Below are 201,294 nucleotides of genomic sequence, written 5' to 3' on the forward strand. Positions count from 1 at the left end.
AGGTGGGTGATCTTGGCGCCGAGGAACAGCATGCCGCTGGCGTTGGGGCAGGCCGCGACGCAGGCGCCGCAGCCGATGCACTCGGCGGCCATGAAGGCGCGGTCGGCGTTGGGCTTGGGCACGGGCGTCGCGTGGGCGTCCGGGGCCGCACCGGTGTTGGCCGAGATGAAGCCACCGGCCTGGATCATCCGGTCGAGAGCACCACGGTCGACGACGAGGTCACGCACGACCGGGAACGCCTCGGCACGCCACGGCTCGACGGTGATCGTCTCGCCGTCCTTGAACGAGCGCATGTGCAGCTGACAGGTCGTCGTGCGCTCCGGACCGTGCGCGTGGCCCGAGATCATGAGGCCGCACATGCCGCAGATGCCCTCGCGACAGTCGCTGTCGAACGCGATGGGCTCGTCACCCTTGGCGTTGAGCTGCTCGTTGAGGACGTCGAGCATCTCGAGGAAGGACATGTCCGGGCTGATGTCGGACACCTGGTAGGTGACGAGTCCGCCCTGGTCGTTGGGGCCGGTCTGGCGCCAGATCTTGAGAGTCAGGTCCATTACTTGTAGCTCCGCTGCTTCAGCTCGATGAACTCGTACACGAGGTCTTCCTTGTGCAGGACGGGGGCGCCCATACCGGCACCCACCCCTTCCTGCTCGCCGCCCTCCGGCGGGGTGAACTCCCAGGCGGCGACGTAGGCGAACTCGTCGTCGTGACGCAGCGCCTCACCGTCCTCGGTCTGGCTCTCGGCGCGGAAGTGGCCGCCGCAGGACTCGCGGCGGTGCAGGGCGTCGATGCACATCAGCTCACCGAGCTCGAGGAAGTCGGCGACGCGGCCGGCCTTCTCGAGCGACTGGTTGAGCGTGTCGCCGGCCCCCAGGACGCGCACGTTGCGCCAGAACTCCTCACGCAGTCCCCGGATGAGGTCGATGGCCTTGCGCAGGCCCTCCTCGGAGCGCTCCATGCCGCAGTACTCCCACATGATGTTGCCGAGCTCGCGGTGGAAGGAGTCGACGCTGCGCTCACCGTTGATGGCGAGAAGCCGCTGGGTGCGCTCCTCGACCGCGGTGCGGGCCTCGACCACCGAGGGGCTGTCCTCGGTGAGCTTGTTGGCCGGTGCCTTGGCCAGGTAGTCGCGGATCGTGTTGGGCAGGACGAAGTAGCCGTCGGCCAGGCCCTGCATGAGCGCCGAGGCGCCGAGGCGGTTGGCTCCGTGGTCGGAGTAGTTGGCCTCACCGGCGACGAACAGACCGGGGATCGAGGACTCGAGGTCGTAGTCGACCCACAGGCCACCCATGACGTAGTGGACGGCCGGGTAGATGCGCATCGGTGTCTCGTACGGGTTCTCACCGGTGATGCGGGCATACATGTCGAAGAGGTTGCCGTACTTCTCCTCGACGGCGTGGCGGCCCAGGCGCTCGATGGCGTCGGCGAAGTCGAGGTAGACGCCACGACGGAAGTCGCCGACGACCGGTCCGACACCGCGACCCTCGTCGCAGACGTTCTTGGCCTGGCGCGAGGCGATGTCGCGGGGCACGAGGTTGCCGAACGAGGGGTAGATCCGCTCGAGGTAGTAGTCGCGGTCGTCCTCGCCCAGCTCGCGCGGGTCCTTGTCGCAGTCCTCGCGACGCTTGGGCACCCAGATGCGGCCGTCGTTGCGCAGGGACTCCGACATGAGCGTCAGCTTGGACTGGTGCTCGCCGGAGACCGGGATGCAGGTCGGGTGGATCTGCGTGTAGCAGGGGTTGGCCATGTAGGCACCCTTGCGGTGCGCACGCCACGACGCGGTGACGTTGGAGCCCATCGCGTTGGTGGAGAGGAAGAAGACGTTGCCGTACCCACCCGAGGCGAGCACCACGGCGTCGGCCAGGTGGGTCTCGATCTCACCGGTGACGAGGTCGCGGGCGATGATGCCCCGGGCACGAGGACCGCTGCCGTCGCCGGCGTCGTCGACGATGACCTCGAGCATCTCGTGGCGGGTGAACGCCTCGACCGTGCCGGCGGCGACCTGGCGCTCGAGCGCCTGGTAGGCACCGATGAGGAGCTGCTGGCCCGTCTGGCCCCGCGCATAGAAGGTGCGCGACACCTGCACACCACCGAAGGAGCGGTTGTCGAGCAGGCCGCCGTACTCGCGGGCGAACGGGACGCCCTGCGCGACGCACTGGTCGATGATGTTGGCACTGACCTCGGCGAGGCGGTAGACGTTGGTCTCGCGCGAGCGGTAGTCGCCACCCTTGACCGTGTCGTAGAAGAGGCGCTGGACGGAGTCGCCGTCCTCCTTGTAGTTCTTGGCGGCGTTGATGCCACCCTGCGCGGCGATGGAGTGCGCACGTCGCGGGGAGTCCTGGAAGCAGAAGGACTTCACGTGGTAGCCGGCCTCGCCCAGGGTCGCAGCGGCAGCGCCACCCGCCAGACCGGTGCCGACGATGATGACCGACATCCTGCGCCGGTTGGTCGGGTTGACCAGGGCCGCCTCGAACTTGCGACGGGTCCACTTCTGGTCGATGGGCCCGGCAGGGGCCTTGTGGTCCTCGATCGGGGCGCCCAGGCTGTAGAGGCCCTCGACGAGACCGGTCGAGGAGCCCGTGTTGTTGTCAGTCATGTTCTGCGACACCTTCAGTCGATCAGGCCGAATGCGATGGACAGCGGCGGGATGAGGAAGCCGACGACGATGAGCGCGGCGAGGGCGACCCCGATCGTCATGGCCCGCACGTGCGCCTTGGGCGACGAGGTCCAGCCGAGCGTTTGCTGGGCGCTGTAGACGCCGTGCTTGAGGTGCATGAAGAGGGCGATCATCGCGGCCACGTAGATGAGCACCATCCACCACACCTGGAAGCTCGCGACGACGAGCTCGTAGGGGTTGGAGGTGACGTTGGCGCCCTGCTTGTCCGGGTTGACCGAGATCTTGACGATCGTGAACTGCAGCAGGTGCCACACGAGGAACAGGAGGATGAACACGCCTCCCCATCGCATCCACTTGGCGGTGGCGGCCGACTTCACGGCGGCGTACTTGGTGCGCCGTGCGCTGTCGGCTCGGCTCCACAGCTTGAAGGAGGCGTACGCGTGACCGATGAGGGACAGGATCAGCACGACGCGCACGATCCACAGCAGGCCGCCGTGGGGAAGCATCGGCTCACCGAAGGAGCGCAGGTGCTCCGCGTACTCGTTGAAACCCTCCTCTCCGGTGAGGGCCTTGAGGTTTCCGTACATGTGCAGGAGCAGATATCCGACGAAGACCAGGCCGGTCACTGCCATGAGCAGCTTGAGCGCGATCGTCGTGCTCCGCGCCGTGGTCCCGCGCGGGGAGAGCGTCGTCGAGGGCATGACCGAAAGGTACCGCGCGCCGAGGGCCGGCACACGCTGAGGCAGACCTAACTCACGTGTGAGATAGGCACGTTACCGATGCGTATGCCGGCCCACGCAGAGCGTGGGACCCGCGCCCGCCTTCCGCTGTCGCGGTCAGCCGTCGAGCCGGGCGACCTCGTCGTCGGTGAGCTCGAGGTCCGCGGCGGCGGCGGAGTCGGTGACCGACTCGGGCCGCTTGGCCCCGGGGATCGGGATGACGACGGGCGACTGGGCGAGCTCCCACGCAAGGGCGACCTGCTGGGCGCTGACACCGTGCGCCTGCGCCACCTCGGCGAAGACGGGGAACGTCTCGGCGAGGCCCTTGGCCCCGTTGAGCCCGCCCAGCGGGCTCCACGGCAGGAAGGCGAGGCCGAGCTCGTCGCAGACGTCGATCTCGGGGCGGCTGCTGCGGAACGCAGGGCTGAACTGGTTCTGGACGCTGGCGAGGGCGTCGCCGAGCACGTCGTGGGCGGCCCGGATCTGGTCGGGGTCGGCGTTGGAGAGGCCGACCCTGGCCACCTTGCCGCTGTCGGCGATCTCCTTGAGGGTGCCGATGACCTCGTCGTAGGGGACGTCGGGGTCGGGCCGGTGGTGCTGCCACAGGGCGATCTGCTCGACGCCGAGCCGGCCCAGGCTGGCGTCGACCGCCTCGCGCAGGTGCTCGGGCGAGCTGTCGGTCTCCCACTCCCCGCCGTCGGTGCGGACGTGGCCGCCCTTGGTGGCGAGCAGGACCCGGCCGCGCACCCCCAGCTCATCGAGGATCGAGGCGATGAGGCGCTCGTTCTCGCCCTGCGCGGCGGCCCCCTTCTCGTCGCCGGGGCCGTACGCGTCCGCAGTGTCGAACAGGGTGACACCCGCGTCGAGCGCGGCCCGCACGGTGTCGAGCAGCTGCTGCCGGGGCTGGGTCCCGCTCTGGTCAAAGGTCATCAGTCCCAGGCCGATGGAGCCGACCTGCGTTCCTCCAAGGTTGCGTGTCTTCATGCCACCAACCTAACGACCAACGCGGTGTCAGGACCTCTGGGCCGCGAGGGCTGCGTCGTAGAGCGCCTTCTTGGACAGGCCCGTCGCGGAGGAGACGTCGGCGCACACGTCCTTGAGGCGCTCCCCCGCCGCGACCCGGTCCAGGACCGAGGTGAGGTTGCTCTCGACGTCCCCGGACACAGCCGCCGCTCCGGCGACGACGACGGTGATCTCACCGCGGACCCCGTCGCTGGCCCACGCCACGAGCTCGGTCAGCGAGCCACGCCGCACCTCCTCATAGGTCTTGGTCAGCTCCCGGCACACCGCAGCCCGGCGCGTCCCGCCGAAGACCTCCTCCATCGCCGCCAGCGACTTGTCGATGCGGTGCGGCGCCTCGAAGAACACCATCGTCCGCTTCTCGTCGGCCAGCGCACGCAGCGCCCGAGAGCGCTCCCCGCCCTTGCGCGGGAGGAAGCCCTCGAAGCAGAACCGGTCCACCGGGAGCCCGGACACCGCGAGCGCCATGAGCACCGCGGACGGCCCCGGCACGCAGGTCACGCGCACGTCGATCCCCACCGCGGCGGAGACGAGGCGGTACCCCGGGTCCGAGACCGACGGCATACCGGCATCGGTGACGACGAGCACCCGGTCGCCCGCGCGAAGTCTCTCCACGAGGTCGGCGGTCCGCGACGCCTCGTTGTGCTCGTGGTAGCTGATGACCTGACCGGACGGGTTGACGTCGAGCGCCTGGCAGAGGCGCCGCAGCCGCCGGGTGTCCTCCGCCGCGATGACGTCGGCCGTGGCAAGCTCGTCCGCCAGCCGGGGAGCGGCGTCCCGCGGGTCGCCGATGGGGGTGGCAGCGAGCACGAGAACCCCGTCACCCGGCGTCCGCGAGGACTCAGCAGTCATGGCGCGATCCTGCCACGCCGCGCATGCGGCCCGCCCACAGTGAGGCCTGCCTACGATGTGCCGGTGACCCGGACCGACGAGCTGCGCGAGCGCCTGCTCGGGACTCCTCCCACCGACCGGATCTGGGGCTGGGTCGGACCGCTGTTCATCGCCGCGGTCGGCGGGTTCCTGCGGTTCTGGCACCTCGACCGGCCGCACTCGCTGGTCTTCGACGAGACCTACTACGTCAAGCAGGGCTGGTCGCTCATCCAGCACGGCGTCGAGCTGCGCGTCGAGGGCAAGAACGAGGACGCCGACAAGCTGTGGAACGCCGGCAACGTCAACGTCTTCAGCGACCAGGGCGACATGGTCGTGCACCCGTCCGTCGGCAAGTGGCTCATCGGCGCCGGTGAGTGGCTCTTCGGCCCGCAGAGCTCGTTCGGGTGGCGCTTCGCCGTCGCCGTCCTCGGCACGCTCTCGATCCTCATCGTGGGCCGGGTCGCCCGGCGCCTGTTCGGCTCGACACTCCTGGGGTGCGTCGCCGCGCTGCTCCTCGCCGTCGAGGGCACGCACGTCGCCATGTCACGCACCGGAATCCTCGACATGGTCGTGTCCTTCTTCGCACTGGCCGGGTTCGCCGCGCTCGTCGTGGACCGCGACCGGGCCCGCGAGCGCCTGGCGACAGTCGTCGGGAGCCAGCCCCCCGGCATACCCCTGAAGAACGGTCCGTGGCTGGGAGCGCGGCCCTGGCGCTGGCTCGCGGGGCTCTGCCTGGGGTTGTGCGTCTCGACGAAGTGGTCCGGCATCTTCTTCATCGCGGTCTTCGGGCTGATGACGGTCCTGTGGGACCTCGGCGCCCGGCGCGCGGTCGGGGTGCGGCCGTGGGTGCGCGAGGGCCTGTTCAAGGACGGACCGTATGCCGCGCTGCAGCTCGTCGTGACCGGTGCGGTCGTCTACGTCCTCTCGTGGAGCGGGTGGTTCCTGTCCTCGAACGGCTACCACCGGCAGTGGAACACCTTCCACCCCGGCGAGGGCATCCAGTGGCTGCCCGCGGTGCTGCGCAACTGGGTGAAGTACCACCAGGACATGTGGCACTTCAACACCACGCTGACGACGCCGCACTCGTACTCCAGCAACCCGTGGGGCTGGATGGTCCAGGCGCGGCCGACGTCGTTCTTCTACGAGGGGAGCAAGCGGGGCGAGGGCTCGTGCCACGTCGACTCCTGCTCGCAGGCGGTCCACACGATCGGCACGGTGTCGGTCTGGTGGGTCGGCGTCGTCGCGCTGCTCGTGTGCGCCTTCTTCTGGGCGGTGCGCCGTGACTGGCGCGCGGGCGCGGCGCTCTCGGGCGTGCTGGCCGGCTATGCGCCGTGGTTCATGTACCAGGAGCGCACGATCTACGCCTTCTACTCCGTGGCGTTCGAGCCGTGGGTGGTGCTGTCGCTGACGTTCTGCGCGGGGCTGGTGCTGGGTGGCCGGAGCGCGACGCGGGAGCGGCGTCGTCGGGGGGCGCTCGTCGTGGGCGGCTACCTGCTCGTGACGATCGCGCTGTTCGCGTGGTTCTACCCGATCTACACCGCGCAGGTCATTCCCTACGACCACTGGCTGCGGCTCATGTGGTTCCCGAGCTGGATCTGACTCCTGCCCTGCGCCCCACGCTCGCCCCTGCCGAGCCCGCCGCCGCACCCCCATCGGCCCCAACTTTTGCTCCCCATGCGGGAACCTTTGCGACCGGAGGCTTCCTTTCCCTCCCACCCCCGAAGGTTCCCTCCGGTCGCCTCGCGTCGCCGTCGGGTCGCCGCCGGACTGTCGGTGGCCCGGCATACGGTGACGTCGTGTTCTTCTTCCCGGGCGAGGACCGCCCCGTCATCAGCCCCCACGACCTGCGCACCGCGTCGGAGTGCGAGTTCGCGCTGATCCGGGACCTCGACGCACGGTTGGGGCGCGTCGAGCGCACCGACGCGGAGCAGAGCTCGCCGATGATGGACCGCATCATCGACCTCGGCAACGCCCACGAGAACGCCGAGCGCCTCCGGCTGGGCAAGCTCCACCCCGGCCGAGTGCGTGACCTGGGACGCGGCGAGCACTCTCGCGCGGGTTACGAGGCCGCGATGCAACAGACCCTCGAGGCGCTCGACTCCGACACCAGGGTGCTGTGCCAGGCGACGTTCTTCGACGGCGATGTCCTCGGCTACGCCGACTTCCTCGAGCGCACCGACGAGGGTTGGCTCGTGAGCGACACCAAGCTGGCGCGCTCGGCGAACGTCCCGGCGCTCCTGCAGATCGCTGCGTATGCCGCCCAGCTCCAGGACCTGGGTGTCTCCACCGCGCCGTGGGCGCGGCTCGTCCTCGGCAACGAGGACCGCCGTGACTACCCGCTGTCCGACATCGTGCCCGTCTACCGGTCGCGACTGGCTCGGCTCCAGCGGATCATCGCCGATCAGGTGGGGGCCGATGCGCTGGGTCAGTGGGGCGACCCTCGATGGATGGCGTGCGGTCGCTGCGAGGTGTGTGAGCCCGAGGTGCTCGCCAGCCGCGACCTCCTGCTCGTTGCCGGGGTGCGTCCGAGCACCCGCAAACGTCTGGCCGCGGCGGGGATCACGACCATCGACGCGCTGGCCACGACGACGGGCCAGGTCGAAGGTGTCCAGGAGTCGCGGCTGGAGCGACTGCGAGCACAGGCCCGTCTCCAGCTGGTGCAGATCGACGACGAGCACGCGCCCATGCAGCACGAGGTCTTCGACGAGTCACCCATCCGACGGTTGCCCGTGCCCAGCGACGGCGACCTCTTCTTCGACTTCGAGGGCGACCCCCTCTGGGCTGAGCGGGGTTCGAAGGACTGGGGCCTCGAGTACCTCTTCGGTGTCGTCGAGGTGGACTCGGGCACCGACGAGTTCCGCGCGTTCTGGGCGCACGACCGTGCCCAGGAGAAGCAGGCACTCATCGAGTTCGTGCGCTATGTCCAAGAGCGCCGCCGACAGTGGCCCGGACTGCACATCTACCACTACGCACCCTATGAGACGGCCGCGCTCAAACGTCTCGCCTCGCGGCATGCCGTGTGCGAGGACGACATCGACCAGTTCCTGCGGGACCAGGTCTTCGTGGACCTCTACGCAACGGTGCGCGGGGCGATCCGGGTCTCCCAGCGTTCCTACTCCATCAAGAAGCTCGAGCCCCTCTACATGCAGGCCCGCACGGCCGACCTGCAGAAGGGTGACGACTCGATCGTCGAGTACCACCGGTTCATGATGGCCCGCCTCGAAGAGCGCTACGACGCGGCGAAGGACATCCTCGAGGGCATCGCCGAGTACAACCGTGACGACTGCATCTCCACCCGTCTCCTGCGCGACTGGTTGGTGAGCCTGGTTCCCGGCGGTGGGTCCGGGGAGGCCTTCGAACCCCTCCCGGGCCGGCCGGTGAGCGAGGAGCGCGCCGCTGCCCTCCAACTCGAGGCAGATCTCCGGGCACTGGTCGACAAGGTCGCACTTGAGGAGCGCACGCCCCAGGACCACGCCGTGGCGCTCGTCGCCGCCTCGGTGCTCTTCCATGCGCGAGAGGACAAGCCCTTCTGGTGGGATCACTACGAGCGGATCAAGCACCCCGTCCAGAACTGGACGGCCTCCTCGGGCGTCGCCATCGTCGAGGGTGATCCGGAGCTCCTCGAGCCCTGGCACAAGCCCACGCCTCGCAGCGGCATGAAGCGCCTCTACGCAGTGCGCGTCGACCCTGCCGGCGGCACCCTGCTCGATGCCGGTGCCAAGGTGGCCGCGCTCTACCCCGCGCCACCCACCTTCCCGGAACCCTCGGACCACTCGCCCGCCAACGCCCACGCCAAGAGTCCGGGCGGCGTCGAGATTCTTGAGGCTGAGGAGGAGATCGCTGACAGCGGACGCACGTTCCAGCGGCTGACGATCCTCGAGAACGCGCCGGCCAAAACGGAGGTCGACGACTTCCCTGTGGCCTTCGTCCCGGCGAGCACCGTCGGCACCAAGAGCATCGACAGCGCCCTGCATGACCTGGCGCGCGAGGTGCTTGAAGCCCACCCGAACCTGCCACAGTGCGCCGGCATGGACGTCCTGCTGCGCAGCGCGCCACGGCTGCGCTCCGGCGAGGCACTGCCCACCGTCGGTTCGGGCGACGCGCGATTCATCGACGCCATCAGCTCCGCCCTCACCGACATGGACGACTCCTACCTCGCCGTACAAGGCCCTCCGGGCACGGGCAAGACCTATGTCGGCGCTCGCGTGATCGCCCGACTCGTGGGCATGGGTTGGAAGGTCGGGATCTGCTCGCAGGGTCACGCCGCCGTCGAGAACATGCTCGACGCGGTCGTGCGCGCCGGCGTCGACGGCACACGGGTGGCCAAGGCCGCGAAGTACACGGAGTCGCCCCTGTGGACCGCCCTGGCCAAGTCCGACGACCTGGGGGCTTTCATCGCCGAGCGCTCAGCTGCGGGCGTCGGCCTGGTCATCGGAGGCACGGCGTGGGACCTGACCAACACCGGCCGCATCGCGCGAGGCTCACTCGACCTCGTCGTGATCGACGAGGCGGGTCAGTTCTCCCTCGGCAAGACGCTTGCGGTCTCGATGGCCGGTCAGCGACTGCTGTTGCTCGGCGACCCTGCCCAGCTGCCCCAGGTGTCGCAGGGCACCCACGCGGAGCCCATCGACCACTCAGCCCTCGGCTGGCTCGCTGACGATGCCGACCTCCTGCCGCCAGAGCTCGGCTACTTCCTCGAGACGACCTGGCGCATGCATCCTCAGCTGACGCAGGCGGTGTCACAGCTGTCGTATGCCGGTCGGCTCTCCTCCGAGGAGCACGTCACCGCAGCTCGCACGCTCGACGGGATCGAGCCCGGCGTTCACCAGGTGCTCGTGGACCATCGGGACAACAAGAACTTCTCCCCTGAGGAGGCCGACGCGGTTGTCGCTCTCGTGACCGACCTCGTGGGCCGCACGTGGACCGCTGGTGCCGAGCCCGGGCCAACCACGGGCCGACCGCTCACCTCCCAGGACTTCTGCGTCATCACCCCGTACAACAGCCAGGTCGGCACGCTGAAGGTGCGACTGCGCGAGGCCGGGTACGGAGACGTCGCAGTCGGCACAGTCGACAAGTTCCAGGGTCAGGAGGCGCCCGTCGCCATTCTCTCCATGGCCGCGTCGGCCCATGGCGACGTGTCCCGAGGGATGGGTTTCCTGCTCAACCGCAACCGGGTCAACGTCGCGATCTCGCGAGCCCAGCACGCGGCATACATCGTCCGGTCGAGCGTTCTCACGGACTTCGCATCCCGCACCCCGGACGAGCTCATCGCTCTCGGTGCGTTTCTCGGTCTGTGCGAGCGGGCCGCGAGCACGCAGTTCCACCCCGACCCTGCGCGATCCTGACGTCACCAAGCCCGCAGGAGCCCGTCGTACGGGCGTTTGCGCGCTCTGACGCCTTGAACCCCGACGCATGACGCGGGCCGAACGTGCCTGTGCGAGCTCAACTCCGGTCATGACGCCTGCCCAAGGCGGCACCCGGACGTCTTTCGCCGTCGGTCCCGCGTCATGCAGCGGCGGGACCGGAGTCTTCATCGGTGTAGCGAGAAGCAGCGGGACCCCTCTGCAACCGCCACGACGGAACCAACGCAACGGTGGCCCCTCGGGCCCCACGAAGGAGAAGTCATGATGAAGTCCAAGCTCGCCGGAACCGGAACGGCCGTCCTGTTGGCGGGTGCCCTGGGATTCCTGCCCGGTGCTGCGGCAGCCAACGCCGCCCCCGCCTCATCACACGCCGTGTCGGCCGCAGCGGCCAAGAAGGCAGCACCGACAACACTGCCGGTGACCGGCACCCTCGCCGACGGCACCGCCTTCAGTGGGGCCGTGAGCAACCTCACGACCTCCGTGGTCAACGGAGCCCTCCAGCTGACCGGAACGATTACCGGGACGGGCCTACCGACCGGCGGCAGCACCTTCACGGCTCCGCTCCAAAGCGTCACCACGCCTGACGGGTGCAAGATCCTCACCCTGGACATTGGTGCGATCCACCTCGACCTGCTGGGTCTTGTCATCGACCTGGCCCCGGTCAACCTGGACGTCACGGCGGTTCCCGGTGCGGGCAACCTCCTCGGCAACCTGCTGTGCGCCGTCGCCGGACTCCTCGACAACACGGGCAACCCGCTCGGCGGCATCTCCGCACTGCTCAACCGGCTCCTCACCGGGCTCGGACTCTGACCCGCCCGGCACCCATGACGCCCTCCCTCCCGGGTGTCATGGGTGCCCCGCGGTCAGGCTGGACACCCTCACCACGGCCCAAGGAGGCACCCGTGACGGTCATTGCCTTTCGACCCCGGCCCCGCCCCGAATCGGCCCCAGCGCCCGAGGAGCAGACCGCCATCACTGGCACCTTCCGTTCGCCACGCGGTTTCGTCGGCACCATGACCGGTCAGCTCCGCTTGCACAAGATGGTCATCGCTCCTCGTGGCGCCTTCGTACGGGGCGTCTTCACGGGAGAGCTGCGCGAGCCCGATGGGACGCTCGTCGGTGCGGACAGCCGACGCTGCGTCGTCCCGGCTGACCTCACGCGCTGCGACGGTGTCCTGCGCGCGGTGGTCCGCCCGATGCAGCTGGACCTGATGGGCATCATGGTCGACGTCGGCGCGTTCATCGTGAGTGCCGACATGGCATTCCCGCCACCGGCACGTCCACGCCGCATTCGGCGTCAGGCCACAGCCGCGGGCGTCCCCGGGCAGCTTTCGTGAAGGCCACCGCCTTCGCCGCACCGGTGCTGGTCCTGGCCCTGATCCATCTGCTGCACCGGATCGAGGTATGGGCCCGGAGCGACACCAGACCTGCTTCGCAGCGCCCGCCCACCCGTCCTCTCCTGAAGGGTCAGCCCATGCCTGTCGCGTCATCGCGCTCCCCCCAAGCCGAGGCCCTCCCACTGCCGCACGACCCGCCGCCACCCCCCGGTTGGGTCGACCCACTCGCGGGAACCGGCGTAGAGGAAACCGTCACCACCACGCCCGCGGACGAGGAGAAAGTCTCAGGCCGGAAGGCCCGGTGAGCAGCGGCGGCGCGGCGTAGGGTCGCCCACGTGACCCCGTCCGCTGCCAGTGACGAGCCGCAGCTGGAGGCACAAGAGTCGGCAGATATCGCCGGTCTCGTGCCCTTGCTGCAGCGCATCGTGACGGCCCGCGTCGGACAGCACCCCGCGGCGGAGGACATCATCCAGGAGACTCTGGCCAGGGTTCTCGCCGCCGAGGACCGCATCGAGCCCGGGATGCTCGAGCCCTACGCGATCACCACCGTGCGCAACGTCATCGCGTCCATGTGGCGCAAGGACGACGTCGCCGCCCGCAACCAGCACCGCATGCACGACCCCAGCGAGTCCGTCGAGGCCGCCGAGCTGCTCGTCGCCTCCGAGGAGCAGCTGGCGATGACCGAGGCCCTGGCCCGGCTGACCGACCGCGAGCGCCAGGTCCTCCTCGCCCACGAGGTGTCCGGGCTCGCCACTCAGGTGTTGGCCGACGAGGTCGGAAGCACGGCGGGCGCCGTGGCCGCCCAGCTCAAGCGAACGCGTGCCCGTCTGCGCGTCGAGTACGTCCTCGCGCTCGAGGGCACGGAGCCGCCGACGGACCGGTGTCGAGCCGTGCTGCTTGCGTTGTCCAGTGCCGACCGCCGCCGTCAGCGTGAGCTGGACAGCGCTCGCCACCTCCTCGAGTGCGACGTCTGCGCCCGGCTGAGCGAACCACTGCTCGATCGTGCACCAGAGCGCCCTGATGAGGTCCGTGTCCCGATCGGGGCGGACCCCGACATCGTCAGCGCCCGCCAGGCCGCACGCGAGCTCGCCGTGCGGGCCGGCTTCGTGGGTGCCGACCTGACGATGCTCGCCACGGCCGTGTCCGAGGTGGCTCGCAATATCGTTCGGTTTGCCGAGAGCGGCGAGGTCAGCATCGAGCTCCTCGCACGTCCACGGGCCGGCATACGGGTCATCGCCCGCGACACTGGGCCAGGCATCTCTGACATCGACCGGGCGCTGCAGGACGGCTTCAGCACCTACGACGGCCTCGGTCTGGGGCTCCCCGGGGCCCGACGTCTCATGGACGAGTTCGAGGTCGCGTCCGCTCCCGGCAAGGGCACCACCGTGAGCATGACCAAATGGTTCGAGAAGAAGGGTTGACCGTGGACACTCATAGCTTTGGCGAGGTTCCTCCCGAGGACCAGGAGGCATCCTCTGACGACCAGCTGCTTCCTCAGCTCGTGGCGCACTTGCGCGAGCACCGCGGAACCCTGCGGGACGACTGGGCGTCGAGGATCCACGACTCGCACCTGCTCGAGGCCATGACCCCGCAGGAGATGGTGACCGAGACCACGTCGGTCTACGACAACTATGTCGGGGTCCTCGAGACCGGCAGCGTGGAGGCGCTCCAGCACTATGCGCGCGACCTGTCCGAGCGCATCATCCCGCGCGGGGTGGAGACCCATGAGGTCGTGGGCATCGTGCTGCTGCTGCGCGACGTGCTCGCCCGGTCGCTCTTCGAGAAGTACCAGAGCGACTTCGGGCTGCTCAACCGCGTGCTCAACGCCTACGAGCCGGCGGCCAACCGCATCGCCAACACGGTCGCCGTGAGCTTCGTCGACGAGCGCGAACGCGTCATCCGTCAGCAGCAGGATGCCATCCGGGAGCTGTCGACACCTGTGCTTCCCGTGCGCGAGCGACTGCTCATCCTGCCGATCATTGGCGTTCTCGACGGTGAGCGCGCCAAGCAGCTGACCGAGCAGCTCCTGCGAGGCATCAGAACCCACCGGGCCAAGGTCGTCGTCATCGACATCACCGGTGCGCCCGACGTCGACGAGACGGTGGCCAACCACTTGGTGCAGACCGTCGACGCCTCGCGTCTCATGGGCGCCAGCGTCATCATCACCGGCCTCTCGCCCACCATCGCACAGACCCTCGTCACCATCGGCGTCGACCTCAGCAAGATGAACACCATCGGAGACCTCCAAGGTGGCTTGGAGGAGGCCGAGCGGCTCCTGGGCTACACGGTCACACGCAAGGAGGTGATGGACGGATCGTGACGTCCGGACCTGCTCTCGTCTCCATCCTGCGACAGGGTGACGTCCTTGTCGCGTCGGTCCACACTGCCCTGGACGACTCCCAGATGCTCCGGTTCCAGCACGATCTCGTGCGTCAGATCGGTGAGCACCGGGCCCGTGGCGTCATCATCGATGTCGCTGCGCTGGACGTCATCGACAGCTTCGCCTCGCGCACCCTCCAGTCGATCGCCGACATCTCCCGGCTCCGCGGAGCCGCGACCGTGATCGTCGGCATCCAGCCCGACGTGGCCTTCGCCATGGTGCGGCTCGGCATGGGCATCGGAGAGCTGCCCACGGCGCTGGACCTCGAGGAGGGCATGGTCCATCTCGCTCGGGTCCGCGACCGGGCACGGCGATGACGCTCGACGTCGAGGACCTGACCCGCGACTACCGAGCCGCCTTCCTCGCGTATCTGCCCCAGCGCAGCGAGTCGGCGCTCACCCTGGGCTACCGGATCGGCCGCCGAGCCGTGGACGAAGGGGTGAGCCTGCTCGACCTGGTCAGCGTCCACCACGTCGTGCTCGCCGAAGTCCTCGACGACCTGCCGCACGGGACGCCCTCGGCGGTCATCGAGTCCGCGGCTGCCTTCCTGCTGGAAGTGCTGTCCACGTTCGACATGGCCCACCGAAGCCTCCGCCGCTCCCACGGTGACGGCGACGAGAACTGACACGGGCCCACAACGTGTCCGTCCTCAGTGCAAGGCTGGTCACCTCGGGAACGTGTCGCCGCCATCAGGATCTGCGCCAGATCTCTCGAAGGCGACATCAATCTGCTGGTACTGCTTGAACCGCCCGATCCGGGCCTGCTGGGCGTAGGCCTTACGGTCGCCGTCGGTGAGCTCCACGTCGTCGGTGAAGGGGGTGAGCAGGGACCGCGGATAGAGCCGGTTCGCCCGCACCACGTCTGCCTCCGCGAAGAACACCGTGCCGAACGCGGCAAGGTGGAAGAACGCGAACAGGCCGATGACGATCCCGAAGACACCGTTGGTCGCAGAGGTCGTGTTGACCACGCGCTCGACCAGCTGCACCCCGAAGTACTGCAGCAGCTGCCAGGTCATCGCGGCGCCGACGGCTCCCACCGCCACCTGCCGAAGCTTGAGGTCGATCGCCACCGCCCGCCGCATTCCGAGGGCGAAGACGAGCGCGGTCCCGAGGAAGGTGGCCACGGTGACGGCAACGCGCGTCACCAGCGGGAAGGTGCTGATCGCCCTTGCGCTGACGATGGTGACCGTGGTCGTGAGGACGACGAAGAGCAGGATCGTGAGCAGGAGCAGGAGGCTGCGCCCACGTGCACGGAAGGGGTTGGGGCGGGAGTTGCGGGGCACACCCCACACCGTGTTCATCGCGTACTGGAAGGCCTGTCCGACGCCCAGTCCGCCATAGAGCGCGACGACGCTGCTCACGACGACTCCGGTGATGCTCCCGCGCAGGGTCTGGGGGTCGCCGAGCTGCGCGCCGATGACCGGGATCTCCTGCAGCGCCGAGTCGAGCACCCGCTGCTGCAGGTTCGGGTAGTTCGACAGCACGAGGCTCAGTCCCGTGGAGAAGATGAGGAGCAGCGGGAAGAACGACAGGAACGCGTAGTAGGCGATGAGCCCGACGAGATAACCCGCCTGGTCGTCGAAGAACTTGTACAGGACGGCAAGCGGGTACCCGAGGACGCGATGCTCGCGCTGGAAGCGGTCCAGCGGGCCGAGTTGTGCCACGCGCGCATCCCATCACATGACGCGCCTCGACGCCTGACCCCGCGGTGCCATAGTGAGGAGGTGATGACCACTGCTGCCCTCGCGCAGGCTCTGGGTCCCACGTTCGTGCGCCTCTCGCAGCCCGGGGAGGACCGGCCGGTGCTGGGCCTGGAGATCGTCGAGGCCAGTGACCCTGCGCGCGCCGAGCGCGGCGATCTCGTGGTGGCCGTCGGAGTGCGCACCGACGACGAGGCGCTCGCGCTGGTCGAGGCCTCGTCAGAGGCCGCCGGGTTGATCCTGCGCCGCCCGTGGGCGGACGTGGCACGGGTCAGGGAACGGTGCGCCGACCTGGCACTCCCCCTGCTCGTGTGGTCGGAGGACGCCACATGGACCGCTGCCCTGGCTGCGCTGCGCTCCGCGGTCGAGGTCGTGCCCGGCACTCCCGAGCACGGCCGCACAGACCACGTCTTCAGCGACCTCTTCGAGATGGCCGACACCATCAGCGCCATCCTCGATGCCCCCGTGACGATCGAGGACGCAACCTCGCGAGTCCTGGCCTACTCGCACGGCCAGACCGACGTCGACGCCGCACGCATGTCGACCATCGTGGGTCGACGAGTCCCACGGGAGATGCGCGATCACTTCCGCTCGCTCGGGGTGTTCAAGCGCCTGGCGCACTCCGACGAGCCGTTCCTCGTTCCCGCCGGCGCGAACGACGTCCGCGCGCGCTACGTCGTCCCGGTGCGGGCGGGTGGTGAGTGGCTCGGGTCGATCTGGGCGGTCGTCGACGGACCCGCGACCGAGGACCGGCTCCGTCGCCTGCCTGCGGCCACCGAGCTCGTGGCCCTCAGCCTGCTGCGGCTTCGCGCGCAGACCGAGCTGCACCACCATGTGCAGCTCGACCAGGTGCGTCGCGTGCTGCGGGGGTCGACCACCGACCAGCCCCGCTGGTTGGACGACGGCCCGTGGCATGTCGCAGCCCTGGAGGGACCGGCAGACCTGGGCGCGGACGCGCGACGCGAGCTGTGGCTCTCACTCTGCCTCCGGCACGGGTGGCGCCAGCCGCTGGTGGCCGACCTCGACAGCGCCGTCTATGCCATCCTTCGCGGCCAACGCGGGGCGGGCAGCCAGCCCTGGCTGGCGGACCTGGTCCGCGCGAGAGGACAGAAGGGCTCCGGGACACGCATGGTGGTGGGCAGCGAGGCCATCACCGTCGGTCAGGTGGAGCAGTCCCGTACCGACGCCGCCGAGCTGCTGGCTCTGCCGGTCGGTGCCACACCCGAACCAGTCATCTGCTTCGACGCCCAGTGGCCCGCCATCGTGCTCAGTCGCGCGGTGCGTGGGCAGGTCGACCGGCCGCTGGCATCACCTCTGGCCGACCTCCTCAAGACCCCGGGCCATGCGAAGACCGACTGGCCGGCTACCCTGGAGGCCGTCATCGACCACTGGGGTGAGCCCCAGAAGGCGGCTCGAGGCCTCGGTGTGCACCCCAACACGATTCGCTACCGCCTCGCGCGGTTGGCCGAGCTGTGCCCGGTCAACCTCGACGACCCGCGGGAGCGGCTCGCCCTGCGCCTCGAGATCGCCCGGCTCCGCCAGACCTGACGGCAACCGCCACGCAGGACCGGGCCGAGGACCCGCTCGGCCTAGCGCAGCGGGTCGACCGCTCGCAGGGCGTCCGGACGACCTCCGGTGGCGATCTGCTCGGCGAGCAGCTTCCCGGTCACGGGCCCCAGGGTGACGCCCCACATGCCGTGTCCGCCGGCGATGAAGACGCGCGGATCCTTGGACGCACCGATGAGTGGGAGGCCATCGGAGGTGCATGGCCGCGCACCGACCCACTCGTCCTCGCGCTGGTCGAGGTGGGCGCCCTTGAGCAGGGTGCGCGCCTCGGTGACCAGGGCGTCGATCCTGCGGGGGTCCATGGGCGCGTCGACGTCGCGGAACTCCATCATCCCCGCGATGCGCAGACGGTCACCGACCGGAGTGCAGGCGACGCGCTGGGTCGGGAAGTAGACCGGTCCGCGTGGGACGTCGTCGACCTTCACGGTGAAGGAGTAGCCGCGCCCGGCCTGGACGAGCTTGCGCACGCCGAAGGTGCGTGCGAGGTCGCCGAGCCGGGCACCGGTCGCGATGACGACCGAGTCGTAGCGTTCCCCCGCCACCACGACCTCCGACGCCGAGGTGCGCACAGCGTCCACGTCCGTGCCGGTGACGATCCGACCGCCGCGCCCTCGCACCGATTCGGCGATGGCGTGCACATACGTCGAGGGGTCGATGAAGCGCTCGTCATGGATCAGGACCGCGGTCTCGATGTCGTCGGCGAGCGCCGGCTCCTCCAGCCGGGCCCGCGCTCCGTCGACCACGTCGAAGCTCACGCTCTGGCCACTGGCCTCGATGAGCTCGAACTCCTCCAGGAGTGCCCGGCTGTCCGCCACGGAGCGGAAGGCCGCCGTGAAGGGTTCCGCCGCCTGCGTCCTGGCAGTGACACCGCCCCGCTCCAGCTCGTCGTAGGCCGCGAGCGCCCACGTGTTGAGGGGGATGAGCGCCTGCATCGCCTGCTGCCACCGCGCGGGGGTGCAGTTGCGCGCGAACTGCACGAGGAACCTGATCAGCCGGGGGTCGAGCGTCGGTGGCACGTAGACCGGGGAGGACGGGCTGAGGACCGCCTGCAGGCCGTACTTGAGCACCGACGGCTCGGGCAGGGGCACGGCGATGCTGGGTGTCAGCCACCCGGCGTTGCCCCAGCTGGACCCCGAGGCCACGCCGTCGCGGTCGATCACGGTGACGTCGACACCGGCTTCTTGGAGGAACCACGCGGTGGACAGGCCGACCATGCCGGCACCGAGGACTGCGACCCGTTCTGAGCGCGGGGAATCTGAGATGGCCATGATCCCATCGTGGTCGTGAAGTGAGTCAGAGGTCTCGGCCGCGCAGAACAGTTCCACCCAACCGCTTTGTGCTCCCACAACAGGGCTGCCGCCCCCGTTCCCGTGGCCGTGGCGGTGGCCGTGGTGGTGGCGGGATGCGGTCCGGACCCACCCATCACGGGCCCGGACCGCAGGACTCACGCAAGTCAGGGCGGAGCGCCTACTTCCAGGGGCCGGTGATCGCGAAGGTGTAGCCGTCACCCTGGATGGAGGCGAAGAGGACCTTGCCATCGCGCGAGAAGGTGGGTCCGGCGAACTCGTTCCCGCTGACGTCGTTGCGAGCCATCGGGAACGACGTGCCGGCCGTGGTGACGCCGACGAGGTGCTGTATGCCGTCGCCGTCCTCGGCGAGGATGAGGCCACCGTTGGGGTCGAGACAGATGTTGTCCGGGCCGTCGTAGTCGGTGTCGGCGTCGGGGTCGGGGTTCACGCCGAAGATGCTCTTGAGCTGCACCGTCTCGCTCTCGGGGTGGTAGAACCAGACCTGCCCATCGTGCTCGTTCCTGCTGCCGTCGGTGCTGCGCGCGAAGCTGGCCACGAAGTAGGCGCCTCCGTCACCCCAGTAGGCACCTTCGAGCTTGCGGCTACCCGTGACAGCGCCGGTCTCGAACTGCTTGCGGACCGACGTCTCCGTCGCGAGGGGGTCCGGCACGTCCACCCAGGTCACCTTGTAGGTCGTGCCGACCCGGGTGGCCTCGGACAGGTCGGCGATCGCCCGGCCGCCCTTGGTGCACAGCATCGCCTGCAGCGTGCCGGCCGTGTCGCCCCCGTGGGACAGGGCCAGCTCGCGCAGCGCACCCTTGCCGGGGACGAAGCCGACGGGAGGGGTCCACCGGTAGTACAGCCCGTGCGGGCCGTTGGCGTCCTCGGTGAGGTAGATGGTCCCGCTCGGGTCGACGGCCACGGCCTCGTGGGCATAGCGACCGAGGAACTTCAGGGGCACCGGTCGAGGTTGGCATCGCGGTTGAACGCGTCCACCTCGAACGTCCAGCCGTGGTCCTCCAGGAAGCGGCCGCCCTTGCGCTGCTCGGTCTCTTCGCAGGTCAGCCAGGTGCCCCACGGCGTCCGGCCTCCGGCGCAGTTGTTGTGGGTGCCGGCGATGCTCACGTACTCGGACCTGCGGTTGGCATGGGTGTCCATGACGATCGTCGTCGTGCCACCGCGAGCGCCCGGGTCGAAGGTCAGCCCGGGGAGCGCGGGGACGCCGTAGGTCTCGCTCCCACCGACCTCGTGGTTGGAGACGAGCGCCCAGCTCGACGGTCCCTCGAACACGGCCGCGCCGTCGGGGTCGCTGGGTGAGGGCTCGCCGGTCTCGAGGACGGTCTCGCCGGCGTGGGCGAGGATCGTGTAGGAGAAGCCGGCTGGCAGGGAGAGGACCCCAGCCGGGTCGGGCACGAGGGGCCCGTAGCCGTCACGACGGCGCGTCAGGGCCACGGCCTCGGGCGCACCGATGGCGTCGATGCTGCCGGCGACGGCGATGCTGAGACCGCCCAGACCACTGGCGCGCAGCAGCGAGCGGCGGGAAACTGATGAGTTCACGAGAACCTCCACGATGAGAGTTGTTGAGCCTTCAGTGAACCGACCGCGTCGTTCCCAGGGCTGTCCGTGAGATGAGCAGGCTGCGAAGAACCGACGACCTGCGGATGAACCGGGGCCGGGATGACACCGGCGGAACCCGCCTGAGGCTCGGCTACATGCGACGCCGTGAAGCCAGCATCAACGACGTGCCCATCGAGGAGTCGCAGCGGCGGGTCACGCCCGGGAAAGGCGAGCTGCCGCCGATTCAAGCGGCTCTCGCCGCTGGACTGTCAACCCGAACGGCCGCGCGTCGCGGATGCGATCGACAAGCTGCCCGAGAAGCCGTGGTGAAGTACCCGGGGAGCCGGCTGGCTGCACGACAGGAGCGCGTTGGAGCCGCACTCAACCGCTTCCGCGCCGGCGAGCTCGACGCCTTCGGGGTCGACGCCTTCGGGGTCGATCGGGTCCCTTTTCACTACTCGCGGGCGGCGGAGTGACGCATACTTCTTTCACCCAGCCTCAGCGGTTAGCCGCGACCTATCTGGGCTTCGTGGAGGCCGAGGAGTGCTTTCGCCACGACGGCTTGGGAGGTGCCGGCCCGTGCGGCAGCGTCCTCGAGAATGGCCTGCGCTTCCCTGGTGTCGACTCCTCCTGCGGCCGACAGGTATCCGATGGCTTGGTCGGTGAGCGCTTGGTCCTGCAGCCGCGTGGGCGCCTGGGCCGCTTCCAAGCGACTCGCGAAGGAAAGGTCCGCATTCAGTACGGCCCCTGGAGCCCAGGCACCCACGATCACTGACAAGGCGTCTTGTTGCCCGACGAACGCGTCAGGGGTGGAGGCGTAGAGATTGACGCCGCCGGTGACCCTGCCGGCCGATTCGAGCGGCATCGACAACGTGCTCAAGACCCCGGCGGCAGCACCAGCGCGAGCGAAGGCGGCCCATCGATCCTCACTGAACAGCCCATCCTCGCCAGAGGTGTCGACCAGACGGTCCTCCATCACGGCGTCGACGCAGGGACCACCCACTGCGTACTGCACACCATCCAGGCCGGCGATCTCCTCGTGCGTGGCCACCAGCGTGAACGTGAGCCCCTCCCGGTACAGGGACACGCTCATCCCCACGCACTGAGGAACCACCCCGGCCACCCGGGCGGCGGTACGCCTCAGGTCAGCGACCAGATCCCAGTCGACAAACTCGCCGATCGTCTCCAGCGCTTCCGCTGTTTCCCGCAACGGCTCAAGTGGCATGCCTCATCCCCGTCCTCTCCTCGATAGAGTTCCCCGCATCCGCGACACTAAACGGCAGGAATGAACGGGATCGTCATCGGCGTCCTGGCCGCCCCCGGAGCACCCCTGCGGAACTCATCTGGGACGAATGGTCGCCGCAGCCACGGGGTAGCACCCCAGCGCGGCACCGTCGCGGTCCAACAGCTCGGCGGTGGCGGTGCCGCCCCACCTCAGCGTGCTGGCACACCGGGCAAACAGGCCAGCGGGCGGCGCTTTCTCTGCAGCCAAGGTGTATTTTTGGGTTGTTGGTCAAGGAGCGGCCTCTTCCCCACAATTTCAGCAGTCGCGTCTCCATGAGCGATGGCATGGGATTGCTCACCCCCATGAGTCTGGAGACGCCGTGACTGCACACCTGCCCCTTGCTGAGGCGCTCGCCGAGGCCGTCGAGCAGATCAACAGCCGACGGGCCCTGCCCGAGATCCTGGAGAATCTCGTCGGCACGGCTCGCGTTCCCTGCCCGGCGTCGACCACGCTGGCATCACGATCACCCGACCCGATGGCAGCCTGGACACCATCGCCGCGAGTGACGACTTCGTTCGGCGTCTCGACCAGCTGCAGTACCACTTGGGCGAGGGCCCCTGCGTGAGCGCCATCCGCGAGGAAATGGTCGTCGTCGTCAACCACGCCGACCGCGAACACCGGTGGCCAAACTTCATGAAGCAGGCGGCTGCCATGGGACTGCGCTCGCAGATGGGCGTGCGACTCAGAGTGGACGACTGCACCCTCGGCGGGCTGAACCTTTATGCGACCGAAGTGGATGCGATCGACCCTGACGTGATCCAGATGGCCCAGCTTTTCGCCTCCCACGCCGCCCTCGCCCTCGGCAAGGCCCGGCGTGAGGAGAACCTCATCCAAGGCATGATGACCCGTCAACGTATAGGTGTCGCCGTCGGGATCGTGATGCAGCAGCACGGTCTTTCCGAACAGGACGCGTTCCAATACCTGGCCCGGGTCTCCCAGAACAGCAACGTCAAGCTGCGCGACATCGCAGACGAGGTCGTGACCGCCGCCAGCGCAGAAGGCGTACCTCGAACCACGACCCCCGTCGACGCCAGCTAGATGACTCCTCGAGCGTCACACCCCCATCCCCGCACGGAACATTCGCGATGAGGGCCGCACCGTCAGGGGCACCGGTGGACAACCGCCACGACACCGACGTCTTGAGAGCTGTGGCTTGAGGCACTGTTGCACCGACAGGTGGACGTCGAGCAAGGGAGCTGAACCATGCCAGCCAAGCAGAAGAAGGCTCGGATGGGCCACGACGACTCGTTCGCCAAGCCCTCCTTACGACGGGCCCACAGCTCCGGCCTGGTGACCCCAGCACTGTTCATCTTCTCCGACTTCTTCGTGCAGTTCCTCGCTCAACCTTCGAGAACTGGCAGTCGGAGTTCCTGCAGCTGATCGGGCTCGACGAGAGCGGGATCGACAGACCCGCTCTTCGTCACCTCGACCGGGCACCGCCTGCACGCCTCGGCGTTCAAACGCACCCTCCACTGGTCCGAGCTCGCCCCCGGTCGTCGGATCCACGACCTGCGCCACACCGCGGCCTGCGCCACACCGCGGCCTGTCTCTGGCGCTCAAGAGGACAACGACAAAATCCGCCCGACCGAGCACATCGGTGCTGGTCGGACGGATTGCTGTCGGGTGGAGCTGAGGGGATTCGAACCCCTGGCCTTCTCATTGCGAACGAGACGCGCTACCAACTGCGCCACAGCCCCTTGAGCGGGCATCACGATAACACCGGGCGAGGCCGCTCACGAAACCGGACGAGCCGACATACGCTCACGGCATGCGACTTCGTATGCCGTCCGGCCGGGTTGGCCGTACCGGCCCCGCGGACCTGCCCCGACTCAGCGTGCCCGCACCTGCATCGGAGCTCCCACCCGCCGCCGGCGCCCAGGGCATCGACCCGGACCCGACGCACCAGCCGGCTGCCTGGCAGGTCCCCATGGGCGTGCGCACGGCCAGCGAGTGGTCGTGGCGGTTGCTCATCGTGGCAGCCGCCGTGCTGGGCGCGCTCTGGCTCATCACCTACTTCTCCGAGGTGACGGTGCCCCTCATCGTGGCCCTCCTCCTGGCGGCCCTGCTCATGCCGGTGACCCGCGCTCTCTCCCGAGCCCTCCCACGGGGGGCTGCCGCCGGCCTCACGGTCCTCGGCACGCTTGCCATCATCGGCGGAGCGCTGAGCTTCGTGGGCTCTCAGTTCTCGTCGCAGTTCAACGACATCAGCGACCAGGTCGGCCAGGGAATCGTCGAGATCCGCAGCTGGTTCCGCACGAGCTTCGGCGTCACCGACACCCAGGTCGACGACTGGATCGAGAAGGGCCGCGAACAGCTGAGCTCCGGCGGAGGAAGCCTGGGCGAGACCGCCGCGCAGGCCGGACTCACCGTGACCCACGTCCTTGCGGGATTCTTCATCGCGATGTTCGCGCTCTTCTTCTTCCTCTACGACGGTGAGCGCATCTGGTCCTGGGCGGTTCGGCTCTTCCCGCGCGACGCCCGCGTCCGGGTGCACTCGTCGGGGGTCATCGCATGGGGCCAGCTGTCGGCCTTCACCCGCGCGACGATCGTGGTCGCCGCGGTGGACGCCCTCGGAATCGGCATCGTCGCCGCCGTCCTCGGCGTGCCGTTCGCCTCCGGGGTCGCCGTCCTCGTCTTCTTCGGCGCGTTCGTGCCGGTCATCGGCGCGGCCATCTCGGGTGCGGTGCCGGTCCTGCTCGCCCTGGTGGCCCTGGGCCCCGTCCAGGCGCTCATCATGCTCGGTGGAGTCATCGCCGTGCAGCAGCTCGAGTCCCACGTCCTGCAGCCGTTCCTGCTGGGCCGGGCCGTGCGCGTGCACCCCCTGGCCGTCATCCTCGGCATCGCCGCAGGCGTGGTCGCCGCAGGCATCCTTGGCGCCCTGATCGCCGTGCCGCTCGTCGCCGTGCTCAACGCCGTCGGTCACCACCTCCTCGACAACCGGGCCCTGCCTGCCGGTCTGGAGCACGAGCTCGAGGAGAGCGGCGAGGCCGGTTAGTCCGCCAGCCCGGACACGACGAACGCCCCGCGAGGTCTCTCGCGGGGCGTTCGCCGTGTGGGGCGTTCAGAGTCCGGCGATGCGGCGTTCCGGAACGTCCTCGTATGCCGGGTGCTCGGCTTGTGCTGTCGGCTGGGGCCGGGGCGCCGGCGCCGGGCGCTCGGCCGCGCGGGCCTTCATGGTGTAGGTCGGGCGCGGCACCGGGCGGGGGTCCCAGGTGAGCGGGATGTCGTCCTCGTCGAGCTCGGGCAGTGCGACCTCGTGCTCGGCCACGACCGGAGCCGGGTCGAGCGGGTGCTCTGCCACGCGCTCCTCGCCGAGCGGGGTGCTGGTGCGGCTCTCGGTGTGGGCCGAGACGTCGTAGGGGGCGACCTGCTCGGTCGCAGCCTCAGCGTCGACGGTGGCGGTGACGGCGATGTCGTCCAGGCCCACCGGCTCGCTCGCGGCGGTGGGGACCGATGCCGACTGGGCAGAGGGGCGAGCAGCGAAGGTGGGAGCCGGGGCCCCGGTGCGCGCGGCGGCGCGACGTGCCCGGCCACGGGCGGCCCGACGCGCCCTGGCCTCGGCCTGGATGCCGGCGCGCAGCCAGAAGAAGCCGACTCCGGCCATCACGAACGGGACCACGAACGACCACCACACCAGCACGCTCAGGGCGGAGAGAGCGCCGAAGGCGATCGTCCCCAGCAGCCCGACGAGCAGAACCGTCCCGCGGGTGGCGCGGCTGGGGTGCATACCCGCCGGCGCGGCGACGGCAGCCGTGGGTGCGGCCCTCTCGGCGCTCGCGGGCACCTCGACCCTGGGCGCGGGCGCCGCCACGTGGGCCGCCGCGCGCTTGACGGTCACCTGCGGTCGCATGGCGCGAGCCGGGCTCAGGGCGGAGGTGCGAGGTGCCTGTCCGCCGGAGTCGACGGTCAGCAGCGGGGCGCGCCGCTCGAGGACCCGCATCGTCTGGGAAAAGGCGTCGACGGACCGGATCGTGGCGAGGTGCTCGCGCCGACGGACCCAGTACTGGACGAAATAAGCAGCCCAGATCCCGATGATGACAAGGAAGATGAGGCTGCTCGGCTGCACGAGCACGACGTTAGGCGCGCGAGGCCTCAGTCGGTCGGACCCTCAACGGTGTGTCGCTCACGTGACTGCTGTGACCCGTGGGTCAGACGGTCCATGACCGTCGCACCCGCCAGGTCCTCCGTCGTCAGGGCGAACGAGCGGTGGTCGCGCCAGTCACCGTCGATGTGCAGCATCCGGGCCCGCACGCCCTCGTCCCGGAAGCCGAGCTTGCGGACGACGGCCAGGCTGGCTGCGTTCTCGGGCCGGATGTTGATCTCGATGCGGTGCAGCCCGAGCTCACCGATGAGGTGGTCGGACACCAGCGCGAGCGCGGTGGGGACGATGCCCCTGCCCGCGACCGATTGGGCCACCCAGTAGCCGACGGTGCAGGACCGGAAGGACCCCAGGACGATGTTGCTGGCGTTGATCTGCCCGACGAGGCGGCCATCGGTCTCGATGACGAGGGGGACCATCCGCCCCGCGAGGGCGTCACCCTGGTAGACCTCCACGAGGTCCTCGAACGTGCGCGGCGCAGTTGACGGCACGGGCGAGGTGGCGTCCCACGGCCCGAGCCACTGCCGGTTGAGGGAACGCACCGAGGTGTACTCGTGCTGGTCCTCGACCCGCATCGGCCGGAGCAGGATGCGGGTGCCGTCGGGCGTCGTTCCGGCCAGCAGCAGTGACCAGCCGCGACGCGGACGGCTCCAGCGCATCAGTGATCGCCACCGGCGAGCTGGCTCAACGCATGCGCCACCACGGGCTCGAGCACGGCGAGAGCGTCGCGCACCCCGCCCGTCGAGCCGGGAAGGTTGACCACGAGGGTCTGGCCCGCGACCCCGGCCAGCCCGCGGGACAGCATCGCGGTGGGCACCCCGGCCGCCACCCCCGCGGCGCGGATCGCCTCGGCGATGCCTGCCACCTCGCGGTCGAGCAGCGGTGCCGTGGCCTCGGGCGTCGCGTCGGTCGGGCTGATGCCGGTGCCACCGGTCGTGAGCAAGAGGTCGGGACGCGTGGCGAGGGCGGCCACCAACGTCGGGGCGATGTCGGCGTCCTCCACGACCGTCGCGTCCTGCACCTCCGCCCCCCAGGCGCGCAGCGTCTCGACGATGAGCGCGCCACCCCTGTCGGGATAGACGCCCTGCGCCGCCCGGGTCGATGCCGTGACGACGACGGCTCGACGCCCGGCCAGGTCAGCGCTCACGGCTCGACCCAGTCGCCGGATCGACCGCCCGACTTGGCCGTGACGCGGACGTCGGTGATGCGGGCGTGCTTGTCGACGGCCTTGACCATGTCGATGAGCGCGAGGGCCGCGACGCTCACGGCGGTGAGCGCCTCCATCTCGATGCCCGTGCGGTCGGCGGTGCGGACGGTCGCCGCGATGTCCACCCCGTCGTCGGCCACGTCGAGGTCGACACTGGCCGCGTGGACGGCCACCGGGTGGGCCAGCGGGATGAGCTCCGGGGTGCGCTTCACCGCCTGTATGCCGGCCAGCCGGGCGACCGCGAGCGCGTCACCCTTGGGGACGGTCCCGTCCCGCAGGGCCGCGACCGCCGCCGACGAGAGCAGGACCCGGCCCCGGGCGCTGGCCTCACGCGCCGTGACCGCCTTGGCGGACACGTCAACCATGTGGGCCGTGCCGTCGGCTCGCACATGGGTCAGACCGCTGCGGGTCACGCGGCTGGTGTCATCGGTGGCCACGGGATGAATCCTCCCCCACCAGCGGCAGGAGATGGACGCCGTCACCGGGCCGAATCTCGGTGGTCTCGGCACCGACGACCGCGAGGTGCGTCGCATCGGCGAGCGCTCCCAGCATGTGCGAGCCCTGCCCACCGGAGGGCCGCGCCCCGTCGGCGTCCACGACGACTCGGGTGAACTCGACCTTGCCCGGGATCGATGACCACCCCTGCGACGCAACGCTGTCCGTCGTCACCGGCTCGGGGTCGAGCCCGGCCAGGGCCCGCAACACCGGCAGGACGAAGACGTGGAAGGACACGAACGAGCTCACGGGGTTGCCGGGCAGGGTGATGATCGGTGTGCGGCGGTCACCCACGACGCCGCCGCCCTGGGGCATCCCGGGACGCATGGCGACCTTGACGAAGTCGACGGTGCCCGTGGCCGACAGGACCTCCTTGACGGTGTCGTAGGCGCCCATGGACACCCCGCCGGTGGTGAGGATGAGGTCCGGCTCGCCGGGCACCTGCTCCAGGAGCGACCGCCAGGCGTCGGCATCGTCGGCGAGGTGGCCCACGCCGACGAGCTCGGCGCCGGCGGCCCGGATGAGGGCGGCGAGCATCGATCCGTTGGAGTCGACGATCTGCCCGTGCTCGAGCGGGAGCCCGACCGGCACCAGCTCGTCTCCAGTGGACAGCACATGGACACGGGGCAGGGGCAGGACGAGGACGTCCGGGACGTTGGCGGCGGCGATGAGGGCCAGCCTCCCGGGCGTCACCCGCACCCCGGCGCGCAGCACCACGTCGCCGGCGCGCACGTCCTCGCCGCGTCGACGCAGGTGTCGACCGGCCTCGGCCGCCAACGTCAGCGCCACCCGCGACACTCCCCCGTCGCTGGCCTCGACCGGCACGACCGCATCGGCCCCCTCGGGCATCGGGGCACCGGTCATGATCCGCATCGACGCCCCGGCCCGCAGCACATGGGCCCGCGTGTCCCCCGCAGCGATGTCCCCGTCGACCTCCAGGACCGCCGGCGACGCTGGCGTCGCGCCGACGACGTCGGCCGAGCGGACGGCATACCCGTCCATGGCACTGTTGTCGAAGCCCGGAAGGTCGACGGCAGCAACGACATCCGCGGCCAGCACCCGGCCCAGCGACTCCGTCAGCCCCACCGTCACGGGCGGCAGCGCCGAGACCAGGCCGACCAGCGCTGCCCGGTGCTCCTCGACCGTCCTCACGCGTCACCCTCGAGTCGGGAGCCGTCCGGGATCGTGCGCGGCTCGGCGGCCTTGACCCTCACGTCCCCGACGCACGACACGTCGCGGCCGAACGTCACGTCACCGTCGACGACGAGCGACCGCGCCTGCCTGATCGAGGGCACCCCGTGCGGGAAGCGCGCGTCGAAGTCGGCGATGAACCTGAACTCACCCGACAGGTCGATGAAGGGCTCCTCGTGGTCGATGAGCGAGACCACCCGGCTGGCCGAGTCGAGCTCGTAGACGTCGGAGCGCACCAGGAGCAGCTCGTTGGTGGTCTTCACCGGGCGGAACCGGTCGCGGGGCACCAGGAGTGCCCGCGATCCCTCGAAGACCTCGACGGCCGACCCCATGGACGACTCGATCTGGATGACGGGTGTCGAGTCCTTGCGGGTCGGGTCGACCGTCTTGCGGTTGACGATGATGGGCAGCTCGAGGACGCCGGCGCGCTCGGCCAGCTCAGCGGCAAGTGCGTCGAGGTCCACCCAGAGGTTGTTGACGTGGAAGTACTCGTGCCGCTCGTTGTCGGCGAAGTACTCCTCCTCGCCGGGAGCCACCTGAGCGGAGTCTCGCAGGACGAGCCGGCCGTCGTCGCGGCGGTGGGCGAGGTGCCCGCCCTTGCGGTCGTTGCGCGTGCGCTGGCAGACCTCGGCGACGTAGGGAATGCCCTGGTCCGCCATCCACACCGGGATGCGGGGGTCGCACACCGCCCCGAGGTTGTCGGCATTGGACAGGAAGAGGTGACGGAAGCCCCTCTCCCGCAACGTGTCCAGCAACCCGCTGGACTGGAGCGCGACGTAGACGTCGCCGTGACCCGGCGGGCACCACTCGAGCTCCGGGGCCTGCGGCCACGACACCGGGCTCAGGTCGTCCTCACGCAGCTTGGGCTCGGCGCTCTGGGTGAAGCTCAGCGGCAGCCCCTCGACCTCGAGCGCGTCGTAGGCCGCGAGCACCTCGAGCGTCTCCTCCTGCGTGCGGAACGAGTCCATGAACACCAGCGGCAGCTCGACGTCGTACTCCTCGCGGATCGCGAGCACCTGGCGGGCGATGATGTCGAGGAAGGTGAGGCCGTCGCGCACCGGCAGCGCCGACTTGGGTCCACTGATGCCCATCGACGTGCCGAGTCCGCCGTTGAGCTTGAGCACGACCGAGGTGGTGAGCGCCTCACGGGCCAGTGCCTTGTCGACGGCGAGGTCGCCGAGCGCCTGCACCTCGCCGAGTGGCTCGATGGTGTCCTCGTGGATGTAGCCGGTCGCGTCCTGCTCGAGCATCGCGTAGAACCGGGTGAACGCACCGATCGCCCGCTCGTCCACCCCACGCGCACGCATCAGCTCGGTGCCCTGCTGCAGCCCTTCGATACTCATGTCGTCACCCTAGGCGAGCGGCCAGCCGCCGTGCAGGCACCGGTACCAGTGCGGGTGGACCACACTGGGAGCGTGACCCGGGACCTCGCCAGCAACGCCAAGGCTGCGCTGCGGCCGTCGCTGCTCGCGGCCCGCCGTGAGACCGCGTCCTCCCGCGACCGCGACGCGGACGACCGAGCGCTGGCCACCCAGGTCCTCTCCGTCGTGACGCGGCTCGGCCTGCGGGAGGGCGACACCGTCGCGGCCTACGAGGCGCTGCGCACCGAGCCACCCACGTCGGCGACCATCGACACCCTGGTGGCACACGGCATACGGGTCATCGTCCCGATCACGTTGCCGGACAACGACCTTGACTGGTGCGATGCACGTGACACCCACCGTATGCCGCTGGGTCCCGATACGATCTCGTCCGCCGGTCTCGTCCTCACCCCTGGGCTGGCGGTGGACCTGGTCGGCACGCGGTTGGGCCGCGGTGGCGGCAGCTATGACCGGGCGCTGCTGCGCCGCTCCCCTGACGCGCGCGTGCTCGTCGTCCTCCACCCGGGCGAGATCCACCCGGTCCGGCTGCCGGCGGACGAGCTCGACCAGCCCGTCGACGGCGCGCTGACCGTCGCCGGGGTGACAGAGTTCTGACGTCCCGACCCTCAGGAGGCCTTCTCGGGGACCAGGGACAGCTCGTCCTCGGCGCTCTCACGGACGGCCTTCTCGGTGAAGGGCCAGGGGTCCTGGCGGCCCTTGACCCAGTCCTCGGTCTGGTCGTCATAGTGGCTGCTGAACGCGTGGCCGCTCGCGCCGGTCTGGTTGATCCACGTCGACCGGTCGAGGTTGCCGAGGTCGACGACCATGCGCATGGAGGGCGCCCAGTTGGTCTCGTAGCCGACGCTCGCGTCCCATCCGTTGGCGTTGACGATCGAGGACCCACCCGGCATCCGGTGGCCTCCACGGTTGAAGACCGCCCGGACGTAGCCCGGGACGCTGTCGCCCCCGAGGACCTGGTGGGTGAGCTCGAGGGTGTGCAGGGCACCCCAACGCCAGTCGTCGGGGTCCTTGCCGAGTCGCTTGGTCAGCTCCAGGCGGGCCTCGACCTGGGCCTGGCGCAGGATCTCGTCACGCCCCTCGGTGACCCCGGCGGTCTGGCGGTTGTCCCACCAGGCGCTCTTGGGGTTGTCCAGGAGCCTGCCGACGGCCGCGAAGTAGCGGCTGCCGCCGTTGGCCTGGAGGTCCTCGGGGACCTCGTCGTCGAAGAGGAGCCGCAGGAGGTTGGCCCACACGGCGTTGTAGTAGGCCGCGGCCGCACCCGCACGGGAGTCGTCGGCCGGTGTCGTGTGGTCCCAGTCGCGCAGCAGGTCCTGCGCCTCGCGGGTGAACTCCGCCTCGGTCTCGGAGTCCTCGGCACCTCGCAGGGGCACCGCGAGCAGCGCCTTGACGAGGACCGGCGCGAACTCGTTGCGGGTGTCCAGCTGGATGCTGGCCATCTTCTGGGCGGTGACCTTGCCGCCGTCCTTGGTCGCCTGGGTGATGAGGTCACGGATGCGCTGTGCGCGGTAGCCGTAGTCCCACTGCGTGGTGAGGAACGGCGTGGCGCTCGCGGTGACGGCCTGGTTGGCCGTGACGAGGAAGCCCTCCGGCGGGTCGAGCGAGGTGGGCATCGACTCGAAGGGCACGTCACCCTTCCAGTCGTAGGCCTCGTCCCAGCCCGGCGCCGGCCAGTAGCCCGGGGGCGACCCGGGGAAGGCCGACGTCCGGACCGGCACCTGGCCCGGCGCCTGGTAGCCGATGTGCCCGTCGACGTCGGCATAGATGAGGTTCTGGGCCGGCACGGCGAAGGACCTCGCAGCCTCCCGGAACTCCGGGAAGTTCTGGGCCGCGTTGAGCTTGAGGATGGCGTCTGCGGTCTTGGTCGCGCGCAGTCCGGTCCACGCCATCGACACCGCGTAGTCCTGACCGATGACGGCGGGGGCGTCGGACTTCGGCACGGGTGAGCGCTCCCCGGCGTCACCGAAGTCCTCGAGCACGTCGGACATGAGCGGACCGTGCCTCGTCGAGCGCACCGTCATGCTCACGTCCGCGGCACCGGCCACCTTGATGACCTCGCGGCGGGTGGTGAGGGGCTCGAACGTGGTGCCGCGCAGCACGGTGTCCCCGTCGACCTGCTCGAGGTAGAAGTCGCTGACGTCCGGCCCCAGGTTGGTGAAGCCCCACGAGATCCGGTCGTTGTGGCCGATGACCACGCCCGGCACGCCGGAGAACGAGAACCCGGCGACCTCGAGGGGGCACTGCTCGGACTTCTGGCGGCAGTGCAGCCCGATCTGGTACCAGATGCCCGGCTGGCCCGGGCTGAGGTGCGGGTCGTTGGCGAGCAGCGGCTTGCCGGTCGCGGACTTGTCCGGGCCGACGACCCACGAGTTCGAGCCGATGCCGTCGCCGCGACCGAGCAGCTGGGGGACGGCATCGAGCGCACGTCCCACCGCGGCATACGCCTGCTGTGCGGAGGGTGTGTCGGAGGCCGCCACGATGCGGGCGACCGAGGAGGACGGCGCCGCGGTGGCCGCACGGGAGCGGGCGAGCGCCGGTGGCACGGCCGACGACTGGCCCCCGGCTGCGGTGGGCTGCCAGTCCTGCGCGGACAGGATCGGCTCGTTGGCGAGGTCGTAGGGCGGATACAGCTCGGCGATCTGGGTCGGGGTGACGCGGGTGGAGAGGCGTGCGCGCGCCAGCTCGTCGGAGTAGTCGCCGCGCAGGTCCCACGCCATCGCCTTGAGCCAGGCGATGGAGTCGGCCGGTGTCCAGTCCTCGATGCTGTAGTCCTTCACCCGGGTCCCCAGGACGACGTACTCGAGGGAGGCCTTGGACGGCGACCGTCCACGCAGGTAGGCGTTGACGCCGTCGGCGTAGGCCTGCAGGTAGGTGCGCGTGGACGGCTCAAGGGTGGGCAGCTCGGCCTCGGCGATGCGTCGCCAGCCCATCGTGCGGATGACCTTGTCGGTCTCCAGCCCCGCGTCGCCCACGAGCTCTGACAGGCGCCCGGAGGTGATGTGTCGCCGCAGGTCCATCTCGAAGAAGCGGTCCTGCGCGTGGACGAACCCCTGCGCCTTGGCGATGTCGGCGACGCTGTCGCCGTAGATCTGCGGGATGCCGCGGTCGTCACGCAGGACGTCCACCGTGCCGCTCAGGCCCGGGATGGTGATCTGGCCCTCGGTCTGGGGGAAGGAGCGCCGGACGAGGGAGACGCCGACCATCGAGACGACGAGAGCGGCGACGGCGAGGACGCCGACGACGGCCAACGTCACCCGTCTGGCGACACGGTGGGAAGTCATCCTGCGAGACTAGGTCAGTCCACCGCGACGACGAACAGGACGGGCCGTGACCGACACCCCCGGTGTGCCGCGTCTTCTCAGCGGTGCCCGGGAGACGATGGCTGCCGCCGACTCCGGCAACCTGCACGCCCTCTCGATCGCCCTGCTCATCGGTGCAGTCGTGCTCATCACGGCCATCGCGGCCGTGCGGCTCTCGACCCGCTCCGGCCTGCCCTCGCTCCTCATCTATCTCGGCATCGGCATCGCCCTGGGCAACCGTGGACTGGGCATCGACTTCTCCGACGAGGAGCTGACCCAGGTCCTCGGCTACGCGGCCCTCATCCTCATCCTCACCGAGGGCGGGGTGACGACGAAATGGGAGTCGATCAAGGGCTCGCTCGCCCCGGCGGCCGCGCTGGCCACGGTGGGCGTCCTCGTCTCCATCGGCGTCGTCGCGGTGGCGGCACACTTCGTGCTCGACATGTCGTGGAACGTCGCCCTCCTCATCGGGGCGATCCTCGCCTCGACCGACGCCGCCGCGGTGTTCGCCGTGCTGCGTAGGGTGCCGCTGCCGCGCCGGATCAGCGGCATGCTCGAGGCGGAGTCGGGCTTCAACGACGCCCCCGTCGTCATCCTTGTGACAGCGCTGGCAGGGCAGACCGCCACCTCCGACTCCTTGGCGGTGGGGTCGATCGCACTGCTCGTCGTCGCCGAGCTCGTCGCCGGCTCGGCCATCGGCCTGGCGGTGGGCTGGCTCGGCGGCCGGTTCATGGCGCGGGTGGCCGGCGGCTCCTCGGCGCTGTTCGCCATCGGGGTCGTGACGATCTCCGTGCTCGCCTACGCCGCGGCCGACACGGTGCACGCGTCGGGGTTCATCGCCTGCTACCTCGCCTCGCTGGTGCTGGGCAACCTTGGCCTGCCGCACCGGGCCTCGATGCTCGGCTTCGCGACGGCACTCGGCTGGCTGGCCCAGATCGGGCTCTTCGTCCTGCTCGGGCTGCTCGCCGACCCCTCCGGTTTCCCCTCGCAGATCCTGCCCGCCCTGGTGCTGGGGCTCGTCCTGCTGCTGGTGGCGCGCCCCCTGTCGGTCATCGTGTCGTGCGCGCCGTTCGGGCTGGGCTGGCGCGCCCAGGTGTTCCTGTCGTGGGCCGGGCTGCGTGGTGCCGTGCCGGTCGTGCTCGCGACGGTGCCGCTCACCGTCGGCACCCCGGGCGTCGACTGGGTCTTCAACCTCGTCTTCGTCCTCGTCGTCATGTTCACGCTCGTCCAGGCGCCGACGCTGCCCTGGGTCGCGAACCGGCTCGGCCTCGACACCTCCCACCACTCGGTCGACCTCACCGTCGAGACCACGGCCTTCGACGACATCGGCGCCCACCTCATGGAGGTGACCGTGGGCCCCACCTCGCGACTGGCCGGGGTGCAGGTCTACGAGCTGCGCCTGCCACCGGGGGCCAACGTGGCGCTCATCGTGCGCGACGACGTCGCCTTCGTGCCGAAGGAGACCACCCCGCTGCACCGCCGCGACCAGATGCTCATCATCACCCCTGCCGCCGTGCGTTCAGTCGTCGAGAGACGCCTGTATGCCGTGAGCCAGGGCGGCCGCCTCGCCGGCTGGTCCGCTGCCGACGGGGCCGCGTCGCCCTGACTCGTGGCTGCTGAGCGGTCCGGCGGCCGGACACGGAGGGTGGGCGGACGGCATACCGGAGCACTCCCGTGCGTTCCGTATCCTAGGAACCGCTCATCCCGCAGTGCCCAGGAGGAAACAGTGCCCACGTACGCCTACGCGTGCCGCGAATGCGACCACCGTTTCGAGGTCGTGCAGTCCTTCAGCGACGACTCACTGTCCGTCTGCCCCGAGTGTGACGGGTCCCTGCGCAAGGTCTTCAACTCGGTGGGCGTCGTCTTCAAGGGTGGCGGGTTCTACCGCACCGACTCCCGCGCCGCCTCGAGCAGCTCGACCGGTGCAGCGAGCACGAACGGCTCCTCCGACTCCGGGTCGAGCAGCAGCTCCTCGAAGCCGGCCGCCGACACGACGTCCAGCAGCAAGCCCGCGTCGGCAGCAGCCTCCAGCTCGCCTGCCTGACCCGGCCCATCGGGCTCCGGCCCTCGCTCAGGTCAGCTGTGCTGACCCTTGCGATGCGGCTTCTTGTCGGGGCGCCCGCCGCGCTCCTGTGACTCGCTCAGCTTGATCAGCTGACCGGAGATGCGGGTGGTGCGCAGCCGCTCCCACGTGCCCGCGGGCAGCGCGGCCGGCAGCTCGACGAGGGAGTGGTCGGGGCGGATGTCGATGTGTCCGAAGTCCTGGCGACCGAGCCCGCCCTCGTTGGCGAGGGCTCCGACGATCTGGCGCGGCTCGACCTTGTGACGGCGGCCCACCTCGATGCGGTAGGTCGCCATCGGCCCGGACGCACCGCGCCTCGCACCACGCTCACCCTGCGAACCACGGTCGTCGCGATCACGGCGTGGGCCGCGGTCGTCACGGTCGCGTCCACGCGGGCCGCCCGGGCCGTCGGTGTCCCGCTCGCGGCGCGGGGGCCGCACGGGGTCCGGGCCGAGCAGCATCGGCTCGTCGCCCTGGAGCACGATCGCGAGCGCCGCCGCCACGTCGCCCTCGGGCGCGTTGTGCTCGCGCACGTAGTGGGCGATGACGTCCCGGAAGGTGTCGAGCTCGTTCGAGGACAGGGCCGAGGTGATCCGGTCGTCGAAGCGGCCGAGGCGCGTGGCGTTGATGTCCTCGACGCTCGGCAGCTGCATCTCGGTGAGCGTGGTCTTCGTGGCCTTCTCGATGGCCTTGAGCAGGTAGCGCTCGCGCGGTGTGACGAACGAGATCGCGTCGCCCGAGCGGCCGGCGCGGCCGGTGCGACCGATGCGGTGCACATAGGACTCGGTGTCGGTGGGGATGTCGTAGTTGACGACGTGGCTGATGCGCTCGACGTCGAGGCCGCGGGCTGCGACGTCAGTGGCCACGAGGATGTCGAGCTTGCCGGACTTGAGCTGTGCGACGGTGCGCTCGCGCTGGGCCTGGGCGATGTCACCGTTGATGGCGGTGGCCGAGAAGCCTCGGGCGCGCAGCTTCTCGGCGAGCATCTCGGTCTCGTTCTTGGTCCGGACGAAGACGATCATCCCCTCGAAGTTCTCGACCTCGAGGATGCGCGTGAGCGCGTCGATCTTCTGCGGATAGGACACGAAGAGGTAGCGCTGGGTGATGTTGGGAGCGGTCTCGGTCGTGCGCTCGACGGTGATCTCGAGGGCATCGGTGAGGTACTTCTTGGAGATGCGCCGGATCTGGGAGGGCATCGTCGCGGAGAACAGCGCGACGTGCTTGTCGGCCGGGGTGTCCGCGAGGATCGTCTCGACGTCCTCGGCGAAGCCCATCTTGAGCATCTCGTCGGCCTCGTCCAGGACGAGGAAGCGCAGCTCGGACAAATCGAGCGTGCCCTTCTCGAGGTGGTCCATGATGCGGCCGGGCGTGCCGACGACGATGTGGACACCGCGACGCAGTGCGCTCAGCTGCACTCCGTAGGCCTGACCGCCGTAGACGGGCAGCACGTGGACGCCGGGCATGCGCGAGGCGTACTTCTCGAAGGCCTCGCACACCTGGAGCGCGAGCTCGCGGGTCGGGGCGAGGACGAGGGCCTGCGGCGACTTCTGCTTGAGGTCGAGCCGGCTGAGGATGGGCAGCGCGAAGGCAGCCGTCTTGCCGGTGCCGGTCTGGGCGAGTCCGACGACGTGGCGACCGGCGAGCAGGGCCGGGATCGTCGCGGCCTGGATCGGGGAGGGCCGTTCGTAGCCCACGTCCTTGAGCGCCTTGACGACGCGCTCGTCGAGACCGAGGTCGGCGAAGGTGTCCTGCTCGGGCTCTTGCGGGGTCTCACTGTTGTCGCTCACGTCACGACCGTACTGGCGCGCACCCCGCCACAGCGAATGCCGTGCTGAGTCACCTGGCCGCTCGGGCCGGCTGAGACCGCTTCCGTATGCCGTGAGCACGGCCCGTCGTCCACAGCCACCTTCTCCTGGTTGCGTCGTCCACAGCCTGTGGCCGCTCCCTCGCAGGAGCGCCGCAGCCGACCTAGCGTCGACGTCATGCCACGCCCTCGGCTCCCCTCGCTGCACCGGCCCGAGCTCCTCGGGGCATCGAGGCGGGCGCGGTGGCGGCGCCGCGTGCTGCGTCGTGTGGCGGCGGCCGGGTGTGGCGCAGTCGCCGCCCTCCTCCTCGTGGGGGTGATGCGGCCGCCACCCGTGCCGACGACCGCGGTGCTCGTCGCCGCCCGCGAGCTGGAGGCGGGTGCCCTGTTGGAGGCGACGGACGTCCGTGTCGCCCACCTGTCAGGCGGCGAGGGCGCTGTCGGGAGCGTCGGGACGCTGCAGGACACTCACGAGGTGGTCGGACGGCGCCTCACGTCACCGGTGCAGCAGGGAGAGATCGTCACCACAGGGCGGCTCGTGCCCCGCTCCCCCGCCGACCGTCTCCCGGCCGGCTCCGTGGCGGCACACCTCCTCGTCGCCGACGAGCGCTCCCTGGACCTCGTCTCGGCCGGCCGGAGGGTGACGCTGTTTGCCGACACCGGTGGTCCCGCGGTGGCACGTGACGTGCTCGTCCTGGCTGTCGACACGCCCGAGACACGCGGGGTGACCGGATCGTTGCCTGGCACCGGCTCCCCGCCCCGGGGCATCGTCGTGGCCCTGGGCACGCCAGGGCTGGAGGCGGTCTTCGCAGGTCAGCGCCCGGACGGCGGACCCCCGAGAGTGGTGGCCGTGGTGACGGGCTAGGCCACGTGCTTCCCGTGCACCCACGTGACCCCCGGTTCGACGCCGCTTGGGTTCGTGCAGCGACTTGTACTGTGTTGGCGCTTCGACGATCGCCGTCGGGGCAGCAGTTCTCCGAAGGAAAGGACAGAACCCATGAAGGGCTTCAAGGACTTCGTGATGCGCGGCAACCTCGTCGAGCTCGCGGTGGCATTCGTCATCGCCGGAGCGTTCGGCGAGGTCGTCAAGAAAATGGTCGACGTCATCATGTCCATCGTCGGCAAGGCCGGGGACCAACCGGACTTCAACGCGTGGAAGCCGGGCGACGTGCCGCTCGGCGCGTTCATCACCGCGCTCATCGCCTTCCTCATCCTGGCCGCTGTCGTCTACTTCTTCGTGGTCAAGCCCTACACGGCGGCGCAGGAGCGCTTCTTCCCCGCCGAGCCGGAGACCGACACGGTCGACCCCAACACCGAGCTGCTCAAGGAGATCCGCGACAGCCTTCGCGCTCGTCCCAACCTCTGAGCGGACACGCAGCTCCGAGGTTCACCCGATCTCAACCACCACCACCCGACGTATTGCCCGTTGGGCGAGTTGCGAGGGCAGCACGCCACTCTCCCAACGGGCCATAGGTCGCTGGTCAGCCCCAGTGCGGCGGGCGGTTCTCGCGCAGCCACCGCGCTGACGCGTCCCCCTCGCCGCGCTCCCCCCAGCCTTCGTCGGTGTCGTCGCGCGACTGCTCGACTGCGCGTTGCGTGCGCCGCGCGCTCACCTCAGGCGCCTCGCCCTCTGCTGCGGCCCCTCGCGTGCTGTCCTCGTCGGCGGCGCCGGTCACCGGCAAGTCCTGTCCGTCCGCCACATCCGACCGGTCCAGCGGCAGGCGGCTCGACGTCAGGCCCTCGTCCGACCCGACTCGCTGAGGGGCGCTCGACGCACGCCGCGGCCGACGGGTCACGACCCCCCGCGCTCTGCGAGGTCCTTGATCCGTGCCACGTCACGCGCCGGGTCGCGGAAGGCGTCGCGGGTCCACACGCGGTGGTGCTGCCAGCCCAAGCGCCCGAGGTGCTCCGCCCGCAGGCGGTCACGATCGCGCGCACTCGACATCGCGGCATACTCCGGGCCGTCGGACTCGACCGCGACTGCGAGCCGCCCCCGGTGGTTCGGGTCCTCGACCGCGAGGTCGATGGGATCGGCCGAGCTCCCGTAGCGCTCGTGGACGACGAGACCACCTGCTCGCAGCCGGCGCGCGAACTCGCCCATGACCACGGACCGGGTTTCGACGGTGTCCGCCTGTCCACCGGGGACCTCGACCCCGTCAGCTGGCGACACCATGGCGGCAGACCCCGGTTCGGCCACGGAGGACGCCGCCGCGTGCGCGAGGAAGTCGCGCAGCAGCTGCGCCCCTCGGGCCTTGAGCCGTTGCGGGTCGAGCTCGTCCGCGCTGATCGAGGACACCACGGTCATCCGCTTCTTGGCGCGGGTGATCGCGACGTTGAGGCGTCGCTCGCCGCCCTCGTTGTTGAGCGGGCCGAAGCGGTGCAGCACGCGTCCGTGCGGCGTCTTGCCGTAGCCGACCGACAGGATGATGGCGTCCCGCTCGTCACCCTGGACGCGCTCGAGGTTCTTGATGAAGAAGCGCTCGTGCACGTCCTCGGTGAAGAAGGCCGCCGTCTCACGGTCGACGCCGCTGAGGGCCCGTCGCACCGCTTCCTCGAGCCGTTGGGTGTGGGCCAGACCGAGGGCGATGACCCCGAGGCTCTCGCCGGGGCGGCTCCGTGCGTGCTCGAGCACGAGCTCGACGACGCGCTCGACCTCGGCCTGCGTGGTCTCGACGCTCGCCGCACCGTCGGTGACGACTCCTGCACCGTCGACGAGCTCGTGGCGCAGCACGGGTGCGGCACCGGCGCCCGGGAAGGTCAGGAGCGAGCCTCCGTAGACGTGCTCGTTGGCGAACGAGATCAGCCGCTCGTCGTGCGACCGGTAGTGCCAGGACAGCCGGCGGCTGGGCAGGGTCGCGGACATGACGTCGAGGACGGACTCCACCCCCTCGGTGAGGGAGTCGGCCGGAGACGCGTCGCCCTCCTCGGTGACGGTGGTGAAGAACGAGGTGGGCGGCAGCTGGTGCGCATCTCCGGCCAGGACCACCTGACGGGCGCGCGAGATCGCGGACACCGCCTCGGCGGGAGGGATCTGCGAGGCCTCGTCGAAGATCACGACGTCGAACCACACTCCCGGAGGCAGCACCGAGGCCACGACGAGGGGGCTCATGACCCAGCAGGGGCGAACGGCGGTGAGGAGGTCGGCAGTCAGGGGCAGGAGGTCACGCAGCGGGCGGTGCCGACGCGACTTGGCTCCCTCGGCGCGGATGAGGCTTTCGTGCTCGGGTGCCTCCTCGAGGACACGGTCGACGTTGGCCCGCACCGCGGCCCGCACCCGGCTGGCGTTCTGCCGCAGGACCTGGCGGTCCGCGGTGGCGAACTCGCTGACTGTCCGCCGGAGGTCCTCGCCATCGTGCGCACCCACCCGGGGGTCGCGCAGCGAGATGTCGTCGAGGACCGAGCTCCACCACACGAAGTCGGCCTCCGGGGCCACGCCGTCCGCGACGGTGCGTCGGGCGGAGAGGTCGTCGAGCAGCGGACCGAGGCCTGCCTGGCGCAGCGACTCGACAGGTCCGATGACCGAGGGCACGACGGCCAACCGGTCGGGCGCGTCAGCGAGGGCCGTCAGCCGCTCGCTGAGCTCCTCGCGCGGCACGTCGAGCAGGGACTGCCCGGCGTCGGTGCTCGGGACGCGTTCGTCGAGCCAGGTCAGGTCCTCCATGAGCCCGGCATAGGCCTTGAGGGCACGGTCGAGGTCGGCCGGCATCTCGGGGCGGCCGCCGGCCCCCGCCATGTGCTTCCACGCACTGCGCTGCTCGTTCGCGGAGACGAGTGCCGCGTGCAGGTCGGCAGGTGGGTGGCCGGGACGGACGTGGCGACGCACCTGTCGCCGCAGGGAGCGTCGCTCCCACCACCCGAGGTCGGCGCCGACCGAGGACCGGTATGCCGCGGTGCCGGTCGCAGCAACGAACTCACCGAGCGGGACGTCGAAGATCTCGGGCCGGAACGTCTCGAGGGTGTCGCGGACCTCCGAGACGGTGTCGAGGATGCGGCCCCAGTCGCGCACCGTGCGCGACGGCGGCAGGCGCAGCCCGGTGAAGACCTCGGTGAGGGTGGTCTCGACACCCGCGAGGCCGTCACCGCTCCAGCGTTCGACGAGCTCGCGCGCACGCACGGCCTCGTCGGGGGTGCGCACGGTGGCGCCGAACCACGGGTCGTCGGTGCGGTCCGTGCGCCAGGCTCCCAGTGACGCGATGCGGGTCAGCTCGCGCGTGAGCACCTCGTAGCGCTCTCGCGGCAACGACTGCAGCGCCTCGCCACGGATGCGCACTCGCGAGCGCGGCGGGTTCTTGCTCAGGCCCAGGGCACTGATGGCCTCCTGGACCTCGTGCACCGAGACACCCCAGGGGTGACGTGCCTCGTGCATGGCGTCGCGGTGCTCCCGCAGGGTCGAGGCGGCGGCACGCAGACGGTCGACGTCGCGCCCGGGCGGGTCGGCGGGCCGGTTGGTCCGTCCGGGCAGTGCGTCGGCGAGCTCTGTGGCGATGCGACGGCGGCCGCGGGCGCCGTCGTGCAGGTCGAGGACCAGGTCCGCGAGCCCGACACGATCAAGACGGCCAACGACCGCGTCGATGGCGGCGCGCTTCTCGGCCACGAAGAGCACGCGCTTGCCGTCGGCCGCGAGCGCGGCGACGAGGTTCGCGATGGTCTGGGACTTGCCGGTCCCGGGCGGGCCGTGAATGACGAGGTGGGCACCGGAGCGCGCGGCCTCGATGGCCTCCTGCTGCGAGGAGTCGGCATCGAGGACGAGGAGCCCCTGGGCGGGGTCGGGAACGCTGTCGGCCGGCCGGGCCGCGAGCTCGTGGCGCACGGAGCGCAGCGCGGTGGGGTCACCGGCCATGGCGGCGATGACGTCGTGGTCGGCCAGCGCGTCGCCCTGGGCAGCGAGGTCGGCGACCATGGGCAGCTTGGCGTAGGAGAAGGTGCCGAGCACGATCCGGGGGGTGATCTCGAACTCGGGCACGTCCGAGCAGGCCCGGGTCAGGGCGGCATACGCGGGGTAGGGGTCGAAGCCTCCTGCCGTGTGCGTGAGGTTCTCGAGCTGCTCGGAGTCGATCGTGAGCCCGCGCTCGGAGGTGAGGTAGTGCTCGAGCACCGGGTTGAGCTCGATCTCGTCGCCGAGGTCGAGCTCGTAGTCGTCGTGCTGCGGCGTCGTCGGCCGCAGCGTGCAGCTGCGCAGCAGCACCGGCGCTGCCGGCTGACGGGTGGCCGCCGCCTTGCCGCGGCCCAGGCTCCAGGTCGCCATCCCCACGGCAACGAAGCCCGTGTCGATCCCGCGCTCCTCGCGCAGCTCGCGCGCCTTGCCGGCGATGGTGCGAGCGCGTCGACGGGCCTCGTCGAAGGCGGCCGGCTCACGCACGAGGTCGGACAGGCGCGTGGGACGGCCTGCGAGCAGCATCGAGACGCCGCCCGGGTGGGCCGTGGTGAGGTCGAGCGTGCCCGTGGGCAGGTCCCGGTACCAGAGCAGGGTGTTGCGCCCACCGAGGTCGACGAGGTTCTTGGTCCACCCTGCGACTGCGTGGCGGACCCGCTCGGCCCGCGAGTCGATCTCTGACTGCGGTCCGATGTCACTCACCGGAGCAGGCTAACAACGACGGCTGGTATGCCGTGAGTGCCACTTCGCCGGTGTCGGGCCAGTCGCGCTCGGCGCACCCTCGCGGGAGGACGTGCGCATGCCCGAGGATGTCTCCATGCCACAGGACAGCACGCCCTCGCCCGCCGCCGACTCCCCCGACCTGGTCCAGGTGATCCGCCACGAGGCCGGCGTCGTCGAGCTGGTGCTGAACCGTCCCGAGGCGATGAATGCGGTCTCGACCGCGATGACGCAGGCGCTCACCGCAGCGGCAGGCGCCATCGCTGCCGACGACTCCGCGCGCGCCGTGGTCGTGTCGTCCTCGCACCCCAAGGCGTTCTGCGTCGGTGCGGACCTCAAGGAGCGCAACACCCTCAACGACGACGAGCTGCGGGCGCAACGTCCGGGCAACCGGGCGGCATACCGCAGCATCCTCGACCTGCCCGTGCCGGTGGTCGCGGCCGTCTCCGGCTACGCCATGGGTGGCGGCTTCGAGATCGCCCTCTCGTGCGACCTCATCGTGGCCTCGCCGGAGGCGACGTTCGCGCTGCCCGAGGTCTCGGTCGGGGTCATCCCCGGAGGTGGTGGCACGCAGCTGCTCACACGTCGGGTCGGCTGGTCCCGTGCGGCGGACCTCATCTTCACCGCACGACGCGTCGGAGGCGAGGAGGCGCTGTCGCTGGGCATCGTGGACCGCCTCGTCGACGACGCGCGTGCCGCGGCGCTGGAGATCGCGGGCACCATCGCCCGCCACTCCCCGGTCGGTGTCCGCAACGCCAAGGCCGCCATGCGTCAGGGCCTCGACGCCACGCTTGCGGAGGGGCTCGACATCGAGGACGCGCGCTGGCATGACACGGCGTTCAGCCCGGACCGGGCCGAGGGTGTGGCCGCGTTCACGGAGAAGCGCACCCCGAACTGGCCGGGCCTCAGCTCGCGCTGACCACCTCGGGCTCGCGCATGACGAGCGCCGCGACACCGATCACGACGGCGACCACGAGGCAGCCCAACGCGAGGGCGTGGAAACTGGCGACGTCGACGACGACGCCAGCCAGCGCACCGCCGAGACCGGCAGCCAGTCCCATGACCAGGTCGCTCGCTCCCTGTGCGCCTGGTCGCTCAGCCGTCGGCACAGCACCGGTGAGCAGGGTCGAGCCCGAGACGAGGGTGCAGGACCAGCCGAGTCCGAGGAGGAACAGGCCCAGGAGCAGGCGGGTCGACTGACCCATCGGGGCGGTGGACGCCAAGAGGGTGGCGAGGACGAGGATCCCGGAGCCGATCATGGCCACGACCCGGCCACCGAGGCGGTCGACCGCCATGCCGGTGAGCGGTGAGAAGGCGAACATCCCGAGGATGTGCATGCTGATGACGAAGCCGATCACCGTGAGGTCGGCGTGACCGTGACGCATGTGCAGCGGCGTCATGACCATGACACTGACCATCGTCATGTGCCCCAGCGCCAAGGTGATGAGGCCGAGCAGGGCCTGCTGCCGGGACAGGATGACGCGCAGGCCACGCCTCACGGAACCGTGCGTCCGGCCGCTGGCCGACGGGTCGGACTCGGTGACCCGGCGGCGGGCCTCGATCAGGGGGTCGGGCCGCAGGCGCCACAGCAGGACGGCGATGGCCAGCAGCAAGCCGACGAGCGAGAAGACGAACGGTCCGGTGAGTCGTGGGATGCCGAGCATCCGCGACACCGGCTCGCTCGGTCCGACGAGGTTGGGCCCGAGGACGCTGCCGATCGTCGTGGCCCACACGACGAGACTCAGGTCGCGTCCACGGTGGGTCGGGTCCGCAAGGTCGGCTGCGGCATACCTCGCCTGGTTGTTGGACGCCGTCGAGCCGCCGAAGAGCAGGCTCGCCACGAGGAGCAGGGCGAAGCTGCCGACGACCCCGGAGGCGATGAGGCCAAGTGCCCCCACGAAGGAGAGCGCATACCCCAGCGCCAGTCCGGGGCGCCGCCCCCGCGCCGCGCTGAGGCGGGCGAGCGGGACGGCGATGATCGCGGAGCCGAGGACTTGGAACGTCGAGCCGAGGCCGGCATAGGTCGGCGAGCCGGAGACCTGCTCGGCCAGCAGCGCTCCGACGGCCACCCCGCTCGCCAGCGAGACGCCACCGAGGATCTGCGACATCGACAACGTCGCGACCGTCCGGCGCTGGACCGGGTCGCGATGCGTGGTCGTCTGCGCGAAGTCCGGTGCCGTCACGCGCCGAGTATGCCGTCATCTAGGCTGGTTCGCGGCCTCCGGGCCCTTCCCGCCCTCGTAGCTCAGGGGAAGAGCACTTCTCTCCTAAAGAAGGTGTCGCGTGTTCGAATCACGCCGAGGGCACCCTGTCTGAGCTCCGGGCACGCGGAGTCCTGGTCGTCCAACCGCCGCTGAAGGCCCTCAATGGGCACCGAGTGGGCACGTGTCAGGCCTCCCATCGCGCGACCGGCTGTGTAGAGCCCGTCGAGCGCGGTCGCGAAGGTGTCGAGCGCTGGTCCCGCTCGTCCAACCCGCCGCGCCAACGGCCCCCAATCAGCTGGAGCGGGAAGACACCCGCGATCGGTGCCTGGGCTCGGGTGTCAGCGCGTCTGATCGGGGGGTCCACCGATGAGCCCGCTGGGCGAGAGATGATCCTTTGGACATGCAGTAGTCGTCCCGGGCGCGATGCACCCGCCCGGGCTGAGCACGAACGGCCTCCGACTGCCGGGAGTCACCGAAGGACTGCATGTCCGTTGCCCCGCCCGGCCAAGGTCCGAAGTCGGCGATGCCAGGCGGGGCATTCTGCCTCCCGCAGGGCGACGCCACGCCCGTGTGGGTGGTCATGAGGACCGGCGCAACCGTCGACGTACCGCGGGCGGGTACGAACTCCTCCGGGTAGCGTCGCCTCGTGCCCACCGAAACCACGCTCGATGACCTCGCCGCCGAGAAGTTCGTCTCGCTCACGACCTTTCGCAAGAACGGCGCCGGCGTCCCGACCCCTGTCTGGATCGGGCGTGACGGCGATGCCCTCGTCGTGACGACACCGGCCGGCAGCGGCAAGGTGAAGAGGCTGCGCAAGAACCGCACGGTCGAGCTGCGGCCGTGCGGCCGTCGCGGCACCGTCGAGGACGACGCCCCCACGGTCAGGGCCGTGGCCGAGGTCATCGAGGGCGACGATGCCATGCGCCGGCTCGACGAGGTGCTGAAGCCGAAGTACTCCGTTGAGTACCTCGTCGTCATGAGCATCGAGCGGCTGCTGCGACGAGGGAGCCCCCAGCGGGTCATGCTGCGCATCAGCCCGGTGGACTGACCGGCTCCCAGGTCGTATCGGACGAACGGCCGCCACGGCACCGCCCCCTGCGCCACGGCCTGACGGATGAACGCAGTGATGGACGGAGCAATGGGTGCCCAATGCACGACGAAGTCCCACCATGGCGACGGACGCGAGCACTCGTCACGCACTGACACTGCCGCTGCCAGTGAAGCGCGTCGGTGATGATGTGGACCATGCCGGTGCACCTTCTCGACGAGCAGCAGACCTCGAAGCTGCGCGCGGCGCCCTTGTCCTTCAGCCGCCATGAAGGGTCAGAGGGTGACGCGCCCGCCGGTTACAGGCATCTCCACCGTCAGGCCACACTGAACCGTTGCGACTTCGACGCTGCCGCCCGCGACCTTCTCGAATGGCGGATGCACTCGCGGGCCGGACTCCGGGTGGACGCCTCAGAGATTCCCCTGCGTCAGGACACCGTCGTGCTGATGCGGTGGGGTCCTGGCCCACTTGCAGTCAAGATCCCCTGCCGCGTCCTCGAGGTCATCGACGAGTCGCGCCGCCGGGGCTTTGCGTACGGCACGCTGTCCGGCCACCCAGAGGCTGGCGAAGAACGGTTCATCCTCGAACAGCTCGATGACGGCCGCATCCTGTTCACCATCACCGCCCACTCTCGGCCGGCGTCGACGCTTGCAAAGGTTGGCGGCCCCATCAGCCGTGCCGCGCAAAACTTCATGACCCAGCGCTACCTCCAGGCCATGGATCGGCTGTAGCAAGGCCCGGTGTTGCCGCTGAGCCCGCACCCTCGAGCCAGCAGGGGCATCTTGCTCTCTTACAACCACCCGCGACATTCGGACCTCAGTCGAGCAGGTGCAGGTACCCGGATCGCGCCTTCATGGCGTGGATGACGAGCTGCTTGGCCGGGGTGTCATCGTCTGGCTGGCTGACGTACGCCCAGTTCTCGACGGCATAGAGGATGTCGAGTTCGCTGATGCCGTGCTTGAGGGCCGAAGGGGCGACCTTCACGCGACGTACGCGCGGATGGCGGCACGGATCAGCTCCGACCGGCTGACGTGATCGTGCTCGGCGCGCTGGTCCAGCGCACTGAGCAGGGTGACATCAACGCGGACGGGGACGACGCGTGCGGGGCCGTCACCCATCGGCTTGCGCCCACGCTTGCGCAGCTGGTGGACGTCGTATCCCCGCTCAGCCTCGTCGGCCCACTCTTGGATCACGTCGTCCGTGACCAGGACACCGTCGACCGTTTCCATGATCAAATCGTATTACAGAATGCATGAGCGGACCACCGCCTCGTCGCACTTGCCGCCGCATGGAACGCACCAGCTTTGCGCTCGGTGAGAATTCTCTGTACTCCGTCAAGGGCGGGCCTTCGGCCCGCCACCGCGCCGGGCGTGCCGCCTGGCGAGGTCCCGGCACGCCGCGACACAAGGCAACCACACGGCATACGCAAAGGCACCGGACCACACGATCTGGTGCCGGCCGCTCAGGCGGTCAGCTCAGTACCGCCGCCGACACGACGCTCCACGCCCCGCGTCTGACCGCCCCACGCCTCGACGTCGCTTCAGCCACCCGATCCCAGCCCTCCGATGGCGCGTGCGACCACGAGCAGTGAGGTCAGCAGGGCTGCGGACGCCTCCAGACCCATGAGTGCCTTGGCACGAGCTGTCAGGGGCATCGTATCGGTCGGGCTGAACGCGCTGGAGTTGGTGAGCGAGACGTAGAGGTAGTCGATGAAACCGGGTCTCCAGTCGCTTCGCTCGCTCGATCCGGCCGCGACCTCGCGCACGGTGTCGCGGTTCTCGTCCTGGGAGAACCGCCAGTCAGCCATCGCCAGCCGATCACGGGCCACCGTGTGGCGCGGCACCGGCCCCCCACGGTCGATCTCCCAGTACAGGAGCCCGAAGCCGATCACGTTGGTGACCCACACCTGCATCCCGCCGACCAGCAGCGCGACTCCGTCGGTGCTCGAGGAGTCGAGGGTGGTGACCAACATGCCCAGCGCAGCCAAGTTCGTGGCAATCATCAGGCAGGCCAACCCGATCGAGACCACTCGCGACCACCGTGTCTGACGCACCATCCGGCGAGGGTTGGTCATCAGCAGGGCAGCCAGGAGCAGCAGCTCGATCGCCGGGATGACATAGCGCGGGCCGACCAGCAAGCTCTCCGGCAGGACCCCGTAGACCAGGGCCGCCACGACCACTGCCAGCGCCGGAGGGAGCCGGTTCTCGCCCAAGGACGTGCGTGGCGCGCGTCGCCTCATGGAGTGGGATGTCGACATGGCGCCAACCTAGTGTGGTGGCCGCGGGTTCCTACGGACATGCGGTGGTCGTCAGTGGCGCGAACCACCGGCCCGGCTGCCGCCCGAGCGCTGCTCCTCTTGCCGGGACACCCCAAGGAGTGGCTGTCCGCCGGCCCGATCTGTGCATCGACGGCGGCAGTGCGACGGGTCGATCACGGGCCAGCCGGGTCCGATCCCATGACGGTGAGGTAGTCCTCGACGGTCGCGGGCCCACCGAGCCCGATGTGGTGGTCGACGACGAGGTAGGGGGTCGACGTGATGCCCCGCTCGCGGGCCGTCTCGGCGTCCGCGGCGACATCGGACGAGCGCTCGTTCGATGTCGCGAGCAGGTCCCCGACCCGCTGCTCGTCGACACCTGCTTCCGCCGCCAGTCGCTGCAGGATCCGGTGCGAGCTCACGTCGAGGCCTTCGGTGAACACCGCCGCATACAACCTCTCCAGCATGGCTCCCTGCAGGGCCGGCCCGCCAAGGGCCAGAGCCAGCGCGACGAGACGGTGGGCGTCGGTCGTGTCCATGTCCGGTGGCTGCGTGATGGCGATGTCGATGCCGTCCGGACGGCACGCAATGGCAGCCCGCTCGAGCTCATCGGCGGACACTGGCGGTCCGGGCAGCGCATGGTGGGTCAGCACGACGTCTGCGGGCCGCTCGGACGCTGCCACGGCCGCTTCGACACGGCGCTTGGCGACATAGGACCACGGGTCCGTGACGTCGCCCCAGAGGTCGAGGGCGAGGTCGGTCATCACCCCACTGAACCACACCACGCCGGGTCGCGGTGTGAAGTGGTGCACCATGACGAACGCCCCCAGGCCCGTGAGGGCTTGGGGGCGTTCGATCAGGCGTATGCCGGGCTGGTCACCTCTGCGAGGCGACCGGGTCCGCTCAGAAGCGACCGAAGCCCGTCGGCGTGCCATACATGTGGCGCTCACTGGTCGAGGCACCCGGCTTCGGGGAGTCGATCATCATGTCGCCACCGGTGAAGATGCCGACGTGGCCGGCCGGGTAGCCGTAGAAGACGAGGTCTCCGGGGCGCGGGCTGGACACCGGGGTGGCGGCGCGCTGCTGGGCCGACGCCGTGCGGGGGATGGAGACCCCGGCCTTGGCGTAGACGTACTGGGTGAAGCCCGAGCAGTCGAAGCCGGCCGGAGTCGTGCCGCCGTAGACGTAGCCGATGCCGAGCAGGGAGCGGGCGATGTTGACGATGCCACTCGCGGACTGCGCGACGTTGGTGCTGACCGGCGTGCGGGTCGTGGAACGGCTTGCCGTCGACTGGGTGCGAGTGCTCGATGCGGTCGAGCGGGTCGTGGACCGACGCTCGGTGCGCTGCTCGGTGCGCTGCTTGGTCCGCTGTTCGTGGCGAACGACCGCTGCGGGCGCGACCTCCGCCTTCGGCTCGGCCTTGGGCTTCGGCTTGGGCTTGGGCTTCGGCTTGGCGACGACCTTGATGCCGGTGACGCCGATGGCCGGGGCCTTGGCGGGGCTGACAGCGCTCGGTGCGCTGATGGCCGGCGCCGCGGGGGCGGCGGACGGCGCTGCAGGAGCACTGGTGCTGGTCTTGGTCGCACGGTCGGGAGCAGCAGCGGCCGGCAGGGCGAACGCGGCGACGAGACCACCCGAAGCGGCCAGCACTGCGGATGCCTTGGCGCCGGTCGCGCCGGCGCGGGAGGCGAGAACAGACAGTTCGGAGACAGGGTTGTGTCGTCCGGGGGCGCGGTGACGCCCAGGGGTGGAGTGAGCCACGTGGAAACCTCTCGATGCCTGCGGGGTGAGCTGTCGGGTTCGGGCGGAGGTTCTGCCCGGCCAGTGCGGAACTGACTTAACCCCAAGGAGCAACCTCTCGGTCGCCCCACATGCGTGGGTCCCCCGCTCCTGTCAAGCGGATTGCGCTGCAGTCGACAACGGTGACAGGACTCGGCAATCCGTCTCGACAACTCGACCCAGGGGAGGACGAGCCGTCGCAACGGTACCCAATGGTCGCCACAAAGTCACGTTTGGGTCACGGCCACGTCATCCGGCCTTTCCGGCCCGGACGTGAAGAGGGGCGGCAGGACCCCACGCAGGTCCCGCCGCCCCTCTGCCGCACCGTGCCGGTGGACGTCACTCCACGGAGATGTGCACGTGGTCGTAGTGGTTGGCCGTGACCGAGCCGCGGTCCTCCATCGAGCGCCAGCTCGAGGCGCCGCTGAGCCAGATGCGCTGCTTCCAGATCACGTAGGTGATGTTGAGCTGGCCCATGTGGTTGATGGCCCACTGCGCGACGGCGTCGCCGGTGGAGCCGGACACCATGACGTCGACGGCCTTCCCGGTGCCGTGGTCCCCGGCACCGGCGCGGAACCCGCCGATGCTGGTGATGCCGAAGTGGGAGCGAACGGCCGAGCAGACGACCGAGGCGTTGCTGCCCAGACCCTTGGCGCCGCACCAGCCGACATAGGCACCCGAGCCGGTCCCGGACGGCACCGAGGAGCGCGAGGACGACCTACTGCTCCGGTCAGCCGTGGGCTTCGCCTTGGCCTTGACCGGTGCCTTGGCAGCCTCGACCGGCTTCGCCTCGGTCTTCGCCTCGGGCTTCGGCTTCACCTTGGGCTTGGGCTTGGGCTTGGCCACAGCGGTGACGCCGGAGGGGCCGGCAGAGACCTTGACGCTCTCGGCAGCGGCTGGAGACGTCACCGAGGCGCCGGCAGTGCCCACGGCGGTGCGGCCGGAGCCGCGTGAGGTCGTACCCGTCGCCGCGGCGCCCCGGTCACGGACCATCGCCGCGGACGTCTGGCCGGAGAGCTCGACGCTGCCCGGCTCGGCCTGCACGGGGATCGCCACGGCCGCAGCCAGGCTCGCGGCCAGTCCGACGCCGACGAGGCCCTTGACGGCGGTGGGTCGGGACATCGAGCCCAGGGCGCTCATGGGGGGCAGTCGCAGCCGGCCTTGTGCGTCGGCACGACGGCCTCGATGGAAGTCAGGGAAAATCACGGAAAGAAGGCCTCTCGGTGGATCAGGGAAGCCCCCAACGTAACGGCCCGGCGAGGCAAAGTCACATTCCGGTAACGGTGGTTACGGGCCGCGGCGCCACCGAGCGGAGCGTCGAGGAACCCGTCAGGCGGTGTCGGAGGCCGGCACGACGGCTCGCGCCACGAAGACGTGGGAGGCGATGTCGTCCGGCAGCGAGACACCCGTCGACTCGTCCGCTCCGGCGAGCGCGGCGATGACCCGTCCGCCCTCACGACGCACCACCGCGAGCTGGCCGGGCAGGAGCCCGGCCGCGGTCAGCAGGCCGAGTGCCTCGTGGTCGACCTGGGCGGGCTCGCCGATGCGACGCACCGTCACCGTGGCCGGCTGGGCCACCGCGATCTCGCTCAACGTGGACAGGCCGAGCCGGAAGTCCTCGCCCAGCGCCTCCCCGAACTCGTCGAGGCCGGGGATCGGGTTGCCGTACGGCGACTCCGCGTGGTCGGCCAGCAGCGCGAGGATCTTGACCTCGACGCGGTCCGACATGACGTGCTCCCAGCGACAGGCCTCGTCGTGGACGAACTCCCACTCGAGCCCGATGACGTCGACGAGGAGCCGCTCGGCGATGCGGTGCTTGCGCATCACCCGCGTGGCGAGCCTGCGTCCCTCCTCGGAGAGCTCGATGTGCCGGTCACCGGCAACGGCCAGCAGTCCGTCGCGCTCCATGCGGGCCACCGTCTGGGAGACCGTGGGTCCGGAGTGGCCCAGCCGCTCGGCGATCCGGGCGCGCAGGGGGGTGATGCCCTCTTCCTCCAGTTCGAAGACGGTGCGGAGATACATCTCCGTGGTGTCGATGAGGTCAGTCACGACCCCAGTCTCTCATCAGGCTCAGACCGTCTCCGCCGCTGCGCGGCGCGGGTCGTATGCCGGCAGCCACCGCGCGAGCCACGGTGCGCCTCCCAGCACGACCACGCCGAGAACGACGCACGCGACACCGAGGCTGGCGAGGGCGCTCACGGCGCTGACCAGCAAGGGCGCGCCGTTCTGGCCGATGAGTGAGAGGAAGCGCCACACGGAGAGGAACTGGGCCCTGCCAGCGACGGGCGCAGCGTCGGCGCCCAGCGTCTGGACGATGCCGGAACCCAGTCCGTTGCCGACGCCCATGACGGTCGAGACGGCGGCCACAGCGGTGAAGCCATGGGCCAGCGGCAGCATGAGCATCCCGGCCCCGAGGACCACGAGGAACGGCACGGCCACCCACACCCGCCCGAAGCGGTCCATGACGGACCCTGCGGGATAGAACAGCAGGACCTCCGCTCCTCCGGCGATCCCGAAGATCAGCGCGGTCTGGCTGTCGCTGATGCCGACCGACTCGGCCCACAGGGGCACGATGACGAAGCGGCCCTGACGTGCGGCACCGATGAGCAGGACGCCCACACCGATCGTCATCAGCACCCGCCGGTGGCCGCGCACGATGTCGAGCAGGGTGATGCGCGTGCGTGGGGCAGTGCCCGGATCGCGGAACCCCTCCGCGCCGGACGCCGCCGCCCCGGCAAGGGCATCCGGCCCAGCCGGGTCGTCCACGTCCTCGTGGCCTCGCAGGCCGAACCACGCCCAGATCGCAGCGCACAGTCCGGCGACGACCCCCACGGCATACGCCGCCTGGGTCCCCCACACCACGATCACCGGTGCCGCCAGGAACGGCCCGAGAAACATCCCGACGCGCTGGACGCCACCCATGGTCGACATCGCCCGTGCACGCACGTGCACCGGGGCGCGCGCGGTGAGCCAGGACTGGCGAGCCAGGAGGAAGACCGAGCCCGTCATCCCCATGAGTCCGATGGCGATCCCCAGGGTCCACAGGTTCGGCGCCACGACCGCAAGCGCTGCACCCAGGGCGTCGACTAGGGCAGCCCCCGCGAGGGCGCGTCGCTCCCCCACCCGGGCCACCAGCGAGCCCGCCGGGAGGGAGGAGACGAACGCCGCGGCACCTTCGATGAGGACGAACGCCGCGGCCACGGCGACGCTGGCCCCGAGGTTGCGGGCGCTCAGCGCGACGACCGGCATGGCGGCCCCGAGACCGATCGACCACACGGCCGTGGGCCCGAACGCCGGCAGCGCGATCCCACGAAGTGAGAACTCGTCCGCCACTGCCACGCCTGCCACCCTGACACGTAGGTTGGGCAGGTGCACGTGACGATCCCCGGTCGATACAACGGCCCGCCCACCTCGGGCAACGGAGGCTGGGTGAGTGGCCTCGTCGCGAGCCACACACCCGTGACCGTGGAGCAGCCGGCGGTGTCCGTGCGACTGCACCTCCCGCCCCCGCTCGATCGCCGGCTCACCCTCGAGCCGGGGGAGCTCACGCTCCTGCGCGATGGAGAAGCCGTGGTGGCGAGCGCCCGCTGCGCGCCGGCGCCCTCGGGAGACGTGCCCGTCGCACCGACCCTCGCCGAGGCGCGGGATGCCGCGACGCGGGCCGTCACCGCGGAGGAGCATCCGTTCCCGACCTGCTACGGCTGCGGCCCCCTCAACCCCGACGGCCTGCACCTGGGTGCCGGCCCCGTGGCCGACGACACCGAGAGGTATGCCGCGGTGTGGACACCGCGCGAGGTCGCCGTCCCGGAGGTGTGGGCTGCGCTGGACTGCCCCGGCGGCAAGGCGGCCGGCTTCCCCGCCACCCTCATGGTGCTCGGCACCATGACGGCACAGGTCCTCTCACCCCCCGTGGTGGGCCAGGAGCACGTCGTGCTGTCATGGTCGCGAGGCGACGACGGCCGCAAGCGCCACGCGGCGTCCGCACTGTTCACGGCCGACGGCGAGCTCCTGGCCCGCGCAGACCAGACCTGGATCGCCATCGACCCGCCCGCTTGACCCAGCCACCGCGTGGGGGCATGCACAATGTTGCTGCCCGACACCGGTACACCGAGATGAGGGAACTTGTGACACCGACGTCCCAGCCTGACCAGCCCGTCGCCGCCCCGAGCGCAGCTGCGCCCGCCACCGCGGACCCCGACTTCCGACCCGGTCTCGAGGGCGTCATCGCCTTCGAGTCAACCATCGCCGAGCCGGACAAGGAGGGCGGCGCCCTGCGGTACCGCGGCGTCGACATCAAGGACCTCGTCGGACGGGTGAGCTTCGGCCAGGTCTGGGGCCTGCTCGTCGACAACGAGTTCGACCCCGGCCTGCCGCCCGCGGAGCCCTTCCCCCTCCCGGTGCACACCGGCGACATCCGCGTCGACGTCCAGTCCTCGCTCGCACAGCTCGCCCCGGTGTGGGGGTTCAAGCCGCTGCTGGACATCGACGCCGCCGAGGCCCGTGACAACCTGGCCCGCGCCTCGGTCATGGCCCTGTCCTTCATCGGCCAGTCCGCCCACGGACAGACCTCGCCCATGGTCCCGCAGAGCCGGGTCGACGAGGGCAAGACGATCGTCGAGCGCTTCATGATCCGCTGGCGCGGCGAGCCCGACCCCAAGCACGTCGAGGCCATCGACGCCTACTTCATCTCCGCGGCCGAGCACGGCATGAACGCCTCGACCTTCACCGCCCGCGTCATCGCCTCGACCGGTGCCGACGTCGCCGCCTGCATGTCCGGGGCCATCGGCGCACTGTCGGGGCCGCTCCACGGCGGCGCCCCGTCGCGCGCCCAGCACATGATCGAGGGTGTCGAGCGCACGGGTGACGCCACGGCATACGTCAAGGGCGTCCTCGACCGCGGCGAGCGCCTCATGGGCTTCGGACACCGCGTCTACCGCGCCTACGACCCCCGGGCAGCCGTCCTGCGCGACACCTGCAAGCGCCTGGGAGCCCCGCGCTACGAGGTCGCCGTCGAGCTCGAGAAGGCCGCCATCGCGGCCCTGGCCGAGCGCCACCCCGAGCGTGTCATGGAGACCAACGTCGACTACTGGGCCGCGGTCCTGCTCGACTTCGCCAAGGTCCCCGGCGACATGATGACGCCGCTGTTCGTCGCGGCCCGCACCGCCGGCTGGGCGGCCCACATCCTCGAGCAGAAGCAGACCGGGCGTCTCATCCGCCCCAGCTCGCGCTACATCGGCGAGGCCTCCCGCGGCATCGAGTCCGTCAAGGGGTACCGCGCCGGCTGACGGACGCAACGCTCCCGGACGGCACGGCATACGAACGACTTTTCGTATGCCGTGCCGCGCGGTGTGTGGGGCCGCTCACCTCGTCCGGTGGGTGAACTTCCACCGGGGTCACCCGTGGAGTGCGCGAGGATGGCCCGGTGACTGACGCCAAGATCACCATCCCCCAAGACCTCCTTCCCGCCGACGGCCGCTTCGGCTCCGGGCCCTCCAAGGTCCGCCCCGAGCAGGTCGAGTTCCTCGCCTCCCTGGGCACCACCGTGCTCGGCACCTCCCACCGCCAGGCCCCGGTGAAGAACCTCGTGAAGTCGGTGCGTTCCGGGCTCGCCGACCTGTTCTCGATCCCCGAGGGCTACGAGGTCATCCTCGGCAACGGTGGCGCAACCGCCTTCTGGGACATCGCCGCCTTCGGCCTCGTCCGCGAGCGCGCGCAGCACCTCGCGTTCGGTGAGTTCTCCAGCAAGTTCGGTGCCGTGACCTCCAACGCGCCCTTCCTCGGCGAGTCCTCGATCATCAAGAGCGACCCGGGCACCCGGCCCGTCGCGGTGGCCGAGGTCGGCATCGACGTCTACGCCTGGGCGCACAACGAGACCAGCACCGGTGTGATGACCGACGTGCGCCGGGTCGAGGGTGCCGCCGACGACGCGCTCGTCCTCATCGACGCGACCTCCGGTGCCGGCGGTCTGCCCGTCGACATTGCGGAGACCGACGTCTACTACTTCGGCCCGCAGAAGTGCTTCGCCTCCGACGGCGGCCTCTGGCTGGCGCTGTTCTCCCCCGCGGCCCTCGCCCGCGTCGACGAGATCACCGCCTCGGGCCGCTGGGTCCCCGACTTCTTCAGCCTGCCCACGGCCATCGACAACAGCCGCAAGGACCAGACCTACAACACCCCGGCCGTCGGCACCCTCGCGCTGCTCGACAACCAGGTGCAGTGGATCAACGGCCAGGGCGGCCTCGACTGGGCCACCGCCCGCACCAAGGACTCGTCCGACCGCCTCTACGCGTGGGCCGAGTCGGTCGACTACGCCTCCCCCTATGTCGCGGACCCGGCCGCGCGCAGCCAGGTCGTCGCGACGATCGACTTCGACGACGCGGTCGACGCGTCGGTGATCGCCGCGACGCTGCGTGCACACGGCGTCGTCGACACGGAGCCCTACCGCAAGCTCGGGCGCAACCAGCTGCGCGTCGCGACCTTCCCCGCGGTGGAGCCCGAGGACGTCAGCAAGCTCATCGCGAGCATCGAGCACGTCGTCGCCGCACTCTGACCGCTCCGCCGGCTGCCCGTCCCGCACCACACCTGCACCCCACCGGTGCGGGGCGGCGCGGGGGCGGGCAGTTCGCGTTGCCGGGCGTGTGGATTTCCTCACGGCGCGATCCCTGCACGGGGGTTTCCCCGGGTAACCTTGGTGGTGCGCCACTGACGTGGCGCGGGCGGAAGGAGAGCTGACATGGGTGTCGGCATGCATCGCGGGGCCGTGGCGGCCCTGCGCACCACGACCGGACGACGGATCGCCGGTGCCGTTGCGGCGCTGGCCGTGACGACGAGCGGTGTCGCGGCAGTGGCCGCCACCGAGAGCCCCACCCAGGCGCGCCCGCGCATCGTCGTCCCCCCTGTGGCCGTCCAGCAGGCAGGCGGCGTGCGGTCGCTGCCGGCCCTGCCCGCCCTGCCCGCGCTCGAGCTGCCCGACCCCAACTCGTCCATCCCGCCGGAGTTCCCCGCGACCGCGCCCGAGCCGCAGACGTGGGGGTTGTCGAGCGTCGCCAGCGGCGGGATCCCCGCCCAGGCCCTCGCGGCCTACCAAGCGGCACAGCGCCTTCTCGCGACCGCCGATCCCGGCTGCAAGATCGACTGGGCCCTGCTCGCCGGCATCGGCAAGGTCGAGAGCGACCACGGACGCTGGGGTCGCAACCTCCTCGACGCAGCCGGCACCGCTGTTCCCGGCATCTTCGGTGTCCCGCTCACGGGGACGGGAGTCGCCCGCATCACCGACACCGACGGCGGGCGCTTCGACCGCGACACCGTCTATGACCGCGCCGTGGGTCCCATGCAGTTCATCCCCGGCACGTGGAAGTCCGTGGGTGCGGACGGCAACGGTGACGGCCGCCGCGACCCGCAGAACATGGCTGACGCGGCGACTGCCGCGGGCATCTACCTCTGTTCCGGCCCCGGGGACCTCACCCAGCCGGGCGACCTCACCCGGGCGATCCTGCGCTACAACTACTCGATGGACTACGTCGCCAAGGTGACGAGCATCGCGGCGTCCTACCGTGCCGGCCACAGCGTCATCCCCGCGACCGGCCTGCCCGCCGGCTTCGCCGACCGCGCTCCCTACCTGCCCCCGGCCGGCGCCGCCGCCGGGCCCAGTGCGAGCCCGAGCCCGCGTGCCTCCACTGCTCCGTCCAAGAGCCCTGCGGCTTCCCCCAAGCCGGCAGCCAAGCCCAAGCCCGCGTCCTCGTCCCAGCCCGCCCCCAAGCCGGCCGCCCCGCCGGCGGCGGCACCCAAGCCGACGACGGCTCCCCTGCCCAAGCCGAAGCCCGTGCCCGCGGTCCCCGTGCCCCCACTGCCGAAGGTCACGGCGACGCCACTGCCCTCGACGACGGTGGCCGTCGACCCCGACCCGTTCTCGGTCGGTGACACCGTGAAGATCACGGCGGGCAAGTACCTCGGCCTCTCCGCCAAGGTGCTCAAGGTCGACACCACCAAGAAGACCGTGACCGTCGAGGTCAACGTGGTCGGCCTCATCAAGCCGCAGATCGTGCTCCCCTACGCCGACGTCAAGCTCGTCCCCTGACCCCGAACCACCCGGTCCCCGACTGATTGCGCGTTGGGACAGTGGCGAGCAGAAGCTCGCCACTGTCCCAACGCGCAATCAGTGGGAGGTCCCGAGCGGTGAGCCGCACCGGGCCAGCGCGCACGGCGAGGAGGCCGAGGCGACGAGTGGGCCCCGGCGAGGCGGACGAGGCAACGAGCGCGCGGGCGGCGAGGGGATGGGTCGATGGGTGCGTTTGCGACGAAGGAGCAACTGAGCGCCCATCGACGCATCCGTGTCGCCCCACACCAGGGGGACCGACCCGAAGGACCGGTCAGGTCAGGACGGCATACGCAATGGCCACGAGGAGCACGATCGCGAGCACGCCAAGGGTCATGCGCCGCCGGAAGCTGGGCGTCATCGCGCGGCCTCGGGTGCGGGCTCGGTGACGGTGTCACGGATCGGGGCCGTCTCGATGGTGATGCGCGGAGAGCGCTGGGACTCGTAGCTCACGCGGACATTCTCGCGGCGGGCCAGCCAGCTCATAACGGTGACCAGCGTGATGCCCACGGCGATGGGGCCGATGGCGATGGTCCAGCGAGCGCCCCAGACCTCACCGATCCAGCCGATGATGGGAGCGCCGATCGGGGTGCCGCCCATGAAGATGGCCATGTAGAGCGCCATGACCCGGCCGCGCACGAGCGGGTCGGTGCGCAGCTGCACCATGGCGTTGGCCGTGGTGAGGGCGGTGAGAGCAGACAGCCCGGTGGGGATGAGCGCCAGCGCGAACCACAGGTAGGTCGGCGCCAGGGCGGCCGCAGTGGTCGACACGGTGAAACCGGCGAGGGCGGCCAGGAGCGTGCGCAGGCGGGGGTTCGCCCGGCGCGCGCTCAGCAGGGCGGCGGTGAGCGAACCGATGGCCATGATCGAGCCGAGCACGCCGTACTCGGTCGGCCCCTTGTGGAACTCCTGGGTGGCCATGAGCGCCGTCGTGACCTGGAAGTTCATCCCGAAGGTGCCGAGGACGAAGACGAGCAGCATGACGACCTGGATGTCGGGCCGGTTGCGGACGTAGTGGATGCCGTCACGGATCGCGCCCTTGCCACGGGTCAGCGGCGCGGGCATGAGCTCAGCGGGGCGCAGCATGAGCAGGGCGACGAGGACGAACACGAACGTCCCGACGTTGACGAGCAGCGTCCAGCCGGTGCCGACGGCGGCGATCATCAGGCCCGCCACACCGGGGCCGATGAGGCGGCCTCCGTTGAACGAGGCGCTGTTGAGGGCGACCGCGTTGGCGAGCTTCTCCCTCGGGACCATCTCGGAGACGAACGACTGCCGCGCCGGGTTGTCGATCGCAGTGATGACGCCTTGGACGAGCGCGATGGCGTAGACCTGCCACAGGGTGGCGACGTCCGCGAGGACGAGGAGGGCGAGCACGAGGCTCGTGATGAGCAGCAGGACCTGCGTGACCATGAGGATGTGCCGCTTGGGGAAGCGGTCGGCGATGGCCCCGGCCCATGGCGCGAGGAGGAGGAAGGGGAGGAACTGCAGGCCGGTGACGATGCCGAGGGCCTGGCTGGAGTGGTCGGTCAGCTGGGTGAGGACGAGCCAGTCCTGGGCGACGCGACCCATCCAGGTGCCGACGTTGGAGACGAAGGCGCCGGCGTAGTAGATCCGGTAGTTGCGCTCGCTGAGCGAGGTGAAGGTGGGGCTCACTCGGCGGCCACCTTGGTGAGGATGGCGGTGGCCCGCTTGAGGACCGCCTGCTCCTCGGGGTCGAGGTGGGAGACCCGGACCGACATCCACGCGTCACGCTTGCGGCGGATGTCCTTGAGGACCTGGCGGGCCTCGGGGGTGAGGCTGACGATGACCTGGCGCTTGTCGGTGGGGTCCTGGGCGCGCTCGACATAGCCGAGCTCGGCCAGACCGGCCACGGTGCGCGTCATGCTCGGGGCACTCACTCGCTCGATCTCGGCGAGCTCACCGGGGGTACGGGGCGTCTCCTCGAGGCGGCACATCACCGAGAAGTGGTGCGGGGCAACGGTATGGGTGCTCTCGTAGCGCACTCGGCGCGAGATGCGCATGCAGGCCAACCGGAGCTCACCGGCGAGGGAGGACACCGCGGAAGGCCGCATCGCGGCATACGTCGGGGTGTCATTTGTCATAATGCTTAGCCTAACTCATTACTTCGGCTAACTATTCCGGTGATCACTGCGTGATCGACCGAACGGCGCCCGTATGCCGTGGTGCGAGTCCTCGCTATGGTTCCGCCATGCCGACTGCCACGACTGCCGACCCGCGCCAGACCGGGTCCTCCACCCTCGACCGCTACTTCAAGATCAGCGAGCGGGGCTCGACGATCGGCCAGGAGGTGCGCGGCGGGGTCGTCACGTTCTTCACCATGGCCTACATCGTCGTGCTCAACCCGCTCATCCTCGGCTTCGCCAAGGACGTCAACGGGGACTTCCTCGGTGGCGGCAGCGGCGACGGCTCCAACCTTCCGGCCATCGCGGCCGGGACGGCGCTGGTCGCCGGCCTCCTCACGATCCTCATGGGCGTGGTGGCCAACTTCCCGCTGGCGCTGGCGACCGGACTCGGGCTCAACGCGTTCGTGGCCTTCGCGGTGGCGTCGCAGATGACGTGGGCCGACGCCATGGGACTCGTGGTCCTCGAGGGGCTCATCATCCTCGTGCTCGTGCTCACCGGCTTCCGGCAGGCGGTCTTCCACGCCGTGCCCAGGCAGCTCAAGGTCGCGATCTCGGTGGGCATCGGGCTCTTCATCGCCCTCATCGGGTTCGTCGACGCCGGCTTCGTTCGCCGCACGGCCTCCGGCACCGTGCCGGTCCAGCTCGGCGTCGACGGCTTCCTCGGCGGCTGGCCGACCTTCGTCTTCGTCGTCGGCCTCATCCTCATCATCGTTCTGTGGGTCCGCAAGGTCCGCGGCGCCATCCTCATCGCCATCGTCGCGACGACCGTGCTCGCCATCGTCATCGAGGCCATCGCCAAGATCGGGCCCATGGTCGTGGGAGACAAGGTCAACCCGACGGGCTGGGGGCTCATCGTCCCCGAGCTGCCCGACAAGGTCATCGACTCCCCGTCGTTCGCCACCGTGGGCGAGTTTTCACTGCTGGGCTCGTTCCAGTCCGTGGGCGTCGTCTCGGCCGCCCTGCTCATCTTCACCCTCATGCTCGCCGACTTCTTCGACACCATGGGCACGATGACCGCCATCGGCGCCGAGGCCAACCTCCTCGACGAGGACGGCCTGCCGCCCCACACCGACCGCATCCTCGTCGTCGACTCCCTGGCCGCTGCCGCCGGTGGCGCGGCGGGGGTCTCGTCCAACACGAGCTACATCGAGTCGGCCTCGGGTGTCGGTGAGGGTGCTCGCACGGGTCTGGCTTCGGTCGTCACGGGCGTGCTGTTCCTCGCCTCGATGGTCTTCGCACCGCTCATCAAGGTCGTCCCGTCCGAGGCGGCCGTCCCGGCCCTGGTCCTCGTGGGCTTCCTCATGATGCAGCAGGTCAAGGACATCGACTGGGACGACGTCGAGATCGCGATCCCGGCGTTCCTCACCATCGTGCTCATGCCGTTCACGTACTCGATCACCGCGGGCATCGGCGCCGGCTTCGTCGCCTACGTCCTCATCAAGATCGTGCGCGGCAAGATCTCGGCGATCCACCCGCTCATGTGGCTGGTCGCCGGGCTGTTCGTGCTCTACTTCGCCATCGACCCCATCAAGGGCCTCTTCGGCGTCTAAATCATCCACTTATTGGGGGCAGTCAGGCATCGTGGGCGTTGCCGCGGCCACGACGGACATAGAGCAGCCCGACGGTGCCGAGCACGAGCCCGGCCACGCAGGCCCAGGGCCACCAGGACCGGTCCCCCTCATGCAGCGCCGGCACGACGAGCGTGGCCAGGAGCGCCACCGCCCAGATGGCCAGCCCGATCTCGATGATCCGCTGGGTCGGGACCTGGAGCGCGGCCAGCTCCTCCGGCTCGACGTCGCTCTCGCGCGTCCTCTCGGCGTCGCCCAGGGGCTCGGTCATGACGGGTCAGACCCGCTCGAGCTCGTTGTCGTCGAGCACGATGGGCGCGATCACCTCGGGCTCGGGAGCCTGCATGTCCACCTCGGAGTGTGCGCCGCACCCGTGGTCAATGCTCACGACGCGACCGTCGGAGGGCGACCAGGCGTTGGCGCACACGCCGAAAAAATCCCGCAGGGCACCCGCCATCGGCACGAAGAAGCCGCACGACGAGCAGGGTGCGGGAGCCTTCTGGGCCACCGGCGCGTTGGGTCCGTGGTCACCCTCGTACCACCGTTGCGCGGCGGCCGCGCGGCCCTCTGCGGACAGCACGCGGGGACGGCCGAGGCCGAGCTCCCACTGCGCCATCTGGTCGACGTCCTCGTCACCGGTGGCCTCGAACCCGGCCTCGAGCAACGGGTCGTCGTCGATCTTGGGGGTGACGTCGCCGGGTCCGACGTCTCCGGGAGCCAGCCGGTCGGCATACGGAAGCCACTCCGGTGACAACAGCGCGCCGTCACCCGGGACGAGGTTGGTCTCGCACACGGTGACGGTCTTGGAGCGCGGCACGCGCGCGACGGTGATCGCCCAGCGCCAACCGGGATACGCCGCGGCCGTGCACGTGAAGTAGTGCGTGGCGAGGCGGTCCTCGACCATCTCCATGCCGAGGTGGTCGCCGACGGTGCCGGACTCGGCGATGGACTCGGCGGCCTCACGGGCGAGGTCGAGGGCTGCGCGCAGCGTCGGGTCGGGCTTGACGGCCGCCATCAGACGTCGAGGTCGTCGGCGACGGCTCGCAGCACCTGGGCGACCTTGCCGCCGTGACCGCGGTCGGGGTAGTGCCCCCGCCGCAACGAGCTCTGCACCGAGTCGAGAAGGGTGATGAGGTCCTCGACGATGACGACCATGTCCTCGGCCGGCTTGCGGTCGCGCACCTTGCGGTTGGCGGTCACGCTCGCGGCGGGCTCGAGCAGGCGCACGGACAGCGCCTGGGCGCCACGGCGTCCCTCGACGATCCCGAACTCGATGCGCGCGCCGTTCTTGAGCGACGTCACGCCCTCGGGCAGCGCGCTGGAGGGCACGAAGACGTCGCCACCCTCGGTGGGGTCGTCGGTGGACACGAACCCGAAGCCCTTGTCGGAGTCGTAGAACTTCACCTTGCCAGTCGGCACGGGGCACCTCTGTGGTTGCTTTGGGGGGTCCGGAGTGCGGGCATCGCACCTCCGGGCTAACGCAGACAGGCTATCTCGGACGAGGTATGCCGTGCGCACGCCTTTCGCGCACTCCGCTGCGGCCGACCGGACGGAACCTTGGGGTCGGGAGGGTTCGGTTCCCTCCGGACGCCAAGGTTCCCGCAGGGGGAGCGAAAGTTGAGGCGGGGAAGTCGGTTGGTCGAGGTCGGTGCCCACTGGGAGAGTTCTCCCGTGAGCACGACGACCGAGCGGCCCAGGGTGAGCCTGCGACAGTTCTGGACCGACCTCCCGGCACCGGGTCGGTGGCTGCTGTCGACGGTGGCGGTCCAGACGCTCGGGCGCGGCCTGACCCTGCCCTTCACGGTGATCTACATCCACGAGCTCCGGGGCATCAGCCTGTCCACCGCCGGCACCCTCCTCGCCCTCATCGCGGGGGTGGCCCTGGCCGTCACCGGGCCCGGTGGCGCGCTGACCGACCGCATCGGCGCCCGGCGCATGCTCGTCGCGGGCACGTCCGCCCAGCTCGTCGGCTGCATCGTCCTCGCCTTCGCGACGACGGTCCCCGTCTTCGTCGTGGGCTTCGTCCTCCTCGGGTTCAACTTCGGAGTCTCCTGGCCGGCCTTCAACGCGCTCATCGCGTCGGTGGTGACCGGTCCGCTGCGCCAGCAGTACTTCGGGGTCAACTTCGCCCTCGTCAACCTCGGCATCGGGGTGGGCGGCATCGTCGGCGGGGTGTTCGTCGACGTGCACGAGCCCCTCACCTTCACGCTCATCTTCCTGGCGGACGCGGTGAGCATGCTCGTTCCCATCGGCCTGCTGCTCGGGCCGTTGCGCCACGTGCACGGCCGAGCCGAGCGCCCCGCCGATGCTGCCACGGTCGGCTACCTCGACCTGCTGCGCCGCCCGCCGGTGCTGTGGCTGACCTTCGTCACCTTCCTGTGCACGTTCATCGGCTATGGCCAGATCGAGTCGGGCTTCCCCGCGTTCTCACGCCAGGTCGGTGGGGTGTCCACCGGCACCATCGGCCTCGCGTTCGCCGTCAACACCGTCGTCATCGTCGCGATGCAGTTCGCGGTCCTCAAGCTCGTCACCGGTCGCCGGCGCACCCGCGTGCTGCTCGTCATGGTGGCGGTGTGGCTCACGTCCTGGATCGTGCTGTCAGCGGCCGGCCTGCGGCCGTCGACCCTCGCCGCCACGGTCGCGGTCGTGGGCTTCATGGCGGTGTTCGGCTTCGGCGAGATCTTCATGCAGATCGCCATCCCGGCCATCACCAACGACATGGCCGACGACCACATCCGTGGCCGGGCCAACGCGGTCAACGCCGGCGCCTTCCAGGGCGGGGCCATCCTCGGGCCGATCGTCTCCGGCATCCTCCTGGACCGCGGCCTGGGCGCTGTCTTCATCGGGGCGATGCTCGCCGGGCTCCTCGTCATGGCGGCCGGGATCCTCGCCCTCGAGCGTCACCTCACGCCGGTCGAGAACGGCGTCACCTCGGGCTGATCCCCCACGTGCCGGTCCAGCTCTGCCCCGGCGGGAGCTCGACCAGTGAGTCGCCGGAGTTGAAGGCGTCGGGCGGGCACGACATCGGCTCGACCGCGATGCCGTGCTCCCCCGGCTGCCCGGCCTCCGCCTTGCCCGAGAACACCTGCGCCCACGGCAACGACTCAGCCTCCGCCCACACGTCCACGACCGGGCGTCCCGGAGCGGCCACCGTGACCGTCCACCGTCCGTCGACGACCTCCAGATCCCGGTATGCCGTGTCGAGACGCCGCTCCCCGATCGCCCGGGACTGACGGAAGTCGAACGGCGAGCCCGCGACCGGGCTGGTGCCGGTCGGGATGAGCTTCTCGTCGACGTCGACGTACGCGGCGCCGGGCACCGTCACCTCGACCTCACCCACGGGCACGTCACCGATCGCAATGTAGGGATGGGCGCCATAACCGAACGGAGCGGTGCCCTCCCCCACGTTCGTCACGCGGACGGTGACGGTCAGGCCGTCAGCGGACACGGCATACGTGGTCGTGGACTCGAGGTGCCAGTCCCAGCCCGGCTGCGGGAAGAGTCGATGAGCCACCGTGAGCGACGAGTCCGTGCGTTCGGCCAGGCGCCAGGGTGCCCAGCGGACGAGGCCGTGGCTGGCATTGCCGAGGTCGACCTCGGTGAGGGGCAGCTGGTGCTCCACGCCGTCGTAGGAGTAGCGGCCGTCACGGATCCGGTTGGGCCACGGGATGAGCTGCTGCCCGCGACCGCTCGTGCACGGTGAGTCCACCTCGTAGCCCGCGAGGATGTCGACGCCGTCACGCGTCCACGTGCGCAGCCCGCCACCGACCTCCACGACCGTGAGCACGTCGGGGCCTGCGGAGAGGTGCCACTGCTCGCCGGTGGGGGACGTCGCGCGTGAGGTCATGGCCGCGAATCTACGCGGCACGTAGGGGCGCTGGTGGGGACGTACTGTAGGGAAGTGCTGCCCGAGTCCCCTCCCCCGATCCGTTCGCTCGCCGATGACATCAGGGGCCGCTCCGACGAGGAGCTCACGGCCCTGCTCGCAGCCCGGCCCGACCTCGCCCGCCCGGCACCCAGCGACCTCACCGCCCTCGCCTCGCGCAGCTCGACGCGTGCCAGCACCGCACGCGCCGTCGACGGCCTCGACACCGCCCACCTGCTGGCCCTCGAAGCCGCTGCCGTCGGCGGAGAGTCAGTCACCCCCACGGCCCTCGCTCGGCTCCTGGATGGGGCCGACGTGGACCTCGTCGAGTCGCTCCTCGACGACCTCTGGCGGCTCGGCCTGGTCTGGCGGGCGCCGCAGGGGCTCGTCGTCACGCGCACGGTGGTCGACGTCCTCGGCGAGAGTGTTGCCGGCCTCGGGTTGCCCGCCGACGACCTGCCCGGTCCTGCCGCCGCCGATGACGAGACGCTGCGTGCCGAGATCGCCACCGCACCGCCGCGTGCCCGCGCCATCCTCGACCGCCTTGCCTGGGGACCACCGGTGGGCATCGTGCCGGCCGACGACGCCCCCGGCCGCCGCGGACCCTCGGACGACGGCGCCCGCTGGCTGGTCGCGCACGGCCTCGTGCGAGCCATCGCCGCCGACCAGGTCGCGCTGCCCCGCGAGGTGTCGATGGTGCTGCGCGACGGGCGTGTGCACCGTCAGCCGCGGCTCGACCCACCGGAGCTCGCCGGGGTCACCCGCCAGGTCGAGCAGGTCGACGCCGCCGCGGGGGCGTCCGCCAGCGAGGTGCTCGCCCTCCTCGACGAGCTCCTCGACTCGTGGTCGCAGAACCCTCCCCGGGTCCTGCGCACCGGAGGCCTCGCGGTCCGGGACCTCAAGGCCGCGGCGGCCCAGCTCGACACGTCGCCGGAGCACACGGCATACCTCGTCGAGCTCGCCCTCATCGCCGACCTCGTCGCCGACGACGGCGAGGTCGACCCCCACTGGGTGCCGACCGCCGAGTACGACATCTGGCAGACCGAGCCCGGCGGTGAGCGGTGGGCCCGCCTGGCCCTGGCCTGGTTGACGACGACGCGGGCACCGCACCGGGTGGGCAGCCGCACCGACGCCGCGGCCGTCATCAACGCGCTGGGTCCTGACGGGCAGTGGCCACCGATCCGCACCCTGCGCCGGGGCGTCCTCGACCTGCTCGCGGGCGTGCAGGAGGGTGTCGCGGCCTCTGCCACGGACGTCGCCGAGGCCGTGCGCTGGCGCCGTCCACGCCGCGTGCCCCGCACCCTCGACGCGGTGGTCGCCGCCGTGCTGCGCGAGGCCTCCTGGCTCGGGGTGACCGGTCACGGCGCCCTCAGCGTCGGCGGCCGCGCGCTGCTCGCCAGCGAAGGCGATGTTCAGGCGCTCGCCGAGTCCATCCACCCGCACTTGCCCGCACCCGTCGACGCCGTGCTGCTCCAGGCAGACCTGACCGCCATCGCCCCCGGACCCGTCACTGGCTCGCTCGCGGCGTTCCTGCGGCTCGTGGCCGACGTCGAGTCGCGTGGCGGAGCGACGGTGCACCGCTTCAGCGAGGACTCGATCCGCCGCTGCCTCGACACGGGCTGGACCGGAGAGGACATCCTCGCCGGGCTGCGTGACGCCAGCAGCACCCCCGTGCCGCAGCCACTCGAGTACCTCGTGCGTGACGTCGCCCGCCGCCACGGCACCATCCGGGTGCGAGGGGTGAGCTCGGTGATCCGCAGTGAGGACGAGGGCGGCCTCGACGTCATGCTCGCCCACCGCAAGCTCGCCGCCCTGCAGCTGCGACGCATCGCGCCGACCGTCCTCACCTCCCCCGTCGGCCCCGAGGTCGTGCTCGAGATGCTGCGTGAGGAGGGGTTCGCGCCCGTCCCCGAGTCGGCCTCCGGCACCGTGACCGTGCCGACCCGGCCGGCGCGCCGGGCAGTGAGACAGCGCGCGGTGGACCCGGCGCTCGTCCAGCTGATGGATGAGGCCCAGCTCGGCTCCCTCATCGCCGGCCTGCGCGCGGCCGAGGCCCACGCGCGCACCCGCGCGCCGATGACGATGGACGGCCGCACGGGTCCGGCGATCCCGGCCAACGACCCCACGACGTCGATGGCCGTGCTGCGCGAGGCCATCGCCGACGGACGGCCAGCGTGGCTGGGCTACTCCGACGGCATCGGGCGCACCCAGCGGCTGCTCTTCTACCCCGAACGCATCGACGGAGGACGGGTCACGGGCGTCTCGGACGGGGTCACCCGCACGCTCTCGATCCACCGCATCACCGGCGTCGTCCCCGACTGACCCCGCCGCGTTCAGCGGACCACGGGGTCAGGGTCGGCTGAGATGTGGCGAGGCGTGCGTTCGCGACGAAGGAGCGACTGAGCGCGCCTCACCACATCACATCCGGCCGTGTTCAGCAGACCGCAGGCTGGCCGAACGGGCAATCAGTCGGCGGCGGGGGTGAGGGCTCGGACGACCGCGGACGGCGAGGGGCGGCCCAGTTGCGCGGCCATCCAGGCGCTGGTCGACAGGAGGGACTCGAGGTCGACGCCGGTGCGTACGCCCGCGCCAGTCATCGCCCACACCAGGTCCTCGGTGGCGAGGTTGCCGGTGGCGCTCTCGGCGTAGGGGCAACCGCCGAGGCCACCGGCCGACGAGTCGACGACGGTGACCCCGTGGCGCAGTGCGACCAAGGTGTTGCTCAGGGCCTGGCCGTAGGTGTCGTGGAAGTGGACACCGATGCGCTCGACGCCAATCTGTTTGTGCCCCAAGGCTTCCAGCAGGCGGGTGACGTGACCCGAGGTCGCGACACCGATGGTGTCGCCGATGGAGAGCTGGTCGCACCCGAGCTCCATGAGCCGCTCGGCCACCCGGGCGACCTGCTCGACCGGGACCGGGCCCTCCCACGGGTCGCCGAAGCACATGGAGATGTAGGCGCGCACCCACAGGCCCGCCTCGCGGGCCCGCTCGACGACCGGCGCAAACATGTCAATCGACTCGTCGACGGTCCGGTTGAGGTTCTTGCGGGCAAAGGTCTCTGTCGCGCTGCCGAAGATCGCGACGGCACCGACGCCCGCCTCCAACGCTCGATCCAGCCCGCGCTCGTTGGGCACGAGCACCGGACGTCGCGGTCCACGCCCCTCGTCGCCGAGCAGGGTGAGGACCTCGGCCGCATCCGCGAGCTGTGGCACCCACTGCGGGTTGACGAACGACGTGGTCTCGATGGTGACCAGGCCCGCGGCCGCAAGCCGTCTGATGAACTCGGCCTTGACGTCCGCCGGGACGACCGTCTTCTCGTTCTGCAGTCCGTCGCGCGCCCCGACCTCGTAGATCGTGATCTCTGGCGGGAGCGTCGGGTCCGGCTCGACCTGCGGAGTGCGCATGCTCATGCGTGCATCCTGACATGCACCCGCAACCGGAGCTGGCGGGCCATCGGACCATGGCACGCGAGCACACCCGGGCGGGATACCTTGTCGCCATGAGCGAGAACGACAAGGACCCGCAGCCGGGGGAGTTCAGGGACCCGACGGCGAGCCCGGAGTGGACCGCGCCCCGGGCTCCTCAGGGCGAGCCCACGGAGCAGATCCCCCAGGCCTCCGGGACGTCCGGTGGGTCCGAGGTGCCTGACGTGCCGCCTGCTCCGGCGGGTCCTGCCGCCCCCAGCTACGACGCCCCCTACCAGGCGCCGCGCGGCGAGAGCGATCCCTACTCCGGTTCCAGCACGCAACCCACGAACCCGTATGCCGCGACGCCCCCTCCGCCCCCCGCGGACCCCTACGGCGTACCCCAGGCCGCCCACGACCCCTACGCCGCGACGGGTGGGGCGGCAGCGCAGGGCGGCTACCCGGCATACAACGCCCCCGGTCAGTGGCAGGCCCCGCCCGCGGGCTACGGCGCACCCCCGGAGCAGAACACGAGCGCGCTCGTCCTGACGATCGTCTCGGGCATCACCACGCTGACCTGCTGCCTCCCCGGCATCGTCCCCCTCATCCTGGGCATCATGGCCCTCACCCGGAACGCCACCGACCCGGTGGGCTCCCGGCGCCTGGCGAAGTGGGGCTGGATCGCCTTCGGCATCGGCATCGCGCTCGCGGTCATCGTCATCGGTGCGGTCATCGTCTTCGGCCTGGCCGGCGCCTTCGACGGCGGCTACAGCTCCGACCCCGACTACACCTACTGAGGGACGCGTGACTGACGGCGCACTGATCGTCCAGAGCGACAAGACGCTCCTGCTCGAGGTCGACCACCCACGGTCGGCCGAGGCCCGGCGCGCGATCGCACCGTTCGCCGAGCTGGAGCGCGCGCCGGAGCACATCCACACCTATCGCATCACTCCTTTGGGCCTGTGGAACGCCCGCGCCGCGGGGCACGACGCCGAGCAGGTCATCGACGCCTTGGTGACGCACAGCCGCTACCCCGTGCCCCACGCGCTGCTCATCGACGTCGCCGACACGATGGCCCGCTACGGCCGGCTCACCCTCACCAAGGACGGCGATCTTCTCGTCCTGCGCACGACCGACCGTGCCGTGCTCACCGAGGTGCTGCGGCACAAGCGCATCAAGCCCCTCGTCGGCGAGCGCCTCGACGAGGACACCGTCGTCGTGCACCCCAGCGAGCGCGGCCACCTCAAGCAGGAGCTGCTCAAGGTGGGCTGGCCTGCCGAGGACGAGGCCGGCTACGTCGACGGCGAGGCACACACGATCACCTTGGACCAGAGCGACGGCTGGAGCCTGCGCCCCTACCAGGAGCAGGCGGTCGACGGCTTCTGGGACGGAGGCTCTGGGGTCGTCGTGCTCCCGTGCGGTGCAGGCAAGACGCTCGTCGGCGCCGGCGCGATGGCGAAGGCCTCGGCCACGACCCTCATCCTCGTGACCAACACCGTCTCGGCGCGGCAGTGGAAGGACGAGCTCATCCGCCGCACGAGCCTCACCGAGGACGAGATCGGCGAGTACTCCGGTGCCCGCAAGGAGATCCGCCCGGTCACCATCGCGACCTACCAGGTGCTCACCACCCGTCGCAAGGGCGTCTACACGCACCTCGACCTCCTCGACGCGCGCGACTGGGGCCTCGTCGTCTATGACGAGGTCCACCTGCTTCCCGCACCGATCTTCCGGATGACGGCCGACCTCCAGGCCCGGCGCCGGCTCGGCCTCACCGCGACCCTCGTGCGCGAGGACGGCCTCGAGTCCGACGTCTTCTCGCTCATCGGCCCGAAGCGGTTCGACGCACCGTGGAAGGACATCGAGGCGCAGGGCTACATCGCCCCTGCGGACTGCGTCGAGGTGCGGGTCACGCTCCCGGACGGACAACGCATGGCGTATGCCGTCGCGGAGCCCGAGGACCGCTACCGCCTCGCCTCCTGCTCGGACTCCAAGCTGCCCGTCGTCGAGAAGCTCGTCGCTCGCCACCACGGCGAGCCGACGCTGGTCATCGGCCAGTACCTCGACCAGCTCGACGAGCTCGCCACCCGACTGCAGGCGGACGTCATCACCGGCGAGACGTCGGTGACCGAGCGGCAGCGCCTCTACGACGCCTTCCGCACCGGCGAGATCAGCCTGCTCGTCGTCTCCAAGGTCGCGAACTTCTCGATCGACCTGCCCGAGGCGAGCGTCGCCATCCAGGTGTCGGGCACGTTCGGGTCGCGTCAGGAGGAGGCCCAGCGATTGGGCCGGGTCCTGCGCCCCAAGGGGGATGGCCGGACCGCGCACTTCTACACCGTCGTCGCGCGCGACACCGTCGACGCCGACTTCGCCGCCCACCGCCAGCGCTTCCTGGCCGAGCAGGGCTACGCCTACCGCATCGTCGACGCCGACGACCTCGACTAGACCGCGAAACCGGCAACCACACGAAGGCGACGAGCGCGCCGGACCAGCCCACCACCGGAAGCGCGGGACCTCCCGTTCGCCGCTGGCTGGGCCTGGCGGCGGGTCCCACGTTCTGCGTGGGCGCGGCGAGCGCGCTCAGCGCGCGAGCCGCGGATGGGACTGCGGCGAACGAGATGTCGCGCGCGACCCACCCGAAGGTGGGAGGACGGCATACGCCGCAGTGCAGCGTGTGTGAGAGTGGCGCCCATGACGCAGCCGCCCGAGGGCAACCCGACACCGCAGCCGACCCGCTTCCGGGTGCGCCAGAAGCTCACCCTGATGGTCAACCGCTACGAGGTCCACGGCGTGGGACCGGACGGCTCCGAGGTCGGCCTGTGGGCCTTCGCCGAGCAGAAGCGCATGGCGTTCAAGGAGCAGGTGACGTTCTTCTCCGACGCGGGCAAGAGCCAGCCCGTCTTCGGGTTCAAGGCACGCACCCGCATGGACCTCGGGGCGACCTACGACATCACCGACCCCAGGGGCAACCCGATCGGGCAGTTCCGCAAGGACTTCGCCAAGTCGTTGCTGCGCTCCACCTGGCACCTCACCGACGGCGCCGGCCGCGTCTCCCTCGGCCAGGAGCGCAACCACGGCATCGCCATCGTCCGGCGCATCTGGGACTTCATCCCGGTCGTCGGCGACATCCCCGTGCCGTTCCTGTTCCACTTCGACTTCGCCCTGCCCGACGGCCGGGTCGTCATGAGCAGCACGAAGAAGCCAGCCCTGCGTGACATCTACGAGGTCGAGCTCCCCGTCGTCGACGGCCACCCGCTGGACTGGCGGGTCGGCGCCGCCATGGCCGTCGCGCTGGACGCCCTCCAGTCCCGCTGACCGAGAACTGCACAGCACTCTCCCAGCCAACTCCCAGATCAGCCCCCGAGACTGGGAGCGTGAACACCAAGACGCCCGAAGCCACTCTCCTCGTCGTCGAGGACGAGCCCAACATCCGTGAGCTCCTCGCCACCTCGTTGCGCTTCGCCGGGTTCGAGGTCGTCACCGCTGCCACCGGCGGTGACGCGGTCAAGCTCGCCGACGAGCACCAGCCCGACCTCTGCGTCCTCGACGTGATGCTCCCCGACATGGACGGCTTCGCCGTGACCCGCAAGCTGCGCGAGTCCGGCAGACAGCTGCCCATCGTCTTCGTCACCGCGCGCGACTCCGTCGACGACAAGATCAAGGGGCTCACGGTCGGCGGCGACGACTACGTCACCAAGCCGTTCAGCCTCGAGGAGGTCGTCGCCCGCATCCGTGCCGTCCTGCGACGCACCCGGGGCGACCTCGACGACAGCTCGGCCCTGCACTTCGAGGACCTCGAGCTCGACGAGGACAGCCACGAGGTGCGCCGCGCCGGCCGCATCATCGAGACGAGCCCGACGGAGTTCAAGCTCCTGCGCTACCTCATGCTCAACCCCAACCGCGTGCTCTCCAAGGCCCAGATCCTGGATCACGTGTGGGAGTACGACTTCCGCGGCGAGAGCGGCATCGTCGAGTCCTACATCTCCTACCTGCGTCGCAAGATCGACGTCGACGGCCTTCCGCCGCTCATCCACACCAAGCGCGGCGTCGGCTACGTGCTGCGCCTCCCTCCCCAGGGCTGATGGCCAGCCCCACCGCGCCCCAGGCGGTCGTGCGCCGGCTCGAGGCGATGCCCCTGCGCGTGCGGCTGGTCGCGATCGTCCTGCTCGTCCTCACCGCCGCGCTGCTCTTCTCCAACCTCGCCACCGCCTACCTCATGCAGCGGGACCTGCTCGGCCGCGTGGACAGTGAGCTGCGCAGCGTGGCGACGCCCGTCGCGAGCCAGGCCCTCGACGAGCTCCGCAAGCAGGACGTCGAGGCGACGCCGACCAACTACGCCTTCGTCCTGTTCCCCGTCAACGGGGAGGAGACGACCGTCAACCCCACCGGTGAGAGGCAGCACCCCGCCGTGCCCCGCCTCGGCCTGCAGGACCTGCGGGTGCGGACGGGCCGCCCGTTCACCGTGAAGTCCGTCGATGGCGAGATGTCGTGGCGCTTCATCGCGGGCACGGTCAACGACGACAGGGCGACGTTCGCGGTCGGTGTCCCGCTGAGGTCGGTCAAGCAGACGGTGACGCGACTGCTCGTCACCACGGGTGTGCTCAGCGCGCTCGTCCTCGCCGGGTCGGCACTGCTCGGCTGGTATGCCGTCCGGCGGGCTTTCCGTCCCCTCGCCCAGATCGAGGACACCGCCGCTGCCATCGCCGGGGGTGACCTGACCAGGCGCATCCCCGTGCGACCGGCCGAGGACGAGGTGACGTCACTCTCCCGCAGCCTCAACGCGATGCTCGCCCAGATCGAGACGTCCTTCGCCGTCCGCGAGGCCTCCGAGGTGCGCATGCGGCAGTTCGTCGCGGACGCGAGCCACGAGCTGCGGACGCCCCTGGCCACGGTGCGCGGCTACGCCGAGCTGCACCGGCAGGGCGCGATCTCCAGCCCGGAGGACACCCGAGCCGCCATGGAGCGCATCGAGTCGGAGTCGGGTCGCATGAGCGGTCTGGTCGAGGGCCTGCTCACCCTCGCCCGGCTCGACGAGGAGCCGACGACCTCGATGGGCGAGGTCGACCTCACGGTCCTCGCCGCCGACGCCACGGCGGACGCGCGGGTGCGCGCCGGCGGCCGTCGCATCACCCTCACCGGCCTGGGCGGCCCGCTCGACGCGACGACCGTCTGGGGATCCGAGGCGCGGCTCCGGCAGGTGGTGACGAACCTCGTCGCCAACGCCGTCCGGCACACGCCGCAGGGAACACCGATCGAGCTCGCCGTCGGCGTCGACGGCGGCGACGGCGTCATCGAGGTGCGCGACCACGGCGACGGAATCCCTTCTGGCACAGCGCATCGAGTTTTCGAACGCTTCTACCGCGCCGACCCCTCGCGTGGGCGCAGCACGGGCGGCAACGGACTGGGACTCGCGATCGTCGCCGCCATCGTGGCCGCGCACCACGGCCGGGTCGGCGTTCAGGAGACGCCGGGAGGCGGCGCGACCTTCGTCGTCCGCATCCCCACAGCGGCCTCACAGGTGAGGTCCAGCGGGTCTTGATGTCGGCGGGGTTGAGTAGTCGATGACAGCCCAACGAAGGAGAGCATCATGAGCACCACCCAGCCAGGATCGACCGGTTCAGAGCCCGGCAGCACGCCCGAGGCCCCCGTCAACCAGGGTGCCGCTCCGACGCAGTCCCTTCCGCAGCAGGGGCCCCACACCGAGCAGTCCGCCCGCGAGACGCCTCGTTCGCATCCCACCGAGCCGGCGTCGACCACGTGGTACGGCGCCCACGAACCCGCAGGACCGGTGTTCCCCCCGCCACCGGCCCACGGGGCAGCTCCGCAGAGCCCTCAACCGCGCCCGCGCCAGCGGCGCCGGGTGGGCGACCTCTTCGCGGTGGCTGCACTCACTGCCGCCCTGGCAACGGGCGGCACGTACGCCGCGACCCAGCTGGGGTCGCAGGACACGCAGAACCCCTCTGCTGCGGCGTCCTCCTCCAGCCTGGGTCGCGGCGCATCGACCGCACCGGTGTCCCAGACCAACCCGCAGTCGCCCAACTGGACGGCCACGGCCGCCGCCGTCTCCCCGAGCGTGGTCGCCATCAAGACCGACAGCGGCGAGGGCTCGGGCGTCATCATCGACGACTCCGGCCACGTGCTCACGAACAACCACGTCGTCTCCGGCGCGCAGCAGCTCACGGTCACGCTGTTCGACGGCCGTACCTTCAAGGGCAAGATCCAGGGCACCGACGCGTCGACCGACCTCGCCGTCGTGACGATCGAGGGTGCGCCCGACGACCTCAAGCCCATCTCGGTCGGCAACTCCGACGACCTCAAGGTCGGCGACCCCGTGATGGCGGTCGGCAACCCGCTCGGCCTCGCCGGCACCGTGACGACGGGCATCGTCAGTGCCCTCAACCGGCCGGTGACCACCCAGGCCGCCGAGCAGCCCCAGCAGCAGAACCCGTTCGGCAACCAGCTGCCCCAGCAGCAGTCGAGCGAACCGGTCGTCACCAACGCCATCCAGACCTCGGCCGCGATCAACCCCGGCAACAGCGGTGGCGCCCTCGTCAACGCCAGCGGACAGCTCGTCGGGATCAACTCCTCGATCGCATCGCTCGGCTCGGGAGGGTCGTCGCAGAGCGGCAACATCGGCATCGGCTTCGCGATCCCCGTCAAGGAGGCCGCGTCCATCGCCCAGCAGCTCATCAAGGACGGCAAGGCGGTGCACGCCTACCTCGGCGTCGCCCCGGTCGACGGCACCGCGTCCGACGGCAACGCCACCCGGTCCGGCTCCAAGCTGCAGACCGTGCAGCCCGGGACGCCTGCAGACAAGGCCGGCCTCAAGGTCGGAGACGTCATCACGGCGGTCAACGGCGAGCGCGTCGACTCGGCCGAGGCACTCGTCGCCCACATCCGCGAGTACTCCGTCGGCGACACCGTGAAGCTCACGGTGCTGCGAGACGACAAGACCCAGGAGATCTCGGCAACGCTGGGCACCGCACCCGCGAACTGACCCGCGGTGGGTCCTCCCAGGGGTGGACCCACGCACCGGAGCACTCAGCGGGCCCCCACCGCTTGAGTGACCCGGTGAGTACCCCGACTCATGGAGTCGGGGTACTCGTCGTTCGACCATCAAGCATGAACGATCAGCTGCAGGACGTGCGTCGGCTCGAGTCCGAGTTCGCCGACGCGATGAACCGCATGTATGCCGTGGGCAACGGGCTCGCCCGGATGCGCACCGTTCTCGAGCTGGACACGGTCGTGCCGGCTCCCACTCCCGCTGCGACGCCCGGCTCCACCACTCCCACACCAGCACCCGCGACGGCCACCGCACCTGCTGCCTCGGCGCCCACCACTCGCCAGCGTCCAGCCGCCCCCGCCGTCCCGTCCTGGTGGCAACGCGAGGGGGCCGTCACCCGTGTGCTGGCCCTCGCCGGGGCCGTCGTCACGCTCGTCGGCGTGGCCATGCTGCTCGCCCTCGCGATGCAGCAGGGCTGGTTCGTGCCCGAGCTGCGCGTCGCCCTCGGCGTCCTGCTCGCCGCGGGGCTCGTGGCCGCCGGTCACGTCGTGCGGGCTCGTGAGGCCTCCCACGGGCGCTCCAGTGCCGCTCCCGTCGCGATCGCAGCCACCGGGTATGCCGCGGCCTACCTTGACGTCGTGGCGGTCACCACCGTCTATGGCTGGGTCCCGCGCGTGGGAGGCCCGGCGATCGCAGGGGCTGTCGCCGTCACGGGACTGCTCCTGGCACGTCGCTGGAACAGCCAGCTCCTCGGTGTCCTCACCGTCGTCGGCGCCACCCTCCTGGCCCCCGTCGTCGCACAGGGCGTCGGGGACGCGGTCTCGCTGTTCGTCGTCGTGCTCTCCGGCGCTGCCCTGCTGGCTCGCGGCGACCGCGGCTGGCCCGTGCTCGCCATGTCGCGCACCGTCCCCGCGGCCGGGCTCGTCCTCCTCGGCATCGCTGACGCCGATGGTCAGGGGTCACCCTCCACCGTGGCGATCGTTGCCGCCGGTGCCCTCACCGTGCTCGCCCTCGTCGGCGCCGTCTCGGCCGGCCGGCACTCCCGCACCGACCTGGTCGGCAGCGCCACCGTGGCTGCCTCGGCCATCTCGCTCCTCGTCGCCCTCGGCGTCCACGGCCAGACCCTGCAGACGACCGGCTTCGCGCTCGTGGCGGTCGCGTTCGCGGTGACGCTGGCCACCACGTCGCGCTCCCCCATCGGACCCGTACCCACTCCCCTCGCGACCACCCTCGGCTCCCTCTCGGGGGTCGCAGCGCTCCTCGCCGTCCTGAGCGGAGCACCCGAACGCTGGGTCGTCACCGGCATCCTCCTCACGGCCCTGGGCTATGCCGCTGCCGCCATCACGACACGCTCCCGCGTGACGCTCTGGGTCGCCGCCGGGACGGCGGTCGTCGCCTCCGTCGCCTACCTCACCCACCCGGCCGCCTACGTCGAGCTGTGGGAGGCCCGGAACCACGACGCGACCGCGGCCCTGCTCGACAGCCTGCTCGCGGGCGGGGTTGCCGCCCTGGGCGCCTGGGGCGTGGACGTGGTCCGCGGGATCCCCGTCCGGGTCCGCCGGCTCACGCGCATCGCCGCGCTCGTCGCCGGCCTGACCACCTCTGCGGTGGCGGTCATCTCCGTGGGGCTGCTCGCCGGCGAGGCGCTCGAGGCCACGTCTGCCGGCTTCCTCGCGGGGCACGCGCTCGCCACCGTGCTCTGGATGCTCACCTCGGCGTGGCTGCTCCTGCGCGGGCTGGAGGCGGAGTCGCGCCGGGCGCTTTCGCTGCGGCTGGGCCTCGGCCTCGCGGCGGTCAGCGTCGCCAAGCTGTTCCTCTTCGACCTCGCCACGCTCGACGGGTTGTGGCGGGTCGCCGCGTTCATCGTGACGGGACTGCTCCTCCTGGCCAGCGGGACGGCATACGCGAAGGCCCTGGACCGGACCCGAGCGCCGGGCGCAGCCGCCTGACAGACTTCCCGCATGCTGCGGGACACATTGTGGGACGAGGCCGTGCGTGCCGTCAGGGGTGACGTGCACGGCCTCGTCTCCACCCGTGTGGACCTCGTGGAGCGCTGGTCGCAGCACCACCGCGGCTACCACGACCTGCGGCACCTCGACGAGGTCCTTGGGGCCCTCACGGAGCTGCGTGACACCGCACTCGACACGGAGGAGGACTGGGCCAGCGTGGTCCTCGCGGCCTGGTTCCACGATGCGGTCTACGACGTCGCGACGCCGGGTGCCGGGGACCCCGAGAACGAGCGCCGCAGTGCCGAGCTGGCGCGAGCCACGCTGTGGGACAACGGAGTGGGCGCCGCGACGATCGAGTCCGTCGTATCCCTCGTGGAGGCGTCACAGACCCACGAGGTGTCCCAGACCCACGGACCGCAGGCAGTCTTCCACGACGCGGACCTCTGGATCCTGGGTGCACCGACGGCCCGTTTCGACGAGTACTGCGACGCCGTCCGGCGGGAGTATGCCGCCGTGCCCGACGACGCCTACGCGCAGGGCCGTTCGGCGATCCTCACGCCTTTCCTCGCGCGCAGCCATGTCTACCGCACGGACCACGCGCGAGGGCACTGGGAGGTCGCTGCCCGCGACAACCTCGCACGTGAGCTGGCCCGGCTGTCAGTGCGCCCCTGACCAGAGGCCTGGGCGCACGAGGGGCCACCAGTGGCGCTCCCCCAGCTCGGCCTCCTGCCGCTCCGGCGGGCACCAGGTGCCGGTTGCCGGCCCAGAACCCCCGACGGACAGCGCGAAGACCGCGAAGCACGCCGTCGGGGCCGGCCACGGATAGCCCCGGTCCGGCGCCGGCACGACGTTGCGGACGTAGCCGACCAGGGTGGCATCCCCGAGCCCGATGCCGAGGTCGGCGCCGAGGGACTCGAGCGCCTGCCGGGCAGACTCACCCTCTGCCACCGACCGTGTCGGCAGATCGTGACCGGCGCCGTCGGGGCGACTCACGACGAGCATGCCCCTGCCGCTGCTGATGACGGCCCGCACCACGACCGTGCGCGGAGGTGCGTCCACCTGCCGCGACGCGATGACGTCGGCGCGGCTGCCCGGTGGCAGCCACACGGGGTTTGTCGTGGAGTGCACGACCCGCTCCCGCGTGCGCTTGGGGATACGAAGTCCGCTGTCCCGCAACGCCAAGAGCAGCTCGCGTCCCTGCACCGGAGTCGCCCCGGCCGCGACGACGGCTGCATGGCGTTCCTCCGGAATGTCGTAGTGGTCACCCTCGAACGCTCGCCGCGAGATGCCCGCGCGCTCTGCGAACGCATGGAGCTCGGCATACGAGGTCGTGCTCACGAGGTGCGACCACAACCGTCCGTGGGCCGGCCACGCAGGGGGGTCGATGAGGAGCACCCGGGAATCGTATGCCGCGCCCGTGCACCGAGCCTGTGGACAACTCCACGGCGAGTTTCACGATTCTCCCTACCGTCAGGGCAGTGGTCGCGCCACCGGGTGCGACGCCGACAGAGGGGACCAGACATGGCAACCCAGTTCCAGGTCGACACCGAGCGCATCCAGTCCGCGTCCGGCGACATCGCCCGCATCTCCGGCGAGATCGAGGGCCAGGTCGCCCAGATGCTCGCCCGGCTCACGGCCCTGCAGGACGCGTGGAAGGGCGGGGCGGCCACCCAGTTCCACGGCGTCGTCACCCAGTGGCAGGGCACCCAGCGACAGGTGCAGAGCTCGCTGGACTCCATCGGCCAGGTGCTGGCCGCGGCGGGCGTGCAGTACGCCGAGACCGAGGCCCAGAACATGCGCATGTTCAGCTGAACCACGCCGCTTCCCACTGAGTGCCCGTTGGGCCGGTCCTCGGACAGCACCCCTGCGCTGGAAGGCGCCCAACGGGCACGAAGGGGGTTCACTCGGTGGTGACGGCGCGCAGGATGTCGAGCCGGGAGGCGCGCCATCCCGGCCACCATGCGGCGAGGATCCCGACGAGGCCGGCGATCCCGACGAAGAGCACCAGCTGCGGCCAGGGCACGGCGAGCACGTCGATGCCGTCGTCACGCAGCGAGCGCTGCAGCGCGATGCCGAAGGCGACGCCGAGTCCGATGCCGAGGGTGGCTCCGAGGAGGGCGATGACGATCGACTCGAGCCGGAGCATCCGCTTGAGCTGGCGGCGGCTGAGGCCGACGGCACGCAACAGCCCGATCTCACGGGTGCGCTCGATCACGGACAGGGCGAGGGTGTTGATGATGCCCAGGATCGCGATGACCACGGCCAAACCGAGGAGTGCATAGATGAGATAGAGCATCTGGTTGATCTGGGTGCGCTGCTCGTCGGCGAACTCGGCCTGGTCCTTGACAGTGACGATGGGCAGGTCGTCGACCGTGGCCTCCAGTGCGCGGCCGACCTGGCTGCGCGAGGCGCCGTCGTCGATCCCGATGAACGCGAAGTTGTCGGTCTTCGGTGATCCGAGCGAGGCCAGGCCGTCGAGCGTCACGAGGTAGTCCGTCCCGACCAGTGCCGACTTGGTGAAGACGCTCGTGACGGTGAACGGCACGGTGGTCGTCCCGCGCACCACAGCGACGGTGTCCCCCAGCGCGAGGGTGCCGGCGTCGACGACGTCGCTCGAGATGGCCAACGACGTGGATGTGAGGGCACTGAGGTCGCCCTGTACGGCCCGCAGCCCCAGGACGGAGCCGAGCTGGTCGGCCGCTCCGGCCATGACTGTCTCCTCGTCACCGTCGACCTTGGGTCGGTCGAAGCGGAACGGTGCGACCTCCTTGACCCCCGGGACCGACCGCATGTCCTGCGCGAGCGAGGCCGAGAAGGGGATGCCCACGGCACTGGAGACGACGAAGTCGGACACGAACTCGGCGTCGATCGCCTTGTCGATGCTCGCCTTCGCGCTCGCACCGAAGACGGCCATCATCGACACGAGCGTCACGCCGATCATGAGCGCCGACGCGGTGGCGCCGGTGCGCCGTGGGTTGCGCTGCGCGTTCTGCTGGGCCATGAGACCGACCGCGCCGAACACCCGGCGATAGAGCCAGCCGATGGCGGCGATGACCGGGGCGCCGACGAGCGGGCTGACCAAGGCCACCCCGAGGACGACACCGAGGATGCCGCCCCCGACCCAGTAGGTCGGCTTGGGCACGTCCACGAAGAGGCCGGTGCCGAGCAGGGCAGCCCCGATGAGAGTGAGCAGCCCTCCCACGATGATGCGACCGCGCATGCCGCTCTCGGCGAGGACGGCGTCGTCACGCATCGCCGCGACCGGTGGCACCTTGCCGGCCTTGCGGGCAGGCAGGTAGGCCGCGACGAGGGTGACGACGAGTCCGACGACGAGCGAGACGACCACGGTGCGTGGCGAGATGATGAGCGACTGGCCACTGAGGTCAAGGCCGAACCGGCCGAAGAACACCCGGATGAGCATCGCGATGACGATGCCCAGCCCGAGACCGAGGACCGACCCGATCAGCCCGACGACGGAGGCCTCGAAGAGCACCGAGCGCGCCACCTGGCGACGCGTCGAACCCAGCGCCCGGAACAGGGCCAGCTCACGGGACCGCTGCGTGACGAGGATGCTGAAGGTGTTGACGATGAGGAAGGAGCCCACGACGAGGGCGACGCCGGCGAAGACGAGCAGGAACGTCGTGATGAAGCCGAGCGCCTGCTGCACGTCGCTGGCCGAGGCCTTCGCCGCTGCGTCGCCGGTGACGGCCTCGACGCCGTCCGGCAGCTGGGAGGCCACCGCCGCCCGCAGCTGCTCCTGGCTCGTGCCAGGCGCGGCCGTCACCCAGATCTCGCTGTACGTGTCCTTGCCACCCATGAAGAGCTTCTGGGCCTCGGTGGTGTCGAAGATCGCCAGGCTGGCACCGGCGAGTCCGCCCTGCATCGTCGCGATCCCCACGAGCTTGGCCGAGATCCGGGGCTGGGCGCCGGAGGACGCGATCGTGACCTTCTCACCGACGAGGTAGCCCGCCTCCTCTGCGGTCTTCTCGTCGAGGACGACCTCCGACGGGGCGTCCGGCCAGGAGCCCTGGAGGAGCTGGAGCGGCTGCAGCCCCTTGGCGGCCGGTCCGTCGGCGTGGTTCATGCCGAGGCCCGGAGGGCCGAAGCCACCGATGAGCTTGCCCTGCTTGGAGACGACGAAGGTGCCGAAGTTCGTGATCTTGCCGTCGGCGCGAGCGGCGCCGTCAGTGCCCGCAAGCTGGGTGACGAGAGCTCCGGGCAGCGCCTGCGTGGAGGGTTGTGACTCGGGATCGCCCCCTGCGGACGCGGGACGCACCACGACGTCACCGACGGTGCCGTTCATGATCGAGTCGAAGCTGCGACCGAGCGTGTCGGTGAAGACGAAGGAGCCGGCGACGAAGGCCACACCGAGGATGATGGCGAAGGCGCTCATGAACAGCCGCAGCTTGCGGGCCATGAGGCTCTTCCAGCTGGCGCGGAGCATTGCTCAGCCCTGGGCGTTCGCGTCGATGTTCTTCATCGTCTCGAGGATGCGCTCGGGGGTGGGCTTCCGCAGCTCGGTGACGATCCTGCCGTCGGCGAGGAAGACGACGCGGTCGGTCCAGCTCGCCGCGCCCGGGTCGTGGGTGACCATGACGATGGTCTGTCCGAACTCGTCGACCGAGTGACGCAGGAAGCCCAGCACCTCGGCGCCGGACGTCGAGTCCAGGTTGCCGGTGGGCTCGTCGGCGAAGATGATCTCGGGCCGGCTCACCAGCGCGCGGGCACAGGCCACGCGCTGCTGCTGGCCACCGGACAGCTCGCCGGGCCGGTGCCCGAGGCGGTCACCGAGGCCGACCGTGGAGATGACGTGGTCGAACCAGGCCCGGTCCGGCTTGCGGCCCGCGATCGACAGCGGCAGGAGGATGTTCTCCTCGGCAGTCAGGGTGGGGATGAGGTTGAACGACTGGAAGACGAAGCCGATGGAGTCGCGCCGGACCTTGGTCAGGTCCTTCTCCTTGAGGGTCGTCAGCTCGATGTCGCCGAGCTGGACGGAGCCGCGGGTGACCGAGTCGAGTCCGGCGGCGCAGTGCATGAGGGTGGACTTGCCCGAACCCGACGGCCCCATGATGGCCGTGAACTCGCACGCGTTGAGGTCCAGGCTCACGCCCTTGAGCGCGGTGACGGCCGTGTCGCCGGAGCCGTAGGTCTTGACGAGGTCGGTGACGCGGGCTGCCACCGTGATGGGGCTGTTCGTGGTGCCGCGCTCGGGGGCCAGGTCGGTGCTCATGCTGACAAAGGTAGGTGCGTGGACTGCAGGCGCGCTGTGGGTCTTCCCCCGGGGCCGACCCTGACTCGACCCTGAGATGTCATTCCCTGTCCGGGTCGAAGACGGCGTGGACCGCTGCAGCCCGGCTCTGGACCCCGAGGGCGCCATAGGCGTTCTCGAGGTGCTTGCGCACGGTGCCGGGCGAGACGTCGAGCTGATGCGCGATCTGCTTGTTGGCCAGTCCGAGGCGCACCAGGCCCAAGACCTCCCGCTGGCGTCGGGTGAGCGGGACCTCCTTCTCCGGAGGGGGCGTGCGGATCGTCATGAGGAGGCGCTCGAGGTGCGGCGCCAGCAACGCCAGTGCGAGGCGTTCGCGGTCCCCGAAGTGCGCACTGCCCCGCCCTCGTGGAAACAGCAGGCGAACGGTGCGCCCGGGCCCGTCGGGAAAGGTCAGCAGCATCTCGTCGTAGACGTCCAAGAGGACGTCGCGATGCATCTGCGTGGCCAGCCATTGACGCTCGCTGTAGAAGTCGTCGTGCATGACGAGCGCTCGACCTCCGACGTGGTCGGGGTGGATGCAGCTCATGCTGGACGGTAGGCATTCCAGAACGGGCCGTCGGCAGCGTCGGACACGAGCAGCTCGGATGACGACGCCTCCCCCTTGGCGCCGAAAGCCCAGAACTGCCGGTGGTAGTGCGACCGCGTCGTCGGGTCCATGCCGTTGAGTGCCACCAGATCGCAACCGACGAGCTCCTGAAGCAGCCCGAGAACCGCCCAGCCTGCTCCCGACTCAGGGTCGGTCGGCGGAGCGCAGAGGTCGACGATGGCGCGCAGTCGACCCACGTCGGTGGCTGAGAGCGAGAACGAGCCCATTCCGCCTCCCGGGCGACAGGAGGCCTCCACAGTACGACGAACGTCGTATACCGGTAAGGGCTCGAGGGGCCAGACACTCGTCCTACGACGTCCGTCACCGTGAGTCGGACTCATGACCACAGGAGCCGACCACATGCAGACCACGGACACCACCCACACCAACGAGGGCGCAGGCCGTCCCACCCGCCGCGCGATCCTCGCCCTGCCGGTCGCAGCAGGACTGCTCGCGTCAGGAGCGGTCAGCGCGCCAGCGCATGCCGGCGCGCCGCGGCTGGCGCCAGGTGCCGGCGCCGCCGGCCTCGTCGTCCTTGACTGGAACCGGATCATGCTCCGCACCTTCGCCGAGCCACCGCCCGCGGGTCTTCCCGTCCCGGTCCAGGGTCTGTATGCCGGCTTCGTCGGCGCAGCGGTCTCCAACGCCGTGGTCGCGGTCGAGGGCGGCTATGCCCCCTACGTCCCGCAAGCCCCGGCTGCGCGTGACGCCTCGGTCGAGGCAGCGGTGAGCACGGCCGCACGAGAGGTGCTCGGTGCGCTGGTCCCGTCCTCGGCAGCGAACCTCGAGGACGACCTCCAGCGCTGGCTCAGCCAGGTGGGCGACCCGGCCGCCAGGGCTGCTGGTGTGAGCGCCGGCCACCAGGCGGCCGCGCTGGTCCTCGCCGCACGCGTGGGCGATGGCCGCGGCGCACCGGTCACCCTCACCACGACGCCCGGTCCAGGAATCTGGGATCCACCGCCCACCGGGATGCTGGTGCCGTGGCTGGGCTTCGTCCGGCCGATGGCGGTGCCCAGCCAGACATGGCTGGGGCTGCCCGGCCCGGATCCCCTCGACAGCGACCGCTACGCGGCCGACTTCGCAGAGGTGGCGTCCATGGGATCCCGGACAGGGTCGGCACGCACCCAGGAGCAGACCGAGAACGCGCTGTTCTACAACGCCAACGCCGTGGCCCAGTACAACGTCGGGCTTCGGAACCGCCTCGCCCGGGACGGCAGCAGGGCCCGCGAGGCCTCCCGGGCGCTGGGCTTGCTCAACATCACGACCGCCGATGCCCTCATCAGTTGCTGGCGCGTCAAGTACGACGTGCACAACTGGCGACCCCAGCAGGCGATCCAACGCGCCGGAACGGATGGCAACACCGCGACGGTGGCCGACGCGACCTGGGAGCCGCTCGTCCTGAACCCCCCGTACGGCGACTATGCCAGCGGACACGCGTGTCTGACCGGGGCCTTCAGCGAGACGATGGCCAACCTCTACGGGCGCAGCAGAATCGACGTCGACCTCTTCTCGAGCATCACCGGGACGACGCGGCACTACGCCAACGCCTCGGCCGTCAACCAGGACACCAAGAACGCCAGGATCTGGCTCGGGCTGCATTTCCGCCGCGCCAAGGACGACGGCAACCGCATCGGCCGCAAGACGGCCGACCACGTGGTGCGCACCGTCCTGACACCGGCTGGCTCCTGACGCCACGTGACGCCTGCGAGGAGCGGCCGGCGTCTCCACGACGGACACGGACGAGGGCGGCCCACCCGGTGGTGGACCGCCCTCGTGATGAGCGTGGTGCGTAGAGCTCCGATCAGGTGATCAGAAGCCCATGCCGCCCATGTCGTCGCCGCCACCGGGCATGGCCGGAGCGGCCTTCTCGGGCTTGTCGGCGATGACGGCCTCGGTCGTGAGGAACAGCGCGGCGATCGACGCGGCGTTCTGCAGCGCCGAGCGCGTCACCTTGGCCGGGTCGATGATGCCGGCCGCGATGAGGTCGACGTACTCGCCGGTCGCGGCGTTGAGGCCCCATCCGGACTCGAGGTTGGCGACCTTCTCCGAGACGACGCCTCCCTCGAGACCCGCGTTGATGGCGATCTGCTTGAGCGGGGCCGAGATCGCGACGCGCACGATGTTGGCGCCCGTTGCCTCGTCACCCTCGAGCTCGAGCTTGTCGAACGCAGCCTTGCCGGCCTGGAGCAGGGCGACGCCACCACCGGCGACGATCCCCTCCTCGACGGCAGCCTTGGCGTTGCGCACGGCGTCCTCGATGCGGTGCTTGCGCTCCTTGAGCTCGACCTCGGTGGCCGCGCCCGCCTTGATGACGGCGACGCCGCCGGCGAGCTTGGCGAGGCGCTCCTGGAGCTTCTCGCGGTCGTAGTCGGAGTCCGACTTCTCGATCTCGGCGCGGATCTGGTTGACGCGACCCTGGATCTGGTCGGCGTCGCCCGAGCCCTCGACGATGGTCGTCTCGTCCTTGGTGACGACGACCTTGCGAGCCTTCCCGAGCAGGTCGAGCTCAGCGGTGTCGAGCTTGAGCCCGACCTCCTCGGAGATGACCTGGCCACCGGTGAGGATGGCGATGTCGGCGAGCATGGCCTTGCGGCGGTCGCCGAAGCCGGGAGCCTTGACGGCGACCGACTTGAAGGTGCCACGGATCTTGTTGACGACGAGCGTGGACAGGGCCTCGCCCTCGACGTCCTCGGCGATGATGAGCAGGGGCTTGCCCGACTGCATGACCTTCTCGAGGAGCGGCAGCAGATCCTTGATCTGGCCGACCTTGGAGTTGACGACGAGCACGTAGGGGTCGTCGAGGACGGTCTCCATGCGCTCGGGGTCGGTCACGAAGTAGTGGCTGATGTAGCCCTTGTCGAAGCGCATGCCCTCGGTGAGCTCGAGCTCGAGGCCGAAGGTGTTGCTCTCCTCGACGGTGATGACGCCTTCCTTGCCGACCTTGTCCATGGCCTCGGCGATCATCTCGCCGATCTGGGGGTCAGCAGCGGAGATCGAGGCGGTGGCAGCGATCTGCTCCTTGGTCTCGACGTCCTTGGCGTTGTTGAGCAGCTCCTCGGAGACGGCCGCGACGGCCTTCTCGATGCCGCGCTTGAGCGCCATCGGGTTGGCGCCGGCAGCGACGTTGCGCAGGCCTTCCTTGACGAGGGCCTGGGCGAGCACGGTTGCCGTCGTCGTGCCGTCACCGGCGACGTCGTCGGTCTTCTTGGCGACCTCCTTGACCAGCTCGGCGCCGATCTTCTCGTAGGGGTCGTCGAGCTCGATCTCCTTGGCGATGGACACACCGTCGTTGGTGATCGTGGGGGCTCCCCACTTCTTCTCCAGCACGACGTTGCGGCCCTTGGGGCCCAGGGTGACCCTGACGGCGTCGGCGAGGACGTTCATTCCTCGTTCGAGACCGCGGCGAGCCTCTTCATCAAAAGCGATGATCTTGGCCATTCGAGTGGTTCCTCCCACACGACGAAGGTGTTGGCCAGGCGGTGCCCGCGACGGACGAGTCGGTGTGCGCGCTTCTGGTCTGCGCGCGAACCGGCCCTCACCGATCTGGCCAGAATTATCACTCTCATGCTGAGAGTGCTAACGCCATTATTGGCACTCTCGGCTGGAGAGTGCAAACGCCCCCGTATGCCGTCCGCCCCCGACTGCGTGCACATCCAGCAGCTTTCTCTCACGTCGCGTCACGGCGGTGGTGCTGCGAACTGAGAGGAACCCACTTCAGGCGGGAAGGTTGGGACCTCCAGCGCGGCGCTCAGAGCTCGGGAGTGTGGCCCTCGAATGTCGCGCGCATCGCGCCGTCGGCCTCGGACGACACCGGGTCGTCGAGGTCGGCCACGAAGACCGCGAGGAGGGTGCGGGCGGGGTTGGACTGCGCCTCGGCCAGGGCGCTGCGCCACGCGGCCAGGTTGGGGTGGTCGAGCTCGGTGCACGCCTCGGCGGGGGCGAGCGACTCCACGGCGGCGGACAGCTGAGAGACGCTCACGTCGAGCGTGGCGGTCGACCCGTCGTGCCCGAGCACCGTGGCCAGGATGACCGCGGGCAGGCCGTGTCGTCCCTCCGGCTCGTTGATGTGCGCGAAGCCCCACTCGGGCGAGCTGGACGCGGGACTCAGCCCCACGGCATACGCGACCGGAGGGCGCCAGCCCTCGATCTTGGCGGCGAGGTGGTCCCGGATGGCCTCGAGGCCGTCGGGCGTGCTCCAGTCGAGCTCGGCCACGGGTCAGCCCTGCGGCTGAAGACCGAGGCGGCGCGCCGAGCGGGCACGCTGGCGGGTGGCCCGCTGGCGGCGCAGGCGCTTGACGAGCATGGGGTCGTGCTCGAGTGCGACCGGGCTGTCGATGAGGGCGTTGAGCACCTGGTAGTAGCGCGTCGGACTCATGTCGAAGAGCTCCTTGATGGCCGACTCCTTGGACCCGGCGTACTTCCACCACTGGCGCTCGAAGTCGATGATGCGGCGATCACGGTCGGTCAGGCCCTCGATGCTGGAATCAGCGGGCGTGGCGACGTTGTCGTGGACGGCGTTCACGGTTCGACCCTTCTGGTGTGACGGCTGCGACCGTCACCCTATCGGTCGAATGACACCCCTGTCATTAGGGCCGGCGTGTCCGCTGGACAGGGACACGGCCGTGCTACTCAGCTGCCCCATCCGTCACACCTGTCCCGCCCAGCAGGTATGCCGTGAGCTGGGCCACCGTGTCGACGACCGTGGCCGGGTCGGTCGCCTCGAGGGCGGCCCGCTCCCCCGCGCCCCAGGTCACGGCGACCCCGGCCATGCCGGCAGCCCGCGCGGCGAGAATGTCCACGGTGGCGTCGCCGACGTAGACCGCGGTGGAGGGGTCGACACCGACCTTGGCGGCCGCGACGAGCAGGGGCTCGGGGTCGGGCTTGTGCCTGGCCGTGTCCTCGAGGGCGCCGGTGACGTCGATGAGGTGGTCGATGCCGACGCCGGTGAGGGCGAGCCTGGCCGTGTCGCGGCGCTTGCTCGTGACGATGTGGAGGTCCGCCCCGGCCTCGGTGAGGGCGCTCAGCATCTCCGGGACGCCGTCGTAGCGCTCGATGAGGCGCGAGGTGTTGGCGAGGTTCCACTCGCGGTAGGTGCGGTCCAGGTCGTGACCGCGCTCTGGGTCCTCCTCGAGCAGCGCCCCGAGGAGGGGACGGCCGATCCAGGCGCGCGCCCGGGCGTCCTCGATCTCCTCGCCTCGCACCTCACGGAACGCGTGCTGGTAGCTCGCGACGATGAGCGGGATCGTGTTGGCCAGGGTGCCGTCGAGGTCGAAGAAGATCGTCTGCCATCTGGGTGCGCTCACCGCACCATCCTGCATGCGCACGTGTCTGAGGCGTGAACACCCCTCCCCCTCGGACGGGTCCGCACCATAGCCTCACGCCACACGTCCAGCGCGAAGCCGCTGCCCGAGAACCATGGAGTGCCCGATGACCGACGTCGCGACCACCCCCCTCACGGAGCCGACTGGAGCAGTCGTGCCGTCGTCCGTTCCGACCCACTGGTACAACCTCGCCGCCGACCTCCCGCAGCCCTGCCCTCCGGCCCTGCACCCGGGCACGCGGGAGCCGCTGGGGCCGGATGACCTCGCGCCGCTGTTCCCGATGGCGCTGATTCTGCAGGAGGTCTCGACCGAGCGCTGGATCGAGATCCCCCAGACCGTGCGCGAGATCTATGCCCTCTGGCGGCCCTCGCCCCTCATCCGCGCGCACCGGCTGGAACGAGCCCTCGGCACTTCCGCGAAGATCTTCTACAAGTACGAGGGCGTCAGCCCGGCCGGTTCGCACAAGCCCAACACCGCTGTGGCACAGGCCTACTACAACGCCATCGAGGGCACGACGAAGCTCACGACCGAGACCGGCGCCGGCCAGTGGGGCGCGTCGCTGTCGTTCGCGTGCTCCCTCCTCGGGCTTGACTGCGAGGTCTGGCAGGTGCGTGCGTCCTTCGACGCGAAGCCCTACCGGCGGTTCCAGATGGAGACCTACGGCGGCGTCTGCCACCCCTCGCCGTCGGACCTCACCGAGTCGGGGCGCGCGATGCTCGCAGCAGATCCCGAGACGACCGGTTCGCTCGGCATGGCGATCTCCGAAGCGGTCGAGGTGGCCGCCGGCGACCCCAAGGCCCACTACGCCCTGGGCAGCGTGCTCAACCACGTCCTGCTCCACCAGAGCGTCATCGGCACCGAGGCGCTGGCCCAGCTCGACGAGATCGGCGAGACGGCGGACGTCGTGTTCGGCTGCGCCGGTGGCGGTTCCAACCTCGCCGGGCTGTCCTTTCCCTTCATCGGTCGCAACCTCACCGCCAACGGCACGACCCAGGTCGTGGCCTGCGAGCCCGCCGCCTGTCCCTCACTGACCCAGGGTGAGTACCGCTACGACCACGGGGACGTGGCAGGCCTGACGCCACTCCTCAAGATGCACACCCTCGGCAGCGACTTCGTGCCGCCGCCCATCCACGCCGGTGGCCTGCGCTACCACGGCATGGCGCCGATGGTCTCGCACGCTCTCGAGCTCGGCCTCCTCGAGGCCATCGCCGTCGAGCAGGACGACGCCTTCCGTGCCGGGGTCGAGTTCGCGAGGGCGGAGGGCATGATCCCGGCTCCCGAGTCGACCCATGCCGTGGCGGGGGCCATGGCACGAGCAAGGGCGGCGACGACGGACGAGACGATCCTCATCGGCCTTTCCGGCAACGGGGTGCTCGACCTGCCGTCCTACAGCGACTACGTCTGAGCCTCGAGGTCAGCGGCGGCCATCCGTGACCAGCCGGCGTCGTGGACGCACACGAAGAGCACAGAGGCGCGCGCGGTCAGGGCTGCGTTCCTTCCCGCGTACATCGTGACCGCAACGCCAGGGACACATAGACGAGGCCCACAAGGACCGGGACCTCGATGAGGGGACCCACGACACCCGCCAGCGCCTGACCCGAGGTCACGCCGAACGTCGCGATGGCGACGGCGATCGCCAGCTCGAAGTTGTTGCCGGCAGCCGTGAAGGCAAGCGTCGTCGTGCGCTCGTAGGTCATCCCGAGAGCGCGTCCCAACGCGAACCCGCCGCCCCACATCAGCGCGAAGTAGGCCAGCAGGGGCAGGGCGATCCGTGCCACGTCCCACGGCTTCGAGGTGATCTGGTCACCTTGGAGCGCGAAGAGGATGACGATCGTGAACAACAGTCCGTAGAGGGCCCAGGGACCGATCCGCGGAAGGAAGGAATGCTCGTATGCCGCTCTCCCCCAGCGCTTTTCGCCCAGCCTTCGCGACAGGTAGCCCAACAGCAGCGGCACTCCGAGGAAGATCACGACACTGGCGGCGATCTTCCCTGCGGAGATGTCGAGTGACGCCTGCTCCAGGCCCAGAGCCCGGGGCAGCCAGGAGAGGTAGAACCAGCCCAGTGCGCCGAAGGCGATGACCTGGAAGACCGAGTTGAGGGCCACGAGGACGGCTGCGGCCTCGCGGTCACCGCAGGCCAGGTCGTTCCAGATGATCACCATGGCGATGCACCGGGCCAGCCCCACGATGATGAGGCCGGTCCTGTACTCCGGCAGGTCCGGGAGCAGGGTCCATGCCAGTGCGAACATCACGAGGGGGCCAAGGACCCAGTTGAGGAGCAACGACGCACCGAGCATGCGGCGGTCTCCGGTGACCGACCCGAGGCGGTCGTAGCGCACCTTGGCGAGGACGGGATACATCATGACGAGCAGCCCGATCGCGATGGGCAGGCTGACCCCGTCGATCTCCACGGCACTGAGGGCCCCGCCGAGGCCCGGCACGACGCGGCCCAGGAGCAGCCCCGCCACCATCGCCACGCCGATCCAGACCGGAAGGAAGCGATCGAGGGTGGAGAGGCGAGCGACGACCTTTTCGTCGGCTGATGGAGATGTCGTCGTGCTCATGCGCCGGTCGAGCAGCAGACCGCCCCGGACGCCGGCGCGGATGCCTCGTCCTGCCCGAGGAGGGCGAGGGATGCCGTGGCCGGGCGGGCGTCGGCGGGGTTCTCGTCCTTGACGGTGTAGACCTCCCACGGAGCACCGGCAGGGTCGTGCACCCACACCTTGTCCTGCAGGGCGTAGCAGCACGAGGTGTCGTTCTCGTCGAAGGTGGCCAGGCCCGCGTCGGCGAAGCGCTCGCGGGCAGCGACCACTCCCTCCAGGGAGGGCACCTCCACACCGAGGTGGTTGAGGGCACCGGCCGCGCCGGTGCCGCGCTGCCCGTCGGTGGTCTCGATGAGGACGAGCTTGAGCGGCGGCTCGGTGACGGCGAAGTTGGCATAGCCGGGACGGCGCTTGGCCGGCGCGACCCCGAACATGGCGGAGTAGAAGGCGATGGAGGCCTCGAGGTCCGACACGTTGAGGGCCAGCTGCAGGCGGGAGCTGGCGGCTGGAGGAGGTGCACTGGCCATCGGAGGACCCTTCCCGTAGGTTTCTCGACATCGATGAAGGTCGATGGAGCGAGTCAACCGCATATATCGATGGCCGTCAATATCTAGGATGGGGACATGACGCTCGAGCTGCCCTTCTCGGACGCCGCCACCGGCGCCTGCTGTGGGATCGCGACCCCGGGGGGACTGACCCGGGAGCAGGCCGAGTCCAGCGCCGCCCTCCTCAAGGCCGTCGCCGACCCCGTGCGGCTGCGCCTGCTCAGCATCATCCGCGACAGCGAGGGCGGCGAGGCCTGCGTCTGCGACCTCACCCCCGCCGTGGGCCTGGCCCAGCCGACGGTGAGCCACCACCTCAAGGTGCTCACCGAGGCCGGGCTCGTCGAGCGCGAGAAGCGGGGGACGTGGGCCTGGTTCCGCCTGGTGCCCTCCCGCCTCGACGACGTGCGCTCGATCTTCCCCTAACTACCCTTCACCTCGCCTTGTGTGCCTGAGCGCGGGCTATGGCCCGCGCTCAGGCACACAAGGCGAGGGTTTCAGGCGGCTTCGGCCGCGAGCAGGTCGTCGATCTGGCTGATCGCGCCTGTGAGCCCCTCCTCCATGCCCATGGCGACGACCTTCTCCAGGTCCTCTGCGGTGGCGTAGGTCGTCGTGGTGACCATCCGGGTGCCGCCGTCGTGCTCGGTGAGCTCGACGACGCAGGTGCCGACCGGCATACCTTCGGCAGCCGTGCCGTCAGCGTCGGCGAAGGCGTCCGTGAAGGTCAGCCGCCGAGGCGCCTCGACGGACTCGATCCGCCAGAGGCCACCGAACTTCTTCCCCTCGGGGCTGGTCATGTAGTAGCCGACCTTGCCACCGGGGACGAGCTCGAAGTCGGTCACGGTCGCCGGGTAGGTCGGGGGCCCCCACCACTTCTCGAGCTGGCGGGCGTCGGACCACAGCTGCCAGATGCGTTCGAGGGTTGCGGGGAAGTCGGAGATGACGACGATCGAGTGGTCGTCGACGTTCGTGTCGATGCTCGTGACGGGCATGGTGCTCTCCTTGGTGGTGGGGCTCAGGGACGATCGGCGAGAAGGTCGTCGATCCGGCTGATCCGCCCGCGCCACACGGCCTCGAGCTCGTCGAGCAGGGAGGCGACTGACCGGATGGCCTCGACCTCTCCGCTCGCGAGCGCTTCGCGACCACTGCGGCGTTTGCTGACCAGCCCGGCCCGCTCGAGGACCGCGACGTGCTTCTGCACGGCCGCGAAGCTCATGTCATAGCTGCGAGCCAGTGCCGAGACCGAGTGCTCTCCCGCCAGGACGCGACGCAGGATGTCACGGCGCGTCCTGTCGGCGAGAGCATGGAAGAGGGCATCGGCCCGCTTCTCCTCAGCATCGGTCATGAGCCACAACCTACAACCATCAGGTTGCATGTTGTCAACCCCTTTCCCACCTTCACCCCTGCCTTGTGCGCCTGAGCGCGACCTATGGCTCGCGCTCAGGCACACGAGGCGAGGTTTTAGGGTTGGACGCGTGACTCCCCGCCCCCTCAACGAGCTCGTCCACCCCTCGTGGGCGCAGGCCCTGGCGCCGGTCGAGCACACCCTCACCGAGCTCGGCGAGTTCCTGCGGGCGGAGGTCGAGGCCGGCCGCGGCTACCTGCCGGGAGGAGTGCACATCCTGCGGGCCTTCGAGCAGCCGCTCGAGGACACGCGCGTGCTCGTCGTCGGCCAGGACCCCTACCCGACACCCGGCCACCCGATCGGCCTCAGCTTTGCCGTGGCCCCCGACGTGCAACCCATCCCCCGCAGTCTGGTCAACATCTACACGGAGCTGCAGGACGACCTCAGGGTGCCCGCGCCGACCAGCGGTGACCTCACCCCGTGGGCCGAGCGTGGCGTCCTCCTGCTCAACCGCGTCCTCACCGTGCGACCCGGCGCCCCCGCCAGCCACCGCGGCAAGGGCTGGGAGCAGGTGACGGACTGTGCCATCGACGCGTTGGTGCGTCGCGGCGGCCCGCTCGTCGCCCTCCTCTGGGGCCGCGACGCCCGGTCGCTCAAGCCGCGCCTGGGCGGCATACCGTGTGTGGAGAGCGCCCATCCCTCCCCCCTGTCCGCACGGTCCGGCTTCTTCGGGTCGAGACCGTTCAGCCAGGTCAACGACCTGCTCGTGCAGCAGGGCGCCGAACCGCTCGACTGGAGACTTCCGTGAAACACATCCCGCCCAGCGAGTCCCGCGTCTGGAGCACCTATGTCGCCGTCGGTGACTCGTTCACCGAGGGCATGTCGGACCCCGACCCGGAGAGCGACGACGCCTACATCGGCTGGGCCGACCGGCTCGCCGAGTCGCTGAGCGACCTCGCGCGGATGGAGCACCTGCCGTTCCACTACGCCAACCTCGCCGTGCGCGGCCGGATGCTCAGCGACGTCGTCGGGCCGCAGCTCGACCGCGCCCTGTCCATGTCGCCCGACCTCGTCTCCATCGTGGGCGGCGGCAACGACCTCCTGCGTCCCTCGGTCGACACCAACGCGTTGATGGACACCATCGAGCAGGCCGTGATCCGCGCCCGCCAGAGCGGCGCCGACGTCCTGCTCGCCACCCCCGTCGACCCCCAGCAGGCGGGCCTGCTCAGGCCGCTGCGGGGCAGGCACGCCATCCACGCCGCCAACCTCTTCACCATCGCGCAGCGGCACGGGTGCCACGTCCTCAACCTCTGGGGGATTCCTGCTCTGCGCGACTGGCGCTTCTGGGCCGACGACCGGATCCACCTCACCACAGAGGGCCACCGTCGAGTCGCCCTCGCCGCGCTGACCGCGCTCGGTCACGCGACCGACGACGACTGGGCCACACCGTTGCCGCCCGACCACTCGGTCACCCGCAGGCAGGAGCTACGGGCCCACGCCGCCTGGGCCCGCCAGCACCTGGCGCCGTGGGTGCAGCGTCGGATGCGTGGTGAGTCCAGTGGTGACCACGTGGCGCCGAAGCGTCCCGACCTCGCGCCCATGCGCCCCTTCGACGACGCACCAGGAGGCTGAACCACCGCGCAGCCACGCGCGTTACAGTCGCCGGTATGCCGGTCAACCGCCTTCTGCCCACCGACGAGGGTCGCGACCTCATCGAGCTCACCCGCGAGATCTGCACCAAGGAGCTGCGTCCACGCGTCGACGACGCGGAGCGCGCTGCCGCGACGAACGAGGCCTTCCCCACCGAGGTTTTCCGCACCCTCGGGCGGGCCGGGCTGCTCTCGCTCCCCCACCCCGAGGAGCACGGTGGCGGCGCACAGCCCTACGAGGTCTACCTCCAGGTCGTCGAGGAGATCGCCTCGGCGTGGATGAGCGTGGCCGTCGGCGTCTCCGTGCACTCCCTCACGGCCTACCCCGTGACGACGTTCGGCACCCCCGAGCAGCAGGCAGCGCTCCTGCCGGGGATGCTGTCGGGCGACCAGCTCGGCGCCTACGCGCTGTCGGAGCCGCTGGCCGGTTCGGACGTCGGGTCGATGACCACCCGGGCGACACGGACCGACGACGGTGACGGGACGGCATACGCGATCAAGGGCCGCAAGGCCTGGATCTCGCACGCCGGTCACGCCGACTACTACACGACGTTCGCGCGCACGTCCGACGACGGCGGACGCGGGCTGTCATGTTTCGTCGTCCCGGCCGGTTCCGACGCCATGAGCTTCGGTGCGCCGGAGAAGAAGATGGGTCTGCACTGCGACACGGTGCGCGAGGTGATCTATGACGGCGTGCCCGTCGACGAGGCGAACCGCATCGGCGACGAGGGTCAGGGCATGGCCATCGCGCTGTCCGCGCTCGACGCGGGACGGCTCGGGATCGCTGCCGGCGCAACGGGTCTGGCACAGTCGGCGCTCGACGAGGCAGCTGCCTATGCCAAGGAACGACAGCAGTTCGGACGCCCCATCGCCGCGAACCAGGGGCTGGCGTTCATGCTCGCGGACATGGAGGCTGCGGTGTCCGGCGCACGCGCCGCCTACCTGTATGCCGCCCGCCTCAAGGACGCGGGCCGTCCGTTCTCCAAGGAGGCCGCCGTGGCCAAGCTTCTCGCGACCGACGCGGCGATGAAGGTGACCACCGACGCCATCCAGGTGCTCGGTGGTGCCGGCTACACCGCGGACTTCCCGGTGGAGCGCTACTTCCGCGAGGCCAAGGTCACGCAGATCTTCGAGGGGACCAACCAGATCCAGCGCCTCGTCATCAGCCGTCACGTCCTGCGCTGACCCGGCCTGCCCCGACGAGGGCCCGACCCCGGGAATGTCGGACCGGGCCGTCTCATACACGGCCCGGTCACCTCTTTATAGGTGTCGCAGCCCTCCCTGACGGTGACCGACACGCGTCGGCCGTGTGAACCGGGGGCAGATCAGTCGGGGTCGCGCGAGATCCCGGGCAGCAGCGTGTCGCCACCCCGCAACGCGTCCAGGGCGCCGGGGTGCTCGTCGATGTAGTCCAGGCCCTTGTGGCGGTATCTCCAGATCTGCACGGCTCCGAGCCCCCACAGGAGGAACTGCACCGACATGGCAATCTTGAAGTCTGTGAGCGTGTAGGTGCCCGGACCGCCGGGCGCGAGCTGGTCGAGGATGAGCCCGACGAGCGCCATCGTCACGAGGGAGGCGAAGAAGCCGCCGATGTTGATGACACCCGTCGCCCGCCCCAGCCGGTCCGAGGGGTGGAAGCTGCGGGCCAGGTCGAAGCCGACCATGGAGCCGGGGCCGCCGAACCCCACGATGCAGACCAGCAGCACGAGCAGCGGTAGGGGTGCGCGGCCGGGCCAGGCGATCACCGCGGCCCACACGAGCGCGATGGCACCGACGATGCACAGGACGATCTGCGACCGCCGGTAGGGCAGCCGCCCGGTGAGGCTGCCGACGAGCGGCCCCGCCACCATCGAGGAGACGGTGAGGGTGATGAGCAGACCTCCGGCGACGGCGGGGCGAAGCCCCTGCCCCTCGACGAGGAACGGGTAGCCCCACAGCATCGTGAAGACCGTTGCCCCGAACTGCCCGGTGAAGTGGATCCACATGCCCAGCCGCGTGCCGGGGTTGCCCCACACCTCGGCGAGCGTGCGTCGCAGGGCCCGCACCTTGATCTTCTCGACGGCCTCGCCGGTGTAGGGCGAGTCCTTGACCACGAGGACGAGGCCGACGAGCAGCAGGGAGCCGGCCCCCGCGGCGATGGAGAAGGTGCGGTCCCAGCCCCAGCGGTCGAGCGCGATAGCCAGCGGAGTCGCCGCGGCCACCGCCCCGAGCTGTCCCACCACACCGCTGAGCTGGGTGATGACCGGAGCCTGCTTGACGTGGAACCACAGGGCGACGAGCCGCAGCATGCTCGTGAAGATCATCGCGTCACCGATGCCCAGGAGAACGCGCGCGGCCAGCCCCATCTCGAAGCTGTGCGAGACGGCGAACCACAGCTGGCCCACCGTCATGAGGACCAGCCCGATGATGAGCAGGAGGCGCGAGCCGAAGCGGTCGAGGAGCACGCCCACGGGGATCTGCATCCCGGCATACACGACGAGCTGGACGACCGTGAACGTCGCGAGCTGCGACGCGGAGATGTCGAAGCGCTCCGCGGCGACCAGACCCGCGACGCCCAGGCTCGTGCGGTGGAAGACGGCGACGGTGTAGACCGCCAGCGCGACCGCCCAGATGACCCAGGCGCGCCGGCGGCCGATGTCGTGCACCTGGCGTCGAAGGGGGCGAGTCACCGCTCGATCCTAGGGAGAACCGGCGTATGCCGTGTGCACCGTCCGCGCACCGCGTCCGTCGTCCGCGGTTGTGCAGGTAAAGTGCGGGGCGCCGTCGGGGGCGCATGCTCGCCGACGTGCGCTGGCGTGGCGCAATTGGTAGCGCACCTGTCTTGTAAACAGGTGGTTGAGAGTTCGAGTCTCTTCGCCAGCTCTCCACGTATGCGCAGGTCGGGGTGCGTTTCTGCCTCGGCGCGACCGTCGAGCCGACCGGTGTGCAGGTCCGTTTCAGGTCCGTTAGCCCCGTGACCGACTCACAAAGTCCCTGCCGCGCGGTCGTGGAGTTCCGCGCGGAACTCCCGTAGCATCGAGTACGTACTAATTGAAGATGGTGCCCCGGACGGGACTCGAACCCGTATGCCCTACCAGGCGGCAGATTGACAGTCTGCTGTGTCTTCCAGTTCCACCACCGGGGCCGTCTAGGAGCCCCGGTTGCTCGCGAGGTGACACTCACGGTGCGCCGGGGCTCTGCCTTTGGTCAGCCGTCCATGTCACGCTCCTGGCCCCATGACGGCACGGTGCCCCAGTCCACGGGCTCGGGGTCCTCGTCGGGCGTCGACTCATCCTCTTCTGCGTCGAGCCCGTCCGGCTGCGCTTCGGGAGTCGCGAGTGCGGCCCGGTATCGTCCGCGCCCCACCTTCTCGATCTCCTCGCGCTTCGCCAGCCGGAGCAGAGCCGTTCCGAGCGCGTTGCGGCGGTTCTCGGCGTCAGTCTCCCAACCACGCTCGTTCATTTCGAGCAGGAGCGTTTCGACCCTCCATACGCGAGTGGGGTCCTCCGCGAGGATCGCGAGCACGAGCGGGTTGGTGCCTCGGTCTTCAAGGTCCTCTGCCGGAGGGCGCTTCACTCCCACCTTCAGTGTCGATGTCGCGGACATGCCGACCCCCACAGGATGGTCATCCGCCGATTCGCCCTCTAACGCCGCGATGGCCCTATTGAGCCGCTGCAGATGCTGCCACCGCTCGTCGGCCGCAAGCTGGGCCTGCAGCGCGTCGCGGGCCTCGCGAACCATGGCGAGCATGTTGTCGAAGTCGGTCATGAAGCCAGTATGAACGCCAAACCGTCTCGGTGCAACCACTAACCCGCGCGGGTGTGTTTTGAGCGTTAGCCACTCCGCGCTTCCGTCCTACATGGATGTCATTCGCTACGCGTAGACGACTGGCTTGTGCACAGCCTGTCCACACATCCGTCCACAGGCGTCTGTGGACAACGCGCCTGTGGTGTCGGCGTCGTGTGCTAAACGCCGCTCGCGCGGTCGAGCGGGTGGGGCGCGTCGTCCTCTGACGGGATGAACTCGGCGTACACGTCATAGGTGATCCGGTAGGACCCGTGACCCAGTGACCGAATCGGCGATGGGGCGAAGGCTGACCTGGCGGTACCGCGTGACGGCCCGCGCCGAGTCCAAGAGCACGTCTGGGATGCCGTGCTTGGCGAGCTGGACGATATCGACGTAGTCGCGCCAGCTTTGACCGAAGTTCTACGAATTCTTGAAATGAGGTGATCTGACATGGCAACCACGGCCGAGCCGGTGGTCGACCTGGAACGGATCTACACCCGGAAGAAGGCCGCGGACAAAGAGCTCAAGGACCTCGTCGCGGCGACCAGGACCTCCCTGCTGGGCCTGCACGGCATCGGCCCCTCCGGCGCCGCCCGGCTCCTGGTCGAGGTCGGTGACCTGTCCCGCTTCCCTGACCGCAACCACTTCGCGTCCTGGACCGGCACCGCCCCCATCGACGCCTCCTCCGGCGACCAGGTGCGCCACCGCCTCTCCCGCGGCGGAAACCGTCAGATCAACCGGGTGCTGCACATCATGGCCACCGTCGAACTGCGCACCCCCCCACCGAAGGACGCGCCTACTTCGACCGGAAGAAAGCCGTCGGCAAGACCTCGATGGAAGCCATGCGCTGCCTCAAACGACGGCTGTCCGACCTCGTCTACCGCACGATGCTCGGCGACTACACCGCCAGCAAAATGACGGGCCCGGGAGGGCAACGGGGCAACGACTCTGACTCCAGCGCGACCGGCTCACAACCCCACACCGGCACTTCGGACAAGCCACTTCCCGGACCCGCCAACACCAAGCCTACGACCACCCTGCCAAGGGCCTCTTGACACAGAAAGGAGCCATGTGCGGAAACCTAGTGTTACCCCTGCTCGAGCCAGACACCCTCTTGAAAGGCTCCCCGAGAGGCACGCTTCCGGGCCGCCGCCCCTTGGACGTCGCTGAGATCCCATCCCATCATGTCGCTGACTGCCATCAACACCTCGTACACGTCGGCAGCCTCCTCGATTCGTTGAGCGAAGGCAGCTTCCCGCAACTCCACAGATTCCTCGACAAGCTTCGCTAGCAGCGCGTCCATGAGCGCAGGTCCGGTCACAGCGGACACCACTGGCTCTAGTCCCTTGGCTCGCATGATCTGCGAATGAGGTCACGCACAAGCTTGCCCACCGTTACCCCTTTCACCTAGGCCTTCGGCGGCGCTGCTGCTTCTGTCTGCCGCCCAAGGCGTCCGAGATGGATGACAACCCGGGTACGGCATGGGAGTGCTCTTAACCCGTCTGCGTTCTCAGTTCCGGCTGACCAGCAGATAGCGCTCGTCTTCGATCTCCTTGCCCCAGTACACCGCATCAGGCATGGGAAGCACGGTCACCTCAGTGCGAGCTGTCTGGACGATGCGCTCAGCCTCAACAGCCGTCAGGCCGGCCCCCGTAGCCCACCTGCCCTCGACGAGCACGACCCTGCCGCCCGGAACGAGAAGGGCCATCCATCTGGCGACAGCAGCCTCCGGGTCATGCATCGCCCACAGCACGTGCCGGCACAGCACCACGTCGTAGGTGGCCGGTTCGAGCCCCGGATCGGAGGCGTCACCGACCACGAAGGTGGCCTGGGGAACCTTTGCTCGCGCCCGCTTAATCATTTCCGGCGACAAGTCAAGCCCGTCGACGGCATAACCCTCGTCCGTGAGCAACCGCGTCAGGGTGCCGGTACCGCAGCCAAGATCAGCTATCCGAGCGGGGGCAGCTGGTAGGACATCAAGCAGCAGGTCGCGCCACGCTGCACGGGTACTCGGGTCTGCCAGACCGTGGTCCGGCTCATCATCGAAGGAAGCCGCCTCGCGGTCCCAGAGCTCTTGAGACATGCCCCAAACCCTAGGGTGGTGCTCCACCACAGCAGAAAAGCGCTGTAGATCGAGAGTGGCTGGCCGGTGGGTCCCATTCGACCCTCCGTACGAGTGAACAGCGGCATGTGCGGACGTGTCCTGACCGGACATTGTCGCGGTAACCACGGTTGCCCGACTTCGCCTTGAGACTGGGCCTAGGCTCCTGACTTGTGAGCGAATCGGCCCTCAGGGCGATCATCTGGATCGTGGCGTTCCTACCGGTGGCGCTGTTCACCGCAATCGTCTTCGACCGCGTAAGTGACACGCTGCCGATCGGCAGCGCAACGCGTTCGTTCTTCATCCTGGGTTTGCTGGCTACGACGGCGCTAGCCGCCGCGACCATTCGACGCGCACTCCACAGCAGCGTCGATCGACGACGTCGGCCCAGAATAACGGGAGCGTAGGACTTCACCGCCCTGCGGCATGACAGGACGTATCGAGGCTCCTGCTTCAGGGAGCAGTAACCCTCAGGATCTGGGCGAGCACTCGGCCCAGCGCGTGGCCGTCCTTGGGTCCGTCGCCTGTGAGTTGCACGAGCACGTCGTCAGGCTCCAAGCCCTCCACACTGAAGCGCGCTTCACCGCTCGCAGGGTCGAGGTAGATCCAGTAGTCGATGCAAGGCGGCGGCCATTGATCCTGCCCGTAGGAGTCGATGATCCCGCTGTCGGGGTAGCGATCCGCGAAGAGAAGGGGCTCGGCCTCCCACAGCAGGGCCGAAACGCGACCGTTGGGGTCCGACATCACCTGACGGACGAACCCGACGTTCGCTAACTCGCAAATGGGGTCGCAGACCGCGCACACGGACTGAGCCCAAGCTTGGTCCAAGACGGTTGCCATGCGATCAAAGTAGTGTCCAAGCACCAAGGGGCCGTGGGAGTGCACCCGGCGACGAGCGCGGTTGGCGGCAAATTCGGTTAACGCCCCACGCTGATGAGCGTGCGCGATGCGGTGCGCCTCTATGGGGACGAAGGAGCCACGGAGCCATCGTGGCCTACGCTCTAATCGTGGACGGCGGGCCGATGCGAGCGATCACCTGGCTGCTGTCCTTCGTGCCCGTGGCCGCATTCACGTTTCTCGTCCTCGAGAGGATGAGCGACACGTTGCCCCCGGACAGCGCGGAACGATCCGTCTTTCTCCTTGGCTTGATGGTCGTGACCTTGCTGGCCGCCGCAACCCTGAAGCGAGCTCTGACCGACCTGCTCCGCCGCTGGCGTGCACCCGACAAGTCCAACCACTGAGGGGCCGCCCCCGTCGCGGCAGAGGCGTGCGTACGGGTCCGTTGCCTTTGCCCGCGGGCTCTCGCTCGGGGTCAGGGCGGTTCCTGCATTCGCCACCGGGTAAGTGCGTCTCGGTCAATCGTCCTTGACGAAACGTGCTCGGATGACCGCGGACGGATGGTTCCGCAGTGCCGCGTCGAGGTCGGCCAGTTTCTCGTCCGGATAGGCGGCGAGACCCTGGGCGATGCCGTCGACGAGCGCGCAACCGTTCTCCTGCATTAAGGCGCTGCGGATAATAGCGAAGGCCCGGTCGCGATCTGCCGGAAATCGGTGGGCGTGCTCGACGATGCTGAAGCCGGCCTGTGCACGAACGATGGGGTTCTCGTCGACGACAGTTGTCGCGAGGAACGGGAGTTTGCGTTCAGAGTTCCAGGCGCCAAGGGTCCGGACGAACCCGACCGGGTTGTTTCGGCGCTCGGCCAGTAGGAGTGATTCGACTTCGAGGTCAGGGATGGTGCCGGCGGCGATGCGCAGGTGGGCGACTGCGGCGCCGAACTCGTTGCGGCCGCCGCCGAAAGTAAAACCGAACGATGTTCCGCGCAGGTCAGGGGCCAGCTTTCGGAGCTTTCGCTGCACATGCGGCGGAAGCGTCTGGAAGCGACTGGCGAGCCTGCGAATGGCGCGCTGCTGTTGGGTCTGTTCGATGACGCACGCCTCTAGGGCGTCGGTGACCTCTTTCCAAAGCTTGGTGTCATTGCTTTGGAGGGCCGCCAGCGTGAGGTCGTCGAGCTGGTCGCTGACATACCCGGTCATCTTTCTGGTGCCGTCCTTGCCGCGGGCATCGTGAACCATGGTTCTGACGGTGCGCGCGGCGCTGCGACCGAAAGCGATGAAGTCATCGTGTTTGGTGGACCCAGCGACCAGGAGTGATCGAACCGCATTGTTGTTGCCAGCGTCCGCGTGGCGGCGCAACTCGGCAACGGCAGCGGCATGGCTGGGAGCGATGGCTTCGAGCAAGTCGATGCCGTAGTGGTCGTCACGTGCCTTTGCGGCCTTCAGGAGCCGGTTGAGGCGGGCGCCACCGAGGTCGGGTGTCGCGAGTGCATTGGCGACGCGCACGAGGGAGTCAGCTACCGAATCGTCGCAGGTGGCGAACTCGGCAGCGATGAGGTTGGCGACCTCTCTATGGGAAGTATTGGTGGCTGCTTTCAGGAGACGGCCAAGTGCGGTGTCGACTTCACCCCACCGGTAGGTCCAGGCGCTTCCGTGGACGCGCACCCCTCCCTCGGTGTGAAGCAGATCGAGGATCCGCCGGATGACATGGTCTGCGGCCTTGGTGTCCAAGAGGTCGCCGGCCTCGGAGAGCACGCCCATGATTGGTCCTTCTTCGCGCTTGGACCAGGGCCGGTACGCGTAGATGTGTACGAGCCCGTTGAGCGGTTCAACAGGCTCGTCCATCCACATCTTCCGGGTTGCATTCTTCGCGGCCTTCTTCTCGCCGACGAAGACGAGCGAACGGAGCGCTTCGATGAGCTGGCTGGGGTCGTCGCTGGAGGTGAACGTCAGGTGGGCGTTCATTGTGGTGAGGTGGCGCCAGGAGCTCCAACCTCCGCTCACCGCAGCATTCCAGGCGACGACCGCGAGGTCAGCGCGGGCCGTGCTATCGATGAACTGGATGGATCTGTTGTCAGTCCACCCTTCGAATCGGAGCCTGAGGTCCTTCTCGAGGGCCCAGTTGACGTCCTGCGCTCGCCACCAGTTCCCCGCGTTGTCCTGGGCGGTGATGGTGGCTTCGATGTCGCCAGCGGCGAAGCCGGCGACCGAGTAGAGGATGGAGGCGGCGCCGCCACGGATGGCGCTGACCGAGAGGTCGCCCTCAAGAGACTTCAGAGCTACCAAGGCCCTTTTCGCGGCTGCTGCGGCCTCGGCTGGCCGGTCAAGCTCGAGGAGGAAAGCGGACTGGTGGACGCTGAGCCAGCCGCGGTCGGCCGGTCTGGTCGCCTTGCTGGGTACCACGGTCGGGAGCGCTTCGGTGGGTTTGTCGCTGGCGTAGGTGGCGCAGGCGTGGAGGACGAGGCAAGCATCGCGTTCGAAGCGGTGGCGTGCGTCCTGGGCGAGCTGTATGAAGCGGACGCTGGCGCCTTGGGTGACGAGCTCGTGGAGTGCGTGGACGAATCGCCAGCCCCAGTCCTTGTGGAACTCCCACTCTTCGGTCTTGGGACACTGGCCCTGGTGGCCGCGGTAGGCGAGTTCGGAGTACCGGTTCCGCATGACCATGGCTGCGGCTTCTTCGAAGGTGAGTTCCTCGATGTTCTTGTTCGGATGAGGTGCGACCAAGCGGGGCAGGATGAGGGCGTTTCTGAGGCGGTCGGCAGGTCCGAGCTCGCTGAGGCTGCCGCTCCATACTGCGCCCTCGAGGTCGTACTTGCGGCGCGAGACCGCAATCTTGGTAAGCGTCTCAGCGTTGTCTGCGTCGACCTTTTGAGCCGCCGGGACAAAGATCTTGCGGCCCTTGCCGGTCGGGACGATAGCGTCGCCGGTGACCTCGGCCCAGTAAGCGATCTGGTTCTCGGTGTCGACGAGGACCAGCAGGTACGGAAGGCCAAACGACAGCCAGTGGTCGAAGTGATATGTGTCGGATTCGGCGAACCACCATCCGGGTTGTCCCTTCCGTTTGTTGGTGGGCTTCAGGTACTCACTGTCGCTCCCCTTAACCTGCATGAACACGGGTGCGCCGAGATCCCACGCGTCGCCCTTCTCTTCGGGGGCGGCAGTGTCGCGAGCGAATGTGACGAGATCCGTGCCGATGTCCTCGCTGAGCTTCACCGGGGGAGCCCAGCCGATGTCGGCAAAGATGACGGCGGCTTTGAGCTCCCCTCGGGAGCCTGTCGTTTTGGTGGGATGCACTGGCGTGGTCATTGGGCCAGTGGAGCAGATCGGACGCGTCTGCGTCGCGCTCTGATGTTCTGACGCTGGCGTGCGTCACCTTGGTGGTGCGACGCGACCCCCGATGGACTAGCGCGCTCATCGGCACGACCGCGCGGATCGCGGCATGTCCGGAAGTTCATCGGCCACCTACTCCTAACCGATGCGGCGTGCGCCTACGTCATGGGCAACTCTACCCAGCCCGCGCTGAGCGCTGCTGCATGTATCTTGACGATCCATGGGCGCAGCACTACGGCTTTCGGAGGGGGACTTGTGAGGATCACGAGGGTTGAGATCGCGAAGTGGCGAAATCTCGAAGGGGTTGAGTTCGACGTCTTCCCCGAGGCACGGGTTGTTTGCCTCGTGGGCGAGAACGGGTCAGGCAAGAGCACCGGTCTCGAACTGCTCTCGTTCGTGGCGCACAATTTGGGGATCAGTTCGGGATTCGAGTCATCGCGCGGGGATCCCCGAAGCGAACCGCACGACTTCAGAATCACCGCCTTAGTCCCTCTAAACATTCAAAATGCGGTCAATGAGCAGTTTTCATCCTCACTTCCCGATGGAGGATGGAACGGCTTGCTCGAGTATCGAGCAGCCAAGGACGACGAAGTCGGCGTCGTCGAACAGACGACGGCGCTGGGAATCGACGACGTGGGGATAAGCACTCAGGTCGCGCAAACCGCAATCACTACTTTCCGCGCGCAGTTGGGCACGCAGCACCTTTACCTAGACGCGGACCGCGCCTACCCACCGATGCAGATTCAGCCGCACCAGTACAACGAGATCCTGTCGCATGATTGGACTTCGGAGGCCTTCACCAAGCAGTTCTCCTTTCGCCCCACTCGAACCCTCTATGAGGAGTGGCACAAGTACTTCATCGCTTTGGAGGAGAGGGTTTCGGGCGCGCATGTCGCCGCAATCCGGGAATCCCGAGCGACGAACTCCGCTGCACCCGAGTTCGTGGACCCGTTCGATGACTATTCAAGTGCCGTACAAGAGTTGTTGCCGCACTTGCGGTTCGTCGGGGTGGAGGGGTCCGGCACCTTCCGCACGATCCTTTTCGATAGCGCGGGCCTGAAGATTCCCTTCTCCAAGTTGAGCGGCGGGGAACGTGAGATAGCGTTCCTTATAGGACAGATTGATCGATTCGGTTTGCGCCAAGGGCTGCTGATGATCGATGAGCCGGAGCTGCATCTAAATCCTGACTTACTACGAACATGGGTCGCCTACCTGCGAGACAGCGTCCAGGACGGGCAAGTCTGGTTGGCGACACACTCGTTGGAGGCAGTCGAGGTTGCGGGGCCGGAAGCGTCGTTTGTCTTCGAGAAGGACGTCGCAGATCGCGTAACGAGGCGCGTTACGGCTCTCGTTGGACGCCCGGCCGTAGCGGCTCTGTCCGCAGCGATCGGCGCCCCAGCGTTCTCCATCTCGAAACTTCGTTTTGTCTTCGTCGAGGGAGATAGGCAAAGTCGCGAGCGTGAGCGCTTCTACGACCTCTGCGGGGACCCCAACCTCAACAGATTCATTGAAGGAGGGAGCTGTCACGAGGTGCTGCGACGCCTCGCTCACGTGACAGAGTTGGCAGCGGAAACAGGGGAACAGTTGAGGGTGGGGGGCGTTCTTGATCGAGACTTTCGATCGGTCGACGAGGCGACCCTGCTGGGGGCCAACGAAGGCGCATACGTCCTCGAGTGCCATGAAATCGAGAACCTGTTTCTGCATCCTCCAGCTATAGACGCGATCACCGCTCGAGGGGGTGGTGGCGAGACACGATCAGGTGTCGAAATAGTGCGAGATGCGGCCGATTCTTTCGCGGGACTGTGGATTGCTCAGTGCGCGGATAGCAAATTGCCTGAACTCGACATGACCCCCAAGGGTGCTTTGAGTGAACTGAGTGGGCTTGCGAGATCCGCGTTGCAGCCCATTTGGGTTGCAAAGCGGGATGCTAGCGCGAGCCACTTTGCCTCTCATGACGAGCAAACCTTGTGGGCGCAGGCGCTTGACGGCGCTTTCACAGAATTCGAGGAACGCAGATCCGCGCAGGAATGGTGGTCCGAATGCCTCGGTAAGCAGACTGCAAAGACGGTTTCACAGATTCTCGGATTCGCGAATGTTTCTGTGTTCCAAGCCAACGTCTTGCAACTCTGGAATAACGGCGACATTGCAGTGCCACAGAGCCTGCAGAGCCTCAGGACGTACGTCGATGGGCTAACGAGCTAGCGGTCGCCAGGGGGCCAGTTCGATGCACTCTCTACCCAGCGCGAGTGGTCCGCTCATCGGCATGTGCGAGCGTTGTCGAAGGTCAGGTGCAGCGTGACGCTCTCCTAATGTTGGGGACTCCCCCGGGGGACGCAGGTCGCGGAACGTGGAGTTAGCGACAACTGTTGACAGAGATGGTCATGGCTCATCGCACAGGGATCGCACGGCAACGGAGCGGCGACCAAACCGTCCTGGCGTTTGCGCAGGTCAACGACGGTTTTCGGAGTCCCGTCAGCGCGAGGCTTGTCAACAGGTGGTTGAGAGTTCGAGTCTCTTCGCCAGCTCCACTCCCCTGTGGCGATCGGCCCGGTCACGTCGCCGCGCTAGCCTGAGCCCCATGGCTGGCACGGATTTCGAGAAGGCTGTCGAGAGTGTCGGGACGCTCACCAAGGACCCCGGCAACGACACCAAACTGAGGCTCTACGCCCTCTACAAGCAGGCGACCCTCGGTGATGCGGACGGCAGGCGACCCGGCTTCACCAACCCGGTCGGCCGGGCGAAGTACGACGCTTGGGCCAAGCTCACCGGAACCTCTCGCGAGCAGGCCGAGGCCGACTACGTCGCCGAGGCGAACAGGTTGACCGGCGCCTGACCGGCGGCCGAGCGGATCGCTCAGGCGTCCTCGGCGCGGGGGACGCCGAACTCATGGAGCGCCTCGGTGCCGCGCAGCTCCTCGACGAGGTCGATGAGCCGGCCCATGACCTCGTCAGAGGCTCGGCGCACGGCCGCCTCGTCGACAGGTGCGCCAGCACCCACGAGGGACCGCACGTCGATCGCCTCGCCCACAAGGACCTTCACCTCGGGCGGCAGCGCAACGTTGCGCAGCGTGCGCAGCAGGTTCCCGCGCAGCCCCACGACCTCCTGGACGCCGTGCATCGCGATGGGGAGGATGGGCGCACCGGTCCTCAGGGCGAGGCGCACCGCGCCGGTCTTGGACCGCTCGGGCCAGTGCTCTGGGTCGCGGGTGATGCGGCCCTCGGGGAAGAGACCCACCGCCTCCCCGGCGGCGAGGGCCTGCGCCGCGGCATCCAGGGCCTCGGCCGCCGAGGCCGATCCGCGGTGCACCGGGATGAAGCCGAGCCGGCGCACCACCGGACCGAGAAGCGGGTTCCTGAAGACTCCGGCCGTCGCCAGCAGGCGCAACGAACGCCCGAGGTCTCGGCACGCGATCGCCAGGAGCACGCCGTCGGCATAGCTCGTGTGGTTGGCCACGACGATGAGCGGGCCAGTGGGCAGCTGACGGGCCACCGACCTGCGGCCCACCTGCCGGGCCGCCTCGAGGCGGGCGACGCTCGCGACCACACCCCCGGCCGCGGCGGCGAGGGCGCCGTAGAGCAGCGCTCCGCCTCGACCCGGGTGTCTCCAGCTCATGGACGCCAAGGCTAGCGACGTGGCGCCCGACGTGGTCCGGGTCGGGCGCTCAGCCGAAGAGGTTGTTGAGGTAGCGCTGCAACGCGGCCGTGGTCTTGGGACCCCACGAGCCGTCCTGCTCGGCGCCGACCGTGCCCTGCAGGGCCCTGGTGGTCATCGGACCGATGTTGCCGTCGGGCTCGGACCCGACCTTGCTCTGCAGCTTCTTGATGTCGCTGGTGGACCAGTAGGCGTCCACGCTGCCGCCGACCCACATCTCGACGCCCCTGCGCGTCATCGGGCCCTTGTCACCGTCAACGGTGAGCGGGAAGCCCGTGCGCACGGCGTCGCGCGACACGGTCACGTCCAGCCCGTTCTCGAGGGTGAGCCCGGCACGGACGCTGCACACCGGCCAGGCGCCGGGACCCTGGGACCGCAGGACGTTCTGGGCGATCTCGATCTGCTGGGGCTTGGTCGCCCGGTCGGCCGTGGGGGCATACCGTCCTCCGCCGAAGCCGGTCCACGTCGATGCCGAGAACTGGAGGCCGCCGTAGTAGCCGTTGCCCGTGTTGATCGACCAGTTGCCGCCGCTCTCGCACGCCGCCACCCTGTCCCACACAGTTTCGGTCGCGCCTGCGCCGGTGGCCAGGCCGAGCACCGCCGCGGAGGCCACGGTGGCAAGAAGGGTGGTGCCGACGACTGCGCGGCGCACGGGCCGGCGTCGAGTCGGCGCAGTGGGGAACTCCGGGGCGAAGAGCATGGCAGGGGACCTTTTCGTCAGGGGACGAAAAGGGACGCTACGTCACATCTGTCACAAATTTCAATGCTGCCACAGAACTACACAACTGTAACTTCAACCCCACGCGTTCTGCAAGCACGGGCGCCGGCGTGTCGTGGCGGTGTCACCACCCGTAGCCGCTTGCACCCACATCGACGACGGGCGGATGCGGCATCTGCCACATCCGCCCGTCCAGAGCGCTGGGGATCAGCGCCTGTTGAGGTAGCGCTGGAGTGCAGCCGTGGTCTTGGGACCCCAAGAGCCGTCCTGGGCGGACCCGACGATCCGCTGCAGCTTCTTGACGTCCGCCCCGCTGAGCTGACCGTTGACGGAACCACCGACCTTGCGCTCGAGCAGGCGGGTGTCGGCGCGACCGATCGAGGAGTTCACCGACCCGCCGACCCACCGCTCGATCGCCGCGCGGGTCCTGGGGCCCTTCTGGCCGTCGACGACGAGCTTGGTCGTGCGCACCGCAGTGCGAGAGGCGACGGAGGGCGCCGCGGTCGCGACTCCCCCCACCGCTGCGCCGTTGGTGCGGGTCAGCCCAGCACGAACGCTGCACACCGGCCAGGCGCCGGGGCCCTGAACCTTGAGGACGTTCTGGGCGATGGTGATCTGCTGGGCCTTGGTCGCGCGGTTGGCCGTCGTCGCGTAGCGCTGGCCGCCGAAGGCCGCCCACGTCGAGTAGCTGAACTGGAGGCCGCCGTAGTAGCCGTTGCCCGTGTTGATCGACCAGTTGCCGCCGCTCTCGCAGGCGGCGACGCGGTCCCACACCGTCCCGCTGGCAGAGGCGGGCTGGGCCATCGCGGTGGCTCCAGCGACGGTCGCCGCCGAGACGACGGCCACACCGGCCAGTCGACGACGAACGGGTGCGGACTTCGGGGCAGCATGCTTCGGGCTGTAGAACATCGGCGGGTCCTTGGGAGTGGGGGAAGGCCCGCAGGGGTTCGGGCCAAGCCTCGACCGTACAGACACCGCCGCAAGGTCACAAGATGATCACGGAAATTCACCGACCCGTGAATGTTGGCGGAGAGCGAGGAGTCAGACCCGCACCCTGCGCCGCACCCGAGCGACCCGCCGGTCCCAGGGCGAGGCGATGATCTCGCCGAGGATCGCACCTGTGGCGATGGCGAGCAGCACGCCCGCGGCACCGAGAAGGGTGGCCACACCGGCCTGGAACGACAGCGTCCCGATCTCCGTGGCGTTCTGGCCGACCAGCTCATAGAGGCCCCGGAAGATCGTGAGCCCAGGGAGCAGTCCGAAGCTCGCAGGCACGACGACGACCATGGCCGGGGCTCCGAGGCGCAGCGCAACCAGGCGGCCGACGAGGCCGAGGGCGACGGCTGCGAGACCTGTCGCCGTCACCGCACCGACGTCGAAGAGCCGGGTCAGCACGGCATACACACCACTCGCGGCGACCGCCAGCAGGGCGGTCGGCAGCACCAGTCGGTGCCGGGTCTGCATCGTCACGGCTCCCGAGGCACCCACGATGAAGGCACCGAGGAGTGCGGCCCACCACTCCGCTTGGCTCATGCGGAGGTCAAGCACGGACGGGGAGATGAAGCTGAAGGAGAGTGCGTCCGTGAGCTTGATCGTCGCGCCCAGCGCCACCGCGACTCCGATGATGAGGCCGGTGAGTGAGACCGTCACCGCCAGGAGCCGGCCGGCGCCCGTCACGGCGTAGCCGGAGATGACGTCCTCGACGGCGGAGGCCATCGTCCGCCCCGGCAGGAGGGCCACGATCCCACCGGCAACGATGAAGGCAAAGTCCCTGCCCCCCAACGGGATCCACCCTTGGGCCCCCAGCGCGTAGGCGGCCCAGGCCAGTGAGGTGGCGACGAAGGCGCTCACCGCGTTCGAGTAGAAGTCGGGCAGATGCATCGGATGGACGGCCCGCTCGACGGCTGACACCGCCAGCACGACGAGCACGGTGACACCGGCGGTGAACAGCGTGGATCCGATCATCACGGCAACGGCTGCCGCAAGCACGGAGGTCGCGGCGGTCACGGCCCAGTCGGGCCAGATGCGCCGCACCCTCTTGATGTCCCTGAGCTGCTCGGCGGCCTCGGGGAGCTCGACGTGACCACTGACGAGGGCATCGACGAGCTCATGGACCGCGACAAGCCGGGCGTAGTCGTGCCGCGACGACCGCACCACCCGCAGCTCGGTCACGGCATGCACGGCGTCGACGTGGGCGTGCACGAGGAGGGACTGGAGCGTGATGTCGATCTCGACGTCGTTGAGCCCGGCAGCAGCACACACCGCAGCGACCGACCCCTCGACCTGAGGCGCACCGGCGCCGCAGCGCAGCATGAGCTCACCGAGGCGGACGGCGAGGTCGAGCGCCTCCCGCACCCGGGCCTCCTCGGCCGCCTCGATGGCGACCCGGGCGTTGCGGTAGGGCGTGCGCCGCAGGAGGTCGACCAGTGGCATGGGCTCGGTCGGTGGGCCACCCTCGAGGCGCCAGGCCCGGCGGCGTCGGTCCTTCTCGCTCACGGCAGGTGCAGCTGTCGGGCCCAGGAAGTGCCGGTCGGCCACCACGAGGGCTCACCGTTGACGACTCCGGCCGCTGCGACCGCACCGGCCGCGACGAGCAGGAGCAGGACCACGACCCGGCTGGCACTCACCCCCGGGCTGGTCCCTCGCACGATGCTGCGAGTGCCACGACGCAGGCTGGCGCCACCGGGTCCCCACCACGCCATGAGGCCGGCGAGGAGCCCAGCCGCGGCGAGAGGGAGGAACCGGTCGGGCTCCGGAGAACCGGTCCCCTGGACCGCGACGACGGCCAGGGCCGCGCAGAAGGCGCCCGAGAGCGCGATGAGCGCCGGCATGAGGGCGCCGAAGACGGAGGCCAGCACTTCGAGGACGAGGTGCCACGGGCCGGTGATGACGGCGACCGGGATGTCACTTCGCCGCTGGCCCTTGTCGTGACGACGCATGATCAGTGAGGTCACCGACCGGTCCGTCGTGCGGGCGAGCACGGTCCAGAGGAACAGTCCCGCGGCGGCGACGACCGGCGTCGCTGCTGCTGCCGCGACGAGGACCGCCAGCAGCGCGGCGACCGTGCCGCTGCGGCTCGGCCGTCCGATGCGTGGGTCGACCGGTGGCGGCCCTCCCTCCAACAGGCCCCAGTCGTCCTCCCCCGGGTTCTGAGGCGGGTATGCCGTCCGGTCCGGCTGTCCTGTAGGCATGCCGTCCGGGGCCGGCGGAGGCAGCATCGGCGCCGTCTGCGGCAGGACCGCAGGTGCCACGCCGCGTGCCGCAGGGAGCGGAGAGGGCTGGGCACCGTTGCGGGACAACGGCATGACGGAGGTTCGCGGCATCTGCATGGTCTGCGTGGATGCTGTGGACGCGCTGGGCCGAGGAGGTCGGCGCACCTTGATGACGTCGGTGACGCGTCCTCCGTGGGCGTAGCGCTCCAGGGCCGCCACGACGTCCCGCTGGTGGGGCCGCTCGTGCGGAACCGGAGCCAGAGCGGCATACAGCAGGGGTGCAATGCGCTTGTCGACACCGGTGAGGTCGGGCTCTCCCGATGTCACCCGCGTGAGGATCGCGTCCATCGGGCCACGCCCGAAGGGCGGGCGCCCGGACGCGGCGAACGCCAGGGTCGCGGCCCAGCCCCACCAGTCGGTCGCAGTCGAGACGGGGTCACCCTCGATGACCTCGGGCGCCAGGTAGCCGGGCGTGCCCATGACGAGGCCCGTCATCGTCAGCCGGACATCGTCAGCGACGTGCGCGATGCCGAAGTCGATGACGACCGGGTCACCGTCGACGATGAGGACGTTGCCGGGCTTGAGGTCGCGGTGGATGACGTCGCTGGCGTGGATGACGTCGAGTGCCTCAGCGAGTCCACGGCCCAGGCGGTGCAGGTCGGCGGGGCCCATCGGACCCTGCACGTCGACGACGTCGTCGAGCGGCGGGCCGGGAACGTAGCGGGTGACGATGAACGGGCGGTCACCCTCGACGTCGGCGTCGATGACCGGCGCCACGTGCGGGCTGCGGATACGTCGCAGCGTCTCGACCTCGCGCGCGAGCCGGGCGCGGGCCGCGGGGTCGTGCGCCACGTGCGGGCGCAGCACCTTGATGGCCACGGCCTTGCCGTGACGGTCGAGCCCCAGGTGCACCACGCCCATGCCGCCCTCACCGAGCCGCTGGACGAGCCGGTACGAGCCGAGCAGGAAGTGCGCGGAGAGGCCGTCCCTCCCCGCGGGATCGTCCAGGACTTCGGCGGTCATGGCCCCCACGGTATGCCGTGAGGCTGGGCGCCGCCGGTCCGAACCACCGTGGGTGGCGCGATTCCTGTGCGGCTGGTGTGACTGGTGGGTCCCACGTCCCAGTGAGGACCATGCGGGTCGGGGCCTCTGCGACGGGTCGCACCCCCTGGAGCCACCGACCCCTCACGCAGGCCCCGACCGCTGCCCCGACGCGAGTGAGGGTAGAGCCGCTTGTCGACGGAGCAACGGTTGCCGGTGAGCGGCCCCGGGGCCGGGTGGGCAACCAGGTCTCACCAGGTGTCGACGCCGTTGCGACGAGGCACTGCAGGAGGTCGGGCGACTACTGCTGGATGTAGGCAGTCAGCTGGTCGCGCTCCGCCTGGAGGTCGGTCATCCGGTGCTTGACCACGTCACCGATGCTGACGATCGCGCGCAGCTGACCGTCGACGACGACCGGCACGTGACGGAAGCGGTTCTCCGTCATCGTGTGCTCGAGCTCCGCGAGCTCGTCCTCGGGGCGACAGGTCTGCACCTCGCTCGTCATGATCGACGACACCGGCTGGTCGAGCACGGCGGCACCGACCTTCTGGAGGTGGCGGACGATGTCACGCTCACTGACGATGCCATCGACGCTCCGCCCGTCGTCGCTCACCACGACAGCGCCGATGCGATGCTCGGACAGCAGGTCGAGGAGGGCGGTGACACTGGCGTCGGAGCGCACCGTGATGACGGTGTCTCCCTTGCGCTTCACGACATCGGAGATCCTCATGCACTGACGGTAGTGCTCCGCGCAGAACCGCGCCAGACTTCGGCGCCTTGGCCCGAAAAGCCCACGCGCCGCGGACGGCGCGGCCCGCAGCGTGACAGGAGCGGACGGCATACGGCATGCTGGACGAACCGTGCACACCGATGTGTGCGGGATTTTCCCTTTACAACGGATCGTCCGGCACGTTCCTGCCGGTGAAGGAAGGCAAAGACGCCATGGCAACTGTCAAGTTCGACGAGTCCACCCGGATCTACCCCGGCAACGACAGCCCCTCGGTCGACCGACTGAACATCGATGTCCAGGACGGCGAGTTCCTCGTCCTCGTCGGTCCCTCGGGCAGCGGCAAGTCGACCGCACTACGCATGCTGGCTGGCCTCGAAGAGGTCAACGGCGGCAAGATCTGGATCGGTGACCGCGACGTCACCAACCTGTCCCCCAAGGACCGCGACGTCGCCATGGTCTTCCAGAACTACGCGCTCTACCCGCACATGTCCGTCGCCGACAACATGGGCTTCGCGCTCAAGATCGCCGGTGTCGACAAGGCCGAGATCCGCAAGCGCGTCGAGGAGGCCGCCAAGATCCTCGACCTCGAGCCCTACCTCGAGCGCAAGCCCAAGGCCCTCTCGGGTGGTCAGCGCCAGCGCGTGGCCATGGGACGCGCGATCGTCCGTTCGCCCCAGGTGTTCCTCATGGACGAGCCGCTGTCCAACCTCGACGCCAAGCTCCGTGTCCAGACTCGCACCCAGATCGCTTCTCTCCAGAGGCGACTGGGCGTCACCACGGTCTACGTCACTCACGACCAGGTCGAGGCCATGACCATGGGTGACCGCATCGCGGTGCTCAAGGACGGCATCCTCCAGCAGGTCGCCACGCCCCGCGAGATGTACGACTCCCCGGCCAACGTCTTCGTCGCCGGCTTCATCGGCTCGCCCGCGATGAACCTCATCAGCGTCCCCGTCGCCGACGGCGGCGTGAAGTTCGGCTCGCACACCCTGGAGGTCCCGCGCGACTCCCTCAAGGGTGCCGGGTCCAACGCGATCGTCGGGGTCCGCCCCGAGGACGTCGAGGTCACCACCGACGGCCAGGGCCTCGAGATCACGGTCGACGTCGTCGAGGAGCTCGGCGCCGACGCCTACGTCTACGGCACCCCCAGCGACGAGTCGATCAGCCTCGAGGGCGGCGAGGACACCATCGCCAAGCCCTTCATCGCCCGGGTCGACGGACGCCGCGTCCCGCGCAAGGGCGACAAGATCTGGGTCCAGCCCAACGCGAGCCACATGCACGTGTTCAACGCCGAGTCCGGTGCCCGCCTGAGCAGCTGACCCACCACCTCTCAACCCCCGGGGGTGCCAAGAGCGCTGTATGCCGCGCACTTGGCACCCCTGAGTCGTTCCTTCTGAGTTTTCAGTTCTCCACGACGGAGGTGCCGATGGCCCTGCAGATCACCACCGCCCGGCCCGACCCCGCCCTGCTCGACCTGCCGTGGTCCACACCCCTCGAGGACTGGCCCGAGCACCACCTGGCTGCGCTCCCCCGCGGTATCTCGCGCCACGTCGTGCGCTTCGTCAGGCTCTCCGGCCGCGTGCTGGCGGTCAAGGAGATCAAGGAGGACATCGCCCGTCGCGAGTACGAGATGCTCCGCAACCTGCGCCGCCTCGACCAGCCGAGCGTCGAGCCGTTCGGCATCGTCAGCGGGCGGATCGACGCGGATGGCAACCCCCTCGACGCCTGCCTGCTCACCCGCCACCTCAAGTTCTCGCTGCCGTACCGGGCACTGTTCTCGCAGGGCCTGCGCCCCGGCACGGAGACCCGCCTCATCGACGCCCTCGCCGTGCTGCTCGTGCGGCTGCACCTCATGGGCTTCTTCTGGGGTGACGTCTCGCTCTCCAACACCCTGTTCCGCCGGGACGCCGGCAGCTTCGCGGCCTACCTTGTCGACGCCGAGACGGGCGAGCTCTTCGCCAGGCTGAGCGACGGCCAGCGCGCCCACGACCTCGACATCGCGCGGGTCAACATCGCCGGCGAGCTCATGGACCTGCAGGCCGGTGAGCTCCTCGACGAGGACGTCGACCCGGTCGCCATCTCCAACCGCATCGTCACCCGCTACGAGGAGCTGTGGGTCGAGCTCACCGTGACTGAGGAGTTCGACACGGGCGAGCGCTGGCGGGTCGAGGAGCGCATCCGCCGCCTCAACTCGCTCGGTTTCGACGTCGACGAGCTGGCCATCACGACCGACATCGACGGCACCACCATCAGCATCCAGCCCAAGGTCGTCGACGCCGGGCACCACTCGCGACGGCTCCTGCGGCTCACGGGCCTCGACGTCGGTGAGAACCAGGCCCGCCGCCTGCTCAACGACCTCGACAGCTATCGAGCCGGCATGGACCGCCAGAACGACGACGAGGAGCTCGTCGCCCACGACTGGCTCACCCGCATCTACGAGCCGATCACCCGGCGCGTCCCCCGCGAGCTGTCCGGCAAGCTCGAGCCGGCCGAGCTCTTCCACGAGGTGCTCGAGCACCGCTGGTACATGGCCGAGCGCGAGCAGCACGACGTGGCGATCGAGCGCGCCATCGAGGACTACGTCGCGTCAATCCTGCCGAGCAAGCCCGACGAGGTGTCGGTCGTGGGTGTCGACACGGTCGAGATGCCGGTCATCGCCGACGTTCCCAGACGCCCCTAGGATCGGGGCGTCCGAGCACGCACTTCGCAGGGGAACCCACATGTCGCAGTCGCACGACCCGTCCCAACTGCCGCCGCAGGACCCGTATGCCGGTGGCGCACCTTCCTCCTACCAGGCAGCGCCGCAGGTGAACCCCTACGGGGTAGCCGGCCAGGCGTTCCCGGGGTCCAAGGCCTACGTCGAGCAGTACTTCGGCCCCGTGGCTGGTTTCGGCAGCCGCGCCGCGGCTCTGATCATCGACACCCTCCTGACGCTCATCGGCGTCGTGCCCATGGTCATCGGCATCGTGATGTTCGTGCTGGGTGCTCCGGAGACCGACGAGATGGGCTACAGCGTCGACGGCACGAGCAACGGTGGGCAGATGGCGCTCGGCGGCCTGCTCGTCGTCCTCGGCATCCTGCTGATGATCGGCATCCAGGTCTGGAACCGCATCTTCAGGATGGGACGCACCGGCCAGAGCGTGGGCAAGAAGGCCATGGGTCTCAAGCTCATCAACGAGCAGACCGGTCAGCCGATCGGGGCCATCCAGTCGTTCCTGCGCGAGCTCCTTGGGGGCCTCATCAACCAGATCGTCTACCTCAGCTACCTGTGGATGCTGTGGGACGACAACAAGCAGACCCTCGCCGACAAGATCGTCCACTCCACCGTCATCAAGGTCCCCAAGCCCTGACGACGCCCCGTCGAGAGTAGAAGAAGTCCCGCCTCTGCTCCTCGAAGGCGGGACTTCTTCTACTCTCGACTGCTCGGAGGTGACCATGGCGAGGCTGCGGCTCATGCCGCGGACGACGTCATGCTTCGCGAGGGCGGACTCAGCTGATGATGCCTCGCCGCAAGTTCCACCTCTGCGCACTCCGGTACGCGTCGAACATCCCCCAGATCCAGATGGCTGGCGCTGTGAGGAATCCGATGAGGACGAGCATGAGCAGGAAACTGAAGCAGTAGGCGAGGAACATCACGATCCCCTTGCCTGTGTCGCCATTCATCAGCTGCCCCAGGCCCGGGATGAAGAAGGACCCGAGGAGTGAGATGGCCGGGTTCTTCGGCGCCACGGTCACTGCGACACCTCCGCCATATGGGGTGCGCGCAGGCACCACCGCATTGGACGTCATTGACTGATGCTCGGTCCACTCGGTCCCGGACCAGTAGCGCTGTGTGCCGTCAGCTTGTGCGTACCACCCTGCTGGTGCGCTCATCCCGGCCTCCCCTCAATGTTGACAGGGCTCACCCTAGGGCCAGTCAGTTGCGGCTGCAGGCGAACCATGAAGGCGAGGGATGAAATCCCCACACTGCTCCCTCAGGCGGGCGAGAGCCAGGTCCACCCGGGAATGTTGCGCGCGACCCAGAACGCCATGATCAACCAGAACATGCCGTAGAGCATCCATGCCGGCGCGGCGGTCATCCGCTGCTCGCCGCGCCACTGGCGCCGGGTCCAGCGCATGAAGCCCAGCACCATGACGACGAAGGCCACGACGGTGAGCGGGTTGCGCTGCAGTGCCTCGACGACGTGCCCCTCGCTGAGGGCGTGGGTCGCACGCAACGTCCCGCACCCGGGGCAGAACGTCCCCGTGATGGCCAGCCACGGGCAGGTCGGGTAGTTGCCCGCCTGGTTGGGGTCAAGGACGTGCGCCACGAGGACGAAGCCGGCGGCTGCAGCTGCTGTGGTGGCCGGCCACCACAGCCGGCGCCCCCGCCCGACCGACGTGTCGGTGAGCGGGGACGTCGGGAACTGCGTGAAGGACGTCGGGATCACATACCCGTCGAGGACGTGCCGCCGGAGAAGGCGCCAGCGGCGAAGCCGATGATGATGGCAATGACGCCCAGGACGAGCGCGGCGATCGCGAACTTCTTGGCCTTGTCCGCTGCCGCCACTGCGCCGGCCTGGTCACCGGCGTTCCACTTGCCGTTGACCTGCGCCGCGAAGACGACAGCCGGGATGCCGACCGGCCAGCAGCACAGGAGGCTGACGATCGCGAGGATCAGGTTGTTGCTGGGGGGCGGACCGGCGGGCGGACCGCCATAGCCACCACCCATGGGCGGCGGAGGGGCACCGTAGGCGCCACCGTCATACCCACCACCGCCGGGCGGCGGGGGCGGGGGCGGGGTCGAGCCACCGTAGCCGCCTCCACCGGGCGGGGGCGGCGGCGGCGTCGAGCCACCGTAGCTGCCATCTCCGGGAGGCGGCGGCGGGGTGTTTCCGTAGTCCGTCATGGGTGTGTGTCCCTCTCACTTCGCGTCATCAGGGTGTGAAGCCCCCTGGCCGGGTTGCCGGCTGGCGCAATCGTGGCACAGGTCACGGGCGGGCGACCGGAGACTCACGGGCAGGCGTGACAACCCGCCGCCGGCCCCACGAGCCCCTGATCAGGCACGACGTCGACGACGCGCCACCTCGTAGAGCGTGACTCCGGCCGCGATGCCGGCGTTGAGCGACTCGACCGCCGACGACATCGGCACCGACACGATCTGGTCGCAGGTCTCGCGCACCAGGCGCGACAGGCCCTTGCCCTCGGAACCGACGACGATGACGATCGGCTCGTTGGCCAGCTCGAGGTCGGGCAGCTCGACGTCGCCTTCCATGTCCAGGCCGATGACGAAGAACCCGGCCTTGCGGTAGTCCTCGAGGGTGCGCGTGAGGTTGGTGCACTGCGCCACGGGAATGCGGGCAGCCGCACCCGCAGAGGTCTTCCACGCCGAGGCGGTCATGCCGACGGAGCGACGAGCAGGCACGACGACGCCGTGGCCACCGAATGCCGCCACGGACCGCACGATCGCACCGAGGTTGCGCGGGTCGGTGATGCCGTCGAGGGCGACGACGAGCGGGATGCCGGGCAGCTCGGGGTCGATGAGGTCGTTGGGGTGGGCGTACTCGTAGGGCGGAACCTGCAGGGCAAGGCCCTGGTGGACCGCACCATCGGTGATCCGGTCGAGCTCACCGCGCGGTGTCTCGAGGATCGGCAGGCTGCGCTCGGTCGCGATCTTGAGGGCCTCGCGCACCCTGTCGTCGCTGTCGATGCGCCCCGCGACATACATCGTCGTCACGGGGACGTCGTTGCGCAGCGCCTCGAGCACCGAGTTGCGCCCGGCGACGACCTCGCTGGAGGCCTTGGCCTTGCGGCCACCACTCGGACGGCCGCCGGAGCGGCGCTCCGCACCCTTCGCGTCCTTGTGGGCCTTGTGGTACGAGCGGTCTTCCGCGCGGGGGGTCGGCCCCTTGCCCTCGAGACCTCGGCGGCGCTGGCCTCCGGACCCGACGGTCGGCGCCTTCTTGCTGCCCTTGCGAACGGCTCCACGTCGCTGGCTGTTGCCTGCCACGGCTACTCTCCTCGTCCACGGGTCAGCGACCAGCGGGCGCCGGTCGAAGTGTCCTCGATCGTGATGCCTGCCGCGACGAGCTGGTCGCGGATGGCGTCGGATGTCGCATAGTCACGCGCCGAGCGGGCGGCGGTGCGCGCCGCGAGGCGGTCGGCCACGAGCGCCTCAAGCGCCGACAGCGCGTCGCTCGTCGAGCTGTCCGCGCCCGACCACGAGGGGTCGAGCGGGTTGACTCCCAGGACATCGGTCATGGCGATGACGAGGGCTGCGAGGTCGCGCGCCACGTCGTTGTCGCCCTCGTCGAGCGCAGTGTTGCCCTGGGTGACGGTGTCGTGGACGACCGCGAGCGCACCGGACACCCCCAGGTCGTCGTCCATCGCCTCGACGAAGTCGCCGGGCAGCGTCTCGTCACCGGTCGGCGCCACGGCCCCGTCGGGACCGAGCGCGCGCCGCAGGAAGCCCTCGATGCGGTCGACCGCAGCCTCGGCCTCGGCGAGCGAGCCCTCGTGGAACTCGATCATCGACCGGTAGTGCGCGGCGGTCAGGTAGTAGCGGACGGCCAGGGGACGGGCCTTCTTGGTGATCTCCTGCACGAGCAGGCTGTTGCCCAGCGACTTGCTCATCTTCTCGCCGCTGATGGTCACCCAGGCGTTGTGCATCCACATCGACGTGAACGGCAGCCCGGCAGCGCGCGACTGGGCCTGTTCGTTCTCGTGGTGCGGGAAGCGCAGGTCGACACCGCCTCCGTGGATGTCGAAGGCGTCACCGAGGTACTTGCGTGCCATCGCGGAGCACTCCAGGTGCCAGCCGGGACGACCCCGCCCCCACGGTGTCGGCCAGCTCGCGCTCTCGGGCTCGTCGGCCTTGTGGCCCTTCCAGAGCGCGAAGTCGCGCGGGTCGCGCTTACCGCGCGGGTCCGCGTCCTCCGCGGCGGCCATGTCGTCGATCTTCTGGTGGGTCACCTCGCCGTATGCCGGCCACGAGCGGACGTCGAAGTAGACGTCACCCGAGCCGTCCTCGGCTGCGTAGGCGTGGCCGCGGTCGATGAGCAGTCCGATGAGCTCGACCATCTCGGGGATGTGCCCCATGGCGCGGGGCTCGTAGGTCGGCGGGAGGACACCGAGCAGCGCCAGGGCCTCGGAGGTCGCGACCTCGTTGCGGTAGGACAGCGCGAACCAGTCCTCGCCGGACTCGGCGGACTTGCGCAGGATCTTGTCGTCCAGGTCGGTGACGTTGCGCACCAGCGTCACGTCGTAGCCGTGGCCCCTCTCGAGCCAGCGCCGCAGCACGTCGAACGCGACGGCGAAGCGGACGTGGCCGATGTGCGGAGGAGCTTGCGTGGTGAGCCCGCAGATGTAGATCCCGACCCGGCCGTCGTGCAGCGGGACGAAGTCACGCAGTTCGCGCGACTGGGAGTCGAACAGTCTGAGAGTCACCCGCACAAGGGTACCGGCGCATGCCGCCACCCCTCGACCACCAAGGAACCTCGAGCGCAGGCGCGGGCCTCAGTGACCCCGAGCGATCCACTCCTCGAGCTGCGGCGCCTCGGCCCCGATCGTCGTGGCCTCTCCGTGGCCGGTGAGCACCCGTGTCCCGGAGGGCAGGGTGAGCAGGCGCCTGCGGATCGAGTCGATGATCTGGTCGAAGTTGCTGAACGACCGGCCCGTCGCACCGGGGCCTCCCTGGAAGAGGGTGTCACCGGTGAAGACGACGTGCATCGCCGGAACGTGGAAGCAGCAGGAGCCGGGCGAGTGCCCGGGGGTGTGCATGACGCGCAGGGTGACGTCCCCGACGCGGAACTCCTGGCCGTCGCGCATGTCGTCCGGCGGCGGGGCGTCCTGGCTCAGTGCCCACACCAGCCGTCCCTCACGCTGGAGGTGGACCGGAGCACGTGTCGCGGCGGCCAGCTCGGCCACCGCGTTGATGTGGTCGTTGTGCCCGTGCGTGAGCAGGATCGCGCGGACGTGCCGCCGCCCCACGACCGAGAGGATCGCCTGAGCATCGTGGGCGGCGTCGATGATGATGCACTCGCGCTCGTCGCCGATGACCCAGACGTTGTTGTCGACGTCCCAGGAACCACCGTCGAGCTCGAACGTCCCCGAGGTGACGACACGGTCCACGCCGACACCGCCGTGCGACAACGCGATGTCCGTGCCCTGGGTGGCCCGCGACCTGGAGCTTGCCATCAGAGCACCACCACCGATCGCAGGACCTCGCCACGTTCCATCTTGTCGAAGGCCTCCTCGACGTCACCGAGGCCGATGCGTTCGGAGACGAAGGCGTCGAGGTCGAAGCGGCCCTGGCGATAGAGGTCGACGAGCATCGGGAAGTCACGGCTCGGCAGGCAGTCGCCGTACCAGCTCGACTTGAGCGCGCCACCACGACCGAAGATCTCGATCATCGGCAGCGTCACCTGCTTGTCGGGAGTCGGCACACCGACGAGGACGACGGTCCCGGCGAGGTCGCGCGCATAGAACGCCTGCTCGTAGGTCTCGGGGCGACCGACGGCCTCGACGACGACGTCGGCGCCGAAGCCACCGGTGAGCTCTCGGATGCGTTCGACGACATCCTCCGAGGACCCGTTCACCGTGTGGGTGGCACCGAACGCCTTGGCTCCCTCGAGCTTGCGGTCGTCGACGTCGACGGCGATGACGGTGGTTGCGCCGGCGACGACTGCGCCCGCGATGGCCGCGTTGCCCACGCCGCCGCACCCGATGACGGCGACCGAGTCGCCGCGGCAGACGCCACCGGTGTTGACCGCCGCGCCGAAGCCGGCCATGACGCCGCACCCGAGGAGCCCCACGGCCGCGGCGTCCGCGTCGGGGTCGACCTTGGTGCACTGGCCGGCGGCGACGAGCGTCTTCTCGATGAAGGCGCCGATCCCGAGAGCCGGGGTGAGCTCGGTCCCGTCGGTCAGCGTCATCTTCTGCGTCGCGTTGTGCGTGTTGAAGCAGTACCAGGGCTTGCCCTTGGCACAGGCGCGGCACTGACCGCACACGGCGCGCCAGTTGAGGATGACGAAGTCGCCCGGCGCGACCTCGGTGACGCCTTCGCCCACGGCCTCGACGACACCGGCGGCCTCGTGGCCGAGCAGGAAGGGGAACTCGTCGTTGATGCCACCCTCGCGGTAGTGCAGGTCGGTGTGGCAGACCCCGCAGGACTGCACCTGCACGACTGCCTCGCCCGGCCCGGGGTCGGGCACCACGATGTCGACGAGCTCGACGTCGGCGCCCCGTTCGCGAGCGATGATCCCCTTGACGGTCTGCGGCATGTTCCCCTCCGTGGTGTCCCTGGCTGCTCCGACTGTATGCCGTCGAGCAACTGCAGCGCCTGCGCAGCGCAGGCGGCGTGTCAGGTGGCGTGTCAGGTGGCGGGAACGACCAGCGCCGTGGCGATGGCGGCGACCCCCTCGCCGCGGCCGGTGAGCCCCAGTCCGTCGGTGGTCGTGCCGCTCACCGACACCGGAGCGCCGCACGCTGCGGACAGCGCCTGCTCTGCCTCTGAGCGCCTCGGGCCGACCTTGGGACCGTTGCCGACCACCTGGACGGCGATGTTGCCGATCTCGTAGCCGGTCTCCCTCACGAGCCGCGCCGCCTCCGCCAGGAGCGCGACGCCGGACGCCCCGGCCAGCTCCGGCCGACCGGTGCCGAAGTGCTGGCCCAGGTCACCGATCCCGGCGGCCGAGAAGAGGGCGTCACAGGCCGCGTGGGCGGCGACGTCGGCGTCGGAGTGGCCGTCCAGGCCCCTCTCACCCGGCCAGTGCAGTCCCGCGACCCACAGCTGGCGATCGGATCCCTCCGGAGCAAGGGCATGGACGTCGACACCGATCCCCGTGCGCGGCAACGCCGTTCGCGTCACGACCCGTCCTGCCAGTCGATGGGTCCGCGGTGCAGCAGGTGTGGCGCGGCCTGCGCCACCGGCTTGACGACGAGGGTGTCGATGTTGACGTGCTGCGGCAGCCCGACGGCGAACGCGACGCAGGCGGCGACGTCGTCAGCCACCAAGGGTCGGTCGACGCCCTCGTAGACCTTGTCTGCCGCCGACCGGTCACCGTGCAGGCGCGTCAGGGAGAACTCCTCGGTGTGCACCATGCCCGGGCGGATCTCGACGACCCGCACGTGGGTGCCGTTGAGCTCGAGTCGCAGCGTCTCGGAGACGGCCGACTCCCCGTGCTTGGCCGCGGTGTAACCGCCTCCGCCGGCATAGACACGCTCCCCCGCGATCGAGCTGATGTTGACGATCGTGGCGCGCGGTGAGCGCCGCAGGAGCGGCAGCGCAGCCTGGGTCACGCGCACGGTCCCGAGGACGTTGGAGGCATACATGGCCTCCCACTCGGCGAGGTCGCCGTCCTCGACGGAGCTCACGCCGATCGCGCCACCCGCGTTGTTGACGAGGACATCGAGCCGCTCGAGCGAGCCAACCGACGGGGCGACGCCCTGGGCATCGGTGACGTCGAGCTGGAGCACGGACACGGACTCGCCCAGCTCTGCGGCAAGGGACTCGAGGGGGTCACGTCGACGGCCGGCGATGACGACGGCATACCCGTCCTCGACGAGCCTGCGGGTGATTGCGGCACCGATGCCGGTGCCACCTCCGGTGACGAGGGCGACGGGTCTCTGGCTCACGCACCGAGGATACGGCCGGCGTGCGCGAGGTCGGCCGCAGTGGTGATCTTGAAGGCGAGCTCGTCGCCCTCGAGCACCTCCACCGTGACGCCGAGCAGCTCGACGAGGGCTGCGTCGTCGGTGGCCTCGGCGCCGGAGCCGTGCGCTCTCGTGAGGACGGCGCGCCGGAAGGCCTGCGGTGTCTGGATGGCCCGCAGGCTGGAGCGGTCCGGCGTCGCGACGACACGACCGTCGCCGTCCACCTGCTTGATGGTGTCGGTCACGGGCAGACCGGGCACGACCGCATCGCGCCCGTCGCGCACCGCCGCCACGAGGCGGTCGAAGAGGGAGGCGGGGGCCAGGCAGCGGGCGGCGTCGTGGACGAGCACGACCTCAATGTTGGCTCGCAGGGCCGCGAGCCCGGCCGACACCGAGTGCGTGCGCTCCACCCCGCCGGCGACGACCGAGATGTCGTCGGCGCGAGCATGAGATGACACGAGCGCGCCCGCCTCCCGGAGGTGGGAGGCGGGCGCGACGATGATGATCTGGGTGATGTCCGCAGCCTGGAACGCGCGCGAGACGGCGTGCTCGATGACCGTGCTGCCCGCGACGCGGACGAATGCCTTGGGCTGCGTTGCCCCGAGCCTCGTGCCCTGTCCAGCGGCAACGAGGATGACACCTGCGTTCAGGACGCGAGGACCTCGTCGAGGATGGTCTCGGCCTTGTCCTCGTCCGTCTTCTCGGCCAGCGCGAGCTCGGACACGAGGATCTGGCGAGCCTTGGAGAGCATGCGCTTCTCGCCGGCGGACAGGCCGCGGTCCTTGTCACGGCGCCAGAGGTCGCGCACGACCTCGGCGACCTTGATGACGTCACCCGAGGCGAGCTTCTCGAGGTTGGCCTTGAAGCGACGTGACCAGTTGGTCGGCTCCTCGGCAAACGGGGCCCTCAGCACCTCGAAGACCTTCTCGAGGCCGGCCTTGTCGACGACGTCACGCACGCCGACCAGATCACAGTTCTCGGCGGGGACCTCGATGACGAGGTCTCCTTGGGCCACCTTGAGCTTCAGGTAGAGCTTCTCCACGCCCTTGATGGTGCGCTTGTTGATCTCTTCGATGCGCGCAGCCCCATGGTGGGGGTACACGACCGTTTCGCCGACCTTGAAAACCATATGCAACTTGCCCCTTTCGCGAGTGCAAGTTTAACACGCCGAGAGCGACACACGGAATCCTGCTCAACGGCATACCTGCAGGTCAGGACGGTGAAAACCCTTGGGCGGCAGCGAAACTGGGGCTTGACACATCGTCGTTCGCGTGCCTGCGGTCCGTGCCCGTCGGGCCCCACCCGCCTCGCGGGCACTCCTGCGCACACGCCGAAGACCGCTGATCGCTACGCTGTCCCACGTGACGACCGCACTTGTGACGACTCCCCGCCAACGCCTGCGCGCGACCCTTGCGGCCGCGGCGCTCGGCAGCACCCTGCTCGGCGGCTGCGCCGTCTTCTCGCCCATGCAGACCGACGTCGCCTACCGGGCCGCCGACGGCGAGAACGCCACCTTCGGCAACCTGGACGTGCGCGGCCTCGTCGTCGTGTCGAGGGCCGACGGCCAGTCGGGCAACATCACCGGTCAGCTGGTCAACACGGGCAACGAGGACATGGACGTCGCCTTCGCCAGCGAGGGAGGCCCGGGCGGCAAGGTCACCGTCCCTCGTCACTCCTCCGTCAGCCTGGGCGAGGGCGGGTCGTCCTCGCTGCCCACCGTGAAGGCCGAGCCGGGCGACGTGCTGCAGCTGCAGGTCACCACGCCAGGCACCGGGCAGAACCTGCTCACCGTGCCGGTTCTGCCCCCCAACAACTACTACAAGGGCTACGCAGCGAGCCCCTCGCCGAGCTCTTCGGACAGCCCCTCGGCCAGCCCGTCCGCCAGCCCCTCGGCCAGCCCGTCCGCCAGCCCCTCGGCCAGCCCGTCCGCCAGCCCCTCGGCGACCCCCACCAGCTGACCGAGCCCTTCCGTATGCCGGGAGCCCACCGTGCGCGACCGTGCGCCGGTGGGCTCTCGCGTGCCGCACAGGACCACTGGTTGCCCGTTCGGCCAGTGGGTCCGCGCCACTGGTTGCGCGTTCGGCACGCCGAACGGGCAGTCAGTACGCGGGTTCGGTCAGGCCTCGAACTTGTAGCCCAGCCCGCGCACGGTGACGATGTGCCGCGGCGCCGCAGGGTCGGGCTCGACCTTGGCGCGCAGCCGCTTGACGTGGACGTCGAGGGTCTTGGTGTCGCCGACGTAGTCGCTGCCCCACACCCGGTCGATGAGCTGCATCCGGGTCAGGACGCGACCGGTGTTGCGCAGCAACATCTCCAGCAGCTCGAACTCCTTGAGCGGCAGCTGCGTCGCGGCGCCACCGACGGTCACCACGTGGCGCTCGACGTCCATCCGGACGGGACCGGCCTCGAGCGTCGCCGGCAGCAGCTCCTCGGGCTCGCTGAGCCGGCGCAGCACCGCCTTGATCCGGGCGAGCAGCTCACGCGAGGAGTAGGGCTTGGTGACGTAGTCGTCGGCGCCGAGCTCCAGGCCGACGACCTTGTCGATCTCACTGTCCTTGGCGGTGAGCATGATCACCGGGACGTTGGAGCGCTGGCGGAGCGCACGGCATACGTCCACGCCGGAAAGGCCGGGAAGCATGAGGTCGAGGAGCACGAGATCTGCCCCGGCACTGTCGAAGTCCGTGAGGGCGTCGTTGCCGTTCTCGGCCACACTCACCTCGTAGCCCTCCTTGCGCAGGAGGTAGGACAGGGGGTCCGAGAAGGACACTTCGTCCTCGACGACGAGAATGCGGGTCATCCTGGCTGCTCTCCTTGTGCCGTGCCGACCGCCGGTCGGTCGGAGTCTGCCGCACCCCGGACGGAGGCGGCAGGAAGTCTCATGGTGAAGGTGGAACCGTGGCCCTCCTCGCTCCACACCGCCACGTCGCCGCCGTGGATCGCGCAGACGTGCTTGACGATGGCGAGCCCCAGGCCCGTGCCACCGGTGGCTCTGGAGCGGGCGGCGTCGACCCGGTAGAAGCGCTCGAAGATGCGGCTCTGCTCCATCTCCGGGATGCCCTGGCCCTGGTCGGACACGGTGATCTCGACGGTGTCACCGACCCGACGGGCGGCGACGGCCACTCGGGTGCCGGCCTCGGAGTAGTTCACGGCGTTGGACACGAGGTTGGCGACTGCGGTCGCGAGCAGCTCGGCGTCACCGAAGACGCTGGCGCGTTCGTCGGCGGCGGCCTCGAGGGTGATCTGGCGCGAGTCGGCGGCGACCCGCACCCGGTCGACGGCCTCGGCGAGAACCTGTGGGATCTGCACGAGCTCTGGCTCGTGCAGGGTGTCGGCGACCTGGAGGCGGGAGAGGTCGACGATCTCCTTGACGAGGCGGGTGAGCCGCGTCGACTCGACCTGGATGCGGGCGGCGAAGCGCGACACCGCCTCGGGGTCGTCGCGCGCGTCGAGGACCGCCTCCGCGAGGAGGGCGATGCCACCGACCGGGGTCTTGAGCTCGTGCGACACGTTGGCCACGAAGTCGCGTCGGACCTCCTCGACCCGGCGGGCGTGGGTGTGGTCCTCGGCGAGGATGAGGATGTGAGGGGCACCCAACGGGGCGACGCGGGCCTTCATCAGCGTGTTGGTCGTCGACCCGAAGCCACGCGAGAGCTCCAGCTCGACCTCGCGGATCTCGCCGTCACGGCGGACCTGACGGGCAAGCTGGCGCAGCTCGGTGTGGACGAGCTCCCCGTGGCGCACGAGGCCATGGCTCACGGCCGAGGCGGAGTTGTTGACCACGGCGTCCGAGGAGTCCAGGACGATGGCGACCGAGCGGAGCACCGCCAGGACGTCACTCACTCCCGCGGGCAGGGGTGGAGGGGCGCTCGGCGGGATGGTCTTGAGGGTGCGTTCGCTGAACCTGCTGGCTGCGACGGCCACGGCACCGATGACGAGCCCCAGGCCGCCACCCAGTGTTCCCGCAACCGTCGCATCCACGCTGCCAGCGTAGACGGGCCCACAGGGCGCTCCCGACCTCTCACCCGGCCGCGTGGGAGGAGGGAGACAGATGTTCACCTTGGCGCTGACGGGAATTCACCACCGCGTGCCACGCTGCCGACGTCGCCGCTTCACGTCTGCGCGCCCGCCGGGCCGGAGGGCGCCGTCACCGTCTGAGAGGGAGCACATGCGCAAGGCATTTCACGAGGAGCTGGACCGGGTCACCGAAGGGCTCGTCGAGATGACTCGACTCGCGAGCTCGGCGATGTCCCGGGCCACGACGGCGCTCCTCGACGCCGATGTCCAGCTCGCCGAGTCGGTCATCGGTGCGGACATCGAGATCGACGCCCTGCGCGAGGAGCTCGACCTGCTCTCGTTCGACCTGCTCGCCCTCCAGCAGCCGGTCGCGACCGACCTGCGCATGGTCGTCACGTCGATGCGGATGAGCTCGGACATCGAGCGCATGGGCGACCTCGCCCGGCACGTCGCCAAGGTGGCTCGGCTGCGCTACCCGAACTCCGCGGTTCCCCCCGAGCTCCGGTCGATCATCCTCGAGATGGGGCAGGTGGCCGAGCGCATCGTCACCAAGGCGGGTTCGGTGATCGCGGCCCGTGACGTCGAGGCCGCCCGTCAGATCGAGCGCGACGACGACGCGATGGACGAGCTGCACCGCCGGCTCTTCGAGCGCCTCGCGGCCGACTCGTGGAACCACCCGACCGAGACGACCGTGGACCTCACGCTGGTCGGCCGCTACTACGAGCGCTTCGGTGACCACGCCGTGTCGGTCGCGCGCCGCGTCGTCTTCCTCGTCACCGGTGAGAAGGGCGTCGACAACGGCTCCAGCCACGAGGACGACGAGGACGACCAGGCCTTCCCGGAGACCAAGACCCCCTGACGGCCCTCCCCGGCAACCCCCACCTGCGTCCGCAGGGTTGGTCGCCAACCCCACCAGCCCTGCGGACGTTTCTCGTATGCCGTGCCACTCAACCTTTGCCCCCGAACTCGCGTTTCTCAGGGTGACGGGTTCCTGCGAGGGCGAGGATGGCGACGTGGACGAAGACGAAGCGGCGTTCGCCGAGTTCGTGACGCACGAGTGGTCCCGCCTCGTGCGCGTGGGCTACCTGCTCACCGGCGACGTCGGGCGCGCCGAGGACCTTGTGCAGCAGGCCCTTGTCAAGGTCCACCGCCACTGGTCGCGCGTCTCCCGTGAAGGTTCCCCCTACGCCTACACCCGGGCTGCGGTCAGCAACGAGTCGAGCTCGTGGTGGCGGCGTCGTCGGGTCCCCGAGGACCTCGGCGAGGTCCCGTCGGTCACGGACTCGGGCAAGGCGGACGCCTATGCGGTCGTGGACAGCCGCGACGAGCTCGTCAGGGTGCTCTCCACCCTGCCACCACGGATGCGGGCGGTCATTGTGCTGCGGTTCTACGAGGACCTCTCGGAGAGCGAGACCGCCAAGGCCCTGGGCATGTCGGTGGGCTCGGTCAAGAGCCAGACCTCGCGTGGTCTCGGCCGGCTGCGCCTCGCGATGACCGGACCCGCCGTGCCCGCGAGCAGCCTGCAGACGAACGGAGCCTGAGATGAGCCTCGAGACCGAGCTGCGGGAGGCCCTGGCCGCCCGTGCCGCCTCCGTGGAGTCCCGCGAGAGCGACCCCTATGCGAGGGTCCACACGGCCGTCACATCCTCTCGCCGCCGTCGGCGCGCTGTCGCAGCCGCCTCACTGGTGGCGGTCGCGGCCCTGGCCGTGGGGCTGCCGGCCCTCACGACGCAGCTCCGCGACGGGCCAGGAGTCACGGCACCGGCCACGCGGGAGCCGTTGCCCGCAGCCGACAGCACGCTGTGGCGCTCGATCGGCTCGTGGCCGGTGCGCGGGGCGCTGGCTGACGACAACGCCCTCGTCCGGGCGATCGAGGAGCGCTTCGACGGGCGCACGATCTTCGTCGAGGACGTCGCGCAGACCAGGGTCGCCCTCATGACGGCCGGCGGCCAGCTCACCCTGGTCAGTGGCAGACGCGGGTCAGCCGTCGACGCGCTCTCGACCACGAGCAGCGTCTCCCTCTCCGAGCTCGGGTCGGACCACGTCATCACTCTGTCGGGGCAAGGAGCGCTCGTCGTCCTCACCACCCCTGGGCTCACCTCGGCCGAGGTGTCCGGCACACCGGCGATCGCGCTCGATGGGGCGGTCAGCCGGTCATGGCGCCCGATCAGCCTCACCGGCGGTGTCGGACGATCGACGTCGGTCCCGCTCAGCCTGGTGCGGGTCGGCGGGCTCATCGGCAGCCCCGGGTTGACGTTCGGTGACGAGGACCGCCCCAGCACGGCACCGCCGTGCGGCGATCCCTGCGGTGCCGACGACCTGGCCGCTCTCGAGGACCGCGAGGTGGACGAGGAGGTGGCGCACGCGATGGTGCTCGACCCCGCCGAGGTCGACACGCGCACGACCTGGCGCGGTGAGGTCCCGTCCGAGATCGCCTCTCGCGTCACGGGCGACGCGCCGGCGGGTGCGCGCTCGAGCGTCCAGGTCGTCCTCAGCACCCTCCCCGGTGGTCAGGTGTTGCGCACGGTCGTCGTCCGGAGCGAGTCGGCGAACCAGTCGAGCTCGTGGGACGTGGAGCGGCTCAACCCGGTGGCCGCCGCGACAGCCGAGGTGCGACCCGTCATCCTCGCCACCGCGGGCAGGCGCAGCGGATCTGGGCTCACCGCGTGGGTGCTGGCCCCGAGAGGCAGCACAGTTCGCGCGGTCTCGCCCCGGCCCACTGTGTGGCCGACCTCGGACACGGCACCGGTCCGGGACGGCGTCGCCCGCCTCGAGGTCGGCGTCGACAACGCGGTCCTCGAGCAGGAGTACGCCATGGAGGTCCGGGGCGCAGACGGGTCCTTCGTCGGGACGTGGCCGGCGGCCCCGGGCACCGCGCAGCTTGCGGCGCCCTGACTCAACGGCCCTGGTTCGCGACCGCAGCAGCGGCGGCCTCGGCAGCGGCGGGGTCGAGGTACTCCCCCGGCTTGGTGGGCATGAAGTCGTCGCCGAGCTCGTAGACCAGGGGCTGGCCGGTGGGGATGTTGAGGGCAGCGATGTCCTCGTCCGAGATGCCGTCGAGGTGCTTGACCAGGCCCCGCAGGCTGTTGCCGTGGGCGACGACGAGCACGGTCTCCCCCGCACTGAGGTCGTCGCGGATCGCTCCGTCCCAGTACGGCATGAAGCGCTCGATGACGTCCTTGAGGCACTCGGTGCGCGGCACGTCGATGCCGGCATAACGCGGGTCGTCGCTCTGGTCGAACTCCGACCCGACCTCGATGGGCGGCGGCGGGGTGTCGAACGAGCGGCGCCAGAGCATGAACTGCTCGTCGCCGTACTTCTCGCGGGTCGCCGCCTTGTCGAGCCCCTGCAGCGCGCCGTAGTGACGCTCGTTGAGGCGCCAGTCGCGGCGCACCGGGATCCAGTGGCGGTCGGCGGCGTCAAGCGCGAGGTTGGCCGTCGTGATCGCGCGACGCAGCACGGAGGTGTGGACCACGGTCGGCAGCACACCGCGCTCCTTGAGCAGCCGCCCACCGTTCACTGCCTCCTCACGTCCCTGGTCGTTGAGGTCGACGTCGACCCACCCGGTGAAGAGGTTCTTGGCGTTCCACTCGGAGTGGCCGTGACGCAGCAGGATCAAGGTGTGTGCCATGCCCGCCACCCTAGTGAAGACCGCGCTGCGTCTGCGTCGATGGTCGATCTGGCGACCGCATCCGCAGACGCAACGGGCGGGCTCGTGGGTCCCGGTCAGGACTTGTCGAGCAGGTGACGGAACGCGTCGAGGTTGCGCAGCGACTCTCCGCGCGAGACCCGCCAGTCCCACTCCTTCTGCATCGAGGTGAGGAAGCCGATGACGAGGAGCTCGTTGAAGGGCGCGTCCGCGGCCTCGAGGACAACGCCGAGGATCTGGTCGAGCTGGTCGGCGTCGACGCCCGACGCGGGCACGTGGCCGGTGATGTAGACGTCGCCGCTGCCGTCGATCGCGTAGGCCATCCCCGGGAGCCGCAGGTTGCGCCGCAGGAGGCTGCGGTAGAACGCCTCGTGGTTCTCGTCGGGGTTGCGGATGACGAAGGCCGAGATGGACAGGTCCGAGCCGGCCACCAGTGAGACGACCGTCCTCAGCTTCTTCTCGCCGGGCAGCGTCACGACGAACTCACCGTCGCGGGCACCGGCCTCCCACTCGATCTCACTGTCGTCGAGGAAGGTCTCGATCGTGTGCGCGAGCTCCGTGCGCTGAGTGTTCACGGGATCACCGCCGTCGGTATGCCGGTCAGTGCGTCCGAGTCGTTGATCGAGGCCCTGCGCGGGGTTGCGAGCGCGGCTTCGTAGACGCCGGCCAGCCGCTCCGCGGTCACCTCCCAGGCGAACCCGCGGGCGCGGCGGGCGGCACGCGCCGAGAGGTCGGCCCGCAGCTTGGGGTTGTCGATGACCGACTCGATGGCGTCGACCCAGGCATGGAGGTCATGCCCCTCCACGAGGAGGCCGGCGTCACCGACGGCTGTGGGCAGGCCGCCGACCCTGGTGGCGACGACCACGGCGCCACAGGCCTGAGCCTCGACGGCCACGAGCCCAAAGGACTCGTTGTGCGAGGGCACGGTGACGACGTCGGCAGCGCGCATCCAGGTTGCGAGGGTGTCGCGGTCGGTGGGCTCGACGAACCGCACGTTGTCGGCGACCCCCTCGTCCACGGCGAGGCGGTCGAGAGCCATCGGGCTGCGCACGGCGCCTCCGCTCGGGCCACCGAGGATGCCCACGACGAGCCGGCTGCGCATCGACGGGTCGCGGCGGATCAGCATCGCGGCCGCCCGGATCAGGAGGTCCGGGGCCTTGAGCGGCTGGATGCGGCCGACGAAGAGCAGGAGGACGGCGTCGTCGGGCACGTCGACGGCACGACGGGCCTCCGACCGGTCACCGGGCCGGAACACGTCGAGGTCGACGCCCGGCGGGACGATGTCGACGCGCTGGGGATCCGCGCCGTAGAGCTCGACCAGCTCGCGACCCTCGTCCATGGTGTTGGCGACGAGCCGGTCGGCCGCGTCGACGACCTGGGCCTCACCGATCTCGCGGCCACGCGGCTCCTCTGCGTCGCCCTCGGCGCGGTGGAGGTTCTTGACCCGGGCCATCGTGTGCATGGTGTGCACGAGCGGCACGTCCCAGCGGTCGGCCGCCAGCCAGCCCACCTGTCCGGACAGCCAGTAGTGCGAGTGGACGAGGTCGTAGTGCCCCTCGGGGGCATGGGCGGCCACCCGCATCATCCCGGCGGCGAAGGCGCAGAGCTGCCCGGGCAGGTCCTCCTTGTTGAGTCCCTCGTAGGGGCCGGCGGCCACGTGGCGAACGACCACCCCCGGCTCGACCTCGACGACGGGTGCGTCCGATGCAGTGGTCCGACGGGTGAAGATGTCGACGTCGATCCCCCTGCGCGCCAGCCTCTTTGCCGTCTCGAGGACATAGACGTTCATGCCGCCCGCGTCTCCGGTGCCCGGTTGGGCGAGGGGGGACGTGTGCACCGACACCATCGCGACCCGGCGGCGGCGGTTGCGTGGCTCGTCGCTCGTCATCCAGCCAGTCTGACACGCACGCCTCATCCGGGGCGTGGCACACCGCTCAGCGTCAGAGTGGCCCGGTTGCCCCACACGTGAACGTCGAGCCGACCGTCCGGACGCAGGTCCACCGCGCGGTCGCGAGTCGCCGGACCGATGCCGACGACGGCCTGCCGAGCCGACGTGAGGGCGCGCTGCTCCCCCAGGGAGTCCTCGAGCCACCACCCCTTGGTGCGCAGGTTGCGGTCCGGGAGCGCACCGCCCAGCCCGGTGGTGGCCGGCATGGAGTCGAGGTGCACGACGACGGCGTCGGCTCCCTGCACGTGGGCGGTGACGTGCACGCCGGCGGTCGTGAGCAGGAAGACGAGGCGCAGCGGGAGCGCGCGCTCCTTGCCGTCGGCACTGTCATAGACCTCTCCGCTGTATGCCGCGCGGCCGGGTTCGATGCGTACCTGCCCGATGCGGACGTGGTCGAGGGTGGCGTCGGCGTGCTCGACCGGATGGTTCTTGCCGGGAGCGAGCTCGCCGAGAACAGCGCTCACGGGCGACCCGCGCGTGACCGTGTCGACAAGCGGCCCGGAGGAGGCCGACACCCGGAAGCCGGAGCTGTAGGCCGCGACGGTGTAGCCGCGTCCCAAGGTGGCGATGCCGCGAGCGCCCTTGTCGACGGTGAGGAGGCCGGGGTCGACGCGCACGAGGCCGATGTCGGTGCGCAGCAGCACCGGCACCCATGTGGTCAGGCCGAGGGCGAGGGCCGCCGACACGGAGACGACGATGGCCACCATGCTCCGACTGACGTCGCGGCCGCGACCGCGTACTCCCCACTGGCGCACGCCTGCAGCCTACGGGCGCCGACGGGGAACGACTGATCGCTGGCTGCGTGCACCCGAGGCGCGACGGGCGGCTCGTACGCTGGGCCGGTGGCGAGGACGAGACCGGTCGGGGTGATCACCAGGGGAACGACCAACCCCAACCGTCTGCGCCGGTGCGACCGCTGGCTCGCCGGACCCGCGTCCTGGCGGCTGCGCCGGTCCGCCGCACCTCCGGTGGTCGTCGACCTCGGGTACGGCGCCTCACCCGTCACGGCCGTCGAGCTGCACGACCGGTTGCGCGGAGTGCGCGCCGACGTCGAGGTGGTCGGCATCGAGATCGACCCAGAACGGGTGGCTGCGGGGAAGGCGCTGGAGCGGGAGGGCCTGACCTTCCGCCGAGGCGGGTTCGAGGTGCCGCTCGACGGACGCTCAGCCACTGTGGTGCGCGCCTTCAACGTCCTGCGCCAGTACCCCGAGGACGAGGTGCCCGGCGCCTGGGACGCGGTGCGTGAGCGCCTCACCCCGGACGGCCTTCTTGTCGACGGGACGTGTGACGAGCTGGGCCGGCTGGCGACGTGGGTGGCGGTCGAGCCCTTGGGCGCGGTCAGCCTGACGTTCTCCTGGCACCTGCGCGGGCTGCGTACACCGTCGACGATCGCCGAGCGGCTCCCCAAGGCGCTCATCCACCGCAACGTCCCCGGCGAGCCCGTCCACGACTACCTGGCGGACCTCGACCGACACTGGGAACGCAGTGCCAGCCACGCGGCATACGGTGTGCGGCAACGGTTCCTGGCCACAGCGCAAGCCCTGCGCGACAGCGGATGGCCTCTCCTTGACGGCCCGTCACGGTGGCGGCTGGGCGAGCTCACCGTTGCCTGGGACGCCGTGGCGCCGCGGTCAGGTCGGGTTCACCAGGGTCCGTAGGGACCCTGTCGGGAGCTGCTGCCGCGACCCTGGACGGACTCGACGGCGGGGCGGACGTCGGCGAGGTAGACCCCGGCCGCGACCACGCCGATGATCGCGAGCATGCCGAGGCCGCCGAGCGAGACGAACCCGAGCAGCGCGGCCACTCCGGTCACGGCGAGCCAGAAGTTCTTGGTGCGCTTGCCAGCCGCGACGAAGGCGTCGGGGCGGGTCCGGAGGGCATGGATGAACGCGAACACCTCGATCGCGAGCGCACCGATGGTGAGCAGGAGGGTCACGTAGTACTGCGCGCCGCCGATTCCGAACATGGAGCCAGCCTACGGTGCGGAGGAGTCCACGACGATCGTCACCGGGCCATCGGCCACGAGGTCGATCTCCATGTGGGCGCCGAACCGGCCCGTGGCGACGGTGAGGCCGCGCGCCCGCAGTGCCTCGACCACCTGGGCGACGACGGGTTCGGCGACATCGCCGGGGGCCGCGGCGTTCCACGACGGACGGCGCCCCTTGCGGGTGTCGGCCAGGAGGGTGAACTGGCTGACGACGAGCACCGGCGCGTCGGCGTCGGTGACCGACTGCTCGCCGTCGAGCAGCCGCAGGTCGGCGATCTTGCGAGCGATGAGCTCGACGTCGGCGTCACCATCGTCGTGCCCGACGCCCACGAGCGCGAACAGGCCCGGCTCGCGAATCTCACCCACAGTCTCGCCCTCGACGAGCACCGCGGCGCGCTGGACGCGCTGGAGGACAGCGCGCACTCAGATGCCGACGGCCACGACGGAGCCCACCGGCTCGCCGTGCCCGAGGATGGGTGCGTCCTCGAGCGCCTGCAGGGCGCCCGTCTCGACACCGAGCCGGCGAAGCACGGCGGCGAGGATGACGGTGCGAGCCCGCTGCCCGCCGTCGGCCACCTTGAGGGCGATGCCGCGGCCGTCGGCCAGCCCCACGGCATACACGGCTTCCGCGCCGTCCTTGGCGATGGCGCCCGGGGTGCGCTGGATGAACGTCGTGACGTCGCGGCGGCTGCCACCGAGGTACTCGGGGTGGCTGCGGATGGCGTCGGCGACGCGCGCCTCGTCGGTGCCGGGTGCAGCGCTGGCGATGCGCCCGAACGCCCGGGCCAGGCCCGCGAGGGAGATGGCCATGACGGGAGCCCCGCACCCGTCGATCGCGGTCGCGGCGACCGGTTCGCCCGCGAGCTCCGCCAGCGTCGCGTCACACGCCCGCTGAAGCGGGTGGTCGACCTCGAGGTATGTCGTGTGGTCCCAACCTGCCGCGACGCACGTCGCGAGCATGCCGGAGTGCTTGCCCGAGCAGTTCTGGGCGAGGGACTCCTTCTCGTGCCCGGCGCGGATCCACTCGAGCCTGGCCTGGTCATCGACCGGGTAGTCCGGGGTGTTCTGGAGGTCGGCGACCGTGAGGCCGGCGCCGTCGAGGATCTCGCGCACGGCCTCGAGGTGGAAGTCCTCGCCCGAGTGGCTCGCGCTCACGAGCGCGAGGTGGCGGGGCGCGACGTCGAGCCCGCTGCGCACCATGGCCAAGGCCTGTACCGGCTTGTTGGAGGACCTCGGGAGGACCGGGTCCGTCGCGTTGCCGAGCTCCAGCTCCACGGAGCCGTCGGCCGCGGTCACGGCGACGCTGGCCCGGTGGACGGATTCGACGAAGCCGCCCCGGATCGCTTGCGCGAGAACCGGAGCGGCGTCGAGGACAGCAGGGGTGCGGGAAGTCTGGGAGGCGCTCACGCCCCCCAGACTAGGTCCGCGGGGGAATCCTTCAGTCGCCGACCTTGTCAGCGGCCTTGGCCGTCGCCTTGGTCGTGGAGGAAGCGGCCTTCTTGGCGGAGGTCGTCGTGGCCTTGGCGGAGGTCGTGGTGCGCTTGGCGCCCTTGGCCGCGGTCGTGCTGGTGCGCTTGGCGGCGGTGCGGGTGCGCTTGGCGGCGGCCTTGATGTCGGTCGCGGCGACCTCGGCGTCCTCGGCCACGGTGTCGACGACGATCTCGGCGACGTGGGCGGCCTCCTTGCGGCCGGTGGTGAAGGTCGCGAGGGCGGAGCTGCGGACGTCGAGGACGGCCTTGCGGGCGGTCGTGACGGCACCCTTGCCGAGGGAGAGGGTGGTCTCGGCCTGGGCGACGAGGTCCTTGGTGGCCTTCTGGTTCTTGATGCGGGTCACGAGCTTCTCACCGCGGACGGCGAGGTCCTCGTAGCCCTTGGCGACCTGGTCGGCCGTGGCGACACCCTGGTTGAGGGCCTTGGTCGGGAACGCCTTGACGTCCTCGATAACGACCTCGGCGCGCTTCTGCATGGCGTTCGGCGCGAGGTCCGCACGCAGCTCCGCGCGGGTCCTGTCGGCGCGCAGGCGGGCCTCACGGGCGCGCTCGACGGCGAGGTCCGTGGCGCCGACGACGGCGAACAGCGGGGTGGTGGGCTTCTTGGCGGTGGTCTTGCTGGCCATGTTCACTCCTGGTGTGGGTGGGTGGTGCGGATACGAAGGGTTCGTGCGTCGGGATCAGCGCTGGGGGTCCGCGCCGGTGAAGGACTCATAGACGTCGAGCAGCGTTGCTCGTTGACGGTCGGTGAGGTTCGGGTCGGCGGCGATGGCGTCCCGGACGGTCGTGGTGCTGGCCTCCGCCACGGGGTGCTCGTCGAGGATCCCGGCCTTGACGTAGAGCGTCTCGGCCGACACCTCCAGCCCCTTGGCGAGCTGCTGCAGGATCTCGGCGCTCGGGCGCTTGAGGCCGCGCTCGAGCTGTGACAGGTAGGGGTTCGAGATCCCGGCGAGCTCGGAGAGCTGACGCAGCGACAGACGGTGGGACAGACGCTGCTCACGCAGGTAGTCGCCCAGTCCGGCGAGGTCGTTCAGCGGGTTCCGGCTCATGCATCCATTGTGCTTGCTCCAGTTAGCAGAATGCAAACCGGGGCAAGCGTGATCGTGGCCACACCCTCCACTTCGTCGACCACAACCAGAGACGATGTATGCCGTCCGTGGGGTATCGAGATAACCTTGCGTTATGCCCGTGCGCCAGTTGCTGAGCTTCCCGAACCCGGTCAACGAGAAGGCCGCGCGGTCCGTGGCCGGTGGCGTCGTCGTGCTCGGGGTCCTGACGCTGCTCACCCAGTGGTGGTGGCTGGCGGTGCTGCTGGCGGCCGGCTTCGCGCTGCGTGCCGCCGCCGGGCCCCGCTTCAGCCCGCTGGGCTGGCTGGCCGTGCATGCCGTCGCGCCGCGGTTCGGGGCACCCCGCATGGTTCCCGGCCCACCCAAGCGCTTCGCGCAGGCCGTCGGCCTGGTGACGAGCACGGCGGCGGCTGTGGCAGCCCTCGGTTTCGGGGCGACGACGGTGGCGTCAGTGCTGCTCGCGGTCCTCGTGCTCTTCGCGACCCTGGAGTCTGTCCTCGGGTTCTGTGCCGGCTGCTGGGTGTTCGGTCACCTCATGCGCCTCGGCGTCATCCCCGAGGAGACCTGCGAGGCCTGCAACAACCTCACCCTCCGCCAGCCGGAGCCACGAGCCGAGCCCCAGCCCCAATCCGAGCGCCAGCCGGAGCCCCAAGCCGAGCGCCAGCCGGAGCCCCACGCCGAGCGCCAGCCCCAGCCGCAGCCGACTCCCTGACCCCGCACCCACGCACGACTGATTGCCCGTTTGGCCAGTTGCGAGGGCACCGAGCACTTGGCCAAACGGGCAATCAGTCGGTTCTCAGCGCGGCTTGATGCCGAGCAGCTCGCGCGCCTGCGTCGTCGACATCGGCGGACGCTGCATCGTCGTCGCCACCTCGGCCGCCCTGGCCACGAGCTCGGAGTTGTGCTGCACCTGCTGACCGCGAGCGAACACCACGTTGTCCTCCATCCCGACCCGCAGGTGGCCCCCGGCCGACAGCGCCGCCGCCAGGACGGGCAGGTGCGTGCGACCGATGCCCGTGGCCGACCACGACGTCACCTCGTCGGGCAGCATCGCGACCCCAGCCATGAGCGCCGCCGCGGTCCCGGGCATGGCGCCGGGCACTCCGAGGACGAAGTCGACATGGACCTTGCCGCCGAACGGCAGCCCGTGGGTGTCGAGAAGCCGTTGCAGGGCGTGCACATGACCCAGCTCGAAGAGCTCGAACTCGGGCACGACCTCGCGCTCCTGCGCCTGGACATAGAGGTCGGACATGAAGCCCCACGGGTTGAGGAAGACGTCGTCACCGAAGTTCGTCGTGCCGCAGGTCAGCGAGCACGAGTCCGGTTCGGCGTCAAGGACGGTGAGGCGCTGCTCCAACGGGTCGTGCACCGACCCGCCGGTGGAGAGCTGGACGATGAGGTCGGTCTCCGAACGGATGGCGTCGACCGCGGCCTTGAGGTGGCCACCGTCCAACGTCGGCCGGTGCTCGCCGTCACGGATGTGCAGGTGAATCAGTGCCGCCCCGGCGGCCTCGCACGAACGGGCGGTCTCCACCAGCTCGTCGAGCGTCGTCGGCAGCTGGGGCACGTCCGCCTTGGCGTGCTCGGCGCCTGTGGGGGCGACGGTGATGAGGGTCGTCGAACTGGGCGAGAGGGCCATGGCGGTCAGTGTGTCAGGACCGCTGGGGCGGCTCGGGCCCAGCCCGTGACTTCGCCTGACGGACTCTCACTTCGCGTGGTCGCGGCGACCAGGCGAAGTGAGAGCAACCCACTTCAGGCGGGGAAGGTGGGACTCAGGGGGTGACGATGACGGTCTGGGCGCCGGCGACCGTTCCGGCGGCGAGGACGGCGTCGGTGGGCGTGTTGCGCTTGATGACCGCCAGGGCGATCGGCCCGTCCTCGTAGTGGCGCGCCACCGTCGTGATGCGACCCACCACGCGGCCCTCGAGCGTCAGCTCGGCGCCCGCCTCGGGCAGGACGTGACCCGACCCGTCGAGGTGCAGGAAGACGATCCTCCGAGGCGGGCGGCCCAGGTTGTGCACCCGGGCGATGGTCTCCTGCCCGCGGTAGCAGCCCTTGTGCAGGTGCACCGCCGTGCGCAGCCAGTCGAGCTCGTGGGCGATGGTGCGGTGGTCGGTCTCGAACCCCAGCCGCGGCCGCCACGCCGCCACCCGCAGCGCCTCGGCTGCCCACGTGCCGGCCAGCGGCCGGTCGCCCACGGCTGACTCCAGCTCGGCGCGGGGCACGATGAGCTCGCGCCAGCGACGCGCCTCCCCCGGGTGCCCCGCCTCCGGCCCGTAGGCCGCGGTGTCACCCACGAGGTGGGGCCAGGGGTCGACCCACGCGAGTGGCTCGCCCTCGGCGCTGGCGGCCGAGAGCGGTTCGCCGAGCACGGCATACGCCTCACTGACGTCCGCGACCTCGACACGCAGCATGAAGCGCATGGAGTCCAGCCACGCCACCAGCGCGGGCGCCGTGCCGGGCTCGACCGTGATCCACGTGGTCTGGCCGTCGTCGACGACGTGCAGGGCATGCTCGATGTGCCCCTTGGGTGACAGGACGAGCGACTCGGTCGACACGCGAGGGGCCAGCCCGGTGAGCTGCTGCGACGTGATCGAGTGCAGCCAGGACAGGCGGTCGGGGCCCGTGACCGTGACGACACCGCGCTGCGAGAGGTCGACGACGGCCAACCCCTCGTCGAGCAGTCGCTGCTCACGGCCGGGGTCGCCGTAGTGCGCGGCCACACCGCCGTCGAGACCCTCGCCGGCCACGGCCCCGGGCCGGGCGAGGAGAGGGGAAACCACAGGGGCGGGGGCGGTGCTTGTGTCGGTCATGACTGCTTCCTGCAGGTGCGGCAGAGGCCGTGGATGGCGGCATGGGTGACGTCAGCCTCGAACCCGAGGGAACGGTCGAGACGGGCCACGAATTCCTCGGCCACGTCGGCGGGTGCCTCGTCCACGCAACCACAGTCACGGCATACGACATGGATGTGGGTGGCGTGCGTCGTGAGGTGATAGCTGGGCACCCGGTGGTCGACGTGCGTGTGCGTCACGAGCCCGAGCTCCTGCAACGCCTCGAGTGAGCGGTAGACCGTCGACAGCGCCATGGGCGCGGCGTCCGTGGCGGGGGCCGCCTCCACGATCTGCTCGGGCGTGGCGTGGCCGAGCTGCTCCACCAGGTCGAGGACCTGCTGGCGCTGCGGCGTGAGCCGCCGGCCGGCGGCTCGCAGACGCGTGCCGAGATCACTCACCCCACCAATGTATGCCGGTCGGCCGGCGGGGCGAGACCGCCCACCTACACTGGGCCGCGTGCTAGACGACTTCGCCACCGAGGACAGCGGTACCCCGCCCCGGGCCCGACGAAAGCCTCGCTGGGGACGGCGCTTCCTCGTCGTCGTGGCCTCGGTTGTCGCCCTCGCCCTCGTGGCGGGTGGCGGCTTCCTCTTTTTCCTCAACCAGAAGGTCTCGGGCAACATCACGCACGACGACCTGCTCCCCAAGGCGGCACCGTCCGCCACGCTGCCGGACGGTTCGAGCGTCGCGCTCCCGCAGAAGGACGTCGGCGAGAACTACCTCATCATCGGCTCGGACGCCCGACCCGGTGACACCGCGAGCCGCTCCGACGTCATCGTCATCGTGCACGTGCCTGAGGACAAGAAGGCCGTCCAGCTCATCCACTTCCCCCGGGACCTCTACGTGCAGATCCCGGGCCGCAAGAAGGACAAGATCAACGCGGCCTACGCCTACGGCGGGGCGCCCCTGCTCGTGAGCACCCTCCAGGGCCTGCTCGGTGTCAAGATCGACCACGTCGCCAAGACCGACTTCGAGGGCTTCAAGCGCATGACCGACGCCGTCGGTGGGGTACGCGTCTATGCCGAGGAGTCCAGCGACGGGATCCAGCAGGGCTGGAACAACCTCGACGGCACCCAGGCCCTGGCCTTCGTCCGCGAGCGCCACGAGCTCTCGGAGGGCGACATCTCGCGTGGCCGGCGCCAGCAGGCGTTCATCAAGGCGCTCATGCTCAAGGTCCTGAGCCGCGACGTCATCACCAACCCGGTCACGGTGACCAAGTTCATCGGTGCGGCGACCGACAACCTCGTCGTCGACAAGGCGCTGTCCGTGGGCACGATGCGCAGCGAGGCCATCTCGCTGCGCAACATCCGCAGCTCCGACGTCGTCTTCATCACCGCACCGTTCACCGGGTTCGGCACCGCCCCCGACGGCGGGTCCATCGACATCCTCGACGAGCCCGGTATGGCCGACCTGGGCAAGGCCCTGCGCACGGACACGATGGACGAGTACGCCGACGCCACCGTCACGCCCTGACCCGACCCTTGTCCAGTTACTCGACGCGCTTGAGCTCTGCCGACAGGTGCGAGGTGAGCGGCTGGCCCATGGCCGCCATGTCCATCACCCACATGAGGTTGGACTGGACGTAGCCGTACATGCGGTGGGCCGCGGAGTAGTCCTTGGCGTGCGGGCTGCGCATGACACCGTCGGTGCGCAGCTCGACCTTGGCCGGCTGGGCGTGCCCGGCGTACATCTCCACGATGCCCGTCGGGTGGGTGAGGAGCAGCTCGACGTTGGTGCCGTCGTGCGACTGCGGCACGGGGCGCCAGAAGCCGACCTCCGTGGCGAGGGGACGGACCTTCTCGCCGGCCTCGTCGAGGAGCCACGACTGGCTGCGCCACTCGAGGAAGGGGCGGCCGTCGTGGGAGCACACGACCTCCTGCCCGAAGTTGGCCGACTCCATCGTCGGGTAGCCGACGACGCCGGCGCCGGCCCACGTGCCGATGAGCCAGGCGAGCGGTGCGAGCTCGGGCGGGAGGTCTGTGTCGAGGTGGAATGCCACGAATGGGATCGTAGTCGCACACCCGAGGAGGACCCATGCCCGACGCTGTGCCCCCGTCCCTGCGCCCGCTCGTCGTCAAGATCACCTGCGGCGCCGAGGCCCTCGAACGCCTGAGCCAGGGTCTGACCGTTGCGGCCACCGCGGTCGCCGCCGGCGCCGAGGTCAGCCTGTGGCTCACGGGCGACGGCGCCTGGATGGCCGTCGCCGGGCGCGCCGAGGAGCTCTCCCTGCCCCACGGTGCACCGCTGCACGAGCTGCGGGACGCCCTGCTCGCCGGCGCCACCGTCACGGTCTGCGGACAGTGCGCCGCCCGTCGTGAGCTGACGCCGGACGACCTCCTGGAGGGTGCCACGGTCCGTGGCGCCGCGGCATACGTCGAAGAGGTCCTGCGACCGGGCGTGCAGGCGATCGTCTACTGAAGCGCCGGACAGCTCCCCGAGGCGGCGGCGTCAGCCGACGAGGATGCGGGCCAGCAGGTAGACGGGCACGGCCGTCACGAGGACCGATGCCGCCGCCGCGGTGACCTGGCCGCGGACGCCGCGGATGGGCGGCAAGGTGCAGAGTGCGCGGCGGGTCACGTGCGCGAGCCCGGCCGCGACCGCACCCAGGAGGAGTCCCACGAGGCCGCCCACGTCCGTGAGGACCAGCCCGGCGACGCCACCGGCACCGGCTCCGAGGAGGACGGCGAGCGGCACCATCCAGGGGCGCAACCGAGCGATGGGTGCGCCGAGGTCGGCGAGCGACGAGACCGCGAGTGCGATCCCGGCGATGAGCACCACGTCCGGGCCACCGGAGGTGCGACCGAGAGGCACGTAGGCGGCTCCGATGGTCGCGATGGCGATCCCGGCCGCGCTCACCGCCACGGACTGGGTCAGGCGTGGCCGACCGTCCTTGCGAAGCAGCTGGTGCATGAACATCACGAGCATGGCGAGCGCCACGACGACGGGGACGTTGCGCAGGTAGGGCTCGTCGGGGGTGGAGGCGACCACCACGGGCGCGAGGACCCCGGCGACGCCGATCGCGAAGGACGAGCCGAACCGGCTCGAGGAGCCCAACAGCTCGGGCCAGCCCCACGCCAGGGCCACCCCGCCCCACGCGACTGCGGCTGCGCCCAGGGCGTGGTCGGCGGAGGTCGCAATCGCGAGCAGGACGGCGAAGAGGACCGTGGCAAGCACCAGCGTGACGCGGCGTTCGGTCGCGATGGGCGGCATGATCGGGTGCCGGCGCCGCTCCTCGCGCTGTGCTCGGCGGGCCGCGCGGGACGCCGCCACCGGCTGGATCGCGGAGGGCGCCGCCGCCTCGTCCGCCGGCTCGGCGACCGGGTCGGCGACCGGCTGCTGCACCGGCTCGCTTACAGGGTCGGTCGCATCCACGGTCGGCATCCTGTCATCACCCATGGGCTCATCCCCCGGCGAAGGGCGGGAGCACCTCGATGACCGTGCCCGGCTCGACCTCGGCCTCACGACCGACGGCTCGCCCGTCGACGAGCACCGAGCAGACGGCCACGACAGCGGCGAGCCCCGGGTGCGCGCCCACGGCAGCATCCAGGACGTCGCCCACCCGTGGGCCCGCCTCGAAGGTCTCCTCGGCCACCCCCGCGGCGGCTCGGGCGCCGGCCCAGTAGCGCAGGGTCACGGATCTCACGCCCCGGTGAGAGAGGTCGATCGCAGTCATGTCCACCTATTCTGTGCTGGATGGCCCGACTGTTGCTGCTGACGAACGCCTTGGCGCCGAGCGCCGAGGTGCTGCCAGCCTTGGGCCTGCTCAGCCACCATGTTCGCATCCTTCCCGCCGAGCCGACCGCCCTCATCGATGCTCCGGCCGCCGACGCGGTGCTGGTGGACGCCCGGCGCGAGCTCGCGATGGCACGTTCGCTCTGCCGGATCATCCGCACGACCGGGATGTCCGCGCCCCTGTTCGCCGTCCTCACCGAGGGCGGGCTGGCCGGCCTGACGCCGGAGTGGGGCGTGGACGACGTCCTGCTCGACACGGCGGGGCCGGCCGAGGTCGAGGCCCGGATCAGGCTCGCGATCGCGCGTGTCCTCGAGGGTGACGGTGGCCCTGCCGACGACGTGCGAATCACGGCCGGCGTGCTCGTCATCGACGAGGCGACCTACTCGGTCAGGCTGCGCGGTCGCGCCCTGGACCTCACCTACAAGGAGTTCGAGCTGCTCAAGTACCTCGCCCAGCATCCCGGCCGCGTCTTCACCCGCGCCCAGCTGCTGCAGGAGGTCTGGGGCTACGACTACTTCGGTGGCACGCGCACGGTGGACGTCCACGTGCGCCGTCTGCGGGCCAAGCTCGGCGCCGACCACGAGACGCTCATCGGCACGGTCCGCAACGTCGGCTACCGCTTCGTGCCCGAGGAAGCCGAGCCCGAGGTCGTGCCGTCATGAGTGCCGTCCGGCTCGACACGTCGTCGCACCTTGCCAAGAACCTCGCAGCATCCGTCCTTGCCTTGGTGGGGCGAGCCGCTGACGTCGACGGTGTCGAGGCGATCTCGGAGGCGTTCCGGCTCGCACTGACCTCACCGCACGCCTCGGTCACCCACGTCGTTGCGTATGCCGGTGAGCCCGGTTCCCGTGCCGTCGCCGGGTATGCCGTCCGCGATGCTCCCGGGTCGGCCGAGCTCGTCGTCGATCCCGAGACGCGCCGGCAGGGGGTGGGGCGTGCCCTGCTGGGCGAGCTGCTCGACGGCGGGGCACAGGGCGTGTGGGCCCACGGCGACCTGCCGGCCGCGCAGGGCCTGGCCGCCGACACCGGGCTGGTGTCGACCCGTGAGCTGCACGTGATGAGCAGACCGCTGTCCGGGACGGACGCCGTGGATCCCCCTCTGCCCGAGGGCTTCTCGGTGCGAGCCTTCGACCCGGGCCGCGACGAGCAGGCCTGGCTCGAGGTCAACGGACTGGCGTTCGCCAGCCACCCGGAGCAGGGCTCGATCACCCTCGAGGACCTCCGGGAGCGCATGGCGCAGGACTGGTTCGACCCGGCCGGCTTCCTCCTCGTCGAGGACACCACGGCCACCTCCGATGGCGGCGGGCATCCTCTCGCGGCCTTCCACTGGACCAAGCGCGAACCCGAGTCACGCACAGGAGAGGTTTACGTCGTGGGCGTGCACCCGGCATACCAGGGTCGTGGTCTTGCGGGACCGCTGACGGGACTCGGCACGGCGCACCTCGCCCGTGAGGGATGCACCGAGGTGGAGCTCTACGTCGACGGTGACAACACGCGGGCGCTCGCGACCTACCGCCGCGCGGGGTTCGAGGACACCGCCATCCACGTCGTCTACGGGCGACCGAGCGCGCCGTAGAGTGTGGCGGTCCCACCAGAGGCCACCCGTGAGGGAGCACCACCCGTGACCGAGACCCGACCCGAGGGCGCCGAAGCCGACCCCGAAGGCGCGGCCAGCAGGAGCGGTGATGACGTCGCCCGCAACAGCGCCATCATGGCGATCGGGACGTTCGGGTCGCGCGTGCTGGGCTTCATCCGTACCGCGATGCTCTCCGGTGTCGTCGTGCTGGCGGCCTACAACTCGTTCACGATCGCGAACTCCCTGCCGACGCAGCTCTACGTCCTCATCAACGGTGGGCTCATCTCGGCGCTGCTCATCCCGCAGCTCACCAAGGCGATGATGCGCAAGGACGGCGGGCAGGACTTCAGCGACCGGCTCATCACCTTGTGCCTGCTCGTCCTCGGCGGCTTCACCCTGCTCTGCCTCGTCGCCACGCCGTGGATCATCGACTGGCTGACCAAGGCGGACTCGGGGGCCGACTTCGTCAACCTCACGACGTTCATGGCCTACATCTGTGTCCCGCAGCTGTTCTTCTACGGCCTCTACTCGGTGCTCGGACAGGTGCTCAACGCACGGGGCAACTTCCTGGCCTACGCGTGGGCGCCCGCTTGGGCCAACGTCATCCAGATTGTCGGTCTCGCCTGGTTCATCTGGCAGTGGGGCAAGCAGGGCAGTGTCTCCGGTTGGACGACCGAGATGGTCCTCGTCCTCGGCGTGAGCACCACTCTGGGCATCGCCGTCCAGGGGCTGTGCCTCGTCTGGCCGCTGTGGCGCTCGGGCTTCCGCTACCGGCCGCGCTTCGGCTGGCGCGGCTACGGCTTCGCCGAGATGTCGAAGATGACCGGGTGGACCGTCGCGGCCCTGGTCATCTCGCAGGCCTACGGCTTCATCAGCACGGCCGTCATGTCGCCCAGTGACAGCATGGGCAAGGGCGTGCCCGGCAACGGTGTCATGGCCTGGGCCTACACGATCTACATCCTCCCGCACTCGATCATCACGACGTCGGTCGTCAGCGCCCTGTTCCCCGCCATGTCCCGCGCCCACCAGGAGGGCGACCTCGCCGGGATGCGACGGCGTGTCGTCAGCGGGATGACGAGCCCGGCGGTGCTCCTCATCCCCGCAACGGCGGCCTTCATCGCGCTGGGCCGGCCGCTGGCCAAGACGCTCTTCCCCGGGTCGGCCTACATCCCGAGCAAGGGGATCGACGAGGCCGGCGACGTCGCCCTGGTCCTCGCCCTCATGGCGTTCGGGCTGCTGCCGTTCGGCATCACCGCGATCAAGCAGCGCTACTGCTTCGCCCGCGGGGACGGCTGGCTGAACTTCTGGCTCGTGGGCGTGATGACCGCGGTCAACCTCACTGCCTGCGCCGTCGCAGCCTGGATGGTGCCCGCCAAGTACGTCGTCGCGACGATCGCCGCGGGGGCCACCATCGCCAACATCGTCTCCGCCGCAGCGTTCCTCGTCGTGGCCCGCCGGCAGCTCGACGGGCTCGGCTTCGCCCGGGTCTCCCGGCTCTGGGTGCGCGTCACCGTCGCCGCCGTCGTCGCTGGTGTGGGCGGTTGGGCCGTGGCCAGCTTGGTCTCCGACCCCGGCAGCGCCTACGTCGTCCAGGCGCTCTCGCTCGCCGCCGGTGGCGCCGTCATGGCCGTCCTCTACGTCGCCGGGGCCAAGGTCATGCGGATCACCGAGGTCGACGAGATGCTGGCGCCCGTCCGGCGCCGCCTGCCCTTCTAGTCACCGAGTCGCACACTCCCTGGGTCAGCGGCGCCGGGGGATGTCGCTGTCCGCGGGCTCGCCACCGGGGTGGAACGCCGCCTCGGGGTCGTAGTACTGGTGGAACTTGCGGTCGTAGCTCACGCCGGCTGCGAGGATCTTGGCCCACCGCACCGGGTTTCGTTCGGCGCGGTAGTGCAGCGGGTTGCGCATGCCACCGGCCTTGAGGACCCTGTGGACGCGCGCCCACAGGTCGGGGTGACGTGCGAGCGCCCACTTGATCGTGCGCACCGGGACCACCGAGTAGACCGTCTCGGTGTCGGCCTCGACGAGCTCGAACTCTTCGGGCAGGTTGTCGTGGACGTACTCGTCGACGTACCACCGCACCGCGTTGAAGCCGGTCCCCGTGACGTAGTAGTTCGAGCGGCCCAGCCGCGGGTTGAGCTCGAAGAACTTGCTCTTGCCGTCGCGCGGGTCGTACTTGAGGTCGAAGTTCGCGTAGCCGACCCACTTGAGCTCGGCCAGCAGGCGCACGGCCTCGTCGACGATCTCCCGGTTCTGTCCCGTGAGGATCGCGGCCGGCACCCCGAGCAGCCCGGGCGAGTGCTCCTCGATGAGCGTGCGGCCGTAGGACGCGAACCGGACCTGGGAGTTCCTGTCGCAGTAGCAGGTGAGGATCCGCATGCCCGTGTCGTCGCCCGGGATCATGTCCTGCAGGATCAGCTTGGCCCGGTAGCCGGACCCGGAGATGCGGTCGAGCAGGTCGCGAAGCTCGTCGGCCGACGCCACCTCGTGCACCTTGGCCTGGCCCTCGAACGTCACCGTGTTCCACGCGCGTGGCGCGGTGGGCTTGAGGATTCTCGGATAGCCGGTCTCGGGCACCAGCCTTGCGTATGCCGTGCCGTCACCTTCGTCGGCCATGTCGATGATCGTCGTGGTCGGGATCGAAACGCCGACCTTCATCGCGACCTCGGCGAAGGTGTGCTTGCGGGTGGCGATCTCGAGAGGCCCGGAGCCGACGTAGGGCACCTTCCACGACTCGTCGAGCTGCTCCCGCATGGCGTCGATGACGTCGACCAGGGAGTCCGAGGTCGCGAGCAGGATCTTGGGCTGGGAGAGGCCGGCGAAGTCCGGCCCCTGCAGCGTCGCGGCCAGAACGGCGGGGTCGTGGGCGTCGGAGCAGTGGACGACCTCGAGGATCGCCGAGTTGTCGACGACCCACGACGTGGCACCGGTGACGACGAGCGACTTCACGCCGTAGGCCTCGTGGAAGGCCCGCACGAGGGAGTAGCCGCCGACATGCGCGCCGATGACCACGGGGACGAACGGCTGGTCCGCGATGGACTCAAAGGACTTGGGGGACAAGGGACCTCAGCCTTCAGCGGCGCTTGTAGAGCTTGACGGCCAGGTCGATGAGCCGACCGGCGAGGGGACGGAGCTGCGTGGTGAACTCACCGGCATACTCACGTCGTTCCGGGTTCCACTGGCGCTTGAACTCCTCGAGCCCTTCGGAGGCGTCGATGCCGCCGAAGTCGAAGCTCGTCACGCCCTTGGCCGCCGCGTCCTGCATGATCCGCCAGACCATGAGGTAGTTCGGGCGCAGGTTGCGGTGCTCGTCGGACGACGCGGCATACAGGTAGGAACCACGGGTGCCGCAGGTCGCGAAGACCGAGCCGGCGAGGTACTGCCCGTCCGGATGCTGCGCGTGCGAGGCCTCGAACTCGGCCGCGGACGCCTCGTTCTTCTCGATGCTCTCCTCGAGACCCGCGACCTGCCGGTCGGCCTTCTCGGAGGGGTACTTCTCGCGCTTGGCCTGAGCCTTCCCGAGCTGGGAGCGCAAGTCCTCGACCTTGGCGCGTGCCGCCTCGGCCGCCGCGCCGTGGTCGAGCTTGACGAGGGAGATGACGATGTCGTCGGTCGGTGAGAGGACGTCGTAGAGGGTCGTGAAGTACTCCATGCTGCGGATGCCGAAGCCGTCACGCGCACCGGTCGTCTTCATGAGCTCGTAGAACGCGGGGATCTTGTCGCGGCCCACGGACTCGTAGACGAGGCCGGACTTCTCTGCCTTGCGGATGGACTGGCGGGTGCCCTGCGTCAGGTCCTTGTGCAGGGCCTCGAGGTCGCTGATGTCCGTGACCATGCGCAGCGCCGGCTGGGCGAGCGTCTTGGCGGCGTCCTCGCCCGGGTCCGTGCGAGTGAAGCCACGCGACTCCAGCGCCGGACGGATGTCGGGGTTGTCGATGCGCACCGCGGGGTCGAGGCGCAGGAGGACGCCGCGGTTCTCCTTGGCGACACGGGTCACCTCGGCCAGCAGGGCGTCGACTGACTCACCGTCGGCCCAGTCGACGACGAACCCACGCGGGCAGTAGGCCAGGGCCATCGGCACGACAGGAGTGCGGCGGAAGAGGATCAGCGCGGCACCCGTGACCTCGTCAGCACCGTCGGCCCCGGCGCCGGGCCGGCCCACGGCGACGGTGCGCCAGGTCCAGCCGGTGTGCTCCTTCTCCCTACCCCAGGGCGTGGTCTGCATGAGGTGCCCGTTGGGGTGGTCACGAACGAAGTCGTCGTGCTCACGGTCGGTGAGGGTGAGGGCCTGCAGTGACACGGAGCTCCTAGGTCAGGCTGGTCAGGGTCGCCCGGAGTCTATCCGCGACACGAAGTTCTCACTTCGCTTGGCAGCGGCGGTCAGGCGAAGTGAGAGAAACCCACTTCAGGCGGCAAAGTTGAGGCGGGCGGGGCGGGGTTAGGCTCGAAGCGTGCGCAACGAACCGGTGGGAATCCTCGGCGGAGTCGGCCCCATGGCCACCGTCTACTTCATGCAGCGCATCCTCGAGATGACCGACGCGGGCCGCGACCAGGACCACCTCGACATGCTCGTGTGGAACCACGCGAGCATCCCGGACCGCACGGCCTACATCGTCGGGGACAGCGACCAGTCCCCCGGCCCGGTGATGGCGGAGGACGCGCGCGCCCTCGAGCGCGCCGGGGCCACCTTCATCGCCATCCCCTGCAACACCGCACGTGCCTTCCTCGACGAGGTCCAGCAGGCGGTCGCGATCGACGTGCTCGACATCGTCGCCGAGACGGTCTCCGCGGCGCAGGAGGCCGTCCCCGACCTCACGACCATGGGCATCCTCGCCACTGACGGCACCCTGCGCTCCCGGATCTACCACGACACGGCGAGCGCCCGCGGCATCAAGCCGGTCGAGCCGGACGACGTCGTCCAGAAGGACGTCATGTCGATGATCTATGACGGCGTCAAGGCCGGTATGCCGGTCTCCCGCGACCGCTTCGACGCTGCAGTCGAGCACCTGCGCGGCAAGGGTGCCCAGGCGGTCGTGCTGGGCTGCACCGAGCTGTCGATCCTCCAGACCGACCTCGAGGTCGACGAGCCCGACGTCATCGACTCGCTCGACGCGCTGGCCGCCCGCACGGTCACCCTGGCCGGGGGTCGGTTGCGGTGACCGGCTCCGTCGCCCACCGAACACCACGAACTGCCACGATGAAGGCATGACGACGTCCATGAGCCAGGACACCGAGCTCGCCATCGAGCCTCCCGACGGAGCGACCCAGGCCGTCGACGAGGCCGCGGAGATCGCCGCCGAGGCGAGCTTCGTCAAGGAGGTCTCGATCGCGAGCGCCTCGGCCACCGAGACCCGCGCCTCCCAGCCCCGCGCCACGAACGGGCGCTTCGTCCGCAGCGCGGCCGATGACGAGGCCGACGGGCTGCCGGCCGACCGGTTCCTCGACCGCGAGATCTCGTGGCTGCAGTTCAACGAGCGGGTGCTCCAGCTCGCCGCGGACGAGAACGTCCCCCTGCTGGAGCGAGCCCGCTTCCTCGCGATCTTCACGTCCAACCTCGACGAGTTCTTCATGGTCCGCGTGGCCGGCCTCAAGCGGCGCATCGCCACCGGGCTGGCCGTCCGCTCGGCCTCGGGCCTGGAGCCCCGTGAGGTCCTCGAGCAGATCTCGGTCGTGAGCCACGAGCTGCTCGCGATGCAGGCCCGGGTCTACGACGACCTCGTCCAGCCGGCCCTTGAGGACGAGGGCATCCAGATCGTGCGCTGGGACGAGCTCGCCGAGGACGAGCAGGCCCAGGTCGGGACGCTGTTCACCGAGCGCGTCTTCCCCGTCCTCACCCCGCTGGCCGTCGACCCGGCCCACCCCTTCCCCTACATCTCCGGGCTCTCGCTCAACCTCGCTGTGCTGCTCATCAACCCCAAGACGGGCAAGGAGCACTTTGCGCGGGTCAAGGTGCCACCGCTCCTGCCCCGCCTGCTGCGGGTCGGCGAGACGGGGGCCTCCGCCGACATCTACGACGTGAGGTTCGTGCCGCTCGAGGACGTCATGGCCGCGCACCTCGACCAGCTCTTCCCCGGCATGGAGGTCCACGAGCACTACACGTTCCGGGTCACCCGCAACGAGGACCTGGAGGTTGAGGAGGACGACGCCGAGAACCTCCTCGCTGCCCTCGAGAAGGAGCTGACCCGGCGACGCTTCGGCCCGCCGGTGCGCCTCGAGGTGGACGAGGAGATGGACGACCACGTCATGGACCTGCTCGTGCGAGAGCTCGGCGTCACCACCGCCGAGGTCTATCGCCTCCCGGCACCCCTGGACCTGCGGGGGCTCAACATCATCGCCGACCTCGAGCGCTCCGACCTGCACTACCCGGCGTTCGTCGCGCGCACCAACAGCGACCTGGCGCCCACCGAGAGCGCCAAGGCGCGCGAGATCTTCGCGAGCATCCGCAAGCAGGACGTGCTGCTCCAGCACCCCTACGACTCGTTCTCGACGTCGGTCCAGGCCTTCATCGAGCAGGCGGCCGCCGACCCCAACGTGCTGGCCATCAAGCAGACCCTCTACCGCACCAGCGGCGACTCCCCCATCATCGACGCCCTCATCGACGCCGCCGACAGCGGCAAGCAGGTCCTCGCGGTCGTCGAGATCAAGGCCCGCTTCGACGAGCAGAACAACATCTCCTGGGCCCGCAAGCTCGAGCGCGCAGGGGTCCACGTCGTCTACGGCATCGTCGGTCTCAAGACCCATTGCAAGCTCAGCCTCGTGGTCCGGCAGGAGGAGGACGCCCTGCGCCGTTACTGCCACATCGGCACGGGCAACTACAACCCCAAGACCGCACGCCTCTACGAGGACTTCGGACTGCTCACCGACGACCAGCAGGTGGGTGAGGACCTCTCGCGCCTGTTCAACCAGCTCTCGGGCATCGCACCCCGCAGCAAGTTCAAGCGGCTGCTCGTGGCACCCCGGTCGGTCCGCGCCGGCCTTGTCGAGCGTATTGAGGCGCAGATCGAACGTGAGAAGGCCACGTCCGGCACCGGCTACATCGGCTTCAAGCTCAACTCGATCGTCGACGAGCAGATCATCGACGCGCTCTACCGCGCCTCGAGGGCCGGTGTGAAGGTCGATGTGTGGGTGCGCGGCATCTGCTCGTTGCGCCCGGGCGTCGAGGGGCTGTCGGAGAACATCACCGTCCACTCCAACCTCGGCCGCTTCCTCGAGCACTCGCGGATCTTCCTCTTCGGGACCGGCGACGACGTGGAGGCGTGGATCGGCAGCGCCGACATGATGCACCGCAACCTCGACCGCCGGGTCGAGTGCCTCGTGCGCCTCGACGACCCCCGCCACCTCGCCGACCTCACCTCCCTGATGAAGAAGGGCATGAGCGGCGACTACTCGCACTGGTCGCTCGCCGGCGACGGCCGGTGGAGCAGGCACCATCTCGACGCCGAGGGCAACACGCTCCCCGACATCCAGGAGAGCCTGATCGAGATGCACGCCAAGCGCCGACGCAAGGCTCGACGGCGCTGAGCACCTCCCCGACCCCCGAGCTCATCCCCGCGGCAGGAACCCTCCCGTGGCGGGTGCGCAAGGGGGTGCTCGAGGTCGCGCTGGTGCACCGCCCGCGATACGACGACTGGTCCTGGCCCAAGGGCAAGCTCGACCCGGGCGAGGACTGGATCACCGCGGCGGCCCGGGAGACCCACGAGGAGACCGGCCTGCAGGTGCGGCTCGGCCGGCCGCTGCCCGAGGCGCGATACCTCCTGCTCACCAAGTCGGGCGAGCCCGGCGAGAAGGTCGTGCGCTACTGGGCCTCCACGGTCATCGGTGGCACGGGCGTCCTCGAGAACGAGATCGACGCCGTCGAGTGGCTCGACGTCGTCGAGGCCAACCTCCGCCTGGACTACGCCCACGACCGTGAGCAGCTGCGCGCCCTCGTCCGCGCGCACGGGGACGACGCGCTCGAGACGTGGCCGCTGGTCATCGTCCGCCACGCCAAGGCGCTCCCCCGCTCGGACTGGAAGGGCGACGACCGCGAGCGCCCGCTCGTGGTGCGCGGACGCGAACGTGCCGATGCGCTCATCCCGGTGCTCGCGGCATACGGGATCACACGTGTCCTCACGTCGCCGTCCGTGCGTTGTCTCGACACCGTCTCTCCGTATGCCGTGTGGTCCGGGACCGAGCCCCGGCTCCGCAAGGGGCTGTCGGAGGAAGGCCACGAGGCCGCCCCGGACAAGGCCGTGCAGCACCTCGAGGCCGCCCTCGAGCGCGGCGAACCGGCGGCGATCTGCTCCCACGGACCGGTGATCATGCCTCTGCTCACGGCGTTGACCGAGCGGCTGGACCTCACCGGCGAGAGCTCCGTCGAGACGCTCGAGCACTTCGTCGAGGCCCGTGACGAGAAGCTCGTCAAGGGCGAGGCCCTCGTGTGCCACGTGGCAGGGGTCGGGGCGCAGGCACGCATCGTCGCCGTCGAGCGCCACCTCCCCTGACCCAAACGCCACGACTGATTGCTCGTTCGGCCAGTGGCTCGTTGCCCTCGCAACTGGCCGAACGGGCAATCAGTCGGTTGTGGCGGGAAGTCGGCGTGCGCTTGAACAACGCGCAAGGCAATGGCCGAACAGCGTTCACGCCGCGTTCACCCGGCACGGCCCGATCGGTCACCAGGCCTCCCTACCTTTCCAAGTGTCAGGCCCGCGACGACGCGGTGCGCCCTGGCTCCCGAACATTTCCTTGTGAGAGGCACACACTGTGAAGATTCAGCGTCTCGGCGCGATGGCGTCCCTCGCCCTCGTCGGTTCGATCGCCCTGGCCGGTTGCGGCTCGGACAACAACACCGGCAGCGACACGGGCGAGACCGCCGCCTCAGCGACCGGAGCGGCCAGCTCCGATGACTGCTTCGACGGCACCCTCAACGCCGAGGGCTCCTCCGCCCAGAAGAACGCGTTCGAGGAGGTCGGCGCCAAGTTCAGCGCCAAGTGCACCGGCGCCACCGTGAACTACAACCCCTCCGGCTCGGGCGCAGGCATCAAGCAGTTTCTCGCCGGCCAGGTCGACTTCGCCGGCTCCGACTCGGCCCTCAAGACCGTCGAGAAGGACGGCAAGGTCGAGGCCGACGAGGCCGCCAAGGCCTGCGGTTCCCCGGCGTGGAACCTCCCCATGGTCACCGGCCCGATCGCCGTGGCCTACAACGTCAAGGGTGTCGACAAGCTCACTCTCACGCCGGCCGTCACGGCCGACATCTTCCAGGGCAAGATCACGACCTGGAACGACCCGAAGATCGCGGCGATCAACTCCGGCGTCAACCTTCCCGCCACGGCCATCAAGGTGTTCTTCCGCTCCGACGAGTCGGGCACGACCGAGAACTTCACCAAGTACCTCAAGGCCGCGGCAGAGGCCAACTGGCCAGGCGAGCCCGCCAAGACCTGGGACGGCAAGGGCGAGGGCAAGGCCAAGTCCGCCGGTGTCGCCGAGGGCGTCAAGAGCACCGACGGTGGCATCACCTACGTCGAGTGGAGCTATGCCAAGGACAACGACCTCGGTGTCGCCGCCATCGACAACGGCGCCGGTGCCGTCCAGCTCAGCAGCGAGTCGGTCGGCAAGGCCGTCGCCACAGCGAAGCAGACCGGCACGGGCAACGACCTCGCCCTCAAGCTCGACTACGCCACGAAGGAGGCCGGGGCCTACCCGATCAACCTCGTGACCTACGAGATCGTCTGCTCCAAGGGCAAGGACCCGCAGAAGCAGAAGAACATCAAGGCGTTCCTCACGTACTTCGGCTCCGAGGAGGCCCAGAAGGCCATCGAGGAGATCGGCTACGCGCCGCTGCCGACCGAGGTGCAGACCAAGGTCGAGGCCGCGATCGACGCGATCTCCTGACCATGTCCTTCCGGACACCATGACCATCACGGTCACCTGAGGGGGTGGGGCCCGACCGGTCCCACCCCTTCAGCCCTGCCACCAGTTCCTGAGAGGACCAGACGTCGTGCCCACGATCACCGGCCGTAGCGCCGTCGACGAGCTCCCCAGTGCGGACGGCCGACCGCCGCTCGAGGCGGACACCGCCACGACCGGCCGGCTCGGGGACCGCATCTTCGGCGGACTCGCCATGGGCTCGGGCATCCTCGTGATCACGCTCGTGGCCCTCGTCGGCCTGTTCCTCGTCGCCCAGGCCGTCCCGTCGCTGCTCAACAACAACGCCAACTTCCTCACCTCACGTGAGTGGGTTCCCAGCGGCGCGGACCCGCGCTTCGGCATCGTCGACCTGCTGTGGGCCACGATCATCACCTCGATTCTCGCCATGCTCATCGCCGTGCCCCTGGGTGTGGCGGTGGCCCTCTTCATCACCCAGTACGCACCACAGTGGCTGAGCAAGCCCGCCGCCACGCTCGTGGACCTGCTCGCCGCAGTGCCCTCGATCGTCTATGGCTTCTGGGGGCTGAAGATCGCCGGCGACTACTTCAAGCCCGTCGCCGAGGCGACCAGCTCGGTCCTGGGCTGGATCCCCTTCTTCAGGTGGGACGGGACACCGAGCGCCAAGAGCACGCTGGCCTTCGCCGGCATCATCCTCGCCGTCATGATCCTGCCGATCGTCACGGCGATCTCGCGCGAGGTCTTCGCCCAGGTGCCCATCACCCACAAGGAGGGCGCACTGGCCCTCGGCGCGACCAAGTGGGAGATGATCCGCGTCGCCGTCCTCCCCTTCGGCAAGCCGGGCATCATCTCGGCCGCCATGCTCGGGCTCGGTCGCGCGCTCGGCGAGACCCTCGCCGTCACGCTGCTGCTCTCCGCCCTCAACACCTCCGATGCGTTCTCGTTCTCCGTCTTCGGAGGCGGCGAGACCTTCGCATCACGCATCGCCAACGACGCCGGTGAGTTCGACTCCGCACAGAAGACAGGCGCCTACATCGCCGCCGGCCTCGTGCTCTTCATCCTCACCTTCATCGTCAACGCGGCCGCCCGCGTGGTCATCGAGCGTCGGAAGGCCTTCAGCGAATGAGCACCCTCAGCACCGCAGACGAGGCCGTGGCGACCAGGACCGTCGCCTCCGATGCCTTCGGTCGCAAGTCCGGGGCGCGCGCCGTCAAGGACCAGCTCGCCCGAGCGCTCATGTGGGGCGCCTTCCTCGTCGCCCTCATCCCGCTCGTGTGGATCCTCGGCGCAACGATCGTCAAGGGCGGCCACATGCTCGTGGACGCGGACTGGTGGGGCAAGTCCCAGGCCGGGATCACCGCGCGCCGCGAGGGTGGTGGCGCCGTCCACGCGATCCAGGGCACGCTCATCCAGGCAGGCGTCACCGCGCTCATCTCGGTGCCCATCGGCGTCCTCACCGCGGTCTACCTCGTCGAGTACGGCCGCGGACGCCTCGCCAAGGCCGTGTCGTTCATGGTCGACATCCTCACCGGCATCCCGTCCATCGTCGCCGCGCTGTTCATCTACGCACTGTGGGTGACGACCCTGGGCTTCCAGCGCGTCGGTTTCGCGGTGTGCCTGGCACTGACGATGCTCATGATTCCGACGGTGGTCCGCTCCACCGAGGAGATGCTCAAGCTCGTGCCCAACGAGCTGCGTGAGGCGGCCTACGCCCTCGGCGTGCCGAAGTGGAAGACGATCATGAAGGTCGTCATCCCCACCTCGTTCTCGGGGATCATCACCGGTGTCCTGCTCGGCCTCGCCCGGGTCATGGGTGAGACGGCGCCGCTGATCATTCTCGGCCCCTACACCGCGGTCATCGCCACGAACCTCTTCGGCGGACTCATGCCCACCCTGCCGACGATGATCTACCAGAACTACAGCGAGGCCAACCAGCCCGCCATCGACCGCACCTGGGGCGCGGCCCTCACCCTCATCCTCATCATCTTCCTGCTCAACCTGCTCGGCCGCTTCGCCGGTCGGTTCAGCAAGGTGAAGAGCTAGGCCCACGCCGAGCACCCGGCATACCCCCGTATTTTCGCAACGAAGGAAGAAACGACACCTCATGGCCAAGCGCATCGACGTCAAGGACCTCGACATCTACTACGGCGACTTCAAGGCCGTCGAAGGGGTCACCCTCACCGTCGAGCCGCGCTCCGTCACCGCCTTCATCGGCCCGTCCGGATGCGGCAAGTCGACGGTGCTGCGGACCCTCAACCGGATGCACGAGGTGATCCCCGGTGGTCGCGTCGACGGGACGGTCACGCTCGACGACCAGGACCTGTATGCCGCGTCGATGGACCCGGTGGCCGTGCGCCGCACCGTGGGCATGGTCTTCCAGCGGCCCAACCCGTTCCCGACGATGTCGATCCGGGACAACGTCGCGGCCGGGCTGAAGCTCAACGGCATCAAGAACAAGAAGACGCTCGACGAGGTCGTCGAGCGGTCGCTGCAGGGCGCGAACCTCTGGAACGAGGTCAAGGACCGCCTCGACAAGCCCGGCGCGGGGCTCTCCGGTGGCCAGCAGCAGCGGCTGTGCATCGCCCGTGCCATCGCCGTCGACCCCCAGGTGCTGCTCATGGACGAGCCGTGCTCGGCGCTCGACCCGATCTCGACACTGGCCATCGAGGACCTCATCAACGACCTCAAGAGCCAGTACACCGTCGTCATCGTCACGCACAACATGCAGCAGGCGGCCCGCGTGAGCGACCAGACGGCGTTCTTCAACCTCAAGGCGACGGGTGAGCCGGGGCGACTCGTCGAGGTCGCGGACACGCAGAAGATCTTCAGCAACCCGAGCGAGAAGGCCACCGAGGACTACATCTCCGGCCGCTTCGGCTGAGGCCGCGCGCGAAGCCGCCCGACGCCTGTGCTCCGACCTAGCATGACGTCATGGCGATCGACGATGCACACACCCGGCCGGACGGGACCTCCGACGCGACCGTGGAGGCGGTGGGCAAGCTCTCCGAGGCCTTCGAGGCCATCGAGGAGGCCCGCGGCCACCTGTTCAGCTTCCACCGCACGGTCGGGCGCGCCGACCTCCTCCTCGGTGACGCGATCGAGCAGCTGCGCGCTGCCGGGCACGACGATCTCGCTCGCGAGATCGAGACCGAGGTGCTCGGCCGCAACATCATCGAGGGCCGGTGGACGTTCCAGATCGTCGAGGACTTCGACGACGGCTACTACGCGACGTTCCGGGACCACGACCAGCGGGTGCGAGACGAGCTTCTGGGCGGGAAGCGCCACGTCTACGAGGCGGAGATGAAGGAGGAGCGGCGCACCGCCGGCCGCCGGGGCCACGAGGCGACACCGGACGAGGCCGGCTCGAGCTGAGCTGAGGTGAGCTGAGGTGAGCTGAGCCGAGCCGGCCTGGCGGTGGAGCCGGTCGTCAGTGGGTGATGAGCTTGAGGACAAGGAAGGCCAGCGCGGCCACGACGCCGGCCCCGGGGAAGGTGAAGACCCAGGCCCCGACGATGTTCTTGGCCACGCCCCAGCGCACGGCCTTGACCGACTTCGTCGACCCGACGCCCATGATCGCCGAGGTGATCGCGTGGGTCGTCGAGATCGGTGCACCAATGGCGGTGGCGACATAGAGCACCGCAGCAGCCGTCGTCTCGGCCGCGAAACCCTGGGGCGGGTCAAGGTGGATGATGCGGCGGCCAAGGGTGCGCATGATCCGCCAGCCACCGGCATACGTGCCCGCAGAGATGACCAGGGCGCTGACGACGAGCACCCACAGGGGGATGCTGTCGTCACCCTCGGTGTGGAAGCCACCGACGGTGAGGGCGAGGACGACGACACCAGCGGTCTTCGCGGCGTCCTGCATGCCGTGACCGAAGGCCATGGCGGCTGCCGACACGGTCTGCGCGTAGCGGAAGTTGCGGCTGACCCGGCCCGGGTGCCCGTTGCGGAAGATCCACAGGATGAGTGTCATCACGAGGTAGCCGCCGATGAGCCCGACGATCGGTGACGCGATCATCGGCACGATGACCTTCTCGAAGACGGCCACCCAGTGGACCGTCGTCGAGGCCGCGATGGCGGCGCCGCCGAGCCCACCGATGAGGGCGTGCGACGACGAGGACGGCAGGCCGTACCACCAGGTCAGCATGTTCCAGGCGATGGCACCGACGAGTCCGGCCGCACAGATCGTCAGACCGACCTTGCCCGCGGGGGCGTCGATGATGCCGCTGCCCACCGTCTTGGCGACCTTGGTGCCCAGGAAGGCGCCGAAGAGGTTGGCCACGGCCGCCATGCCGAGCGCGATGCGCGGCGTCAGCGCCCGGGTCGAGACCGAGGTCGCGATGGCGTTGGCGGCGTCGTGGAAGCCGTTGGTGTAGTTGAAGCCCATCGCCAGTGCGACGACAAGGGCCACCGGGATCCAGGTGTCCACAGTCGGTCAGGACTCCTTGACGGCGATGCCCTCGACCTTGTGGGCCACCGTCTCGAATGCGTCGGCGGCGGCCTCGAGCTCGTCGATGAGCTCCTTGTGCTTCATCACGGTGATGGGGTCGACCCCGTCGGTGAAGAGCTTGGCCAGCATGCGGCGGTAGGCCTTGTCAGCGGAGTTCTCGAGACGGTTGATCTCGATCCAGTAGTCGCTGAGGTCCTTCATCGAGCGCAGCTTGGGCATCGCCTCGACGGTGAGCTCGGCCATGCGGCCGAGGATCTCGACCTGCTTGGTCACGCCCTTGGGGAGGTCGTCGATGCGGTAGAGCGCCACGAGGTCGGCGGCGGCCTCCATGTGGTCGACGCAGTCGTCGAGCGCGCTCGCCAAGCCGTGGATGTCCTCACGGTCGAACGGGGTGATGAACGAGGAGTTCACCTTGCGCAGGAGCTCGTGGGTGGCCTCGTCGGCCGACGTCTCCACGTCGCTCATGCGCGCTGCGATGGCCTCGCGCTCGGCCTGGGTCTTCGCGCCCAGAATGGCGGTGAGCTCTGTCGCGCCCTCGATGAGGTGCTTGGCAGAGTTGGAGAAGAGTTCGTAGAACCCGTTGTCCTTGGGGGTGAGGCTGAAGCCCACGAGAGTCGCTCCGAACGGCTCGAGGTGCAGAGACGCAGACAAGGCTAAGGCCTCTGAGCCATCCGGACGTCATCGGCCGTTTCCGCGCAGTTGGGCCGGGCGTTTCGTGGGGAGGTGGAGTGGTACCGGACCGGGAGCACCTCTCGGCGCGTGGCCGCTCGTAGCGGCTGAAATTGGGACCCGGGGCTGCCGCGATCCGGCACCACCACCAGAGCCTAACGCCGCTGCGGCCTCGATGTGTTCCCGACTTTCCAGCTGTGTATGGCGGTGGGCTCAGTCGAGCGCGCCCGTGCGCCACAGCGCAGCGCTGGCAAGGAGGTCCTCCCCCGTGCGCTGCATGGCCGCAGCACTGGCCGTGAGGGACGCAGCGGTGGCCGGATCGGACGCGTCGCGGTCGTGGGCCAGCTCGGCGCGACCTGCGGCGACGACCGCCGCGAACGCGGCTGCCCGCTCGAGCGCCACGGCAAGGTCACCCGAGAACACGCCGGTGAGGATCTCGTCGGCCAGGGCCGTGACCTCGTCCGGACCGGGCGGTTCGGCCATGCCGGCCACCACGTGGGCGACGTCCGTGAACCGCATCCCCGCGGCATACTGCCGGCTTGCCTCGACGGGCTGGCGGCGCACCCACTCGCGCAGGGCGTAGAGACGCCACAGGGTGCCGGGAAGGCTGCGGGCGGGGCGGGAGGCCCACAGGTCGGCGACGGTCGAGAGCCCGAGGTCGTCGACGAGGGCGACGAGGCGGGCCGTGACCTCCGGGTCGTGCACGGCTCGGCCGGTCCCGACGAGCACCGCCGCTGTCTGGTGGGCGACCTCGGTGACCTCCGCCGGGCCGGGCTGGGTGCCGCCGTGGGCCTCGAGCGCGTTGGGCCCGAACGCGACGGGGCGCCGGGGGACATTGCGGCCGCTGTCTGTCACCGGTCCATCTTGCACCGTACGTTGGGGCTCATGACCGACTCTTCCGCCCGCACCGGACCCGAGGACTACGAGACGCTGCTGTGGGAGGTGTCCGACGACGGCATCCTCACGCTGACGCTGAACCGTCCGGAGGCGCTCAACGCGTTCACGGTGACGATGGCTCGGGAGCTCGAGCATGCCTTCCGCCGGGTCAACGACGACGACTCCGTGGCAGCGGTCGTGGTCACCGGGTCCGGGCGGGCGTTCTGCGCCGGGATGGACCTGTCGCGTGAGGGCAACGTGTTCGGGCTCGACGAGTCCCTGTCGCCGACCTTGGAGGACATGTTTGAGCGGCTGGATGCGCCGGAGATCGCCGGCGGGGTGCGCGACACCGGTGGTCGCGTGTCGTTGGCGATCTATGACTGCACCAAGCCCGTCATCGCCGCGATCAACGGCCCGGCGGTCGGCATCGGCGCGACGATGACGCTGCCCATGGACGTGCGGCTCGCGTCGACGTCCGCGCGGATCGGTTTCGTCTTCGGCCGCCTGGGGATCGTGCCCGAGGCCTGCTCGTCCTGGTTCCTGCCGCGGCTGGTGGGCATCTCGCGAGCGCTCGAGTGGACCTATGCCGCAGACATTCTCTCCCCCGGCGAGGCCTTGGAGGGCGGCCTGGTGCGCTCGGTGGTGGAGCCGGAAGCGTTGTTGGACACGGCATACGAGCTGGCCCGTCGTTTCGTCGCGGGTCGCTCGCGAGTGGCGACGGCACTCACGCGACAGATGATGTGGCGCAACTCCGCTCAGCCGCACCCCCTCGAGGCGCACCGCGTCGACTCCCTCGCCATGTGGGAGACGAGCGTGGGCGACGGCAAGGAGGGAGTGGCGGCGTTCAAGGAGAAACGATCGCCCGAGTTCACGTCATCGGCCTCGAGGGACCTGCCGGGGTGGGTGCCATGGGGCTGAACCGGTTCGTGCTGGCCCAGGACGCGGGCGGGACGTATGCCGCTGCGCTGGCCGAGATGCGCCGTGGGCGCAAGGAAAGCCACTGGATGTGGTTCGTCTTCCCGCAGCTCTCCGGTCTCGGGCGGAGCGAGATGGCGCAGCGGTATGCCGTGGCCGACCTTGCGGAGGCACGCGCCTTCCTCGCGGATCCCGTTCTCGGGCAACGGTTGCGGGAGTGCTGTGAAGTGCTGCTCGAGCTTCCCTCGTCGGATCCTGTGGCGGTATTTGGGGGCATCGACGCGATGAAGCTGCGTTCGTCGATGACCCTGTTCTCGCACGCCGCCGACGTCGAGCTGGACCACGGGCTCTTCGATGGCGTGCTCGCGAAGTTCTTCGACGGCCAAGAGGACCCCGCGACGGTTGAACGCCTCTGAGGGCCGCCCGGTATCGTCTGCGGTCGTGCGGGGTTGGCTCCGTGCGGGCCTCTAGCTCAATGGTTAGAGCTGCGGACTTTTAATCCGTAGGTTGTGGGTTCGAGTCCCACGGGGCCCACCGTCGTCGTGGCTCCGCTGGCCGGCCCTCGCGGTCGGCTGAACCGCGTTCAGCCCTGTCCGGTTCTGCCACCATGTGGCCATGGCCCTCGACGTCGAGCTGTCCGAGATGCGCGACTTCCTCGCGCGTCACGAGCCCTTCGATGCGCTGCCCGGCCCTGTGCTCGATACCCTGCCCGCCCAGATGTCGGTCGAGTACTTCCGGCGGGGCACCAGGATCATCGAGCGCGGCCGCGACAACTCGCACCTCTACGTCCTGCGCTCGGGTGCGGCCGAGGTACGCGATGCCCAGGGCACCCTCGTCGACCGCGGCGGCGAGGGCTCATGCTTCGGCGCGATCAGCCTCACGCAGGGGAACCCCTCGACCGTTGAGGTCACCGCGATCGAGGACTCACTGGCGTTGCTGCTGCCGGCCGAGGACTTCCACCGGCTCTGTGCCGAACACCCCGATCTTGCGTCCTTCTTCGACGGGCAACGGTTCAGCCAGCTGAGCGGTGCGGTCGAGTCGCTGCACCTGTCGGCGAGTGGGAGCGCCATCCTCAGGACCCGGGTGCGCGACCTCGTCGGCAGGGAACCCGTGGCCGTGGCCACCACCGCGACGGTGCAGGAGGCGGCCTGCACCATGTCCAAGCACGCGGTGAGCTCGCTTCTCGTCATGGAGGGCGGTCGCCTCGCCGGCATCATCACCGACCGGGACCTGCGCTCCCGCGTGCTCGCGGCCGGAGTCGACCCTGCTGTCCCGGTGTCCGAGGTGATGACCGCCGAGCCGGTGACGGGCGCGGTGGACGCGCTCGCCTTCGAGGTGCTGCTCGAGATGGTCGGGCGCAACATCCACCACCTCCCGATCCTGGACAGCGCCGGGGTGCCGATGGGCGTCGTCACGACGACCGACCTCCTGCGCCTGGAGCATGCGAACCCGGTCTACCTCGCGGGGGACGTCGCGAAGCAGCCCGACGTCACCGGCGTCGCGCGCGTGGCGAGGCGGTTGCCCGCCGTCGTGCAGTCGCTGGTCGAGCAGGACGCCTCTGCCGACGACATCGGGCGGGTCGTCACCGCGGTCGGCGATGCGGTGGAGCGGCGGGTCCTCACCCTCGCCGAGGCGGACCTCGGGCCCCCGCCGGTGCCCTACTGCTGGGTGGCGCTGGGCTCGCGTGCCCGGCTGGAGCAGGCCCTCGCCGCCGACCAGGACAACGCCATGATCATCGACGACTCGATGCAGCCCGAGCACGCCGAGTGGTTCGAGAGGCTCGCACGGCGGGTGACCGACGACCTGGTGACCTGCGGCTACCCGCCATGCCCCGGCGACGTCATGGCGAGCAACCCCCGCTGGCGCCAGCCCCTCGCTCGGTGGCGCCGGGAGTTCTCCACCTGGTTGCACGAGCCGGTGCCCGATGCCGTCCTCGGTGCCAGCATCTTCTTCGACATGCGCCCGGTGCACGGTGACCTCTCGCTCCACGACAGGTTGCGGCGGCACGTGCTCAACTCGGCCCCGGGGTCGAGGGTGTTCCTGGCCCACCTGGCCAAGCAGGCGACCGCCCACGAGCCACCGCTCGGGTTCTTCCGTGGCCTGGTGCTCGAGAAGGCCGGTGACCACAAGGACACCCTCGACATCAAGCGAGGCGGCATCGCGACCGTCGTCGAGCTCGCACGAGCCCACGCCCTGTCGGCCGGAAGCCCGGCGGTCAACACCCAGGCGAGGATCCAGGCGGCCCGCGAGGTCGGCATCCTCGGTGACGAGCGGGCGGACGACCTGCGGGACGCCTACGAGTTCATCTCCTACGTACGGCTGCGGCACCAGGCAGGGCAGGTCCGGCGCGGTGAACAGGTCGACAGCTTCGTCGCGCCGAGCGAGCTGTCCAGCTTCGACAAGCGGCACCTGCGCGAGGCCTTCGCCATCGTTCGGGCAGCCCAGTCAGCGCTTGCCCGGCGCTACCCCATGCAGTACATCTCGTGAGCAGGTTCGGTCGCACGCCGGAGCAACGCCGTCACAAGGCCCTGCGCCGGGCGGCTCCCGGCCCCTTGCGTGACTACCTCGCGCAGCCGCTGCCCGACGTCTCGACCCCGCTGGACGACGCGCGGCTGCTCGCCGTGGACATCGAGACGACCGGACTCGACCCGCGCAGCGACCGCGTGCTCTCGATCGGCTGGCTACCGGTCGACGGCAGCCGCGTGGTGCTCGGGGGCGCAGGCCGAGCGGTCGTACGCGACGACGACGCTGCCGGGGTCGGTCAGAGCGCGACGGTGCACGGGCTGACCGACGATCGGGTAGCGGACGGCATACCGCTGGAGGAAGCAGTCGGGCACGTTCTCACCGCCCTGACCGGGCGGGTGCTGCTCGCGCACTTCGCGCGGATCGAGAAGGACTTCCTCGGTGCGGCCTGCGAGCGCCTGTGGGGCGCTGAGCTCCCCTGCGTGGTGATCGACACCTTCGAGCTGGAGCGACGTCACCTCACGCGCGGATGGGGTGACGAGGTGCCGGCCGGAGCGTTGCGGCTGTGGGCGGCTCGTGAACGCCGGGGCCTGCCGTCCTACCGTGCACACGAGGCGCTCACCGATGCGCTCGCCTGTGCCGAGCTCTACCTCGCTCAGCGAGCCGAGCTCGCGGCACGATCTCCCCGGACGACCCTGACCCTTCGCCACCTGATGACCTGACGCGGGCCGAGAGACAGTCACCACGAGTCAGGGCTGCCCACTCTCACTGCCTGAGACACGCGCCAACCCACTTCTTGCAGAGTGCAACACTTGCGTTATGCAAGAGAAAAGGTCGATCGAGCCTGCCATTGCGGCACTGCAGAGCATCACCAGGGACCTGCTGGGTCTGGCGGTCCGCAGCGTCGACGAGGTCGGCGAGGTGTCGCTGCCCCAGATGCGCCTGCTCTTCGCGATCCACGACGAGGGGCAGGTCTCCTGCACCCAGCTCGCACACGTGCTCGGCCTCAACGGTTCGTCGGTGACGCGGCTGGCTGACCGGCTGGTCGCCTCGGGCCACGTCTCGCGCCACAACGGCGCCAGCCGCTCGGTCGTCGAGCTCGAGCTGACCACGCACGGGCACGCGGTCATCGACGCGGTGCTCGCCTGGCGCTCTCGCGAGCTGCGCCGCACCCTGACCCAGCTCGATGCCGCAGCCCTGCGCGAGCTGACCAGCGGACTGGAGACCCTGCACGCCGGCCTGCAGGGTCGCTTCGACGACGTGCACGGGCCGGTGCCGCTGTGATCCGCGGCGGCACGACGAGCTCGCGCCAGCATCACAGCGGGCACGACAAGCTGGGCGACTTCAACGTCCACCCACGCATGCTCCTCATCGCGGCCTGGGCGCTGCCCGTGGGAGCGCTGGGTGCCCTCGCGGCATACCTGCTTCTCGCCCTCATCGGACTGACGACGAACGCCGTCTTCTACCAGCGCATCTCCACCGACCTCGTCGCGCCGGGCGCGCACGACCATCCGTGGTGGCTGGTCCTCGGTGCCCCCGTCGTCGGCGGACTGCTCATCGGCCTCATGGCCCGCTACGGCTCCGAGAAGATCCGCGGACACGGCATGCCCGAGGCCATCGAGTCGATCCTCGTCGGCGGCAGCCGCGTCCAGCCCAAGGTCGCTCTTCTCAAGCCCCTCTCCGCCGCGATCAGCATCGGGTCGGGCGGCCCCTTCGGTGCGGAGGGCCCGATCATCATGACCGGCGGTGCGGTCGGGTCGATCCTCGCCCAGCACCTGCGACTCACCGCGGACGAGCGCAAGACACTGCTCGTCGCCGGCGCGGCCGCCGGCATGGCGGCAACCTTCAACTCGCCCTTGGCCGCCGTGCTCCTCGCGGTCGAGCTGTTGCTCTTCGAGTGGCGCCCACGCAGCCTCGTGCCGGTGGTGGCCGCGGTCGCCGTCGCCACGGTCGTGCGCATGCCCCTGCTCGGCTCCGCCCCCATCTTCCCTGTGCTGCACAGCGACGTGCAGGTCCCCTGGGATGCCGACGTCCTCAGCCTCGTCGTCGGTGTCTGCGGCGCCCTCGTGGCGGTGGGCGCGACGGCGCTGGTCTACTTCGCCGAGGACCAGTTCGCCCGGCTGCCCGTGCACTGGATGTGGTGGCCGGCCATCGGCGGAGTCATCATCGGCGTCGGTGGCCTCATCGAGCCGCGGGCGCTCGGGGTGGGCTACGACGTCATCGACCAGCTGCTCACCGGCAACTCCACGACCGAGCTCATCGTCGGCATCCTCGTGGTGAAGACGCTGATCTGGTCCCTGTCGCTCGGCTCCGGCACCTCCGGTGGCGTCCTCGCCCCGATCTTCATGATCGGTGCCGCGCTCGGTGCGGCCGTCGGCCAGGTGTTCCCTCCGGTCTTCCCCGGGTTCTGGGCCATGCTCGGGCTCGCGGCCGTGGTCGGTGGCGTCATGCGCTCGCCGATCATGGGGGTGGTCTTCACCCTCGAGCTCACGCATGCCTGGGACGCGTTGCTCCCGTTGCTCATCGCGTCCGCGACGGCGTACGCCATCTCGGTCCTCGTGCTCAAGCGCTCGGTGCTCACCGAGAAGATCGCCCGGCGCGGCCTGCACCTCACCCGGGACTACTCCACCGACCCGCTGGAGACCTTCTTCGCCGCAGACGTGATGGACAGCAGTCCCCCCTCGCTGCTGCACGCCTCCGGCCTGGCGCGACGGGGCGAGCACTACCGGGTTGGCGCCCGGGACACTCTGCGTCACGCCGCCTACCTGTTCGCGGAGCACGAGCACACCGAAGCCGCCGTCGTCGATGCCGACGGAACCGTCCTCGGGCACCTCACGATCCAGTCGCTGCTCAAGGCTCGCCTGCACGACCTCACCGAGGCGACGGAGAAGGAGCAGGTGTTCAGCCGGCGGTTCGGCCTGCCGCCGAGCCGACGCTGACGGTCACGCCGCCCGTGGCGAGTACATGATGACCGCGACACCCACGAGGCAGACCAGCGCGCCCACCACGTCGTAGCGGTCGGGCCGGAACCCGTCCGCGACCATCCCCCACAGCAGCGACCCCGCCACGAACACACCTCCGTATGCCGCGAGGATCCGTCCGAAGTTCGCGTCCGGTTGGAGTGTGGCGACGAACCCGTAGGCCGCGAGGGCGATGATCCCTGCGCCGACCCACAGCCAGCCCCGGTGCTCGCGCACGCCCTGCCACACGAGCCAGGCGCCACCGATCTCCGCGACAGCGGCAAGGGCGAACAGGAGCAGCGATCGGACGACGGTCATGGCGCCCAGTCTCCCAAGCGCGCGGCCCGAAGGCTGGAGCGCAGTGTGTCCCGGCAGGGCACGTACCTCGTGCGGGGCCCTCTGTGACCTCGACGTCCGCTGGTCAGAGCGGGATCGGCACCCCGTGCGAGCGCAACCCGCCAGCTACGAGGTCGACCGCGATGGCGAGCACCACGGCGCCCACCAGACCGACGATGCCGGTCAACCGCTTGGGAAGCGGCGGGTCCGGACGGCGACGGAACCCGATGAGCTCCATCACGGCATACGCGATGAAACCGAGCAGCAACGGTGCGTTGAGGAGGACCCAGAACCAGAACCACCGGGTCCCCACACGCGGCGGTCCGCCGCTCAGGAGTGTCAGGAGCACGATGAGGCCACCCATGGCCGCGAGGTTGTGCCACGTGGGCGAGTCGCCGAACTCGAAGGCTCGCATCGGAGCACCGGACGCACGCAGCTCCGCCACCAGAGCCGTGGACTCGTCGCTCTCGCTGGTGCCGAAGCCGCCGGTCGCGCGAATATCCGTGTCAGCCGCGGCGACGTGCCACCGCGAGTCCCGGGTCTCCCAGACGAGAATGCCGCCGGTCGCGTCGCCCTCCGACCCGTTCGTGGTGCTGGAGGTCACGCCGTCGTCGGTGACCGACGTGGTCTCCAGCGGCGCCTGCCGGGCCTCCAGCCGGTCGAAGTCACCCTTGACGAGCTCGTCCGCGACGTACCACTGCTGCACCCCACCCTGGCTGATGTCGCTGCGCAGGTCGTCGAAGGTCGCTGCTCTCAGGCCCTGCGTCCACATCGCTCCCAGCAGGATGAGGCACACGGCGACAACCGCCCCTCCGAATGCGGTGACGAACCGTGTGTGCCAGCCGGTGTCAACGCGCGGCTGCTCGCCGATCGCGGTGTGCGCGACGTCGTCCCCAACCGCGACCGTCATGGATGAAATATGGCACGACAGGCCCCCGCTGACCAGAGGTCGACGGGGGCCTGCGAGTTGGAGGTGCCTCGCCCTCTCGTCAGTCGAACAGCTCGGAGAGGAACGACTTCTTGCGGCGCTGCCCGGAGCCGTACTGGTCCCTGCCCGGCGAGGACGAGTAGCGCGGAGCCTGCCCGTATGCCGGCTGCTGGGGTGCCGCTGCCGGCTGCGGCGTCTGCTGCGGCTGGTGCCAGGCATTCTCGGCCTGGACGAGCGCCTCGAGCTCACCGCGGTCGAGGAAGAGTCCGCCGCAGCCGGTGCACTGGTCGACGTGGACCTGGTTGCGCTCGTAGTTGCGCATCTGCGATCCGCACTTGGGACAGGTGAGGGTGCTCATGCCCGCCCCAACGAACGACGGCCCGTCATCATCCCCTCGCAGCACGCGGTCAGCCAGAGGTCGACAGGACCTGCGGGAGGAGGAAGAGCATGCCGAGCGACCACGTGAGGTGGGTGACGATCGGTCCCAGGATGCCACCGGTGACGCGGCGCTGGAGCCCGACGACCGTCCCGACGAGCGCTGCTGCCAGCACGAGGAGCGGGATGCCCGAACCGGAGACCACGAGGGCATAGACGATGGTCGTGACGAGGACGGCGTGCTTGCGCCCGACGGCGGCGAAGAGCGAACCGCGGTAGAACAGCTCCTCCGCCACCCCGTTGATGGCGGTGATGACCGCGACGACGGGCAGGGAGCCGAACCGGGCGTGGTCGAGGAGCCCGTTGACCGGCTCTCGCAGCACCGGGATGCGCGCGACGACGAGCGCGCCGACGAGGAAAAGCCCCAGCAGCATCGCCCCGAGCACGAGCGACTGGGCCACGGAGCGGCTCGGTCGGTCCCCGGCGCGCGTGTGGGACCACCCCAGGTGCAGCGGACCCGAGAGGAGCGCCCCGAAGGCCCAGATCCCGGCCAGGGCGAGCGTCGCCGGATAGAACAGGTCGTTGCCTGGCTCGATGCGCAGCGCCCACGTGTTCACGACAAGACCCACGACGAGGGTGACCGCAGCCACGATCCGCCGACGCCGGAACGCCTCATCGCTCTGGCTGTGGTCGCGCGGCACGGGCTCGACGAGGGCAGCAGAGATGAATCTTCGCAGTTCAACAACCAGATTCGCCATGACGGGTGAGACGATGCCACAGATGACTTCTCCACAGCCCCTCGTCCTCGTGACGGGCGCGACCGGCTACATCGGGTCCCGCCTCGTGCCCGTGCTCCTCGACGCCGGGATCGGCGTGCGGGTGCTGACCCGCTCCGCCGACCGGCTCCGTGCCCGGCAGTGGGCCGACGACGTCGAGGTGGTCGAGGGCGACGCCACCTCGCGCCAGGATCTCGAGACGGCGCTCGCCGGCATCGACGTCGCCTACTACCTGCTGCACTCGATGGACGGCAAGGCCGACTTCGAGGAACGCGACCGCGAGCTGGCTCGCACCTTCGGGCTGGCCGCCCAGGCGGCCGGGGTCGGACGCATCGTCTATCTCTCGGGCCTGCACCCCGACGGTGGTCACCTGTCGACGCACCTCGCTTCACGCGTCGAGGTCGGCGACCTGCTCATGGCGTCCGGGGTCCCGACGGTGGTGCTCCAGGCCGCGATCATCATCGGCTCCGGTTCGGCGTCCTTCGAGATGCTGCGCCACCTCACCAAGAAGCTGCCGGCCATGGTGACGCCCAAGTGGGTCAACAACCGTATCCAGCCCATCGCCATCGCGGACGTCCTGCACTACCTCGTGGGGGCGGCCCGGATCGAGGGTGAGGTCAACCGCACGTTCGACATCGGCGGACCCGAGGTCCTCACCTATCGACAGATGATCCAGCGCTACGCGGCCGTCGCCGGACTGCGCCCACGGGTCATCCGCACGGTCCCCGTCCTCACCCCCGGCCTCGCGAGCCACTGGGTCGGGTTCGTCACACCCGTCCCGTCCGGCATCGCAAAACCGTTGGTGGGCAGCCTCATCCACGAGGTGGTGTGCCAGGAGCAGGACATCGACGACGTCATCGGCATGCCGCCCGGCGGCAAGACGGACTTCGACGACGCCGTGGCTGCCGCTCTCGGGGGCACTGACAAGGACCGGCCCGAACCCGGCACGGTCGACCCCGCGCGCCTCACCGCCGCCGACCCCGACTGGGCTGGCTGACCCGACCCGATCTGACACCCGCGCGCACGAACTCGCGGTGGTCACCCATCCACCCGTGCGCCTGCGCCGAACAGCACTCATGAGCAGTACGCCATCGAGCCTTGCCCAACAGATCTCCGACGCCCTGAAGCCGGTCCTTCGCGGTCCAGTGCCCGTCGGTCTGCGTGTGTGGGACGGGTCGTCGACGGGACCGGCGCAGGGGCCGGTTGTCGTCCTGCGCTCGCCCGACGCCCTGCGGCGCCTGCTGTGGAGCCCGGGCGAGCTCGGGGCTGCTCAGGCCTACGTCACCGGGGAGCTCGACGTCGACGGCGATGTCGGCGAGGCCCTCGACGTGGCGCGGGCGGCGCTCGCCGCACGCGGGGTGAAGCGGCCTGCAGCCGGCACCTTGGCCCGGAGCGCACCCCGCCTCGTCGCACTCGCCCGCGAGGTCGGGGCATGGGGCACGCCGCTGCCGCCACCGATGAGCCAGGCCCGGCTCCGGGGGCGCTTGCACTCCCTGGGGCGCGACCGGTCCGCGATCAGCCACCACTACGACCTGTCGAACACGTTCTACGAGCTGTTGCTCGACCCGCACATGGCCTACTCCTCCGCCTGGTGGACCGGCAACCCGAGCACGACCGGACAGTCGCTGGAGTCGGCCCAGGGCGCCAAGCTCGACCTCGTCTGCCGCAAGCTCGGCCTGCACGAGGGGTCGCGCTTGCTCGACGTGGGCTGTGGCTGGGGATCGTTGTCCCTGTATGCCGCGGAGCACTTTGGCGCGCAGGTCACCGGGGTGACCATTGCGGCCGAGCAGAAGACGTTCATCGACGCCCGAGTCCGCGAGCGCGGGCTCGAGGACCGGGTCGAGATCCGGCTGCAGGACTACCGGGACGTGACCGACGGCCCCTACGACGCCGTGGCCTCGATCGAGATGGGCGAGCACGTCGGTCAGGGCAACTACCCGACGTACGTCTCGGTGCTGCGCGACGCGGTGAAGCCCGGCGGCCGGGTGCTGGTCCAGCAGATGTCCCGCCGCGGGCGTCATCCCGGCGGCGGCCCCTTCATCGAGTCGTTCATCGCCCCCGACATGCACATGCGTCCCGTCGGTGAGACCGTCGAACTGCTCGAGTCCGGTGGGCTCGAGGTGCGCGACGTGCACGCCCTGCGCGAGCACTACGTCTGGACCGTCCACGCCTGGCTCGACACGTTCGAGAAGAACTGGGCTGGCGTGGTCGACCTCGTCGGCGAGGAGGTGGCGCGCGTGTGGCGCCTCTACCTCGTCGGGAGCGCGCAGGCCTTCCGCGACGGCCGCATGGGCGTGGACCAGATCCTCACGCGCCGTGCGGGCGGAGCCCCGGTCGCGCATGACACGGTGCGTTGATGACCCGCTTCGTGCTCGTGACCGTCAGCTGCCTGGTCACCGCCGCGCTCGTCATGGCGATCACCGCCCTCGTCGCCCGCCGGCTCGGCAAGGTGAGCGTCGTCGACATCGCGTGGGGCCTGGTCTTCGTGGCCATCGCGTGGGTCTGTTTCGGGTTCGCACCCGGGGCCCGAGGGCTGCTCCTCGCCGCACTCGTGACCCTGTGGGGCGGACGGCTGGCATGGCACATCCGGCGCCGCGCGCTGGGCGCCGGGGAGGATCCCCGCTACGACAAGATCCTCTCAGCGGCGCCTCCCGGGCAGAGGTTCGCCCACGCGGTCCGCAAGGTCTTCGCGGTCCAGGCGCTCGCGGCATACATCGTCTCCCTGCCCCTGCAGGTCGCGGCAGCCGCGGATCCGAAGCCGCTGGGCTGGGTCGCGGCGCTCGGTGTCGTGGTCTTCGGCGTGGGCGTCGCGTTCGAGACCGTCGGCGACGCCCAGCTGGCGCGCTTCAAGGCCGACCCGGCCAACAAGGGCACGATCATGGACAGCGGACTGTGGGCCTGGACCCGTCACCCGAACTACTTCGGCGACGCCGCGGTCTGGTGGGGGCTGTTGGTTGTCGCCGCCGAGGTGTGGCCGGGGGTGCTGACCGTCTTCTCGCCGGTCGTCATGACCTATTTCCTCGCGTTCGCCACCGGGGCACGGTTGCTGGAGTCCGAGATGTCCAAGCGACCGGGCTACCCCGAGTACATGCAGCGCACGTCGATGTTCTTCCCCCGCCCGCCCCGCACGTCCTGACGCGGCTCGTCAGGTCAGCGTGGTGCTCACCGCGTGGATGACGATGCCGGCCAAGGCACCCACGACCGTGCCGTTGATGCGGATGAACTGCAGGTCGCGCCCGACGTGGAGCTCGATCCGCTCGGCCGCCTCGCGACCGTCCCACTGCTCGACCGTCACCGAGATGACCTCGGCGATCTCGGAACCGTACGTGTTGACGAAGAACGACACGGCCTCGCCGAGGTGCCCCTCCAGTCGTGAGCGCCAGGGCTCGTCCTCGACGAGGTGCTGCCCGAGGTGCTCGAGGAGCTCGTCACCCCGGACGTGGAAGTAGGACGTGGGGTCGTCCATCGCCGTCTCGAGCGCGGCGGAGAACGACCGCCAGAGACCGACCGCGGTGTCCGGCACCTGCGGGTGCGACAGCAGTCGCTCCTTGAGCGACTCGGCGCGCTCCATGACGGCGGGGTCGGTCTGGAGGTCGTGCGCCAGGCGCTCCAACAGGTCGTCGAGGGCCACCCGGGCGGGGTGGTCGGGCGTCAGGCGGATGTCCTCCAGCCACGTGAGCACCTGCTGGTAGCTCCAGCCGATGACCTTGTCGTCGACCCACGGCGGGGACCACCACGGCGCCCGCTCCCCCATGACGGACGCGAAGGTGCCGGGGTTGTCGGCCAGCCAGTCGTGCAGCTGCTCCAGCCCGAGGTCGACGAGCCCGTGGTGCGTCCGCTGCGACACGATGCCCTCGAGCAGCGAGCCCGCGATCGGGCTGATCGGCTCGTGCACCAGCCGCGGCAGGATGAAGTCGGCGATGACCTCGCGCACGTCGTCGTCGGACAGGCGCCCCAGGCCGGCGCGGGTCACCCGCACGACCTCGGTCATGACCCGCTGGCGATGAGCGGGCGCACCCAGCCAGACACCCAGCCGCTCCCCCACGTGCGCGGCCGCGAGTCGCTCGCGAGCGATCTCGTCGGTGAGGAAGTTCTCGGAGACGAAGTCCTGGAGGTTGCGGCCGATCTCGTTCTTGCGCTTGGGGATGATCGCCGTGTGCGGCACGGGCAGGCCCAAGGGGTGCCGGAACAGCGCCGTGACGGCGAACCAGTCGGCCAGCGCGCCGATCATGGCGGCCTCGGACCCCGCGTTGACGTAGCCGAGCCAGCGCGTGTCGTGACGCAACGTCACGGCATACACGATGGCGGCAAGCACGAGCAGCCCCAGCGCGACGGCGCGCATACGACGCAGGCCGACGCGTCGTTGGGCGTCGGCGGGTGACGGGGCAAGAAGGCTCACGCCCACGATCCTGCTACACGTCGGCGCGCACAGGTCGCCTCATAGAGTGTCATCCGTGCGTTTCCTCAACGACCTCCGGCCGCAGCTCGACCTGACCTACGACGACGTGTTCATGGTGCCGAACCAGTCGGACGTCACGAGTCGCCTCGACGTCGACCTGCGGTCCGAGGACGGCACGGGCACGACGATCCCCCTCGTCGTCGCCAACATGACCGCGATCGCCGGGCGCCGCATGGCCGAGACGACGGCCCGTCGCGGTGCCCTGACGATCATCCCCCAGGACATCCCGCGCGACGTCGTCAGCGAGGTCATCGGCTGGACCAAGCAGCGACACCTCGTCTTCGACACCGCGATCACGCTCGACCCGCACACGACCGTCGGGGAGGCGCAGGTGCTCATCGGCAAGCGCGCGCACGGGGCCGCCATCGTCGTCGAGGCGGACCGCCCGATCGGTGTCGTCACCGAGAAGGACCTCGAAGGCGTGGACCGCTTCGTGCAGGTCCGCGACGTCATGTCACGCGAGCTGGTCACGGTCCGCGACGACGTCGATGTCGTCGAGGCTTTCGACACCCTCAGCGGGAGCCGGCGGCGCCTGGCACCGGTCGTCGCGGCGGACGGCACCCTCGTCGGGGTGCTCACCCGACAGGGGGCGCTGCGGGCCAACCTCTACTCCCCCGCCGTGGACGCCCGAGGCGCCCTGCGCATCGGGGCCGCTGTCGGCATCAACGGCGACGTCGCCGACAAGGCCGCACAGCTCCTCGACGCCGGTGCCGACGTGCTCGTCATCGACACCGCCCACGGGCACCAGCACAAGATGGTCGAGGCCCTGAGGGCTGTGCGCGCCCTCGACCCCCAGGTCCCCATCGTCGCGGGCAACGTCGTCACTGCCGCAGGCACCCGCGACCTCATCGAGGCCGGGGCCGACATCGTCAAGGTTGGCGTCGGGCCGGGCGCCATGTGCACCACGCGCATGATGACCGCGGTGGGTCGTCCCCAGTTCTCCGCGGTCCTCGAATGTGCCTCTGCCGCAAGGGAGCTCGGCAAGCACGTCTGGGCCGACGGCGGCGTGCGTCATCCCCGCGACGTCGCGCTGGCGCTCGCCGCAGGAGCATCCAACGTCATGATCGGCTCGTGGTTCGCCGGCACCCTCGAGTCCCCCGGTGACCTCTTCACCGACGAGAAGGGCCGCCAGTTCAAGGAGTCCTTCGGCATGGCCTCCTCGCGTGCCGTGCGCAACCGGACCGCGACCGACTCCGCCTACGAGCGCGCCCGCAAGGCCATGTTCGAGGAGGGCATCAGCTCGGCCCGCATGTTCGTCGACTCGGCCCGGCCCTCGGTCGAGGACGTCATCGACGAGATCATCGCCGGACTGCGCAGCAGCTGCACCTATGCCGGCGCCCGCACCCTCGCCGAGTTCCACGAGCGCGCGACCGTCGGCCTGCAGAGCACAGCCGGCTTCGCCGAAGGCCGTCCCCTGCACCAGTCCTGGTGACCCGGGCGCCGTGCGCGTGACGTCCCGTCGCACGACGACGTATGCCGTCCTCGCGGCTCTCCTCGTCGTCCTCGTCGTCATGGTCGACTGGTTCACCACCCCACGCACCTCAGGACTCGAGGGCCAGTGGGAGACCGAGGCCGTGCGCGGCGACGTGCTCGGCGGCCGGGCGCTCGTGGCCACGGGATCCAACGTGGCGATCGACCTCGTGACCGGCACGCGGATCACGCTTGGATCAGTCGCCGGAGGTGAGCGCGCCGTGGGCGCAGGGCGGCTCCTCATCCTGCACGACGCCATGCTCGACGGGGCGGGGCTCGATGGCCGCTCCCGGTGGACCTGGCAGGGCCCGCCCGCCCACACGCTCGCGTTCGTCGCGGCCGGGACCACGACGACGGTCGTGCAGGCCTGCGGCGGGACCCCGACGGCCTGCCGTCTCATCGGGGTGGGGACCAACGGCACGCAGTCCTGGCAGACGCCACAGCCGACGGCGACCGGCACATCACGCCCCGTCGTCGGCGAGGGCGGGAGCCTGCCCACCGTCGGCGTCCTGGCCGCGACCGACGGCACGCTGCTGCTGGTCGATCCCGATACCAGCCGCGTCGTGCTTCGGCCCGCTGCCGCCACATCGGTCGGCCGGGACGGAGTGCTCATCCTCGGCGAGAAGTCCGGCGGCGAGTGCGTGCGCACGACGTTCGAGACCTTCGACCGCACGAGTGTCGCCACGACTCCCGGCCCGTGCACGGATACGTCCGCGAACACGACGCCGGCAACCCTGCCAGGTGGAGAGCGCGTGGTCGGCACCCGCTCCGACGTGTGGTGGTGGCCGTTCGGTGACGGGCGGCCGACGCTCGAGGTGAGCGCGGGTCCCACGCTCCGCATGGGCCGGCATACGGCACGGGTTGTCAGTCGCGACGCGCTCCGCAGCCTGCGCGCCGACGACACCGGAATCACTGTGCTGGACGGTGACACGGTGCGGCGCTACACATGGCAACGTTGAGCCATGACCTACGACGTTGCTGCAGTCCGCTCGCTCTTCCCGGCCCTGCAGGAGGGCGCTGCCCACTTCGACGGGCCCGGCGGCTCCCAGACCCCTACCCCCGTCGCGGAGGCGGTGCGCGCGACGTTGGTGTCCGCGATCTCCAACCGTGGTGAGGTCACGGCCAGCGAGCGTCGGGCCGAGTCGGTCGTCGTCGACGCCCGTGCAGCCATGGCGGACCTGCTCGGCGCCGACCCGCGTGGCGTGGTGTTCGGGCGCAGTGCGACAGCCCTGACCTACGACCTGTCGCGGGCGCTGGCCCGCACGTGGGAGCCCGGCGACGAGGTCATCGTGACCAGGCTCGACCACGACTCCAACATCCGCCCGTGGGTGCAGGCCGCCGAGGCGGTCGGCGCGGTCGTGAAGTGGGCCGACTTCGAGCCGGACACCGGTGAGATGCACTCCGACGCCGTGACCTCGCTCATCACCGACCGCACGCGGTTGGTGGCCACCAGCGCGGCCTCCAACCTCATCGGCACCAAGCCGCCGGTCTGCAAGATCGCCCGCGCCGTGCACGAGGTCGGTGCGCTGCACTGGGTCGACGGCGTGCATGCGACGGCGCACGACTCGGTCGACCTCGACGAGCTCGGGGTGGACTTCTGGGCGTGCTCGCCCTACAAGTTCCTCGGACCCCACATCGGAGTGGTGGCTGCGGCCCCGGCGCTGCTCGAGACCCTCACGATGGACAAGCTGCTCCCGTCGAGCGACGCGGTGCCCGAGCGCTTCGAGCTGGGAACGCTGCCCTACGAGCTGCTGGCCGGCACCACTGCGGCGGTGGACGTGCTGGCCGGGCTCGACCCCTCCGCGACCGGTTCACGGCGGGAGCGGATCCTTGCCAGCTTCGAGGCGCTGGACGCGCACGAGCACCGGCTCCTGACCCGGCTCGAGACCGGGCTGCGCGCCATGCCGGGTGTGCGGCTGTTCTCGAACGCTCGCAAGCGCACGCCCACCGTGCTGCTCACCGTCGACGGGAAGTCGCCGCAGGAGGTGCGCCGGGCCCTGGCCGAGAGTGGCGTCAACGCGCCTGCGGGGCACTTCTATGCGCTCGAGGCCTCACGTCACCTCGGCCTCGGCGACGAGGGCGGTGTCCGGGTGGGACTCGCGCCCTACACCGACGACAGCGACATCGACCGCCTCCTCACTGCACTGGCCGACCTCGCCTGAGCTCCGCGCGGTTTCCTGGGTCCGGGCACCGAGATACGGGCCCGGGCCACCTCCCTGTGCCCCTCTGGTCGGCCGTGTGCACTGCTGCGCCCCAGCGCAGCAGTGCACAGTCCCACCGAACGCGGCTGTGCACTGCTGCGCCCCAGCGCAGCAGTGCACAGCGCGGTCCGGCCAGCTCAGGCGGGCCCGGTCAGGAACGCTTTCTTGGTGATTTCAGCGATCGAGGCCGCTCCGACGAGGCCCATCGTCAGGTCGAGCTCGGCGATGACGTTGTCGATGACGTCGCGTACTCCGTCGGCCCCATCGAGCGCCAGCCCATAGATGTGGGGACGGCCGATGAGCGTGGCGTCGGCCCCCAGGGCCAGAGCGATGAACACGTCGGCGCCGGTGCGCACGCCGCTGTCGAGGAGGACGACCGGCTCGGGACCGACTCGCTCTCGGATCGTGACGAGGGCGTCGAGCGAGGCGATCGAATGATCCACCTGCCGTCCGCCGTGGTTGGAGACGATGATGCCGTCGACGCCGAGGTCCATCGCTCGCTGCGCATCGTCGGGGTGCAGTATCCCCTTGAGCAGCACCGGGATCTGCGTACGTTCGCGCAGCGTCTCGATGTGCGACCAGGACAGCCCGGGGTTCGAGTAGATGTCGAGGAACGTCTCCACTGCCGCGCGGGGCTCGGGTGAGCGCAGGTTGTCCCGGGTGTCACCGGGGTGCCGTCGCGACTGGCTGAGCAGGGTGCGTGCTCCACTCGCCGCAGCCCTGACCTTCTCGGCTCCCTTCGTGCCTTCGAGCGGCGACGGCGCGTCCCCAGCAGCGGCTACCCGCTCCGCCACGATCCGCAGAAACCTCGGGTCGGAGGTGTACTGCGCGATGCCGATGCCCTGGGAGAACGGCAACGACCCCAGGTCGAGGTCCTGGGTGCGCCACCCGAGCATCGTCGTGTCCAGGGTGACGACGAGCGCCTTGGCGCCGGCGTCCTCGGCACGGCCGATGAAGGAGTCGACGAGCTCCTCGTCGATGGACCAGTAGAGCTGGTACCACCACGGCACGTCCCCCATGACCTGCGCCGTCCGCTCCATCGGCGCGCACCCCTGCGTGGAGAAGATGTAGGGCGTGCGGGCCGCGGCGGCGCCCCGGGCGATGTCGAGGTCGGAGCTCGGCGCGACCAGGTCGGCGGCCCCGACAGGGGCGAGCATCACCGGCGCCGAAAGCGAGGTCCCGAGGATCTCGGAGCGCAGGTCACGGGTGGTCGTGCCGTGGAGCATCCGGGGCACGACCTGCCACCGGTCGAAGGCCGCCCGGTTGGCGCGCACGCTCGCGCCGGTCCCGGCACCACCGCTGACATAGGCCCACGCCTTGGCGCTCATCTCCTTGTGGGCGCGCGCCTCGAGCTCGTCGGGGTCGGTGGGCACGCGCGGCTGCTGCCCGAGCGTGCCGCGACGGTAGATGGCGCTCTGGCGGGTACGCCCCGGCCCCGGACCTTGCTGCTCTGTCATGATGCCGACGCTATCGGCGCTCGTTCGGTTTCGGGGCTCAGGCCAGGGACTTGGCGTAGCTCACGGCGGCGTCGTAGGCCACCTGGGTGAGGGCACCACCAGTGCTGAACCGGCGCACCCCGAGAGCGCGCAGCCGCTCGACCGGCGGGTGGTCGCCGGCCGCGAGGACGTTGACCGGGCGCCCGAGCGCGACGATGGCGGCCAGCCGCTCCTCGTCGTTGACCAGGGGCGCGTAGAGCACGTCGGCGCCGGCGTCCCCATAGGCCGCAAGGCGCGCCACCGGGTCGTCGTCGAAGCCGTAGAGGGCGCTCTCACAACGCGCCGTGACGACGACTCCTCGCGCGTGCGCCGCCTCGACGACGTCGGCGACCCGCTGAACGGCCTCGTCGAGCGGCACGATCGCCTTGGTCGCCGGGTCGTAGTCCTCAATGGAGAGCCCGGCCGCTCCGGCGTCGGCGAGCATCTCGACGGTGCGCCCGACGCCACCCTCCTCGGCGGGGAAGCAGTCGGCCGAGTCGACGTTGACGGGGACGTCGACGACGCTCGTGAGCAGGGCGACGTGGGCAACCATCTCGTCACGCGTCACCTCGAGGTCGGACCTGCCCAGAGTTGCCGCGTGACCGTGGCTCGTCGTGGCGATGGCCGCAAACCCAGCCTCCGCCAGCCGGATGGCCGACCCGGCGTCGAACGCGTGGGGCAGAACGAAGAAGCCGCTCTCGTGGAGCTCTGCGAAGGTCATCCACCGATCCTGCCCGTCGCCCCCGACACCCGGTGCGGTTCGGGGAGACTGGGCCCATGGTCGCGTTGCTCCCACCCCTCGAAGCCCCCGTCGAACCTCCGCAGGCGCTGCGACGGATCGCCTTCCTCCTCGAGCGCATCCGCGCCGGCACCTACCGGGTCGAGGCGTTCCGCAACGCGGTCAAGGCCCTCAAGGAGGTCCATCCGGACGAGCTGTCGAGCCGGGTCAAGGCCGGCACCCTCCAGGACCTGCCCGGCATCGGCAAGTCCACGTCCGCGGTCGTGGCGGAGGCAGCGCAGGGTGAGCTGCCGGCATACCTCGCGTCGTTGCAGGAGAAGAGCGGAGGTCCGCTCGTGGACGGAGGGGGAGACCTGTATGCCGCGTTGCGCGGCGACTGCCACCTCCACTCGGACTGGTCCGACGGTGGGTCGCCGATCGACGAGATGGTGCTGACCGGCATCGAGCTCGGGCACGAGTGGATGGTGCTCACCGACCACTCGCCCCAGCTGCGCATCGCCAATGGGCTGACGGCGGAGCGCCTGACGCAGCAGATCGCGATCGTGGACGCCATCAACGCAGGCGTGGGCGGGGCCTTCCGGCTGTTCAAGGGGATTGAGGTCGACATCCTCGACGACGGCTCGCTCGACCAGACCGACACCATGCTCGGCAAGCTCGACCTCGTCACCGGGTCGGTGCACAGCAAGCTGAGGATGAACTCGGGGCCGATGACCAGGCGCATGGTGGCCGCCGTCCTCAACCCGCGCGTCAACGTCCTCGGGCACTGCACCGGCCGACTCGTGGAGGGCTCGAGGGGGAAGCGCCCGCAGTCGGACTTCGACGCGCGTGCCGTCTTCGAGGCGTGTCTCGAGGGCAGCACCGCCGTGGAGATCAACTCGCGCCCCGAGCGGCAGGACCCACCCGACGAGCTCATCGAGCTCGCTCTGGAGATCGGCTGCCTGTTCTCCATCGACTCCGACGCGCACGCTCCGGGTCAGCTCGACATGAAGGCGTACGGCTGCGAGCGGGCCGAGCGGCTGGGCGTGCCCTGGGAGCGCATCGTGACGACGTGGGACGCGGACCGGGTCCACGCCTGGGCCAACCCCGCATGAGCAACCTCGACATCACCATCGACGGTGCTGCCGCCGAGGCGCCCTACGAGCAGGTGCGGGCCCAGCTCGAGGGCCTCATCGCCCGTGGCGCCCTCGCCGAGGGCGACCGCCTGCCCACCGTACGGGCCCTGGCCGGCGACCTCGGGCTCGCCGTCAACACCGTGGCCCGCGCCTACAAGGAGCTCGAGGCCGAGGGGCTGGTGACGACGCGGCGGCGGGCAGGGACGGTCGTCGCCGGTGGCGGGCATGCCACCGACGTGGCCCTGCACCGCAGCGCTGCTGCCTACGCCGCCTCCGTCGCACGCTCGGGGCTGAGCGACTCGGCTGCCATCGACCTGGTGCGCGCAGCGCTTCGGGAGGCGCGCGCCTGAGGCGGGCGGACGGCATACGAGGGGGTCGTCCTGAGCACGAAGGGGACTCGTTTTGGAACCTGCGCGATCGTCACCTATGCTTTCCGAGTCCACGACGGATCCGAGCGCTGCGCGCTGCGCGACGTGGGTTCCCGTCCTGAACGGGTCCCCATCGTCTAGCGGCCCAGGACCCCGCCCTTTCACGGCGGTAGCACGGGTTCGAATCCCGTTGGGGATACGTAGTACAAGGTCTTGCACCTGCAAGGCCCCGTAGCGCAGTTGGTTAGCGCGCCGCCCTGTCACGGCGGAGGTCGCGGGTTCGAGTCCCGTCGGGGTCGCACAGTCTTGAGCGACACAGCACAGAGCCCCACACCACATGGTGTGGGGCTCTGTGCATGTCGCGGGCTCAGCGCCTCAGCGGCTGACCTCGATCGCGATCTTGCCGCGCACGTGGCCGCCCTGGCTCAGCTCGAACGCCTTGGCGGCGTCCTTGAGGGCGAACACCTCGGCCACCGGCACCGTCAGCTTGCCCGCGTCCACGAGGTCGGCGAGCGCCTGCAGGTCGGCCGCGTCCGGGCGCACCCACGCTGCGATGCCGCCCGCCTCGGCGACGGTGCCGTCGGTGATCGAGCCGTGGCGGCCACCGTCGGCAAGGACGGCCTTCGTCGTCTCGAGCACGCCGCCGACGAGGTCGAGGACGACGTCGACACCGTTCGGTGCGAGCTCACGAACCCGCTCGGTCAGCCCGTCGCCGTAGGTCACCGGCTCTGCGCCGAGATTCCGAAGGAAGTCGTGGTTGCCCTCGGACGCCGTGCCGATGACCCGGGCGCCGATCGCCTTGGCGACCTGGACGGCAAGCAGGCCCACGCCGCCTGCGGCAGCGTGGATGAGGACCGTGTCGCCTTCCTTGGTGGAGAGGCGGGTGAGGAGCTGGTATGCCGTGAGGCCGGCGAGCGGGAGCCCTGCGGCCTGGTTCCAGTCCAGACCCTTCGGCCTGCGCGCGACCGTGCGCACGGGCGCAGCGACGAGCTCTGCGAAGGTGCCGTGCTGCACCCAGTCCTTGCGGGCGTAGGCCATGACCTCGTCGCCCACGGTGTACTCGGGCGTGTCGAGCCCGACCGCCTCGACGACACCGGCGACGTCCCAGCCGGGGATGGCCGGGAAGTCGACCTGCATGAGGCCGTCGAGGTACCCGGCCATGACCTTCCAGTCGACCGGGTTGACCGAGGCGCTGCGGACGCGGATGAGCACCTCTCCCGGGCCGACCCTGGGGTCGGGGACGTCGGTGAGGGCGAGGGCGTCGGGGGCGCCGTACTTGCTGTAGGTGATGGCTTGCATGCCCGGGCCAACGCGAAGGTGAGGGGCGCGCATTCCGGAGCAGACGGCATACGCTCGCGTCATGGGCCACAGGATCTTCACCACGAGCGTCGCCTCGGTCTACCCCCTCTACGTCACCAAGGTGGAGCGCAAGGGGCGGTCGGCTGCCGAGGTTGACGAGGTGATCGAGTGGCTGACCGGGTTTGGCGAGGGCGAGTTGAAGAAGCATCTGGCGGACGAGACGACGTTCGAGGACTTCTTTGCGGCGGCCCGGCTCAACCCCAACGTCTCGCTCATCACGGGGTCGGTGTGCGGGGTGAAGGTGCAGGAGGTGGAGGACCCGCTGATGCAGCAGATCCGCTACCTCGACAAGCTCGTCGACGAGCTCGCCAAGGGCCGGCCGATGGAGAAGATCCTGCGCGCCTGAGGCCCTGCCCGGGTTCCGCTCGCTGGGCAAGTCGCGCCCATGTGTGCCTAGATGGACACGTGACTTCGCACGGAACAGACCTCAAGGACGGACCCGCGCAGCCCGAGGTGAGCCGCGATCGGCGCTTCTTCGGCCACCCGATGGGCTTGGCCAACCTGGCCGGCATCGAGATGTGGGAGCGGTTCAGCTTCTACGGGATGCAGGGCATCCTCGTCTACTACCTCTACTACGCCGCGACCGATGGCGGGCTGGGGCTCTCGCAGGAGGCGGCGACCTCGATCGTCGGTGCGTACGGCGGCCTCGTCTACCTGTCGGCGGTCCTCGGGGCGTGGGTTGCGGACCGGCTCCTCGGGGCCGAGCGCACGCTCACGGTCGCGGCGGTGACGATCATGGTCGGTCACATCGCGCTGGCGGTGGTGCCCAACATCCTCGGCGTCGGTATCGGCCTCGTCTGCATCGCGCTGGGGTCCGGCTCGCTCAAGACGACGACGAGCTCGGTCCTGGGTGACATGTATGCCCCTGAGGACGAGCGCCGTGACGCCGCCTTCTCGATCTACTACATGGGGGTCAACCTCGGGGCCCTCGTCGGTCCCCTGCTCACCGGCCTGATCTGGGACATGAAGGGCTTCCACTGGGGGTTTGGTCTCGCCGCCATCGGCATGGCCGCCGGCCTCGTGCAGTACCTCGGGCTGCGCCGCTCCACCATCGGTGACGCCGGCCGCGAGATCTCGAACCCGCTCGACCGTGCCGGTCGAATCCGGTATGCCGTCATCGCTGCGGCCGTCGTGGCGGTCATCGCCGTCCTCTCGGTCGCCGGCGTCATCCACGCCGAGCAGCTGTCGGACATCGTGGTCGTCGTGACCCTCGTGGCATCCATCGCCCTCTTCACGATCATGCTCAGGAGTCGCAAGATCACCTCCGCTGAGCGCGCGCGCGTCATCGCGTTCATCCCCATGTTCATCGCAAGCGCGGTGTTCTGGTCGCTGTTCCAGCAGCAGTTCACCGTGGTGGCGGTCTATGCCGACCAGCGGCTCAACCGCTCGCTCTTCGGCTGGGAGATGCCGCCGAGCTGGGTGACGTCGATCAACCCCATCTTCATCATCATCCTCGCCGGCGTGTTCGCGGCGATGTGGACGCGGCTCGGGTCGCGTCAGCCCTCGACTCCACTGAAGTTCGCGGCCGGCACGACGTTCATGGGTCTGGCGTTCCTGCTCTTCCTGCCTTACGCCGGGGGCGGCGCGAACAGCACCCCGCTGTTGTGGCTCGTCCTCATCCTCTTCTTCTTCACGATCGCGGAGCTCTGCCTGTCACCTGTGGGCCAGTCGTTGTCCACCAAGCTGGCGCCCAAGGCGTTCCACTCCCAGATGATCGCGCTGTTCTTCCTGTCCATTGCCGTGGGTTCGGCCGGGGCAGGATCGCTGGCCGGGTTCTACGACCCGTCCAACGAGCGCCCGTACTTCCTCTTCCTCGGCATCGCCTCCATCGTGGTGGGGTTGCTCATGGCCGCTGGCAGCAGGTGGATCACCAGGATGATGGCGGGGGTCCGCTGACGCCACTGTTCCGGAGCCGTCCGGGGGCGATGAAGGTCGTCCCGGGGGCCGCCGGGTGCCGTCGGGTGCCGTCGGAGGCCGCCTCGAGCGGCGATGAACGGGCACCTGCCGATGCGTTATAGTTGCGGTCGCGCCAGGGCGACCTAGCGTTGATGTTTGAGCAGGCGTGCCTCCGGGTGCACCTACCCGGACACGGCCAGGTAGCTCAGTTGGTACGAGCGTCCGACTGAAAATCGGAAGGTCGACGGTTCGACCCCGTCCCTGGCCACCACCCCAGCCGCAGGTCACAGCCCATGTGACCTGCGGCTTTGTCGTTGTCGGGGCGCAGGCAGCCGACGGGCGACGGGCGACGGGCGACGGGCGACCCCGGTTAACGTACCGTCGCTCAGCGACAATGAATATGACGCTCTACTCACCGACCTCCGGCTTAGGGTCGATGGCCTCATCTCGAGATTCGCTCTCCACGTCCGCACCATCCCGGCCTTCTGGGAGCGGCACAACGCCACGGTCGAAACCCTCGCTGCGCTCCGTGACGCCGAACGCGGATGCTTCGTCGATCGGCCCCCAGCCACCGCAGGACTCGAGTGGATCAGAGCTGTGAGGGACACCGCTGTCTATCTGCGCGACCAGGGCGCCATCACCCAGTACAGGCCACGAACATCGTGATCCTGCGACATCCGTGCCACGCGGAAGTACTACCCGTTGCCACCGCTGATCCCGAACTGGTCCCCGATCTCGTCAAACTGCCCGGGTCAAAGGGCACTCATGTCAACCGGTCCCGACAGTTGTTCGCGGGTGAATGAAACACCCGGCAATCGAGACAGCTGAACGGTGTAGATCAGGTCCGTGTCCGGTACCGCACCCACTGTGAACGACAATTCACAGGCGAGAAGCGATGTGCCGAGGCCTCCGGGCACCGCGATCATTTTCGCTTCTGTGTCGACCTTCCCCAGCGCAACCATCACGCCATGGGAGTCGGAAACGCGCACCTGACCACCAACTAGGTCGGCGGAGGTATCTCGCACGGGGCATGGGCGACCCGCGTACTGTGCCGCAATTGTCGGGTCGCCCATTAGCGCGATCGATTCGTCGATCGTAAGCACGTTCAGGTTCATAGGAGTGGCGACCTTGCCCTGAATCGGAAATACCGCACCCCGGTTCGGCTCGACCTGTCCGGATGCCGTGCAACTGGTAAGGAAGAGCGCGGCGATTGGCGCGACAGCGAGCAGTCGCCACTTATTCTTGCCATCCAGGCGGGGAACCATGAGGCGACTTTAGGGCCTTGCAGGCGCCGTGGAACTGGCTTCCGAGAATGCCGTACGAGTTGAGTCCCCGATAGTGGTGTAGCGCGGTCGCCGGGTTCGTCACCCAGTTGGTGACGGACGAAGTGCGGCCACCGCGTGATCTGTGAGTGTTGCGGATGGGGATTCAGTTGTGATCGCTGCGAAGATCGGTATCGGCGTCCGGGTCTGACTCGGGCGTGATCTGGCCGCTTCGGCGTGCTCTGCGAAGGACTCGTCGGCCAAAGCGTCGATACCGGCTTGGCCCCACCCTGCTGGCTTGATCAGAAGCTTGTCCGCGCCCTCGAGCAGATGGCCGTGACTCATTACAGATGTGCCGCACCCGGTGGGTTCTTCAAGTCAATTCACCGGTCACCCACCGAGGAGGTTGCTTTATGCCATTGGTTGCCGAGGTCGTCGACGCTGTCGTCGGAGGCGACACACACCGCGACACACACGCTCTGGAACTGACTGCGCTGGACGGCGAGTTCAGTGGCGTTGGTCGCGGTCTTGCCGGCCACGGTGGTGCAGTCGGCGGCGTGGCGAAGCGGACGCCGTGACATCTTGACAAAGTTGTACGGCCAAGTTAGAAATGGCCGTACAATTCGGGTCGACGGGGACCCGGTCCGACGAAGGAGCCTCGCGTGGATGTTCAACCCCGCCGCCCCGGCCAAAGCTCCTACCGGCTCCTCACCCAGCGCCTGCGCGAGCGAATTTTCCAGGGCGAGTTCCCCGAGGGCACCAAACTCCCGACCGAGCAGTCCCTCGCCGAGGACCTCGGCCTCAGCCGCCAGACCATTCGCCGGGCCTACCAGGAGCTCGTCGCGGAGGGCAGCGTCTACCGGGTGCAGGGCAGCGGCACCTTCGTCGCCCCTGGCGGGGCCCGCTACCGGCGCCCCTTCGGCAGCGTCGACGACCTCATGAACCTCCAGCTCGACACCGACTTCGAGCTCGTCGACCCCCTTACCGACCGAATCGACCGCGATGTGGCCGACCGACTGGGCCTCGAGGCCTCCCATGTTGTGAGCCTTACCTTCCAGCGACTTCACCGCGGAGAGCCCTTCTGCCGCACCCGCGTTCACCTCCCGCCAGCCATCGCCGCGAAGGTCGCCGACGTGCCTGAGCTGACCGACCCGGGCGTGCACAGCAAGACCACGATCATCAGCCTCATCGAGCTGCATGGGAACGACATCGGCGAGGCCGAGCAGGTCATCAGTGCCGTCGCCGCGGACGCAGAGGATGCCAGCGCGCTCGGGTGCCCGCTCGGCAGTCCGCTGCTCCACATCGAGCGGCTCTACACCGATCGCGTCGGCCGCGCCCTCGAGCTGGCCGTTAGCGACTTCATTCCTGCGCACTACGCACACCGCTCTCGGCTCGGGCGCGGGAGCACGTCCTCGCGAGGTGATACGACGCCCTGACCGAGGCAGCCGTCCCACCGCCGCGGTCCTCCTGCTGGCAATCGGACTGCTGGCCTTCCACCTCGCTCGCCCTCCTGGGCCGGGGCTGACCGACGCAGCGTCCGCAGGCCCGCCCACCTGCGCGCCATCTCCGCATTACTTCTCAGCCCACAACTCTTCCCACATCCCACTCCTCAAGGAACGTGACCTCATGCAGCCCCTCACCGGACTCACCGTCGTGTCCATCGAACAGGCCGTCGCAGCCCCCTTCGCGACGCGGCAGCTCGCAGACCTCGGCGCACGCGTGATCAAGGTCGAACGCCCAGGCCCGGGTGACTTCGCCCGCGACTACGACGAGACCGTCGACGGCATGTCTTCGCACTTCGTCTGGCTCAACCGGTCGAAGGAGTCCGTCGCTCTCGACCTCAAGTCGGAGGAGGGTCTCGCGGCCCTGCGGGCGCTCGTCGCTTCGGCGGACATCTTCGTCCAGAACCTCGCCCCGGGTGCCGCCCAGCGACTCGGCCTCGGCGCTGCCGAGCTGCGCGCCGCCAACCCGCGCCTCGTCCACGTATCGATCTCCGGCTACGGGCCGGGCGGGCCCTACACGACGAAGAAGGCCTACGACCTGCTCGTGCAGTGCGAGGCCGGACTCGTCTCCATCACCGGCACACCCGAAACACCTGTGAAGGTCGGGATCTCCGTCGCCGACATCGCCGCGGGCATGTACGCCTACACCGGCGTCCTCACGGCGCTCCTGCGCAGAGGGCAGACCGGCGAGGGGGCCACCGTCGACATCTCGATGCTCGAGGCACTCGGCGAGTGGATGGGCTTCCCGATGTACTACGCCGCCTACGGCGGCACGGACCCCGCACGTAGCGGCGCCTCTCACGCGGCGATCGCGCCGTACGGGCCCTTCCCCTGCGTCGGCGACGAGCAGGTCTTCCTTGGGATCCAGAACGAGCGCGAGTGGGCCAAGTTCTGCGTCGACGTCCTCGGCGAACCCGCCCTGGCAACCGACGACCGCTTCGTCACGAACTCCCTACGCGTCGCCCATCGCGACGACCTCTCGGCGGAGATCGCTCGGGCCTTCGCCGAGCTGACAACCGATGAGGTCATCGAGCGCCTCGAAACCGTCGGTATCGCCAACGCGCGACTGCGCGACATGCGGCAGTTCTTCGACCACGAACAGCTCGAGGCCCGTGGCCGTTGGCGCGAGGTCGCGAGTCCCGTCGGAACGCTGCGGGCCCTCGCGCCTCCCGCCACCCTCGACGGCGACGAACCCGTCATGAACCCCGTCCCCGCCGTCGGCCAGCACACGGATGCCGTGCTCGCGGAATTCGGCCTGACTCCTCAGGAGACCAGATGACCACCGCCCGACAGCTCGCCGACTGGGCCGTCGCGCTCGACCCCACACCCGAAGACCTTGCCCTGGCCGACAGGTCGCTGCAGGACACCGTCGCGGCGGCGCTCTGCGCCCGTGACGAACCGTTGCTGCACCAGATCGGCGTGCTGGGACGAGCCGGACGGTGGGCGGTCGCGAGCCACGTCGTCGACTTCGACGACCTGCACATGCCGTCGACCACCCACATCAGCACCATCTGCGTCCCCGTGGCCTTGGACACCGCAGGCGGCGCCCGTGCCTACCTCGCCGGCGCCGGCGTCATGGCCAGGCTCGGCTCTGCCCTGGGCTGGGACCACTACTCGGCCGGCTGGCACGCGACGACGACCTCGGGCGCGCTCGCGTCCGCCGCAACGGCAGCCATCGCCCTCGGCCTCGACGCCGAGCGGACGGCCATCGCACTCGCGCTCGCCGTTCCCGCGTCCGGTGGCGTCCAACGAGCCTTCGGGACAGACGCGAAGTCGCTCCAGGTCGGCTTCGCCGTCGATGCCGGCGTGCGCGCCGCCCATCTCGCAGCAGCAGGTGTCACCGCAGAGCTCGAAGTGGTGGACGCGTGGCTTCGACTGGTCGGTGCCACAGCCGACACCATCGACCTGGCTGGGCCAGCGATCCCCGACGGGCTCGCGGTGAAACTCTTCCCGTGCTGCTACGCGCTCCAACGACCGATCGGTGCCGCGGCATCCCTGCGGTCCGCCGTCGAGGACACCAACGCGATCACCCGAATCCTCGTGCGCACCCCCCGCGGCACGGTCAAGCCGCTCATCCACCATCGGCCCACGACGGGCCTCGAGGCGAAGTTCAGCCTCGAGTACGCCGTGGCCGCGGCCCTCGTCGACGAGCACTGCGGGTTCGCGACCTTCAGCGACGACGGCGTCAACCGCCCGGCACTCCAGGCTCTGCTGCGCCGTCTCGAGGTCGACCTGCACGACGAGGACGCGCAGCAGCTCCTCTCGGGTCGCGTGGAGCTCACGGTCGAGTCCGCGACGGGGGTCCACACTGCCGAGCTTGTCGACCCGCCCGGGTCGCCGGGAAATCCTCCGACCGGCGCCCAGCTCGACCACAAGTTCGCCGACTGCCTCGACGGCACCGGCCTGTCCGCCGCCGACCTCACGTGGGCCGACGCCTCCGTGGTCCTGACCGACCACCTCCCCACCCCCGCTGCCGTCCTCAATGGCACCCCGACTCCTCAAGGAGATGCATCATGATCGACCTGCCCGACGAGGAACGCGCCATCGTCAACCTCGTCCGCGAGTTCGTGGACCGCGACGTCAAGCCCGTCGTTCAGGAACTCGAGCACACCAACACCTATCCCAAGGCCCTCATCGAGACGATGAAGGACATCGGCATTTACGGCCTCGCCATCGGAGAACCATGGGGTGAGACGAAGGTGAGCGCTGCCTGCTACGTCCTCGTCACCGAGGAACTGTCCCGTGGGTGGATGTCACTGGCCGGAGCCGCCGGCGGCCACGGTGTCGTCGCCAAACTGCTGCAGGACTACGGCACCCAGACGCAGAAGGACACGTATCTGCCGCTCATGGCGACCGGCGAGCTGCGCGCGACGATGGCCCTCACGGAGCCGGGCGGCGGGTCCGACCTGCAGGCGATGCGCACCAACGCCCGCACCGACGGCGACTCCTACGTCATCAACGGGTCGAAGACGTGGATCTCCAACGCCCGCCACTCCGACCTCGTCGCCCTGCTCGTCAAGACCGACCCGCAGGCGGAGCCCCGCCACAAGGGCGTCTCGATCATCCTCGTGGACAAGCGCGAGGGGGCCGAAGGCCTCACCATCTCCCGTGACCTACCCAAGCTGGGCTACAAGGGTGTCGAGAGCTGCGAGCTCGTCTTCGAGAACCTCACGGCTCCGGCGTCCGCCCTGCTCGGCGAACGGGAGGGCGAAGGCTTCGCGCAGATGATGCGCGGCCTGGAGATCGGCCGCCTCCAGGTTGCGGGTCGCGCCCTCGGCGTCGGTCGCGCCGCCCTCGAGGACGCGCTCCGCTACGCGCAGGACCGGGAAAGCTTCGGGGTGCCGATCTGGAAGCACCAGAGCATTGGCAACTACCTCGCGGACATGGCGACGAAGCTCGAGGGCGCACGCCAGCTGACCCTGCACGCTGCCCGCGAGTACGACCTCGGCCGGCGCTCGGACATGGAGGCCGGCATGGCCAAGCTCTTCTCGTCCGAGGTGGCGATGGAGATCGCCCTCAACGCCGTCCGGATCCATGGCGGCTACGGCTACTCGACCGAGTTCGACGTCGAACGCTATTTCCGCGACGCGCCGCTGATGATCGTCGGCGAGGGCACCAACGAGATCCAGCGCAACGTCATCGCTCGCCAGCTCGTCAAGCGCGGAAGCGTGGCACCGTGACGGGCGTAGTCGCCGCCCTTGCCGGCAAGCTCTGCATCCACCCGCACCAGGTCGAGACCGTCAACGCCGCCTTTGCGCCGAGCGCCGAGGAGCGCTCGTGGGCTCGCCGGGTGCTTGCCGACGCAGCGGGGCCGTGTCAGGCGCCGTCCGGGTCGACGGCCGGATGGTCGACCCCCCGTGCTCAGGCGCGCCCGCCAGCTCGTGCCCCGAAGAGGAGATAACGCATGACCACCCCACCGAAGTCGGTCACTCGCACCGAGCTCATTACCCGCGAACCCAGCGAGTCACTCGCCGGCCTGCTTGGCATCCCCGCGCCGACGGAGACGCTGCCGACCATGTGGCACTGGATCCACCTGCTCGAACGCCGGCCGCACGCCGACCTCGGACCTGACGGGCACCCGACCTCGGGACTGCCCGCCCCGCCTGGCCCGGGACGCAAGCGGATGTATGCCGGTGGGCGGGTCACGTCGCTGCGCGAGTTGCACTTCGACGAGGAAGCCACCCGCTTCACCCGCGTGACGAACGAGGTCGAGAAGAAGGGCCGCACCGGGGCGCTCAGCTTTGTCACCCTGCGGCACGAGATCAGCCAAGGCGGCGAGCTTGCGATCGTCGACGAGCACGACATCGTCTACCGGGCAGAGGGTTCCAGCGTCGCCTTCGACGCCGGCACTCTCGACGACCAGCCGCCCTCGCCACCGCGGGAGCCCGCGCTGACCCTGCGCGTCGACGAAGCGCTGCTCTTCCGGTTCTCGGCCCTGACGTACAACGCGCACCGGATCCACTACGACCACAATTGGGTGGCCTTCGAGGGCTACGACGACCTCGTTGTCCACGGCCCCCTCCAGGCGCTGATGATGGGTGAGCTCCACCGCCGCGAGGGGCAGGGGATCCTCGGACGGAAGTTCGCGTACCGCCTCGTCTCCCCCATGATCGGGCCGCAGACGCTGACGGTGGTCGCGGCTAAGGGTGGCGTGGAGCTGGGGTCGGAGGTCCTGGACGTGCATGGTCGACAGACCGCGACCGGGCGCCTCGAGGCCGCAGCCGAGCCGATCGGCGACCGGCCGGTCGCCGGGATCTGACCATGCCTCTCGACTACAGCGAGGAGGCCGCCCGCTACGACGAGACTCGGGGCGGCCTCCCCCGGGCTCGCGCGGCGGCCGAGGCGATCATCAACCTCACCAGCCCACGGGAGCCCCCTTTTGACAGTGGTGGGCGTGTCGCTTGGACCCTGCTCGACGTCGCCGGCGGCACGGGCATCGTGAGCGGCGAGCTGGCCGCTCTCGGGTTCCGGGTGGCCGTAGCCGACCTCGTCCCTGAGATGCTGCGGCATGCGCACGACCGCCTCCCTGGCGCCGCAGTCGCCACCGACGCCACGCGCTTGCCTGTCGCCGACGGACGCCTGGACGTGGTGACGATGGTGTGGCTTCTCCATCTCGTCCCGGATGCCGAGCCCATCATCGGCGAGGCTGCGCGCGTGCTCCGGCCTGGAGGGCTGCTCGTGACCACGGTCGACAAGGCCGTCGCCAACCACCGGGCCATCGACCCGCGCTCCGCAACGCCAAGGGCAGGAACGTCCACCAGAGCGAAGGGACGCCCCGTCACCGACGCCCGCAGCCTCGTGACCACGCACGCCGCCCGACACGGTCTCGACCCGGCGGGTGAGACAACGTTCGTCGGCCTCGGGCAGCGCGGCGAACCGATCTACACCCTCGTGGCATACCGGAAGAGGTCAATATGAGCGGCTCAGAGAGTCGACCAACGAGACCACCGTCCTGTGTGACCCGGTCGTCGCGCCCAGCTGGCGAGCGCGCTACACCTTCGTGCCGCGCGCAATTGCAAACGGACACGAGTCAACGGATTAGCGGACGAACAGCCAGATCCAGCAGAAACTGTCTGCGAGCCAATGCCAGCAGTCCTGCCGCGAGCAACATGAATCCCCCACCCACCCGCCACGAGACCGGGTAACTAGTGTGCGACACGAGGATGCCGAAGAGCACCGGTCCAGCGGCCCCCCCGACAAATGCCCCCGCCTGCAGAGCCCCCGAGGCCGCGCCGGTAGCTCCGCGGCCAACGCGCACCACCGCGAACAACAGCAGGCCCGGCCATGACCACCCCAGCACGAAGGCGATGATTGTGGCCACCCATAGGGTGGGGATCGTTCCGACCGAGATCGCGAGGAATGCCAGGGCTCCGATTAATAGCTGCTTGATGACCACAGCCAAGTTGCCACCGTTGCGCCGGTCGGCGAGGTGCCCAGTGAGTATGCGAGCGATGATCGAGAGCCCACTGCCAGCCGCCATCAATAGGCCCGCCTGAGCCGGGCTCATGCCAACCTCGAAACCCCAGGAGGCAATGAAGGCGCCCAAGGAGTTCACCGATGCACTCGCTACGGCCATGCCACAGACCGTCAGGGCCATGGCACCTGTCGGGGGCCGCTCGGGGCCGACTACAACTTTCGCTCGAGCACCCTTGTCGTCCGGCAGGTTGAAGGCGCTGGCCAGGACCAAGACGCCAGCAATCCCAGCGATTCCGAAGGTCCAGCGCCAGCCGACCAGTGCACCGACCGTCGGAACCGAGATGCCGCCCAGCAGAATAGCGAAGGGGACGGCAGACTGCTTGACACCGAAGGCAAGCCCCTGACGGTTGAGAGGGATCGCGGTGGCAAGCGACAGATTCGAGGTTATTTGGAGGGCCGCGTTTGCAAAGCCCAAGAGAATAAGCATCGCAACCATGACGGCGTATGAATGAGCGACGACTGCCATACCGACACCCCCAGCACAGGCGAGGAGTCCCGCCAGGATGGTGCTCCTTCGTCTGCCGAGTCGGTCGACCCACCTCCCGCCGAGCATGGCTGCAACAGCTGCCGAAGCAAAAAAGCAGCTAGCCGCGAGTCCGAAGTGGGCTTCGTCGAACTTGAGGTCGGATCGAACAAAGACCGACTGCGCACTGAGAAGGAAGACGGGCACAGCGCCAAGGGTCGTCATCGCGCTGGCAGCGAGCATCGTCGAGGCCAAGCGCGGAACTTTCATCATTTGCGCGGCTCAGACATGCCTTCTCCTACGCACTCGGGCACGGCGTACTCACTGAGCCCTGGACGTTGGGCCCGATAAGGCATCAGGAGAACCGTGCGACGTGGCACCCCTGCCCTATCCATCCTCGAATGAGTGACCGCGGGCTCAGGTTTGGTGACCGTCACCGGCTCGCCGCCGCGTAACGGACGGGCCCCGGAGAGGTCCAGCGTGCCGTCAAACTCTCTCTCAACCCCTCAGGGCCTCAGCGAAGTTGGCGCTGTCGCCCTCGTCTAGGAGCCCCATAACCGCCTCATGCACGCGCTGCCCGTGGGCCCGGTTGGTCGCCAAGGACATGTTGTCGTAGTACTTGGCCTCGATGTCCTCACGCGACAGGGGGCGCTCCTCAGAGCCGCGGTTGTCGTTCTCACGATGGCGGAGCTCACGACCGTCCTTCAGTCGCACAATAACTTCGCCGTGGAAGTATTTGGGGAAGGTCTTGTTGGGATCCGCCTGGTAGCTCACCTTGGCTGCGAGGTCCAGGATCTGGGGGTCGCGCAGCACATCATCCTCGAGCTCGGCCAGGGTGAACCGGCCTCGGTTGAAGATGGCGGAGACGATGAACGGAAGGCTGAACTTCGCGTCGTAGTCCGAGCGAGGACGTAGTTTGTTAGCTGCGGGCTCAAGGACGACCGGCACGATCTCCTCGGGCACCAGACACGTGATCGACTCGATGTCCGCAGGCGCGAATCCGTGCGTGTCGAGCAGGATTTGCGCCGCGTCGGCGAACGCATGGGTGAAGTGGCACGCGGGATACGGCTTAATGCCAACGCGAAGGAGCTCCCAGTCGGACCCGAAGCCCTCAGTCGCCTTCGACAGATCGATTTCATGCCCAAGCGGGGTATGCAGCGCAAAGAGCCCGAAACGGCCCTCGTAGATGGCTGGGGGGGACTCGAATCCGTGCTTCGCGAACGCCGCCGCGGTGATACCGCTGGCTGCGGCCCATCCCGGGTGAACCCGCTTGGTCGACGCGCCCGTTTCTAGGAACTCCATCACTCCACTGGCAAGGCTTCCGACGAAGCCTTGCGCCGTGGCGATGCCTTCGGCGTTCAGGCCGCCGAGCCGAGCTGCTGCCACCGCTGAACCAAAGGCACCCACCACGCCAGTTGGGTGGAAGCCGTGGGCGTGCAGTCCACTATTGGCGGCGGCGCCGACCCGGGAACTGACCTCCAGCGCGATCAGGTAGCCCAGGAGCAGGTCCTTGCCAGGGAGGTGCCGGTCGCTTGCGACCGAAATTGCAGCCGGGAGGGCGCTAGCCGACGCATGGATCACCCCACCGAGGTGCGTGTCATCGTAATCGAGCCCGTGAACCAGCACCCCGTTGAGGAGGGCGGCATCACGAGGGCTGAGCCGAACACTGTGCCCAATGACAGGGGTGTCTCCTGCGCCAAACTCGGAGACGGCGGCGAGTGCCCGCTTGGCGAAGTCGTAGTTTGATGAGGCGTACGCAAGCCCGACGCAGTCCAAGATGTGCAGCAACGCCCGCTCGACGACCCTCTCGGGCACCTCCTCCATCGTGACGTCAGCCGCCCAGCGCCCAATCTGTGCCGCGATGGTGTCCACACCACTCACTGCACCCGTGGATGGGTTCGTATCGCTCTTACCGAGTTCATCAATGCTCACGGTGGCTCCTTCTCTAGCTTCAGATGACGCGTCTTCAGTGGAGATCTGATGGCCGGGGGGTTGTCAACCAACAGTCCGACGTTTAGCATCACATGAAACGTCTGAGGATTCAACCGAAACTCGACCGGCATCCCTGCTCCGCCCGAAGTGCGTGTCGATCCAGCACGAGTGCTTGGAAACAACGCAGACCGCAGTACCCACGAAAGCCTGTCTGACACATACGACTCACCCACGAAAGGCACACCATGTCACGCCGTTTGATCACCATCTCGGCCGCGTTGGCCACGTCACTAATCACCGCCTGCGGTGCCGGCGGTAGCACCACCACGAACGGGAGCGACAGCGGTCCTATCAAGGTCGGGGCGGCCGTCTCGGAGACCGGCAAGTTCGCCATCGAGGGAAAGTCGACCAAGCGTGGCTACGAGATGTGGGCAGACGAAGTCAACGCCCGCGGCGGCATCGACGTCGGCGGCACGAAACGCAAGGTCGAGGTCATCTACTACGACGACCAGTCTGAGCCCGAAACCGCAGTGAAGCTCACGCAGCGACTGATCAGCCAGGACAAGGTCGACTTCATCTTCGGCCCCTACTCCTCCGGTCTGACGATCGCGACCTCGGCGATCACCGCTAAGTACAAGAAGATCATGTTCGCCGGCGGGGCGGCGGCGGTCAGCGTCTTCAACCAAGGAAATGAGTATGTGTTCAGCCCCCTGACCCTGACTCGTGACTACACCACCAGCGGACTGGAGGCCCTCAAGGAGCAGGGGGTCAAGACCATCGCCGTGATGCACTCCGATGATGCGCCCATGACCGATGTCAAGAATGCGACGCTTGAGAAGGCGAAGGCACTCGGCCTCGATGTGGTCTCTGTACAATCTGTTCCCGCCGATGCCACCGACATCACCGGAGCTATGCGGCAGATGAAGGCAAAAAACCCTGATGCGTTCGTGGAGGCAGGCACAACGCTGATCGGCCTGCTGGCGACTCGCACGATGCGTGACGTGGGCTGGGCACCCAAGTACGTCCTGATGGTGCAGGCACCGACCGAGGCCTCCTTTGTCAAGGAACTCGGCGCCTCCACTGCTGAGGGCATCATGGCGCCGACCCAGTGGATGCCGAATGACACCTTCAAAGACGAGTACTTCGGGACGGCCGGAACCTGTCAACCTGTTTGGAGTCGTTCTTCCGATTTTTTCTGATTGAGGCGGACGGTGGCGTAGGGCGTGCGCAGTGAGCGCTGGCTGCGGTAGCACCGGAACCTGTCAACCTGTTTGGAGTCGTTCTTCCGATTTTTTCTGATTGAGGCGGACGGTGGCGTAGGGCGTGCGCAGTGAGCGCTGGCTGCGGTAGCGGTCGGGGTGCTGCAGTGCCAGAGCCTCCAGGATCGCCGCGCGTTGTCGGTGGGTGTGGACCCAGCTGCCGTCGTGGACCGCCTGGGGGGTGTGCCCTTCGAGGCTGGAGTGGTGGTGGCCGCTGTTGTAGGGCGTGATGACGGACTGGGCCCATGTTCGGGCGTGGTCGAGGTCGGTGAAGCTCTTGGGGTAGCCGCTGTGGTACTTCGCGGTCTTGAACCACGACTCCATGTGGGGGTTGTCGTTGGACACCCGTGGCCGGTTGCGGGATCGGGTGATGCCCAGGTCGCGGTACAGCTCGGCCAGGGTGCTCGACATCATTGAGGACCCGCCGTCGGAGTGCACGATCCGCGGCACGGTTCCGCCCTGGCCGGTGATGGCCTGCTCGAACATGGCCTTGGCCAGGTCGTCGTCCTCAACCTCCTCAACCCGCCAGCCCACGACGTAACGAGAGAACACGTCGAGCACGACGTACAGGCAGTACCACTGGCCCAGGTAGGTGCCCGGCAGCTTCGAAATGTCCCAGCACCACACCTGATTGGGCGCGGTGGCCTCGAACTGCGGCATCGCGGTGGCCCGCCGTGAACGGCGCGGCCGGGTCGGCCGCTCCGGTTCCAGCCGGCGCGCCAGCCGGTACCACGTCGACATTGACGCGACCGGGTCCCCGGCGTCCAACGCGTCGTACCAGCCCTGGAAGACGCTGTCGCCGCGGGCGAACGCCGTCTTGATCAGGTGCAGGATCTGCTTGTGCTCGGCCGGCTCGAGCCGATTCGCGTAGGCCCGCTGCGACTGCGGGACCGGACCGGTGACCCTGGGCCGGGGATGGGTGCGGTAGTGCCATGTCGAGGACGCCAACCCCAGCAGGGGTAACACCTTGCGCAGGGCCAACCCCAGCCCGGTCAGTTCACCAACCAGGGCGTTCTCCACGTCCAGGAACGCCTCATACGCCGCGGCGTCGCACTCGCTCAGGACTCGGCCTCGGGCTCCTGCCTGACGGCGCGGTCGTGCAAGAGCCCGATAGCTTTTCCCAAAGCATCGTTGACCTGCCGCATCCGCTCGAGCTCGGCTTGTAACTGTTCACCCTCGGCAAGGCGGGCAGTGTGCTCGGCCTGCAGCGCGAGCTCCAGCTGCCGCACCCGAGCCGCGTCCGACACGTTCATCGTCGAAGTATCCCGAGGCACCAGAGCACGGTCCAGATCCCCGAACAGGTACGCCCTACGCCACTCACTCATCATGCTCGCGGTGACACCCCGCTCAGCCAGCCACGCCAGCTTCGTGCCGTGCGGAAGCACCAAGTACTCCGCCACCATCGACGCCTTCTCCACCGACGACCAGTTCCGCCGCATTCCAACCTCCCAAGTGACTCACACTCAGGTTGACAGGAAGGGGGCTCAGGAGTACTTCGACTCCTATGG

201 protein-coding genes, 8 tRNA genes, 1 pseudogene and 1 riboswitch (1 of these 211 running past the window's edge) are annotated in these 201,294 nt (G+C 69.6%); of the genes and pseudogenes, 100 read left to right on the forward strand and 110 right to left on the reverse strand.

The features are described 5' to 3' along the window. The 5 genes from ASG74_RS03875 to rsmI form a co-directional block, all read right to left on the reverse strand. On the reverse strand, window positions 1–551 hold the 5' portion of the coding sequence (locus ASG74_RS03875; RefSeq protein ID WP_056139122.1) for a succinate dehydrogenase/fumarate reductase iron-sulfur subunit. Its footprint begins 193 nt before the window's first position; the window shows 551 of its 744 coding nt (coding positions 1–551); its start codon is at window positions 549–551; its stop codon lies off the left edge, out of view. Then, window positions 551–2,593, reverse strand: a complete 2,043-nt coding sequence (locus tag ASG74_RS03880; protein WP_056139124.1) for a fumarate reductase/succinate dehydrogenase flavoprotein subunit — start codon at window positions 2,591–2,593, stop codon at window positions 551–553. The genes ASG74_RS03875 and ASG74_RS03880 overlap by 1 nt, the downstream gene beginning before the upstream one ends. A 14-nt stretch (window positions 2,594–2,607) precedes the next feature. Then, window positions 2,608–3,315, reverse strand: a complete 708-nt coding sequence (locus ASG74_RS03885) for a succinate dehydrogenase cytochrome b subunit (protein WP_056139605.1) — start codon at window positions 3,313–3,315, stop codon at window positions 2,608–2,610. Window positions 3,316–3,450: 135 nt separating this feature from the next. Then, window positions 3,451–4,317, reverse strand: coding sequence for an aldo/keto reductase (locus tag ASG74_RS03890; protein ID WP_056139126.1), 867 nt, complete (start codon window positions 4,315–4,317; stop codon window positions 3,451–3,453). A 27-nt stretch (window positions 4,318–4,344) separates the two neighbouring features. Further along, on the reverse strand, window positions 4,345–5,205 hold the full coding sequence (rsmI, locus tag ASG74_RS03895; protein WP_056139128.1) for a 16S rRNA (cytidine(1402)-2'-O)-methyltransferase: 861 nt from the start codon (window positions 5,203–5,205) through the stop codon (window positions 4,345–4,347). Between the two features lie 63 nt (window positions 5,206–5,268). Here rsmI and ASG74_RS03900 point away from each other — a divergent pair, with 63 nt between their 5' ends. From ASG74_RS03900 to ASG74_RS03935, 8 genes are all read left to right on the forward strand, one after another. After that, on the forward strand, window positions 5,269–6,822 hold the full coding sequence (locus ASG74_RS03900) for a dolichyl-phosphate-mannose--protein mannosyltransferase (RefSeq protein WP_056139130.1): 1,554 nt from the start codon (window positions 5,269–5,271) through the stop codon (window positions 6,820–6,822). Window positions 6,823–7,019: 197 nt separating this feature from the next. Continuing rightward, the gene (locus tag ASG74_RS03905) at window positions 7,020–10,568 is read left to right on the forward strand and encodes a TM0106 family RecB-like putative nuclease (RefSeq protein WP_056139132.1); all 3,549 of its coding nucleotides are present in this window, start codon (window positions 7,020–7,022) and stop codon (window positions 10,566–10,568) included. Window positions 10,569–10,847: 279 nt separating this feature from the next. Beyond that, window positions 10,848–11,396: a hypothetical protein gene (locus tag ASG74_RS03910; RefSeq protein WP_056139134.1), complete on the forward strand. Its 549-nt coding sequence runs from the start codon at window positions 10,848–10,850 to the stop codon at window positions 11,394–11,396. 203 nt (window positions 11,397–11,599) lie between these two features. Then, window positions 11,600–11,923, forward strand: coding sequence for a hypothetical protein (locus tag ASG74_RS03915; RefSeq protein WP_156465262.1), 324 nt, complete (start codon window positions 11,600–11,602; stop codon window positions 11,921–11,923). 335 nt (window positions 11,924–12,258) lie between these two features. Beyond that, window positions 12,259–13,344, forward strand: coding sequence for a sigma-70 family RNA polymerase sigma factor (locus ASG74_RS16820; RefSeq protein ID WP_235498797.1), 1,086 nt, complete (start codon window positions 12,259–12,261; stop codon window positions 13,342–13,344). A gap of 2 nt (window positions 13,345–13,346) precedes the next feature. After that, the gene (locus ASG74_RS03925; RefSeq protein ID WP_235498798.1) at window positions 13,347–14,243 is read left to right on the forward strand and encodes an STAS domain-containing protein; all 897 of its coding nucleotides are present in this window, start codon (window positions 13,347–13,349) and stop codon (window positions 14,241–14,243) included. Further along, complete coding sequence (locus ASG74_RS03930) at window positions 14,240–14,620, forward strand: STAS domain-containing protein (RefSeq protein ID WP_056139140.1); 381 nt, start codon at window positions 14,240–14,242, stop codon at window positions 14,618–14,620. Before ASG74_RS03925 ends, ASG74_RS03930 begins: the two co-directional genes overlap by 4 nt. Continuing rightward, complete coding sequence (locus ASG74_RS03935) at window positions 14,617–14,928, forward strand: phosphatase RsbU N-terminal domain-containing protein (protein ID WP_056139142.1); 312 nt, start codon at window positions 14,617–14,619, stop codon at window positions 14,926–14,928. The genes ASG74_RS03930 and ASG74_RS03935 overlap by 4 nt, the downstream gene beginning before the upstream one ends. A 39-nt stretch (window positions 14,929–14,967) precedes the next feature. Here the strand turns inward: ASG74_RS03935 and ASG74_RS03940 are convergent, their stop codons facing one another. Continuing rightward, window positions 14,968–15,966: a YihY/virulence factor BrkB family protein gene (locus ASG74_RS03940; RefSeq protein ID WP_056139144.1), complete on the reverse strand. Its 999-nt coding sequence runs from the start codon at window positions 15,964–15,966 to the stop codon at window positions 14,968–14,970. Window positions 15,967–16,029: 63 nt separating this feature from the next. On the opposite strand from ASG74_RS03940, the gene ASG74_RS03945 reads away from it, so the two are divergent. Further along, window positions 16,030–17,550 carry a PucR family transcriptional regulator gene (locus tag ASG74_RS03945; RefSeq protein WP_056139146.1) on the forward strand — a complete coding sequence of 507 codons (1,521 nt, stop codon included), beginning with the start codon at window positions 16,030–16,032 and terminating at the stop codon, window positions 17,548–17,550. Between the two features lie 41 nt (window positions 17,551–17,591). Here the strand turns inward: ASG74_RS03945 and ASG74_RS03950 are convergent, their stop codons facing one another. From ASG74_RS03950 to ASG74_RS17810, 3 genes are all read right to left on the reverse strand, one after another. Then, complete coding sequence (locus tag ASG74_RS03950; RefSeq protein WP_056139147.1) at window positions 17,592–18,836, reverse strand: NAD(P)/FAD-dependent oxidoreductase; 1,245 nt, start codon at window positions 18,834–18,836, stop codon at window positions 17,592–17,594. A 199-nt stretch (window positions 18,837–19,035) separates the two neighbouring features. Beyond that, window positions 19,036–19,818 carry an alkaline phosphatase PhoX gene (locus tag ASG74_RS17805; protein ID WP_268766023.1) on the reverse strand — a complete coding sequence of 261 codons (783 nt, stop codon included), beginning with the start codon at window positions 19,816–19,818 and terminating at the stop codon, window positions 19,036–19,038. Next, window positions 19,809–20,414, reverse strand: a complete 606-nt coding sequence (locus tag ASG74_RS17810) for an alkaline phosphatase PhoX (RefSeq protein ID WP_268766024.1) — start codon at window positions 20,412–20,414, stop codon at window positions 19,809–19,811. Before ASG74_RS17810 ends, ASG74_RS17805 begins: the two co-directional genes overlap by 10 nt. Before the next feature lie 326 nt (window positions 20,415–20,740). Here ASG74_RS17810 and ASG74_RS17085 point away from each other — a divergent pair, with 326 nt between their 5' ends. Continuing rightward, window positions 20,741–20,890, forward strand: a complete 150-nt coding sequence (locus ASG74_RS17085) for a hypothetical protein (RefSeq protein ID WP_156465263.1) — start codon at window positions 20,741–20,743, stop codon at window positions 20,888–20,890. 29 nt (window positions 20,891–20,919) lie between these two features. On the opposite strand, the gene ASG74_RS03960 is transcribed toward ASG74_RS17085, so the two are convergent. After that, window positions 20,920–21,639: an ANTAR domain-containing protein gene (locus ASG74_RS03960; RefSeq protein WP_056139149.1), complete on the reverse strand. Its 720-nt coding sequence runs from the start codon at window positions 21,637–21,639 to the stop codon at window positions 20,920–20,922. A 492-nt stretch (window positions 21,640–22,131) separates the two neighbouring features. Here ASG74_RS03960 and ASG74_RS03965 point away from each other — a divergent pair, with 492 nt between their 5' ends. Both ASG74_RS03965 and ASG74_RS17310 read left to right on the forward strand, forming a co-directional pair. Continuing rightward, window positions 22,132–22,737, forward strand: a complete 606-nt coding sequence (locus ASG74_RS03965; RefSeq protein ID WP_268766027.1) for a GAF and ANTAR domain-containing protein — start codon at window positions 22,132–22,134, stop codon at window positions 22,735–22,737. A gap of 165 nt (window positions 22,738–22,902) precedes the next feature. Continuing rightward, complete coding sequence (locus ASG74_RS17310) at window positions 22,903–23,079, forward strand: hypothetical protein (RefSeq protein ID WP_162252776.1); 177 nt, start codon at window positions 22,903–22,905, stop codon at window positions 23,077–23,079. Window positions 23,080–23,323: 244 nt separating this feature from the next. Here the strand turns inward: ASG74_RS17310 and ASG74_RS03970 are convergent. After that, a tRNA-Ala gene (locus tag ASG74_RS03970) sits at window positions 23,324–23,396 on the reverse strand. A 71-nt stretch (window positions 23,397–23,467) separates the two neighbouring features. Between ASG74_RS03970 and ASG74_RS03975 the strand changes: the two genes are divergently transcribed. Further along, the gene (locus ASG74_RS03975; RefSeq protein ID WP_235498799.1) at window positions 23,468–24,694 is read left to right on the forward strand and encodes an AI-2E family transporter; all 1,227 of its coding nucleotides are present in this window, start codon (window positions 23,468–23,470) and stop codon (window positions 24,692–24,694) included. Window positions 24,695–24,760: 66 nt separating this feature from the next. Here ASG74_RS03975 and ASG74_RS03980 read toward each other — a convergent pair whose 3' ends face one another. The 6 genes from ASG74_RS03980 to ASG74_RS04005 are packed head-to-tail and all read right to left on the reverse strand — an operon-like array spanning window position 24,761 to window position 30,034. Next, on the reverse strand, window positions 24,761–25,765 hold the full coding sequence (locus tag ASG74_RS03980) for a hypothetical protein (protein WP_156465265.1): 1,005 nt from the start codon (window positions 25,763–25,765) through the stop codon (window positions 24,761–24,763). A gap of 26 nt (window positions 25,766–25,791) precedes the next feature. Next, the gene (locus ASG74_RS03985) at window positions 25,792–26,457 is read right to left on the reverse strand and encodes a GNAT family N-acetyltransferase (protein WP_056139157.1); all 666 of its coding nucleotides are present in this window, start codon (window positions 26,455–26,457) and stop codon (window positions 25,792–25,794) included. Next, on the reverse strand, window positions 26,457–26,945 hold the full coding sequence (locus ASG74_RS03990; protein WP_056139160.1) for a MogA/MoaB family molybdenum cofactor biosynthesis protein: 489 nt from the start codon (window positions 26,943–26,945) through the stop codon (window positions 26,457–26,459). Before ASG74_RS03990 ends, ASG74_RS03985 begins: the two co-directional genes overlap by 1 nt. Then, window positions 26,942–27,370 (reverse strand): cyclic pyranopterin monophosphate synthase MoaC, encoded by a 429-nt coding sequence (moaC, locus tag ASG74_RS03995; protein ID WP_235498817.1) that lies wholly within the window; start codon window positions 27,368–27,370, stop codon window positions 26,942–26,944. Before moaC ends, ASG74_RS03990 begins: the two co-directional genes overlap by 4 nt. A gap of 58 nt (window positions 27,371–27,428) precedes the next feature. Continuing rightward, window positions 27,429–28,652 (reverse strand): molybdopterin molybdotransferase MoeA, encoded by a 1,224-nt coding sequence (locus ASG74_RS04000; protein ID WP_056139165.1) that lies wholly within the window; start codon window positions 28,650–28,652, stop codon window positions 27,429–27,431. Then, the gene (locus ASG74_RS04005) at window positions 28,649–30,034 is read right to left on the reverse strand and encodes a UTP--glucose-1-phosphate uridylyltransferase (RefSeq protein WP_056139167.1); all 1,386 of its coding nucleotides are present in this window, start codon (window positions 30,032–30,034) and stop codon (window positions 28,649–28,651) included. The genes ASG74_RS04000 and ASG74_RS04005 overlap by 4 nt, the downstream gene beginning before the upstream one ends. 72 nt (window positions 30,035–30,106) lie before the next feature. On the opposite strand from ASG74_RS04005, the gene ASG74_RS04010 reads away from it, so the two are divergent. Beyond that, window positions 30,107–30,667, forward strand: a complete 561-nt coding sequence (locus tag ASG74_RS04010) for a 5-formyltetrahydrofolate cyclo-ligase (protein ID WP_056139169.1) — start codon at window positions 30,107–30,109, stop codon at window positions 30,665–30,667. An 11-nt stretch (window positions 30,668–30,678) separates the two neighbouring features. Here ASG74_RS04010 and ASG74_RS04015 read toward each other — a convergent pair whose 3' ends face one another. Next, entirely contained in the window at window positions 30,679–33,351 is a 2,673-nt protein-coding gene (locus ASG74_RS04015) for a penicillin acylase family protein (RefSeq protein ID WP_056139170.1), read from the reverse strand. Between the two features lie 46 nt (window positions 33,352–33,397). Between ASG74_RS04015 and ASG74_RS04020 the strand changes: the two genes are divergently transcribed. Both ASG74_RS04020 and ASG74_RS04025 read left to right on the forward strand, forming a co-directional pair. Continuing rightward, entirely contained in the window at window positions 33,398–34,975 is a 1,578-nt protein-coding gene (locus tag ASG74_RS04020) for a potassium/proton antiporter (RefSeq protein WP_082569486.1), read from the forward strand. Between the two features lie 120 nt (window positions 34,976–35,095). Then, on the forward strand, window positions 35,096–35,413 hold the full coding sequence (locus ASG74_RS04025; protein ID WP_056139172.1) for an FmdB family zinc ribbon protein: 318 nt from the start codon (window positions 35,096–35,098) through the stop codon (window positions 35,411–35,413). A 32-nt stretch (window positions 35,414–35,445) separates the two neighbouring features. Here ASG74_RS04025 and ASG74_RS04030 read toward each other — a convergent pair whose 3' ends face one another. Continuing rightward, the gene (locus tag ASG74_RS04030) at window positions 35,446–37,218 is read right to left on the reverse strand and encodes a DEAD/DEAH box helicase (protein ID WP_056139174.1); all 1,773 of its coding nucleotides are present in this window, start codon (window positions 37,216–37,218) and stop codon (window positions 35,446–35,448) included. Between the two features lie 195 nt (window positions 37,219–37,413). Between ASG74_RS04030 and ASG74_RS04035 the strand changes: the two genes are divergently transcribed. Next, on the forward strand, window positions 37,414–38,100 hold the full coding sequence (locus ASG74_RS04035; RefSeq protein WP_156465267.1) for an SAF domain-containing protein: 687 nt from the start codon (window positions 37,414–37,416) through the stop codon (window positions 38,098–38,100). A gap of 132 nt (window positions 38,101–38,232) precedes the next feature. Beyond that, on the forward strand, window positions 38,233–38,601 hold the full coding sequence (gene mscL, locus ASG74_RS04040; RefSeq protein WP_056139178.1) for a large conductance mechanosensitive channel protein MscL: 369 nt from the start codon (window positions 38,233–38,235) through the stop codon (window positions 38,599–38,601). Window positions 38,602–38,716: 115 nt separating this feature from the next. On the opposite strand, the gene ASG74_RS17090 is transcribed toward mscL, so the two are convergent. Then, window positions 38,717–38,911, reverse strand: coding sequence for a hypothetical protein (locus ASG74_RS17090; RefSeq protein ID WP_156465268.1), 195 nt, complete (start codon window positions 38,909–38,911; stop codon window positions 38,717–38,719). A 116-nt stretch (window positions 38,912–39,027) separates the two neighbouring features. Next, a complete protein-coding gene (locus ASG74_RS04050; RefSeq protein WP_056139182.1) occupies window positions 39,028–42,810 on the reverse strand; it encodes an AAA domain-containing protein in 3,783 nt (1,260 codons plus the stop codon). Window positions 42,811–42,925: 115 nt separating this feature from the next. Between ASG74_RS04050 and ASG74_RS04055 the strand changes: the two genes are divergently transcribed. Continuing rightward, window positions 42,926–43,747 (forward strand): enoyl-CoA hydratase/isomerase family protein, encoded by an 822-nt coding sequence (locus ASG74_RS04055; protein ID WP_056139611.1) that lies wholly within the window; start codon window positions 42,926–42,928, stop codon window positions 43,745–43,747. Here the strand turns inward: ASG74_RS04055 and ASG74_RS04060 are convergent. After that, the gene (locus ASG74_RS04060; protein ID WP_056139184.1) at window positions 43,734–45,011 is read right to left on the reverse strand and encodes an MFS transporter; all 1,278 of its coding nucleotides are present in this window, start codon (window positions 45,009–45,011) and stop codon (window positions 43,734–43,736) included. The genes ASG74_RS04055 and ASG74_RS04060 overlap by 14 nt on opposite strands. 51 nt (window positions 45,012–45,062) lie before the next feature. Between ASG74_RS04060 and ASG74_RS04065 the strand changes: the two genes are divergently transcribed. From ASG74_RS04065 to ASG74_RS04075, 3 genes are all read left to right on the forward strand, one after another. Beyond that, window positions 45,063–45,134 (forward strand) — tRNA-Arg (locus ASG74_RS04065). Window positions 45,135–45,678: 544 nt separating this feature from the next. Further along, the gene (locus tag ASG74_RS04070; RefSeq protein ID WP_056139186.1) at window positions 45,679–46,080 is read left to right on the forward strand and encodes a PPOX class F420-dependent oxidoreductase; all 402 of its coding nucleotides are present in this window, start codon (window positions 45,679–45,681) and stop codon (window positions 46,078–46,080) included. Between the two features lie 197 nt (window positions 46,081–46,277). Then, window positions 46,278–46,811: a DUF1990 domain-containing protein gene (locus tag ASG74_RS04075; protein WP_056139613.1), complete on the forward strand. Its 534-nt coding sequence runs from the start codon at window positions 46,278–46,280 to the stop codon at window positions 46,809–46,811. Between the two features lie 85 nt (window positions 46,812–46,896). Here ASG74_RS04075 and ASG74_RS17390 read toward each other — a convergent pair whose 3' ends face one another. From ASG74_RS17390 to ASG74_RS04110, 8 genes are all read right to left on the reverse strand, one after another. Beyond that, the gene (locus ASG74_RS17390) at window positions 46,897–47,064 is read right to left on the reverse strand and encodes a hypothetical protein (protein ID WP_200942510.1); all 168 of its coding nucleotides are present in this window, start codon (window positions 47,062–47,064) and stop codon (window positions 46,897–46,899) included. Beyond that, window positions 47,061–47,309: a ribbon-helix-helix domain-containing protein gene (locus tag ASG74_RS04080; RefSeq protein WP_056139188.1), complete on the reverse strand. Its 249-nt coding sequence runs from the start codon at window positions 47,307–47,309 to the stop codon at window positions 47,061–47,063. Before ASG74_RS04080 ends, ASG74_RS17390 begins: the two co-directional genes overlap by 4 nt. Window positions 47,310–47,620: 311 nt before the next feature. Beyond that, a complete protein-coding gene (locus ASG74_RS04085; RefSeq protein WP_056139190.1) occupies window positions 47,621–48,337 on the reverse strand; it encodes a hypothetical protein in 717 nt (238 codons plus the stop codon). A gap of 173 nt (window positions 48,338–48,510) precedes the next feature. Continuing rightward, window positions 48,511–49,098: a DsbA family oxidoreductase gene (locus tag ASG74_RS04090; RefSeq protein ID WP_162252777.1), complete on the reverse strand. Its 588-nt coding sequence runs from the start codon at window positions 49,096–49,098 to the stop codon at window positions 48,511–48,513. 139 nt (window positions 49,099–49,237) lie between these two features. Then, window positions 49,238–49,984 carry a C40 family peptidase gene (locus tag ASG74_RS04095; RefSeq protein WP_056139195.1) on the reverse strand — a complete coding sequence of 249 codons (747 nt, stop codon included), beginning with the start codon at window positions 49,982–49,984 and terminating at the stop codon, window positions 49,238–49,240. Between the two features lie 114 nt (window positions 49,985–50,098). Further along, window positions 50,099–50,253, reverse strand: a riboswitch (cyclic di-AMP (ydaO/yuaA leader). A 199-nt stretch (window positions 50,254–50,452) separates the two neighbouring features. Further along, window positions 50,453–51,253: a hypothetical protein gene (locus ASG74_RS17550; protein ID WP_156465270.1), complete on the reverse strand. Its 801-nt coding sequence runs from the start codon at window positions 51,251–51,253 to the stop codon at window positions 50,453–50,455. 189 nt (window positions 51,254–51,442) lie between these two features. Then, a complete protein-coding gene (locus tag ASG74_RS04105) occupies window positions 51,443–52,162 on the reverse strand; it encodes a metal-dependent transcriptional regulator (protein WP_056139200.1) in 720 nt (239 codons plus the stop codon). A 21-nt stretch (window positions 52,163–52,183) separates the two neighbouring features. Continuing rightward, window positions 52,184–53,452 (reverse strand): MFS transporter, encoded by a 1,269-nt coding sequence (locus ASG74_RS04110; RefSeq protein WP_056139201.1) that lies wholly within the window; start codon window positions 53,450–53,452, stop codon window positions 52,184–52,186. 30 nt (window positions 53,453–53,482) lie between these two features. On the opposite strand from ASG74_RS04110, the gene ASG74_RS04115 reads away from it, so the two are divergent. From ASG74_RS04115 to ASG74_RS04130, 4 genes are all read left to right on the forward strand, one after another. Further along, window positions 53,483–54,169 carry a hypothetical protein gene (locus ASG74_RS04115; protein ID WP_056139202.1) on the forward strand — a complete coding sequence of 229 codons (687 nt, stop codon included), beginning with the start codon at window positions 53,483–53,485 and terminating at the stop codon, window positions 54,167–54,169. Between the two features lie 56 nt (window positions 54,170–54,225). Next, on the forward strand, window positions 54,226–55,398 hold the full coding sequence (locus ASG74_RS04120) for a citrate synthase 2 (RefSeq protein ID WP_235498800.1): 1,173 nt from the start codon (window positions 54,226–54,228) through the stop codon (window positions 55,396–55,398). Between the two features lie 137 nt (window positions 55,399–55,535). After that, window positions 55,536–56,660, forward strand: a complete 1,125-nt coding sequence (gene serC, locus ASG74_RS04125; protein WP_056139204.1) for a phosphoserine transaminase — start codon at window positions 55,536–55,538, stop codon at window positions 56,658–56,660. 183 nt (window positions 56,661–56,843) lie between these two features. Beyond that, window positions 56,844–58,187, forward strand: a complete 1,344-nt coding sequence (locus tag ASG74_RS04130) for a KOW motif-containing protein (RefSeq protein ID WP_056139206.1) — start codon at window positions 56,844–56,846, stop codon at window positions 58,185–58,187. 375 nt (window positions 58,188–58,562) lie between these two features. On the opposite strand, the gene ASG74_RS04135 is transcribed toward ASG74_RS04130, so the two are convergent. Both ASG74_RS04135 and ASG74_RS04140 read right to left on the reverse strand, forming a co-directional pair. Further along, on the reverse strand, window positions 58,563–59,861 hold the full coding sequence (locus tag ASG74_RS04135; protein ID WP_056139208.1) for an MFS transporter: 1,299 nt from the start codon (window positions 59,859–59,861) through the stop codon (window positions 58,563–58,565). Then, complete coding sequence (locus tag ASG74_RS04140) at window positions 59,858–60,310, reverse strand: MarR family winged helix-turn-helix transcriptional regulator (protein ID WP_056139210.1); 453 nt, start codon at window positions 60,308–60,310, stop codon at window positions 59,858–59,860. Before ASG74_RS04140 ends, ASG74_RS04135 begins: the two co-directional genes overlap by 4 nt. A 107-nt stretch (window positions 60,311–60,417) precedes the next feature. On the opposite strand from ASG74_RS04140, the gene ASG74_RS04145 reads away from it, so the two are divergent. Then, complete coding sequence (locus tag ASG74_RS04145) at window positions 60,418–61,902, forward strand: NCS2 family permease (protein WP_056139212.1); 1,485 nt, start codon at window positions 60,418–60,420, stop codon at window positions 61,900–61,902. Window positions 61,903–61,924: 22 nt separating this feature from the next. Here the strand turns inward: ASG74_RS04145 and ASG74_RS04150 are convergent, their stop codons facing one another. The 3 genes from ASG74_RS04150 to ASG74_RS04160 are packed head-to-tail and all read right to left on the reverse strand — an operon-like array spanning window position 61,925 to window position 63,339. Next, entirely contained in the window at window positions 61,925–62,191 is a 267-nt protein-coding gene (locus tag ASG74_RS04150; RefSeq protein ID WP_056139214.1) for a DUF2530 domain-containing protein, read from the reverse strand. A gap of 6 nt (window positions 62,192–62,197) precedes the next feature. After that, on the reverse strand, window positions 62,198–62,935 hold the full coding sequence (locus ASG74_RS04155) for a DUF3027 domain-containing protein (protein WP_056139216.1): 738 nt from the start codon (window positions 62,933–62,935) through the stop codon (window positions 62,198–62,200). After that, on the reverse strand, window positions 62,935–63,339 hold the full coding sequence (locus ASG74_RS04160; protein ID WP_056139217.1) for a cold-shock protein: 405 nt from the start codon (window positions 63,337–63,339) through the stop codon (window positions 62,935–62,937). Before ASG74_RS04160 ends, ASG74_RS04155 begins: the two co-directional genes overlap by 1 nt. 252 nt (window positions 63,340–63,591) lie before the next feature. Between ASG74_RS04160 and ASG74_RS04165 the strand changes: the two genes are divergently transcribed. Then, window positions 63,592–64,860 carry an MFS transporter gene (locus ASG74_RS04165; protein WP_056139619.1) on the forward strand — a complete coding sequence of 423 codons (1,269 nt, stop codon included), beginning with the start codon at window positions 63,592–63,594 and terminating at the stop codon, window positions 64,858–64,860. Here ASG74_RS04165 and ASG74_RS04170 read toward each other — a convergent pair. Then, window positions 64,847–65,767, reverse strand: coding sequence for an aldose 1-epimerase family protein (locus ASG74_RS04170; RefSeq protein ID WP_056139219.1), 921 nt, complete (start codon window positions 65,765–65,767; stop codon window positions 64,847–64,849). The two genes, ASG74_RS04165 and ASG74_RS04170, sit on opposite strands and share 14 nt — an antisense overlap. 54 nt (window positions 65,768–65,821) lie before the next feature. Here ASG74_RS04170 and ASG74_RS04175 point away from each other — a divergent pair, with 54 nt between their 5' ends. After that, a complete protein-coding gene (locus ASG74_RS04175; RefSeq protein ID WP_056139221.1) occupies window positions 65,822–68,107 on the forward strand; it encodes a helicase-associated domain-containing protein in 2,286 nt (761 codons plus the stop codon). Window positions 68,108–68,250: 143 nt separating this feature from the next. On the opposite strand, the gene ASG74_RS04180 is transcribed toward ASG74_RS04175, so the two are convergent. Further along, window positions 68,251–69,189, reverse strand: coding sequence for a hydroxymethylglutaryl-CoA lyase (locus ASG74_RS04180; protein ID WP_056139621.1), 939 nt, complete (start codon window positions 69,187–69,189; stop codon window positions 68,251–68,253). A gap of 95 nt (window positions 69,190–69,284) precedes the next feature. Between ASG74_RS04180 and ASG74_RS04185 the strand changes: the two genes are divergently transcribed. The 8 genes from ASG74_RS04185 (at window position 69,285) to ASG74_RS04220 (ending at window position 78,810) form a co-directional block, all read left to right on the forward strand. Next, window positions 69,285–69,986: a DUF4190 domain-containing protein gene (locus ASG74_RS04185; protein ID WP_156465271.1), complete on the forward strand. Its 702-nt coding sequence runs from the start codon at window positions 69,285–69,287 to the stop codon at window positions 69,984–69,986. A 7-nt stretch (window positions 69,987–69,993) separates the two neighbouring features. Further along, window positions 69,994–71,631 (forward strand): DNA repair helicase XPB, encoded by a 1,638-nt coding sequence (locus ASG74_RS04190; RefSeq protein WP_056139225.1) that lies wholly within the window; start codon window positions 69,994–69,996, stop codon window positions 71,629–71,631. 246 nt (window positions 71,632–71,877) lie between these two features. Next, on the forward strand, window positions 71,878–72,501 hold the full coding sequence (locus tag ASG74_RS04195; RefSeq protein WP_056139227.1) for a hypothetical protein: 624 nt from the start codon (window positions 71,878–71,880) through the stop codon (window positions 72,499–72,501). A 59-nt stretch (window positions 72,502–72,560) separates the two neighbouring features. Next, window positions 72,561–73,268 (forward strand): response regulator transcription factor, encoded by a 708-nt coding sequence (locus tag ASG74_RS04200; protein ID WP_056139233.1) that lies wholly within the window; start codon window positions 72,561–72,563, stop codon window positions 73,266–73,268. Next, on the forward strand, window positions 73,268–74,725 hold the full coding sequence (locus ASG74_RS04205) for a sensor histidine kinase (protein ID WP_056139235.1): 1,458 nt from the start codon (window positions 73,268–73,270) through the stop codon (window positions 74,723–74,725). Before ASG74_RS04200 ends, ASG74_RS04205 begins: the two co-directional genes overlap by 1 nt. A 48-nt stretch (window positions 74,726–74,773) precedes the next feature. After that, complete coding sequence (locus ASG74_RS04210) at window positions 74,774–76,183, forward strand: S1C family serine protease (protein ID WP_056139237.1); 1,410 nt, start codon at window positions 74,774–74,776, stop codon at window positions 76,181–76,183. Window positions 76,184–76,308: 125 nt separating this feature from the next. Further along, a complete protein-coding gene (locus ASG74_RS04215; RefSeq protein ID WP_056139240.1) occupies window positions 76,309–78,138 on the forward strand; it encodes a DUF2339 domain-containing protein in 1,830 nt (609 codons plus the stop codon). A 12-nt stretch (window positions 78,139–78,150) separates the two neighbouring features. Beyond that, entirely contained in the window at window positions 78,151–78,810 is a 660-nt protein-coding gene (locus ASG74_RS04220) for an HD domain-containing protein (protein WP_056139242.1), read from the forward strand. On the opposite strand, the gene ASG74_RS16830 is transcribed toward ASG74_RS04220, so the two are convergent. After that, a complete protein-coding gene (locus ASG74_RS16830; RefSeq protein WP_082569489.1) occupies window positions 78,796–79,533 on the reverse strand; it encodes a DUF4031 domain-containing protein in 738 nt (245 codons plus the stop codon). The two genes, ASG74_RS04220 and ASG74_RS16830, sit on opposite strands and share 15 nt — an antisense overlap. A 126-nt stretch (window positions 79,534–79,659) precedes the next feature. On the opposite strand from ASG74_RS16830, the gene ASG74_RS04230 reads away from it, so the two are divergent. Further along, window positions 79,660–79,950: a WXG100 family type VII secretion target gene (locus ASG74_RS04230; protein WP_056139244.1), complete on the forward strand. Its 291-nt coding sequence runs from the start codon at window positions 79,660–79,662 to the stop codon at window positions 79,948–79,950. Between the two features lie 88 nt (window positions 79,951–80,038). Here ASG74_RS04230 and ASG74_RS04235 read toward each other — a convergent pair whose 3' ends face one another. The 4 genes from ASG74_RS04235 to ASG74_RS04250 form a co-directional block, all read right to left on the reverse strand. Continuing rightward, entirely contained in the window at window positions 80,039–82,582 is a 2,544-nt protein-coding gene (locus ASG74_RS04235) for an ABC transporter permease (RefSeq protein ID WP_056139246.1), read from the reverse strand. Window positions 82,583–82,585: 3 nt separating this feature from the next. Then, window positions 82,586–83,368, reverse strand: coding sequence for an ABC transporter ATP-binding protein (locus ASG74_RS04240; protein ID WP_056139248.1), 783 nt, complete (start codon window positions 83,366–83,368; stop codon window positions 82,586–82,588). 79 nt (window positions 83,369–83,447) lie between these two features. Beyond that, on the reverse strand, window positions 83,448–83,933 hold the full coding sequence (locus ASG74_RS04245) for a helix-turn-helix transcriptional regulator (protein WP_056139251.1): 486 nt from the start codon (window positions 83,931–83,933) through the stop codon (window positions 83,448–83,450). Then, window positions 83,930–84,220, reverse strand: a complete 291-nt coding sequence (locus tag ASG74_RS04250; protein WP_056139253.1) for a hypothetical protein — start codon at window positions 84,218–84,220, stop codon at window positions 83,930–83,932. Before ASG74_RS04250 ends, ASG74_RS04245 begins: the two co-directional genes overlap by 4 nt. A 133-nt stretch (window positions 84,221–84,353) precedes the next feature. Between ASG74_RS04250 and ASG74_RS04255 the strand changes: the two genes are divergently transcribed. Beyond that, entirely contained in the window at window positions 84,354–85,682 is a 1,329-nt protein-coding gene (locus ASG74_RS04255) for a vanadium-dependent haloperoxidase (protein WP_056139254.1), read from the forward strand. 120 nt (window positions 85,683–85,802) lie between these two features. On the opposite strand, the gene groL is transcribed toward ASG74_RS04255, so the two are convergent. The 4 genes from groL to ASG74_RS04275 form a co-directional block, all read right to left on the reverse strand. Beyond that, entirely contained in the window at window positions 85,803–87,431 is a 1,629-nt protein-coding gene (gene groL, locus ASG74_RS04260; protein WP_056139256.1) for a chaperonin GroEL, read from the reverse strand. A 310-nt stretch (window positions 87,432–87,741) separates the two neighbouring features. Further along, window positions 87,742–88,206: a hypothetical protein gene (locus ASG74_RS04265; RefSeq protein ID WP_056139257.1), complete on the reverse strand. Its 465-nt coding sequence runs from the start codon at window positions 88,204–88,206 to the stop codon at window positions 87,742–87,744. 3 nt (window positions 88,207–88,209) lie between these two features. Continuing rightward, complete coding sequence (locus tag ASG74_RS04270; protein WP_056139259.1) at window positions 88,210–88,515, reverse strand: DUF3263 domain-containing protein; 306 nt, start codon at window positions 88,513–88,515, stop codon at window positions 88,210–88,212. 103 nt (window positions 88,516–88,618) lie between these two features. Further along, a complete protein-coding gene (locus tag ASG74_RS04275; protein WP_082569530.1) occupies window positions 88,619–89,296 on the reverse strand; it encodes an HAD family hydrolase in 678 nt (225 codons plus the stop codon). A 124-nt stretch (window positions 89,297–89,420) separates the two neighbouring features. On the opposite strand from ASG74_RS04275, the gene ASG74_RS04280 reads away from it, so the two are divergent. After that, window positions 89,421–90,719, forward strand: coding sequence for a TrpB-like pyridoxal phosphate-dependent enzyme (locus tag ASG74_RS04280; protein ID WP_056139263.1), 1,299 nt, complete (start codon window positions 89,421–89,423; stop codon window positions 90,717–90,719). A gap of 76 nt (window positions 90,720–90,795) precedes the next feature. On the opposite strand, the gene arsB is transcribed toward ASG74_RS04280, so the two are convergent. After that, window positions 90,796–91,878 (reverse strand): ACR3 family arsenite efflux transporter, encoded by a 1,083-nt coding sequence (arsB, locus tag ASG74_RS04285; RefSeq protein ID WP_056139265.1) that lies wholly within the window; start codon window positions 91,876–91,878, stop codon window positions 90,796–90,798. Continuing rightward, window positions 91,875–92,384 (reverse strand): ArsI/CadI family heavy metal resistance metalloenzyme, encoded by a 510-nt coding sequence (locus tag ASG74_RS04290; RefSeq protein WP_056139267.1) that lies wholly within the window; start codon window positions 92,382–92,384, stop codon window positions 91,875–91,877. Before ASG74_RS04290 ends, arsB begins: the two co-directional genes overlap by 4 nt. A 96-nt stretch (window positions 92,385–92,480) precedes the next feature. Here ASG74_RS04290 and ASG74_RS04295 point away from each other — a divergent pair, with 96 nt between their 5' ends. After that, a complete protein-coding gene (locus tag ASG74_RS04295; protein WP_056139268.1) occupies window positions 92,481–92,825 on the forward strand; it encodes an ArsR/SmtB family transcription factor in 345 nt (114 codons plus the stop codon). A gap of 71 nt (window positions 92,826–92,896) precedes the next feature. Here the strand turns inward: ASG74_RS04295 and ASG74_RS04300 are convergent, their stop codons facing one another. Next, window positions 92,897–93,391, reverse strand: a complete 495-nt coding sequence (locus ASG74_RS04300; protein WP_056139270.1) for an SRPBCC family protein — start codon at window positions 93,389–93,391, stop codon at window positions 92,897–92,899. A gap of 23 nt (window positions 93,392–93,414) precedes the next feature. Next, window positions 93,415–93,744: an ArsR/SmtB family transcription factor gene (locus ASG74_RS04305; RefSeq protein WP_056139273.1), complete on the reverse strand. Its 330-nt coding sequence runs from the start codon at window positions 93,742–93,744 to the stop codon at window positions 93,415–93,417. A gap of 130 nt (window positions 93,745–93,874) precedes the next feature. On the opposite strand from ASG74_RS04305, the gene ASG74_RS04310 reads away from it, so the two are divergent. Genes ASG74_RS04310 through ASG74_RS04320 form a run of 3 tightly spaced genes read left to right on the forward strand, consistent with a single transcriptional unit; the run spans window position 93,875 to window position 96,578 of the window. After that, the gene (locus ASG74_RS04310; protein ID WP_056139275.1) at window positions 93,875–94,552 is read left to right on the forward strand and encodes a uracil-DNA glycosylase; all 678 of its coding nucleotides are present in this window, start codon (window positions 93,875–93,877) and stop codon (window positions 94,550–94,552) included. Then, entirely contained in the window at window positions 94,549–95,376 is an 828-nt protein-coding gene (locus ASG74_RS04315) for an SGNH/GDSL hydrolase family protein (RefSeq protein ID WP_056139277.1), read from the forward strand. Before ASG74_RS04310 ends, ASG74_RS04315 begins: the two co-directional genes overlap by 4 nt. Before the next feature lie 35 nt (window positions 95,377–95,411). Next, window positions 95,412–96,578 (forward strand): acyl-CoA dehydrogenase family protein, encoded by a 1,167-nt coding sequence (locus ASG74_RS04320; protein ID WP_056139279.1) that lies wholly within the window; start codon window positions 95,412–95,414, stop codon window positions 96,576–96,578. Between the two features lie 140 nt (window positions 96,579–96,718). Here the strand turns inward: ASG74_RS04320 and ASG74_RS04325 are convergent, their stop codons facing one another. Beyond that, window positions 96,719–98,062, reverse strand: a complete 1,344-nt coding sequence (locus tag ASG74_RS04325) for an MFS transporter (protein WP_082569490.1) — start codon at window positions 98,060–98,062, stop codon at window positions 96,719–96,721. A 120-nt stretch (window positions 98,063–98,182) separates the two neighbouring features. Here ASG74_RS04325 and ASG74_RS04330 point away from each other — a divergent pair. Continuing rightward, window positions 98,183–98,255 (forward strand) — tRNA-Thr (locus ASG74_RS04330). A 175-nt stretch (window positions 98,256–98,430) separates the two neighbouring features. Here the strand turns inward: ASG74_RS04330 and ASG74_RS04335 are convergent. Together ASG74_RS04335 and ASG74_RS04340 are read right to left on the reverse strand one after the other, a co-directional pair. Next, a tRNA-Asp gene (locus ASG74_RS04335) sits at window positions 98,431–98,517 on the reverse strand. A 62-nt stretch (window positions 98,518–98,579) separates the two neighbouring features. Further along, window positions 98,580–99,140: a hypothetical protein gene (locus ASG74_RS04340; RefSeq protein WP_056139283.1), complete on the reverse strand. Its 561-nt coding sequence runs from the start codon at window positions 99,138–99,140 to the stop codon at window positions 98,580–98,582. Window positions 99,141–99,608: 468 nt separating this feature from the next. On the opposite strand from ASG74_RS04340, the gene ASG74_RS16835 reads away from it, so the two are divergent. Beyond that, complete coding sequence (locus ASG74_RS16835) at window positions 99,609–100,076, forward strand: IS110 family transposase (protein ID WP_235498801.1); 468 nt, start codon at window positions 99,609–99,611, stop codon at window positions 100,074–100,076. Window positions 100,077–100,668: 592 nt separating this feature from the next. Here the strand turns inward: ASG74_RS16835 and ASG74_RS04355 are convergent. Continuing rightward, entirely contained in the window at window positions 100,669–101,241 is a 573-nt protein-coding gene (locus ASG74_RS04355) for a class I SAM-dependent methyltransferase (RefSeq protein WP_056139289.1), read from the reverse strand. Window positions 101,242–101,432: 191 nt separating this feature from the next. Between ASG74_RS04355 and ASG74_RS17095 the strand changes: the two genes are divergently transcribed. Next, window positions 101,433–101,666 (forward strand): hypothetical protein, encoded by a 234-nt coding sequence (locus ASG74_RS17095; protein WP_156465272.1) that lies wholly within the window; start codon window positions 101,433–101,435, stop codon window positions 101,664–101,666. A gap of 46 nt (window positions 101,667–101,712) precedes the next feature. On the opposite strand, the gene ASG74_RS04360 is transcribed toward ASG74_RS17095, so the two are convergent. After that, window positions 101,713–102,099, reverse strand: a complete 387-nt coding sequence (locus tag ASG74_RS04360; RefSeq protein ID WP_056139292.1) for a hypothetical protein — start codon at window positions 102,097–102,099, stop codon at window positions 101,713–101,715. A gap of 167 nt (window positions 102,100–102,266) precedes the next feature. Here ASG74_RS04360 and ASG74_RS04365 point away from each other — a divergent pair, with 167 nt between their 5' ends. Then, the gene (locus ASG74_RS04365; protein WP_156465273.1) at window positions 102,267–102,500 is read left to right on the forward strand and encodes a hypothetical protein; all 234 of its coding nucleotides are present in this window, start codon (window positions 102,267–102,269) and stop codon (window positions 102,498–102,500) included. Between the two features lie 114 nt (window positions 102,501–102,614). Here the strand turns inward: ASG74_RS04365 and ASG74_RS04370 are convergent, their stop codons facing one another. Next, complete coding sequence (locus ASG74_RS04370) at window positions 102,615–105,398, reverse strand: DUF4365 domain-containing protein (protein WP_082569491.1); 2,784 nt, start codon at window positions 105,396–105,398, stop codon at window positions 102,615–102,617. A 279-nt stretch (window positions 105,399–105,677) separates the two neighbouring features. Here ASG74_RS04370 and ASG74_RS04375 point away from each other — a divergent pair, with 279 nt between their 5' ends. Both ASG74_RS04375 and ASG74_RS04380 read left to right on the forward strand, forming a co-directional pair. Further along, window positions 105,678–107,624 carry an ATP-binding protein gene (locus ASG74_RS04375; RefSeq protein WP_162252778.1) on the forward strand — a complete coding sequence of 649 codons (1,947 nt, stop codon included), beginning with the start codon at window positions 105,678–105,680 and terminating at the stop codon, window positions 107,622–107,624. 376 nt (window positions 107,625–108,000) lie between these two features. Next, window positions 108,001–108,255 carry an acyl-CoA-binding protein gene (locus ASG74_RS04380; protein WP_056139300.1) on the forward strand — a complete coding sequence of 85 codons (255 nt, stop codon included), beginning with the start codon at window positions 108,001–108,003 and terminating at the stop codon, window positions 108,253–108,255. 20 nt (window positions 108,256–108,275) lie between these two features. Here the strand turns inward: ASG74_RS04380 and ASG74_RS04385 are convergent, their stop codons facing one another. The 6 genes from ASG74_RS04385 to ASG74_RS04410 form a co-directional block, all read right to left on the reverse strand. Beyond that, window positions 108,276–109,034: a lysophospholipid acyltransferase family protein gene (locus ASG74_RS04385; protein WP_056139302.1), complete on the reverse strand. Its 759-nt coding sequence runs from the start codon at window positions 109,032–109,034 to the stop codon at window positions 108,276–108,278. Window positions 109,035–109,083: 49 nt separating this feature from the next. Beyond that, on the reverse strand, window positions 109,084–109,773 hold the full coding sequence (locus ASG74_RS17855; protein WP_056139304.1) for a transglycosylase family protein: 690 nt from the start codon (window positions 109,771–109,773) through the stop codon (window positions 109,084–109,086). Window positions 109,774–109,998: 225 nt separating this feature from the next. After that, complete coding sequence (locus ASG74_RS04395) at window positions 109,999–110,700, reverse strand: transglycosylase family protein (RefSeq protein ID WP_056139305.1); 702 nt, start codon at window positions 110,698–110,700, stop codon at window positions 109,999–110,001. Window positions 110,701–110,832: 132 nt separating this feature from the next. Beyond that, entirely contained in the window at window positions 110,833–112,287 is a 1,455-nt protein-coding gene (locus ASG74_RS04400) for a threonine/serine ThrE exporter family protein (protein WP_156465274.1), read from the reverse strand. After that, window positions 112,284–114,026, reverse strand: a complete 1,743-nt coding sequence (locus tag ASG74_RS04405) for a protein kinase domain-containing protein (protein WP_056139309.1) — start codon at window positions 114,024–114,026, stop codon at window positions 112,284–112,286. The genes ASG74_RS04400 and ASG74_RS04405 overlap by 4 nt, the downstream gene beginning before the upstream one ends. A 319-nt stretch (window positions 114,027–114,345) precedes the next feature. Beyond that, entirely contained in the window at window positions 114,346–114,774 is a 429-nt protein-coding gene (locus tag ASG74_RS04410) for a CBS domain-containing protein (RefSeq protein WP_056139311.1), read from the reverse strand. Window positions 114,775–114,986: 212 nt separating this feature from the next. Between ASG74_RS04410 and ASG74_RS04415 the strand changes: the two genes are divergently transcribed. The 3 genes from ASG74_RS04415 to ASG74_RS04425 all read left to right on the forward strand — a co-directional run bounded on the left by ASG74_RS04415 (window position 114,987) and on the right by ASG74_RS04425 (window position 118,124). After that, window positions 114,987–116,093: an ABC transporter ATP-binding protein gene (locus tag ASG74_RS04415; RefSeq protein ID WP_056139313.1), complete on the forward strand. Its 1,107-nt coding sequence runs from the start codon at window positions 114,987–114,989 to the stop codon at window positions 116,091–116,093. Between the two features lie 107 nt (window positions 116,094–116,200). Then, window positions 116,201–117,454: a DUF4032 domain-containing protein gene (locus tag ASG74_RS04420; protein WP_056139314.1), complete on the forward strand. Its 1,254-nt coding sequence runs from the start codon at window positions 116,201–116,203 to the stop codon at window positions 117,452–117,454. A gap of 40 nt (window positions 117,455–117,494) precedes the next feature. Beyond that, window positions 117,495–118,124, forward strand: coding sequence for an RDD family protein (locus ASG74_RS04425; protein ID WP_056139316.1), 630 nt, complete (start codon window positions 117,495–117,497; stop codon window positions 118,122–118,124). 139 nt (window positions 118,125–118,263) lie between these two features. Here the strand turns inward: ASG74_RS04425 and ASG74_RS17560 are convergent, their stop codons facing one another. From ASG74_RS17560 to ASG74_RS04480, 12 genes and pseudogenes are all read right to left on the reverse strand, one after another. Next, the gene (locus ASG74_RS17560) at window positions 118,264–118,509 is read right to left on the reverse strand and encodes a hypothetical protein (protein WP_235498802.1); all 246 of its coding nucleotides are present in this window, start codon (window positions 118,507–118,509) and stop codon (window positions 118,264–118,266) included. A 63-nt stretch (window positions 118,510–118,572) separates the two neighbouring features. Then, window positions 118,573–118,647 (reverse strand): annotated as a pseudogene (locus ASG74_RS17930) (hypothetical protein); the annotation flags it as partial. A 101-nt stretch (window positions 118,648–118,748) separates the two neighbouring features. Further along, complete coding sequence (locus ASG74_RS04435; RefSeq protein WP_056139319.1) at window positions 118,749–119,204, reverse strand: DUF2752 domain-containing protein; 456 nt, start codon at window positions 119,202–119,204, stop codon at window positions 118,749–118,751. Beyond that, window positions 119,201–119,662 (reverse strand): CD225/dispanin family protein, encoded by a 462-nt coding sequence (locus ASG74_RS04440; RefSeq protein ID WP_056139320.1) that lies wholly within the window; start codon window positions 119,660–119,662, stop codon window positions 119,201–119,203. Before ASG74_RS04440 ends, ASG74_RS04435 begins: the two co-directional genes overlap by 4 nt. A 150-nt stretch (window positions 119,663–119,812) precedes the next feature. Further along, window positions 119,813–120,763, reverse strand: a complete 951-nt coding sequence (gene rlmB / locus ASG74_RS04445) for a 23S rRNA (guanosine(2251)-2'-O)-methyltransferase RlmB (RefSeq protein ID WP_056139322.1) — start codon at window positions 120,761–120,763, stop codon at window positions 119,813–119,815. A gap of 2 nt (window positions 120,764–120,765) precedes the next feature. Continuing rightward, window positions 120,766–122,199 carry a cysteine--tRNA ligase gene (gene cysS / locus ASG74_RS04450; protein ID WP_056139323.1) on the reverse strand — a complete coding sequence of 478 codons (1,434 nt, stop codon included), beginning with the start codon at window positions 122,197–122,199 and terminating at the stop codon, window positions 120,766–120,768. Between the two features lie 69 nt (window positions 122,200–122,268). Further along, the gene (locus tag ASG74_RS04455) at window positions 122,269–122,949 is read right to left on the reverse strand and encodes an MBL fold metallo-hydrolase (RefSeq protein ID WP_082569494.1); all 681 of its coding nucleotides are present in this window, start codon (window positions 122,947–122,949) and stop codon (window positions 122,269–122,271) included. After that, window positions 122,949–124,034: an S-(hydroxymethyl)mycothiol dehydrogenase gene (locus ASG74_RS04460; protein ID WP_056139325.1), complete on the reverse strand. Its 1,086-nt coding sequence runs from the start codon at window positions 124,032–124,034 to the stop codon at window positions 122,949–122,951. The genes ASG74_RS04455 and ASG74_RS04460 overlap by 1 nt, the downstream gene beginning before the upstream one ends. Before the next feature lie 92 nt (window positions 124,035–124,126). Next, window positions 124,127–124,621 carry a 2-C-methyl-D-erythritol 2,4-cyclodiphosphate synthase gene (ispF, locus tag ASG74_RS04465; protein WP_056139327.1) on the reverse strand — a complete coding sequence of 165 codons (495 nt, stop codon included), beginning with the start codon at window positions 124,619–124,621 and terminating at the stop codon, window positions 124,127–124,129. After that, on the reverse strand, window positions 124,618–125,388 hold the full coding sequence (locus ASG74_RS04470; RefSeq protein ID WP_056139329.1) for an SDR family NAD(P)-dependent oxidoreductase: 771 nt from the start codon (window positions 125,386–125,388) through the stop codon (window positions 124,618–124,620). Before ASG74_RS04470 ends, ispF begins: the two co-directional genes overlap by 4 nt. After that, window positions 125,385–126,056, reverse strand: a complete 672-nt coding sequence (gene ispD, locus ASG74_RS04475; protein ID WP_082569495.1) for a 2-C-methyl-D-erythritol 4-phosphate cytidylyltransferase — start codon at window positions 126,054–126,056, stop codon at window positions 125,385–125,387. Before ispD ends, ASG74_RS04470 begins: the two co-directional genes overlap by 4 nt. After that, window positions 126,053–126,535 carry a CarD family transcriptional regulator gene (locus ASG74_RS04480; RefSeq protein ID WP_056139333.1) on the reverse strand — a complete coding sequence of 161 codons (483 nt, stop codon included), beginning with the start codon at window positions 126,533–126,535 and terminating at the stop codon, window positions 126,053–126,055. The genes ispD and ASG74_RS04480 overlap by 4 nt, the downstream gene beginning before the upstream one ends. Window positions 126,536–126,767: 232 nt before the next feature. Here ASG74_RS04480 and ASG74_RS04485 point away from each other — a divergent pair, with 232 nt between their 5' ends. Next, the gene (locus ASG74_RS04485; RefSeq protein WP_156465275.1) at window positions 126,768–127,364 is read left to right on the forward strand and encodes a hypothetical protein; all 597 of its coding nucleotides are present in this window, start codon (window positions 126,768–126,770) and stop codon (window positions 127,362–127,364) included. Between the two features lie 158 nt (window positions 127,365–127,522). Here ASG74_RS04485 and ASG74_RS04490 read toward each other — a convergent pair whose 3' ends face one another. Both ASG74_RS04490 and ASG74_RS04495 read right to left on the reverse strand, forming a co-directional pair. Next, complete coding sequence (locus ASG74_RS04490) at window positions 127,523–128,203, reverse strand: response regulator transcription factor (RefSeq protein ID WP_056139336.1); 681 nt, start codon at window positions 128,201–128,203, stop codon at window positions 127,523–127,525. Beyond that, complete coding sequence (locus ASG74_RS04495) at window positions 128,200–129,384, reverse strand: sensor histidine kinase (protein ID WP_056139339.1); 1,185 nt, start codon at window positions 129,382–129,384, stop codon at window positions 128,200–128,202. The genes ASG74_RS04490 and ASG74_RS04495 overlap by 4 nt, the downstream gene beginning before the upstream one ends. 187 nt (window positions 129,385–129,571) lie before the next feature. On the opposite strand from ASG74_RS04495, the gene phoU reads away from it, so the two are divergent. From phoU to ASG74_RS04510, 3 genes are all read left to right on the forward strand, one after another. Beyond that, the gene (phoU, locus tag ASG74_RS04500) at window positions 129,572–130,279 is read left to right on the forward strand and encodes a phosphate signaling complex protein PhoU (protein WP_056139341.1); all 708 of its coding nucleotides are present in this window, start codon (window positions 129,572–129,574) and stop codon (window positions 130,277–130,279) included. 154 nt (window positions 130,280–130,433) lie between these two features. Next, window positions 130,434–130,961 (forward strand): SigE family RNA polymerase sigma factor, encoded by a 528-nt coding sequence (locus ASG74_RS04505; RefSeq protein ID WP_056139343.1) that lies wholly within the window; start codon window positions 130,434–130,436, stop codon window positions 130,959–130,961. 1 nt (window position 130,962) lies between these two features. Beyond that, window positions 130,963–132,315, forward strand: coding sequence for a hypothetical protein (locus tag ASG74_RS04510; protein WP_056139345.1), 1,353 nt, complete (start codon window positions 130,963–130,965; stop codon window positions 132,313–132,315). Between the two features lies 1 nt (window position 132,316). Here the strand turns inward: ASG74_RS04510 and ASG74_RS04515 are convergent, their stop codons facing one another. The 4 genes from ASG74_RS04515 to ASG74_RS04530 form a co-directional block, all read right to left on the reverse strand. Continuing rightward, the gene (locus ASG74_RS04515; protein WP_056139346.1) at window positions 132,317–133,051 is read right to left on the reverse strand and encodes a phosphoglyceromutase; all 735 of its coding nucleotides are present in this window, start codon (window positions 133,049–133,051) and stop codon (window positions 132,317–132,319) included. Window positions 133,052–133,146: 95 nt separating this feature from the next. Further along, window positions 133,147–133,644, reverse strand: a complete 498-nt coding sequence (locus ASG74_RS04520) for a YbjN domain-containing protein (RefSeq protein ID WP_056139348.1) — start codon at window positions 133,642–133,644, stop codon at window positions 133,147–133,149. Continuing rightward, window positions 133,641–134,957, reverse strand: coding sequence for a D-inositol-3-phosphate glycosyltransferase (gene mshA, locus ASG74_RS04525; protein ID WP_056139350.1), 1,317 nt, complete (start codon window positions 134,955–134,957; stop codon window positions 133,641–133,643). Before mshA ends, ASG74_RS04520 begins: the two co-directional genes overlap by 4 nt. 23 nt (window positions 134,958–134,980) lie before the next feature. After that, on the reverse strand, window positions 134,981–135,772 hold the full coding sequence (locus tag ASG74_RS04530; RefSeq protein WP_156465276.1) for a hypothetical protein: 792 nt from the start codon (window positions 135,770–135,772) through the stop codon (window positions 134,981–134,983). Window positions 135,773–135,859: 87 nt separating this feature from the next. Here ASG74_RS04530 and ASG74_RS04535 point away from each other — a divergent pair, with 87 nt between their 5' ends. Next, window positions 135,860–136,675 carry a class I SAM-dependent methyltransferase gene (locus ASG74_RS04535; protein WP_056139354.1) on the forward strand — a complete coding sequence of 272 codons (816 nt, stop codon included), beginning with the start codon at window positions 135,860–135,862 and terminating at the stop codon, window positions 136,673–136,675. Here ASG74_RS04535 and ASG74_RS04540 read toward each other — a convergent pair. From ASG74_RS04540 to ASG74_RS04560, 5 genes are read right to left on the reverse strand one after another with little or no spacing between them, the layout of a single operon-like run. Next, window positions 136,660–136,983, reverse strand: coding sequence for a DUF2516 family protein (locus tag ASG74_RS04540; protein ID WP_056139356.1), 324 nt, complete (start codon window positions 136,981–136,983; stop codon window positions 136,660–136,662). The genes ASG74_RS04535 and ASG74_RS04540 overlap by 16 nt on opposite strands. Window positions 136,984–136,992: 9 nt before the next feature. Continuing rightward, on the reverse strand, window positions 136,993–137,427 hold the full coding sequence (gene dtd / locus ASG74_RS04545; protein WP_056139359.1) for a D-aminoacyl-tRNA deacylase: 435 nt from the start codon (window positions 137,425–137,427) through the stop codon (window positions 136,993–136,995). Then, window positions 137,428–138,411 carry an asparaginase gene (locus ASG74_RS04550; protein WP_056139360.1) on the reverse strand — a complete coding sequence of 328 codons (984 nt, stop codon included), beginning with the start codon at window positions 138,409–138,411 and terminating at the stop codon, window positions 137,428–137,430. A 31-nt stretch (window positions 138,412–138,442) separates the two neighbouring features. Further along, a complete protein-coding gene (locus ASG74_RS04555) occupies window positions 138,443–139,120 on the reverse strand; it encodes a hypothetical protein (protein ID WP_235498803.1) in 678 nt (225 codons plus the stop codon). Window positions 139,121–139,174: 54 nt separating this feature from the next. After that, entirely contained in the window at window positions 139,175–139,543 is a 369-nt protein-coding gene (locus tag ASG74_RS04560) for a helix-turn-helix domain-containing protein (RefSeq protein ID WP_056139364.1), read from the reverse strand. A 133-nt stretch (window positions 139,544–139,676) separates the two neighbouring features. Between ASG74_RS04560 and ASG74_RS04565 the strand changes: the two genes are divergently transcribed. Further along, on the forward strand, window positions 139,677–140,273 hold the full coding sequence (locus ASG74_RS04565; RefSeq protein WP_082569498.1) for a DUF4395 family protein: 597 nt from the start codon (window positions 139,677–139,679) through the stop codon (window positions 140,271–140,273). Between the two features lie 84 nt (window positions 140,274–140,357). Here ASG74_RS04565 and ASG74_RS04570 read toward each other — a convergent pair whose 3' ends face one another. The 3 genes from ASG74_RS04570 to ASG74_RS04580 form a co-directional block, all read right to left on the reverse strand. Beyond that, window positions 140,358–141,200 carry a 3-keto-5-aminohexanoate cleavage protein gene (locus ASG74_RS04570; protein ID WP_056139367.1) on the reverse strand — a complete coding sequence of 281 codons (843 nt, stop codon included), beginning with the start codon at window positions 141,198–141,200 and terminating at the stop codon, window positions 140,358–140,360. Between the two features lie 133 nt (window positions 141,201–141,333). Then, on the reverse strand, window positions 141,334–142,374 hold the full coding sequence (gene ygfZ / locus ASG74_RS04575; RefSeq protein WP_056139368.1) for a CAF17-like 4Fe-4S cluster assembly/insertion protein YgfZ: 1,041 nt from the start codon (window positions 142,372–142,374) through the stop codon (window positions 141,334–141,336). Then, window positions 142,371–142,790, reverse strand: a complete 420-nt coding sequence (locus ASG74_RS04580; RefSeq protein ID WP_056139370.1) for a Fur family transcriptional regulator — start codon at window positions 142,788–142,790, stop codon at window positions 142,371–142,373. The genes ygfZ and ASG74_RS04580 overlap by 4 nt, the downstream gene beginning before the upstream one ends. A 58-nt stretch (window positions 142,791–142,848) precedes the next feature. Between ASG74_RS04580 and ASG74_RS04585 the strand changes: the two genes are divergently transcribed. Next, entirely contained in the window at window positions 142,849–143,865 is a 1,017-nt protein-coding gene (locus ASG74_RS04585) for an LCP family protein (RefSeq protein ID WP_056139372.1), read from the forward strand. 16 nt (window positions 143,866–143,881) lie between these two features. On the opposite strand, the gene ASG74_RS04590 is transcribed toward ASG74_RS04585, so the two are convergent. Continuing rightward, window positions 143,882–144,391 carry an FABP family protein gene (locus ASG74_RS04590; RefSeq protein ID WP_056139375.1) on the reverse strand — a complete coding sequence of 170 codons (510 nt, stop codon included), beginning with the start codon at window positions 144,389–144,391 and terminating at the stop codon, window positions 143,882–143,884. Window positions 144,392–144,426: 35 nt separating this feature from the next. Here ASG74_RS04590 and ASG74_RS04595 point away from each other — a divergent pair, with 35 nt between their 5' ends. After that, a complete protein-coding gene (locus ASG74_RS04595; protein ID WP_056139377.1) occupies window positions 144,427–144,810 on the forward strand; it encodes a DsrE family protein in 384 nt (127 codons plus the stop codon). A 30-nt stretch (window positions 144,811–144,840) separates the two neighbouring features. Here ASG74_RS04595 and ASG74_RS04600 read toward each other — a convergent pair whose 3' ends face one another. After that, a complete protein-coding gene (locus ASG74_RS04600) occupies window positions 144,841–145,788 on the reverse strand; it encodes a hypothetical protein (protein ID WP_056139379.1) in 948 nt (315 codons plus the stop codon). Window positions 145,789–145,792: 4 nt separating this feature from the next. Beyond that, window positions 145,793–146,065 carry a MoaD/ThiS family protein gene (locus ASG74_RS04605; RefSeq protein ID WP_056139380.1) on the reverse strand — a complete coding sequence of 91 codons (273 nt, stop codon included), beginning with the start codon at window positions 146,063–146,065 and terminating at the stop codon, window positions 145,793–145,795. Window positions 146,066–146,085: 20 nt separating this feature from the next. On the opposite strand from ASG74_RS04605, the gene ASG74_RS04610 reads away from it, so the two are divergent. From ASG74_RS04610 to murJ, 3 genes are read left to right on the forward strand one after another with little or no spacing between them, the layout of a single operon-like run. Next, entirely contained in the window at window positions 146,086–146,787 is a 702-nt protein-coding gene (locus ASG74_RS04610; RefSeq protein WP_056139383.1) for a winged helix-turn-helix transcriptional regulator, read from the forward strand. Beyond that, on the forward strand, window positions 146,784–147,701 hold the full coding sequence (gene mshD / locus ASG74_RS04615) for a mycothiol synthase (RefSeq protein WP_056139384.1): 918 nt from the start codon (window positions 146,784–146,786) through the stop codon (window positions 147,699–147,701). The genes ASG74_RS04610 and mshD overlap by 4 nt, the downstream gene beginning before the upstream one ends. Window positions 147,702–147,746: 45 nt before the next feature. Beyond that, window positions 147,747–149,417, forward strand: coding sequence for a murein biosynthesis integral membrane protein MurJ (gene murJ / locus ASG74_RS04620; protein WP_056139387.1), 1,671 nt, complete (start codon window positions 147,747–147,749; stop codon window positions 149,415–149,417). Window positions 149,418–149,441: 24 nt separating this feature from the next. Here the strand turns inward: murJ and ASG74_RS04625 are convergent, their stop codons facing one another. Together ASG74_RS04625 and ASG74_RS04630 are read right to left on the reverse strand one after the other, a co-directional pair. After that, window positions 149,442–150,761, reverse strand: a complete 1,320-nt coding sequence (locus tag ASG74_RS04625) for a carboxylate--amine ligase (RefSeq protein WP_235498805.1) — start codon at window positions 150,759–150,761, stop codon at window positions 149,442–149,444. 13 nt (window positions 150,762–150,774) lie between these two features. Then, complete coding sequence (locus ASG74_RS04630) at window positions 150,775–152,001, reverse strand: lipid II:glycine glycyltransferase FemX (RefSeq protein WP_056139389.1); 1,227 nt, start codon at window positions 151,999–152,001, stop codon at window positions 150,775–150,777. A 151-nt stretch (window positions 152,002–152,152) separates the two neighbouring features. Between ASG74_RS04630 and ASG74_RS04635 the strand changes: the two genes are divergently transcribed. The 8 genes from ASG74_RS04635 (at window position 152,153) to ASG74_RS04670 (ending at window position 160,937) form a co-directional block, all read left to right on the forward strand. After that, window positions 152,153–152,860 carry an aspartate/glutamate racemase family protein gene (locus ASG74_RS04635; RefSeq protein ID WP_082569499.1) on the forward strand — a complete coding sequence of 236 codons (708 nt, stop codon included), beginning with the start codon at window positions 152,153–152,155 and terminating at the stop codon, window positions 152,858–152,860. Between the two features lie 46 nt (window positions 152,861–152,906). Further along, entirely contained in the window at window positions 152,907–155,222 is a 2,316-nt protein-coding gene (locus tag ASG74_RS04640; protein WP_056139392.1) for an RNA degradosome polyphosphate kinase, read from the forward strand. A gap of 65 nt (window positions 155,223–155,287) precedes the next feature. Further along, window positions 155,288–156,184, forward strand: a complete 897-nt coding sequence (locus ASG74_RS04645) for an NUDIX hydrolase (RefSeq protein ID WP_442910078.1) — start codon at window positions 155,288–155,290, stop codon at window positions 156,182–156,184. A 259-nt stretch (window positions 156,185–156,443) separates the two neighbouring features. Further along, window positions 156,444–157,571: a phosphate ABC transporter substrate-binding protein PstS gene (gene pstS, locus ASG74_RS04650; RefSeq protein ID WP_056139396.1), complete on the forward strand. Its 1,128-nt coding sequence runs from the start codon at window positions 156,444–156,446 to the stop codon at window positions 157,569–157,571. 106 nt (window positions 157,572–157,677) lie between these two features. Next, the gene (gene pstC / locus ASG74_RS04655) at window positions 157,678–158,691 is read left to right on the forward strand and encodes a phosphate ABC transporter permease subunit PstC (RefSeq protein ID WP_056139397.1); all 1,014 of its coding nucleotides are present in this window, start codon (window positions 157,678–157,680) and stop codon (window positions 158,689–158,691) included. After that, window positions 158,688–159,608, forward strand: a complete 921-nt coding sequence (pstA, locus tag ASG74_RS04660; protein WP_056139399.1) for a phosphate ABC transporter permease PstA — start codon at window positions 158,688–158,690, stop codon at window positions 159,606–159,608. Before pstC ends, pstA begins: the two co-directional genes overlap by 4 nt. 61 nt (window positions 159,609–159,669) lie before the next feature. Beyond that, a complete protein-coding gene (gene pstB / locus ASG74_RS04665) occupies window positions 159,670–160,446 on the forward strand; it encodes a phosphate ABC transporter ATP-binding protein PstB (protein ID WP_056139401.1) in 777 nt (258 codons plus the stop codon). A 50-nt stretch (window positions 160,447–160,496) separates the two neighbouring features. After that, entirely contained in the window at window positions 160,497–160,937 is a 441-nt protein-coding gene (locus ASG74_RS04670; protein WP_056139403.1) for a hypothetical protein, read from the forward strand. Window positions 160,938–160,992: 55 nt separating this feature from the next. On the opposite strand, the gene ASG74_RS04675 is transcribed toward ASG74_RS04670, so the two are convergent. The 3 genes from ASG74_RS04675 to ASG74_RS04685 form a co-directional block, all read right to left on the reverse strand. After that, window positions 160,993–161,994: an inorganic phosphate transporter gene (locus ASG74_RS04675; RefSeq protein WP_056139405.1), complete on the reverse strand. Its 1,002-nt coding sequence runs from the start codon at window positions 161,992–161,994 to the stop codon at window positions 160,993–160,995. Window positions 161,995–162,000: 6 nt separating this feature from the next. After that, the gene (locus ASG74_RS04680) at window positions 162,001–162,624 is read right to left on the reverse strand and encodes a DUF47 domain-containing protein (RefSeq protein WP_056139407.1); all 624 of its coding nucleotides are present in this window, start codon (window positions 162,622–162,624) and stop codon (window positions 162,001–162,003) included. Between the two features lie 273 nt (window positions 162,625–162,897). Further along, window positions 162,898–163,539: a hypothetical protein gene (locus tag ASG74_RS04685; RefSeq protein ID WP_056139409.1), complete on the reverse strand. Its 642-nt coding sequence runs from the start codon at window positions 163,537–163,539 to the stop codon at window positions 162,898–162,900. 30 nt (window positions 163,540–163,569) lie between these two features. Between ASG74_RS04685 and ASG74_RS04690 the strand changes: the two genes are divergently transcribed. From ASG74_RS04690 to ASG74_RS04720, 7 genes are all read left to right on the forward strand, one after another. Beyond that, complete coding sequence (locus tag ASG74_RS04690; RefSeq protein WP_056139415.1) at window positions 163,570–164,478, forward strand: crotonase/enoyl-CoA hydratase family protein; 909 nt, start codon at window positions 163,570–163,572, stop codon at window positions 164,476–164,478. Beyond that, window positions 164,469–164,891 carry a DUF1810 domain-containing protein gene (locus tag ASG74_RS04695; RefSeq protein ID WP_056139417.1) on the forward strand — a complete coding sequence of 141 codons (423 nt, stop codon included), beginning with the start codon at window positions 164,469–164,471 and terminating at the stop codon, window positions 164,889–164,891. Before ASG74_RS04690 ends, ASG74_RS04695 begins: the two co-directional genes overlap by 10 nt. Window positions 164,892–164,936: 45 nt before the next feature. Continuing rightward, window positions 164,937–165,009: transfer RNA gene (locus ASG74_RS04700), tRNA-Lys, on the forward strand. An 81-nt stretch (window positions 165,010–165,090) separates the two neighbouring features. Beyond that, the gene (locus ASG74_RS04705) at window positions 165,091–166,962 is read left to right on the forward strand and encodes a DUF294 nucleotidyltransferase-like domain-containing protein (protein WP_056139420.1); all 1,872 of its coding nucleotides are present in this window, start codon (window positions 165,091–165,093) and stop codon (window positions 166,960–166,962) included. Continuing rightward, window positions 166,959–167,660 carry an exonuclease domain-containing protein gene (locus ASG74_RS04710; protein ID WP_056139422.1) on the forward strand — a complete coding sequence of 234 codons (702 nt, stop codon included), beginning with the start codon at window positions 166,959–166,961 and terminating at the stop codon, window positions 167,658–167,660. Before ASG74_RS04705 ends, ASG74_RS04710 begins: the two co-directional genes overlap by 4 nt. A 97-nt stretch (window positions 167,661–167,757) precedes the next feature. Continuing rightward, a complete protein-coding gene (locus tag ASG74_RS04715; RefSeq protein ID WP_056139424.1) occupies window positions 167,758–168,222 on the forward strand; it encodes a MarR family winged helix-turn-helix transcriptional regulator in 465 nt (154 codons plus the stop codon). Beyond that, entirely contained in the window at window positions 168,219–169,877 is a 1,659-nt protein-coding gene (locus ASG74_RS04720; RefSeq protein ID WP_200942512.1) for a chloride channel protein, read from the forward strand. Before ASG74_RS04715 ends, ASG74_RS04720 begins: the two co-directional genes overlap by 4 nt. Before the next feature lie 3 nt (window positions 169,878–169,880). Here the strand turns inward: ASG74_RS04720 and ASG74_RS04725 are convergent, their stop codons facing one another. The 4 genes from ASG74_RS04725 to ASG74_RS04740 form a co-directional block, all read right to left on the reverse strand. After that, complete coding sequence (locus tag ASG74_RS04725; RefSeq protein WP_056139426.1) at window positions 169,881–170,216, reverse strand: YnfA family protein; 336 nt, start codon at window positions 170,214–170,216, stop codon at window positions 169,881–169,883. Between the two features lie 103 nt (window positions 170,217–170,319). Then, a complete protein-coding gene (locus ASG74_RS04730) occupies window positions 170,320–171,144 on the reverse strand; it encodes a hypothetical protein (protein WP_056139428.1) in 825 nt (274 codons plus the stop codon). Window positions 171,145–171,223: 79 nt separating this feature from the next. Further along, window positions 171,224–171,520 carry a TFIIB-type zinc ribbon-containing protein gene (locus ASG74_RS04735; RefSeq protein ID WP_056139432.1) on the reverse strand — a complete coding sequence of 99 codons (297 nt, stop codon included), beginning with the start codon at window positions 171,518–171,520 and terminating at the stop codon, window positions 171,224–171,226. A 49-nt stretch (window positions 171,521–171,569) separates the two neighbouring features. After that, window positions 171,570–172,295 (reverse strand): CPBP family intramembrane glutamic endopeptidase, encoded by a 726-nt coding sequence (locus tag ASG74_RS04740; RefSeq protein WP_056139434.1) that lies wholly within the window; start codon window positions 172,293–172,295, stop codon window positions 171,570–171,572. 22 nt (window positions 172,296–172,317) lie between these two features. Between ASG74_RS04740 and ASG74_RS04745 the strand changes: the two genes are divergently transcribed. From ASG74_RS04745 to ASG74_RS04755, 3 genes are all read left to right on the forward strand, one after another. Next, window positions 172,318–173,310, forward strand: a complete 993-nt coding sequence (locus tag ASG74_RS04745) for an NAD(P)H-binding protein (protein WP_056139632.1) — start codon at window positions 172,318–172,320, stop codon at window positions 173,308–173,310. Window positions 173,311–173,389: 79 nt separating this feature from the next. After that, a complete protein-coding gene (locus ASG74_RS04750; RefSeq protein WP_056139634.1) occupies window positions 173,390–174,670 on the forward strand; it encodes an SAM-dependent methyltransferase in 1,281 nt (426 codons plus the stop codon). Continuing rightward, complete coding sequence (locus ASG74_RS04755; protein ID WP_056139436.1) at window positions 174,670–175,449, forward strand: DUF1295 domain-containing protein; 780 nt, start codon at window positions 174,670–174,672, stop codon at window positions 175,447–175,449. The genes ASG74_RS04750 and ASG74_RS04755 overlap by 1 nt, the downstream gene beginning before the upstream one ends. Window positions 175,450–175,458: 9 nt before the next feature. Here ASG74_RS04755 and ASG74_RS04760 read toward each other — a convergent pair whose 3' ends face one another. Then, on the reverse strand, window positions 175,459–176,712 hold the full coding sequence (locus tag ASG74_RS04760; RefSeq protein ID WP_056139437.1) for a DUF445 domain-containing protein: 1,254 nt from the start codon (window positions 176,710–176,712) through the stop codon (window positions 175,459–175,461). Between the two features lie 55 nt (window positions 176,713–176,767). Here ASG74_RS04760 and ASG74_RS04765 point away from each other — a divergent pair, with 55 nt between their 5' ends. Genes ASG74_RS04765 through ASG74_RS04775 form a run of 3 tightly spaced genes read left to right on the forward strand, consistent with a single transcriptional unit; the run spans window position 176,768 to window position 180,404 of the window. Continuing rightward, window positions 176,768–178,204, forward strand: a complete 1,437-nt coding sequence (locus tag ASG74_RS04765) for a GuaB1 family IMP dehydrogenase-related protein (RefSeq protein ID WP_056139439.1) — start codon at window positions 176,768–176,770, stop codon at window positions 178,202–178,204. A gap of 10 nt (window positions 178,205–178,214) precedes the next feature. Next, window positions 178,215–179,201 (forward strand): hypothetical protein, encoded by a 987-nt coding sequence (locus ASG74_RS04770; RefSeq protein WP_056139441.1) that lies wholly within the window; start codon window positions 178,215–178,217, stop codon window positions 179,199–179,201. Window positions 179,202–179,204: 3 nt separating this feature from the next. Continuing rightward, window positions 179,205–180,404: a cysteine desulfurase-like protein gene (locus tag ASG74_RS04775; protein ID WP_056139443.1), complete on the forward strand. Its 1,200-nt coding sequence runs from the start codon at window positions 179,205–179,207 to the stop codon at window positions 180,402–180,404. A gap of 176 nt (window positions 180,405–180,580) precedes the next feature. Here ASG74_RS04775 and ASG74_RS04780 read toward each other — a convergent pair whose 3' ends face one another. Together ASG74_RS04780 and ASG74_RS04785 are read right to left on the reverse strand one after the other, a co-directional pair. Further along, on the reverse strand, window positions 180,581–181,900 hold the full coding sequence (locus ASG74_RS04780) for a lactate 2-monooxygenase (protein ID WP_056139445.1): 1,320 nt from the start codon (window positions 181,898–181,900) through the stop codon (window positions 180,581–180,583). A 37-nt stretch (window positions 181,901–181,937) separates the two neighbouring features. After that, window positions 181,938–182,639 (reverse strand): isocitrate lyase/PEP mutase family protein, encoded by a 702-nt coding sequence (locus ASG74_RS04785; RefSeq protein WP_056139448.1) that lies wholly within the window; start codon window positions 182,637–182,639, stop codon window positions 181,938–181,940. Between the two features lie 56 nt (window positions 182,640–182,695). Between ASG74_RS04785 and ASG74_RS04790 the strand changes: the two genes are divergently transcribed. The 4 genes from ASG74_RS04790 to ASG74_RS04805 all read left to right on the forward strand — a co-directional run bounded on the left by ASG74_RS04790 (window position 182,696) and on the right by ASG74_RS04805 (window position 184,436). Further along, window positions 182,696–183,748: a PHP domain-containing protein gene (locus ASG74_RS04790; RefSeq protein WP_056139450.1), complete on the forward strand. Its 1,053-nt coding sequence runs from the start codon at window positions 182,696–182,698 to the stop codon at window positions 183,746–183,748. Then, window positions 183,745–184,119, forward strand: a complete 375-nt coding sequence (locus ASG74_RS04795) for a GntR family transcriptional regulator (protein ID WP_056139451.1) — start codon at window positions 183,745–183,747, stop codon at window positions 184,117–184,119. Before ASG74_RS04790 ends, ASG74_RS04795 begins: the two co-directional genes overlap by 4 nt. Window positions 184,120–184,263: 144 nt before the next feature. Continuing rightward, window positions 184,264–184,336, forward strand: a tRNA-Glu gene (locus ASG74_RS04800). Between the two features lie 26 nt (window positions 184,337–184,362). Beyond that, window positions 184,363–184,436 (forward strand) — tRNA-Asp (locus ASG74_RS04805). A gap of 76 nt (window positions 184,437–184,512) precedes the next feature. Here the strand turns inward: ASG74_RS04805 and ASG74_RS04810 are convergent. After that, window positions 184,513–185,436 (reverse strand): NADP-dependent oxidoreductase, encoded by a 924-nt coding sequence (locus ASG74_RS04810; protein WP_056139453.1) that lies wholly within the window; start codon window positions 185,434–185,436, stop codon window positions 184,513–184,515. A gap of 61 nt (window positions 185,437–185,497) precedes the next feature. Between ASG74_RS04810 and ASG74_RS04815 the strand changes: the two genes are divergently transcribed. The 3 genes from ASG74_RS04815 to ASG74_RS04825 all read left to right on the forward strand — a co-directional run bounded on the left by ASG74_RS04815 (window position 185,498) and on the right by ASG74_RS04825 (window position 187,663). Then, window positions 185,498–185,842: a DUF2200 domain-containing protein gene (locus ASG74_RS04815; RefSeq protein ID WP_056139456.1), complete on the forward strand. Its 345-nt coding sequence runs from the start codon at window positions 185,498–185,500 to the stop codon at window positions 185,840–185,842. A 59-nt stretch (window positions 185,843–185,901) separates the two neighbouring features. Further along, window positions 185,902–187,392: a peptide MFS transporter gene (locus tag ASG74_RS04820; protein ID WP_056139458.1), complete on the forward strand. Its 1,491-nt coding sequence runs from the start codon at window positions 185,902–185,904 to the stop codon at window positions 187,390–187,392. Between the two features lie 194 nt (window positions 187,393–187,586). Beyond that, window positions 187,587–187,663 (forward strand) — tRNA-Phe (locus ASG74_RS04825). Window positions 187,664–188,144: 481 nt separating this feature from the next. Here ASG74_RS04825 and ASG74_RS17100 read toward each other — a convergent pair. Beyond that, on the reverse strand, window positions 188,145–188,657 hold the full coding sequence (locus ASG74_RS17100; RefSeq protein WP_156465278.1) for a hypothetical protein: 513 nt from the start codon (window positions 188,655–188,657) through the stop codon (window positions 188,145–188,147). Between the two features lie 380 nt (window positions 188,658–189,037). Beyond that, on the reverse strand, window positions 189,038–189,235 hold the full coding sequence (locus ASG74_RS17105; protein ID WP_162252779.1) for a hypothetical protein: 198 nt from the start codon (window positions 189,233–189,235) through the stop codon (window positions 189,038–189,040). A gap of 81 nt (window positions 189,236–189,316) precedes the next feature. On the opposite strand from ASG74_RS17105, the gene ASG74_RS04830 reads away from it, so the two are divergent. From ASG74_RS04830 to ASG74_RS04855, 6 genes are all read left to right on the forward strand, one after another. Continuing rightward, window positions 189,317–190,090 carry a GntR family transcriptional regulator gene (locus ASG74_RS04830; protein ID WP_056139460.1) on the forward strand — a complete coding sequence of 258 codons (774 nt, stop codon included), beginning with the start codon at window positions 189,317–189,319 and terminating at the stop codon, window positions 190,088–190,090. Between the two features lie 190 nt (window positions 190,091–190,280). Further along, window positions 190,281–191,435 carry a CaiB/BaiF CoA transferase family protein gene (locus tag ASG74_RS04835; protein ID WP_056139461.1) on the forward strand — a complete coding sequence of 385 codons (1,155 nt, stop codon included), beginning with the start codon at window positions 190,281–190,283 and terminating at the stop codon, window positions 191,433–191,435. Next, on the forward strand, window positions 191,432–192,673 hold the full coding sequence (locus ASG74_RS04840) for an MmgE/PrpD family protein (RefSeq protein WP_056139464.1): 1,242 nt from the start codon (window positions 191,432–191,434) through the stop codon (window positions 192,671–192,673). Before ASG74_RS04835 ends, ASG74_RS04840 begins: the two co-directional genes overlap by 4 nt. Then, complete coding sequence (locus ASG74_RS04845; protein WP_235498807.1) at window positions 192,670–193,836, forward strand: acyl-CoA dehydrogenase family protein; 1,167 nt, start codon at window positions 192,670–192,672, stop codon at window positions 193,834–193,836. The genes ASG74_RS04840 and ASG74_RS04845 overlap by 4 nt, the downstream gene beginning before the upstream one ends. Before the next feature lie 224 nt (window positions 193,837–194,060). Next, complete coding sequence (locus tag ASG74_RS04850) at window positions 194,061–194,915, forward strand: hypothetical protein (protein WP_056139466.1); 855 nt, start codon at window positions 194,061–194,063, stop codon at window positions 194,913–194,915. Window positions 194,916–194,917: 2 nt separating this feature from the next. Continuing rightward, complete coding sequence (locus tag ASG74_RS04855) at window positions 194,918–195,574, forward strand: class I SAM-dependent methyltransferase (protein WP_056139468.1); 657 nt, start codon at window positions 194,918–194,920, stop codon at window positions 195,572–195,574. 112 nt (window positions 195,575–195,686) lie between these two features. Here ASG74_RS04855 and ASG74_RS04860 read toward each other — a convergent pair whose 3' ends face one another. Together ASG74_RS04860 and ASG74_RS04865 are read right to left on the reverse strand one after the other, a co-directional pair. Then, complete coding sequence (locus ASG74_RS04860) at window positions 195,687–196,850, reverse strand: MFS transporter (RefSeq protein ID WP_162252780.1); 1,164 nt, start codon at window positions 196,848–196,850, stop codon at window positions 195,687–195,689. A gap of 243 nt (window positions 196,851–197,093) precedes the next feature. After that, window positions 197,094–198,527 carry an MmgE/PrpD family protein gene (locus ASG74_RS04865; protein ID WP_200942513.1) on the reverse strand — a complete coding sequence of 478 codons (1,434 nt, stop codon included), beginning with the start codon at window positions 198,525–198,527 and terminating at the stop codon, window positions 197,094–197,096. A 257-nt stretch (window positions 198,528–198,784) separates the two neighbouring features. Between ASG74_RS04865 and ASG74_RS04870 the strand changes: the two genes are divergently transcribed. After that, complete coding sequence (locus tag ASG74_RS04870) at window positions 198,785–199,726, forward strand: amino acid ABC transporter substrate-binding protein (protein ID WP_056139472.1); 942 nt, start codon at window positions 198,785–198,787, stop codon at window positions 199,724–199,726. A 63-nt stretch (window positions 199,727–199,789) separates the two neighbouring features. On the opposite strand, the gene ASG74_RS04875 is transcribed toward ASG74_RS04870, so the two are convergent. Beyond that, window positions 199,790–200,806: an IS3 family transposase gene (locus ASG74_RS04875; protein WP_056139474.1), complete on the reverse strand. Its 1,017-nt coding sequence runs from the start codon at window positions 200,804–200,806 to the stop codon at window positions 199,790–199,792. 38 nt (window positions 200,807–200,844) lie between these two features. Further along, window positions 200,845–201,039, reverse strand: coding sequence for a hypothetical protein (locus tag ASG74_RS17565; RefSeq protein ID WP_235498808.1), 195 nt, complete (start codon window positions 201,037–201,039; stop codon window positions 200,845–200,847). 73 nt (window positions 201,040–201,112) lie between these two features. On the opposite strand from ASG74_RS17565, the gene ASG74_RS17570 reads away from it, so the two are divergent. After that, window positions 201,113–201,294, forward strand: a 182-nt coding sequence (locus ASG74_RS17570) for a hypothetical protein (RefSeq protein ID WP_235498809.1), incomplete at its 3' end; no start/stop codon positions are given.

It is taken from the genome of Knoellia sp. Soil729 (assembly GCF_001427985.1).
Taxonomy (GTDB): domain Bacteria; phylum Actinomycetota; class Actinomycetes; order Actinomycetales; family Dermatophilaceae; genus Knoellia.

What these genes read in the sequence shown, in the direction of transcription:
- ASG74_RS03880 (WP_056139124.1), bottom strand. Translation starts at nt 2,593, where the DNA reads ATGACTGACAACAACACGGGCTCCTCGACCGGTCTCGTCGAGGGCCTC.
- ASG74_RS03885 (WP_056139605.1), bottom strand. Translation starts at nt 3,315, where the DNA reads ATGCCCTCGACGACGCTCTCCCCGCGCGGGACCACGGCGCGGAGCACG.
- ASG74_RS03890 (WP_056139126.1), bottom strand. Translation starts at nt 4,317, where the DNA reads ATGAAGACACGCAACCTTGGAGGAACGCAGGTCGGCTCCATCGGCCTG.
- rsmI (WP_056139128.1), bottom strand. Translation starts at nt 5,205, where the DNA reads ATGACTGCTGAGTCCTCGCGGACGCCGGGTGACGGGGTTCTCGTGCTC.
- ASG74_RS03910 (WP_056139134.1), top strand. Translation starts at nt 10,848, where the DNA reads ATGATGAAGTCCAAGCTCGCCGGAACCGGAACGGCCGTCCTGTTGGCG.
- ASG74_RS03915 (WP_156465262.1), top strand. Translation starts at nt 11,600, where the DNA reads ATGACCGGTCAGCTCCGCTTGCACAAGATGGTCATCGCTCCTCGTGGC.
- ASG74_RS03935 (WP_056139142.1), top strand. Translation starts at nt 14,617, where the DNA reads ATGACGCTCGACGTCGAGGACCTGACCCGCGACTACCGAGCCGCCTTC.
- ASG74_RS03945 (WP_056139146.1), top strand. Translation starts at nt 16,030, where the DNA reads ATGACCACTGCTGCCCTCGCGCAGGCTCTGGGTCCCACGTTCGTGCGC.
- ASG74_RS03950 (WP_056139147.1), bottom strand. Translation starts at nt 18,836, where the DNA reads ATGGCCATCTCAGATTCCCCGCGCTCAGAACGGGTCGCAGTCCTCGGT.
- ASG74_RS03960 (WP_056139149.1), bottom strand. Translation starts at nt 21,639, where the DNA reads ATGCCACTTGAGCCGTTGCGGGAAACAGCGGAAGCGCTGGAGACGATC.
- ASG74_RS17310 (WP_162252776.1), top strand. Translation starts at nt 22,903, where the DNA reads ATGCCAGCCAAGCAGAAGAAGGCTCGGATGGGCCACGACGACTCGTTC.
- ASG74_RS03975 (WP_235498799.1), top strand. Translation starts at nt 23,468, where the DNA reads ATGCGACTTCGTATGCCGTCCGGCCGGGTTGGCCGTACCGGCCCCGCG.
- ASG74_RS03985 (WP_056139157.1), bottom strand. Translation starts at nt 26,457, where the DNA reads ATGCGCTGGAGCCGTCCGCGTCGCGGCTGGTCACTGCTGCTGGCCGGA.
- moaC (WP_235498817.1), bottom strand. Translation starts at nt 27,370, where the DNA reads ATGGTTGACGTGTCCGCCAAGGCGGTCACGGCGCGTGAGGCCAGCGCC.
- ASG74_RS04005 (WP_056139167.1), bottom strand. Translation starts at nt 30,034, where the DNA reads ATGAGTATCGAAGGGCTGCAGCAGGGCACCGAGCTGATGCGTGCGCGT.
- ASG74_RS04015 (WP_056139170.1), bottom strand. Translation starts at nt 33,351, where the DNA reads ATGACTTCCCACCGTGTCGCCAGACGGGTGACGTTGGCCGTCGTCGGC.
- ASG74_RS04035 (WP_156465267.1), top strand. Translation starts at nt 37,414, where the DNA reads ATGCCACGCCCTCGGCTCCCCTCGCTGCACCGGCCCGAGCTCCTCGGG.
- mscL (WP_056139178.1), top strand. Translation starts at nt 38,233, where the DNA reads ATGAAGGGCTTCAAGGACTTCGTGATGCGCGGCAACCTCGTCGAGCTC.
- ASG74_RS04055 (WP_056139611.1), top strand. Translation starts at nt 42,926, where the DNA reads ATGCCACAGGACAGCACGCCCTCGCCCGCCGCCGACTCCCCCGACCTG.
- ASG74_RS04075 (WP_056139613.1), top strand. Translation starts at nt 46,278, where the DNA reads ATGCCGGTGCACCTTCTCGACGAGCAGCAGACCTCGAAGCTGCGCGCG.
- ASG74_RS04080 (WP_056139188.1), bottom strand. Translation starts at nt 47,309, where the DNA reads ATGGAAACGGTCGACGGTGTCCTGGTCACGGACGACGTGATCCAAGAG.
- ASG74_RS04085 (WP_056139190.1), bottom strand. Translation starts at nt 48,337, where the DNA reads ATGTCGACATCCCACTCCATGAGGCGACGCGCGCCACGCACGTCCTTG.
- ASG74_RS04090 (WP_162252777.1), bottom strand. Translation starts at nt 49,098, where the DNA reads ATGACCGACCTCGCCCTCGACCTCTGGGGCGACGTCACGGACCCGTGG.
- ASG74_RS17550 (WP_156465270.1), bottom strand. Translation starts at nt 51,253, where the DNA reads ATGAGCGCCCTGGGCTCGATGTCCCGACCCACCGCCGTCAAGGGCCTC.
- ASG74_RS04120 (WP_235498800.1), top strand. Translation starts at nt 54,226, where the DNA reads ATGAGGGAACTTGTGACACCGACGTCCCAGCCTGACCAGCCCGTCGCC.
- ASG74_RS04130 (WP_056139206.1), top strand. Translation starts at nt 56,844, where the DNA reads ATGGGTGTCGGCATGCATCGCGGGGCCGTGGCGGCCCTGCGCACCACG.
- ASG74_RS04140 (WP_056139210.1), bottom strand. Translation starts at nt 60,310, where the DNA reads ATGACAAATGACACCCCGACGTATGCCGCGATGCGGCCTTCCGCGGTG.
- ASG74_RS04145 (WP_056139212.1), top strand. Translation starts at nt 60,418, where the DNA reads ATGCCGACTGCCACGACTGCCGACCCGCGCCAGACCGGGTCCTCCACC.
- ASG74_RS04150 (WP_056139214.1), bottom strand. Translation starts at nt 62,191, where the DNA reads ATGACCGAGCCCCTGGGCGACGCCGAGAGGACGCGCGAGAGCGACGTC.
- ASG74_RS04155 (WP_056139216.1), bottom strand. Translation starts at nt 62,935, where the DNA reads ATGGCGGCCGTCAAGCCCGACCCGACGCTGCGCGCAGCCCTCGACCTC.
- ASG74_RS04170 (WP_056139219.1), bottom strand. Translation starts at nt 65,767, where the DNA reads ATGACCTCACGCGCGACGTCCCCCACCGGCGAGCAGTGGCACCTCTCC.
- ASG74_RS04180 (WP_056139621.1), bottom strand. Translation starts at nt 69,189, where the DNA reads ATGCGCACTCCGCAGGTCGAGCCGGACCCGACGCTCCCGCCAGAGATC.
- ASG74_RS04185 (WP_156465271.1), top strand. Translation starts at nt 69,285, where the DNA reads ATGAGCGAGAACGACAAGGACCCGCAGCCGGGGGAGTTCAGGGACCCG.
- ASG74_RS04195 (WP_056139227.1), top strand. Translation starts at nt 71,878, where the DNA reads ATGACGCAGCCGCCCGAGGGCAACCCGACACCGCAGCCGACCCGCTTC.
- ASG74_RS04205 (WP_056139235.1), top strand. Translation starts at nt 73,268, where the DNA reads ATGGCCAGCCCCACCGCGCCCCAGGCGGTCGTGCGCCGGCTCGAGGCG.
- ASG74_RS04210 (WP_056139237.1), top strand. Translation starts at nt 74,774, where the DNA reads ATGAGCACCACCCAGCCAGGATCGACCGGTTCAGAGCCCGGCAGCACG.
- ASG74_RS04215 (WP_056139240.1), top strand. Translation starts at nt 76,309, where the DNA reads ATGAACGATCAGCTGCAGGACGTGCGTCGGCTCGAGTCCGAGTTCGCC.
- ASG74_RS04220 (WP_056139242.1), top strand. Translation starts at nt 78,151, where the DNA reads ATGCTGCGGGACACATTGTGGGACGAGGCCGTGCGTGCCGTCAGGGGT.
- ASG74_RS04230 (WP_056139244.1), top strand. Translation starts at nt 79,660, where the DNA reads ATGGCAACCCAGTTCCAGGTCGACACCGAGCGCATCCAGTCCGCGTCC.
- ASG74_RS04235 (WP_056139246.1), bottom strand. Translation starts at nt 82,582, where the DNA reads ATGCTCCGCGCCAGCTGGAAGAGCCTCATGGCCCGCAAGCTGCGGCTG.
- ASG74_RS04240 (WP_056139248.1), bottom strand. Translation starts at nt 83,368, where the DNA reads ATGAGCACCGACCTGGCCCCCGAGCGCGGCACCACGAACAGCCCCATC.
- ASG74_RS04245 (WP_056139251.1), bottom strand. Translation starts at nt 83,933, where the DNA reads ATGAGCTGCATCCACCCCGACCACGTCGGAGGTCGAGCGCTCGTCATG.
- ASG74_RS04250 (WP_056139253.1), bottom strand. Translation starts at nt 84,220, where the DNA reads ATGGGCTCGTTCTCGCTCTCAGCCACCGACGTGGGTCGACTGCGCGCC.
- ASG74_RS04255 (WP_056139254.1), top strand. Translation starts at nt 84,354, where the DNA reads ATGCAGACCACGGACACCACCCACACCAACGAGGGCGCAGGCCGTCCC.
- groL (WP_056139256.1), bottom strand. Translation starts at nt 87,431, where the DNA reads ATGGCCAAGATCATCGCTTTTGATGAAGAGGCTCGCCGCGGTCTCGAA.
- ASG74_RS04280 (WP_056139263.1), top strand. Translation starts at nt 89,421, where the DNA reads ATGACCGACGTCGCGACCACCCCCCTCACGGAGCCGACTGGAGCAGTC.
- arsB (WP_056139265.1), bottom strand. Translation starts at nt 91,878, where the DNA reads ATGAGCACGACGACATCTCCATCAGCCGACGAAAAGGTCGTCGCTCGC.
- ASG74_RS04290 (WP_056139267.1), bottom strand. Translation starts at nt 92,384, where the DNA reads ATGGCCAGTGCACCTCCTCCAGCCGCCAGCTCCCGCCTGCAGCTGGCC.
- ASG74_RS04295 (WP_056139268.1), top strand. Translation starts at nt 92,481, where the DNA reads ATGACGCTCGAGCTGCCCTTCTCGGACGCCGCCACCGGCGCCTGCTGT.
- ASG74_RS04300 (WP_056139270.1), bottom strand. Translation starts at nt 93,391, where the DNA reads ATGCCCGTCACGAGCATCGACACGAACGTCGACGACCACTCGATCGTC.
- ASG74_RS04305 (WP_056139273.1), bottom strand. Translation starts at nt 93,744, where the DNA reads ATGACCGATGCTGAGGAGAAGCGGGCCGATGCCCTCTTCCATGCTCTC.
- ASG74_RS04320 (WP_056139279.1), top strand. Translation starts at nt 95,412, where the DNA reads ATGCCGGTCAACCGCCTTCTGCCCACCGACGAGGGTCGCGACCTCATC.
- ASG74_RS04340 (WP_056139283.1), bottom strand. Translation starts at nt 99,140, where the DNA reads ATGACCGACTTCGACAACATGCTCGCCATGGTTCGCGAGGCCCGCGAC.
- ASG74_RS16835 (WP_235498801.1), top strand. Translation starts at nt 99,609, where the DNA reads ATGGCAACCACGGCCGAGCCGGTGGTCGACCTGGAACGGATCTACACC.
- ASG74_RS04355 (WP_056139289.1), bottom strand. Translation starts at nt 101,241, where the DNA reads ATGTCTCAAGAGCTCTGGGACCGCGAGGCGGCTTCCTTCGATGATGAG.
- ASG74_RS04360 (WP_056139292.1), bottom strand. Translation starts at nt 102,099, where the DNA reads ATGGCAACCGTCTTGGACCAAGCTTGGGCTCAGTCCGTGTGCGCGGTC.
- ASG74_RS04370 (WP_082569491.1), bottom strand. Translation starts at nt 105,398, where the DNA reads ATGACCACGCCAGTGCATCCCACCAAAACGACAGGCTCCCGAGGGGAG.
- ASG74_RS04380 (WP_056139300.1), top strand. Translation starts at nt 108,001, where the DNA reads ATGGCTGGCACGGATTTCGAGAAGGCTGTCGAGAGTGTCGGGACGCTC.
- ASG74_RS04385 (WP_056139302.1), bottom strand. Translation starts at nt 109,034, where the DNA reads ATGAGCTGGAGACACCCGGGTCGAGGCGGAGCGCTGCTCTACGGCGCC.
- ASG74_RS17855 (WP_056139304.1), bottom strand. Translation starts at nt 109,773, where the DNA reads ATGCTCTTCGCCCCGGAGTTCCCCACTGCGCCGACTCGACGCCGGCCC.
- ASG74_RS04395 (WP_056139305.1), bottom strand. Translation starts at nt 110,700, where the DNA reads ATGTTCTACAGCCCGAAGCATGCTGCCCCGAAGTCCGCACCCGTTCGT.
- ASG74_RS04405 (WP_056139309.1), bottom strand. Translation starts at nt 114,026, where the DNA reads ATGACCGCCGAAGTCCTGGACGATCCCGCGGGGAGGGACGGCCTCTCC.
- ASG74_RS04410 (WP_056139311.1), bottom strand. Translation starts at nt 114,774, where the DNA reads ATGAGGATCTCCGATGTCGTGAAGCGCAAGGGAGACACCGTCATCACG.
- ASG74_RS04415 (WP_056139313.1), top strand. Translation starts at nt 114,987, where the DNA reads ATGGCAACTGTCAAGTTCGACGAGTCCACCCGGATCTACCCCGGCAAC.
- ASG74_RS04420 (WP_056139314.1), top strand. Translation starts at nt 116,201, where the DNA reads ATGGCCCTGCAGATCACCACCGCCCGGCCCGACCCCGCCCTGCTCGAC.
- ASG74_RS04425 (WP_056139316.1), top strand. Translation starts at nt 117,495, where the DNA reads ATGTCGCAGTCGCACGACCCGTCCCAACTGCCGCCGCAGGACCCGTAT.
- ASG74_RS04440 (WP_056139320.1), bottom strand. Translation starts at nt 119,662, where the DNA reads ATGACGGACTACGGAAACACCCCGCCGCCGCCTCCCGGAGATGGCAGC.
- ASG74_RS04455 (WP_082569494.1), bottom strand. Translation starts at nt 122,949, where the DNA reads ATGGCAAGCTCCAGGTCGCGGGCCACCCAGGGCACGGACATCGCGTTG.
- ASG74_RS04460 (WP_056139325.1), bottom strand. Translation starts at nt 124,034, where the DNA reads ATGCCGCAGACCGTCAAGGGGATCATCGCTCGCGAACGGGGCGCCGAC.
- ASG74_RS04480 (WP_056139333.1), bottom strand. Translation starts at nt 126,535, where the DNA reads ATGGTTTTCAAGGTCGGCGAAACGGTCGTGTACCCCCACCATGGGGCT.
- ASG74_RS04490 (WP_056139336.1), bottom strand. Translation starts at nt 128,203, where the DNA reads ATGACCCGCATTCTCGTCGTCGAGGACGAAGTGTCCTTCTCGGACCCC.
- phoU (WP_056139341.1), top strand. Translation starts at nt 129,572, where the DNA reads ATGCGCAAGGCATTTCACGAGGAGCTGGACCGGGTCACCGAAGGGCTC.
- ASG74_RS04510 (WP_056139345.1), top strand. Translation starts at nt 130,963, where the DNA reads ATGAGCCTCGAGACCGAGCTGCGGGAGGCCCTGGCCGCCCGTGCCGCC.
- ASG74_RS04515 (WP_056139346.1), bottom strand. Translation starts at nt 133,051, where the DNA reads ATGGCACACACCTTGATCCTGCTGCGTCACGGCCACTCCGAGTGGAAC.
- mshA (WP_056139350.1), bottom strand. Translation starts at nt 134,957, where the DNA reads ATGACGAGCGACGAGCCACGCAACCGCCGCCGCCGGGTCGCGATGGTG.
- ASG74_RS04540 (WP_056139356.1), bottom strand. Translation starts at nt 136,983, where the DNA reads ATGTTCGGAATCGGCGGCGCGCAGTACTACGTGACCCTCCTGCTCACC.
- ASG74_RS04555 (WP_235498803.1), bottom strand. Translation starts at nt 139,120, where the DNA reads ATGGCCAGCAAGACCACCGCCAAGAAGCCCACCACCCCGCTGTTCGCC.
- ASG74_RS04560 (WP_056139364.1), bottom strand. Translation starts at nt 139,543, where the DNA reads ATGAGCCGGAACCCGCTGAACGACCTCGCCGGACTGGGCGACTACCTG.
- ASG74_RS04565 (WP_082569498.1), top strand. Translation starts at nt 139,677, where the DNA reads ATGCCCGTGCGCCAGTTGCTGAGCTTCCCGAACCCGGTCAACGAGAAG.
- ASG74_RS04570 (WP_056139367.1), bottom strand. Translation starts at nt 141,200, where the DNA reads ATGGCCCTCTCGCCCAGTTCGACGACCCTCATCACCGTCGCCCCCACA.
- ygfZ (WP_056139368.1), bottom strand. Translation starts at nt 142,374, where the DNA reads ATGACCGACACAAGCACCGCCCCCGCCCCTGTGGTTTCCCCTCTCCTC.
- ASG74_RS04595 (WP_056139377.1), top strand. Translation starts at nt 144,427, where the DNA reads ATGCCCGACGCTGTGCCCCCGTCCCTGCGCCCGCTCGTCGTCAAGATC.
- ASG74_RS04600 (WP_056139379.1), bottom strand. Translation starts at nt 145,788, where the DNA reads ATGGGTGATGACAGGATGCCGACCGTGGATGCGACCGACCCTGTAAGC.
- ASG74_RS04605 (WP_056139380.1), bottom strand. Translation starts at nt 146,065, where the DNA reads ATGACTGCGATCGACCTCTCTCACCGGGGCGTGAGATCCGTGACCCTG.
- ASG74_RS04610 (WP_056139383.1), top strand. Translation starts at nt 146,086, where the DNA reads ATGGCCCGACTGTTGCTGCTGACGAACGCCTTGGCGCCGAGCGCCGAG.
- mshD (WP_056139384.1), top strand. Translation starts at nt 146,784, where the DNA reads ATGAGTGCCGTCCGGCTCGACACGTCGTCGCACCTTGCCAAGAACCTC.
- ASG74_RS04640 (WP_056139392.1), top strand. Translation starts at nt 152,907, where the DNA reads ATGACGACGTCCATGAGCCAGGACACCGAGCTCGCCATCGAGCCTCCC.
- pstA (WP_056139399.1), top strand. Translation starts at nt 158,688, where the DNA reads ATGAGCACCCTCAGCACCGCAGACGAGGCCGTGGCGACCAGGACCGTC.
- pstB (WP_056139401.1), top strand. Translation starts at nt 159,670, where the DNA reads ATGGCCAAGCGCATCGACGTCAAGGACCTCGACATCTACTACGGCGAC.
- ASG74_RS04670 (WP_056139403.1), top strand. Translation starts at nt 160,497, where the DNA reads ATGGCGATCGACGATGCACACACCCGGCCGGACGGGACCTCCGACGCG.
- ASG74_RS04690 (WP_056139415.1), top strand. Translation starts at nt 163,570, where the DNA reads ATGACCGACTCTTCCGCCCGCACCGGACCCGAGGACTACGAGACGCTG.
- ASG74_RS04695 (WP_056139417.1), top strand. Translation starts at nt 164,469, where the DNA reads ATGGGGCTGAACCGGTTCGTGCTGGCCCAGGACGCGGGCGGGACGTAT.
- ASG74_RS04705 (WP_056139420.1), top strand. Translation starts at nt 165,091, where the DNA reads ATGGCCCTCGACGTCGAGCTGTCCGAGATGCGCGACTTCCTCGCGCGT.
- ASG74_RS04715 (WP_056139424.1), top strand. Translation starts at nt 167,758, where the DNA reads ATGCAAGAGAAAAGGTCGATCGAGCCTGCCATTGCGGCACTGCAGAGC.
- ASG74_RS04725 (WP_056139426.1), bottom strand. Translation starts at nt 170,216, where the DNA reads ATGACCGTCGTCCGATCGCTGCTCCTGTTCGCCCTTGCCGCTGTCGCG.
- ASG74_RS04730 (WP_056139428.1), bottom strand. Translation starts at nt 171,144, where the DNA reads ATGACGGTCGCGGTTGGGGACGACGTCGCGCACACCGCGATCGGCGAG.
- ASG74_RS04735 (WP_056139432.1), bottom strand. Translation starts at nt 171,520, where the DNA reads ATGAGCACCCTCACCTGTCCCAAGTGCGGATCGCAGATGCGCAACTAC.
- ASG74_RS04740 (WP_056139434.1), bottom strand. Translation starts at nt 172,295, where the DNA reads ATGGCGAATCTGGTTGTTGAACTGCGAAGATTCATCTCTGCTGCCCTC.
- ASG74_RS04745 (WP_056139632.1), top strand. Translation starts at nt 172,318, where the DNA reads ATGACTTCTCCACAGCCCCTCGTCCTCGTGACGGGCGCGACCGGCTAC.
- ASG74_RS04750 (WP_056139634.1), top strand. Translation starts at nt 173,390, where the DNA reads ATGAGCAGTACGCCATCGAGCCTTGCCCAACAGATCTCCGACGCCCTG.
- ASG74_RS04755 (WP_056139436.1), top strand. Translation starts at nt 174,670, where the DNA reads ATGACCCGCTTCGTGCTCGTGACCGTCAGCTGCCTGGTCACCGCCGCG.
- ASG74_RS04775 (WP_056139443.1), top strand. Translation starts at nt 179,205, where the DNA reads ATGACCTACGACGTTGCTGCAGTCCGCTCGCTCTTCCCGGCCCTGCAG.
- ASG74_RS04780 (WP_056139445.1), bottom strand. Translation starts at nt 181,900, where the DNA reads ATGACAGAGCAGCAAGGTCCGGGGCCGGGGCGTACCCGCCAGAGCGCC.
- ASG74_RS04785 (WP_056139448.1), bottom strand. Translation starts at nt 182,639, where the DNA reads ATGACCTTCGCAGAGCTCCACGAGAGCGGCTTCTTCGTTCTGCCCCAC.
- ASG74_RS04790 (WP_056139450.1), top strand. Translation starts at nt 182,696, where the DNA reads ATGGTCGCGTTGCTCCCACCCCTCGAAGCCCCCGTCGAACCTCCGCAG.
- ASG74_RS04795 (WP_056139451.1), top strand. Translation starts at nt 183,745, where the DNA reads ATGAGCAACCTCGACATCACCATCGACGGTGCTGCCGCCGAGGCGCCC.
- ASG74_RS04810 (WP_056139453.1), bottom strand. Translation starts at nt 185,436, where the DNA reads ATGCAAGCCATCACCTACAGCAAGTACGGCGCCCCCGACGCCCTCGCC.
- ASG74_RS04815 (WP_056139456.1), top strand. Translation starts at nt 185,498, where the DNA reads ATGGGCCACAGGATCTTCACCACGAGCGTCGCCTCGGTCTACCCCCTC.
- ASG74_RS17100 (WP_156465278.1), bottom strand. Translation starts at nt 188,657, where the DNA reads ATGGTTCCCCGCCTGGATGGCAAGAATAAGTGGCGACTGCTCGCTGTC.
- ASG74_RS17105 (WP_162252779.1), bottom strand. Translation starts at nt 189,235, where the DNA reads ATGTCACGGCGTCCGCTTCGCCACGCCGCCGACTGCACCACCGTGGCC.
- ASG74_RS04835 (WP_056139461.1), top strand. Translation starts at nt 190,281, where the DNA reads ATGCAGCCCCTCACCGGACTCACCGTCGTGTCCATCGAACAGGCCGTC.
- ASG74_RS04840 (WP_056139464.1), top strand. Translation starts at nt 191,432, where the DNA reads ATGACCACCGCCCGACAGCTCGCCGACTGGGCCGTCGCGCTCGACCCC.
- ASG74_RS04845 (WP_235498807.1), top strand. Translation starts at nt 192,670, where the DNA reads ATGATCGACCTGCCCGACGAGGAACGCGCCATCGTCAACCTCGTCCGC.
- ASG74_RS04850 (WP_056139466.1), top strand. Translation starts at nt 194,061, where the DNA reads ATGACCACCCCACCGAAGTCGGTCACTCGCACCGAGCTCATTACCCGC.
- ASG74_RS04855 (WP_056139468.1), top strand. Translation starts at nt 194,918, where the DNA reads ATGCCTCTCGACTACAGCGAGGAGGCCGCCCGCTACGACGAGACTCGG.
- ASG74_RS17565 (WP_235498808.1), bottom strand. Translation starts at nt 201,039, where the DNA reads ATGAACGTGTCGGACGCGGCTCGGGTGCGGCAGCTGGAGCTCGCGCTG.